Source organism: Allobosea sp., assembly GCF_035999205.1.
In the GTDB taxonomy this organism is placed as follows: Bacteria; Pseudomonadota; Alphaproteobacteria; order Rhizobiales; family Beijerinckiaceae; genus Allobosea.
Map to the genome: position 1 here is coordinate 395,373 of NZ_DASYHA010000025.1, position 226,587 is coordinate 621,959.

A 226,587-nucleotide genomic window follows, 5' to 3' on the forward strand; every position below is an offset into this window, starting at 1 on the left:
CCGCACTGGGGGGGCGGGCGATGGTCGCTTCGGGAATGACGGTCCCGTCCGGGCCGAGCGCACCGACCGGCTTCCAGCGGTTGCGCAACGCGGCGAGGCGGAAGACATCGGTCTTGTAGAGGTCCTTTACGGGATTGAAGCCGCCATTCATGTCGCCATAGAGCGTGGCGTAACCGCAGGACATCTCGGACTTGTTGCCGGTCGTCACCAGCATCCAGCCGAACTTGTTGGCGAGCGCCATCAGCAACGTGCCACGCGTGCGGCTCTGCAGGTTCTCCTCGGTGACGCCGGGCGCGCTGCCCGAGAACAGACCCGCCAGCGCCGCCTCGAAGGCTGCAACAGGTTCGGTGATCGGCAAGGTCTTGTAGTGCACGCCGAGCGCCTGCGCGCAGGCTTCTGCATCGGCAAGGCTTTGCGAAGCAGTGAAGCGCGACGGCATCATCACGCAGGTGACACGGTCAGCTCCCAGCGCATCAACCGCCATCGCGGCGCAGAGCGCCGAGTCGATGCCACCGGAAAGGCCAAGCACGACGCCGGGGAAGCCCGTCTTGCCGACATAGTCGCGCAGGCCCAGCACGCAGGCGGCATAGTCGGCCTCATCGCCGGTCTCGGTCACGGCCGGCTCCCCCGGCTCGCAGCGCCAGCGCCCAGCCTCGCGTCGCCAATCCGTCATGACGAGAGCTTCCCGGAAGGCGGGCAGTTGATGCGTCAGGTTGCGCTCGGCGTCGAGCACGAAGGAGGCGCCGTCGAAGGCGAGTTCGTCCTGCCCGCCGACCTGGTTGAGATAGACCAGCGGCAGGCCGGTCTCGACCACGCGCGCCACCGCGACATTCATGCGCTCGTCACCGACACCGCGCCGGAAGGGCGAGCCATTGGGCGAGAGCAGGATCTCGGCACCGGTCTCGACGAGGCATTCGGCCACGTCCTCGCTCCAGATGTCCTCGCAGACCGGCAAGCCGAGGCGGACACGGCCGCGGAACGGCACCGGGCCGGGCAGCGGCCCGGGCGCGAAGACTCGGGCCTCGTCGAAAACGCCGTAGTCGGGCAGTGCCACCTTGAAGCGCACCGCCTGGACCGCGCCGTCATCGAGCAGCGCATAGGCGTTGTAGAGCTTGCCGCCCTCGACCCAGGGCAGGCCGAGCAGCACGGCCGGTCCGCCATCGGCGGTTTCGCGCGCGAGATCCTCGCAGGCCTTCCGGCAGGCGTCCTGGAAGGCCGGCTTCAGAACGAGGTCCTCCGGCGGATAGCCGCAGAGGAACAGTTCGGGGAACATGACGAGATCGGCGCCGCGCCCCCCTGCCCGCTGCCTGACGTCGCGGATGCGGGCAGCATTGCCGGCGACGTCGCCGACGGTCGGGTTGGATTGCGCAAGCGCGAGGCGGAACGAGGTCGCGGTCATGGCGGGGCTGTAGCGCGGCGCTGCGACGCGGGCAACGGATCCGAAGCCGGGCGATCCGCAGATCACCGCAGGCGCTTAACCCGACGTTAGGGTTAATCGCGCATGAATCACTCACGAGCCGCTCTTGCACGATTGCCGGCCGCCGTTCGGAGAAGCGATCATGCGTACCCGCCAGATCAAAGCGCTGGGCCGAGCCCCCCTCGCCGCCTGCACGCTCGTCGCCTGCGTCCTTGGCGCAGCGACCGCCGCCAATGCCGCCGACTACCCCGTCCTGCGGGGATCCCAGATCGAGGACGCCCCGCCGGCGCCTGAATTCTTCGACGGAAACGCCAAATGGTCCGGCTTCTACTATGGCGGCGGTGCCGGCGTATCCTCGACGAAGTTCGAGCCGGGCAACGGTCTGCAGGACCTCGCGCGCTTCGCCTATCGCAACACGGTCCTCGGCAACGAGGTCGACATGGGCACGCTGCTCAGCAACCTGCCGTCCAAGCGCGACAGCGGCGCGACCTATTTCGGCTTCCTCGGCTACAACTGGTCCTTCGGCGACGCGATCCTCGGCATCGAAGCCGACTACACACGCTCGAACCACGAATATCTGCTGACCGACTACATCGCCCGACGCGTCACGACATCGAACGGCACGGTCAACGACTTCTCGCTGACGACCAACCAGGGCGCCGAACTTCTGGATTACGCCACCGCGCGCATCCGCATGGGCTGGGCCTATGGCCGGATCATGCCCTTCGGCACGATCGGTGCCGCGGTCGGGCGGTTCAACACGGCATCGACCATCGATGCGACCTGGCGCTTCACCAGAACGAACCCGGTCACCGGTGCGATCGAGAACAACGTCGTCGCCGCCGGCTATCCGCTGCGCGTCGGCGAGATCAAAAAGAACGTTTACGGCTTCGGCCTGGCGGCCGGCCTCGGCGTCGACTGGGCGCTGACTGACAACCTGTTCCTACGTGGCGAGTACCAGCTCATCCGCTTCGCCGATGTCGAGGGCACGACGACGACGATCAACACCGCACGCGTCGCCGCCGCACTGAAGTTCTGACGGCAGAGATCCTGAACATGAAAAAGCCGGGGCCATCGCCCCGGCTTTTTCGTTTGTCGTTGAGGCTGCTGCCGGCGCGGCCTATTCAGCCGCCTCGACCTCCGGGCGCGCCCGGCCGGCGCGCTCGCGCTTGACCAACTCGGCGACGAGGAAGGCCAGCTCCAGCGCCTGCTCGGCATTGAGGCGCGGATCGCAGACCGTGTGGTAGCGGTCGTTCAGGTCCGCATCGGTCATGCCGCGCGCTCCGCCGGTGCATTCGGTGACGTTCTTGCCGGTCATCTCCAGGTGCAGGCCGCCGGCATGGGTGCCCTCGGCCTGATGGACGGCGAAGAAGTTCTTCACCTCGCTCATGATCAGGTCGAACGGCCGGGTCTTGTAGCCGCTCGCAGCCTTGACCGTATTGCCGTGCATCGGGTCGCAGGACCAGACGACGTTGCGGCCCTCGCGCTTGGTGGCGCGCACCAGCGCCGGCAGGTTGTCGAACACCTTCTCGGCGCCGAAGCGCCCGATCAGCGTCAATCGGCCGGGCTGGTTCTGCGGATCGAGCACCTCGATCAGCTTGAGCAGGCCATCGACCGTGGTCGAGGGGCCGCATTTCAGGCCGATCGGGTTCTTGATGCCGCGGAAGAATTCGACATGCGCATGGTCGATCTGGCGCGTGCGATCACCGATCCAGAGCATGTGACCGGAGGTGTCGTAATACTCGCCGGTGGTCGAATCCGTGCGCGTCATCGCCTGCTCGTAGCCGAGCAGAAGCGCCTCGTGGCTGGTGTAGAAATCCGTCGTGCGCATCTCGGGATGCGTCTCGGGATCGATGCCGATGGCGCGCATGAAGTCGAGCGCCTCGGTGATGCGCTCGGCGACCTCGTTGTAGCGCGACGATGCCGGCGCATCCTTGACGAAACCGAGCATCCAGCGATGCGCGTTGTCGAGGTTGGCGTAGCCGCCGGTCGCGAAGGCGCGGATCAGGTTCAGCGTCGCGGCCGACTGGCGATAGGCCTCGAGCTGGCGGCGCGGATCGGGAATACGCGCTTCCGCGGTGAAGGCGTTGTCGTTGACGATGTCGCCCTTGTAGCTCGGCAGCTCGACGCCGCCGATCGTTTCGGTGGGAGCCGAGCGCGGCTTGGCGAACTGGCCGGCGATGCGCCCGACCTTCACCACCGGCGAACCACCGGCAAAGGTCAGCACCACCGCCATCTGCAGGAAGAGCCGGAAGAAGTCGCGGATGTTGTCTGCGGAGTGCTCGCCGAAGCTCTCGGCGCAGTCACCACCCTGAAGAAGGAAAGCCTCGCCGGCCGCGACCTTGCCCAACGCCCGTTTGAGCTTGCGCGCCTCGCCTGCAAAAACGAGCGGCGGAAAGCCGGCGAGCTGCTGCTCGACCGCCTTAAGGGCTGCCTGGTCCGGATATTCCGGGATCTGCTGAACGGGCTTTGCCCTCCAGCTCTCGGGCGTCCACCGCTCCGACATGGGTCCTGCTCCTGACTTGAACCGCGCTGGTTAACCTCTTTGAAGCGCGAAGGCGGGCCTATACACCCATGACGCAGCGAAGGCCACCGTCACGAGCGCGATGGGATCATGACGGCTCAGATGTGCAGCCGATTCGTGAATCACAACGGGCTCTTGGCGTCGCCTCCTGAGATTTCGATTCAATTCTCTGAGAGATTGATTCAACCGGACCAGATCGTCCTGCTAGATCACGAAGGCCCGCCATGCCGAAACGCAGCGTTTCATCCGACCGCGTCTACAAGAGCCGCCTGCCCTTCGCGCAGGCGACGATCGCCGGCGACTTCATGTTCGTCTGCTGCGTCGGCGCCGACCTGCACGGCCACTACGCGCTGGGCGATGCGCGGCGCCAGACGCAGCAATGCATCGACAACATCAAGGCATTGCTCGAGGAGGCAGGAGCCACCCTGGCGGATGTGGTGAAGTGCACGGTCTACGTCACGGACCGCGCCTATTGGGAGCCGATGAACGAGGTCTTCTTCGCCAATTTCGGCGAGGCCGCCCCGCACCGGGTCTCCTGCATCGTCAACGGGCTGGGCTCGCCGAACTGCCTCGTCGAGATCGATGCGACGGCCTATCTCGGCGACGCCGGCTGAGCGGGCCCGCGATACCCTTGGCAGCACTCTCCGTAGCGCTCGACCAAACGCGAGCAGAAACCTGGGAGCCGCCGCCGGGCATGCCGGCCGCCGAGATCGAGCAGATCGCACCCCCGCGTCGGCTCGTGCGGCGTCAGCTCTTTCCTCGTCAGCTCTTGCGTGGCGTCCGCATCGTCACCAGTTCCTCGGCCGCGCTCGGATGCAGCGCGACCGTGCGGTCGAAATCGGCCTTGGTCGCGCCCATCGTCACCGCGATGGCCACCGCCTGGATGATCTCGCCGGCATCATGGCCGAGGATGTGGACGCCGAGCACCTTGTCCGTCTTCGCGTCGACGACGAGCTTCATGTAGATGCGCTCGGCCCGGCCAGAGATCGTCGCCTTCATCGGGCGGAAGCCGGTTTCGAAGATCCGCAGCTCGTGCCCGGCCGCGGCGGCCTGCGCCTCAGACAACCCGACGGTGCCGATCTCCGGCGTGGTGAAGACCGCCGAAGCGATCAGGCCGTGATCCATCTGCCAGGGCTTGCCGCCGAACACGGAGTCGGCGAAGGCATGCCCCTCGCGGATCGCGACCGGGGTAAGGTTGATCCGGTTGGTGACGTCACCGACCGCATGGATCGACGGCACATTGCTGGCCGAGCTGGCATCGACCAGGACTTCGCCCAGAGGCCCAAGCTCGACGCCGGCTTCGGCCAGCCCCAGCCCCGCCGTGTTGGGACGCCGCCCCGTTGCCACCAGCACGACGTCCGCGTCGATCGGCGCGCCCTTGGCACAGTGGGCGCGGCGCGTGCCATCCGGCAGAAGCTCGATGCGCTCGACCGTGCAGCCGAGGCGGAAATGGATGCCGGCATGTTCGAGCGCGTCGCGCAGGCGGGTGCGGATGTCCTCATCGAAGCCGCGCAGGACATTGTCGCCGCGATGCAAGACCGTGACCTCGACCCCGAGGCGCGCGAACACGCTGGCGAATTCGAGCGCGATATAGCCGCCGCCGACGACCAGCATGCGCTTCGGCAGGCTTGGCAGATGGAAGACCTCGTTCGAGGAGATACCGAACTCGCCACCTGGAATCGGCGGATCGAAGGTCGGCCAGCCCCCCGTCGCGACCAGGATGTTCCGCGCGCGGATCGTCTCGCCGGTCTTGGCCAGGCGCACCGTATGGGCATCGAGCACCGTCGCGCGCTCCTCGCGGATGGTGACGCCAGCGCCCTCCAAGCCCTTGCGATAGAGCCCCGACAGGCGCGTCACTTCAGCCTCGACCGCGTCACGCAGGGTCGGCCAGTCGAAGCTCGGCTTCGCAATCGTCCAGCCGAAGCCGGCCGCGTCCTCGATATCCTCGGCGAATCGGCTGGCATAGACGAAGAGCTTCTTGGGCACGCAGCCTCGGACGACGCAGGTGCCGCCGATGCGATCCTCCTCTGCGATCATGACGCGGGCGCCATGGCCGGATGCGATGCGCGCAGCGCGCGTTCCGCCGGAGCCCGCCCCGATAACGAAGAGATCGACGTCGAATTCAGCCATGATGTCCTCTTACCCGTCGCGCCCTTGTCCCGCTGCGCCAGCCCACAGCCATATGGCCGCAGCGACCAGAGCCGCAATCCACCAGCCCTGCCACGCGCCATGCGCCACGGAGGCGACGGCGAAGGCGGACGCCGTCAACGCCAGACGCGGCGCCAGGTCGCGCGCCGGCAAATGCCGCAGGCGATACAGGAAGGCGAAGCCCGCGAAGGCCAGCAGCGCCGCGCCGACCGCACCCGTCTCGACCCAGGCCTGCATCGGCGCGCTGTGCGGATGCCCGACCGCGAGCATCGGGCGATGCGGCGGCGAGACTGCGAGCGCGACGGGATGCCGATCCAGCGTCGACGAGGTGCCGAAGCCCGAGCCCAGGAGGGGCCGCGCCAGAATCGCCTCGCCGAAGCTCAGCCAGATATCGGTGCGCTCGCGCGTATGCGAGCCCGCCAGCTTCTCGTGCAGTGCCGGCGGCAGGCTTGCATCGACGAGCCTGCCGGTGACCGGGGCCAGCAGCATGGTCGCAGCAAATCCCAAGGCGACGGCAGACAGCGTCAGCCGCGGCAGGACGCGCGCGGTGAGCCAGGTAACCGCCATGATGGCGAGCCCGAAACCGGTGGCGCCGCTGTCGGACTGGAAGGCGAGCGCGACGAGCGCAAGCAGCACGAGCAAGGCGAGCAGTCGGTCGCGCCCCATCGCGGCTGGGCGCAGCAGCCCCGGCAGCACAGCCGCCGAGAGGACGAGGCAGGTCAGCGCCGGGCGATTGAAGACGAAGCCCTCCTGCTTGCCGATGCCGAGCCAGATCCGCAGCGCGAGGCCGCTCGCAAGCTCAGCCATCATGAAGACGGCAGCGGCGATGAGCGCCAGCGCGAGCGCGCGGCTGGCATCGATGCCGGGCCGGAACCGACCACTCGCCGCAATCGCCAGGCCAAAGGCCAGCGGCAGCACCAGCTCGCCCCAAGCTGCGAGCCCCGGCACAGGGCGATGGCTCCAGGCCAGCGTCGCGAGCGACCAGGCTACGAAGGCGCAGAGCGCAAGCGCGCCCGGGCCCCGCAGGCAGGCACGCAGGCGCACCAGAAACGGATGTGCGCCCTCGGCGACGATCGCCGAGGCGGCAAAGCAGCCGGCGGCCAGGCCGAGGACGAGCGGGGCAGAACGGTTCGCCAGCCACATCGCCAAGGGGATCAGGACGAGCAGGCCCGTGCCCAGCGCGGCGAGCCGCCGCGGCGAGCGCTGCGCATCGCCTGTCGGCGTGGCTTCGGTTGCGGATGGTACGGTGCTGCTCATCGTGCAGCGCTTACGCGATCCTCTCGAAAGCGGCCAGTCGGTTGTTCGAGCAGCGCCGACGCAGACGGAAGCAGGCCGGGGAGCGGCGAGTTGCCCGGCTACGCGCGAAATCTCTTGACTCAAGATTATGCAATCATGCGCAATTGACGATGACACGCCCAGCCATCAGAGGCAGGGTTGCGGCCAAATGATGCGCGGGTAAGCCGCGTGCGGAGGAAATTCACATGCTCACATCCATCCTGAAGCGCACGGCTCTTACTGCTGTAGCGCTCGCTGCTCTTTCCACAGCGGCCTTCGCCCAGCTCGAGCTCAAGATCATGGCGCCCGCCGCGCCCGGCGGAGGCTGGGACGGCACGGCGCGTTCGATGCAGCAGGCGCTGACCGCGGCCGGCATCGCCAAGAGCGTGCAGGTGACCAACGTGACCGGCGCCGGCGGCACGATCGGCCTGGCGCAGCTCATCGGCGCGAAGGGCGACGGCCATCAGCTCATGGTCAACGGCTTCGTCATGGTCGGCGCGATCCTGCTCAACAAGTCGCCGGTGAACCTCTCGCAGACGACGCCGATCGCGCGCCTGACGGCCGAGGCCCTGGTGATCGTCGTGCCGGCGGATTCGCCGATCAAGAACGCCAAGGATCTGGCCGAGCGCGTCAAGGCCGACCCGGCCAAGGTGACCTGGGCCGGCGGTTCGGCCGGCGGCGCCGACCACATTCTCGCCGCGCTGTTCGCCGAGGCTGCCGGCGGCGACGCCAAGAAGATCAACTACATCCCGTTCTCGGGCGGCGGCGAAGCCCTCGCGGCGATGCTCGGCGGGCGCGTCACGGCCGGCATTTCCGGCTATGGCGAGTTCGAGGGCCAGATCAAGGCGGGCAAGCTGCGCGTCGTCGGCGTCTCGTCCTCGGCCCGTCTCGCCAATGCGCCGGACGCTCCGACCCTCAAGGAGGGCGGCGTCAATCTCGAGCTGATGAACTGGCGCTCGGTCGTTGCCCCTCCGGGCCTCAGCGCCGAGCAGACCAAGACGCTGTCGGACGCGATCTCGAAGATGGTCAAGTCGAAGGAATGGGCCGAGATCCTGAAGGCTCGCGGCTGGGACGACGCCTATCTCGGCGGCGCCGAGTTCGAAGCCTTCATGAAGGCAGAGCAGGCGCGCGTCGCCAAGGTCATGACGGATGTCGGCCTCGTAAAGTAAGGCGTCGCACAGCAGGCACACGGAGGGGGCCGGGAGATCGGCCCCCTTTCGTGCCTCTCGGCACCACCCTTCCCCGCATGCACGGCCAGACGACGGGAACGTCATGACGAACGAAAAACTGGCACGCGGAGCCGACAAGCCCGCCCTCATCGTCGGCGTCCTGCTGCTCGCCCTTGCAGGCATCGTCTATTACGACGCCTCGCAGCAGACGATCACCTCCAATTACGGCCTCGGCCCGACCGCCATGCCGATGGTCGCCTGCTTCGGGCTCGTGCTGCTCGGACTGGCGCATCTCTTCGTCGCCTTCCGCGAGGGCCTGCCGAAGCCGGAACATGCCGACCCCGTCGCGCTGATGTGGATCGTCGCCGGGCTCATCGGCCTGATCGCCTGCATCGCCACAGGCGCCGGCTTCGTCATCGCGATCACCATCCTCTTCGCATGCACCGCGCGGGGCTTCGGCCGGCGAGCGCTCGCCGTCGATGCCGTGATCGGCTTCGTGCTCGGCCTGGTCATCTTCCTCGTCTTCGCAAAGCTCCTGACCCTGCTCCTGCCGGTCGGGCCTCTCGAACGCCTGTTCCTCTGAGGACCGCCGCTCATGGAAACCGCACTTTCGCTCATCAACGGCTTCAGCGTTGCGCTTGAGCCGTCCAAGCTGCTGTTCTGCCTGATCGGCGTCTTCCTCGGCACGGCCGTCGGCGTGCTGCCCGGCATCGGCCCGGCGTTGACGGTGGCGCTTTTGCTGCCCGTGACCTTCAAGCTCGACCCGGCGGGCTCGCTGATCATGTTCGCCGGTATCTATTATGGCGGCATGTACGGGGGATCGACGACTGCGATCCTGCTGAACGCGCCGGGCGAGAGCGCCTCGCTCGCGACTGCGCTCGAAGGCTCGAAGATGGCCAAGGCCGGGCGCGGCGGCCCGGCGCTGGCGACGGCCGCGATCGGCTCCTTCGTCGCCGGGCTGATCGCCACGATCGGCCTCGCCTTCCTCGCTCCCTGGTTGGTCGAGGTCGCGATCAAGTTCGGCCCCTGGGACTACTTCGCCCTCATGATCGTCGCCTTTGTCACGGTCTCGGCGACCTTCGGCGACTCGCCCCTGCGCGGACTGACCAGCCTCTTCCTCGGCATCACGCTCGGCCTGATCGGCATCGACAAGCTGACCGGCCAGGCGCGCCTGACCTTCGGGGTTCCCGAGCTGCTGAACGGCGTCGAGGTGACGACGCTGGCGGTCGGCCTCTTCGCGGTCGGCGAAGCGCTCTACGTCGCCTCCAAGCGTCATCGCGATCCGGAGGAGATCATCCCGATCAAGGGATCGCTGTGGATGAGCAAGCAGGACTGGAAGCGCTCCTGGGCGCCCTGGCTGCGCGGCACCGCCTATGGCTTCCCGATCGGCGCCCTGCCCGCGGGCGGCGCCGAAGTGCCGACCTTCCTGAGCTATTCGACCGAGAAGAAGCTCTGCAAGTATCCGGAGGAGTTCGGCAAGGGCGCCATCGAAGGCGTCGCGGGGCCGGAAGCGGCCAACAACGCCTCGGCGGCAGGCACGCTGGTCCCGCTGCTGACGCTCGGCCTGCCGACCTCGGCGACAGCGGCGATCATGCTGGCAGGCTTCCAGCAATACGGGCTGAATCCCGGCCCGCTGCTCTTCGCCGAGAAGCCGGACCTGGTCTGGGGCCTGATCGCCTCGCTGTTCATCGCCAACGTCATGCTGGTGATCCTGAATCTGCCTCTGATCGGGCTGTGGGTGAAGCTGCTCGCAGTGCCGCAGCCCTGGCTCTATGCGGGCATCCTGGTCTTCGCGACCATGGGCACGCTCGCCGTCAACGCCTCGCCGGTCGAGCTCGGCATGCTCTTCCTGTTCGGCTACCTCGGCTATCTGATGCGGCGCTACGATTATCCGGTCGCGCCGATGGTGGTTGGGCTCATCCTCGGCCCGATGGCCGAGGCGCAGTTGCGTCGCGCGCTCCAGATCAGCCTGGGCGACCCGATGATCCTGCTGGAGAATCCGGGCTCGGCGACGCTGCTCGGCCTCGCCTTCATCGCTCTCGTCGCGCCCTTCGTGATGAAGGGGCTGAACAAGTTCAAGGCGAGCGAGGACTGAGGCCCCGTCAGCGGCGGATCAGTCCGAGCCGGATCAGGCTCTCCCCCGTCGCGGCCAGCGCCTCCACCGCCGGCCGCGGCTCCCAGCCCAGCATGGCGCGAGCCTTGGCGCTGGAGGCGGTCTTGCTGCGGCCGAGTTCCGGCGTCGCCGCCTGCCTCGCCGCGGCGCTGAAGCGGGCGACGAAGCGCACCAGCCAATCCGGAAGCACGCGTGTCGAGACCTTGTCGGCGGCCGGGCCGAGCCGATCGCGCAGGGCCAGCGCGATCTCCTGCATGGTCAGAAAATCGCCCGCCGTGGCGATGAAGCGCTCGCCTGCAGCGGCCGGGTCCGTCAGAGCGCGCAGATGCAGATCGGCGACGTCGCGGGCATCCACGACGCCAAACATCAGCCTCGGCAGGGCAGGAAGCTTGCCCTCGAGCATGCTCCTGATCAGCAGGATCGAGGCCGACAGGTCCGGGGCGAGCAGCGGGCCGAAAATGCCGACGGGATTGACCACGGCAAGCTCCAGCCCCCCGCCCTCGCCATCGACGAAATCCCAGGCCGCGCGCTCGGCCAATGTCTTCGACTTCGGGTAGGCGGCGAGGCCAGGCAAGGTCGGGTCCGTCCAGTCGCTCTCGGTGTAGGGGCGTGCGAGGTGCTTGCCGTAGCCGATCGCGGCGAAGGAAGAGGTAAGCACGACACGGCGCATCCCGGCTGCCCTCGCCGCGCGCAGCACACGCAGCGTGCCTTCCCGCGCCGGGCGGATCAGCTCGTCCTCATCGCGCGGTGCGCCCGCGGGCAGCGGCGAGGCGACATGGAGCGCCGCGTCGCAGCCGGCAGCGGCCTGCGCCCAGCCGTCATCGGCGGTCAGATCGGCCACGGCCGTGTCGAGCCGACCGGCCGTCTCGACCCCGGCGCCAGCCAGCATGGCCCGCAATGCCTGCTCCCGGGCCGGGTCGCGCAGCGTCGTGCGCACGGCGTAGCCGGCCCGCAGGAGCGCCAGGATGCAGTGGCCGGCGAGGAAGCCTGCCCCACCGGTGACAAGGATGCGTTCGGACGGCATGGCTTCTCCGGAGGGCACAGGCGGGGTCGGTGCAGATAGGCCGAAACCGGCCCGCCACGAAAGAGCCGCCGCAGGTGCAAAGCGCAGCGATGGGCATGAGGCAGGCGCGAGTCCACCCTGCACCGCGAGCGCGCCGGTTGGTACGCAGCTTGGTTATGGGTGATGGCAATCTGCCTCAGTCTCTGCGAGCTGCCATGACCGTCCACATCGTCTTCAAGGAACGCTTCCCCTCCTACATCGAGCGGCTGCAGCGGGAGTTCACGGTCCACGACCTCGATCTGCCGCTCGACCGGCTTCCGGCCGAGATCGCCGGGAAGGTCGAGGTGCTCGTCACCTCGGGCAGCGCCGGGGCGAGCCGGGCCGAGATCGCCGCCCTGCCCGCACTCAAGCTGATCTGCACGGTCGGCACAGGTTATGAGAGCATCGACCTCGAAGCAGCCCGCGAGCGGGGAATCCCCGTCACGCACGGCGCCGGCATCAATGCGCCCGTCGTCGCCGACCACGCGATGGCGCTGCTGCTGGCCGTCGTCAGGGATGTCCCGCGCGGTGACGCGGTCGCGCGCTCGGGCGGCTGGCGCGAAGGCCTGACATCCCGTCCGATGCTCGCGGGCAAGCGCCTCGGCGTGCTGGGCTTCGGCGGGATCGGCCAGGGCATCGCGCGCCGTGCGGCCGGATTCGGCATGTCGGTGAGCTACTACTCCCGCAGCGCCAAGGATTTTCCCGGTGCGACGCGCCTGCCGACTCCGGCGGCGCTGGCCGAGGCGGTCGATTTCCTGATCTGTGCCCTGCCCGGCGACGACTCGACCTTCCACCTGATCGGCGCCGAGGTGTTCGAGGCGCTGGGCTCCGCCGGCTTCTTCGTCAATGTCGGACGTGGCAGCACGGTCGATACCGAGGCGCTGGTCGCGGCGCTGCGCGCCGGCAGCATCGCCGGCGCGGGGCTCGACGTGTTCGAGAACGAACCCGGAGTGCCCGAATCCTTGCGCAACCTGGCCAATGTCGTCCTGACACCGCATGTCGGCGGTGGAGCGCCGGAAGCGCAGACCCTCAGTGCGGAGCTCATCATCCGCAATATTCGCGGCTGGTTCGACGGCCGGCGGCTGGAGACGCCGGTGCCTGAAATGCGCGACATGGCCTAAGGGCCTGTCCTGCCGCGGGCGCAGCCCGCCTGCGCGTGAACAATTGTGGCGCGACTGTGTTGCTTCTCAGCCGGCCCCGGATGCCGGCGGAGCGAGGGCGAGCCATGAGCGACATCGCAGGAACCCCGATCACCGTCAGTGCGCCACAAGCAGAACCCAGCCTGCACCGGGTCATGGGCCCGTGGCTGCTGCTGCTCTTCATCGTCGGAGACATCCTCGGAACCGGCATCTATGCGCTGACCGGACAGGTCGCCAAGCAGGTCGGCGGCGTGGTCTGGCTGCCCTTCCTCGTGGCGTTCATCGTCGCGCTAGTGACGGCCTTCAGCTACCTCGAACTCGTCACCAAGTACCCGAAGGCAGCCGGCGCGGCGCTCTACACCCACAAGGCGTTCGGCATCCATTTCATCACCTTCATCGTCGCCTTTGCGGTGATGTGCTCGGGGATAACCTCGGCCTCGACGGCTTCGCGGGCGTTCGCGGCCAACATGTCGAGCGCCCTCAATCTCGGGCTTGCCGGCACTTTTGGCATCACCGCCATCGGGCTCGGCTTCATGGCGCTGGTCGCGGCAGTCAATCTGCGCGGCGTCGGCGAGAGCGTGAAGGCCAATGTCGTTCTGACCTGCGTCGAGCTGACAGGCCTGCTGATCATCATCACGATCGGCATGATGGCGATCATGGGCGGCCAGGGCGACGTCTCGCGCGTGCTCGAATTCAAGACCGCAGGCGACGCCGGTGCCTTCTGGCCGGTGATCGCGGCGACAACGCTCGCCTTCTTCGCGATGGTCGGCTTCGAGGATTCGGTCAACATGGCCGAGGAGTGCAAGGATCCGAGCCACATCTTCCCGAAGGTGCTGCTGGCGGGCCTGATCATCACCGGGCTGATCTATGTCCTGGTCTCGATCTCGGCGATCACACTGGTGCCGCCCGAGCAGCTCGGCGAGGGCGAGACGCCGCTGCTCAAGGTGGTGCAGGCAGGAGCGCCGAACTTCCCGATCTGGATCTTCGGTTTCATCACCATGTTCGCCGTCGCCAACAGCGCGCTGATCAACATGCTGATGGCGAGCCGGCTGGTCTATGGCATGAGCCGCGAGCATGTGCTGCCACCCGTGCTCGGCAAGGTCCATGCGACGAGGCGCACGCCCTATGTCGCGATCGGCTTCACCACATTGCTCGCCTTCGCGCTGATCACCTTCGTCGGCGAGGTTCCGGCGCTCGGCGGCACGACTGCGCTGCTGCTCCTCTGCGTCTTCACCGTCGTCAACATCGCCGTTCTGGTCCTACGCAAGGACCGGGTCGAGCATGACCATTTCCGGACACCAACCGTGCTGCCGATCCTGGGGGCGCTGGCCTGCGCCTTCTTCGCCGGCCCGTGGACCGGTCGCGACCCGGTCCAGTATCAGATCGCAGGCGTGCTCATCGGCATCGGAATCGTTCTCTGGATCGTGACCGTCATGGTCAACCGCGCCACGGGCGAGCAACCGAGCGCACCGGACCCGGACGATTTCGGACGCGTCGGGCCGATGAACTGAGAGCGCCGTGCCCAACGAAAAAGCCGCCGGCTCCTGGCCGGCGGCTTTCTGTCAGGTTGCACGATGGCGGCTGCGGCAGCTCACATCTGGTGGCCGCGCTTGCGCATTTCCTCGCTGAAGCGGTCGAACAGGAAGTTGCTGGTCTGCATGCTCCAGGGCTGGAGCAGCGCGTAGATCTCGTCGATCGCGCGCGGACGCGCTGCATTGTAGCGCTGTCCGACCGGCGACTTGAAGAAGGCCGCGACCTCCTTGAGATCAGCCTCGGGCATGCGCTTGGCGAAGATGAAGGCAGCGGACGCCACGATCTCCTCCCGCTTCTTGTCGGCATCGGGCCGCAGGGCCGCGACGACCTCCTCCATGTCCTTGCGGGCCTCGGGACGCGTCGTGTTGACGGTCTGCGAGACGCGCTCGCGGAATTCGAGGTAGATCGAATCGAAGGAATCCGCGAGGCCGGAGACGATGACGACGTCGCGGCCGGCCGCGAGATGGCTCTGCGGAATGTCGGGCTGCGCCGGCTGGGCGGCGGTCTGCGCCTGCACAGGGCCGGCGAGCAGAAGCGCGAGGCTGACGGCCGCGCCGGCAAAATGGTGACGGATCATCACGTAAGGCCCCTTCATCATGCGCCGTTGAGCGCAATCATTTCTGGTTTGCGGCTCGTGCCCTCGGCATACCGGCCGCCCGCTGGTCTCGTTAGCGCCCGGTCCGGTGCGACTCAAACCTGCACCGGCACCACATTGCGCATCGCGGCTCTCCATAGAGCATCGCCGCACAAAGGGGAAACCGGTTTTCGAGCGAAACGATGGCGGGCCGGCGGCAATCCGCCGGAACCGCAGCGAGCCTGCTAGTCGAGGCTGCCGAGAACGGTAAGCCCCGTGCCGGCGGCAAGGATCGCAGCCTTGGCGAGGCCGAGGAACAGGCCGTGCTCGACGACACCCGGCACGGCGACCAACGCGGTCGCAAGCGCCTCGGGCTCGGCGATCTCACCGAGATGCGCGTCGAGGATGTAGTGGCCGCCATCGGTGAGAAGCACGCTGCCATCGGCCTTGCGGCGCAGGACGAGATCCCCGCTCGCACCGGCGGAAGCCGTCGCCGCCAGCACGGCGCGGCGCGTCGCCTCGAGCCCGAAGGGGACGACCTCGATCGGCAGAGGGAAGCGACCGAGGCACTTAACCAGCTTGCTCTCGTCGGCGATCACCACCATGCGCTTGGATGCAGCCGCGACGATCTTCTCGCGCAGCAGCGCCGCACCGCCGCCCTTGATCAACCGCAGCTGCGAATCGAGTTCATCGGCCCCGTCCACGGTGAGGTCGAGCTCGGGCGTCTCGTCGAGCGTCGACATCGGGATCGAGAGGGAAAGCGCCTGCGCCTGGGTTGCCTCGGACGTCGCGACGCAGATCACGTCAAGGCCGGCCGCGACGCGCTCGCCCAGCAGATCGACAAAAAGCTTCGCGGTCGATCCGGTGCCGAGGCCGAGGCGCATGCCCGGGCGTACGAGTTCGACTGCGCGCGCAGCGGCCTGGCGCTTGAGTTCGTCCTGCGTCACGCGCCCAGTCCTCCCATCAGCATGTACTTGATCTCGACGAACTCATCCATGCCGTGCAGCGAGCCTTCGCGGCCGAGGCCGGACTCCTTGACGCCGCCGAAGGGGGCGACCTCGGTGCCCAGGATGGCCGAATTGATGCCGACCATGCCGTACTCCAGCTCCTCGGCGACGCGGAAGGCGCGGCCGAGATCCTTCGAGTAGAAATAGGCGGCGAGGCCGAAGGGGGTGTCGTTCGCCATCGCGACGACTTCCTCCTCGGTCTTGAAGCGGTAGACGGGCGCGACCGGGCCGAAGGTCTCTTCATTGGTCACCAGCATCTTCGTGGTGACGCCCGACAGCACGGTCGGCTCGTAGAAGGTACGGCCGAGCGCATGACGGTGGCCGCCGACGACGACCTTGGCGCCGTTGCTGACCGCATCGGCGACGTGACGCTCGACCTTCTCCACCGCGCGCTCGTTGATCAGCGGGCCCTGGACGACGCCGACCTCGGTACCGTTGCCGACCTTCATCTTGGCGACCTCGCCGGCGAATTTGGCGACGAACTCGTCATGGATGCCGTCCTGCACGAACAGGCGATTGGTACAGACGCAGGTCTGGCCCATGTTGCGGAATTTGGCCGCGATGGCGCCCTGCACGGCGGCGTCGACATCGGCATCGTCGAAGACGATGAAGGGCGCGTTGCCGCCGAGCTCCAGGCCGACCTTCTTCACGGTCGTGGCCGCCTGCTGCATCAGCAGCTTGCCGACCGGGGTCGAGCCGGTGAAGCCGATGAAGCGCACCGCCGGATGCGAGGTCATCACCTTGCCGATCGCGACCGCATCACCGGTGACGATGTTAAGCACGCCCTTGGGGAAGCCGGCGCGGATCGCGAGCTCCATCAGCGCCAGCGCGGTCAGCGGCGTGTCGGGCGCCGGCTTGACCACGAAGGTGCAGCCGGCTGCGAGGCCCGGCGAGCACTTGCGGGTGATCATCGCGGCCGGGAAGTTCCAGGGCGTGATCGCGGCGCAGACGCCGACCGGCTGCTTCTGGACGATGATGCGCGAATTCGGGAAGGGCGAGGGAATCGTCTCGCCATAGATGCGCTTGGCCTCTTCCGCATAGAACTCGACGAAGGAGGCAGCGTAGGCGACCTCGCCGCGCGACTCGGTCAGCGGCTTGCCCTGTTCGGCGGTCATGATCTGCGCCAGGTCTTCCTGGTTCGCCATGATCAGATCGAACCATTTGCGCAGGATCGCCGAGCGCTCCTTGGCCGACTTCTTGGCCCAGGGCTTGAAGGCCCGCGAGGCCGCCTCGACGGCGGCGGTGGTTTCGGCCTCGCCGAACCGCGGCACCTTCGTCAGGACCTCGCCGGTCGCGGGATTGTCGACGACGTCGACACCCTCGCCGGTCCAGACGCCGTCGACAAAGCACTGCGACTTCAGAAGAGACGGATCGTTGAGCTTGAGCATGGCGGCCTTCCGTGAAGCGAAGGGAGATTTCGCGCTTGCTCTAGCATGCCGAGACCGACGCTGACGACGGGCCGCAGGCGCATCTCGGCGACAAGTCCTGCGCTTTTCGTGCCGTGGGACGGTGGATTATGTCAGCCGCTACTTCGCCTGGGCCGTGCACACGGTCTTGTCGTCGAAGACGTAGCAGATGCTCATCTCACCGGTGCGGATATTGACCCGGAAGATGCCGCCCTCGCGCTCATGGCGCGACGGCATCAGCGTGTAGTCGCTCGGCGCCTGCGGACCTGCCCCCTCGCCGGCCGGGAAGCACACGGTAACGCCGACGCCGCCTTCCTTGAGCTGGAACTGGCAGGCCGCCACCTCGCCGGTGGCCTTGTCGATGCGATAGACGCGATTGAGATCGGTCTGCGGCGCGGGCGCGAATTCGAAGGGCGCGGCCAGAGCCACCCCGCCAAGCGCAAGCCAGCCGCCGACAGCCATGCCAGCCAATCGTCCGAGGGATTTCGACACCGCACCATTCCTTCCACGAATCGAGCGGAGGATAGCATCATTGGCCGGGCGGATGATCTCCCCTACCCCGCTTGCAGAGACCGTTCGCCGAACCTTGCTTGCGGCCCGATTTTCCCGGACCTCGCTTGCTGGCCCGCGCTTGCCAAGCCGGCCAGAACTGCCTTTAAGCAAGCTCCGCGTCGCGCCAGGAGAGCCATGCAGATGAGCCTGCCCCCCATCGTCGTCTTCGATCTCGACGGCACGCTCGCCGAAACCGCGCCCGACATCATGCGCACGCTGAACGTCATCCTGCAACGCGAAGGCCTGCCGGCACTGCCGCTGGAGCGCGCCCGCGAGCTGGTCGGCGCCGGGGCGCGCGCCCTGATCGAGCGTGGCTTCAAGGTCTCCGGGCGACCGCTTGACCAAGAGACGCTGGAGCGGCTGTTCCAGGATTTCCTGCTGATCTATGCCGAGGACGTCGCGTCCAACAGCTATCTCTTCGACGGCGTGCTGGACGCCCTCGATGCGCTCGCGGCCGAAGGCTACGCGCTCGCCGTCTGCACGAACAAGCCGATCCTGCATACGCGGCTGATCCTCGACCACTTCAAGATCTCGCATCGCTTCGCAGCCGTTGCAGGGCGCGACAGCTTCGCGTTCCACAAGCCTGATCCGAGGCACCTGACCCTGACGATCGAGGCGGCAGGGGCCGATCCGACCCGCGCGGTGATGATCGGCGATTCGCGCACCGACATCTCGACGGCGCGCGCCGCCGGCATTCCGACGATCTGCGTGCCCTTCGGCTATACGGACGTGCCGATCGAGACGCTGGAGCCCGACCTGATCATCCAGCATTTCGACGCCCTGCCCGAAGCCGTTCGCGCGGTGCTCGGCGAGCGCAACATCTCTGCCCACAGCAAGGTCGCGGCTCATTCTTGACGCCACCGCCCGCGCCGACTAGGAGAGGCGCCGGTGCGGGCGACTAGCTCAGCGGTAGAGCACTCCCTTCACACGGGAGTGGTCACAGGTTCGATCCCTGTGTCGCCCACCACCGCATCTCCCAGACATCGCCGCTATGCGCCCGCTTCCGTGGGTCGCCCATACGCGGCCAGGCGATCGGCGCTGTCGCCGCGCCCCCTTGCATAGCCACGCGGCCGCTCCACCTTTCGGGAATGAGCGACGCGTTCGACCTCCAGCGCTTCGTATCGGCGCAAGCTCCCGTCTTCGACTCGGCGCTGGCCGAACTCCGTGCCGGCCGCAAGCGCAGCCACTGGATGTGGTTCGTGTTTCCGCAGCTGCGTGGCCTCGGCCTTTCGCCGACCTCGGAGCATTTCGGGCTGTCCGGCCTGGAAGAGGCCCGCGCCTATCTGGCGCATCCGCTGCTCGGTGAGCGGCTGCAGCGCTGTACGCAGGCTGTGTTGGCGGTCGAGAACCGGAGCCCGCGCGAGATATTCGGCTCGCCTGACGACATGAAGTTCACGTCCAGCATGACGCTGTTCGCAATCGCCGCCCCCGAGAGGCCCAACCTGTTCGATCAGGCCATCCAGTACTGCTGCGCCGGGCAGATGGACGCGCGGACGGTCGCGCTGCTGCAGCGAGAGCGCTAGCTCAGCCGCGCTCCTCGTCGGCGCGTCGCATCTCCCACTGGCGGTTCAGCCTGAGCGCGAGCAGCGTGACGACCGCACCCGAGAGCAGATAGGCGCCGGCGGAGATCAGCCCGAAGCGGGTGGAGAGCACGAGCGCCGCGAGCGGCGCGAAGCCTGCGCCGAAGAGCCAGGCGAGGTCCGACGTCAGGGCCGAGCCGGTATAGCGATAGACCGGCGAGAAGGCGGAGGCGACGGAGCCCGAGGATTGTCCGAAGGACAGGCCGAGCAGGATGAAGCCACCGATCATGAAGACGATCTCGCCGAGGAAGCCGCCATCAAGGAGCTGCGGCGCGAAGCCGCTGAAGACGGCGATGGCGATGGCGCAGCCACCGAGCAGGGCGCGCCGGCCTATCCTGTCGGCGATCATGCCCGAGGCGACGATCGCCAGGGCGCCGAAGACCGCGCCGACGGCCTCGATGACGAGGAAGCGGGCCGGACCTTCCTGCGTGAACAGATAGACCCAGGAAAGCGGAAACACCGTGACCATGTGGAACATGGCAAAACTCGCCAGCGGCGCGAAGGCGCCGATCAGGACATGTTGCCCCTCCGCCCGCAGCGTGTCGCTGATCTTGGCCGGTTGCAGCTCGCGGGTCTCGAAGAGCTTCTGATAGTCCGGCGTCACCACCATGCGCAGCCTTGCGAACAGGGCGACGACGTTGATGGCGAAGGCGACGAAGAACGGATAGCGCCAGCCCCAATCGTAGAAATCTTCGGCCGAGAGGTTGCCGACGAAGAAGGCGAAGAGCCCGCTTGCGACGATCAGTCCGAAAGGCGCGCCAAGCTGCGGGATCATCGCATACCAGCCGCGATGGCGGTGCGGCGCGTTGAGCGCCAAAAGCGATGCGAGCCCATCCCAGGTGCCGCCCAGCGCGACGCCCTGGCCGATGCGCGCCAGTGCCAGCAGCCAGACGGAGGCGATGCCGATCCGCTCATAGCCCGGCAGGAAGCCGATGGAGCAGGTGGAGATGCCGAGCAGGAACAGGGCAAGGGTGAGCTTGGCGCTCTTGCCGATCTTGCGGTCGATGGCGGTGAAAATCACCGTGCCGATGGGGCGCGCGATGAAGGCGAGCGCGAAGATCGCAAAGGAATACAGCGTTCCGGTCAGCGGGTCGGCAAAAGAGAAGACCAGCTTGGGGAACACGATGACCGAAGCGATCGCATAGACGAAGAAGTCAAAGAACTCGGAGGTGCGGCCGATGATGACGCCGATCGCCATCTCACCGGGGTTCACCGCGCCATGCGCCTCGCTCAGATGGCTGGAATCACGTTCCGCCGTGGACGGCACTTGCGTCGTCGACATCTGGGCCATGGTCTGCACCGTCGCGCATGGTTGCAGGAAACGCGGAGCCGCAGCGCTTTGCCGTGGCGGCGCCGGTAGTGCATTATCGGACAGGAACGCGACATAGGGCAAATTGCCCTATGTCGCCTTTGCTGCATTGCAGCTAACGGTCTCGCCGTCACAGCCTTGCGAAAGGTGAACGCCTTGAACCGTCTGCGTCTCGTCGCCCTGATCCCGCTCCTCGCGTTCCTCGGCGGCTGCAACATGGTCGTCATGGCGCCTGCGGGGGATATCGCCGCCCAGCAGCGCGACCTGGTCGTGATCTCGACCGTGCTGATGCTGCTGATCATCGTGCCGGTGATGGCGCTCACCATCTTCTTCGCCTGGCGCTACCGCGCCTCGAACAGGGACGCGACCTACAAGCCCGACTGGGATCATTCGACCGGGCTCGAACTCGTCATCTGGGCGGCGCCGCTTCTGATCATCATCGCGCTCGGCGCGATCACCTGGATGGGCACCCATCTGCTCGACCCCTATCGCAAGCTCGACCGGATCGCCGCCGGCAGGCCGGTTCCGGAGGCTGCCAAGCCGCTGGAGGTCGAGGTCGTCGCGCTCGACTGGAAATGGCTGTTCATCTACCCCGAACAGGGCATCGCGACGGTCAACGAACTTGCCGCGCCAGTCGACCGGCCGATCCATTTCCGCATCACCGCCTCATCGGTGATGAACTCGTTCTACATCCCCGCCCTGGCCGGAATGATCTATGCGATGCCGGCGATGCAGACGCGGCTCCATGCCGTGATCAACCATCCCGGCCGCTACCAGGGCTTCTCGGCAAACTACAGCGGCGCCGGCTTCTCAGGCATGCGCTTCGGCTTCCTCGGCTTGTCGGAGGGCGATTTCGCCGGCTGGGTCGCCAAGGCGAAGGCGGCGGGCGGGACGCTCGACCGGGCCGCCTACCTCGAACTCGAGCGCCCGAGCGAGAACGTGCCGGTCAAGTTCTTCGCAGCGACCGAGCCCAAGCTCTTCGACCTGATCCGCAATCTCTGCGTCCAGCCCGGCAAGATGTGCATGAGCGAAATGATGGCGCTCGACGCCAAGGGCGGGCTGGGACTCGCCGGCATCCACACCACGCTGCCGCTCGCCTACGACAAGTACAGCCGCCGCGGCGGCGAAGCTCCCTTCGGATTGCAGCCGGGTTACATCGCCTCGATCTGCACGGTCGAGGAAGCCAAGGCCATGATGGCGCAGGTGCCGGCCGACACGACGCCGCGCGACCTCACCCCGATGCGCGGCCTCGGACTGCCGCTCCCCGCCCTCGCCCCTCGCCGGCCGCAGAGCTTCTCCGAGCTGCTGAGCCAGGCCCGGCCATCCAATTCCTGAAGCGAGTTTCCCGTGACCAACGCTTCCGCACCCACTTCGATGATCTTCGGCCGGCTTACGCTGGAGTCCTTTCCGGTCCACGAGCCGATCGTGCTGGCGACATTCGTCGTCGTCGCGCTCGGCGGCATCGCCGTCGTCGGCGCGATCACCTACTTCAAGCTCTGGGGCTATCTCTGGCGCGAGTGGTTCACCTCGGTCGATCACAAGAAGATCGGCATCATGTACATGGTGCTCGGGCTGATCATGCTGCTGCGCGGCTTCGCCGACGCGGTGATGATGCGGCTGCAGCAGGCGATGGCGTTCAACGGCTCCGAGGGCTACCTCAACGCCCATCACTACGACCAGATCTTCACCGCGCATGGCGTGATCATGATTTTCTTCGTCGCCATGCCGCTGGTGACGGGGCTGATGAACTACATCATGCCGCTGCAGATCGGCGCCCGTGACGTCTCCTTCCCCTTCCTCAACAATTTCAGCTTCTGGATGACCACGGCCGGCGCCGTGCTGGTGATGATGTCGCTCTTCGTCGGCGAATTCGCGCGCACCGGCTGGCTCGCCTACCCGCCGCTGTCGGGGATCGCCTACAGTCCAGATGTCGGGGTCGACTACTACATCTGGGCGCTGCAGGTAGCGGGCGTCGGCACGACGCTGTCCGGCATCAACCTGGTCTGCACGATCGTGAAGATGCGGGCGCCGGGTATGACCCTGATGAAGATGCCGGTCTTCACCTGGACATCGCTGTGCACCAACGTGCTGATCGTGGCGACATTCCCGGTGCTGACCGCCGTTCTCGCGCTGCTCTCGCTCGACCGCTATGTCGGCACGAACTTCTTCACGAACGACTTCGGCGGCAACCCGATGATGTACGTGAACCTGATCTGGATCTGGGGCCATCCGGAGGTCTACATCCTGATCCTCCCGGCCTTCGGCATCTTCTCGGAGGTGACTGCGACCTTCTGCGGCAAGCGGCTCTTCGGCTACACCTCGATGGTCTACGCCACGGTCGTCATCACGATCCTGTCTTACCTCGTATGGCTGCACCACTTCTTCACGATGGGCTCGGGCGCGAGCGTGAACTCCTTCTTCGGGATCACGACGATGATCATCTCGATCCCGACCGGTGCGAAGATCTTCAACTGGCTGTTCACGATGTATCGCGGCCGCATCCGCTTCGAGGCGCCGATGATGTGGACCGTCGCCTTCATGCTGACCTTCGTCATCGGCGGCATGACCGGCGTGCTGCTCGCGGTGCCGCCAGCCGACTTCGTACTGCACAACAGCCTGTTCCTGGTGGCGCATTTCCACAACGTCATCATCGGCGGCGTGCTCTACGGGCTCTTCGCCGGAATGATCTACTGGTTCCCGAAGGCCTTCGGCTTCCGGCTGCACCCGCTGCTCGGCAAGTTCTCGTTCTGGTTCTGGGTGATCGGCTTCTGGTTCGCCTTCATGCCGCTCTATGTCCTCGGCCTGATGGGGGTGACCCGGCGCCTGCGCGTCTTCGACGACCCGTCGCTGCAGATCTGGTTCCTGATCGCCGGCTTCGGCGCGTTCCTGATCCTGCTCGGCATCGTCGCCTTCCTGGCCCAGATCGCCTACAGCATCTGGAAGCGGGACGAGTTGCGCGACACGACCGGCGATCCATGGGACGGGCGCACGCTGGAATGGGCGACCTCGTCGCCGCCGCCGGCCTACAACTTCGCCTTCACCCCGGTCGTCCACGACAACGACGCCTGGACCGATATGAAGCGGCGCGGCCATGTGCGCCCGCTCGAGGGCTTCAAGCCGATCCATATGCCGAAGAACACGGCGACCGGCATCGTCCTCGCCGGCTTCTCGACGGCGCTCGGCTTCGGGCTGATCTGGCACATCTGGTGGCTGGCAGCGCTGAGCTTCGCCGCGATCATCGTCACGGCGATCTGGCACAGCTTCAACTACCACCGCGACTTCTACATCCCGGCCGACGAGGTCGTCCGCACGGAAGGCGAGCGCACGCGCCTGCTCGCCGGATCGGGGGCCTGAACGCCATGGCGAGCACCATCACTGCCACGCAGCCCGGCGAGGCGCCCGTCTTCTATCTGAAGGACGAGCATCCCCATCCGGAAGGCCACAGCACGCCGCTGGGCTTCTGGATCTACCTGATGAGCGACACGCTCATCTTCGCGATCCTGTTCGCGATCTACGGCGTGCTCGGTACCAATTATGCCGCGGGCCCCGGGCCAAAGGATCTGTTCGACCTGCCGCTCGTCGCGCTCAACACGGCGATGCTGCTGTTTTCCTCGATCACCTATGGCTTCGCGATGCTGACCATGGCGCAGGGCCGGGTCGCGGCGACGCAGACCTGGCTTGCGGTGACGGCGATGTTCGGCCTCGCCTTCCTCAGCATCGAGCTCTACGAGTTCCATCATCTGATCAGCATCGGCGCGACGCCGCAGCGCAGCGCCTTCCTCTCCGCCTTCTTCACGCTGGTGGGCACGCATGGGCTGCACGTCACCTTCGGCACGATCTGGCTGTTCACGCTGATGGTGCAGGTGGCCAGGCGTGGGCTGATCACCGCCAATCGCCGCCGGCTGATGTGCCTCTCGATGTTCTGGCACTTCCTCGACGTCATCTGGATCGGCGTCTTCACCTTCGTCTATCTGATGGGGATGCTGCGATGAGCGCCGAAACCCATGCCCACCATCATGCCGGCCAAGGTCACGGTCATGACGACCATGGCCATGACGACCACGCCCATGGCTCCTTCAAGGGCTACGTGATCGGCTTCGTGCTCTCGGTCATCCTGACCGCGATCCCGTTCTGGCTGGTGATGAGCGGCGCCCTCGGCAGCGATCAGCTCACGGGCTTCGCGATCATGGGCTTCGCGGTCGTCCAGATCGTCGTCCACATGATCTACTTCCTGCACATGAACGGCCGCTCCGAGGGCGGCTGGAGCCTGCTGGCGCTGGTCTTCACCATCATCCTGGTGGTGATCGCGCTCGCGGGCTCGCTGTGGGTGATGTACCACCTCAACACCAACATGATGCCCGTCCACGACATGAAGAAGATGCCGTGAGCGAACCTGCCGCGGCGCGCGCGCCGCGGTCCCTGCCCGCGCTCGCCATTGCCACATTGATCGCACTCCTCGGCGTGGCCGGACTGGCAGGGCTCGGCGCCTGGCAACTCCAGCGCCTCGGCTGGAAGCTCGCTCTGATCGCACGGGTGCAAGAGCGCGCGCATGCCGCGCCCGTGCCCGCTCCCGGCCCGGCGCGCTGGCCTGCGATCGCGCAGGACGAGTATGCGCGCGTCATGCTGACGGGGCACTTCCTGCACGACCGTGAAACGCTGGTACAGGCGGTCACCGAGCTGGGCGCCGGCTTCTGGGTACTGACTCCGCTCGCGAGCGAGACGGGTTTGGTCGTTCTCGTCAATCGCGGCTTCGTCCCGCCGGAGCGACGGGAGAGGAGCAGCCGAGAAGCGGGGCTGCCTGCGGGAAGGGTCGCCGTCACCGGTCTTCTGCGCCTGAGCGAGCCCGGCGGCGGCTTCCTGCGCAGCAACGCTCCCGGCGAGGATCGCTGGCATTCGCGCGATGTCGCGGCAATCGCGCAGGCGCGCGGACTGAGCGGCGCAGCCCCCTACTTCGTCGATGCCGACGCCACCCCCAATCCCGGCGGATTCCCCGTGGGCGGGCTGACCGTGCTGCGCTTCGCGAACAACCACCTGGTCTATGCGCTCACCTGGTTCGCGCTGGCGCTGATGCTCGCGGGAGCAACTCTTTATGTGCTCCGCCGTGAGTACCAGCTGCGGCAAGCCCTGGCGCCCCGGATCCAGGCGAAGCAACCGGCGAACAAGAGCTGATGCAGCACTCTGAGATGTGTCCGGAAAGCCACGCAGCTCCGGAACGGAGCGGTGTGCGAGACACAAGCACTAGCTGCTTGGCCCCGATCTTGCTCTAATTCCTGTGGCTCGGGGGAGGATCGAAAAGCCGGAAGGACGGTGATGGACGCCTTCACCATGGTCATTCTCGCCTGCGTGGCGGGCGAGCCCAAATGCACATCCGCGCGCGTCGCCGACGTGGGCTTCACCAGCATCGAGGCCTGTGAGGCGCGCATCGACGCGATCACGGACACGATGACCAGCGAATTCGGCCGGAAGCCGGAATTCAAGGGTCGGGCAGTGACCTACGACGTGAGCTGCATGAGCCGCAAGGAGCTGCTCCAGACCCTCGGCATTGCCGATCTCGACGCGTAGTCCGAGGCGGGATCACGATCGACCCCACAGGCGATTCGCGTCGTCCTTACAAGCTGTCAAATGTGGACTGGATGAGCTATGTTGCAGGCGCGCAACGGAGCTCGCCAAAGCCGGTTCGCTCGCACCGATGTGATGGCGACCGCGTTGCACGTACAAAGTGATTCTGACAGGAAATTGAGGAGATGTTGACCTTTTCTGGTCCACTTCATGTCCTGCGCCCCCATCGCTGTCCGTCCGAGGTCTCAATGAACCGCTTTTTCCGCATGGCCGCCCTTTCCGGCCTTGGTCTGCTCGCCATTGCCTCCTCCGCCAAGGCAGAGATTGACCCGCTGACGCGGCAGCCACTGTTCACCTATGAGGATCCCTCCAAGGCCCAGGCGACGGCGATCCCGCGCGAGATCGTTTCCTTCAGCGGCAAGTACAATCCCGGCACGATCGTCATCAACACGAGCGAGCGCCGCCTGTATCTGGTGATGCCGGACGGCAAGGCGATGCGCTACGGCGTCGGCGTCGGACGCCCCGGCTTCGATTGGGCCGGCGCGCAGACGATCACCCGCAAGCAGGAATGGCCGACCTGGACCCCGCCGGCCCAGATGCTGAAGCGCCGCCCGGACCTGCCGCGCTTCATGCCGGGCGGCCCGGAGAACCCGATGGGCGCCCGCGCGCTCTATCTCGGCTCGACCCTCTATCGCATCCATGGCTCCAACGAGCCGGAGACGATCGGCCAGGCCGTGTCCTCCGGCTGCATCCGCATGCTGAACGAGGACGTGATCGACCTCTACGAGCGCGTGAAGGTCGGCACCCGCGTCGTCGTCGCCCGCTGAGCAGAGCGGCACTGCGGGTTTGAACGAGGCCGGCGGAAACGCCGGCCTTTTTCTTTGGCTGATCGCATGGCGTCGGACTGCTTGGTGCCGGCCTTACTTGGCGCGCGCCAGGACCTTGGCGAAATCGCGGTCGAGCGATGCGATCGAGCTGTCGATGCGCTCGCGCCGCTGCTTGATCCACTCATCCTGCCGCGCGAGGGTCTGCTTCGCCTCGGTGAGCATCCGCGCCATTTCGGCGGGCTGCGGGCCGCCGACGGTAGCGCGATTGCGGATGATGGCGACCGGATCGAGCGTGGCACGGAACTCGGCCTCGCTCATCGGCAAATCGCCGCCAGTGACCTTCATCTCTGCGAGGGTGTGCCGATAGATGCGCTGAGCCTCGGCATAGGGAAAATCGGTCGGCCGAATGTTGTTCGTCTTCGCGTAATCAACGATCTCGGACGCGAAATGATGCCCGACACGGAAGGGCAGCTTGTACTTGGCCATCAGAACGTCAGCGAGTTCCTGGGACGCGGTCCAGTCGCTGTTCAGCTCCTCGAGCGCCCGGTCGGGATCGATCACCAGGGCAGAGAGAATCTTGTTCCAGCCCTCGAGCATGGCGCCCGTCTCCGCGATCACGGCTGCATTGTCGCGCACGCTCTTGGCGTCGCTCATGCCGGGCGGAATGTTGTGCGCCTGGAGGATGCGAGCCATGCCGAGCCCGATCACCTGCGATGCCTGGCTGCGCGTGCTGTTCAGCAGCCCCGGATTGCGCTTCTGCGGCATGGCGCTGGAGACATAGGTGTTGCCGTCACCTTCGGCCAACAGGATCCAGGGGCGCGCCTGCGCATACTGGGTCATGACGTCCTCGATGAAGGCGCCGGCGTGCAGAGCAATGCCGGTCGTGAGAGCGCCGATCTCGACGGGCATCTCGGTGGCTGTGATCTGGGCGGCGTCATAGGCGTTGTCGACCTTGCCGGCGAAGCCCAGATAGGTCGCCATGCGGTCGCGGTTCAGCGGCCAGCTCGTGCCGTTCAGCACCGTTGTCCCCATCGGCGAACGGTCGAGCCGGGCATAGGCCTCCTGCAGACGCTGGAGATCGCGCTCCAGGCCGGCGACATGGCCGAGCAGATAATGGCCATAGCTGTTGGGCTGAGCGGCGACACCGTTGGTGTAGTTCGGCACGATGGTGCCGGCATGCTTTTCGGCGAGCGCGACCATGGTCGCGTTCAGCTTGCGCAACTGCCCGGCCAACCGCAGGAGTCCATCGCGCATGATGGCGGCCCGCACGGTCGCTAGCATGTCCTGGCTGGAGCGCCCCGCATGGAGCAAGGTCGCCTCGACGCCGGCCGCCTCGATCAGCAGCGGCTCGAAGGTGATGACGAGCGTCGGGCGCTTCGCGCCGGGCTTCTCCGCCGCCTTGAGCATGCTGTCGAGACCGGCCGCGATCCGCGGCGCCAGCGCCGGATCGAGCAGGCCCTCCTCGCTGTTGATGACAGTACTCGCCTTGTTGATCTGGCCGATCCAGTAGAATTCGTCCTGCTTTGGTGTCGTCTGCGCGCTGGCAGGCCCCGCGATCAGCGTTCCCGCGATCAAGGCCTTCGAGAGCGTCCTTGCTAGCTGCATCATTTCCTCCTTGGCTTGTGGCACCAGTAGTGCATTCCGGCTCCGTGCCCACAAGCTGCGGGCGGCGACACGGTTCCGGTCGTGCGGCAGAGCCATGCGCTCCATGCTCCGGCTGGCGGCGACAGATCGCCCACGGACTGCCATCCTGAACCCAGTGGATTCCTGCGGACGGACTGCCGAGAATGAGCCTGGATGATGTCGTGAATGCCTTTGTGCCCGGGCCGCGGGTTCGTATCGCCGGTCGAGCGGGTGGCCCGCTGTCCGGGCTGAGCTTCGCAGCCAAGGACCTGTTCGACGTCGCGGGTGTGCCCACCGGCGGCGGCAACCATGACTGGGCAACATTCAACCCCATCCCGGAACGCCATGCCTTCGCGGTCCAGACCCTGCTCGATGCGGGGGCCGAACTGGTCGGCAAGACCATCACCGACGAGGTCTCGCTCGGCATCCTCGGTGAAAATCCGTTCGACGGCACGCCGATCAACACGGCAGCTCCGGATCGCGTGCCCGGTGGCTCGTCCTCCGGGTCGGCGGCGGCGGTTGCGGCGGGCCTCTGCGATACTGCGCTCGGCACCGATACGGGCGGCTCGGTCCGGGTTCCGTCGAGCTTCTGCGGTCTCTACGGCATCCGCCCCACCCATGGCCGCATCGATGTGACCGGCATGCTGCCGCAGGCACCCTCCTCCGACACCACAGGCTGGTTCGCCCGGGATGCGGAGACCTTCGCCAGGGTCTCGTCGGTGATGCTCGGCGAGGCTCCCGGAGCGTTGCCGACGCGGCTCCTCATCGCCGTCGACGCCTTCGGCTTCGCCGATCCCGAGGTGGCCGAAGCGTTGAAGCCGATGGTCGAACGGCTCTCTCGTATCGTCGGCGACGTGCGCGACGAGATCATGGCGCCGCAAGGGCTTTCGGTCTGGTCGCGGGCCCAGCGCACGCTGCAGCCGGTCGAGGCCTGGCAGACCTTCCAGCCCTGGGTCGAAAGCGCCAACCCGCGCATGGCGTTCAGCGTCGTCGCCGGTCTGATCAACGGCGCGCGCATGCCGGAGGCGGACAGGACCTGGGCCACGCTGATGAGACAGGAGGCGCGCGCGCGACTGCGCCATCTCCTGCCGGCCGGCACGATCCTGTGCCTGCCGACCACGCCCTTCCCGGCACCGAAGCGCGGCCTTCCCCAGCCGGTGCTCACTCCCCTGCGGGACCGCATCAACTGCCTCTGCGCGCAGGGCGGCCTCACCGGTTCGCCGCAGGTGAGTCTGCCCGGCGCGAAGGTGGACGGTGCACCGGTCGGGCTCTCGATCATCGGCGGTCGCGGCACGGATGCCGCGCTCATCGCCGTCGCCCAAGCCATGGAGAAAGCTGCGTGACCGACCTGACGCCCAACCTGCCCGAAATCGTCGCCGAAGTGTCAGCGCTGTTCGAGGCCTACGAGCAGGCACTGATCGACAAGAACGTCGATGTGCTCGACGCGACCTTCTGGAACAGCCCCTACACGATCCGCTATGCGCTGCACGAGAACGGCTACGGCTTCGACGCGATCCATGCGCACCGCGTCGCACGCCCGCCGGGACCGGGCATCAAGGAGAAGCGAATCCGGCTGGAGATCCTGACGCTCGGGCGAGACATCGCGACCGTGAATCTCGAGTTCAAGGTGCGCGGTCGCGACCTGATCGGCCGGCAGAGCCAGAACTGGGTGCGCTTCCCCGATCTCGGCTGGAAGGTGATCGCGGCCCATGTCTCGACCATGGACGGCCTGCGGCTTTATTGAAGTCAGCGGGGGCCCCCGGCGCCCCCTCAACCTCTGCGGCGCGGCTCCCGCGACAGGCCCTGCGCCGCCAGCGCGTCGAGATAAGCCTGCATCTTGGCCGCGCCGGTCTCGCCGAGATCGCGCAGATAGTCCCAGCCGAAGATGCCGGTGTCGTGCATGTCGTCGAAGGTCAGCTTCACGGCATAGTGTCCGACGGGCTCGACCTTTAGGATTTCGACCTCGGCCTTGCCGGGAATGGTCTTCTTCTGCGTCGGGCCGTGGCCCTGCACCTCGGCGGAGGGGCTCTCGACCCGCAGCAATTCGGCTGCAAGCGCATAGCTTGCCCCGTCGTCGAAGGCGATGTGGAGGGTTCGGCGGTCCTTCGAAAGGCGGATTTCGGTCGGCCAGGATGACATGGCTTGCATACTCGGATGATGGCCCGCGACAATGGCTGCGCTTGACCTTGGCCGCAGCAATGACAATGTCTTGGCCTCAAAGCAATGCCGCCTTCCCGCACAGCGCGGCAGAGGGCTGGCGCCAGTGACGGGGCGGATTCAGGCCGTGCTTCTCGAGACTCTCAACAGTGAGACATTCGGGCCGCCCGAGGCGAGCGGACCGGCGATCGCGCCGCTGGCCCGGCCGGTGCTGACCGATCCGTTCGGCCGCGACATCTCCTATCTGCGCATCTCGGTCACGGATCGCTGCGACTTCCGGTGCGTCTACTGCATGTCCGAGGACATGAGCTTCCTGCCGAAGCGCGACCTGCTGACGCTCGAGGAGATCGACCGCGTCGCCTCGGCCTTCGTCGCGCGGGGCACGCGCAAGCTGCGCCTCACCGGCGGCGAGCCGCTGGTCCGACGCGACGTCATGAGCCTGTTCCGCTCGCTTTCGCGCCACCTCGTCTCGGGCGCCCTCGACGAACTCACGGTGACGACCAACGGCTCGCTGCTGGACCGCTATGCGCAGGAGCTCGCCGATTACGGGGTGCGCCGCATCAATGTCTCGCTCGACACGCTCGACGCCGAGAAGTTCCGCAAGATCACGCGCTGGGGCGATCTCGGCAAGGTCCTCGGCGGCATCGAAGCGGCTCGGAAGGCGGGCCTGCGCGTCAAGATCAATGCGGTGGCGCTCAAGGGTGTCAACGAGGACGAGATCGAGAGCCTGATGACCTGGTCGCACGGGCTCGGCATGGACCTGACGCTGATCGAGGTGATGCCGCTCGGCGAGATCGAGCCCGGGCGCATCGACCAGTTCCTGCCGCTCTCGGTCGTCCGGGCGCGGCTGATGGACAAGTACAACCTCGTCGAGGACCCGTATCGGACCGGTGGACCGGCCCGATACGTCCGGGTGAAGGAGACTGGCGGCCTCGTCGGCTTCATCACGCCGATGACGCATAATTTCTGCGAGAGCTGCAACCGTGTGCGGCTGACCTGCACCGGCACGCTCTACATGTGCCTCGGCCAGGAGGATGCCGCCGATCTGCGCGCGCCGATCCGAGCCTCCGCCGATGACGCTGCCCTGCATCGCGCCATGGAAGAAGCAATCTCGCGCAAGCCGAAGGGCCATGACTTCGTCATCGACCGGCGCGGCAGCAAGCCGGCCGTCGGCCGCCATATGAGCGTCACCGGCGGTTGAGGTTGGCGCTGCCGCATCGCGGCACCACCCGGCGGTTGGGGAGAGCTGTGCGGCGGCAGCGCCCATCCCTTGACGAGCCTCGCCAAAGCATTAACGCTTCGTTGATGGTGGCGGTTGCGGGCGTTCGATGATCAGAGGCATTCTTCCTCGGCTCAGGTCGATCGCCTACGTCGTCTGGCGCTTCGTGCTCGCGACCCAGATCGCTCGGCTGACGGTCATGGCCGTGAAGCTCTGGCCACGCGTGAAGCTCCCCTCGCTGCTTCTCGCCCTGCTGGCACTTGCCTGCCTGCTTCTGGCCGGCCTGTCGGCGCGCACGGTGTTCACAACCCTGGCGCCGACATCCCCCAGTGGCATCGGCGCCGGGATCGCCGCGGGCGTCACGGCGCTGGCCGTGCTCGAGCTATGCGCCTTCACGACGATCGCGGGCATCGAAGCCGTGCTGCAACTGGCTCATGATTTCGGTCGTCATCGCATCGGTGTGCTGCTGGCAATCGCCACGCTGCTCGCGGCCGCGGCAGCGATCAGCTCCCTTCCAATCGCCACCGACCTGACGAACGAGGGTTGGTTCGCACTCGGTGTCGCGGCCCTGTTGCTGGCCATGACCGGCTGGTTCCAGCGGACCTATCGCAGGCCCGCGCGGGGCGGCTTCCGGGATTTCCACGTCGATGTCGTCGATGCACGGCATTTCCTGGCGAGGTCCGCCGATGGCGCGTGAAGGCGGCTCCACGAACGGCACACTTCCGCCGATCACGGCCCATCACCTCGCCGAAACGGTGCAGGCCGGGCACTATGGCGCCAGCGATGCGCTCGACAACAACCCGCCGCCGCAATCGACTTTGCCCTCGCAGACCGAGATGACCCTGCTGGCGCGCGTGATGGAATTGTTCGGGGGGATCCGACAGGAAGCCGCCGCCGCGCTGAACGGCCTGCACGCCGAGATCGCCGGCCGGCGCGAGATCTTTACGCAGGAGCGCTATGAGGGCCGCGTCCGCTCGATCGAGGCGTCGATGCGGGCTTTGCTGAACCGGCATGGCGGCGAGCTGGAGCAGCGCGTCTACGACGCGCTCAAGGCCAAGCGCGAGTACGAGTTCTTTAACTACACCCATCGCCGCACCGCCGACCCCAAGATCGACAAATGGCAGTTCATCCTGCTGTTCCTGATCGTCCCGCTGGCGATCGAGAGCCTGCTCAACGGCAATTTCTTCGCGGAAGCGAGCGAGTTCGGCCTCGTCGGCGGGGCGGCGACGGCGGTGATCATCTCTGCCCTCAATATCGCGCTCGGTTTCCTCGTCGGCCTGTGGCCGGCGCGCTACTGCCAGCATGTGCGCGCCTCGCACCTGTTCTGGGCCCTGCCCGTCTATGTCGCGCTGATCATCCTGATCGTGATGTTCAACCTCGCCGTCGGACACTACCGCGAGATGCTGATCGCCACGCCCGATGCGCGCTCGCTGCAGGTGCTGCCGCGCATGCTTGAGAGCCCGCTCGCGATCACCGAGCTGAAGTCGGCGGCACTGGTCCTGATCGGCTGCATCGTCGCCTTCGCCGCCGCCGTGAAGGGGTATTCTGCGTTCGGCACCTATCCCGGCCATGGCAACGCCTACAAGCGCTGGCGGCAACGCTGGAACGCCGTCGAGGAGGAACGCCGCAGGCTCGACACCGAGCTGCTGCCAGAGCTGGAAGCGATCCGCTCCGGCATCGACGGTTTCAAGGAGGACTGCGCCCGCGAACTCGCCAGGCTGCAGGCCACGAAAGCCGATGCGGACCAGGCACGGGAGCTCTATGGAGCACGCTTGGCGCAGTTGCGCTCTGCCAAGGACGCCGCGCTGATGCAGTATCGCGAGGCCAATCTGCGCGTGCGGACGGATCTGCCGCCCGCCTATTTCTCGCAATCGCTCAATGTCCCCGAGATCGACCAGCCCGCCGAGCTGACCGAGTATCGCGCCGTCCGGACCCTGATCGCCGATTTCGAGCGGCAGCTGGCGAATATGCCAGCCCTCGTCGAAGCCAAGCTGCGGGACCGGCTGGCGCTGGTGCGCGGCCTCGACCTGGCCGGCGAGATCGAGCGGTTGAAGGCACGGGCGGCAGAGGCCGGCCGCGACGCCTTCGAGCAGGACGAGGCGGCGCGCAAGCAGATCAACGCGGAATTCGCCGCAATGAAGCGGTAGGCGGCGTATGCGATTTGGCGACCGAATGAAGAGCACGACATGAAGAGCGAAAGCTGGGCGATCGTCGCCTCCATCCTGGCAGGCGTCGCGCTGGTCGGCTTCTTCGCCGCGCCCACGCTGCTCAAGGGGCCGCCGCGCGACGCCGAGTCGCTCTGCCTGAAGACCGGCGCTGTCGGCCATACGCTCGTGCTGGTGGACAAGAGCGATCCCTGGAGCGAGGTCCAGGCCGGGCGCCTGAAGCGGCTCGTCAAGAAGATCGGCGACGAGCTGCCGCCCGACCGGATGCTGTCGATCTATGTCTTCAACGACGTATTCGAACCCGGCTTCCCGCCGCTGCTCTCGCTATGCAATCCGGGGCGGACGGCGAGCGAACTGATCGGCAATCCGCGCCGCGACTATGTCCGCTGGGTCGAGAAGTTCGGCCGACCGCTGGATGATGCCTTGGCCGTCCTGACGCAGCCGGCCAAGGGCAATCTGTCGCCGATCGTGGAAGCGGTGGGCGACGTCGTCTCGCGCCCCGAAACACGTGTGCGAGACGGCGAGAAGGCCCTCGTCCTGGTCTCGGACATGCTGCAGAACTCCAACCAGTTCTCCGTCTTCGGCAGCAATGCGGCGGCGCGCGATCCGGAACGCCTCAAGCGGCTCGTCGGCAAGGTCTGGAGGGACTCAGGCGCCAGCACCTGGCAATTGCAGGTCCACCAGGTCCAGGGCGTTTATGATCCGCAGCGCCTCGAGCAGGCCGGTTCGCTCTGGCAGCAGACGCTACGCGGGCTGAACATCCCGTTCGCCTGGGAGAGGCTCTAGCGGTCGCCCTCGGCTACATCCGGTAGGCCATGCGAACGCCGCCCCAATGGCGCCCCCTGATCCTCAGTGGCGCATCGACCTCGCGGACCGTTTCGGTGACGCCGCCGCCCATGTCGCGACGATAGGACTGGACGAGGAAAGGCCGCACCGAGCGGGCAGCCGCAATGCCGGCGCTGTCATCGAAGATGCGCCGGTTGCGCGAATGGGCCGCGTTCCAGGTCGGGTCTCCGCTGCGTTGCGGCAGCGAATAGGCCTGATTGTGAACGGGAATGAAGCCGTTGCGATCGATCGCGACCGTGAAGAGGAGGCGCGGGTCACTTGCGAGCATCCGCGCCAGCACGGGCGGCAGGAGTTCCTCGAGCACCGGCAATGCACGGTTGCTATATTGCTGCGGGTCGGTGTCGGGCAGCGCGACGTAGTCGATATCGAACAATTGGGTCTCGTTCGCGCGACCATCGTCAAGGGCGTCCGTCATCAAGCCGGCGACCTCGGTGGCAAAGGCCTGAGCCCTGTCGGTCAACGGGCGGTAGGAGCTCTCGATCGTCTCGATCAGTTCGTCGAGCTGTCGCGCATCGGTAACGGCGTGACGGTCGAAGACCAAGTGCAGGCCGATGTCGCTGATCATCGCCATGCGGCAGGGCATCGGCGGCAGATCGGCAATCTCGATCATGCCATAGACACCCGGCACGAGCACGTGCCCGTCGGGATGGGCCAAGAGAGCGCCGCCACGGCCGAGATCGATGGTGCGGCTGGCGAATTCGACGGTGTCGAACTGCACCTTGGCGCGATACTCGACCGGAAAGCGGTCATGTTGCCGACGGTCGGCAAAGGAGGAATGCCGCAGCGTCGGGATGAAGCGGCGGAGCATTCCACCTGCGTGGCTGGCGCCCATGGTCGTCGCCCTGCGGGCATTGGCGCTTTCGGTCGCAGCCGACAGCGCCACCCGGTCGATCTCGTCGACGTGCTGCACCACCGTCTCGACGAAGCGTGCCGTCTCACCGGCATTGCGCGAGAGCTCCGCCGTCGCGGCCGCCTGCTCCTGCGAGGCGTTGCCGATGGCGGCAATGACCGGATTGACCTCGCGGACCATCTGGAGGGCGTCGGTGACGATGGCAGCCGAGCCATGCGCCGCCTGCGTCAGGCGGTCGACCCGGTTGCGGATGTGCTCGACCGCCTCGCGCACCTCGACGGAGAGCACCTTGACCTCCTGCGCGACGACACCGAAGCCACGTCCGGTCTCGCCGGCACGAGCGGCCTCGATGGAGGCGTTCAACGCGAGCAGATTGGTCTGGCGCGCGATCTCGGCGATCGAGTCGACGATGCCGCGAATCTCGGCCGTGGCAACGGCGAGGCCCGTCATCATCTCGGTCGCCTCGCCGGCCCGGATCGCGGCGGCATCCAGGCGATCCCGCGCGTGGCTCATCGAGCAGCCGATCTGCTCGGCGGCGTCAGAGAGCTGCTGCGAGGCCGTGACCAAGGCCACCGAGTTCGTGCTCGCGGTCGCAGTCGCGGCGCGCATCCCGACGACGCTCTGATGGATCGCGCCCGAGCGCGTCTCGGATTCGGTGGAGAACTGTTCGGCGCTGGCGAGATCGGCAGTGAGACGGCGCATCGCCGCCACCACATCCTGTTCCAGCACGGTGACCGCCTCGCGATCGGCGGCATCGCCAGCCTCCGCCTTCGCAGCGGGCGGGACAAACTCAGGCACTGCCTTTGCCGCCGTAGCGGCCTCGACCGCAGTGCTACGGCTTCGACTGCTCAGCCAGCGTCGAACCGCACCGTGCATCAGGCCATCCCGTTAGGTTACGTCACCCAGCTTCCTTATGGTTCGACATTGTTAACAAAGACTGACGACTGCGCCCGAAGCAGGCGGATCGAGCGCCCGCAAGCATAGACCCACACACGACACGCCTGTATGGCTCCGGCACGACCGCACTCCCCGAGCTCTGATTGCACAGCCTCCCGATCCCGACCTGCCCAGCGAGCCTGCCATGACGAGCAACAGCTACGACGTCATCGTCGCCGGTGTCGGCGCCATGGGGTCGGCCGCGTGCTGGCATCTGGCGAAGCGCGGTCTCAAGGTTCTCGGTCTGGAGCGCTTCGATCTCGGCCATGCAATGGGCTCCTCCCATGGCCTCACCCGGATCATCCGGCTCGCCTATGCCGAGGGCTCGCATTATGTGCCGATCGTCCGGCGCGCCCATGAATTGTGGCAGCAGACCGGAGACGAGGCCGGGCTGAAGCTGCTCCATGTCACCGGTTCCCTCGACCTCGCTCCGGCCGGCGCCGGCCCGGTCGAATCCTCCCTGCAGTCCTGCCTCGACCATGGGCTGGTGCACGAGCAGCTCGACGCGAAGGAGCTGGCGCGACGGTTCCCGGGCTTCCGCCTGCCCGGCGGCCATATCGGGCTGTGGCAGCCAGATGGCGGGTTCGTCGCCTCCGAAAGGGCCATCTATGCCCATGTCGGGCTGGCGCAGTCGCGCGGCGCCGAGATCCGCACGAACGAACCGCTGCTCGACTGGACGCCGACCGCACAGGGTGGTGTCGTCGTCCGCACCGAGCGCGGCACCTACTCGGCCGGCCGGCTCGTCATCACCTCGGGCGGCTGGATCGCAGATGCCGTCCCGGCGCTGGCCAAGACGGTCGCGACCGTCCGGCAGGCGATCGGCTGGTTCACCGTGCGCCGGCCCGAGCTCTATCGGCCCGACGTGTTCCCAGTCTTCGTCCTCGAGGTCGACGAAGGCACCTTCTACGGGTTTCCGCTCTTCGAACATCCGGGCATCAAGCTGGGAGGCCCGCATTTCGGCCGCGAGCCGATGGATCCACGCGATGACGACCGCACGCCGAGCCCGCGCCAGGTGGCGCTGATCCGGGATTGCCTGGCGCGCTACCTGCCCGACGCGGCCGGCGATCCTCTGACATTGAAGGGCTGCGTCTACAGCGTGACGCCGGACGAGGATTTCATCATCGACACGGTGCCCGGCGTCCCGCAGGCGGTCTTCGCCTCTGCCTGCTCCGGCCATGGCTTCAAATTCGCAAGCGCGATCGGCGAGATCCTGGCCGATCTCACGACGGCAGGCCAATCCGCCTTCGACCTGAAGCCCTTCTCGCTCAACCGCTTCGCGGCCTGAGCCAAGACCTTCACAAAAAGGACCGGACGACGCCGTGGCCAGCCCCGAACAGAACCGCCGCGGCATCGTCGCCATGCTCGCCGCCATGGTGCTGTTCGTCTGCAACGACACCCTGATGAAGCTGGCTCGCGAAGTCTACCCGGTCGGCCAGGCGATCACCTTGCGGACGGCCTTCGCGCTGCTGGCCTCGCTGGGGCTCGTCCTCGCACTGCGGGACGGGCCCAAGCTGCGGCTGGCGATGAAGCCAGTCGTCCTGCTGCGCGGGCTGGTCGACGCCGGAGTGACACTGACCTTCATCTGGGCGCTGGCCGAGCTGCCACTAGCCGATGTCACCGCAATCCTTCTGGCCTCGCCGATCATCATCGTGGCGCTCGCCGTGGCTCTGCGCATCGAACGCGTCGGTTGGCGCCGCACCGTAGCGGTCCTCGTCGGCTTCTGCGGTGTCCTGGTCGTGCTGAGGCCCGGAGCAGAATCCTTCAATTTCGCCGCGCTCGTCGCGCTCGCAAGCGCCTGCCTTGCCGCCTGCCGCGACCTGATGACCCGACGGATCGGCAACGAGATTCCGTCGACCGTCGTCGCCCTGATGACGACCGCGATCGTGGGCCTCGTCGCCTGCGGCTACGGGCTGCTCGAAGTCTGGCAGCCAATCTGGCAGCGCGAGACGCTGTATGTGGCGGCTGCGGCAGCGTTGATGACGGCAGGAAGCATCTGCATCATCAGCGCCTATCGCAACACCGATGTCGGCGTCGTCTCGGGCTATCGCTACTCGGTCGTTATTCTCGCCGTCATCATGGGCTATCTCGTCTGGGGACAGGTGCCCGACTCGATCGCCTTCTTCGGCATCGCGCTGATCGTCGGGAGCGGGCTCTACACCATGCATCGCCAACGTGTTCTGCCGGAGTCCAAGCTCAAGATTGCGGACCGCCCACCGACATGACCGGCATCGGCTTGAAACCGACCCTTGTAGTGCTGGTCGCGATGTCGGCGCTGCAGCCGCTCGCGCTCAATCTGGTGGCCCCGGCCGCGCCGAACCTGTCGCGCCATTTCAGCGCGAGCTACGCCACGATCCAGCTGACCCTGACGCTGTTTCTGGTGGCGGTGGCGCTGACGCAGCTGGTCAGCGGCCCGCTCTCCGACCGTTTCGGCCGACGGCCCTGCGTCATCGCCGGCATTGCCCTGTTCGTCGTCGGCTCGCTGCTCGGTGCGGTCGCGCCGTCGATCGAGGTGCTCCTGCTGGCGCGGGTGCTGCAGGGTGCGGGTTCGGGCTCGGTGTTCTCGCTGTCCCGCGCGATCATCCGCGATACCGCCACCCGCGACCAGGCCGCGAGCCAGATCGCGACCGTGACCATGGTCATGGTCGTGGCGCCGATGGTCGCGCCCTGGCTCGGCGGGCAGATCGAAACCGCTTTCGGCTGGCGGATGATCCTCTGGTTCATGACCGTCACCGGCAGCATCGTCCTGCTGCTGACGCTGCTGCGCCTGCCCGAAACGGCCGCCAATCTCGGCCAGCGCACGCCCCTGCTGGGGATTTTCCGTGCCTTCCCCGAGCTCGCGAGGAACCGCATCTTCGTGCTCAACGTCGTCGCGGTTTCGACCAGTTCGTCGGCCTTCTTCGCCTTCATCGCCGCGGCGCCCTACATCGTCGTCGAGACGATGGGGCGCGGCAGCGACGTCTACGGCACTTACTTCATCCTGAACGCGCTGGGCTACATGCTCGGCAATTTCGCGATGGCGCGGCTCGTCGTCAGGATCGGCGCCCCGCGCATGGTCCATATCGGGCTCGTCATCTCCTCGATCGCGATGACGATCGCCGTGCCGCTGGCGTTGCGCACGGACTGGTCGCCGCTGATGCTGTTCCTGCCGCTGGCGCTCAACGCACTCGGCAACGGCATGACCATTCCCGGCTCAACGGCCGAAGGACTTTCGGCCCGGCCCGAACTCGCGGGTTCCGCCGCCGGGCTGATGGGGGCGATCCAGCTTGGGCTCAGTGCGCTGATGACGATCCTGATCAGCTGGCTGGTCACGGTCTGGCCGCCTTCGCTGGTGGTGCTGATGTGGCTCCTCACTGCAGCCGGCCTGATCGCGATCCATCTCGGCCGGCGCGACGCGTCGCCGGACCGCTGAAAGTGCGGCTCGGACAGCACTAACGGCTGGCGCCTTCCGCTCAGCCTTCCAGGCGCTTGAGCAGGCTCGAAGTGTCCCAGCGGCCGCCGCCGAGCTTCTGCACGTCGGCATAGAACTGGTCGACCAGCGCGGTGACCGGCAGGCGCGCGCCGTTCCCGCGCGCCTCGTCGAGCACGATGCCGAGGTCCTTGCGCATCCAGTCGACGGCGAAGCCGAAGTCGAACTTGTCGGCATTCATCGTCTTGCCGCGGTTCTCCATCTGCCAGGAGCCGGCGGCGCCCTTCGAGATCACCTCCAGCATCGCCTCGACGTCGAGCCCAGCCCGCTTGGCGAAATGCACGCCCTCGGACAGCGCCTGGACGAGGCCGGCGATGCAGATCTGGTTGACCATCTTGGTGAGCTGGCCGGAACCGGCCGGGCCCATCAGCTTGCACATGCGGGCATAGGACGCGATCACCGGCTCGGCGCGGGCGTAAACCTCCGGCGCGCCACCGCACATCACCGTCAGAACGCCGTTCTCGGCGCCGGCCTGGCCGCCCGACACCGGGGCATCGACGAAGCCGAAACCGCCGGCCTTCGCCGCCGCGTCGAGCTCACGAGCGACATTGGCCGAGGCCGTGGTGTGGTCGACGAAGATCGCGCCCTTTGCCATGCCTGCGAAGGCGCCCTGCTCGCCCAACGTCACGGAGCGCAGATCATCGTCATTGCCAACGCAGGCGAAGACGATCTCCTGGCCGCGCGCCGCATCCGCAGGGGTTGGCGCCGAGACGCCGGCATGCTGCGCGACCCAGGCCTGCGCCTTCGTCGGATTACGGTTGTAGACCGTGACCTCATGCCCCTTGGCCTTGAGGTGACCTGCCATGGGGTAACCCATGACGCCGAGACCGATGAACGCGACTTTGGCCATGCTTCGCTCCGCTTGATTTCTTGGGTATCGCAAAGCGCTTTAGCCTGCGGCAGGTCGAGTGGGAAGGAGCGCTCCTGCGACGGCGCATATGCGCGCCGATGCGTCGACCATCATGACGAGCGCGCGAAGCGGTCGGATCATCTGGCCTGACATCGCATTCAGTCAGATGGTCCCTCCCCTTGTTCTTGCATCGGCTGATCCCGAAAACCGCATTCCTCTTTTCGGGCCGATGCTCTACGGCGTCTGACCATGACGATATCCAACGAGGATGAACTCAAGGCCCTGCAGGAGATCGGCCGCATCGTCGCCGATACGCTGGCGGCCATGGGAAAGGCGATCGAGCCGGGCATGACGACCGGCGAGCTCGACCAGATCGGCCGCACCCTGCTGGAGCGGGCCGGCGCGCGGTCTGCGCCGGAACTCGCCTATGATTTTCCCGGCGCCACCTGCATCAGCGTCAATGACGAGATCGCGCATGGCATTCCCGGCAAGCGGCGGATCGAAGTCGGCGACCTCGTGAACATCGACGTCTCCGCCGAGAAGAACGGCTTCTTCTCGGATACCGGCGCATCGTTCGCGGTGCCGCCGGTCGCCCGCAGGACCGAAAGGCTGTGCCGCGACGGGCGCCGCGCGCTCTGGGCCGGCATCGGACAGGTCGGAGCCGGCAAGCCGCTCGCCGGCATCGGACAGGCCGTCGGCCGCTTTGCCGAGAAGAACGGCTATACGCTGGTCCGCAACCTCGCGAGCCACGGAGTCGGGCGCTCGCTGCACGAGGAGCCGACCGAGCTCGCGACCTGGCCGGACCGCTCCGAGCGCCGGGTGATGCAGAAGGGGCTCGTCTTCACGATCGAGCCTTTCCTGTCGCTCGGGGCGAACTGGGCCGAGAACGGCGACGATCCCTGGACGCTCTACGGCGAGCCGCGCGCACCAACCGTCCAGTACGAACACACCGTCGTCGCGACCGCCAACGGCGCCCTGATCCTGACGCTGCCGGCGTGAGCGCGGTGTCATGCTCGGGCTCGCCCCGAGAATGACGCAGGTCAGCGCAGCGCCATGTGTCGCGTCAGCCTGAGCTCCAGCCGGTCCCAGACGCGCCTGACGACCTCGACGAGCAGCAGGTAGATCAAGGCCGCATAGAGGTAGATCGAGAGGTCGAAGGAGCGCGAGAATGCAAGCTTGGTCGCGCCCATCAGATCGTAGAGCGTCACCAGCGAGGCGACAGCGCTGGACTTGATCATCACGATCAACTCGTTGCCGAGCGGGCGCAGCGCCAGGATCATCGCCTGCGGCATGACGACATGCCGCAAAGTCGCCCAGCGGTGCAGGCCGAGCGCGAGCGCGCCCTCGAACTGGCCGCGCGGGACCGACTGGATGGCGCCGCGCAGGATCTCCGCCTGATAGGCGGCGGTGTTGATCACGAAGGTCAGGAGCGCGCAGTAGAACGGCTCGCGAAAGAACCACCAGAGCCCGAGATCGGTCCAGAAGACGCGGAACTGTCCGAGGCCGTAATAGACCAGGAAGAGCTGGCAGAGCAGCGGCGTGCCACGGAAGAACGTGGTGTAGCCATTGATCGCGGCTTGTGCCCATTTCGGCCCGTAGAGCCGCGCGACGGCGAGGCCGATGGCGAGCACGAAGCCGAGCGTCACCGAGATCGCCACCAGTTCGAGCGTCATCCAGAGACCGCTGAACATGCGGCAGCCATAGTTCTGGAAGACTTCGCTGCCGACGAGCCAGCCCGGATATTCGCACCAATTCATCGGGTTGCGCCCCCAAAGGCCGCGAAGCCGCGATTGGCACGGGCCTCCATGCGGCCGACGACCCAGGCGGAGACCAGGGAGAAGGCGAAATAGATCACCATCGCAGCGCCGAAGAACAGGAATGGCTCCTTGGTCGCGACATTGGCTCGTGTGGTGATGAACATGATGTCCGGCAGGGTGATGACCGAGACCAAAGAGGTCTCCTTGAGGAGAACCATCCAGTTGTTGCCGAGCCCGGGCAGCGCAACGCGGATAAGCTGCGGCAGCACGACAAGGCGAAAGGCCTGGCCCTTGTGCAGCCCCAGAGCGGCAGCGGCCTCGCGCTGCCCCTTCGGAATCGCATTCAGCGCTCCGACCCAGACCTCGCTCGAGAAGGCGGAAAGCACGACGCCGAGCGCAACCATGCCGGCGACGAAAGGTGGCAGCGCCACCGTGCCGGAAGCGCCGAGCAGCCGGAAGGACTCCTGGACCAGCAGCGGCAGGCCAAAATAGATGATGTAGAGCGTCAGGAGTTCGGGAACGCCGCGAAACACCGTCGTATAGCCGGTCGCGAGGCCACGAAGAACGACATTGCTAGAGCGCTTGCCCAGGGCGACCAGCAGGCCGAGCGCAAGGCCGAAGGGCAGCGTCGCGAGCGCTATCGAGATGGTGATGGCGGCGCCGCCGAGAAGCGCGAGCCCCCAGCCGCCATCGCCGAAGCCAAGCAAAGCGAATTTGTCGAGCATGAACCGCCCCGGGTCTCAAAGGCGGACTGGCGCGCGGATCACGCGCCAGTCCTGCGAGGGCGATCAGTTCAGAGGATTGGGATCTTGAAGTACTTGTCGGCGATCTTCTTGTGTGAGCCGTCGGCGATGGTCTCGGCGATCGCCTTGTCGAAAAGCGCCTTCAGCGCCGTGTCGTCCTTGCGCACCGCGCCGCCGACGCCGGGGCCGTGGATCGCCGGGTCACGCTCGATGACGCCAATCTGCTTGCAGCAGTCCTTGCCCTTGCCGTTGAGGAAATCCTCCAGCGAAAGCGAGTCCGCGATGATGTAGTCGAGGCGCCCGTTGAGCAGGTCGAGGTTGGCCTCTTCCTGCGTCGGATAGGGCCGCGCGGTCGAATCCTTGTAGACCTTCTCAACGAAGTTGGAATGAACGGTCGAGCCCTGCACGCCGATCGCCTTGCCCTTCAGCGCAGCCGGCGAAACGTCGGTCGAGGTCGTCGTCTTCGGCCCGATGATCCAGATCGGCGTCTTGGTGTAGACCGTCGTGAAATCGACGCGCTTCTTGCGTTCGTCGGTGGCGTTCATGCCGGCGATGATGATGTCGTACTTGTTCGAGAGCAGCGCCGGGATAATGCCGTCCCAGTCCTGCACGACCCAGGTGCATTTCACCTTCATGCGCTCGCAGAGCAGGTTGCCGTAGTCGATTTCGAAGCCTTCCAGCTCCTTTTTGGCGTTCAGGTTGTTAAAGGGGGGATAGGCGCCTTCGGTGCCGATCCGGATCTCCTTCCACTCCTTAGCCTGTGCCAGGGCGCCCGTGGCTCCGACTGCCGTCAAAAGGGCGGCGGTGATCAAGCGTGCGAAACCGTTCATAGGACCTCCCACAGGATTCGGCCGGGCAGGTTTTCCCTCTTCCCATCACCGGCTCTGCCCACAGATTGGGCGAAGCCGTGCCCTGGCCGCAAGTGGGGGCTCGCAGCTTTTCTGAGCCGGCACGCCGAATTATTCAGCAAGCCGTTCGAGGAGGTGATTGGGCGGGTGAACGAGCCGCGACGGGCCGTATGCCGGGCGCGATCAGCGACGCTTCTTTGCCCCGAAGCGGTCATCGAGCACGGCCAGGATCCAGATCGCGAAGCCGCCCAGCGCCAGCGCCGTGCCGACCCAGCCGGTCGAGGTCCAGCCATATCCGGCAGCGATCGCCATGCCGCCGAGCCAGGGGCCAAGCGCATTGGCCGTATTGAAGGCCGAGTGATTGAGCGCAGCGGCCAGGGTTTGCGCATCCTCGGCGACATCCATCAGCCGCGTCTGCAGCATGGCGCCAAGGCCGCCGCTGGTGCCGATCAGGAAGATCACGATCGATGCCGTCCAGATATTGCCGGCGGCGAAGGGAAATAGCGCCAACGCAGCGGCAGTCCAGAGCAGCATGCCGCCGATGGACGGCATCAGCGCCCTGTCGGCGGCCCAGGCGCCAGCCAGCGTCCCCGCCGTCAGCCCGAGGCCGAAGATGCAGAGCACGGCAGGCACCACCGACGGCGCGACCTGCGTCACCTCCATCAGCGTCGAGGCGACATAGGTGTAGACCGCGAACATGCCGCCGAAGCCGATCGCGCCGATAGCCAGGGTCAGCCAGACTTGCCGGCACTTGAGTGCGCCGAGTTCACGTAGGGGGCTCGCACCGGGCTCGACCTTGTCACGCGGCGCAAAGGCGTAGACCAGCCCCATCGTCAGCAGCGCCAGCAGGGCGACGATGCCAAAACCCCAGCGCCAGCCAAGCGCCTGGCCCAACCAGTTGGCGAAGGGCACGCCGATGATGGTCGCCACCGTCAGCCCCAGCATGACGCGCGCGACCGCCTGGGCCCGGCGATTCGGCGCGGACAGCGAGGCCGCGACCAGCGCGGCGACGCCGAAATAGGCGCCGTGCGGCAGGCCACTGAGGAAACGGAACAGGAGCATCCAGCCATAGCTCGGCGCGAGCGCGCTCAGGAGATTGGCGATTCCGAACACCGCCATCAGACCGATCAGCAGCGTCCGGCGCGACAGCCGCGCCGCCAGCACAGCGATGACCGGCGCTCCGACGACGACCCCCAGCGCGTAGGCGCTGATGACATGCCCCGCCGTCGGCTCGTCGATGCCCAGCCCCGCTGAGAAATAGGGCACGAGGCTCATCACCGCGAATTCGGTGGTCCCGATCGCGAAGCCCCCCATCGCCAGCGCGAACAGGACCAGCCCGACATGGGCATCCGGGCGGGCCTTCGCCTGCCCAGAGGCGGATGCGCCGAGGTCGGTGTCGTTCGTCGCGAGAGTCATAGGGATAGGAGGTCCATCTTTGGCGACGCAGCAATTTCGCTGCGATGCAACAAGATGGCATAGCCATGCGGATTGCGTCAGATCAACACGACGTGAGGAGCGTCGGCATGATTTTCCTGCATGGGTTCAAGGCAGGCGCTATACAGGAGGCAGATGCGCCATTCCCGGAGGGCGGAGCCCTCCCCTGAACCGAGACCCATTCGTGATTCCGTGGATCCAGCTCGACACCGCCACCTCTCCGGGCGCCGGTCCCGAATTGCGGCTGAAGCGGCGCGGCGCCGAGTTCTCGATCATGCTCGGCGCGATCGAATTGATGAACAGCCGCCTGAGCGGTTCGGAGGAGGCGCTCGCAACCCTCGTCGCCACGCGGCTCGCCGGCCGGCCCAAGCCGCGCATCCTGATCGGCGGGCTCGGCATGGGCTTCACCTTGCGCGCGGCGCTCGCAAGCTTTGGTGCCGATGCCGAGATCACGGTGTCGGAACTCGTTCCGGCCGTCGTCGCCTGGGCGCGCGGGCCGATGGCGGAGCTTTTTGCCGGCTGCCTCGACGATCCTCGCGTGACCATCGTGGATAAGGATGTCGCGCAGGTCATCGCCGAGGGCACGGGGCGCTATGATGCCATCCTGCTCGATGTCGACAATGGTCCGGATGGACTGACCGTCGCTGCGAATGATCGGCTCTACGACGACGGTGGGCTCGGCGCTGCGAAGGCAGCGCTGCGCCCCGGCGGCACCCTCGCCGTCTGGTCGCAAGGACCCGACCGGCGCTTCACGCAGCGCCTTCGGCAGGCCGGCTTTGGCGTCGAGGAGGTGATGGTCCGCGCCCATCGCGGCCGCAGCGGGGCGCGCCACATCATCTGGCTGGCGCGCAAAGGCTGACGCGCCGTCCCGTTCCCCCTATGGCCGGCCCTTCCCCAAGGCCCGCGCCTCGGCGATCAGGCAGAGCTCGGTGAAGAGGACCTGCGCCGCGCATTGGGCGGTGTTCGAGGTCGCGTCATATTGCGGGGCGACCTCGACGACGTCGGCGCCGACGATGTCGGCACCCTTCAGTCCCCGCAGAATCGCCAGTGCCTCGCGCGGCGTCAGGCCGCCGATCTCGGGCGTGCCGGTGCCAGGTGCAAAGGCAGGGTCGAGCGAATCGACATCGAAGGAGACGTAGGTCGGGCCGTCGCCGATCACGGCGCGCGCCTTCGCGATGACGGCCTCGATGCCGAGATCATCGACCTCATTGGCGTGGATCACGGTCATGCCGGACTCGTAGGAGAACTCCCAGAGGTACTCGGCGCCGCCCCTGATCCCGATCTGGATCACACGTTCCGGGTCGAGCACGCCGTCGAGCACCGCCTGCCGGAACGGTCCGCCGTGATGGAACTTCGAGCCCTCATAGGGCCCCGAAGTGTCGCAATGGGCGTCGATATGGACCATGCCGACGGGCCGCTTCGCCCCGATCGCCTTGAGGATCGGATAGGTGATCGAATGGTCGCCGCCGACCGCCAGCGGCGAGACGCCAGCGGCGACGATGGTCTTGAAGGTCGCCTCGATATCCTCGTGGCAACTCTCCAGCGAATAGCGCGAGCGAAAGGGCACATCGCCGATATCGGCGGCCTTGAGCATGCCGAAAGGTGCCGTCCCCAGGACATGATCCATCGGCCCCATGCGTTCGACGGCACGCACGGCACGCGGGCCGAGCCGCGTGCCCGCGCGGTTGGTGACGCCAAGATCCATCGGCAGGCCGATGATCGCGACGTCGAGCCCGCCGAGATCGGGACTGGTCAAGGCGTCCGGGCGATAGGGCGCGCTGATGAAGGTCGCGACGTCCGAGAACGGCCATTTGCGCTTGTCGCCCTTGAACTGGTCGGCCGCGACCTTGGCGAAGCGCGGATCGTGGATGTCGGCGCCGCTGGCGCCGGCATAGCGCGCCCTCAGCCGCTCGAGCTTGTGGTGATCCATGCTTCGTCCCCTGATGTGCAGCGAACACCCTTGTAGCCGAGCTTGCCGAGGCGGCGAAAGCATGCGCCGGCACTAGCCGAAAGTCTCAGGCCATAACGTTGAAAGTCCTCGCGATCGGCGAGCCGCTCGTCTAGAAGGCCAAGCAAGTATGAATGATCGGCGAGCGCGGCCGAACCGCCTCCCACAGCCACAACGCCCGGACATCCGAGGCAGATCGAGGAGATGCCCAGTATGAAGCGCCGTCAGTTTATCCAGACCGCCACCGCCGGTGCCGCCGCCGCCGCGATCGCCTCCCCGGCCGTCGCGCAGTCGACCCCCGAGGTGAAGTGGCGCCTGGCATCGAGCTTTCCGAAGTCGCTCGACACGATCTATGGCGGCGCCGAGGTCATGGCCAAGATGGTCTCCGAGCTGACCGACGGAAAGTTCCAGATCCAGGTCTTCGCGGCCGGCGAAATCGTTCCGGCGCTGCAGGCGGCCGACGCCGTGACCAACGGCACCGTCGAGATGTGCCACACGGTGTCCTACTACTATGTCGGCAAGGACCCGACTTTCGCGATCGCCGCTTCGGTGCCGTTCGGCCTGAATGCGCGCGGCCAGAACGCCTGGCTGTTCCAGGGCGGCGGCAACGACCTGTTCAACGAGTTCTACAAGAAGTTCAACATCTACGGCCTGCCCTGCGGCAACACCGGCGCCCAGATGGGCGGCTGGTTCCGCAAGGAGATCAAGACGGTCGCCGACCTGCAGGGCCTGAAGATGCGCATCGGCGGCATCGCCGGCCAGGTCCTCGCCAAGCTCGGCGTGGTGCCGCAGCAGATCGGCGGCGGCGACATCTACCCGGCGCTCGAGAAGGGCACGATCGACGGTGCCGAATGGGTCGGTCCCTATGACGACGAGAAGCTCGGCTTCTCCAAGGTTGCGCCGTACTACTACTATCCGGGCTTCTGGGAGGGTGGTCCCTGCGTCCACGCCTTCGTTAACCTGGAGAAGTGGAACGCGCTGCCGAAGGCCTATCAGGCCGCGCTGACCGCAGCCTGCAACTATGCCAACACGATCATGGCCGCGCGCTACGACGTGGTGAACCCGCCGGCGCTGAAGCGCCTTGTCGGCGCCGGCACGCAGCTGCGCCCGTTCTCGCAGGAGATCCTGGAGGCCTGCCTCAAGGCCTCGAACGAGCTCTACGGCGAGATCTCGGCCAAGAACCCCGACTTCAAGAAGGCGATCGACGCGATGGCGGCCTTCCGCGGCGACCAGTACCTCTGGTGGCAGGTGGCGGAGCTCTCCTTCGACGTCTTCCAGGTGCGTTCGCGCGCACGCTGAGCCTGATCCCGGCGCCTTCGCGGCGCCGGTCCAGCCTCCGTTCAAAGCCCGGCTTCGGCCGGGCTTTTTTCGTTGCGACGAGGGCCAGCAAAAGGCGATCCCGCGCCCAGCGCCGATCCGACGTTTCGTCACCCGTCGAATCATGCGTTTTACGCATGATAGACATGCATTTTCCTCTTGCGTTGTGTTGCAAACCTGCTTTTCTGACAGAATCGTGACGTTCGGAGCCAAAACCGACGCGCGAAAGCACTCCAGGGGAGGAGACGGAATGAAGCGTCGTCAATTCATGAAAGTCGCGGGTGCAGGCGCGGCCGCCGGCGTGATCGCAAGCCCGGCCATCGCCCAGGCGGCGCCGGAGGTCAGGTGGCGGGTGACCTCCTCCTTCCCGAAATCGCTCGATACGATCTATGGCGCGTCCGAGGTTCTCTCCAAGGCCGTTTCGGAGGCCACCGACGGCAAGTTCCAGATCCAGGTCTTCGCGGCCGGCGAAATCGTTCCCGGCCTCCAGGCGGCCGATGCCGTCACCAATGGCACCGTCGAGATGTGCCACACGGCATCCTACTACTATGTCGGCAAGGACCCGACCTTCGCCTTCGGCACGGCGGTGCCGTTCGGGCTCAACGCGCGCCAGCAGAACGCCTGGTTCTATCATGGTGGCGGCAACGAGCTGCTCAACGAATTCTTCAAATCCTACAACATCTACGCGCTTCCGGGCGGCAACACCGGCTGCCAGATGGGCGGCTGGTTCCGCAAGGAGATCAAGACCGTCGCCGACCTCCAGGGCGTGAAGATGCGCATCGGCGGCTTCGCCGGGCAGGTCATGTCCAAGCTTGGCGTGGTGCCGCAGCAGATCGCCGGCGGCGACATCTACCCAGCGCTCGAGAAGGGCACGATCGACGCCGCCGAATGGGTCGGCCCCGCCGATGACGAGAAGCTCGGCTTCAACAAGGTCGCGCCGTTCTACTACTATCCGGGCTGGTGGGAGGGCGGCGCAGCACTGCACTTCTTCATCAACACCGCGAAATGGGATGCGCTGCCGAAGACCTACAAATCGGTCCTGACGACCGCCGCGGCGCTTGCCAATGTCGACATGCAGGCCAAGTACGACGCCCGCAATCCGGGCGCGCTGAAGCGCCTCGTCGGTGCCGGCGCGCAGCTGCGGCCGTTCTCGCAGGAGATCCTGGAAGCCTGCCTCAAGGCGTCCAAGGAGGTCTATGCGGAGACCTCGGCCAAGAACCACGCCTTCAAGAAAGTCTATGACGCAATGTCGGCCTTCCGCGGCGACGAATATCTCTGGTTCCAAATCGCTGAGTACACCTACGACAACTTCGTGATCCGCGCTCGCGCGGCCAACCAGCTCTGAAAAGGAGCGACCGGCCGCTTCTGCGGCACAACTGGAACCCACCCCGGCCGCGAGGCCGGGGTTTTCCGTTGCGGGCCGGATGCGTATGCTCGCAGCCTTGGTCGCGCCTTTTTGCTGCCTGCTCATAGGCTCTCGGTTCACCCTCCGGATTTGCCCCATGCTTCGTCTTGCCGGCTCCGCCTTCATCGCCCTCCTGACCGCCGCCTCCGCCCAGGCCCAGTCGATCGGCGAACCCTTGCCGGGGCGCGGCCCCGCCAAGGAACGGCCGAAGCCGGCCCGCGCAGAACCGCAAGCAGCACGGCCCTGCCCCGAATACGGCCCCGGCTTTGTGCGGGTCGAGGGCTCCTCGTTTTGCGTGCGGGCCGGCGGCTCAGCGCGCGTCGATTTCGGCAAGAGCTCGCAGAACGGCTACGGCTCCTCGGCCGGGGCGCTTGTCCAGCTCGAAGGGCGCGGCGAAAGCGGGCTCGGCCCGGTGCGCACGGTCGTGCGCGTGCGCGGACAGGTCGACCGCAACCTCGATTCCGGCAGCTATCAGTACCGCTGACCCCGGCCCGACGTCAGCCGACCAGGCGCGCGACCTCGCGACGCAAGACCGGCACGAGCTCGTCGTCGAACCACGGATTGCGCTTCAGCCAGGCGTTGTTGCGCCAGGACGGATGCGGCAGCGGCAAGATCCGCGGATGCCCCGACCGCTCGAAGATCGCGCGCCAATCGCTGACCGTGGCGGAGAGGTTTGCGCCGGAACCCGACCCGAGATGCCAGGCCTGGGCATAGCGGCCGATCGCGAGCACGAGCTCGACCTTCGGCATCCCCGCAAAAACTCGCGCCCGCCATGTCGGCGCGCATTCGCGGCGCGGTGGCTTGTCGCCTCCCTTGGCATCGAGCCCCGGGAAGCAATGGCCCATCGGCACGATCGCGACCTTCGATGCGTCGTAGAAGACGGTCTCGTCGAGGCCGAGCCAGCTGCGCAGCCGCACGCCGGAGGGGTCCGTAAAGGGCCACCCGCTGGCATGAACGCGCGTCCCCGGCGCCTGCCCGGCGATGCACAGCCGCGCCGTCTCCGACGCCTGGATGACCGGCCGCGGCTGATGAGGCAGCGGCGGCAGGTAGAGCGGCGCGTCGCGGCAGATCCGGCAGGCCCGCAGTTCGCGCAGGACCGTATCGAGGGCTTCGCGCTCGCTCATCGCCTCGCCAGATGCGGGTGACCCGGACGGAAGCGACCGGGAGCCTGAGAGATCAGGCCATCACAGGACCAGCTCACAGGGCCCGCGCTGGCACCCTCCGGATCGCCGGGCCCGACCGTCGCCATGCCGTTGATGCGGCCGCTCGGCCGACTGCGAAGGACATAGAGCCGGCCACTGCGCTCGACCGTGAAGCAGTAGGTCCGGCGGCTTTCGCGCGGGCCGTAATAGTAGCAGACGGCGTCGGCCGTCGTCGTCCAGCAGGCGTCGCGATTGGGAACATTGCGATTGTGGCCGGTGGCGCGGCCATCGGGGTGGTGATGCTCGCTGAAGGGCAGGTTCGTGCCCGAGTAACGCCCTGCCACCGTGTTGCCCTCGAAGGCGCGGCGGATGGCCTCGCCGTCGAGCCGCTCGGCCGCCTGGACGGCAACACCGGTCATGACGGCAGCCGCGAGCACGGCCGCGACCGCGATCCCGGCCAACATCAGCGTGAAGCGACGCGCCGGCGCGACATCAGCGGCTCGGGCGCCTTCGAGATCAGGCCGTCGCAATACCAGGACTCGCCATGGTCGCCATGCTTGCGCGGATTGCCCGGCTCGACCGAGGCGAGTGCATTGATCCGTCCGTTGCCGGTATTGCGCAGGACGTAAAGGTCGCGGCTGAGTTCGACCGTGAAGCAATGCACCGTGCGGTCGCTTTGCGGACCGTAATAGTAACAGACCTGGTCGGCCCGCGTGGTCCAGCAGGCATCGCGATTGGGCTGCCAGCCATTATGGCCGAGCGCACGGCCATCGGGGTCGTGATACTCGGTGAAGAAGCCGCCATTGGTGTAGCGGCCGCTGACGGTGTTGCCTTCGAAGGCGCGCCGGATCGCCTCGCCGTCGAGCTTGTCGACCGCCCGGGCCGGTTGCGGCAGGGCAGCGAACACCGCCAGGAGAAAGATGGCGGCTCGCATCAGGCCTTCCAGCTCGGCCGGGCCGAGAGCTCGGCATGCCAGCGCCGGATATGGACGAAATCCTCCGGCAGCGGAATGCGCGAGGGCTTCATGAAATCGATGGCGATGCCGGCGGTGATGTCTGCGACCGTCAGGTCCTCGCCGCAGAGATGGCGGTTCCCGGCGAGCTGCAGCTCGAGGATCCAGAGATGGTCGTCGATCTGCTCGCGGTTGGCCTCGGCCCATTCCGGAACCTGCTCCTCGAGCTCCGCCATCGAGGGGTGAGAGTGGCGGAACACGGCCGAGACCGACGAGAACAGCCCAAGCTCGATGCGCCGGTTCCACATCTCGATCAGCGCCTGCTCCTTGGCATCCTTGCCGAAGAGCGGGGGCTGCGGATGCAGGCTTTCGACATAGCGGCAGATCGCGATCGTCTCGGCGAGCGCCGTGCCGTCGTCGAGCACCATGACAGGCAGCCGCTGGGCAGGATTGAGCTTCGTGAAGGCCTCGCTTTTGTGCTCCTTCTTCGCGATATCGACGGGCACGATCTCAGGCAGGGCAACGCCCTTTTCCGCAAAGAAGATGCGCACACGTCGCGGATTTGGCGCCCGTCCGCCGTCATAGAGCTTCATCGACATTCTCTCCGCCATCGCCGCGCGACCCGACCATGCCGAGGGCCGGATCGTCAATCCTTTCAGGGGTTTTCGTGATGTTTGTGTGGCGTCGGAAGCAAGCAGCAGCGCTAACGCCCCTGCCCTCGCCGCCATGTCTCCGGACGTTCGAACTGCAAGGCCCAGATGCCGCGCCCCGCTGCCTTGGCCTGCGCCTCCTCGGCACGATAGCCACCATAGGCGACGGCATGCCCCTCCCGAACCAGCGTCGCGTTGATGTCGGTCTCGCCCTGGCGGCACTGTGCCAGGCCACGGCCATAGCGGTCGACCTTGCCGATCTCGCAGGTGACGATGCCCTGCGACAGCAATGCCTCCAAGGCGCGCCGCGACGCCCTGCCGCAATCGACGCTACGGCCGGCGCGGTCCGTGCAGTTCTGCCGGAACTCCGGCGCATCGAGCCCCTGCAGCCGCAGTTCTTCGCCGGCGAGCCGCAGTGAATCGCCATCGATTGCCCGGGCCGCGCCAATCAACGTTCGCGCCGGGCCGAGGCGATATTGCAACACCGCGCCGACGATCGCCAATAATCCAATGATTCCAAAAGCTACGACAATATCGACGGGCCGGCTGACCCGTCGCCAGCCGAAGGGGCCCTGTTTCGAACGGGTGAATCCGAAGCGCGTCATCAGGAAGAGCTTAACGATTTGCCGACCATGATGGCGAGCCCGTCGCGCATCCCGCGCGCAGGAAGAGTGAGACTTGCGTCGCGATCATGCCTGAAGTGACGGCCGAACAGGTGCAGCGTGGACGCGGGCCGGACCCGACGGCCCTCGCACGCCGCAAGCTCGTCACCCGCGAGGTCAAGTCCGTACGCGAACGGCTGACCTCCTCGACCGGGCTGGAACGCGCCTTCGACCATGAGCTGCTGCGGGTCTTCGCCGAGTACCGGATGAACGGCTCGGTCGGCACGCTCGTCCTGGCCATCGGCATCGCGGCCGCAGCCTGTCTGTGGGTGCCAGTCTATATGGTCACCCCCTGGATCGGCGCCGTGCTGCTGGCGACGATGATCATCGTGGTGCTGAGCCGGCGCTTCCTGTCGCACCATACCGGCGATGTCAGGATTGCGCGCTGGCGCCGGGGCTTCGCGCTGGCGGAAGGTTTCCACGGTATCTCCTGGGCCTTGATCCTGCTGGTGTTCGCCAAGGTCGACGCTCCCGGCGCCAAGGTCTTCGTGACCACGACGCTGCTCATCGTCAGCGCACTGACGGTGATGCTCGCCGCCTCGATCCCGATGGCGGTCTATGCCGGCATCGTGCCGATCATGATCGGTATCGCGGCCTTCTTCTGGGGGCGGACCGACATGGACAGCCTCACTACGGCCGTGATGGCGGCTTCGGCGCAACTGTTCTTCGTCTTCCTCGCCAACCGGCTCTATTCCAGCTCGGTTTCGACCATCGCGTTCAGGGCCGAGAAAGACGCGCTGATCGCCGAGCTCGAAACCGCAAATGCCAATTCCGACGAGGCGCGGCGCAAGGCGGAAGAGGCCAACCTCGCCAAGTCGCGCTTCCTGGCCACGATGAGCCATGAACTGCGCACCCCGCTGAACGCCATCCTCGGCTTCTCTGAGGTGATGAAGAACGAGGTCTTCGGCGGGCACGCCAATGCCGCCTACAAGGAATACTCGGCCGACATCCACGGCTCGGGTCAGCACCTGCTCGAATTGATCAACGAGATCCTCGACCTGTCGCGCATCGAGGCCGGCAAATACGAGCTGAACGAGGAAGCCCTCTCGCTCGCCGACATCGCCGAAGACTGCCGGCACATGCTGAACCTGCGGGCCAAGGCCAAGAGCCAGATCATCCGCGAGGCGGTCGAGCCCGATCTTCCGAAGGTCTGGGCCGATGAGCGTGCGATCCGGCAGGTCGTGCTCAACATCCTCTCGAACGCCATCAAGTTCACGCCGCCGGGCGGCGAGATCACCATCAAGGTCGGCTGGACCGCCAATGGCGGACAATATGTCTCGGTCGCCGATACCGGCCCCGGCATCCCCGAGGACGAGATTCCGGTCGTGCTGCAGACCTTCGGGCGCGGCTCGTTGGCGATCAAGACGGCCGAGCAGGGCTCGGGCCTCGGCCTGCCGATCGTCAAGGGGCTCATCGACTTGCATGGCGGCGGCTTCAACCTGAAGTCGAAGCCACGCGCGGGAACAGAGGTGACGATCACCCTCCCCGCGGCGCGCGTGATGGACACGCTCGCGGCGCTACCGGAGCCGACGACCCGAGCAGCTTAAGATTGCGAGGCCGGGGTGGCTCGCCGCCCCGCGCCTGCCTTCGGCCTTGGGACGCGGCCAGCCTCAATTGGTCGCGAAGCAGTAGAACAGGCCGCCACCGCCGGTGCTGCGCAGACCATCCTGGCTGCAGCCGCGCGACGGATGCGACATGTTCCAGGACTTCGCCGCGGCCGAGTCGTCGAGCCCGCTGCGGTCATGATGGCCGACCATCACAGAGCCCTCCGCGCCACTCTTCGTATAGTTCCCGCAGGTGCGGTCCTCGCCGGGCCCAAAAGCCGTGCCGTCGGCCTGCGAACCCGTCAGCATGTCATGCAAGTTCGGGCTGTCGCCGCGGCCGTTGACCGGCTCGCCCTTCTCGGTGAGCGCGGTCTGTTTGGTGAGATTGGGCGCCGCCCCATGCAGATCGGCAACGCTGGTGGCGATGATGACGCCCTTGACGTTCTGCCAGGGGCCCGCCCCGATGCGATCCTTGGCGTTGACGGCGGTGGCGCCGTCGGCTGCCTGGGTAGAAAGATAGGCCCGCCAGGTCTTGCCGCCCGCGCCCGCCGCCTGGGCGAGGCGCTGGCAGATGGCATCCGCCCCGGCGAGGCCGCCGAGATCGGCGCCCTTGCCGGAGCCTGTGCTGGTGACGAAGAAGGTCATCGCGGCCGTCTGGGCCGCTACCGGGGCTGCGGCGAACGCAAGCAGCCCGACTGCGGCGGCAAGCTCGAAACACCTCGCGTGCTTCATCTATCCCTCCCGTGGTTCTTGCGCCCCGGTTGCCGTCTCGCACGGATGCCGATCACGGCCCGGGACGATGGCGGGAGAGTTTCAACACAATTTCGCCGCCAGCAAGGCAGCGGACTGCCCCCACCTCGCGTCTCGTGCAGTCTGCGGTTACTCCTTCCCCGCAACACCCGCCTGAGCGAAGGTCGCCATGCCCGAGTGGATCGCGGCTGCGGCCTTGACGAGACTCGCGGCCAGCGCTGCGCCCGAGCCTTCGCCGAGCCGCATGTCGAGCGCCAGCAACGGCTGCTTGCCGAGATTGGCAAGGACCTGCGCATGGGCTCCCTCGGCGGAGAGATGGCCAGCCACGCAATGGTCGATCGCAGACGGATCGAGCGCGTGCAGGATCGCCGCCGCCGCGGTCACGACATAGCCGTCGAGGATCACCGGAATGTGCTGCGAACGCGCCGCGATGATGGCACCACAGATCGCCGCGACCTCACGCCCGCCAAGGCGGCGCAGCACTTCGAGCGGGTCCTTGAGATGCGAGCGGTGCAGCGCAAGGCCGGCCTCGACGGCGGCGATCTTGCGCTTCAGCCCGTCATCATCGAGGCCGGTGCCGCGCCCGCACCAGAAGGCGGCGTCGCCACCATAGAGCGCGGCATAGATCGCGGCGGCCGAAGTGGTGTTGCCGATCCCCATCTCGCCGAGGCAGAGCAGATCCGTGCCGCCAACCAGCGCTTCCATTCCGAAAGCCATGGTGGCGACGCAGGCGCGCTCATCCAGCGCCGCTTCCTGCGTGAAATCGCCGGTCGGAAGATCGAGGGCGAGATCGAAGACCTTGAAGCCGAGATCGAAGGCGGCGCAGATCTGGTTGATCGCCGCGCCGCCAGCGGCGAAGTTCTCCAGCATCTGGCGCGTGACGGCCTGCGGGAAGGCCGAGACGCCCTGCGCCACGACGCCATGATTGCCGGCGAAGACGCAGACCAGGGGGCGATCGACCGTCGGCCGGCCCTTGCCCTGCCAGGCGGCCAGCCATTCGGCGATCTCCTCCATGCGGCCGAGGCTGCCGGCCGGCTTGGTCAACTCCTTGTCGCGGGCACGAACCGTGTTGGCGGCTGCCATGTCCGGGCCGGGCATCGCCGCGATGAGTTCGCGGATGTCGTCGAAGGGAAGTCCTGAAGCGGCCATGGCGATGTCTCGTTCGGCGGATGATACGCGCCGGCGCAATCGCGATGGCTGGCCGGCCGCCGCTGCTGCTATAGGCTGCGGCGCGGGAAGACAATCGAGGAACGCAAGGACCGGCATGGCCGAGGCTTCGACAGAGACGGTGCCGTCGCGGCAGGTCGAACCGGTCTGGCCGGGCTGGCTGGTCGCGACCGCGATCTGCATTCGCTTCTATTCACGCCTGCCCATTCCGGCGCTGCCGGGCGAGGCGGACCCGCATGCGGCGCCGGACTTCCGCACCGTGCCGCGTGCCCTGCCCTTCGCCGCGCTGGTCATCGCCTTGCCGGCGACGCTGGTGCTGCTCGGCGCCGGGGCGGTCGGACTCGGCGGGCTTCTCTCGGTTGCGCTCGCCATCGCGACGCTGGCCGTGACGACCGGAGCGCTGCACGAGGATGGGCTGGCGGACAGCGCGGACGGGCTGTTCGGCGGACGGACGCCTGAGCGACGACTTGAGATCATGAAGGACAGCCGGCTCGGCAGCTATGGCGCGATGGCGATGGGCCTCGCCTTGTTGCTGCGGGTGGCGGCGCTCGCCCTGATCCTCGACCGGACGGGCGCGCTCGCGGCGGCGGGAGTGTTCATGATCGCTGCCGTGATCTCGCGCCTGTCGGGTGTCCACCTGCTGGCCACGATGGCGCCGGCTCGCCGCGATGGTGCGTCCGCCTCGGTCGGGCGCCCCTCGGAGCGCACCGCGCTGCTCGGCTACGTCATCGCCACGGCACTTGCGGTGGCGCTCATCTTCGCCTTCGGCCTGCCGGCATGGGGTCTCGCTCTGAGCTTCGCTATGGCGGCCGCGAATGCGCTGCTCGTCAGGCGCCTCTGCACGCGACTGATCGGCGGGCAAACCGGCGACGTGGCGGGGGCGACGCAGCAGCTCGACGAGATCGCGATCTATCTCAGCTTCGCGCTGGTGCTGGGGCTTGCCGCGAGATGAGCGGCGTTTCGAGCCCCTGTATCAAGATCTGCGTGGTCGATCCCGCCCGCAAGCTCTGCGAAGGCTGCGGGCGGACGCTGGCCGAGATCGCGCGCTGGGGCCGTTTCAGCGAAGCCGAACGGCTGGCGATCATGGCGGTGCTGCCGGAACGGCTGGCGCAGCCCGGCGATCCGGGTCAGGAGTCGGTTCGCGACGCCCCCTGAGCCGTCCTTGCCAGCGCCTCTCCGGTCAGGCGGAAGAAGACCTTCTCCGTCTGGGCGGCGGCGCCAAGGCTCTCGTAGAAGCGGATCAAGTCCGGATTGCCGGCATCGGCCGTCCAATCGAGGCGCCTGTGACCGCGCGCCAGCGCCAGTTCAGCGAGCGCGTGCATCAGCGCGCGTCCGATGCCGCCGCCCCGCGCCGCGCCGGCCACATAGAGCTCCTTCAGGAAGAAGCCCGAGGCGAGACCGGGGCCGGGATAGATCGCACAGGCCGAGGCGAAACCCAGCAGTTCCCCCTCCCGCTCGGCGATGAGGATCTCGACGCCTGGCGGGAGCCTGGCGAGACCTTCGAGGATCGACTGGGGAGGTGGACACGGCACGCGGTAATGCGCCTGCATCTCCGCCATCAAAGCCGCCAGGGCCGCGTGATCAGGGACGGCGAGTGCGCGAATGGCGAAGGGCGTCACGTCCTGCGTCACGATGCGCCCTCCTCGACTCAGCCGAGCAACGACCAGATGAAGCGGCCGGCGATCACCAGCAGGAACAGACCGAAGACCACCTCCAGCCTGCGCTTCGAGAGCCGGTGCGCGAGGCGCGCGCCGATCGGGGCGGTCCAGATCGAGGTCGGGATGAAGAGCAGGAAGCCGATCAGCGAGACATAGCCGAGCGAGAGCGGCGGCAGCACGTCCATCTTCGGCCAGCCGGCATAGATGAAGCCGAGCGCACCTGGGATCGAGATCAGGACGCCGAGCCCGGAGGAGGTCGCGACCGCCTGGTGGATCGGCCGGCCGTAGAAGGTCATGAACAGGCTCGAGAGCTGGCCGCCGCCGATGCCCATAAGGGCCGAGAGCACGCCGATGATCGCGCCATAGATCGACATCACGATCTTGCCCGGCATCTCCGTGCCCAGCTTCCAGCGGTCCGAGGCGAAGAGCAGGCGCAGAGCGCTGGCGAAAGCGACGATCACGAAGATGATCTTGAACAGGTCGGCCGGGGCGAAACGGGCGATGTAGCTGCCGGCCATGACGCCGAGCACCACAGGCAGCGCCCAGATCTTCAGGATCGAGATATCGACCAGGCCCTTGGCGCGGTGGGCGTTGAAGGAGCGGATCGAGGTCGGGATGATGATCGCCAGCGAGGTGCCGACGCAGAGCGGCATCCGAACGTCCTCCGGCACGCCGATGACGCGGAACACCTCGTAGAGGATCGGCACGATGACGGCACCGCCGCCGACGCCGAAAACGCCTGCCAAAATGCCCGTCGCGGCGCCCGCGGCAACAAGAGAGACAGCGAGGAAAGCGAGTTCCCCGACGGATATTCCAGCAAACATATAACCAAGCCCGACAGAAGTTGTGGCCGTGTGTGCGATTTCCGGGCCAGAGGCAAGCACATCAGGGCGGGGCGGATATGCAGACGCGCACCGTTCGGGCGCCAGCGCACCGGCGGCAGGCGCATGAGCGGGCGCCACTGCAGCGGCGCTGCGGCGGCGCTCGCCCGCAGACAGCCGCACCAATGAGTTGTAGGCTTGCGCCCGCGCGCCCTGCAGCCCGGGCGCGAGACGAAAAGATAAGGACAGCAGCAAGACGACCAGCAACCGGGGCCCAGCCGACCCGGACAATCACAATCATGGGAGGTAAAGCATGACAGACTCATCTGCTCACGACTGCGACCTCATGCCGCCGCAAGCCGCAGCGATTTCCCGGCGAACCCTCATCCATGCGGCGGGGATCGGAGCGCTTGCCGCGACTGCCGGTCCCGTCCTTGCCCAGACGGCAGCGGCGCCGGCCGCTCCTCCGACCACGATCACCACGCCACCGCGCGACTTCAGCCGCAACGGTGCGCCGACAACCTATTTCTGGGACCCCGACGTCATCACCCTCGATCCGGCCTTCGGCGGGCTGGCCCAGCCCAATGCCGCGATCCAGCGGATCTGGACCGGCGGCCTGTGGGTCGAGGGACCGGCCTGGAACGCGCAGGGCCAATACCTCGTCTGGAGCGATATTCCGCGCAACCGGCAGATGCGCTGGATCGAGGATGACGGGCGCGTCACCGTTTTCCGCTCGCCCTCCGGCAACAGCAACGGCAACAGCTTCGACTTCCAGGGCCGCCAGCTCTCCTGCGAGCACCTCAACCGCCGTGTCGTGCGCTACGAGCTCGACGGTTCGGCGACGGTGCTCGCCGACTCCTTCGATGGCAAGAAGCTGAACTCGCCCAACGACATTGTCGCCCATCCCGACGGCAGCTATTGGTTCACCGACCCGCCCTATGGCGGGCAGCTCTACGAGGGCGCCCCCGATGCGGCGGGCGGGCCGAGCAATGCCAATGGCAAGATCAACCCGCGCCTCGGGCAGCCGCCCGGGATCGGGCTCGCCAAGCGCGAACTGCCGACCAACACCTACCGGCTCGACCCGAGCGGACGCGTCGATCTCGTCGTGCCGGAGTCCCAGGTGCCCGATCCGAACGGGCTCTGCTTCTCGCCTGATTTCAAGAAGCTCTACATCGCATCGACCGGCAAGGGCCCGGGCGATACCGGGGCTGGCGGCAAGGGCGACATCCACGTCTTCGATGTCGGCGCCGACAACAAGCTCAGCAACGGCAAGCGCTTCTCCGATTGCATGGTCGACGGCGTCCATTGCGGGCCGGATGGCCTGCGTTGCGATGTCGAGGGCAATCTCTGGGCCTCGTCGAATGCCGGGCGCAATGTCGGCTACAGCGGCGTGCTGGTGTTCAATCCCGCGGGCAAGCTGATCGGCCGGATCCGCCTGCCGGAGGTGTGCGGCAACATCTGCTTCGGCGGGCCGAAGCGGAACCGGCTGTTCATGGCCGCGAGCCAGTCGATTTACGCGCTCTATCTCGCGACCCAGGGGGCCGCGCCGGCGTGAGCCGCAGTCACGCTCCCGTCATCGCGAGCGCAGCGAAGCAACCCTGTGACGTACGATCCCTGGATTGCTTCATTGCTGCGCTCCGTTCGATGACGGGAGCGTCTTCTCTCAGACGTCGAGGATCGGCGCGAAACCGCCATGGATCATGCGCTTGCCGTCGAAGGGCATGGCCTTGGCCGCCATTCGCGGATCCTGCATCAGGCCGCCCCAGCCGGCATCGCGCGCGGCCTTCGACGGCCATTCGATCCAGGAGAACGCGACCGTCTCACCGGCCTGAGCCTTAACGGCGCCCTTGAAGTCGGTGACCTTGCCGTCCGGGACATCATCGCCCCAGGCATCGACGACGCGCGAGGCGCCATGCTCCTTGAACAGGGCCGCGCATTCGGCCGAAAAGGCCCGATAGTCGGCCTTGCGCTCGTCGGGCACCGCCGCGAGCATGCCGTCGACATAGCCCATAGCGCCGCGCCTGCCCTCCTCGACGAGGCCTGCGAAACCGCCATAGATCATGCGCTTGCCGTCGAAGGGCATCTCGCCCAGGGCTTTCATGCGCGGGTCCGCCATCATCTTCTCATTGGCGGCGTCGCGCGTCGGCCGGTCCGGATACTCGAACCACGAAAAGACCACGACCTCGTCGGGCCTGGCCTTCACGGCGCCCTTGAAGTCCGTGACCTTTCCATCCGGGACGTCATCGCCCCAGGCCTCGACCATGCGGGTCGCGCCGAACTCCTTGAAGAAGGCCCAGGCCTTCTCGGCATGCTGGCGATACACATCCTTGTTCGCGGCCGGGACGGCCACGACGAAACCATCGACATAAGCCATTGCATCCATCTCCCTTGCTGGATGCGGTCGGCTGGCGCCGGCCGCATGTCTTGGTGGGTGACGACAGATCGTTCGAATAACGCGCTCTGGCGAGGCAGGTTCATCAGCCGCAACAGGAGGCGACCGCCCCCACCGGCATGATCCGGGCGCGCGCCTCCGGCTTCTCCTCGTAGCGATCATGGTGGCGCATCCAGTCCATGATGGCGTCCTCGTTGCGGCCCTTCGGCATCATGTCGAGGAAGTTGTAGGCGCCGATCAGGAGGTCCCCGCCGCGGGCATAGGTCGAGTAGGTATGAAAGATCTCGCCCGTGTCGTTTCTGTAGAAGATGCTGAAGCCCGGCATCTCGCCGCCTTCGCCATCGTGCATCTCGTAGTTGTACTCGTAGCGCCCGGCAGCCTTCTCCCGCGGGCTCGGCGAGACATGGAAATCGGCGTTGAAGTCGCTGCCCGCCGAAGAGACCCAGTCGAACTGCCATCCCATGCGCTTCCGGAACGGCTGGAACTCGGCATAGGGCGCATGCGAGACCGCGACGAGGCTGACGTCGTGATGTTTCAGGTGCTGGTTCGGCCCGTCGAAATGGTCGGCCAGGAAGGAGCAGCCGGGGCAGCCTTCCTTCCAGCCAGGCCCGAACATGAAGTGATAGATCACAAGCTGGCTGTTGGCACCGAACAGATCGGCCAGCGTCTGGCGCCCCTTGGCGCCCTCGAAGACATAGCCCTTGTCGACCTTGACCCAGGGCAGCGCGCGGCGCTCGGCGCTGAGCGCGTCGCGTTGGCGGGTGAACTCCTTCTCGCGGGCGAGATGCGCCTTTCGGGCGGCGATCCATTCGTCACGAGATACGACCTGATGCTGCATCGTCCGTCTCCTCGTTGTGCGGGCACGGCCATTCCGTTGGACCGCCCCGGCGGTTTCCCCCTTTGGTCTGCTTGGGCAAGCGCGGAGATCTGGGCGGCGCGAGGCGCGCCCGTCCGTCCGGTACCGTCGTTCTCAGGCGAACAGCGCCTCCAGCTTGACCAGCGAGCCGGTCCAGCCATGGGTGTGTCCACGCACCGCCTGCTCATCGAAGAGCTTCTCGTGGAGCAGCGTCAGGATCGTGCCCTCGCCATCGGGCTTGAAGCTCACGCTGACTCGCGAGACGCGTTCGGGCGTCGTGATCCAGGACCAACTGAAGGACAGCCGCTCGTTCTCGACGACCTCCTGGTAGACGCCGGAGACCTCGTGCCGCTCGCCGGTGTCCTCGAGCATGACGACGCGATAGGCGCCGCCGACGCGCGGATCGACCGCGACCTCCATCGTCCTGACATTCTCCGGACCGAACCAGCGCATCAGCAGTTCCGGGTCGGTCCAGGCCTGGAAAACCTCTGCCGGCGAAGCATTCAACCAGCGCTTCAAAGTCAGGCTCGGCGTGGTCTCGACCTTCTTGTCCATGACGAGTGGCTTCCTTCGCTTGGCGTGATCAGGCGCTGCCGTCCGAACCAGCGTCGCGACGGCGCGCGTTCAGCATGGCCTCCAGCGCGTCGAGCCGCTGCGTCCAGAACCGCTGGTAGCGTGCGAGCCAGCCCATCGCCTCCTCCATCGGATCGGCATTGAGGCGGCAGGAGACGGTGCGACCCGTCTTCGTCCGCGTGATCAGCCCGGCATCCGACAGGACGTCGAGATGCTTCATCACCGCCGGCAGCGACATCGCGAAAGGCTGCGCCAGCTCGCTGACCGACAGGGCGTCCTCACCCTCGAGGCGCGCGAGCAGGGCCCGCCGCGTCGGGTCCGACAATGCAGAGAAAGTGCGGTCCAGTTGTGTCTCTTGAAACTTAACCATTGAGTTAAGTTAATGCAGGCACGCTTGGCTCGTCAAGCGCGAAAAGAGCTGTTGGTCGGAAGCGTGCCGAGAAATGACGCATAGCGTTGCCTCAAGTGCAGCTCGGCACCGCAATTCAACAGTTCAGGTCCGTGAAAATCGGGTGTGAGCCGCGTGCATCGGAGCGGCATGCCGCTACCGGCAATCGCCTCCAGACCCTTCGCGTGGGCGACGAATCCTTGAAAGCGGACTTCAGATCAGGCGCCGACCGGCTCGTTACTCGATTCCAAATAGCGAGACGCCGGCCGTTTGAGCGGGCCCGTCACGGCGTTTCAATAAGGCGATGGGCGGTGCAGCAGGAAGCATCCAACGGTCGAAGGCGGCCCTTTGCGGACTCGCGGAACGTCGGCCTTCCGGCAACCTAATTTGACAGACGATGCTGCGGCCGAAGCTGGCCCATTACGGGCACAGGCATTGTCCGGGTGAGGACGCGCTCACGAGCCAAGCGAAGGCGGGGCTAGCCGGCCGCACTGCGAACGCCCGGCAAATCGCCTTCATCATCCAAGAGTGAAGCGATCCGTCGCTGAACATCAAGTGGGTATGGGATGTGGCGATACTCGATCGTCGGCAGCGTTTGGGGAATGGTTGCCAACACGTCCTCAGTCCCTGACGCATAGACGAGCACATCCGCCGCTGCCGCCAGCGATGCGACCTCGGCGGCGCTTCCTGCTGTCAAATTCAGAAGCGCGGGAGAGGCTGCAAAACGAGTGACCCCCGCCTTCATGATCGGCAGGAATTCCGGAACGCGTGCGACGAGCAGCAGGCGGGTGCCCGGCGCGAGCGCCGCAAGCGCGCGGCGGGTTTCCTCGGCAGGAACAAAGCGTATCCCGGACACCCGCGCGCCCGGCAGCAGGCTGGCAACTTCGCGCCGTCGGTTCACGAATGTCACGACGAGATCGGAGGAGGCGATCCTGGACCGGGCGGCTGGATCGCGTTGAATCAGATCCATCGTCGCCGGCTCCACGGTCGCCTTACGTCCGATCTGCTCCGCGATGAGCCGGGCATAGCGCGCTGTCGTCGGCTGGAAGAGGCCTACGACCGCAATGCTCTTGCGGCGTCCGTGACGCGCTCGCGATGCCAATCGCGCATGGATCAGCGAAGCAAGGTCCGAGCTCCGCAATCCGAGCGACAGCCCCTTATCGATCAGCGCTTCGATCTGGCCGTGCAGGGCGGCGAAGTCCTCCTGCGCGCGCGGCGGCTCGGCGCCGCTTTCGGCGACGAAAGTGCCCGAGCCCGCGCGGGTTTCGATCAGCCCGAGCCCTTTGAGATCGGCATAGACCTGGCTCACGGTCATCGGTGCCACACCGAGCGCGGAGGCCAGGTCCCTGACTGAAGGCAACGGCTCGCCAGGTGCCGCATCGCCGCAAGCGATCGCATATTCGATCAAGCCCTTGAGCTGCTGACGGATCGAGATCGGCAAGGTCCTGTCGATCGTGAAATCCATGCGTTGCCTTTCGAATTGCGCTGCCACGCAAGCCCGCTGCGCCACGCTCGATCGCCCTGCGCCAATACTCGCTTGGTCCCGCATGGAACTTATTGACGAAGGCTGGTGCGCGTGGGAGTGTTATAGCATCATGTTACAGTTCGGAAGCGCCGCGACAGGTCCGATGTTCGCCGCATCCCTATCCCTCACAACGGGCGGGATGGGCTGACTCGTGGCCGGCTATATCCTCAAGCGCCTGATCGCCATCATAGCCTTGACCTTCGGCATCACCGTCGTCGCCTTCCTGATCATTCGGCTGATCCCGGGCGATCCGGTCATCGCCATGCTGGGCACCGGCGCGGGCGACAAGGAGATGATCGCGCGGCTGCGTGAGCAGCTCGGACTGACCCGGCCGCTGCACGAGCAGTACTTCGTCTGGATCGGCCAGGTCCTCCGCGGCGATTTCGGCTATTCCTATGCCAATCAGCAGACGGTCTCGTCGCTGATCGCCTCGAGCTTTCCAGCCACGGCCCAGCTCACACTGGCCGCATTGACGATCTCGTTGCTCTTCGGGTCGGCGATCGGCATCGTTGCGGCCGTGAAGCGCAATCGTGCGCCGGATACCGCCGGCATGGGCTTCGCGCTGATCTGCATGTCGATCCCGAGCTTCTGGCTAGGGCTTTTGCTGATCCTGATGTTCGCCGTGGTCTGGCCGATCTTCGATGTCGTCGGCGGAACCGGGTTCAAGGGCCTCGTGTTGCCGGCGGTGACGTTGGCGCTCGGCACGATGGGTTTCAACGCCCGCTTCATTCGCTCCAGCGTCATTACTGCGCTGTCACAGCAGCATGTCGTCACAGCCCGGGCCAAGGGTTTGCCTCCGGCGCGCCTGTTCGGCTGGCATGTCATGCGCAATGCCCTGTTGCCGATCCTGACGATCGTCGGGCTTCAGATCGGCCAGTTGCTGTCGGGCTCTGTCATCGTCGAGACGGTGTTTTCGCGCCCCGGTATCGGCCGCCTGCTGATCCAGGCGATCCTGGCCAAGGACTATATGACGGTGCAGGCCCTGATCATGATGATCGCGCTGATCTACGCGCTGTCGAACTTCATTGTCGACATTCTCTATCCGGTCCTCGACCCGCGGGTGGCGCGATGAGCGCGGACGCACAGCAAACGGCCGTTTTCGCCATTGAGCCGGATCCCTCCGCCCTCACCGGCCGACGCTGGTCGCGCAGGGCTGCCATCCTGCGCGCGCTGCGCCATCGCAGCCTCTCGGTGGGCCTCGTCATCTGCACCGTGCTGATGCTGCTGGCCTTCGCCTTGCCGCTGTTCATCACGATCGACCCGGTCGCGCAGGATCCGATGGCGACCTTCTCACCGCCCACCGCGACCCATCTCATGGGTACGGATGCATTTGGTCGCGACCTGCTTGCGCGGGTTCTGATCGGTGCGCGCACGACGATGCTCGCCAGCCTCTCCGTGGTCCTGCTCGGTGCGCTCGCCGGCACCACGGTCGGCCTTGTCGCTGGCTATGTCGGCGGGGCGGTCGGCTTCGGCATCATGCGGTTGATCGACCTCCTCCTCGCGTTCCCCGGCATCCTGCTGGCGCTCACCGTCACCGCGATCCTCGGGCCGGGTCTCGTCAACGGCGTCTTCGCGATCGCCGCGATTCTGGTGCCGGTCTTCGCGCGGCTAGTCGAGGGCGCGACCGTCGAGGTCCGCAACCTGCCCTATGTCGAGGCGGCCCGCTGCGCCGGCGCATCCACCCCTCGCATCATCCTGCGCTACATCCTGCCGAACGTGATGTCCGGCATCATCGTGCTGACCACGACCTGGCTCGGCATCGCCGCGCTTTGGATCACCGCGCTCGGCTTCATCGGCCTGGGCGTCCAGCCGCCGACGCCCGAACTCGGCGCGATCCTGAACGACGGCCAGAACTACATCATGCTCGCCTGGTGGATCACCGTGTTCCCCGGCCTCTTCCTCTCGCTCTTCGTCGTCGGCGTGAACCTCGTCGGCGACGGTCTGCGGGACGAACTCGACCCGACGCTCAATCGCGGCTGAAGCCGCTCAAAAAAGAGGGATATGGCGATGAACGCAGGACTTCGTGGATTTCTTCTGGCGGGCCTGTCGGCCCTCGCCATTTCGGGCGCGCAGGCGCAGGCCCCGAACAAGAACGCCAAGCTGACCGTAGGTTGGGCCGAACCCATCGATACGCTGAACCCAGCAACCACCGGTGCCCGCAACCAAGGCCCGTTGCTGGTCAACATCTTCGATACGCTGGTCTGGCTGACGCCGGACTTCAAGGTCGAGCCGCTGCTGGCGACGAAATGGTCCGTTTCGGCCGATGGCCTGACCTACAGCTTCACCCTGCGCGAAGACGTGAAGTTCCATGACGGCACGGCCTTCGACGCCGAATCCGTCGTCGAGAACATCAAGTACATCACCAACAAGGACACCGCCGCCAAGGTCTCGATCGCGCTGCTCGGCCCCTGCAAGGAAGCGGTCGCCACCGGCAAGTACACCGTCGACATCAAGTGTGCGACGCCTTACGCGCCGCTGCTGCGGCAGTTGGGCGTGCCCTATCTCGGCATGCAGTCGCCGGCGGCCATCGTCAAATACGGCAAGGACCTCGGCCTGAACCCTGTCGGCACCGGCCCCTATTCCTTCGTCAGCTACGAGCCGAACCAGAGCCTCGTGGTCAAGCGCAACGAGGCCTACAACTGGAACCCAGCCTCGGTCGGCCACAAGGGCCCGCCTAACATCGCGGAAGTGAAGTTCCAGATCGTCACCAATCCGCAGGCTCGCGTCAGCCAGTTCCAGGCCGGCCAGTCGCAGATGATGCAGCAGACGCCGGGCGTTCACTGGAACGCGATGCAGAAGATGGATCGCTTCACCGCGATCCCGGTCCCGATCACGGGCTTAGGCATCTTCGCCCCGGTCAACGCCAAGAAGTTCCCGACCGACGACGTCGCTGTGCGCCGCGCCATCCAGTACGCCATCGACAAGAAGGGCGTCGTCCAGCTCGCCGAGGCCGGCGCGATCCAACCCTCGCTGACCCCGCTGCAGCCCTCGATGTTCGGCTACGACAAGTCGCTCGAGACGATGTACCCCTATGATCCGGCCAAGGCCGAGGCCACCCTCAAGGAGGGCGGCTGGACCAAGAAGGACGGCTTCTGGGAGAAGGACGGCAAGCGTCTTTCCCTGACGCTGACCGCCATCTCGACCTCGACCTCCTATCCGCTGCTGGCCCAGGCCATCCAGAACTATCTGCAGAAGGTCGGCATGGAGGCCAATGTCCAGCTGCTCGCCTCGCCGGCCTGGCTCGCAGCCAACATCAACGGCGACATGTCGCTGACCCCATTGCAGTACATCGGCGTCGATCCGGATGCGCTCTCGGGCTGGTTCACTGCAGGCCAGTACTTCAACTGGAGCCACTATTCGAACCCGAAGCTCGACGCGCTGTTCAAGCAGGGCCGCGAAGAGGGTGACTCCGCCAAGCGCGTCGCGATCTATCAGGAACTCCAGAAGCTCCTGATGGACGAGGCGGTGATGCTGCCGATCCGCCAGAACGTCGATCTGGTGATGACCTCGAAGAAGCTGACCGGCGTGACTTATTCGGGCGGCGGCTTCGAATATCTCGGCGCGGCTTCTCTGGCCGACTGAGCCTGAAGGCGGAGCTGCTCGCGACCAGCTCCGCCCTTTTCCTACCCGATCAAGATACGACGCTCCGGGAGCGAATGCCGTGAAGACGCTGATCAAGGCTGCCCAACTCATCGACGGAACCGGTACTGCTCCGGTCAAGGACCCGGTACTGGTCGTTTCCGGCGGCAAGGTCGAGGCGATCCTGTCCGGTGCCGTCCCGGCCGAGTTGTCGGGCGCCGAGACCCATGACTATCCCGGCGCAACCATCCTTCCGGGCCTGATCGACACGCATGTCCATCTCAATCTCCCGGGCGACGGCACCATTCTCGAAGATGCTGTGCGCGAGACGGAGGGCGTGCTGGTCGCGACCTCGGCGCTGGCGACCACCAAGGCGCTGAAGGCCGGCATCACCACCTTGCGCGATCTCGGCGCCAAGGGGCGCACGGCCATCGATGTCCGCCGCGCCCTGCAGCTCGGCCATGGCGAGGGCGCCCGCGTCGTCGCCTGCGGCCAGGCGATCACGATCACCGGCGGCCATGTCTGGTATCTCGGCGGCGAGGCCGATGGCGTCGACGGCGTCCGCAAGAAGGTCCGCGAGATGGTCAAGCTCGGCGCCGACTTCATCAAGGTGATGGCGAGCGGCGGCGGCACTGTCGGCACGCAATCTTGGAACCCGGCCTTCTCGCAAGAGGAGCTCAACGCCATGGTCGACGAGGCTCACCGCTTCGACCGCAAGGCGACGGCGCATTGCCTTTGCGCGCGTTCGATCGAGATGGCGATCGAGGCTGGCTTCGATCAGCTCGAGCATGCCGGCTTCATCGCCGATCGCACCGGCCGGCAGGTCTATGAGCCGGCCGTCGCCGAGAAGCTGGCAAAGTCGGGCATTCCGGTGACGGGCACGCTTGCGGTCGGCGGCGCTGTTCTCCGTGAGCTGCGCGGGAAGCCGTCGCTTACCGAGACCGAGGCGGCCTTCCTGGCCCGCTGGGAGAAATCCGCGGCCCAGAATCTCTACCAGTTCCGCCAGTTGCGCGAGGCCGGCGTCAGCTTCGTCGCCGGAACCGATGCCGGCTGGCGGTTCACGCGCTTCGACGATCTACCGCTCGAAATGGAGCTGATGCAGGAAGGCGGGATGACGGCGATGGAAACCATCGTCTCCGCCACCGGCTACGCGGCGAAGGTCATCGACATCGAGGCTCAGACCGGCAGCCTCAAGCCCGGCCTGGCGGCTGATGTCCTCGTTGTGGGGGGCGATCCCCTGAGCGATCTCGCCGTTTTGCGAGACGTTCGCCTTGTCATGCAGGGAGGCAAGGTCCGGACGTCCTAAAGTTCGCATCGTGCAGTCTGAGGGCCGAAACATCGCGCACGACGCTGCATCTCAGGGCATTCAGCTTCTTGTGTCTCTATCCGTCGGCGACACGAGAAAGCAGATGAGCCCTGACAGGGCGCAAGCAAGGAAGCCAATGTCGAAACGAGACGTCATCGTCAGAGTCAACGCGAAGGCGGAAGGCGCGATGACGTAGCCAAGAAAGATAACCAAGGTAGCCGCGGCAGAGGCTTCGCGAACCAGGCTCGGCGGGCAGGCCCGGGCGATCTCGGACAACTGGACCCCGTTCCAGCTGGAAACGGTGACACCTGCGACCGCTGCGATGACACAATACGCTGCGAACGACCATTCCGGCGTTGCCAGCGCCAATGTCAGGGAGGTCATGCCTGACGCCAGCCCGATCAAGCGCAACAGCATTCGCGGCGCACCCAGCTTGTCCGACAGCCACCCAAGAAGAACGCGTCCAGCAACACTGGTCGCCTGCATCAGGGCGTACAGCGTTCCGGCAGTCTCAAGGCTGTAGCCAAGCTTAGAGACCGCATACGTCATGAGGTACGCGAACCAGATCCCCTGCCCGATCGCCAGGCAGGCGCCGGCTGCCGCCAGGCGGAACAAGGTCTTGGACGTCGTCAGCGTCCTGATCGGCGTCACCAGATTCGAGACGGAGAGGATCACGCCCAACCCCAACTTCAGGCCCCTTTCCCGATCTCGGTCGAGCGCCTCCCGCATCGGCTGGACACTGGCGATGATTGCAAACACGAAGACCGCCGAGGCCAGGAGGGCGACGCGCCAACCGTAGGCTGCAGCGAGAGGCGGCAACGCTAGACCCGCTACCACTCCTCCGAGGGGCACCCCCGCCTGCTTGATCGAGAAGATCAAACTGCGACGGGTGGGAGGCGCCGTGCGATGCAGGACATCGTTACCCGCGGGCGATGACGGCCCGTAGCCAACGCCGATAAGGAGAGCGGCGATACAGGCTGTTATCGTCCAGCTTGGCAGAAAGAGCGCCAGCCCCAGGATGCCGATCAGCAGCCCGACTTGCAGGGCTCTCACGGAGCCAAGGGCTCGCAGATAGGGAGCGCCCAAGGCGAGGAAGAGGATCGAGCCAAGGGTGTTGAGGCTGGCTAGATACCCCACCACCGAGTCCGACCAGCCTCGCTCTTCAGCGAGGATAGGCGCGATCGTCGGAGGAATCCGGCTGAGAAAAGCCGTCGCCATCTGGACCGCGACCATCGTCGCGAGAGCAACCTGCCATGCAGGCGCGGTTTCGGCCCGAGAGGCATGAAGGTTCATGCTTTCAGCTCACGCCAATGGAGGCAGGCAACGCCGTGGCTGTCGTCATCCTCGAGCTGCGGATCAACCTCGGCACAATCCGGCATCGCGTGGGGACAGCGCGTACGGAAACGGCATCCGCTGGGAACATTGGACGGATCAGGCGGCTCGCCTTGCAGCGAGAAATTCTCGGTGACACGAGGACCGCCAATGCGCGGCGCAGCCGATAACAGTGCCTGGGTGTAGGGATGACGGGGCGAGGCAAAAACCTCGGCGGTCCGCCCGATCTCAACAATCCTGCCGAGATACATGACGATGACACGGTCACAGATCGACTGCACGACCGCGAGGTCGTGGCTGATGAAGAGGTAGGTCAGGTCGAATTCTGACTTGAGGTCACGGAATAGCCGCAGCACCGTCGCCTGGACCGAAACGTCGAGCCCCGACGTGGGCTCATCGAAAATGACCAGTTCTGGCCCAAGAACCAGGATCCTGGCCAAACCGACCCGTCGTTGCTGCCCGCCGCTGATCTCATGAGGATAGAGATCGAGGTGCTCAACGGGCAGTCCGACCGCCTTGACGATCTCCCTGACCTTTTCCTCCCGCTTCTCTTTCGGCCAGTCGGTGTGGATGATCAGCGGCTCGTGGAGCGAACGGCGCAGCGTCCAGCGCGGGTCGAGGGAAGCGCCGGGGTCCTGATAGACATACTGAAGTCGCGCCCGGATCCTGGCCGCGCGTTTCTGGCCCGGCGAGGCGATCCTCTCGCCCAACATTCGGACCTCGCCCTCGCTTGGCTCATGAATGCCCATGAGTGTCTTGCCGAGCGTCGACTTGCCACAGCCGGATTCCCCGACAATTCCCAGAATCTCGCCTGGCTCGACCGAGAAGGAGACATTATCCAGCGCGCGCAGACTGCCGACCTGCCGGTTCAGGAACCCTCGGACCGGAAAGTGCCGGGCCAGGTTGTCCACTTCCAGGATCGCGGGATCATTGCCTTCAGACATGCGCAGCCTCCGCCTTGGCCGACCAGGGATGGTGACACGCAATGGCGTGACCATCGGGGCCTGCCGTCAGCGCCGGCCTGCTTTCGTGACAGATTTTTGTTGCGCGGGGGCATCGGGGATTAAAGCGGCAACCATTGGGGGCCTTGAGAGGGCTTGGAACCCCGCCAGGAATCCCGACAGGGTCACGCCCTGGTGAGGGAAGGCTTTCGAGCAGCATCCGCGTATAAGGGTGGCGCGGGTCAGCGAAGAACTGCTCGCGTGGAGCAATCTCCGCTGTCTGTCCAGCATACATGACGACGATGCGATCACAGATTTCCCAGGCCGCACCGAGATCGTGTGTCGTGAACAGGACTGAGACACCTCGTTCCACCGCCAGCCGCCGCAGCAGCCCCAAGATCTGCGCCTGAACCGTAACATCCAGAGCCGTTGTCGGCTCGTCGGCGATGATCATGCGAGGCTGGGGGAGCAGCGCCATGGCTATCATCACCCGCTGGCGTTGGCCGCCCGACAGCTGATGAGGATACTTGTTCAGGATGGCCTTCGGCTGGGGCAGTTGAACCGCATCGAGCATGGCGATGGCGCTTGCCTCGTCGGCCTTGCGTGAACGGCCAAATTTCCCGCTTCCATCCCGCGGTGCCTTGAAGCGCATGAGGTCCTGAATCTGGGTGCCGATCCGAAACAGCGGATTGAAACTAGCAAAGGGATCCTGCGGGACGAAGGTCACGACGCGGCCGCGTAGGTGCTCGGCTTCTCTGTTCCCTCGAAGCATATCGACACCATCAAGCCGGATATGACCGCTGTTGATCTCGGTTTGACCTTCGGGCAGCGTCCCCAGGATCGCCCGAGCAAGCGTTGACTTGCCACAGCCGGACTCTCCGACCAGACCCACGATCTCTCCAGGCTTCACGCTGAGATCGATCCGGTCCAGGACCTTGGCGATGCCCTTTTCGGTTCGGAAGCCCAAGGACAGGGCCTGAATATCGAGAAGACTGCTCATGATCAGACACTGCGCCGCGTACGCGGGTCGAGGATGTCGCGCAGGCCGTCGCCAAAGAGATTGAATCCGAGCACCGTGAGGAAGATCGCGACGCCTGGAGCGAGCGCGTACCACCAGGCCTCGGGAAGGAATTCACGGCTCTCCGCAATCATCCGCCCCCATTCAGGAGTTGGGGGTGGAGCGCCAAGCCCGAGAAAGCCGAGCGTTGCCGCGGTGAGAATCGTCGCGCCCATGCCGATCGACGTCCGGACGATGATCGGCGAGGCGATGTTCGGCAGGATGTGCAGGACGATGACGCGCCAGGGCGATGCACCGAGCGCGACGGCGGACTCGACGAAAACCTCATTCCGCATGGACCGCGTCTCGGCGTAGACCAGCCGCGCCCAGAATGGCCAGTATGTCAAAGACAGCGCCAGAATGACGTTCTCGATCGATGGTCCGAGCGTCTGCGCGATCGCGATGGCCAGAACAATCTGAGGTACAGCCAGGAAGATCTCGGCAATCCGCATCAGGGCGTCGCTTACCCAGTTCTGGTAGTAGCCGGCGATGAGGCCGATCGGCACGCCGATGACGAGTGCCGAGCCGACAGCGATCCCTGCCAGCATCAGGGTGATCCGGGCGCCGAACAGCAACCTGCTGAAGATGTCGCTGCCCATCCGGTCGGTGCCGAAGAGAGCGGTCGCCGATGGCGGCTGAAGCCGGTTCCCGATGTGGAAATCAAAAACATCGTTGGGAAAGGGAGCCAATAGCGGCGCAAAAAGAGCAGCCAGCACGAGAAGGCCCAGCAGGCTCAACCCGATGAAAGCAGCCCTATCTCTGGCAAAGCGTTTCAGGAGATCCATCAGGCGGCACCCCGCGGATCGATCGCCGCCTGCAGCATATCCACCAGCAGATTGATCAGGACGAAGAGTGCGCCCGTGCAGAGGGTAAAGCCCATCACGGCGTTGTAGTCGGACTGCAGGATAGAGCGCACGGCGTAGGCACCCAGGCCTGGCCAATCGAAGACGGTCTCGACCACGACCGCGCCGGCCAGCAGGATCCCAAAAATGAGGCCGAGCTGAGTGACGGTCGCAGTCAATGCCATGCGAAGCACATATTTCCAGACGATCAGGCGACGAGGCAGCCCCATCGCCGTCTGGTAGGCCACTGACGGCGAGTTGATCACGCCGATGACGCCGTTTCGGGTGAAGCGGACGACCGTGGCCGCCGCAGGTAGGGCCAGAGTCAGCGTCGGCAAAATGATGTGCCTGAATGCGGAGCCGATCATCTCGCGATCGCCCTCGATCATCGCGTCGACGAGCATGAGGCCCGTCACCGTCTCAGGCGGAAATCCCTCGATGCGGCCGGAAAGCGGCAACCATCCAAGTTTCATGGAGAAGAGAAACTGGAGCTGCATTGCCAACCAGAAGGACGCGACCGCCAGCCCAGAGACCGTCACGACCCGAAGCACGTGGTCGATCCATGAATTCCGGTGCAAGCCGCAGAAGACCCCCAAGGGAATCCCAATGAGACCGGCAATCAGGACTGCAAAAATCGTCAGCTCCAACGTTGCGGGAAGACGGGACGCCAGGTCGTCCACGATGGGCTGCTGGGTGAAGAGGCTTGTGCCGAGATTGCCCTGCGCGATGTCGCGCAGGTAGTTCACGAACTGGACCGGCAATGGCTTGTCGAAACCGAAACGCTCCCGCACCTGCTGGACCTGAGCAGCAGATGCGTTCTCCCCCGCGGCCAAAACCGCGGGGTCGACAGGGATCACGCGCGACAGCACAAACACGATCGCGAGGAGCCCCACGAGCGTCGGCACGAACCAAAGCAATCGGTTCGCCACCATTGACAGCCAGTTCATGGCAATGCCTCCGGTTGGATGAATTCAGGACAGTTCAGCGTTTGAGGGATGCCCAGCGAATGTCCTGGCCGTTGCTGACGGGGGAAAAGCGAATGCCCTCGACCTTGCTCGAATAAGGTCCGTACCAGCGGGTGTTGTAAACGAAGATGCCGGCGGCATCGTCGTTCACCATCTGGGTCATCTCCTCGTAGAGCTTGCTCCGTTCCCCCCTGTCAGACGAGACGAGCGCACGATCGAGCCGCTTATCGAATTCGGGGTTGCTGTAGTACGAGAAGGTGCGTGTGCCGTGATAGCGCGTGCCGTAGAGCTCCCCGACCCAGTTGTTGGGGTCGACGTAGTAGGTGCTCTTCCATAGCGGCACGATATCGGCCTGAGTGTCGGCCTTGCGCATCCGGCTGGACACGACCGACCAAGGCGAAACCTCGACCACGACTTCCACCCCGATCTGGCGCAGAGTGTTCTGGAAGAGCGTCGCAGCCTGCTCTGACTCGCTGAATCCGGCCAGTGCATTGATGGTGATCGGCCGAAGAGGCTCCGTCACCTTCTTCAGCTCCTCGCGCGCCTTGTCGAGATTGTAGCTGTAGCCTTTGAGACCAGCGGGCGTGCCCCAGATGTTGTTGGGGTTCGGACCCGCATTTCGCGAGACCGAGTCCTTCATGATGCTCTTGATGAAGCCATCGTAGTCGAAGGCGTAGGCCAGCGCGCGGCGGAAGTTCGGATTGTTCATCGGCGGCTTGGTGCAGTTCAGCGCCAGGATGAACACACGCATCGATTCCTGCTCGATGATCTGAACATTGCTCGACTGCCGGAGCCGCTGAATCTGATCATAGGGAAGGTAGCCGTCGGCGCCCTGAAAGTCGCCGCGGATCAGACCGAGCACACGGGTGTTCGTCTCAAGGACCGTACGGAATTCCAGATCGTCGAAGGGTTGGCCGGTCCAGCCCGCAAAATGGTCGGCGAAGCGGCGTGCAGTGAAGCCTACGGCTGGATCGTGTCGGCGCAGGGCATAAGATCCGGAACCTGCCTCATTGCGTGCGAGCCAGGCCTCGCCCCAATCACCGTCCTTCTCATTGGCCTTCACCAACGCGCTGTTGACCACGAGGATGTCGGGCACAGTCGTGAGGAAAATCGCGGATGGCCCATTGAGGTTGAAGACAACCGTGTGAGCGTCGGGCGCCTGTGTCGACCCCGGCTTGATGCTGTCGAGATACAGGCTGGCCGGCCCCTTCTTGAGAGCGAGGATCCGCTCGATCGAATAGACCACGTCGGCAGATGTCAGCGGCTTGCCATCGTGGAACTTGGCATTCTGCCGCAGTTTGAACGTGTAGACCTTTCCGTCATCCGAAACCGTATGGCTTTCCGCGAGCCACGGGATCATCTTGGGAGGGTTGTCGACCCAGCGGTAGAGACCGTCATAGAGATTGAAGCGCGAAGCGGCGCGGGCAGTGTCAAAAATGGTGTGAGGGTCGAGGTTATCGTAGGGGCTGTTATTCGCATAAACGAACTTGCCGCCAGCCTGGGCCTGGGCTCCCTCGAATGAGAGCGACGTCAAAGCTACCGAACCCACAACCGCTTTAAGAGCGTCTCTCCGTGTCGTCGTCATGCCGTCCCTCCATTGTTAACGAGTTTCAAGGACTGCCGGTCACCGAAACGACCTGGCCTGTGATGAAGTCCGCATAGTCGGAGGCGAGGAACATGACCGTGTAGGCGATGTCCTGCGGCGTCCCCGGACGGCGTCGAGCGGTGTTGGCGATCATGTTTTCCTGCCGCTCGGCCGAATAGGATTGCCATTGCCGCTCATAGTCCGGGCTCGTCCGCTGGAACCCGGGAGCAACCGCGTTGACCGTGATCCCGAATGGCCCGAGTTCCTGTCCGAGCTGGCGCGCCAGCCCGATCTCGCCGGCCTTGGCCGAAGCATAAGCCTGAATGCCGGTCAGCGAGGTGCGTAGCCCGGCACCGCTGGCGATCAGGACGATCCGCCCCTTGCCGCGGGCCTTCATGCCGGAGCAAACCGCCTGAGACGTTAGAAAGGCGCCGGTCAAGTTGACGTCGAGAACAGCTCGCCAGTCGGCCTCTTCGACTTCCTCAAGCGGCTTCGCACTTTGCCCGAGAACGCCACCGGCCACATAGACAAGAACGTCAGCGGCTCGCCCGCTGATCTTCTCCGCTTCGGCAACCCATCCGTTGACTGCCGTTTTGTCGAGCAGGTCGAGCTGTGTCGGATGCGCCGGCAGGCCAGCCATCTCTTCCTTGAGCCGATCCGCCGCGAAAACGTTGGCGCCCCTGGCGGCGAATTCCTCGACGATGCCTCGGCCGATGCCGCGGGCAGCTCCGGCCACCAACACCGTCTGGTTCGGGAACTCGATGTTCATGCCGCCTCCTCCATATGGCGAGGCTCGATCTGGGGGTACTGCAGCAGGACCGCGGCATAGGCCCGCTCCAACGTCGCGAGCGGATCGGCTTCGGCGGCTCCATCGGCGTTCACCGCCGCGAAGACCTCGTGTTTGACGAAGAAGCGCCACTCGACGGGAAGCGCAAACAAGTGCTGCGCCAACCGGTCCCAAACCGCATCCGACCAAATGCGCTCGAAGCTCAGCCTCTCGGGATCGAAGGTCATACCTTCGATGCTTTCCCGCGCCGCTGATCGCAAGGCGTTGGTGGCAGCCTCGTCCACGACGCCGTCCTTGACCACGACGCCATAGGCCTTGGCGCCGCTTTCAGTGACCTTGCCCCCGAGAACGTCCTGCAGAACCTCTTGAATCGGGCGTCCGAAGGGATCACCCCAGCCACCTGCGCCTGCTGCTGAAATCGTCAGCACGTCGCCCGGCGCGCATCGGACCACGTCAGTATTGCCCAAGTCCTCCGGCTTTGCGTTGCCGTTGGCGCGGTGGAAACCGCAGGTCGAGCCTGGCAGCCCGCCTTCGAGGCCCCAGCAGGAGAAGCGCACGCGATCGCGGTTCCGGGCGGTCACGACCGAATTCGGCGTGAACATCTGGAAGGTCATCTGAGCTGCGAGGCCGCCACGGTAGCGACCCGGGCCGCCGGAATCCGGAACGAGCTCATAGCTCCTGACGCGTATCGGCACCTCTGCTTCTGTGATCTCGACAGGAGTGTTCTTCAGGAACGAGTTCGAACCGTCCTGCCCATCCTCGAACGAGCTGCCGCCGCCGCCTCCGGTGATCGGATTAATCGAGGCCATGGCCAGGCGCCCCGTGCGACTGTCGGTGGTGCGCACGTTCAGGATGCCGCCACCACCCGCGGGGCCGGCGGGCAGGCGATCGGGCATCGCACGCGAGAAGGCACCGATGACCATTCCCTGGATGCGCACGCAGGTCAGGCTGCGCATGCCCGTGGCCGCCGGGTAGATCGGATTGACGACAGAGCCCTCCGGCAAGATGCACTGAACCGGGCGCAGAAGGCCCATGTTGAGCGCGACCGTGCGATCAAGCGAGTAGACGACGTAATTGTAGCCCACGAGCGGTAGGATATGGCGCGGAAGACCGCCGGTCGGCATGTTCAGGGCCGATTGGAGCTGCGGGTCACTGCCCGTGAAGTCGAAGAGGGCTTCGTCGCCCCGAACCTTGACGGACAGCTTCAGGCGGCACGGAACCCCGCCGGGGCTATCTTCATCGATGTAATCCGTGAACTCGTAGTCACCGTCCTGCATCGAGGCGAAGAGCTGGCGCGCCTGTCTCTCTGCCAGATCGAGCACACCATAGGTCGCGGCACAGACGGTGTCGGCGCCGAAGCGAGCAATCGCCTCGCGGATCTTGCGTTCGCCGGTCTTGAGTGAGGCGATCTGTGCCTTCAGGTCGCCCCAGTTCTGATCGGGCATGCGCACATTGCGCAGCATGATGCGCAGCACGCTCTCGTTCATCACCCCAGCCTCAACGAGCTTCATGGGTGGAATCCGAATTCCCTCTTGCTGCACCTCCGTCAGCGCGCGTGACAGCGAAGCCGGCACCGCTCCGCCCATATCGGTATTGTGGATATGGCCTACAGCGAAGCAGACGAGCCGATCTTCATGGAAGACGGGCATCCAGAGATGGATGTCGGGAGCGTGGGTGCAGACATAGCCGGAGTACGGGTCGTTGGTGATGCAGATGTCACCGGGCTTGTAGTCCGCGATGGCGTCTATCGCGCCCTTATAGTCGAGGCCGATGAACCAGGTCGCTCCGAGGTCCTTGGGGCTGGCAAAGGTTTGCCCACATGGGGTCGTCAGTCCGCTGGTGAAATCTTCCGTCTCCTTGACGAATGCGGAATGGGCCGTCCGTAGAAGTGTGAACGCCATGCTCTCGGCCGCAGCCTCGAAATGGCTCTTCAGGATCTGAAGCGTGACAGGATCCAGCGCCGCCATCAGATCGCACTCCGCTTCAAGATCAGATTGCCGAAGCCATCGACATGGCCCTCGAAACCGGGCGGGGCCCAGGTCGTCGTGTCATCCTGCAAAATCACGGCCGGGCCAGCGAAGGATGAGCCCGGGGACAGGTCGTTTCGATCGAAGAGCCCGGCTTCGATCGTCGAACCCTGATGGACGATCGGAACCCGCTCCCTGGGCTGCGCCTTTTGCAGCTTCAGGCCTTGTTCCGCGAACTGGGGCTTGGGTGTGACGCCGGCAATAACCACACGGAGCGCAACGATCTGCACATCTGCCGCGTCGTCCGAGTGATCGTAGATTTCGGCGTGACGCTTATGAAAGGCTGCTGCAATGGCGGCATGGTCACCGTCGTCGATCCAGACCTCTTCCAGAGGCGTCTCAATCTCGTAGGACTGGCCTCGGTAGCGCATGTCGGCCGTGATCGACAGCGTGGCCTCGCCGGCATAGCCCTGCCCTTCGAAGAGCCAGGTGCGCGCTTCGTTTGCGAGCTCGACCAGCGCGTTGCGCAAGCCATCGAACGAGTGTGGTCCAACATCGAGGAAGACCACGCGCACGAAGTCCGAACGCAGATCTGCAAGGAGGCCTCCAAGGGCGGCGAGCACACCTGGAGTTTGAGGGATGATGACCGACTGCATCCCCATGGCATCGGCCAGGAGGCAACCGAGCATGGGACCCGCGCCACCGAATGCCAGCAGCGCATAACCGCTCGGCTCTTCGCCAACCTGTGAGAACAGCCGGCTGGTTTCGCGATACATATTGGCGACCGCGAGCTGGATGATGGCTTCAGCCGCGCGTTCCGACGAGCGGTCGAGACCTTTGGCGATGGGCGCAAGTGCAGCAAGCGCTCGGGATCGGTCGACGTTCACGGCGCCATATCCGAGCTCGCCGGCGCCCAGAACGCCGATCGTCGCGAAGGCGTCGGTGATCGTTGCGCGCTCGCCACCGCGGCCATAGCAGGCCGGTCCAGGAGTGGATCCCGCGCTTTCAGGTCCGACGCGTAGCACCCCCAAAGCGTCCACGGACGCAATCGAGCCTCCGCCGGCTCCAATCGAAGACACCGACACCGTCGGAAGATAGATCGGATACTCCCCGACGAGTTCCCCGGAGCGGAAGTCAGGCATCCCGTCCTTGAGCAGCGCGACGTCCGCGCTTGTGCCACCGATGTCGAGGCTCATGACTCTGGAAAAGCCGGCCAGCCTCGATGTGAAGCCTGCGCCGATCACACCCGCAGCCGTGCCGGACAGCAGCATCTCGATGCTGCGCACCTTGCCGGCCGCGGCGGTCATGACGCCGCCGTTCGACTTGGTGATCATCGGAGCGGGAACGACACCGCGCTCGATCAGGGCATCCTCGAGACGGCCGATGTAATGGGACACCCGAGGCTGCACCGATCCATGGATGCAGGCCGTGATGGTACGCTCGTACTCCCTGACAATTGGCCAGATGTCCGCGGAGCAGAACACCGGCAAGCCAGGCCGCAGGCGTTCGATCTCGGCCTTGACCAGCCGTTCATGTGCCGGGTTCTTGTAGCTGTGCAGCAAGGCGATCACGATCGCCTCGGCCCCGCGTGATTCCAGTCGACGCAGGACGGCGGCGATCGCAGCCTGATCGGGAACGACCTCTGCAATGCCATCCGCATTGATGCGCTCCGGCAGTGGAGCCACGCGGTCGCGCGGCACCAAAGGAACCGGTCGACGCGAGAACAGATCATAAGGATCCGGGATCTTCAGACGCGCGAGCTCCAGGACGTCGCGAAAGCCTTCGGTGACGATGAGCCCAAGCTTCGCGCCTTTGCCCTGAATGATGCTGTTCACTCCGACTGTGGAGCCATGGGTGAAGTAGCTGACCTGCGAAGGCGCAATGCCGAAGCGCTTCTCGATCTCATCCAGCCCCTGAAGGACCTCAGCTCCTGGCGCGTCCGGGCGCGACAGAACCTTCAGCGTCCGCAGATTCAGCGTCGCCTCGTCGAGCACACTGAAATCGGTGAAGGTGCCGCCGATGTCGACGCCAATACGATAGCCCATCTGTCAGCTCCGGCCGTTGGTGGCTGACGGAATCGGCGCGCCGAGACCGGCCTGATCTGCGCAATAGCGACAAATCTCCTCGTGCGTCGCGAACCAGACGGAGCCCTTTGCTTTCGCCGATCGGATAACCTCGTCGAGAATGAAAATCCGTGATCGGTGCCCGATGATGTGCGGGTGCATCGTCAGCTGGAATAGCCCCCCTTCTTCCGCAGCGACGTCGAGCTCTCGCAGGAAGATATCGAGCACCATGGGCGGCCCGCTGTGAGGCCGCAGCCCCTTGAAGCGATCCATGCCGAAGTAGACGGCATCGTCCCGGATCCACTCCACCGGCAACTCCACGATCCCGGTCGGCTGCCCCTCGTCGAGAAGTTCGTACGGCTCGTCGTCCGCCATCAATGAGGAATCGTAGAGCAGCCCCATTTCGCGAACGATCTTCAACGTCCACGGGCTGAAATCCCAGGACGCGGTCCGCATTCCCTTCGGCTCGCGGCCGGTGAGCTTCGTCAATGTGTCGCGGGCACGCAGAGCGAGATCGCGTTCCGTGTCGTAGTCGAGCACTGAATTGAGCTCGTGTATCCAGCTATGGATCGCCACCTCGTGCCCTGCTTCTGCAACAGAACGGGCTTCCAGGTCATGCAGAAGCGCCGCGACGGCCGGCATGAAGAAGCTGGCTGGGACGGAATGACGAGCAAGAGTTGCGAGGATGCGCGGAATGCCAGAGCGATTGCCGTACTGGCCCTGGCTCAGCTTCGAGTAGGAGCGCCCGCCCTCCCGGAGCTCGTTCGTCTCGTGATCGGAGTCGAAGGACAGGGCGACGGCGAACTTGGCGCCATTCTTCCAAACTCCAGGCTTGAGCGAACGCCCTGCCCGGACGTGATTCACGACCTGCCGCCAGGTTTCCTCACTCCACATCCAGGGCTTCGTGTCGGGGGGCAGCGTGACGTTCATCGGGATCACTCAGCGATTGAACTGGAACCCATCCACCACGATGTCTTGGCCCGTGATGAAGCAGGGGTTCGAGGTTGCTAGGAACGTGACCAACTCGGCCACGTCGTCGGGCTTGCCCATCCGCTTCAGCGCGATGCCGGCATCGGCAATCGCGGGGCCGCGAGCCCGTGTCAGCGCATTGCCGACCTCCGTCTCGATGATGCCCGGGCAGACGGCGTTGATGAGGATTTCCGGGCCGAGTTCCTTGGCGAGGGCCCGGGTCATCCCGATGATCCCGGCCTTTGCGGCGGCATAGGCGAACCGGGAGACCGCAGCCGTAACACCGCCCGAATGCGCGTTCAGCGACGACATCGAGACGATGCGGCCATTGCCCTGGCGCCGCATGACGGGCGCGACCGCCTGAATGTAGTTGAAGCAGCTCTTCAGATTGAGAGCGATCGTATGGTCGAATTCCGCCTCTGTAATCTCGAAGATGCCCTTCGGCATCCCCTTCCCTGCATTGTTCACGAGGACGTCGACACGGCCCCATTGCGCCACGACCTCTCCAACAACACGATCGGCCTCCTTCTTGCGAACGACATCGGATTGGAAAGTCAAAGCGCGGCGACCGCAGGCTTTGATCTCATCAGCAGTGCGGAAAAGCTCCGCCTCCAACAGATCAACAAGCGCAACGTCCAAGCCTGACTTGGCAAGCGATAGCGCGCAAGCGCGGCCGATACCTCTCGCGCCGCCTGTGACGATTGCCACGGGCGCAGCGTTGCTAGAAGTCATGATATTCCCTCTTTCAAGAGTGTTGATTTCCTCTTGATTAAGATGGAGCCTATCGCCGGCAAATTGGTTCGCCAAGGGAGATTCGGTTCACATCCATGAACACCGAGGTCAAGTCCGCGGCTCGCGTGTTGGACCTGTTGGAGTATCTTGCAGGTTGCTCCGAGCCCGTGAAGCTCAAGGAAATCGTCGCAGCGCTCGGGTTTCCCAAGAGCAGCGCGCACGCGTTGGCGCAGACGCTCGTCTCACGCGGCTATGCAATCCAGGATGCAACAGAGCGCTACGTCCTTGTCCACGCCAGCCGCCACCAATCGGCGGCACGAGCCCTGGAGGCACGCCTGCTTTCCGCCGCACACCCGATCATGGAGCAGCTTCGCGAGGACACAGGCGAAACCGTCATGCTGGCGGTGCTAACAACACGAGGCGATTGCCGACGCATTGCAAAATGCGTGAGCCGACAGGCGATCCGATTTGATGTCGAAATCGATGCCCCCTCGGAATCCTATTGCTCTGCCACCGGCCGCCTTCTGCTCGCACATTGGGACCCGGCCCTTGCAGATGCCCACTTAGCCAAGGCGAACCTCCTCCCGAGAACACCCAAAACAGTCACGGATCCGGATGCCATCAGAAGAATGTTTGGGCCCATCCGCGAGCAGGGGATCGCTATTTCAAACGAGGAGCATGTGGCGGGTTCCATCGGTCTGGCCGCCCCGATTTGGGGTCGAGAGGGCAAGGTCGTCGCGGCGCTGAATCTGGGCGTCGTGGCGCTCAGATACCATGGCCGTTCATCCGAACTGATTCAGTTACTCAAGGATGCGGCCACTCGGATAAGCGGCCGACTAGGCCATAAAGCCAGCTAGCACCCATTGCGGTCATTCTCGTCGCATTCTCCGGCTTTGAACATGCCCACGTGACGCGAAACTTGACCTGTCGGAGAAGCAGCACTTCGCCAAACGACTTCGCCTGGCGGAATCTGCGAGTCCTGATTTCATTCTGCGGTCGTCGGCACGCTTCGCGGTCACGACAAGCTTCAGGATGGCCGGCGTCAGATCCGCCCGGTAGGTCGAGACGTCCAGTGTCGCAATCAGACGGCCACGGGTGTCCCAGATCGGCGCGACCGCGCAACTCAAACCGATGTCGCATGTCATGAAGTGCTGGTCGCCATGGATGGTCAGCGGACGCCCCTCGGCGACACAGCTACCGACGCCAATGGTTCCCTCGCTGGATTCGCCCCAGACCATCCCCGCCTAGAGGCCCATACTGCAAAATCGAGATCGTCGCCGGCGGTACCCCGCCGGTCGAGCGGAACGCCTTCTCGGTCTGTCAGCAAGACGCGACACCCCGCATCACCGACCCCTTGGAAGAGACGATCCAGGGAAGGCTGCGCAAGCCTGATAAGCGGATCAAGGCGTTCATAAGCCGCGTCGAATTCGCGCTGGTCGAGCCGCCAGGGCGGGAGGCTGTGATCGAGGTCAAGCCCGTATTTGACGACAGAACGAGACCAGGACGCGGCCACAGCCGATTGCGCAACGACGGTCCTGTTGCTCAAGGCCTAATGTATCCGATCGGCGTGAGCCCGCCCGCTCTCAGCCCTGTTTGGCACCGTTTCCGCCGGTATTGTGCGTTCGTCTGGTTCCGATGACTCCGCCATCGGTTTGCGTGCGATTTCCCGCATGTTCCGGGCAGAGCGCCGACAATATCAACGGCAGTCGCGTGACGAGCCAACGAACTCGGCTGGGCTCGCGCTTGTTTAGCTGGCGCCGCGCGCCCCTTTCGAACGTGGCGTTGCCAGGCAAGCTGGGATTCCCATGGAAATTGATCGCTATAGCTGATTGAGTATAACGCTAGCCCCGACTGCTGGCGGCGCGTGCACCCTTCCAGCGTCACCGTAGAGGCAATGTGCCGCGTTCCTTGCCGGAAAGAGAGATCGAAATGAGGTTTCAGCGCACCGGACTTGCCTTCGCCCTGCTTGCACTCGCGATGACGCTCGCCCTGCCGGCCCGTGCCGAGCGGATCGTCACCGACCAGCTCGGACGGCAGGTCAAAATTCCCGACGCCGTCTCTCGCGCTGTCGTGCTCCAGCACCAGGCGCTGAACATCATCGTGCAACTTGATGCCACCGATGAGGTTGTCGGCATCCTGGACGAATGGAAGCGGCAGCTCGGCGCCAACTACGTTCGCCTTGCGCCCCGTCTGGCGGACCTGCCCATGCCGGGCGGCCTGACCAAGGTGAACATCGAGGCGCTGCTCAAGCTGCGGCCGGACGTCGTCTTCGTAACCCATTACGCGCCGCCTGACATGATCAAGCAGATGGAGAACTCCGGCATCGCCGTCATTGGCATCTCGATGATGACGGCCCCTCCCGCAGAGGCCGCAAAGCTCAACCCTGTCGTTGCGGACGAAGAGGCTGCTTACGAGACAGGTTTTCCGGAAGCGATCCGACTGATCGGAGATGTCCTGAACCGCAAGCCGCAGGCTGAGGATCTGATCGCCTATGCGACGCAGAAGCGAAAGGTGGTGCAAGACCGCCTGGCCAATCTCGCAGAGGCGCAGCGCGTGCCGGTGTATATGGCCAATCCCGATCTCGCGACGTATGGCACTGGAAAATACACCGGCCTGCTGATGCGGCGGGCGGGAGCCTCGAATGTCGCGGCGTCCATCAATGGCTTCAAGCAGGTCTCGATGGAGGACGTCCTGAAATGGAATCCTGCAGTGATCTTCGTTCAGGAGCGCTATCCGTCCGTTGTGGACGAAATCAAGCGCGCGCCCGCCTGGCAGTCGATCGCCGCGGTGAAGGCAGGCCGGGTCTACCTGATGCCGGAATATGCCAAGGCCTGGGGCCACCCCATGCCTGAGGCGCTGGCGCTCGGTGAACTCTGGATGGCCAAGACGCTCTATCCCGATCGCTTTGCCGACATCGATCTCCAGGCGGAGGCGGATGCATATTACCGGCGGTTCTATCGGACCGGCTATTCCTCGTTCCACTGAGCTTGGGATGCGCTGGCAGGGCGGTGAACCATTGAGCCTCGCACGGTCGCGTCTCGTCATCGCCTTGCTCGCTGTGGCGCTGGTCATTGTCGCGCTCGCGTCGCTCGGCCTGGGTCGCTACGAGATCCCCCCGCTGAAGGTTCTTCGCATTCTCGCATCGGGACTTGGGCTGCCCGATCCCTCGCTGATCGAGGTGGAACGAAACGTCGTCTTCAATGTCAGGCTGCCTCGCATACTCGTCGCGATCTTCGCGGGTGCGGGGCTGGCGCTGTGCGGGGCGGCGCTGCAGGGCGTGTTTCGCAACCCGCTGGTCGGGCCTCACATCATCGGGGTCAGCTCGGGCGCTGCCTTCGGTGGGACGCTGGCCATCCTGTTCGGCGCCTCGCGCAGCATGCTGCTGCTCGGAGCCTTCGCCTTCGGCATGCTTTCCCTTCTGATGGTCTACGCGCTGCATGCCCTCGTCGCGCGCCGCAACATGCTGGCGCTCGTCCTGGCCGGCGTCATCGTAGGCGGCTTTTTCGGCGCTTTGGTGAGCCTGGTGCAGTATCTTGCCGATACCGAAGAGAAGCTGCCGCGTATCGTCTTCTGGCTGCTGGGCAGTTTCGCAACCGCCGACTATGAAAAGCTCGCCTTGATACTGGGCCCGATCCTGGTAGGCGGCATCCTGCTCCTGCTGCTGCGTTGGCGCATCAACATCCTCTCGCTCGGAGAAGATGACGCCCAGGCGCTCGGCATCTCCGTCGCAGGCACCCGTTGGCTGATCCTGGCCCTGATCAGCCTGATCGTTTCCGCGCAGGTCGCGGTCAGCGGCGTCATCGGCTGGGTCGGGCTGGTGGTGCCCCATCTCGCCCGAATGATGGTAGGGCCCGATCATCGCCAGTTGCTGCCTGCCTCGGCGCTGGCCGGAGCGCTCTACATGCTCCTGATCGACGACGTCGCACGGACCGCCACCGACAGCGAGATTCCGTTGGGCATCCTGACGGCCCTGCTTGGTGCCCCGATCTTCGCGCTGGTCTTCTTTCGAAGCCAGAGGGCAGGCCAGAATGGCTGATGAGATGATCCTGATCCGGGACGCCGGCCACTCCTATGACGGAACCCGCTGGCAGTATCGCGGGCTGAACCTGAACGTCATGCCAGGCGAGATCGTCGCCATTCTGGGGCCCAATGGGCGGGGCAAGTCGACCTTGCTGCGCTCGATCGTCGGGCTCAACCGGCCGAACCAGGGCACGATCCGAACCAATGGCCTCGTCGGGTTCGTACCGCAGGATTTCAGCGCAGCCTTTCCATACAGCGTACTGGATATCGTGCTGATGGGTCGCGCCCGCCATGTCGGCGCTTTTCGCTCGCCAGGCCGACGCGACAGCGAGATCGCCCGCGGCTGCCTCGACGCGCTGGGGCTGACCCAGTTCTCAGACCGCTCGTTCGACTCGCTCTCGGGCGGCGAGCGGCAGCTCGTCCTGATCGCCCGCGCCCTGGCGACCGAAGCACCCATCCTCCTGCTCGACGAGCCAGCCTCCGCGCTCGACCTCAGGAACCAGGATCTGGTCCTGGGTTTCATCCACCAACTTGGCCGAGCGCAGGGGCTGACCATCCTGTTCACGACGCATCAGCCCAATCACGCGCTGGCAGCGGCGGATCGCGCGCTGCTGATGAACGATGGCGAGCATTATCAGATCGGAGATCTGTCGGAGGTTCTTACCGAGTCCAATCTGGCCGCGCTCTACCACCTGCCGGTCAGCCAGGTGCGGTACGACCATGAGGACGTGGAGCTGACGACGTTCGCGCCGACATTCCGGTCACAGGTCGAACGCGCTCGCAGTCGCAGGAACACCGCATGACCGATACCGGCAAGAGCGACCGTCCGATCCGGTTTCATGCCGCGGGCAGCCTACGTTCGGCCGTGCAGCAGATCCTTTTGACCCTCCCGGCTGGGTACAACTCGCAGGTGGAAGCGACATTTGGCCCGGCCGGCCTTCTGCGCCAGCAGATCGAGGACGGCGAGCCATCCGACGTCTTCGCCTCCGCCAACATGCGCCATCCGGAACGCCTGCATAGGCTCGGCCTTTTTGAGGCACCGACATGCTTTGCGAGAAACCGCATCTGCGCGATCGCGCGTACGGATCTGGGCCTCACGACGACGAACCTGCTGGAAGCGCTATTGGATGATCACGTTCGCATCGGCACGTCGACCCCAGGCGCCGACCCTTCGGGCGACTATGCGCTCGAGGTCTTCGACAAAATAAATGGACTCAGGCCCGGCGCCGGAGCCGTTCTGGGTACAAAGGCGCGCCATCTTGTCGGTGGCCCTCAGCCCTTGGCACTCCCGCCCGGTCGCTTCCCGGCCGAATGGCTGATCGAGACCGGGCAGGCTGACGTGTTCCTCGGATATTGGTCGAGCGCACTTCCGCTACGCGACGATGCTCGGCTCAGCATCGTGGACCTGCCCGCCGAATGCATGGTTACGGCGGACTATGGCATCGCCGTTTCGGTCACCGCCTCGAGTGCTGCACGGCAACTGGTGAAATTCATGTTCTCGGATTCTGCTCAGCAGATCCTCGAACATCAGGGCTTTCAGAGGGTCTCGCTTGATATGCGGACCAGTGCCGATCCGTCCCAGAAGGCCTGACCCACATGTCCGCTTTCGGGCAGTAGCTGAATGTCCGCTTTCTGGCAGAGCGCCAGCGTCAGCTTCTTGGCGCCGCACCCGCGTGTGAAGATCATTCGACTCAGACCGATCGGTGTGGCTCGAGACGCTCCCAATATGGCGGTTCGCCGAAAGCCTGGCGAAGGCAGTCGGCAAGGGCGCGCAACTTGGCAGACGGCCGGCGCCCCTCTGGGTGTGCGAGATAGATAAATTCGGCCTCCGGCTGCACACCGACATCGACGACGCCCAGGCGTCCGCCACCGATTTCGGCGCCGGCGACGAAGAGCGGCAGAAGTGCGATGCCAAGACCTGCCAATGCCGCATCTCGCATCATATCCCCGTTGTTGACACGCAGCGCTGAGCGAGCCCGGATGCTGAGGGCTCCCTGCTGGGCGCTGAACCGCCAATCTGCAGCGCCGCGGTTCGTGTAGAAGATGCCGGCGTGGCCATCGAGTTCGGCCAGCGAAGCCGGGCTGCCATGACGCGCCAGATACTCCGGCGCGGCGACGAGGACGCGCCGACTCCGCGCGAGCGTCCAGGCGACGAGCCGCGAATCCGCGATCGGCCCATGGCGCAACACCGCGTCGTAGCTGTCGGCACCCGCCTCGACGCGACGGTCATCGAGATCGAGCGTCAGTTCGATCTCGGGATGCCGAGCGAGGAAGGGATAGATGGCCGGTCCCAGATGCATTCGTCCAAAGGTGACAGGCGCGGAGATCCGCAAGGGGCCAGCAAGTGCTCCGCGGCGCTCGGCCATGTCGGCCGTCGCCTCCTCGACCTCGCGGGTGATCCTCGTGGCGCGTTCGAGAAAGGCCGTTCCGTCCTCGGTGAGCGTCAGCCGGCGAGCACTACGATGCAGAAGCGTCGCTCCGAGGTTGCGCTCCAGCTCGGCCAAGCGATCGCTGATCACCGATTTCGACAGACGTTGCCGCCGAGCGGCCTCGCTCAGAGAGCCTGCCTCAGCGATCGCGACGAAGGTCGCGATGCCGTCCAGCTTTAACATCGTTCGCTTTTCCCGGACATGAATTTCGCTTGCGTGACGCTAATCCGAACACGGAGCGAATGCTACGTTGCGTCATGCCAACGGGGCTGACAGCGACGGTCGCATCGACCGCCCTCCCGGTAGGCGGGAGAACCGTCATGTTGAAAGTTGCCGCTATGCTTGGAGCGCTCGCCTTCGCCGCTCCCGCCACAGCCCAGGTCCCTGATTTCCCGAGTTCGTTCAAGGCGCAGGAGATCGCGACCAACGGTGCAACCATGCATGTGCGTGTCGGCGGCCAGGGGCCCGCCGTCGTGCTGCTTCATGGCTATGGAGAAACCGGCGACATGTGGGCGCCAATGGCGGCCGATCTGGCGCGGACTTACACCGTGGTCGTGCCAGACCTCCGTGGACTTGGCCTGTCTTCCAAGCCCCAATCCGGCTTCGACAAGAAGACGCAAGCCGGCGATGTCGCCGGTGTTCTCAACGCGCTCAAGATCGAGCGTGCCGATCTCGTGACGCATGATATCGGCAACATGGTGGGCTTCTCCTTCGCGGCGCAGCATCCGCAGCGTGTCGGCCGCTTCGCGCTGATCGACGCGCCAGTCCCCGGTGTCGGTCCTTGGGAAGAAATCCTGAAGAACCCGCTGCTTTGGCATTTCCGCTTCGGTGGTCCGGACATGGAGCGGCTCGTGGCGGGTCGCGAGCGCATCTATCTCGACCGCTTCTGGAACGAGTTCTCGGCGACACCCTCTCGCTTCAGCGAAGCCTCGCGCGAGCACTACGCCAGGCTCTACGCTCTTCCGGGAGCGATGCATTCGGGTTTCGCTCAGTTCGCCGCGTTCGACCAGGACGCGATCGACAACCGCGCCTTTCTGGCTGCCGGAGGCAAGCTGACGATGCCCGTGCTGGCGATCGGCGGTGAGAAGTCCTTCGGTACCGCAATGGCAGCCGTAATGAGGGCTGCCGCGACTGACCTGACTGAAGGTGTTGTCCCCGATTCCGGCCACTGGATCATGGAGGAGAACCCTTCGGCTACCGTCGCCATGATCCGCGCCTTCCTCGACAAGGGTCGCTGACCATAGCCGGCATCCTCAGGAAGCCTGTCGGGCCGGCTCGCGCCGGCCCGTCGCATGTTGCCGCGTCCACATCCGGGAAAGACCCCAACTTCCAGTAATGGCGCAACGTTATCGGCCTGATGCTATCTGGCGGGCAAGGCGCATCCGCCGCGGCCGTTTTGGGCCTTGGCGGATGCCGGTTCTTCAGATCCGGCTTTCCCAAGCCTGAAGCTGGTGATCCTTGAGCATGTCCTCGATGACTTTCGGTACGACATTGCGGAACTTGCCGTCGTCGGCCGGGACGATCTCGATCATGCGGTCGATCATCTCCTGCGGGTCCATCTTGCCTTCCGGCGTCGCGAAGAAGTCGTCGAAGCCCTTGCGAAGATCGGCGCGCTTCGTGAAGTTGACCTCGTCGTCGAGCCAGCGGAACGGGTTGTCCGCCATCGTCTCGTTGTAGCCGGTGTAGTAGGCGCCGGGATTGATCGTCTGGATCTTGATGCCATAGGCCGCGAGTTCCTGCTGCAGGGCCTCGGCGATCGATTCCAGCGCATGTTTGGTCGAGACATAGGTCCCCCAATTCGCCGGCGTGAACAGCCCGCCCATCGAGGAGGTGAAGACGACCTTGCCTGCTTTGCCGGCGCGGACCCATTTCTGCACGACGCCTTGCGTCAGGACCAGCGGCAGAAAGACGTTGATCTCGTAGTTGTTGCGGACGAGCTCGATCGGAATTTCCCAGACCGGGCCGGCCTCGCCCATGCCGGCATTGTTCCAGAGGATATCGAAGTCCCACTTCAAGGCCTGCTTGATGTCGTAGGCGTCGGTGAGGTCGAGCCGCTCGACGCGGATCCGATCGGAGAGCCCGAGTGCTGCAACTTCTTCTCGCAGCGGCGTCACCTGCGACGAAACATGCACCGTGGCGATGATGTTGTGGCCGTTCCTGGCCATGCCGATGGCGGCGCCCTTGCCGAAGCCCGAGCCCGCGCCGGTGATGAGGATGGTCTTGGTCATGACGTGTTCCTTTGTCTGATGGGGTGGGTTGAGGTGTTTGGAGTTGTCGATGGATCAGACGCCGAGCGCCTGCGCGGCGGCCTGGGCAATGGCTCGGTCTTGAGGGACGGCCCCGCCGGAGACACCGACGGCGCCAATCAGCAGGCCATCCGGACCAAACAGCGGAATGCCGCCGGCGAAGGTCATCAGCCCGCCATTGCTGAGCTCGAGGCCCGGTGCCGGCGCGCCCGGCTTGCAGTAGTCCCAGACTGCCTCGCTGGCGGCCTCGAAGAGGACGGAGGTGCGCGCCTTGCCGGTCGCGATGTCGATCGAGCCCAGGACGGCGCCATCCATCCGGCTGAACGCCTTGAGATGGGCGCCCGCATCGAGAACCGCGATATTGACGGCGATGCCGATAGCGTTGGCCTGGGCTTCGCCGGTCGCGATGATCCGGCGCGCCTGCTCTAGGGTGATCATGGGCTCTCTCCCGTGAGCGGCCGGCAGCTCAGGCTGCGGCGCTGGTTGCAGGAAAGTCGGTGCTGACGGCGACCTCGCGCCAGGCAGCAAGCTCACCGGCCACGAAAGCGTTCTTGGCCTCGATCGCCGCGACCGTGTCACTGCCATAGGGCATGCGCAGCGGTGCATCCGGGTTGCCGCCAAGTTCGACCAAGGCGGCGGCCAGTCTGGCGGGGTCGCCGGGCTGCTGGTGGCTGAGCTTGGTGGCATGCTCGCGCACCATCCCCGCCGTTCCGGTGTAATCGGCGATCTGGCCGTCGCTGATGCTCAGCGAACGGGCGTCGAGGAAGTCGGTGCGGAAATAGCCCGGCTCGACGATGGTTGCCTTGATGCCGAGTGGCGCGAGTTCCGCGGCCAGTGCTTCGGTCAGGCCTTCGACCGCGAACTTGGTCGAGCAATAGACACCGAAGCCCGCGCCGCTCTGGTAGCCGCCGATCGAGGAGATGTTGAGGATATGGCCGCTGCGGGCGCGGCGCATATGGGGCAGCACCGCCCTGACGACGTTGAGCACGCCGAAGACGTTCGTGCGGTACAGCGCCTCGATCTCGCTCGCGGTTGCCTCTTCGACGGCTCCGAGCAAGCCGAAGCCGGCATTGTTGAGCAACACGTCGATCTTGCCGAAGCGGCGTATCGCTTCCTTCGTCGCAGCGTAGGCCTGCGCCTCGTCGGTGACGTCAAGCGACACCGCCAGCAGGTTGGGATGCTTGCCGAGAGCCGCCGTCACGCTGCGCGGGTCCCGCGCGGTGGCAACGACAGCGTCGCCCTTTTCCAGTGCAAGCTTCGCAACGAGCGCCCCGATGCCACGCGAAGCGCCGGTGATGAACCAGGTTTGCATGATGTTGTCTCCTTCCAATCGCTCGGCCGATGCCGATGAGAGGAAGGTAGCCAGGGCGTTCAGATGAGAGTATCCACGCAGTGATCAACGACTTGATGAGTTTATCTCAGCAATGGATCAAGGCGCGCTCTCGCTGTTTATGGCCGTGGCACGACATCTGAGCTTCCGTCGCGCCGCCGCCGAAATCGGCTGCACGCCTTCGGCGGTCAGCCATGGCCTGCGCGCGCTGGAGGAGCGGCTTCAGGTAAGGCTGGTCAATCGGACCACGCGCAGCGTCGCGCTGACCGAGGCCGGGCAACGGCTCTACGGGCGTATCGGACCGGCCTTCCGCGACATTACGGATGCGCTCGACGATCTCAACAACTACCGCGACCAGCCGATCGGGAATCTGCGCCTGAACGCGGCCCATCTCGCGACCGAGATCCTGCTGCTACCCTATGTTACGCGCTTCCTCGAACGCCATCCGACGGTGACGATCGAAATCGTCTCCGACAATGCGCTGATCGACATGGTCTCGGAGGGCTTCGACGCTGGCCTGCGCTTCGGCGAGACGGTCGCCCAGGACATGATCGCCGTACCGATCGGTCCGCGTCAGCGTTCGGCTGTGGTCGCGACACCGGATGTCTTCGCGCGTCACGGTATGCCGGCTGCGCCCGAGCAATTGCGCGACCTGCCTTGCCTGCGGCTGCGTTTCGGCAGCGGCCGGTTCTATGACTGGGAATTCGAGCGCGGCGGGATCGAGTTCAAGGTCGCGGTGCAGGGCCCGCTCGTCCTGAGCGACCAGGGCCATCTCCTGCAAGCCGCGCTGGCGGGCTCAGGCATCGCCTATCTGTTCGAGAGCCAGGTCGAGCAGCATATCGCCGAAGGTCGGCTCGTCCGCGTGCTCGAGGAATGGTGTCCCTACTATCCGGGCTTCCACCTCTATTACCCCAGCCGTCGCCAGATGCCCGCGACGCTGCGGGCTTTTATCGACTTTGTTCGAGGCGAGCGCGTCCTATCGTAGTGCGCATTCGCAGTCGCCGCTCCCGCGCTTTCGACACTGGCGGATGAAATCGTGACGCTGGCTCGGGCATGGGCTGCCAGAGCCAGCGATCGTGCTCATCCTTCCGCGCGCAGCTCGGGCGCTTTGGCGCCCCTCACCGAAGCGATGATCGTCCAGCCGACGATTGTGACCGTGATCGCGGCGAGGACGGCCGCGATCGGCCGGTCGACGAGGCCGATCAGCCGTCCGTCGGACTTGATCATCGAGTTGATGAAATACTCCTCGAGCAGCGGCCCGAGCACGACGCCGAGGATGACCGGCGCAACCGGGAAGTCGTTCTCCTCCAGCACGAAGGCGAGCACCCCAAAGGCCAGCATCAGCCCGACATCGAAGAGCGAGTTGTTGATCGCGTAGGAGCCGACGATGGCGAAGAGCAGGATGATCGGCATCAGCACCTTGCGCGGTACGGTCAGTACGCGGGTCGCGACCTTGATGATCGCCCAGCCGAGCGGAAGCATCACGAGGTTGGCGATGACGAAGACCAGGAACAGCGCGTAGACGTTCTCCGGATTGTTGACGAAGATCGTCGGCCCCGGCGCCATGTTCTTCATCATCAGCACGCCGATGGCGATGGCAGTGATCGAGTCGCCGGGGATGCCGAAGACCAGCGCCGGAATCCAGGCGCCGGCGAGCGAGGAGTTGTTGGAGGCGCCGGCCTCGATCAGCCCTTCCGGATGGCCCGTGCCGAACTTCTCCGGCTCCTTCGAAAGGCGCTTGCTCATGGCGTAGGACATCCAGGCCGCCATGTCGGCACCACTGCCAGGCTGGATGCCGATCACGGTGCCAAGCGCGCTGCCCCGCAGGAGCTGCCAGGGGTATTGCTTCGTCAGCCGCCACATGTTGGCGAAGATCGGTCCGATCTTGCGGACGACGACCTGAGGGGCGCCGCCGCCGCTGATCATGTGCCGCATCACCTCCGAGCAGGCGAACATGCCGACCATCATCGGGATCAGGGAGACGCCGCCGAGCATCTCGGTCGAGTCGAAGGTGAAGCGCGGTTGGCCGGCCGGATTGTTCATGCCGACCATGGCGATCAGCAGGCCGATCAGCAGGGCGATGCAGGCCTTGAGTGGTGTCGACGAGCCGATGAAGACGGCGCCGCCGAGGCCGAGCATCACGATCCAGAAGAACTCGACCGAGCCGAAGCCGAGCGCGAAATCGGCAATGGCCGGCGAAGCAACCATCATCACCGCCGTGCCGAAGAGGCCGCCGATCACGGAGAACCACAGGCCGATGCCGAGGGCGAGTTCGGGCTTGCCCTTCAGCGTCATCTGGTAGGAATCGTCGACATAGGCGGCCGAGGCCGGAGTGCCGGGGATGCGCAGGAGACAGCCCGGGATATCGCCGGAGAAGATCGCCATGGTGCTGGTGGTCACGATGGCGGCAATGGCCGGAACCGGTGGCATGAAGAAGGTGAGCGGCACCAGCAGCGCGGTCGCCATCGTGGCGGAAAGGCCGGGGATGCAGCCGACGACGAGGCCATAGATCGCGGAGGCGGTAATGACGAAGAGCACATAGGGATCGAGCACCATCCCCAGCGCGGTCACATAGGCATCGAGCATCGCGGCCTCACCAGCGGAAGGGTTCGAGCGGTCCCCAGGGCAGTTGCACGCCGAGGCCGAGATAGAAGAGGGAGTGGATCACGAGCGCCGCGATGCAGGCGAGAGCGAACGCGTGCAGCGGGCGCACGCTACCGGCAAGGAACAGCACTGCGAGGATCAGTGCGGCTGTCAGCAGGAACCCGAGCGGATCGGCGCAGAGGATGTAAAAGACCACGGCGGCCGGCACGAGCAGCAGGCGCAGGAGCGTTCCGCCGTTGCGAGCCCAGTCGGCTAGCGCGAACAGTGGCCCGCGCGGCGTCGCCCGCGCGCCGTTGACGGCAAGAATCGCCGCGCAGAGCCCGAGCAGACCGGAGAGGATCAGCGGGAAGGCCGACGGCCCGAGCGGCTGCTCGGAGGGATTCGGCAAGCTGCGCGCGGCGAAGGCGACTGCGGCCGCCACCGCCAGGAACAGCATTCCCGCGAAGAGATCGTTGAATTTCATGTTTGGCCTGCCGTATGCGAATCTGCGCGCGCGGCGGCCGGGCCACCGCGCGAGCGCGTTGACGAAGCGATTCGGCTACTGGCGGAGGCGCAGACCGAGAGCGCCCATGATCTCGCCATTCTGCTTGTGCTGCTTCGACAGGAATTCGCCGAAGGCGGGCCCCTTCTCGAAGGCGTAGCCGAAGCCGCGTTCTGCGAGGAAGCTCTTGTAGGCTTCGGAGTTCGCGACCTTGTCGGTCACCTCGACGAGGCGTGCGGCAACATCGGCGGGGATACCTGCAGGCGCCGCCAGACCGCGCCAAGTGCCGCCCTCATACTCCTTGCCGATCGCCTCCTTGACCGTCGGCACGGCAGGAAAGGTGGAGATCTTGTCCTTCGACATCACCGCCAGCGCCTTGACGCGGCCGGCATCGAACATCGGCTTGCCCTCGGGGAGCGAGGACGGGACGATCTGTACGCCGCCTGATGCGAGCTCCTGGAAGCCCGGCGCCGCGCCCTGGCTGGGCACTACGGTGACGCTCTTGGGATTGATGCCTTCGAGCTGCAGCAGCCCGGCGAAGGCGAGGTGATAGGCGGCGCCGGCCGCCATGCCCGAGAGCTTGTAGTGGCCGACCGGCTGCTTGCGGATGTCGTCGAGGGCCGCACGCAGGTTTGCCCAGGGGCTGTTGGCGGCCACGTTGAAGGCGGCGGAATCGAAGTTGACCAGCGCGATCGGCGTCAGCTTCTCAAAAGTGAAGGGGGCAGTGTTGGACCAGTAATAGGTCGTCACCTCCGCGGTCGCGAGGCCGATCGTGTAGCCGTCGGGCTTTGCGTTGACGATCTCGGTATGGCCGACCACGCCGCCGCCGCCGGTGCGGTTCACGACGTTGACGGGCTTGCCGAGTTCCTTTTCGAGCCCGGCCGCGAGGATGCGCGCGACCGCGTCGGTGCCGCCGCCGGCCGCCCAGGGCACGACCAGCGTGATCGGTCGCTCGGGCCAGGCGGCGGAGGCAGAGAAGGCGGTCGCCGCAAAGCTCGCGGCCAGCATCAACGTCTTCAGTTTCATGGCGTTTCTCCCGGTTTGGCGATCTTCTTTTCAGTTTTGAGCACGGAGGTGCTTGTGCCGGACAGCAGGTGGCCCTGCGTGTAGCCGAGCACCTGTTCCATGGCCTGTCGCGCCGATGCGGCATCTCGTGCCGCGATCGCCCGGGCAACCGCGGCGTGGTTCGGCAGATTGCCCGCGAAGACACCGACGGCAATGTCGAAGACGGCGCTCAGGATGGCGTCGATCGCGCCGCGGAAACTGCGCAGAACCGGATTGTGGGTCGCGTCGAGAATGGCGAGGTGGAACTGCTTGTCCGCGGCGATCGCGGCCTGCGGATCCTTTTGGCCGGCCTCCATCGCCATCAGCGCCGCCGCGATCCGTGCGTGGTCTTCCGCAGTCGCGCGATGGGCTGCGAGTGCGGCGGCGGCCGGCTCGATGATGGCGCGCGCCTCTTCCAGCGCGATCAGCAAGTCGCGGTCGAGGCCATCGCCGGTACGCATCCAGCTGAGGACGTCGCGATCGAGCAGCGTCCAGTCATGGACCGGGCGCACATGTGTGCCGTGGCGTGGCCGTACGCTGACGAGTCCCTTGGCGGCAAGCGTCTTCATCGCTTCGCGCACGACGCTGCGGCTGGCGCCGTAGCGCGTTTCCAGTTCGTGCTCCGGCGGCAGCACAGAGCCCGGCATGATCTCGCCGCGCACGATCGCCGCGCCAAGCGCCGAGACCATCGTGCCGATCTTTCCGGGCTTCGCCCTGCGCATGCGCCGCTCCTGCACCGCCGGAATCCATCCGGCGGGGCGGAAGCTGCCACGGTCCGCAAACCTGCGCAAGCATTGATATGATGTTTAACATATGATCTTTGGACGTCTGACTGAACGACCCGCAACGCGGCGGGCATCGGAGGGAGGAAACCAGATGGGCTTCAGGCCGCCATTCACGGGCATTCACGCCATCGCCTACGCGTTGTTCGACGCTCAGGAGCGAATCGACCGCGAGGCGATGCGCCGTCAGGTCGAGATCTGCTTGCGGCTCGGCGTGCACGGGATGGCCGCGCTGGGCCTCGCGACCGAGGTTTCCAAGCTCACCGTCGGCGAGCGGCGCAGCATCATGGAATGGGTCGCCGAGGACACGGCCGGCCGCGTGCCGCTCGCCTTCACCATCTTCGGCTCCTCGGTCTCGGAGCAGGTCGAGCAGGTCAAGGCGGCCGAGACAGCCGGGGCGGATTGGGTGATCCTGCAGCCGCCGATGGTCGGCAGCTTCGGCGCGCCCGAGTACATCCGTTTCTTCGGGCGCGTTGCCGAGGCGACCGGGCTGCCCGTCGCGATCCAGAATGCGCCGGCGTACATGGGGCGCGGTCTCTCGGCGGAGGACATTCGCGAGCTCGTCGCGCAGCATCCCAATATCTGCCTGATCAAGGGCGAGGGTTCGGTCGTCGAGATCCGGCAGCTGATCGAGACCACGGGCGGCCGGCTGCCGATCATGAACGGCCGCGGTGGACTCGAGCTGATCGACAACTTCCGTGCAGGCTGCGCCGGAATGATCCTGGCGCCTGACACGATCGACTACGCCCTTGCCGCGCATGCGCTCTTTGTCGCGGGCGACGAGGCTGGAGCCGAGGATGCCTATCGCGAGATGGTGGCGACGACCGTCTTCATCATGCAGTCGCTCGAAAGCCTGATCTGCTACGGCAAGCGCGTCTTCGGCCTGCGTGCCGGCATCGATATCCATGATCGCGGCCCGGCGTTGCGCCCGACCGCCTTCGGTCTCGAACTCGTCCAGCGTCATGCCGAGCGGCTGGGCGCCTACGCTTTCCCCCGTTGAATGACCATGTCCAAGGAGACAATCATGACGAACATTGCCGCCTCGCCGGAGGAGCCGCTGTTCCAGCGTATCCGCGACGAACTCTACAGCGCCGTCCTCGGCGACGTGATGGACGCCATCGGCCTGACGCGCCAGTTCCTGCCGCCGGAGATCCGTTCTCAGGTTCCGGGCGCTGTGATCGCAGGCCGGGCGATGACGGTCCAGGAGGCCGACTGTGCCGTCGATGTCGCAAGTCAGAGCGGAGCCCAGCCTTTCGGCCTCATGTTCGAAGCGCTCGACAGTCTGAAGCCCGGTGAGATCTATATCTGCACGGGCTCGTCACCGACATACGCACTCTGGGGCGGGCTCATGAGCACCCGCGCACGCAGGCTCGGCGCCGCCGGTGCGGTCCTCGATGGCTACCATCGCGATACGCGCGAGATCCTGCAGCTGGGCTTCCCGGTGTTCTCTGCCGGCAGCTACGCGCAGGATCAGCGCGTGCGCGGCCGGGTGATCGACTTTCGTTGCGACATCCAGTTCCGCAATGGCTGCCGGGTCAGCGCCGGCGATCTCGTGGTCGGCGACATCGACGGCGTCGTCATCGTGCCAGCGGCACGCGAGCGTGAGGTGCTGGAAGCCGCTTTTGCCAAGGTCAGCGGCGAGAACAGTGTCCGCGACATGATCCTTGATGGGCAGTCGACCGTCGATATCTTTGCCAAGACCGGGATCATGTGAGGTCGTTCCGTCGGCGGATGCTCGCTTCGAGTACACCCTTAAACGCGTGCGAACCGCGTCCGGGCGAGCGTGGGCTAGGACGGCCTCCCAGCCCATCGGCCACACGTCATGCCGCCGAGGCAGCACCCATCGGACGCCCGCCGCTCCGCCGAACGAACTCAGCGTCAAATGACCTTACGAGCCGAACGAAACTTTCTAGCGAAAGCGCCCTTTGCCTTGTTCCGCTCTCGCGGGGAACTTGATGAGGTTGCCCTTTGAACCGAGTGACTTCCTGAAACGATTCTGGCTGACAAAAAGGCGGAAATCGACAGCAGGCAGTGCCGGGCTGAAATAGTAACCTTGGGCCACATGCGCGCCCTCATCGATCATGAACTGCAAATCCGCGATCTCTTCCACGCCTTCCACGACGGTCGCGAAGCCGAGCGAGCGCGCAAGCGACAGGACCGTCCTGACAATGGCCTGTTGCTCGGGAGTGGTCGCGACATGGCTGACGAGAGAGCGGTCGATCTTCAGCGTGTCGACACGCAGGCGCGCAAGCGACGACAGGTTCGAATACCCCGTACCGAAATCGTCGATCGCAAAGCGGATTCCGGAGGCGCGCAACTGACGCAGCTGTTGTTCGACGAGCTGAGAGGAGCGCATCGCGACGGTTTCGGTGATCTCCAGCTCGAGCAGCGATGGCGCCAGCCTGGCGGCGCCGAGCAGGGCCTCGACGGAGGAGGCGAATGACGGATCCTCCAGCTGCAGGACGGAAACGTTCACCGCGATCCTGATCGGCATTCCCGCGGCCTCGAGTTCCCGCGCTTCGTTGATGGCTCGCGTCAGGACGAAGAGACCGAGCTCCCGGATCAGTCCTGCATCCTCGGCAATGCCGATGAACCGGGCAGGGGAAACCTCGCCTCGTGTCGGGTGCGTCCAGCGGGCCAATGCTTCGCCAGCCTCGACGCTGCCGTCCGCGAGTGAGATCATCGGCTGGTAGAACACGTCGAGCGTGCCGTCGCGCAGGGCTACGCGCAGATCCTGCTCGAGCGCCAGACGTTCTTGCATGGCGACCGCCGTCTGAACGGTGAAGAAGGCCGCGGAGCCCCGCCCCTGCCGTTTCGCTTCGTACATGGCCATGTCGGCCTTGATCAGCAGATCGTCGTAGCTGTTGCCGGCCGGGCCGGCCATCGCGATGCCGATGCTCGCCCCGACCGTGACATGGGCGCTGCCGATGACGTACATCTCACCGAGCCGACGGATCAGTGCCTCGGCGCATGCGCGCACGGCATCAGCGCCGATCTCGGCCCGGACGATCACGAGGAACTCGTCACCACCGAGACGCCCGCCCCAGTACTGATCGATCGCGCCGCTGCGCCGGTACAGCGCCAGGAACTCGTCGAGGCGGCATGCGACCTGCCGGAGCAGCAGATCGCCCATCTTGTGCCCAAAACTGTCGTTGATCGACTTGAAGCGATCGAGATCGACGAAAAGGAAGGCAAGGCCCGATGCGTCCGAGGCAAGGGCGGCGCTGCCGTCGATACGCATCTTCTCCCGGTTGGAAAGCCCCGTCACCTGATCGACAAAGGCGAGCTGCCTGATGCGTCCCAGGCTTTCGCGCAGGTTGGAGATCATGACCTCGAAGGCGCGGCCAAGGCTGCGAACCTCGCCGATACCGGTCGCGCTGAAGGGCTTGTCGAGGTCACCTCGCGAGACGGAGGTCGCAGCCGCAGCCAGTTGCGGCAAGCCGCGGGTGACACGCCGAACACCGAGCAGGACCATTCCGACGAGCACGCCGAGGGATGCCGCGGCGAGGATCAGGAACCAGCGAAACAGGCTGTAGGCCTGTCGCTGGCTGATCTGCAGCATCTCCCGCTGGGTTTCCTCGACCTCCGCAGCATCGACATGGGTACAGATAGTCAGGTCCAGGAAGGTCGTGACACAGCGCGCGACCCGATGGCCGCGTTCGTCGGAGAGCAGATCGTCGCCGGACTGCGCTGCCGCCGAGCTGAGCTGAAAGCCGGTCGCTCCCCCGGCCGTGACGATGTGGGCGCCGTCGAACACGACGACGCCAGCCTCGACGATCTTCGAGAAGGTCTCGAAGGTGCTCTCGGATGGAGCCAGTGTTCGCAGCCCGACCAGGGTTCCGGCGACATCGCCGAAGTCGTCGAAGACGGGCTCGATGGAAACATGACCGATCGTCCGGTCCTGCGGCACTCCAAGCGCCTGCCTCATCCCCTCGGCCAAGCGGTATGTGGCATAGTGGGCCTTGCGATCGCTCCGCCGGTTGTCGTTGGAGACCGCAGCGACGGCCTCCCTCAGACCCAGCTCCTCCAGGGCCTCGGCAGCGGCGAGCAGGTCAATCGTCCGACTCGCGCCCGTCACCGCTCCGTTCGCGCTGGCGACCAGCAAGACATCGAGCTCTCCAGTGACGCTCGCGGGAGCCAGGATCGCCTCGATTGCGACGTTGTTCGACGAGACGATCGCCTTCACGATATCGAGGCGCTGGGAAAGATAGCGCGTCTGGCGGTTGCCCTCGGTGAACAGAATGCTCAGGCGCGCCTCTGCGAGCCGGGCGTCCGCATCGAGGCGCTTCGCGACCTGTTGCCGTGACAGCTGGGCCAGAACGTTGCTTTGTTCGGTGGCGTCCTGCCGCAGGCGAGCCCACGACACCACCCCGATCAGCGTGAAGGTGAGCGCGCCCGTGAGGAGGACGATCCAGGCGAGGTGAACGCCGATATGGGTTTTCGCGATCTTCTCGCGCCATGCCGAGCGGAAGCGGCGGACGCGACGCAATGCCGGCAGCAGACGCGTCCGCATCGCTGCCGTCGCCTGCGACCGAGTGGGTGCGCTGGGCTTGTCGGCGCTGAACCCGTCGTCTGGCACGAACCGCTCTCTAATGAACGCAACAGCTCGTTCCTTAGATAGCAAGGCTGAAGTCCACGTAAATTAATTACGCAAATAATTGGGAAATAATGACCGCTTCGAAGAGCAGGATTAATTTACGAAGCCGTGCCAGAACAGCTGGAATCCACCAACAAGCGAGTTCCGCCAATGCGTTGCCTGGCTTTTGCTGCTGTCGTTGGCTTCATGGCTGCTTGCCAGCCTGTCATCGCGAATGAACTTGTCATCGTCGGCACGGGTGACGGCGTCGAGATGCTGCAGGCCGTGGCGGAGAAATTTCAGGGCGTCGACCCGACCGTCGTGGTCAAGGTCCCGCCGAGCATCGGATCCGGCGGGGGCATTACCGCAGTCGGTTCCGGAACCGCCAAGCTGGCACGTGTCGCACGCGTACTGACCGACGCCGAGCGGGCGCGTGGTTTGGTCTATGAGCCGGTGGCGCGGGTGCCCAGCGCGATCTACGTCAATCCGGCGGCCGCTGTCACGCGGCTGACGTCCGAGCAGCTTGCGGCGATCTATGCCGGCACCATCGTCAACTGGAAGGAGGTCGGCGGGGCCGACCAGCGCATCCGCGTTGTCAGGCGCGAGGAGGCCGACAGCACGCTGGTCGTTCTGCGCGCGACAATGCCCGGCTGGAAGGATCTCCAGATCACCGAACGTTCGAAAATGGCCATCTCGACGCAGGAATCCGTCGAAGCGGTTCGCCTGACCGAGGGCGCGATCGGTTTCGGTCCGTTCAGCCGGGTTCTGGACATCGGAACCAAGGTGCTGCTGATCGACGGGCTGCATCCGTCGGATCGTCGTTATCCCAGCAGCGTCGAATTCGCTTATGTCTACAAGCAGGGCGATCTGACGCCGGAGGCGGCAAAGTTCATCGCTTTCACCAAGAGCGCCGATATGACGTCGTTGATCCGCAACTTCGGCGCGGTCCCGGCGCAAGACTGATCGGGTCGCTTCGTCAGGACGAAGCCGATGGCGATGACGGCTCGGCGGAGCCCCCGCGGAAGAAGAGCCCGAAGACCTTGTCCTTGAATGACTGCCTCGTCGGAGACGCGACGAACGCATCGGCATGACAGGTCGCCCCGGCTTCTCGACAAAGCTGCTCGACCGCGGCCACCATCTCCGGCGAGCCGGCGACATGAACGACATCGCTGTCGCGCAGACCGGGCAGGTGATCAGTCGGTCGGCCGGCCCGGACACCCTCGGCCACCTGGCCGCTTGCCGTCGCCACCACATGGCCGACGCCGGTCCCCGCCAGCCAGGCAAGCGCATCGCGCATGTAGAGGTTTCGGGGATCGCGAGCGCCGGCGACCACGACCATTTCACGCCTCGGCTCGCGGTATCGCGATGCCCTGGCGATCGCCCAGATCGGTGCCCAGCCTGTGCCTGCCGCGACAAGGACGATCCGCCCCTCCCCCGGACGGTGAAACGCACTCCCGAAAGGGCCATGGATCGAAACCTTGTGGCCGACGGCGATGCGGTTACCGAGCTGAGCGGATACGACGCCAGTCTCGATGCGGCGAATTTGCAGGATCAGCTCGTCGCTATTGGCCGTGCCGTCGCTCCGCAAGGTCGGGCTGTAGTCGCGTGCGGGAGAGCCGGCGAACATGCATTTGACGTATTGGCCGGGCAGATAGGTGAAATCGCGCGCCAGCGACACGGTCACTTCGAGGACGTCGGGCGAGAGCGGCTGGATCGCACTCACGCGACCGGCGATCTTGGTCGGCACCGGAACGGCATCGAATTCAATGATGGCATTGCCGGAAACCCGGGCCTGGCAGGCCAACACAGTATCGCCGCGTTGCGTCCCCATCGCATCGATTTCGCCATCATAGACCCGCACCCGACAGGTCTCGCACTGCCCGGTGCTGCAGTCGTGCGGGATGGCGATGCCAGCGCCGAGGACGGCTTCCAGCAGCACCTCGCCCCGCGTGACGCGAATCGGCTTGCCATTGACGACGAGGGGCACCTGCGAAGTCATGCAGCAAGAGCTTCCTTCCGCTGCGCCTGGCGCCTTGCCCGAAATCGATCGAGCTGGACCAAACACGATGCTCGATCCAGCGTCGCAACTCCTCGTTTCCGCATTCCCGCCCCCGAATGCCGCATTTTACGTCCCGCTCTTGCGCTAGCGCAGTTGAACGCTGACCGGCCGTTGGTGCCGGGTATGGCGGGTCTGCGAATGATCGAAAACGGAAACCCACATGTAGATCGGTGCGCCCGGTTCGAAATCGAGATCGTAACGGCTTCCCGTCTTGAGAGCCCGCGACGCTTCGAGTGTCCAGTACCCATCCTTCCAGCGCGCGGCGGCCCGGATATCGGCCCTGTCTCCCTCGTAGTTCCCCATGATGAGCACGCCGGGCATCACTGTTCCCACTGGAATGAGCCGATCCGCCTCATCGCTGTAGGGCGCGCTGGCCGCCTCCGTCAGCCACCAGGTCGTGCCTTCCTCATGGCTCGCGTCCGGGGCCTTCTCGTCGAAGCGCCCGAGCTGCGCCATCGTGGCGGCGGCATCGAGCGGAAGACGCCGCGGCTTGACGGGGCCGGCATATCCTCCCGGGCCCTCGAAGCCGAAATTGTAGCTGTAGAAGGCCCTTCCGGGGTCATTCCAGTAGCCGCCCTGATAGCGGGCGCGCTGCGAGGCTTCATCTGCAGTCGCGTCGCGTGGGGGGCCGATATACTGATCGTCCATGTAGCCGAGCAGGCCGCCGCGCGAGGCCTTCCACTGCCACATGTCGATGATCGATCCGTCGGTCGTGTAGTGCAAGCCGCGCTGATTCAGCGAAGAGGGCCGGTCATCCAGAGGCCTGGGGCCGAAATGGGTCGCGCCACTGCCTCCCAATGCGTCCGATCGAGAAAAGATGATAGCAAACTTGTCCTCGTAGAAGTCGACGACGTCGGCCATGCCGGCACGCTGGCCGACCACATGCCATCCGTCCTGCCGCTTGATCATGGGCAGGCGCGCCAGCGACCGCGTGGGATCGCTCCAGCGGAAGGCGAAGTGGATCTTGCTGCCGTCATGGACGGCCCTGATGTCGACGGTCGATTCACCCGAGCCACCGAAATTGGACCCCTGTTGCGTCCTGACCCGGATCGGCTTCGCCTCGCGCCAGAGAGCTTCATCAAGCACCCCGTCAAGAACGGGACTCGCCTGAGATTTGCCCACCGAGAGCGTATCGCGAAAGGTGAGGTCGATGCCGGCGACAGCGACCGCCGCGGGCAGCGCGACAATGCTCGCGATGAGCAGAGGCCGCTTGCTGCGCTGGGCCAGCGTGGGAACCAACGCGGCCGGCCGGAAGATCCGCAGGAGCTGACGCCACCCGCCATAGCCGAAATGGGCGACGATATGCACGAGCGTGTAGATCAGCATGCCGATCGCGGCACCGAGATGGACCGAGACCACCCAGCCCCCGAACCCCAGATAGAGCAGCACGCCCGTGGCCGTCAGCGTCACCACCAGACCGTACAGAAGCCAGTGAAGCAGGACATTGATGGCGAGCCAGCGCGTCTTCCAGGACGGCAGCCGGATTGCCGTAATCCGGCGCAGCGCAATGCGTCCGGCGAGCCCGCTCAGCCCCATATAGACCAGGTACCCCGTGGCCGCGCCGAACAGCGTCAGACCAGCGAGGATATGGACGGTCCAGATCTCGCCCTGAGGCAGTATCGGCGCCAACCATCGCGAGAACTGCGCGTCGAGCGCGTCAGCGGAAATGCGCAGGCCTGTCGCCAGACTGACGGTCGCCGCGATGGCAGCGATCCAGTGCAATGTCAGCGTGCCGACATCGCTCGAGGGCAGCACGGCCCGCGGTGGGGCCTTGGTACCGGGAATGGAGCTCTCGGCCGGAGAGCCATGTGCCTCAGGCGCCCGGTTGGGGTTGCGGGTCAAGGGCTCAGGCGCGTTCGGAAGCTCTGTCATGTTCCGCCTTGAAGCTGTGCCTGTGGCGCATAGCGCTGCGCGTGCTCTATGGATAATCAAGCCGAGTCTTGGCTGGCGCACAAGCTCTCAGGCCGCCAAACATGGGCCAAGCCACAGAATATTGCCGTGCAGCGTTCGTTAGGTTTGCACTCTTCTTAGCCGATATTCGCGTTGATACTGGCTACCAACATATTCCGACTACACGGCCCCGAGCATCCGCAACGACAAAGACGGCCTGTGTCTCGCTATGACGCGTCGGGGAACACCGGCGAGCAACAAAGCCCCGGTCAAGAACGCGACAGCGCGCGCGAACGAACCCAGAGCCTGTCCGGAACTCGACAGCTCGCTCTGACTCGTAACCTCAGCACGGGTCATGGCAGATTGCTCCACCAGAAAGGAGCGGACGTGAATCTGCGCCAACTCAAATACTTCGTCCGCGTCGTCGAGACCGCCAACATGACGCGTGCGGCCGATGAGCTCAGGATTGCCCAGCCCGCGCTCGGCATGCAGATCAAGCAATTGGAGGAAGGCCTCGGCATCGCCCTCCTGACCCGCCATTCCCGCGGTGTTTCACCGACCACCGCCGGCGAGAAGCTGTTCGAGCGAGCCGTGCAGATCCTCGATCTCGTCGAGCTGGCTCGGCGCGAAGTCAGCGAGGACGCACGTGAAGCCGTCCGTCTCGGCCTGACGCCGAGCCTGATGCAGATCATCGGGCCGGAGTTGCTGCTGGCGGTCTCCGAGCGTGCGCCACAGCTCGCCCTCAGCCTGTCCGAGGAGATGAGCCATCTCCTGGTGGACAGCCTGCAGCGAGGCGATCTCGACATGATCCTTGCCTATGACGTCGCCGACCTATCCGGCTTCTGGAAGCGAGCGCTCTATCAGGAGGACCTCGTACTGGTGACGGCGGGCGGGTGTGATGACGCTGGCGCGGTCACATTCGCGGATGCGCTGAGCCATCCGCTGATCCTGCCGGAAGCGCGGGATGGCGTGCGCTCCCTTGTCGAGAGGACTGCCGCGGAGCACGGCCTTCAAATCGATGTCGGCCATGAGATTCGATCGATCTCCGGCATCAAGTCACTCGTTGCGCGTGGGGCGGGAGCCGGCATCCTGCCCTACGGCACGGTGATGGCGGAAGTCGCCGCCGGAACACTCCTCGCTCGGCCGATCGACTCCCCGGTGCTCAGGCGAACGCTCTTCCTTTCGGGCTCACGGAAGGCTGGCCAGCTCGCGTCGCTCCCCGTCATCCGCGAGGCAGTCGGTTCGGCAATGACGACGCTTTCGGTGGCCATGCGGGGACTGGGTCACCCCCTTGCCCTCGCAGAGCCCCCTCAGAACGCTTAGCTCTGAGCTAAGCACTTCGCATTGGATTTGCCTTGAGCAAGGGAAGAACCTCTCCCCGACGAAGCAAGCGCACGCGATTGTCGAGGTGACCCAATGCGGCAAGATTTGGAGGCTTCCGTCGGTGCCGTACCGCTGCGAGGATCGCCGGAACTGGACCTGACCATCGCCGAGGTCGTGGATGCCAGCCGCATCCTGGCGCATGAAGGGATCGTCGATAGCTTTGGGCACGTCTCGGCGCGCCACCCGAATTCTCCCGGCCACTATTTGATGCCGCGAACGCGCGCCGCGGAACTGGTCGGCGCCGAAGACATCCTGATGTTCGATCTGGACGATGCTCTCGTCTCGAAATCCGAAGCGCGGATCTTCGCGGAGCGCAGCATACACGGAGCGATCTACCGCGCCCGGCCCGACGTGCTCGCCGTCTGCCATCACCATGCTCCTCAGATGATGCCTTTCTGCACGAGCGACGCAGAACTCGTCCCGGTCTTTCATCTCGGCGCGACCATGGGCGCGACCGTGCCTCTGTGGGACAGCCAGGACGAATTCGGCGACACGAACCTGATCGTCTCGACGCGGGAGCAAGGCGATTCCCTAGCGCGAGCACTCGGATCCAACTGGACCGTGCTGATGCGGGGCCATGGCACCACGGTGGCGGGGCGTTCCGTCCGTGAAGTGACATTCCGATCGATTTACGGGGCCCGCAACGCCGATGTGCAGCTGAAGGCTGCGCAAATCGGGACGCCGCGGCGATTGACGGCAGCCGAAGCGGTCGCCGCTGCCGAATTCAACCTGGCTCCGTTCGCCATGGACAGAGCCTGGGAGCAATGGACCCGGCGCGTTCGGGCCGACCGGCCGTAAGATTCATCCAAAAAAACAATAGGGAGGTCATCATGTCCGTGTTGCAGTCGCGTCGCGCCTTTCTGGCGCTCGCCAGCGCAAGTCTGGCCCTGCCCGCCCTCGCCCAGAGCGCCGGCGCCTTTCCGACCAAGCCCATCCTGCTCGTCGTTCCCTATCCGGCCGGTGGAGCTGTCGACCTGGCCGCCCGCCTGGTGGCCGAGAAGATGCGCGTGGATTTCGGCCAGGCGGTCGTCGTCGAGAACAGACCCGGAGCCAACGGCATGGTGGGCGCAGTGGCGGTCGCTCGCGCGCAGCCCGACGGGTACACGCTTCTGATGGCCCCCCGCGAGGTCTTCGGCATCAACCCGATCCTGATGCCGCAGCAAGCGCTCGATGGAAAGCGAGACTTCGCCTATGTCGGCATCGCCGCTGAAGGCCCCTATGTGCTGGTCGTCAATCCCGGGCTCGGCGTGAACAGGTTCGCGGAGTTCGCAAATCTCGCCAAGCAACGCGAACTGGCCTATGCGAGCTTCGGCAAGGGCAGCATGGCGCACCTCAACATCGAGGCCCTCGCACGTAAGCTCGGCGTCAGGATGGTTCACGTTCCCTACCGCGGTGCCCCACCAGCCGTCACTGCTGTCGCGACGGGCGAAGTGGCCCTGACGATCGCCACGCCGCCCGCGGCGCTTTCGCTGATGCAGGACGGCAAGATCAAAGCACTGGCAGTGGGTGACCAGCGGCGGCTGCCTCAGTTGAGCGACGTTCCGACCATGGCCGAGCTAGGGGTGACGGAGGATCCTCTGATCCCGAACTTTTTCGGCCTGGCGGCGCCGAACGGAACGCCACCAGCTGTCGTCAAGCGCTTGAACGAGGCGATGGCCAAGGCGATCAGATCGCCGGAAATCGCAACGAAGCTGGAAGCCAGCGGCCTCGTCGCTGCTCCCGGTTCGCCAGCGGCTATGGCCAGCCTCGTCAACGGGGATGTCGAGCGTTTTGGCCGGCTGATCCGTGAACTCGACATCAAAATCGTGGAATGAGCCGCCACGCGTCACAACCTGCGAGAACCGGCCGGGGAAATCGCTGCGGAATGGATAACAGGGCGGATGGTCACAGACCGCTCACGCCCCCCTGCCCTCTGTCATCCGCCATTGCGAGAACAGGAGAAGCGCAGCGACGACGCTGATGACGGAGAATGTCGTGAAAGCCTCGGGATATCGCGTGCCGTTCGCCGCGAGATAGGTGACGAGCGACGGGCCCAGACCCGAGCCCAGTGAGAATGCGAAGAAATTGATCCCGTAGATCCGTCCGAAGCTTCGCATCCCGAACCGTCGGGCCAGCAGATACCCGATCGCATCGCCTTCGGCGCCGGTCGCCAGCCCGAAGAAGACCGCGCTGACGAAGACTGCAGCAGCCCCCTCGGAATAGGCCAGCAGCAGGTGTCCGATCATCGGCGCGAGGAACAGCAGGCTCGTCGCCGGCACCGCCGGTACCCGGTCGATCAACGCCCCGAAGCCGATGCGCGCGATGATGATGGTGGCGCCGACGACGCTCAGCGCCAGCGCGGCCTGTCCGCTCGACAGGCCGCGGTCGGCCAGCACGAGCGGCAGCGAGACCGACCCACCGACCGCGGTCATGGAGGTCAGCAAGAACGCGGCCAGCATCATCCAGAAGCTCGGCGTGCCGACCGCCTCGCGCAGCGTCGTGCCTTCCATGGCCCGCACATCCGCGAGCCGTCGCGCCGGGGGATCGCGAATGATGAACAAGGCCAGCGGCAGCGTGACCACAAGCGCCGTCAGCCCGGCAGCCGTGAAGGCGGCCCGCCAGCCCCAGGCGGCGATGATCGTCGATAGTACGGCGGGTACGGTCGCGATGCCGAGGCCGCTGAAGGCAAGGGCGAGGCCCAGCGCCAGGCCGCGCCGTGCGTCGAACCAGCCGACGAGCACATAGGTGTAGGGCACGAAGGTTTGCGCGCTTCCCAGAATGCTGGCGGCCAGGACGGCTACGACGAATGCCGTAAGGTTCGACGACGCCACTCCTATTCCGATCAGCCCGGTCGCGAGGCCAAGCGAGGAGATGATGAGCACCCGCCGCGGGCCGAAGCGATCGGTCGCAGCTCCTATAAGAGGTGACATCATTCCGATGAGAAGTGCCGCCGGTGCGATCGCCGCCGCGATATGCGTTCTCTCCCAGCCCGTATCGTCGGAGATGGGCTTTATGAAGACGCCAAAGCTGTAGACCAGAAATATTCCGACGCCGAAATACATTCCGATGCCGCAGGATACGACGATCGAAATCTTCGACTGCAATAGGGCGTACGCCCTGAGGCCTTGTGTCAAAGGTCGTGCCTGAGTCTGACTTTGCTCTCGGTCAGCCATATCGATCGTTCTGCCCCCCGGCTCGATCTCCAGCGCGACGCCCCTTTCCGAGCGTTGCGCCGGCCTGAACGCCGTTTCAGCACACTCTCGGCGATGTCGCGACAGGAATGCGCGATCGCTTCGGGCTGCCTTGGCAGGCGCCGAGATCTCGCTATCAATTGCCGGCCTTGGCTCAGCCGAGCTCGGCCGACAGCCAGCGGCCTCACTAGCGGATGCTGTGACATGCGGGACCGGGACACCGATGGCTCTGACCGCCGCGAGGGAGGTATCGTATTGAAACTGCCCTCCATGCGTGCGTCGGGAGCAGGTTCTGATCCGGACCACTCGGGCGGGCCCGGCAGCCAGCCTCTTCACGGTGTCGGCGTGCGTGAGGCCGTCGGCTACGCATTCGGTCCCTTCGTGCTCCTGCCCGGCCAGCAGAAGCTTCTCCACGATGGCAGCCCGGTGCGCATTCGTGGGCGAGCTCTGGACATTCTGGCACTGCTTGTCGCCAGGCCCGGAGAGGTGATCGAGAAGAACGATCTGATCGCCGGCGCATGGCCGAACATCTTCGTCGATGAGAGCAACCTCAAGGTCAATATCGCGGCGTTGAGACGGGTCCTCGGCGACGGCAAGGGTGCTGCGACATACATCGCGACGGTCAGCGGACGCGGGTATCGCTTCGTCGCACCGGTTCGGATGCTCGCGGATGCCCCCCGCCCCGAGGGAAGGGCAGCGCTCGGGCCTGGCCAACTGCCACCGCATCTCGGGCGGCAACTGATCGGCAGGGCCGAGGTCGTGTCAGCGCTGCGCGACGAGCTTCTGCAAAGCCGGCTCGTGACGATCGTAGGGCCGGGCGGGATCGGCAAGACCAGCGTCGCCTTGGCCGTCGCCCGAGAATCGGCGGATCACTTCCGTGATGGGACGGTGTTCCTCGACCTGTCGCCGATCGCCGAGCCCCGCTTCGTTGCGCCGGCCCTGGCGAGCACGCTCGGGCTTTCTCTCCATTCCGAGCACGTCGTCCCTGCCCTCAACACCCACCTGCTCGGCCGGTCCATGCTGATCGTGCTCGATGGCTGCGAGCATCTCATCGAGGCCGTCGCGATACTGGCAGAGGATGTCCTGACGGGCACGACCAGCATCCGGATCATGGCCACGAGCCGGGAACCGCTCAGCATCGCCCACGAGCACGTGCATCGACTGCCGGCACTGGAGACTCCCGCGGACCCGGCTGCGATGACCGCGCGCAGCGCGATGACCTATTCCGCGGTACAGCTCTTCGTCGAGCGCGCCCGCGCGCGCTCGAACAGGTTCGAGCTCACCGACGCCAATGCACCGGTCGCCACTAGCATTTGCCAAAGGCTGGACGGCATGGCGCTCGCCATCGAACTTGCCGCGACGCGCGTCGACATGTTCAGTCTTTCGGAGCTCCTCAGCCTGCTGAACGATCGCTTCCGATTGCTCGAGGAAGCGCGACGCTCGAGAATTCCGCGCCAACGAAGCCTCGCTGCGACGCTGGACTGGAGCTACAGCCTGCTGTCGGATGCCGAACGACGGGTCTTGCAGCACCTTTCGGTTTTCGCAGGGCAGTTCACCCTCGAGTCGGCGGGCGCGATCCTCGCCGAACCGAACGAGGTCATCAGCGGAGCCTCCGCCGTCATCGCCAGCCTGGTCGCGAAATCGCTGGTCCAGTCCGACGTCTCGGGACCGATCGCCTTCTATCGGCTGCTCGACACGACAAGGATCTATGCGCGCGGGCATCTGCTGGCGGCAGAGGACGCCTCGGACGTCATGCGCCGGCACGCGAACCATATCCGCGACCTGGCCGAACGAAGCGAAGCCGACTGGGGCACGCTGCCCACACCGGAGTGGCTCGCGCTCTATGGTCGCGCGATCGACGACGTGAGATCTGCGCTCGGCTGGGCGTTCTCGGATGGCGGCGACGTCGAAATGGGCCTCGCTCTGACTGTTGCAGCGATCCCCCTCTGGGATCATCTCTCGCTGCTCGACGAATGCAGGTCTTCCGTCGAACGGGCGCTCGCCAGCCAGGCTGCTCGCGCCGGGGAGGATGGCAATCAAGTCAGGATGAAGCTGTGCGGGGCGCTGGGCACTGCCATTCTGCATACGAAGGGCCCGCTGCCAGCAGGCAGGGCGGCCTGGGCTGAGGCCTACGAAATCGCCCATGCGGCCGGAGAGCACGACTATCAATTGCGGGCACTCTGGGCGCTTTGCGACTATTGCACCTGGAGCGGCGATCACCGCGCCGCGCTCGCTACGGTTGCCAAGATCCGCGATCTGGCGACCGCGTTGGACGATCGTCTGGCATTGGTCAATGTCGATCGGCAGGCGGGCACGGCCCTTCGCTATCTCGGCCGACAGGGCGAGGCCCGCGCCACCCTGGAACGCATGATCTCGAATTATGCGCCGCCGCTATACCGCTCCCATATCGCGCGTTTCCAGTTCGACCCACGTGTCGGCGCGCGCGGAACTCTGGCCAACATACTTTGGTTGCAAGGTTATCCGGAGCAGGCACAGGCAATGGCTGAGCGTGCCCTCCGCGAGGCCGAGGCGGCCGGCCACGCCATGGCACTGTGCAACGCGCTTGGACATACGGCGTGCCCCATCGCGCTCTATGTCGGTGATCTCGGCCGGGCGGAGACATTGCTGGCCCGGCTCGACGAGCACGTCGCGAGACATGCCATGGGGATCTGGAAAGCCGTAGCGGGCGCGCTCAGGGGCGTGCTTCTCGTCAGCCAAGAGCAGGCGTCCGGTGTTCAAACCCTGCTGAACGCGATCGAGGCGATGCGAGATGTCGGTTTCCGGCTGCGCTATCCCGCCTATCTCGGAGTGCTCGCAGTCGGCCTCTCCCGCTCGGGCGATGCCGCTAGTGCGCGCCTGGCTATCGAGGAAGCGATCGTCTTCGCCCGCCGTAGCGGCGAGATCTGGTGCATCGCCGAACTCCTGCGGGTCCAGGGAGAGCTGTTGCGCCGGGACGGCTTGTCAGATGCCGCCGAGCAATGCTTCAGGAGGGCGCAGCGATGGTCGCGGCGCCAGGGATCGCGATCCTTCGAAGTCCGAGCCGCGACAAGCCTGGCACGCCTCTACTGTGACAGCGGCCGGGCCGACGCGGCCGCCGCCATTCTGGCACCAGTCTATGACAGCTTCGACGAAGGCTGGGATACGGCCGATCTTGTCGCCGCGCGCGAACTGGCCGGATGCGGCCTTGTATCGGTGCTCGCCTAGCACTGGCGGCCAGTACCCCGTTTACTTGTCTTAACGTCTGTTTACGACGTGTTACGCAGCGATCGGCGATCGCGGCGCTAGCCTTCTGAGCGAGCAGGTTCGTGAAGAGGATGGAAGCGCCGTGACCGATGTTTGCAAGCCCAACGAAGCCGAGCTGCCGCAGGATCTCGAACGCCGCGATCTCATCCAAGGTGCAGGCGCGGCTGCTCTCGTCGGCATCGCCGGAGCCGCCCTCGCCGCGTCGAGCCCGGCCAGCAGCCAGACGGCCCAATCCACCCGCAGCGCTGGCGGCACTGAGAAGGGTTCGCTGGGCGCACGACTGCGCGGCGTCCAGCATTTCGGCGTGACCGTGCACAATATGGAGCGCGCCTTCGCGTTCTACACCGAGGTCCTCGGCGGCACCGAGATCATGCGGGACGGCGACTTCTATGGCGACCGCATCCAGAACACGCTTCTTCTCAAAGAGGAGATCGAGGCGCGCGAGCGCGCGCTCAACCCTCGCACGATCGGCGTGCCGGACCTGCGCAGCGGCGCCCAGCGCCTCGATGTGCGCTTCATCCAGTTCGAGAACGTCGTCATCGAGCTTCTGCAGTATCGCGACAGGGAACAGCCGCAAGGCTCGGGCGCGAGCTTCGCGCCGCCACGGGACGAGACCAGCCCGGCCTTCCCGCGATCGATGCACGTCTGTTTCTACATTCGCGATGATGTCGACTTCAACCAGTTCGTCCGTGACCTCGAGGCCGAAGCGGCGCGCCGTGGCATGACGAACGTCAAGGCCAATCGCATCGTCAGCGCAGCGAGCAACCGCGACCGCCTGCAATCACCGCTCGAATCCAACACCAATCCGATCACTGAAGGCCCGTCCGACGGCTGGACCCTCATGTACTGCAAGGGATCGGAGGGCGAGCAGCTCGAATTCGTTCAGGTGCGAGGCCGCGCCAAGCAGCTCTTCGACGGAGCGATCGAGACCCGCCGGCGCGCGGTGGCGGCACTCGGCAACTAGAGCGGCGGAAGTCGTGGCTGCCGCATGGGACGGGCAAGAGCGATGCGATTTCAGATGCGCAGGATTCCGGCTTCGAACGCCTTCGCTGATCGCGCGACCGGCGAGCCGGGCCGATTGGAGAAGGTTCCCTTGGCACTTCTCGCTGGGCTGGCGGTCTGGCTGGCAAGCTCCGGGGGCGCTTTCGCCCAATCATCCAGCTGGGAGGCTGGTTGCGCCCAGCGATACGCGTCGCCCGGCCCCAGCGAGCTCGTCCGCACGATGTATTGCAGCCGTCAGGCGGATTGCCAGGCAATGGCCAATCGGGCCGGGCGCACGATTTTCGAGAGTGGCTGCTTCGGCATTTCGCCTTCGGCACCGGTCGCCGCGGCGCCCGCGCAGCGCCACGCTGCGCGTCGATAGCGACAGGTACCTTGCCGCTTCGTCGCTCACGCGCTGCGGCGAAGCCATCCGCGATCCGGCTGCGCATCGAGGTCAAAGCAACATGGTCTACGCGGTACACGAGGATCGCTATCGGGGCGTCGCATACCGGCGCTGCGGCCGCAGCGGCCTGATGCTTCCGCCGATCTCGCTCGGCACCTGGCAAAATTTCGGCGGAACCAGCGCCTTCGAGACAATGCGGTCGATCGTCCGGCGCGCATTCGACCGCGGCGTCACCCATTTCGATCTCGCCAACATGTACGGGCCACCGCCCGGAAGCGCCGAGGACAATTTCGGCAGGATCCTGCGCGAAGACTTTCCCGGTCTGCTGCGCAACGAACTCGTGATTTCGTCGAAGGCGGGCTACGCCATGTGGCCGGGGCCTTACGGTGCGGGCGCATCGCGAAAGCACCTGATCGCGTCCATCGACCAGACGCTACGGCGCCTGGGCATCGACCATGTCGACATCTTCTATGCACACCGCCCCTGGCCGGACGATCCGATGGAGGAGACGATGGGCGCACTCGCGCAGATCGTCCGGCAAGGCAAGGCGCTCTATGTTGGCGTGTCCTCCTACAGCCCCGCCCGGACCCGGCAGGCACATGCGCTGCTGGCGCGCGAGGGCGTGCCTCTCTTGATCCACCAGCCTTCCTATTCGATGCTGAACCGACATATCGAGGGGGAACTGCTGGGCACGCTCGACGAACTCGGCGCCGGCTGCATCGGCTTCTCGGCTCTGGCGCAGGGCCTGCTGAGTGACCGTTATCTCGGCGGCAGCACGATGTCGGGGCGTGCATTGGAGCAGGGCGGCAGCTTCAGCACCGCGTTCCTGTCCGAGGAGAACCTTCTCAACATCAGAGGCTTGGCGGCAATCGCCGGCAAGCGCGGGCAGACCCTCGCCCAAATGGCGATCGCCTGGGTCCTGCGCGATCCCCGCGTCACCAGCGCCCTGATCGGAGCACGCACCATCGAGCAGCTCGACGATTCCCTCGACGCGCTGAAGCAACTCGACTTCAGCCGGCGGGAACTCGCCGAGATCGACCAATTCGCTAGGGAGGGAGGGATCGACCTATGGCGACAGACATCGGAACTGTGACGTCGCCCCTGGCCGGCGGGCAAGATCCCGGCTGCATCCAGCGATCCGGCGAAGCACGTCCCATGACACGGCGCTCCCTCCTGCTCGCCGGGGCGGGCGCAGTGGCTGGAGGCACGGTCCCAAACCGCGTGGCGCTCGGCCAGACCCGGCCGCAGAGTCCCATCGTGCTGGGCCAGGTATCGCTCAGCTTCTATGCGGTCACCGGAGCCGTGGTGCAGGACGTTCTGGAGCGCCTCGGCCACGAGGTCGAGGTCCGGCAAGGTCCGCACGAGCAGATGTTTCCCCTGCTCGGCGACGGCCAGATCGACCTGTTGGCCGCCGCCTGGCTTCCCGAAGGCCATGCCACCTACTGGTCGCGCTACGCCGCGCAGGCCGCGGAAGTCGCCAGGCTCTATGACGGTGCGCGCTTCTTCTGGGCCGTGCCGAGCTACGTGCCCGTCGACGCTGTCAGCTCGATCGAAGATCTGAGCAAGCCGGCAGTGGCCGAGCGCGTGGCGAAATTGGTCCAGGGCATTGGTGCGGGCGCGGCCATCACCACGGTCTCGCGCAAGGCGCTGGACGATTACGGTCTCTCGCAGCTGGGATACTCGCTGCAGCCAGGCACGCAAGCCGAGTGGGTCGCGGCGCTGGAGCGCGGGCTCGCCGAGAAAAGGTGGCTGATCTTCCCGACCTGGGCCCCGCAATTTCTCAATCGCGATGGTCAGCTGCGCGCGCTTGCCGACCCGCGCGGCGTCCTCGGCGGAACCAATCATGCCTCCCTCGTAGCGCCGCGCCCTCGTTTCGAGGCGCTGCCAGAGATGACGCGCCGCAGCCTGGCGCGGATCGAGCTCGGGATCGACGGAGTGACCGAAATGGACTGGCTCGTGAACGTCGGCAAGCAGTCGCCACGCGAAGCTGCGCGCACATGGATGCGTGCCAATGAGGGCCGCGTCTCGGGCTGGCTGGGCTGACGCGATGCCTAGGGGGCCGGGCAGAGCGTCACCGAATTTAACCGAATGCGACTGCGGCCGGTGTCTCGTGCCTGCTTGCAGTGCCTTCTGCCATGCGATGGGAGAGCGTCAATGAAATCGTACAGCAAGTTTGGATTTGTGGCCGCGGCCACCGTGTTGGCCCCGTTCACGGCCATGTCGACCGAGGCGCCCAAGGTGGGACAGGTCGAGATCGTCGCCGAGCTCGACATCACACCGGGCAACGTCACCGCCTCGAAGGACGGCCGCATCTTTGCCAGTGTCCACGGCATGCGCCGCGGGCCGATCCAGTTGATGGAGATCACCGGCAAGAACACCTATGCGGCTTTCCCGGACGCCGGATGGAACGGTCAGCCCGGCTCCGGCCCCAATGTCCTGAACACGCCGCATGGCGTCCTGATCGATGGCAAGGACAGGCTCTGGGTCGTCGATCACGGCAACTGGATGGATCAGCCCCAACCGCCCAAGCTCGTCGCTTTCGACATCAACTCGCGACAACTGGCCTATCGCTTCGATTTCGACGCTTCCGTCGCGCCGAAGGGCCAGATTCTTCAGGACCTCGCAGTCGACGGCGAGCGCGGCTTCGTCTACGTGGCGGATTGCGGGCCGGACCCGGCCATCGTCGTGGTCGACATCAGTACCGGGCGAGCCCGGCGCTTTGCCGGGCATCGCTCGCTCGCAGCGGATGATGTCGACCTCGTCGTCGAAGGCAAACCGCTTCTCTTTCCCGGCGCGGACGGGCGCATGCTGCCGGCGCGGGTCGGCGTCAACCCGATCACCCTCTCGGCCGACGGCGAAACGCTGTTCTTCGGCGCGATGAACGGCACCAGCTGGTTTGCCGTGCCGGCGCGGCTGTTCCGGGAGGGTGCAAGCGACAGTGCGATCGGCATGGCCATCAAGCGGGTCGGTGCGAAGCCGATCTCAGACGGCGCGGCCACCGATGCGGAAGGCAACCACTTCATCACCAACCTGCCGGAGAATGGCATCGACAAGCTCACAAGCGACGGACGGCTGGAGCCGCTTGTGCGCGACGAGCGCTTTCTCTGGGCGGACAATGCCCATTTCGGCCCGGCATCCTGGCTTTATGTCGCGGTCAATCAGCTGCACCGGAATCCGATCTTCTCCGGTACCACGGATGCGGGGAAGCCGCCCTACCTGATCGCCCGAATCTGGACCGGAACTCGCGGCCAGCCGGGACGCTGAACCGGTGCAAGCGGCAACGCCAATCGCGCGCAACGCCCCAGCGAGACTTCCGGGGCCGTCGTGAGCCCGAGCCTGTTCTCGTTCATCTGGCGGTATTCGGCACGGGACCAACTGATGCTGCTGGTCCTGACCTGCGCTTCCTTCCCGCTGCTCTACGTGGCGCTAACGCTGCCGAAGCTGATCCTCAACGGAGCCATAGAGGGCCGCGCGACGCCGCTCGACGCCTACCTGCCGGAAATGAGCCAGCTCTCGCTGCTGTGGCTCCTCTCCGGCCTGCTGCTCGCGCTGATCGTCGCGAATGGCGCCATCAAGATGCGCCTGAACATCTATCGCGGCGTTCTGGGCGAGCGCCTGATCCGCCGCCTGCGCTTCGTGATGATCGAGCGCACGCTCGGTATGGCACCGGACCGATCCGAGCGGATCTCCCAGGGCGAGGCCGTCGCGATGATCACGGCCGAGTCGGAGCCACTCACCGGCGTAATGGGCGACGCCTTTGCCCAGCCCGTGTTCCAGATCGGGCAGATGCTGACCATCCTCGCCTTCCTGTTCGCGCAGAACATCTGGTTGGGCGTCGCCGGCGTAAGCCTGATCCCGCTGCAGGCTTATCTCATTCCCCGCATGCAGCGCGAGGTGAATAGCCTGCACCGCCAGCGCGTCGGAGAGATGCGCTCGCTATCGGAGGCGATCGGCGAGAACGTCGCCGGGGCGGCCTCCCTGCGGGTCCATGGCGGCCGGCGCTATCGGCTCGCTCAGTTCAGCGATCGCCTTCAGCGGCTCTTCGCGGTGCGTGTCCGGATCTTTCGTCGGAAGTTCCTCATCAAATTCGTCAACAACCTGCTGACGCAGATCACGCCCTTCCTGTTCTACGCGCTCGGCGGCTATCTGGTGATCCACGGCCAGCTCAGCATCGGCGCGCTCGTCGCCGCGATCGCCGCCGCGCGCGACATCGCCGATCCCTGGCGCGAACTCCTGACCTACTGGAACGCGGCACAGGAGGCCGCGTCCCGCTACGCTCATCTGCTGGCTCGCTTCCTCTCCGGTCCCCCTGCCCGCAATACCGCGCCCTCCAAGCTCGACGTGGAGCCACTGCCGCGCTTCAACGCTGACATCCTGTTCGCCAATGTCAGTCTCGTCGCGAGAGACGGCACCGCGATCCTCCACCAGGTCGACCTGACGGTTCCAGGTGGCTCCCTGGTCGCGGTCGAGGCGCGGGACGATGTCGTGCGGCGCGCGATCACGGATCTTCTGACCGGAGAGCGCAAGCCGGATTCCGGCACGATAGCGATCGGAGGACGCGACATCGACGCCATCCCGTCCGACGTGCTCGCCACGCGCATCGGACTGGCCACGAGCACGCCCTTCCTCTTCCGCGCGAGCGTCGCCGACAACATCCGCATGCCACTGCGGAGACTGCCGCTGCCCGGCGAGGATTCCACCCTTTCGGAACGTCTGATCGAGGCCGAGCGTACCGGAAACAGCACGGACCGGCTCGATATCGCCTGGAACGATGGCGGCGTGTCAGGATTCGGCGACGGCGCGACGATAGACCAGTGGAGCCTGCAGATCTTCGACGCCATCGGTGCCTCAGATCTGCTGCTGGACCGAGCCCTCGACGTCAGACTGGCGCATTACCATCACCGATCGCTCCACGAGGACCTCGCTGCCTGCCGCGACTTGGTCGCCGAAAGGCTTGCAGCGGACGGGCTCGCTGGCGAAGTCGAGCCGTTCACTCCCGATGGCTTCAACGCGTCGCTCTCGCTCGGCGAGAACCTGCTCTTCGCCGTTCGACAGCGCGATATCGACTGCGGACGCTATCGCGCCGTGCTGTGCGAATTGGGTGACCTCGCGCTCTCGCGCCCGCTGCTTCGATTCGCCTGTGAACTGACCCCCGTGCTGGCGCGGGCTTTCGGAGAGGTCGGCCCGAGCCATCCCCTGCTGCGCCGGCTGACTTCGATCGGTCCGGAGCAGTTCCAAAGGCTCACCGAGCTGGCCTTACGCATCGAGCCCAATCGCCTCGACACTCTCACGCAGCAGGACCGGGTGACGTTGCTCGAACTCGTCTTCCAGGTCACGGCACGGGACCTCGGCTCGGCCGTGCCGGCGCATCTGACGCAGACCATCGTGGAATGCCGGGCGGCGGCGCGAGCCAGCCTCGGCGATCTGACCGCAAGAGGGTTCGAGGCGATTGTGCCGGGGCGCTACCACGCAAGCCTGACCGTCCTCGAGAACCTTCTCGGCGGCACGGTCCGCTCACGTTCCTTGGCCTGGCAGCGCAAGCTCAGGCGCGTCGTGATGGACGTGCTGGCCGAGCGCGGCCTCGATGGCGCGTTGCGCCTGCTCATCGAGGAGGTCGATGCGGGCCCTGGCGGCGAGAATCTAAGCGTCGCATCCCGGGAGCATGTCGCGGTGACACGTGCGCTGATCCGTCGGCCAGACGTGCTGATCCTTGATCATGCGCTCGCCAGTGCAGGAGCTTCGGACAGGAAGCACATGTGGTCGCGCATCCGTAAGCTGCTTCCGGACGCAACCATGTTGGTGATCGAACCTGAGTTCGCCTCGCAGGACGGTTTCGATCACGTCATCCGCATTCGCGACGGACGGCTCGACGCCAAGCTCGTGCCCGCGGTGGCAGACGCGCGAACGGCGACCTTGCTGACCGGGCAGGAAGACAAGGTCGCGGCGCTGGGCAAGGTGATCGAGTTTCGCGGGCTGCGGCGGGCGCAGCTCGAATTGCTGGCCTACGCCTCGGACTGGCAGACTTACAGCGCGGGGGACTATGCATTCCGGGCCGGCGAGCCCACGGATGGCGTCTACGTCGTGACGGAAGGGCGTGGCGAACTGCGCTATCCGGAAGCGGACTACACGCATGACGAGGCGCTCGACGACGTCTGGGCCGGGCGGATGATCGGAGACCTTTCCGTCATCCTCGACCGGGAGAGGATGTCGAGCCTCGTCGCGATCACCGACATGACCTGTCTGAAGATCGGCGAGCAGGAGTTTCGCGACATCTACGAGAGTGATCTGGGCGTGGCGCTCACGCTCTTGCGAACGATCAGCGGCCATTTGCACCTGGCCGTCCACGAACTCGATCTGGCAACAAGGAGATAGACCATGGTGGCTGCGCCGGAACACCTGCTCCGCGGCAACCTCCGCTTCAGCGCTCGCTCCGACGGTCGAGACGAGCGATGAGCAGCCATCTGGTGCTTCACCTTGGCGGGATCGCTCGGCGGTCTTCCTTGGGTCGTTGCGGAGCGGCGGGTATCATTATCTCGATGCCGCCGCCGCACCGATTGATACGCTGATGCGCCCTTCTCACATTCCGCAGGACGTCCTGACCAGGAGTGTGAACGGATCGATCTGAAAAGCCTCTTCAAGGGACTCCCCGAATAATCTCAGCCACTTCTCCTGCAACTCGAAGGCCTTCGCCCCGCGTTCCGCGTCACACTCGAACTTGGTCTGGCGCTCCTCCTGAAAATGATGAACCAGTTCGTGAACAAGGACGGACAGATCTGCCGCCGTGGCGCCACTCCATGATTCGCGCAGATAGATGATCTTCTCGCGAGAGTCATAGACTGAAATGATGCTGGTACGACCGCCTTGCGGCATGAACTCGGACACATGTTGCTTGAATCTCAGCGCAGCAACCAGGTGTTCCGGTCTGAATACAACCTTTGGCAATGAGGTGGGCACCGGATGCCCCAGCTTCGCTCCGACCCAGATCGCAAGCGCCTTCAGCAACCGCCCTCCCGGATCACGTTGTCTCTCACCGATGATGATTTCGAAGCCCGAACCGAGGCGTAGGCGCTCGATCGTTTCATCGCGCGCCCGAGTTTCACTGGTCAGCGGCGCCACGAGCAAGGCGATGGCCGCGACCAGACGCTGTCCGAAACCGCTCATGGCATTCGTCCGCAGCAAATGCCGTCAATTGCAGTACTGGCCGCTGATACCGCCGCCTGAGTTCGGCGTGGGGAAGGCAGCGATCCCGCAAGGTAACATACCTTGAGGGTGATCCCTACCGGCTTGTCCGCCCTTCCTTCATCATCCGACAAGATGGAGCGGTCGCGGACTCACCGATGATCGCCACGGCGCCCAGGTTTCCTGAAGCCCGCTTTCCGGCAATGAGCGAGGGTCCGCTGCTGGCGCATCTCGCCGATCGGCCCGTGCATTTGCTGGAGAGGTTATTTGGCGGCCTGCTTCGCACGAGCGTCAGCGACGACCTGCTTGAAGCCCTTGTAGTCCAGCGTGGAGGTCCGAAACGGGCCGACAAGGTAAGTCGGCGTGCCTTGCAGACCTAAAGCGTCGGCCTGCGCCATGGTGCGACGTAGGAGTGCGACGATCTTGTCCCCGTTTGCATCCAGGTCTGACTGAAGCCGCTCGAGATCGATCGATGCGCCCTTCAGCGCTTTTGAGATTTGCTCTTTGCTCAATCGGCCCTTCGTTGCCATCAACGCATCATATGCCCGGTGATAGCCATGCTGGTACCCCGCGGCCAAGGCGAGCTGGGCGGCGTAGACCGACGTTTCGGTGATGACCGGCCAGTCCTTGTAGACCAGACGGATCCCACCATCGTCGTCGACGATGCGAGCAAGTTCGCGAGCAGAAATCTTACAGAACGGGCAATTGTAGTCGAAGAACGAGACGATCGTGACGTCGCCTCGGAGGTTGCCGCCGACCGGGGCATCCGGATCGTTGAGAATGGCATCTTCGTCGTTGCTGGACGCCTGTGAGCAAGCGGTACCGGGTACGCCTGCGGCGAGCAGTGACAAGCCCGCGAGAACCGTACGGCGATCAGCGTGCATCGTAGCCATTGCCCTGAATTTCGTGGGTTCGCGATGAACCGGCTCGGCCAGCGCCGCCGTTCATCGTCAAGACCATGCGGAACTTGGTTTCGCCAGACCGCATGCGCCGATAGGCCTCGACCGCTTGCGAGAGTGGCATGGTCTCGATCCGGGGTCGGACATCCGTCAGGACGCTGAAGTCCAGCGTCCGCTCGTTCTCATAGGGCGAACCTGTGATCGAACCCTGCACGCTACGCTCGCTGCTGACGAGCATGCCTGCGGACACGGCCAGTGGATCCTTTCCGGTTCCCAGGATGATGAGGCGCCCCTCCGGGGCGAGGCCGCTCAGCATTGGCGAGACGACGTCGCCAGCGCCCACCGTGGCGATGATCGCCTTGGCGCCCCCCATGCTCGCGAGGGTCTTCGCGGCATCCTCGGTATCGGTGTCGATATAGAGATGAGCACCCAGGTCCCGCGCATCTGCGGCGATATCCGTACCGCGCCCGATCGCGGCCACCCGGAAGCCCATTCGTCGCGCATATTGCAGAGCCATGTGGCCGAGCCCGCCGATGCCGAGCACGGCGACGAGATCCCCGGCTTCGCCGCCCGACTTCTTCAGGGCGTTGAAGGTTGCGATGCCCGCACAGAGGATCGGAGCGGCTTCCTCCGAACTGAGTTCGTCGGGAATGGAGACCAATCCGGTACTCCGGGCGATCATCATCTCGGCGTAGCCACCGTCGCAGGTCGACCCGACGAAATGCTGCTTGCGGCAGAGCTGGAACTTTCCCTGGCGGCATTGTGCGCATTCATTGCAGTGACCGCCCAGGCGCCCCACTCCGACCCGCTTCCCCAGAGACCAAGCGGCAGAGACGCCGTCGCCGACGGCCACGATGCGGCCGACCACTTCATGCCCCGGGACACGCGGCCACGGGCCTTCCCCCCGCTCGATGTCGTGGCCGTCTGCTCCACAGAGGCCGCATGCTTCCACGGCGAGCAACACTTCACCGGTGCCCGGCACGGGGACCACTCGCTCCACCAGTTCCAACTGCCCGGGCCCGGTGACGACGACAGCCCGATAGGTATCCGCCATGGCGATGCTTCTCCTCGGTATTCCGCTATTCCGTTGTGCTGGAAGAAATCTGCCGGGCGCCCGCCTTGACCGTTCTCACGAGCTCCGTGACGGCGCGCCTGGCCGCATCGACCGCTCCGGCCAGATATCCGGGCTCACGGGCGCTGGCCTCGCTACCGGCAAGGAACAGCCGGCCCGCCCAGAGGCCATCGATGCCCGCCGAGCGACACCCGTCGGGATGGCCGGGAGCTTCCATGTCGGCGGCGGTGGCTGTGAAAGGATCGCTCGCCCAGTCCTTGTAGAGCGTCGCTATCGGCTTGCCGGCTTCCAAGCCGAACATGGCCGTGAGTTGCCGTATCGCGGCCGCGACCACCACCTCTTCGCCGGCTTCCGCACGTTGTCTTGCGGGAACGCCCACGAAGCCGAAGAGCGCGGCGTTGCCGGACGCGGTGGTGGCGTCGTGGACCTCGCCGAGCGGCCCGACCACGCTACGGCCCGCACCCGAGAGCCCGATCTCGCGCCAGAACGGCTTTTCGTACAGAGCGAAGAACTTGGCGTGAGGCGCCATCCATGTCGAGGTTCGGCGCCAGTCCTCCTTGGCCCGGGCATCGACCGGCGGATCCAGCAAGATCGTCTCCGCCAGCAGTCTCGGTGGCATCGCAATGACGAGGTGGGAGCCGCTCACGGTCACCAGATCGTCGCCTGCCCGCCGGCATTCGACGGTGATGGAGCCATCGCCCAAGGCAACGCTGCGAACCGCGAGCCCCCTGCGGATGGACTCCGCCGGGAGCGTTGCAGCGATTGCATCAATGATCGCGCCCGTGCCCCCGACGACGCGAGCGGATGCCGATTGCTGGAAGCTGCCGCCCGGATATCTCTCCGGAGGCGCGTCGGGCCGGTACTGGACGACGATGTCCCCCTGCTCATGCTGGCGAAAGTCCGCCAACCCGAGCTCGCCGATCAGGGCCGCCAGCGCCGGCTGCATCTCCGGCCAGAACCAGGACGGGCCCAGATCGAAGCCATCCCCGGAGTGATTGCCGTTCGCATCGACGGACAGGATCCTGCCGCCAAGCCTGTCGCGGGCCTCGAGCAGCTCGAACGCGAACCCCGCGCGATCCAGCTCGCGGGCGACCAGCAATCCCGCCAACCCGCCGCCGACGATGATGACCTTTTCAGCCTTCGCGGAGACATTCGCCGGCATCGCGATCATCCGACCCGCGGGTATGTCCGCCGCCCGGCCATCAGCGCCACGATGGCGACCAGCAGGGGAGCAAACGAGAGCCAAAGCACGGTATCCCAACCGAAGCCGGACAGCAGGCCGCCCGACAGGAACGAGCCCACGGCCATGGTGCCGAAGACGGCGAAGTCATTGAAGGACTGGACCCGTGCCTTCTCTTCCGGACGATGGCACTCCAGAACCATCGCCGAGGCTCCGACGAACCCGAAGTTCCAGCCGATCCCGAGCAGGATCAGCGTCGCCCAGAAATGAGCGACATCGACGCCGAGCAGGCCGACGGCCGAGGACGCCCCGGTCAGGAACAGGCCAGCGGCAACGACTTTGGCCGCGCCGAAGCGGGTGATGAGCTTCCCCGTCCAGAAGCTCGGCCCGTACATGGCGATGACATGCCATTGCAAGCCGAGGTTCGCGGATTCTTGCGAAAGACCGCAGAACTTCATCGCGAGCGGCGCAGCCGTCATGAGGAAGTTCATCAACAGATAGGAGACGACACCGCAGATGACTGCGAGGACAAAACGCGGCTGGCGCACGATCTCGGCCAATGGCCGCCCGCCGCTACGCTCGGCAGCGCTGGGCATGGGCAGCTTCACGCCGGCCAGAACCAATGCGGAGAGAGCCGCAACCGCCGCCTGTCCGACATAGGTCGCGGCGAACAGATGTGGCGCCCAGAGGTTCATTGTATGCGTGACGAGCTGCGGGCCGAGCACGCCCGCGAAGACGCCACCCGCCATGACCGCCGACAAGGCACGCGGGCGCCGCGCCGGCACGGCGCAGTCGGCTGCCGCGAAACGGAACGACAGGACCACGGCAGCATAGACACCACCGCAGAAAGTGGCGGCACAGAACAGCCAGAACTGGGCGTAATAGACCGCTAGCGCACCGAGCAGTCCGGCGAGGACACCGCTTCCCGTGCCGAGCATGAAAGCCATCCGCCGCCCGAAGCGCTGGGCAATCGCACCAGCGGGAAGCGTGCACAGGGCCATGCCGACCACGAAAATCGAGATGGGCATCGTCGCCAATGCCTTGTTCGGCGCCAGCATGTCGCCGACGACCGCCCCGGTCGCGTAGACCACCGTGGAATTGGCCCCCGCCAGGGCCTGGCAGACGGCCAGCCTGAGGACATTGTTGCGCTCCCGGCGAACCGCGCTCAGCTCGCCGGTATCGGAGGTGGTGGTCATTGTCGTCATGCTGCGATCTGGCTCTTCCAGAGAATGTCCCGAGGGGACGGCCTGCGATGCAGCCGTTCGTCGAGCAAGGCCCCGGCCTTCATGACCTCGCCACTGCGCATCAGAGCCACAAGGAGGGTGTCCTCGATGACCTCCCGCTGGGCGCCGCTGCCGCCGATCCGCGCAACTTCGCCCGCCATGGGCTCGAGAATCCGAACGCAATCGGAGTAGTTGCCATCGGCAAACGCGAGCGCCGCCCGGCAGATCGCCGGAACGACAGGTCCGGCCGCCATCGTGCCTTCTTCGACGAGACTGGAGAGAGCTGCGACGCGCTCGGACGCGGCGAGCTTGTCACCCGTTGCGGCAGACAGAAGACCCAGATGGGCGTCGATGAAGGCGAAGCCAGGCTTGGCGAACTTCGTCTCGGCATAGTTGCGCGCGGTCTGCCACAGGCTGTCCGGAACCTGATGGCCGTAGAGCTGGAGACGCCAAAGCAGCGAGACGGTGTCCGTCAGGATATTGATCGGCGTGCCCTGGGAGACGGATGGCTGGACATGCGTCTCGTAGACGGCCAGTGCCCCGGCCGGGTCGCCACGCTCCAACGCCGACAACGCCTGATGCCACGCGATATGCCCATGCAAGATCCCGGAGCGGTCATAGGTCGGCAGCCAGCGCGCGACGAGCTGCTCCGCCTCGGCGCCGGCTCCGCCCTCGAACATTGCATGGGACAGCGCGTGCGCACCGTTCGCGTTAGCCGGTTTGAGGTCGAAAGCTCGTTGCGCCAGGTCGCGGCCGAGTCGGACAGAGCCATTTTCCGCATGCGACCATCCGCGATAGGTCAGGAACCACCAATCGTCGGCATCAAAGTGGTGCGCGTGCTTTTCGCAAAGATCGACACGAGCCTGATCGTGATCGGCCATGCCGGAGAAGGCGAATAGACCGAAAGCGCCGAGCGGCAGTGAGAAGATGACGACGTCCCGCGGCCAGCGGTCGACATGGGCGAGCGCCGCTGGCAGCGCCTTCGCGGCCTGCCCGGTCACGGCGAAAGCCAGCGTCGCGACATGGCTGCGCTCTCGCTCGGTGCCGTTGCGGGCGGCAAGCTCGCTTGCGTTCGCGATGCTAGCCTTGGCGTCGGCCGGCCTCACCCGGATCGCATAGGCTCGGGCTAATGCGGCATGGGCGAGCGCGAAATTTGGGTCCGCCGAGACGGCCTGTTGCAAGGTCTCGATGGCGCCGGGCCATGCAGCGATCAGCAGATCGACACCCTCGCGATAGAGGCGCGCGGCCTCCGGCGAGTTGGTCGAGATGGGTAGGCCGCGACTGTCGACTTCGGCCATGCGTCCAGGTCCCTTTCGCTACCGCTGTCGGAGCGGATTGACTGCTCGCGATCGTGCTCAAGCCATATCAGAGGCGGGCTTGGCGAACTTTCGACGCTTTGCCATTCTATGTCGATTATCAGACAAGATTGCTTTGCCATGGCCTGGTCGACGATTTCCGCTCCCCCCGATGCACTGCCTCCGAGTCCTCTGACCACGCGCGCGCAGTCCATCCCCGCGCGGCACCAATTCCCGGACCACGCCCATGACTGGCATCAACTCGTCTACGCCATAGACGGCGTCCTCACGATCTCGACGGCGGGGCGAACCTTCATCACCTCGCCAGAGCAGGCGGCCTGGCTGCCGTGCGGGATCGTCCATCGCGTCGGCTCCCTTCTGGGCGCGGAGTTCCGCAGTCTTTGGATCGCCAAGGACGCCGGGGCCGGAATCGATACGGAGCCATCCGTGCTCGCGGTATCGCCCTTGCTGAAGGCGCTGATCGTCGAAGCATCGGATCTCGGTCAGGAAGACGACGCCGAGGGTTATCGAAGCCGCGTCGTGGCGCTGATTATCGATCAACTCCGGCGCGCCCCAAAACTCCCGGCCGCCCTCCCATGGCCGCGTAGCGCTCCCCTTATCCGGCTTTGCGAGGCGTTGTTTCTTGAACCCGCCGATGAACGCGGCGCCGATGACTGGGCCCGCGAACTGGGAATGTCGGGACGGACGCTGACGCGACGCTTCGAGGCAGACGTCGGGACACCGCTCCGGACATGGCGGCGCCGACTGCGATTGTTTCGTGCCGTAGAATTGCTCGCCGGGGGGATGTCTGTGACCGACACCGCCATGGAGCTGGGCTACAGCTCGGCCTCGGCCTTCATCTTCGCATTCCGGGAAGAAATGGGCGAGAGCCCGCATGCCTTCGCGCAGCTCAACTCAGCGCATATGGCGGGCCGCACCGCGCGCCGCAGCAGCCCGGTGCGGTAGGACTTCGCCTGCAGGTCAATGCCGTGGCGAGCGCACAACGCAGGTTTCAGATTGCGCTTCCGGCCTGAGGAAACGCGTTCGTCGCCACAGCTGTCGAGGCCGCTCGCACCTGGTCCTCGACAAGGTCGGTGCGATAGCCCTCGAGCTCCTTGTCGTAGGTCAGCTTTTCCCAGGGGATCGTCACGTGACGACTGCCCATACCAAGGAAACCTCCAAACGACACATCGACATAGGTAACGTGGCCACTCAGCTTCTCGATGAACAGCCGCTTGATCGTGCCGATCTGTTCGTTCCCGCGACCGAATACGACCGTCCCTTCGACGCGATCACTCGCGATCGTCGAGTGGTATGCGTCCGTTCGCTCGACCGGGCCCCAGAGATAGAAGCCGTTCTCCAGGATGCCCGCCGCCACGACCGCCCGGCTGATGGCGAGCTTCCATTCCTCGTGCGGCTCGATCGCCTGCATGAGAGCCCATGGCCCAAGATCCATGGGCAAGCTGGCGCCGGGCAGTTTGTCCGTGAAGCCGCGCAGGTCAGGGGAATTCACGGCTTGAAACAGGTAGTATGTTCTCATGAACGCCTCCTGCGTTTTGACAGACAGCCGCACGGGCTTGTTTTTCATTGAGCAGCGACGAGGCCATTGCGACAATCGGCAAGGATGTCCTCGATCCGGTCGACAGGGCGGCAGTGATTATAGCGCCACCTTCGTACCGGCGCTCTTCAAAATGCGACGGCCCGAGCCCTCGCTGGAAACCTGCCTCGTAGCGTCCGGCACGGCTGCAGAAGTGGGATCGCGTTGCGCGTCAGGCGCGAGAAGCGGCTTCAGTCGGCTACGCCGTCGCGGCCGGCGATCGTCATGCAGGTCGCCGTCATCATGGCGCAAAGCTTCGAGGCCCCGTCCTTGACCGCGAAAATCTCGGCCATGGCGAGCGTCAGCGTGCGACCGGCCTTGACCACCCTGCCCTTCGCAACCAGCCGCTCTCCGGCGGCCGGCGCCAGCAGATTGATCTTGAACTCCGCGGTGAGGACGCCTGCACCGGCCGGCATCAGCGTGAGCGCGGCATAACCACAGGCGGAGTCGGCGATGGAGGCGACCGCTCCGGCATGGACGAAGCCATGCTGCTGGGAGACATGCGGCAGGATCGGCAATTCGATCTCGACCTCGCCGGCAGCGACATGGCTCAGGCGGGCGCCGAGCGTCGACATGAAGCTCTGCTTGCCAAAGCTCGCTGCGATGCGCCCGGATATCTCGGCTTCGTCCAGAGGCGCATCGCTCATGATGGCTCCTCAGGCAGCGACGCGGGCGCCGTCAAGGCGCGCGACATGGGCGATCGCCGCGCGCAGATCGGCGATCCCTGCACCTGCAGCGACGCAATGCTCGGCGAGATGGCGGCGGAACTGGCGCGCGCCGGGGCGGCCCGGGAAGAGGCCGACGAGATGGCGGGTGAAGGCATGCAGCCTGCCGCCCGCCTCGAGATGGGCCGCCAGATGCGGCTCGAGTGCCTCCAGCATGGCGAAAGCGTCCGCAACGGGCGCGGCCTCGCCGAAGAGCAGCGGATCAACCTGCAGCAGGATCTCGGGGTTCTGATAGGCCTCGCGGCCGATCATGACGCCGTCGAGACGGGCAAGATGGGCGTTCCATTCGTCGGAACCGCGGATGCCGCCATTGATCGCGACGAGCAGTTCCGGATTGGCGCTCTTCAGGCGGTAGGCGCGCTCGTAGTCGAGCGGCGGAATCTCGCGGTTCTCCTTGGGCGACAGCCCCTGGAGCCAGGCCTTCCGGGCATGGACGACGAGCGCATCGACGCCGGCCTGCCGCACGGCAGCGGTCAGGGCGTCGAGCGCGGCTTCGGGATCCTGATCGTCGACGCCGATGCGGCACTTCACCGTGACCGGGATCGAAACAGCAGCCTTCATCGCGGCGACGCAGTCGCCGACCAACGCCGGCTCGCGCATCAGGCAGGCCCCGAAGGCCCCGCCCTGCACCCGGTCGGAGGGGCAACCGCAATTGAGGTTGATCTCGTCATAGCCAAAATCGGCGCCGATCCGCGCGGCCTCGGCCAGGAGCTGCGGATCATTGCCGCCAAGCTGCAGCGCGACCGGATGCTCGACGGCGTCGAAGCCGATCAGCCGCTGCCGGTCGCCCCGGATCACGGCCTGCGCCGTCACCATCTCGGTGTAGAGGCGGGCACGGCGCGACATCAGGCGATGGATGACGCGGCAATGCCGGTCGGTCCAATCCATCATGGGGGCGACGGAAAAGCGCAGAAGCTCTGGCGAAAGCAAGGTCATCGCGGCTGACTAGCCTAAAATGAGCCTTGGCGCACCCCCGGGGCGCGAGCACTGGCCTTGCGCCGGGCAAGCGGCAGGTCAAGATGGCGGTCAGAGAGGCGGTCTCGCGGCCGCACCGAACCCGAAGGGGCCGCATGTCATGGCCGAGGCAGCGCCGTCTCCGGCAGCCCACCATCTCGTCGTCGTGGGCGCAGGTTTTGCCGGTCTGCAGCTCGTGCGCGATCTCAAGGGGGCGGGCCTGCGGATCACCCTGATCGATCAGCGCAACCATCATCTCTTCCAGCCGCTGCTCTATCAGGTCGCGACCACGATCCTCGCCACCTCCGAGATCGCCTGGCCGATCCGGAGGTTGTTCCGGGAGCGTGAGGACGTCACGACGCTGCTGGCCGAGGTCACGGGCGTCGATGCCGGTGGTCGGCAGGTCCTGCTCTCCGACAGCTCGACCATCGCCTACGACACGCTGGTTCTCGCCACCGGCGCGCGGCACTCCTATTTCGGCCGCGACGAATGGGAGGCTCTGGCGCCCGGGCTGAAGACGCTGGAGGACGCGACGACGATCCGGCGCCGGATGCTGCTCGCCTTCGAGCAGGCCGAGCGCGAGAGTGACCCTGCCGCACAGCAGGCGCTTCTGACCTTTGCCGTGATCGGAGCCGGGCCGACCGGCGTCGAACTCGCCGGCATCATCGCCGAACTCGCCAAGGAGGTCCTCTGGCAGGAGTTCCGCCATATCGACACGCGCAAGGCGCGGATCCTCCTGATCGAGGCGGGGCCGCGGGTTCTGGCCGCGTTCCCCGCATCGTTGTCGGATTATGCGAAGGCGGCGCTCGACAGGCTCGGCGTCGAGGTCCTGCTGGGGCGGCCGGTCTCCGACATCCGTACGGACGGGGTGACGATCGGCGAGGAGTTCGTCGGCTGCCGCACGGTCGTCTGGGCAGCCGGCGTCGCCGCCTCGCCCGCGGCCGCCTGGCTCGGCACGCCGGCGGACCGGGCCGGACGCGCCACTGTCGATGCGAACCTCAACGCGCCGGGACGACCGGAGATCTTCGTGATCGGCGACACCGCCGCTGTCCCGACGGCCGACGGCCAGCCGGTTCCCGGCATCGCGCCCGCCGCCAAGCAGCAAGGCGCCCATGTCGGCCGCGTCATCCGCGCGAGGCTGGCGGGCCAGCCGGCCCCGCCGCCTTTCCGCTATCGCCACCAGGGCAATCTCGCGACCATCGGCAAGAGCGCGGCGGTGGTGGATTTCGGCTGGCTGCAGCTGCGTGGCTGGATCGCCTGGTGGTTTTGGGGCATCGCCCACATCTTCTTCCTGATCGGCGCGCGCAGCCGCGTCGCGGTGGCCTGGAGCTGGTTCTGGACCTTCATCTCGGGCCAGCACAGCGCAAGGCTGATCACGCAGGGGCGGAAGGCACCCGACCCGAAGCCTTGAGGGTCACCTCGCCAGCAGCCCGAGGGCCCGCTCGATGCGCGAACAGGCGCCACGCGCCCTCGCCTTGTCATAAGCGCGCCTGAGCCGGCCGGTGGCGTGAGCACGCAGCACGATCTCGTGGACATAGCTCTTGCGCACCACGGCGGGCGTGTTGACCAGCCGCTCGGAGATCGCCCGCATGATGTCGGCGAGCTGGCGCTTCCGGCCGGTTTCGGTCGCGACGACCTCGCCCGCCAACAGAAGCTCCGCCGCAGCGGCATTGGCGGCGAGCATGCGCAGGTCCTTGCTGCTCACAGGCAGGCCGGTGACGCGTTTGAGATAGGCGTTGATCTCGCCGGCCCTGACCTCGGCGACGCTGCCATCCTCGCGGCGATATTGCAGCAGGCGGCGGCCCGGTAGAGCCATCACACGGGTCAGGGCGCGCGCCAGCGTCCGATCCTCATGGGCGCAGGCTATCTGCTTGCCGCTCTTTCCCTTGAAGGCGAGTTCGACACGCGCGCCGGTCACGGCGACGTGGCGCTTCAGAAGCGTAGAGGCGCCGTGGCTGCCATTGGCCCTGGCGTAGGCCTCATTGCCGACGCGGATATGGCAATGGTCGATGATCGCGGCGGCGCAGGCGAGCGCTTTGTCATGCGTCAGGTTCCGGTCCTTGAGATCCCTGGCGACGGCCGCCCGCAGCTTCGGCAACGCGTCGATCAGGCATTTCAGACGCTTGAGCTTGCGGCGCTCGCGGACCTTCTCCCAATCCGGATGGTAGCGATGCTGGACGCGGCCGGCTTCGTCATGGCCGACCGCCTGGAGATGCGCACGCGGATCGGCGGCGATGCGGACGCCGACATAGGCTGGCGGGATGGCGAGCTTGCGAATGCGGGCGAGCGTCGCCGGATCGGCGATGCGATGCCCCTCCCCGTCGCGATAGGAGAAGCCCTTGCCAGACCTGCGGCGCGTGATGGTCAGGCTGGTCGCTGAACTGTGTCTCAGCCGCCCCGTCGAGGGCGACACCGGGGCTGGATCGGTTTCATCGAAGATGACGCGCGCCATGACTGGAACTCCGGGATTGCCCGGATTCAATCGCAAGAAGCCCCGCCCGGTTCCGGACGGGGCTTCGTTTCTTTCCTGCGATGGCGGTAGGCCGCCGTCTCAGCGCTTGGCGCGGGCCACGATCTGCGTCGGGTTGACGAAGCGCAGCGCGATCAGCAGCCAGACCAGCGTCGTGATCATGTAGATCACCGCCATGGCGTCGATCGACTGAACCGCACGCACGCCCGCCGCGAAGACCGCGTAGTAGAGCGCGACGACCAGCGTCTGGCTCGTCGGGCCGGCCGTGAGGAAGGTCAGCTCGAACATCGCGATGGTGCGGACCAGCACGAGCAGCAGCGCCGCCAGGATGCCCGGCGCCAGCAGCGGCAGCAGGATATGGATGAAGAGCTTGAAGGTGTTGGCGCCGAAGACGCGCGCCGCCGCCTCGATCTTGGTGTCGATCTGCTCGATGAACGGAATCATCACCAGGATGACGAAGGGCACCGTCGGCACGAGATTGGCGAGCACAACGCCCGACATCTGCCCGGCGAGGCCCGCCTTGTACAGCACTGTCGCCAGCGGAATGCCGAAGGTGATCGGCGGGACCAGGAGCGGCAGCAGGAAGAGCAGCATGATCAGCTTCTTGCCGGGGAAGTCGCGACGGGCCAGCGCATAGGCGGCCGGCACGCCGATCAGCCCCGAGAGGAAGACCACGAGGAAGACGATCTGGAAGGTGACCGAGAGCACGTCGTAGAGCTGGAACTCGTCCCAGGCGGAGGAGTACCAGCGCGTGGTCCAGCCAGCCGGCAGCCAGGTGCCGAGCCAGCGCGTGGCGAAGGAGCTCGTCACCACGGTCGCGATCATCCCGAACAGGTTCAGGATGAAGAAGGCGATCACGGCCCAGTTGGCGAAGGCCCAGAGACGGGTCGAAAGGCGGGTGTCCTTGACCATCGGATCAACCCTTTCCGCCGCCGGCAGGGCCGCGATAAAGCAGGCCGCGTGCCGCCAGAACCGCAACGACGATCGAGAGCTGGACGACGCCCATGATCATCGCGACGGCCGAGGCCATCGAATAATCATACTCCTCGAAAGCCGCCTGATAGGCCGCGATCGAGATCACGCGCGTCGGCCCAGCCGGAGCACCGAGCAGGACCGCCGACGGAAAGACCGAGAAGGCCTGCACGAAGGAGAGGCAGAAGGTGATGGCAAGGCCCGGCAGCAGGAGCGGCAACAGGATATGCTTGAAGCGCTGCCAGGGGCCTGCGCCCAGCGTCGCGCCGGCCTGCTCGAGCGCCGGATCGACGCCCGAGAGATAGGACAGCGTCAGAAGGAAGGTGAAGGGGAAGCCGGTGATGACCAGCGAGATCATCACGCCCCAGTAGTTGTGCAGCAGCTTGACCGGCGACGAGATCAGCCCCGCGGTCATCAGGGCGCGGTTGAACCAGCCCTGCGGGCCGAGATAGTTCAGCAATCCCTGCGCGACCAGCACGGTGCCGAGCGTGATCGGGATCACCAGGATCGTGGTCAGCAGGCGCTGATGCTTCATCAGGCGGACGCGGAAGGCGATCGGGATCGCCATCAGCAGCGTCGCGATCGTGACCGGCAAGGCGAGCCAGAGCGTCGTGGAAATCGTGCCGTACAGGAACGAATCCGAGAAGAAGCGCTGATAGTTGGCGAACGCGCCCCCCGCCTTCGGCGTGAAGGACAGGAACAGCCCGTAGAAGAACGGGTAGATGAACAGCGCGAGCGAGAAGAACACCGCTGGCAAAACCAGCAGAGTCAGCCCGTCTAGCCCGCGCGCAGCGAGCTTCTGGCTCAGCGGAATGGAGGGAGCCGAGCCGGTCACGCCGCATCCCCGTAGACGAGGACGCGATCGGGCTCCGCCGCCAGCGTGACTTCCTCTCCCGGTGCCAGCTTGTCATGGGCGAGGAAGGAGAGGTCCGTGCCATCGGCCATGCGGGCGAAGCCGACGAATTCGCGGCCGCGGAACTCGGTCGAGATGACCTGTGCCTTGAGGCCCGCGCCCCCGGCCGCAACCGGGTGAAGATCCTCGGGGCGAATCGCAACATGGGTGGCGGCGCCCGGCGCGATGGCATGACGCGCCCGGCCGACGATCTGAGCCTCGCCGACCGCGACCGTGGCATGCCCGCCGGCGACCGAAACGGCGCGGCCGGCGACCTTGTTGCGGAAGCCCATGAACTCGGCGACGTCGAGATGGTCCGGCCGCGAGAACAGATCCTCCGGCGCTCCGACCTGGCGCACCTGCCCGTCGCGCATCACCACGATGCGGTCTGCCAGTGACAGCGCCTCTTCCTGGTCGTGCGTCACATAGATGGTCGTAGCGCCCAGCGTGTTGTGGATGCGGCGGATTTCGGCGCGCATCTCGAGGCGCAGCTTGGCATCGAGATTGGAGAGCGGCTCATCCATCAGCACCAGCGGCGGCTCGACGACGATGGCACGCGCGATGGCGACGCGCTGCTGCTGGCCGCCGGAGAGCTGGCCGGGCAGCTTCTCGGTCTGGCCCTGGAGCCGGACCAGCGCCACGGCCTCGGCGACGCGGCGCTCGATCTCGGACTTGGCGACGCCGCGCATCTTCAGGCCGAAGCCAATGTTCTTGGTCACGCTCATATGCGGGAACAGGGCGTAGTTCTGAAACACCATGCCGAAGCCGCGTTCTTCCGGCCGCAGAGGGTCGATGCGCTTGTCGTCGAGCCAGATGCCGCCACCGGTGGCGGGCAAGAGGCCGGCGATGATGTTCAGGGTCGTCGATTTGCCGCAGCCGGACGGGCCCAGAAGAGCGATGAACTCGCCCTTGCCGATCGTCAGCGAGACGTCCTTCAACGCGTTGTGGGTGCCGAAATCCCGGCTCAGGCGATCGAGCCGGAGCTCATTGAAAGAGGCTGCGTGAATCGTCATGGCCACCGCGTGTTGAAGTCTCGATTCAAGGTCCGGTCGGGGGCAGCCCTCATCGGGTTGCCCCCGGTCGATTCATTCGACCGCGCAGGATCGCTTGCGCAGCGTCACTTGTACAATGATCACTTGGATCACTTGCGCTTGGCGCCGCCGACCTGCTCGTCCCAGATGCGGAACGCGACGACCATCTTTTCGGGATCGAGCGGCGTCTGGAGCGGGTTGTCGGCGATCAGCTTCTCGTATTCGGGCCGGCCGAACTCCTTGATCGCCGCCTGGCTCTCGAGCGGGGCCATGTCGAGGGTCACGCCCTTCACCGCCGGGCCCGGATAGAAATAGCCCTCGTCATAGGTATAGGCCTGCTGCTCCTTGGTCAGGAGGAAGTTCATCAGGTCGATGAGGACGGCGAGCTTCTCGTCCGAGACGCCCTTGGGGATGCACATGTAATGCGCGTCCGTGACCCAGTGGAAACCCTTCAGCGCGGCGATCTTCGCTTCCTTGGGCACGACGCCGAGGACGCGCGGGTTGATGTCCCAGCCCGTCGTCGTCACGGTCATGTCGCGCGAGCCGTCGCCGAGTTCCTTCATCGTCGCGCCGGTGCCGCCGGGATAGTACTCGATGTTCTCGCCCAGTGCCTTGAGATAGGCCCAGGTCTTGTCCCAGCCCTTGACGGGATCCTTGGGGTCGGAATCGCCGAGCAGATAGGGCAGGCCCATCATCCAGGTGCGGCCGGGGCCGGAATTGGCCGGGCGCGGATAGATGAAGCGGTTCTTGTTCTCGCGCGTCCAGGCCAGCAGCTCTTCGGCCGTGGTCGGGACTGTCTTGACCTTGGCCGGCATGTATTCGAGCAGCGGGCCCGACGGGTAATAGGTGACGACGACGCCCTGCCCGCTGGCGAGAGCCTGCATCTTGGCGGCGCCTTCGAGAAAGATTTCGTCGAGCTTCGGGAGGCTGCCGGAGAGCTGCGGCAGCAGCGGCACCCAGAGCTTCTGATCGACGCCGGCCGACAGCGCGTCCGTTCCGGTCAGCACCATGTCGATGTCGACGCGGCCGGCATCCTGCTGCGCCTTGATCTTGCCGGGCAGCTCGGGCGACGGCGCCTTGGTGAAGACGATGCGCGAGACCAGGTTGGGCTTGGCCTTGCGGTAGTTCTCGATCGCCTTCTGAGTCAGCGCCAGATTGCCGGCGACGTCGACGATCGACAGGACGACCGGGGATGTCGGCAGCTTGAGTTGCTGGGCGAAGACGGAAGACGCATGCGCCGCGCCGGCGAGGCCCGCGACGCCGCCGATGAATGCACGCCGATTGATGCTGCTCTGGACCATGACCTCTCCTCCGATGACGCGGATTTTCCGCTTTGTTCTTGTTGATCGAGCTGCGGGCATCGCTTCAGGATGCCGTCTCGACGGCTCCGTGACTCGCGCCGATTGACGCGACCCCGGAATAGTCGGTATCCTAGTATACTAGTCGACCAGAGCTTGGCAATGGGCATCCCCGCAGCGCGTCAGAGCACCGATCAGATCCATCGCCTGTTGCGAGGTGACATCCTCGCAGCGGTGCTGCGCCCGGGCGAGGCGATGTCGGAGGCGCGCATGGCCGTGCGTTTCGGCGTCAGCCGCACGCCGGTGCGCGAGGCCTTCAAGCGCCTCGTCGAGGAGGGCTTCCTGATGGTGGTGCCGCAGGTCGGCACCTTCGTCGCGCCGATCGATCTCGCCGCCGTGCATGACAGCCAGTTCGTCCGCGAGACGCTGGAATGCCGGACGGTCGCGCTGGCCGCCCGCCATGCCGACGCGGCGGGCAAGGCCGCACTGGAGCAGAACGTACGACAGCAGGAGCGCGATCTTGCCGCCGGCGACCGGGCGGCCTTCTTCCGCCATGACGAGGCCTTCCATGCCGAGCTGGCGAAGCTGGCCGGCCACCCTTCCGTGTGGAGCCTGATCGAGGGCGTCAAGGCGCAGCTCGACCGCGTCCGCTGCCTTTCCCTCGACAGCGCGGCCTGGCCCAACATGATCCTGACCCAGCACCGCGAGATCCTGCATTACGTCGTCACCGGTGACGAGGCAGGCGCGGAAGCGGCCATGCGGGCGCATCTGCGCACCGTCTTCGACGCGATCGAGACGATCGCACGTGACCAGGTCGATGCCTTCGCCGGCAGCGCCACCCCTGCCCGGCTCGACTGACGGCCAGGCTGCACCATACCAAGCCCACAGAACAAGAAACCCGGAGGACACGCGACCATGACCCATTCTCTGACGGAACGGGCATCCTGATGGAACAGAGCTGGCGCTGGTTCGGCCCCGACGACGTGGTGACGCTCGCGCAGGCCCGGCAGGCCGGGGCTCGCGGCATCGTCAACGCCCTGCACCAGATTCCCTATGGCGTGGTCTGGAGCGTGGCGGAGATCGAGGCCCGCAAGGCGATCATCGGCGCGGATGCGAGCCTCGGGCTGCGCTGGAACGTGGTCGAGAGCCTGCCGATCCATGAGACGGTGAAGATCGGCGAGGGCGATCTCGAACCGATCTTCGAGAACTACCGCCAGTCGCTGCGCAACCTCGCCGCCTGCGGGCTCGAGGTGGTCTGCTACAACTTCATGCCGGTGCTCGACTGGACGCGCACCGAGCTGGCCTACCGGCTGCCCGGCGGCGGCACGGCGCTACGCTTCAACATCCACGAATACGTCGCCTTCGACCATTTCATGCTGCAACGTCCCGGTGCTGCCGACGGGCATTCGGCGGATGTGATGGACCGCGCCAAGGCCTGGTTCGAGCGCTCCTCGGAGGCCGATCGCGACCGGCTGCTCGCCAACATCATGGCCGGGCTGCCCGGCGCCTATGACCGCTACGACGTGCCGGGCCTGAAGCGCATGCTGGAGCGCTATCACGGCATGAGCCACGAGGAGCTCCGCGCCAATCTCAAGCGCTTCCTCGAAGCCGTGATCCCGACGGCCGAGGAAGTCGGCATCCGGATGTGCATCCACCCGGACGACCCGCCGCGCCCACTCTTCGGCCTGCCGCGCATCTGCTCGGACGAGAACGACATCGCCTTCATCCTCAACGCGGTCGACCGGCCGGCGAACGGGTTGACGTTGTGCTCGGGCTCGCTCGGCGCCAATCCGAAGAACGACGTGCCGTGTATCGCGCGGCGCTTCGCGGACCGGATCTGGTTCGCGCATCTGCGCAATGTCGCGAAGGACGCGGATGGCTCCTTCATGGAGGCGGAGCATCTCGGCGGCGACACGGACATGGTGGCCCTGGTCGAGGTGCTGCTCGCGGAGGAGCAGCGCCGCAAGGCCGCCGGCCTCGCCCATTGGCAGATCCCGATGCGCCCGGACCACGGCCACGAGCTGCTCGACGATCTCGGCAAGGGCTCGTTCCCGGGCTACCCGGCGGTCGGGCGCCTGCGCGGGCTTGCGGAACTGCGCGGAGTGATGACGGCAGTCAGTTCCCTGCGCGGCTACGCCGCCTGAGCAGCCGCCGACGCTCCCGCCAGGATGCGCTGGTCCGCCAGATGGGCCAGCCTACCACCGACAATGGTCGCGACCACGCGTGGTTGCGGCCCCTCATCGACCAGCACGAGATCGGCACGCATGCCGGGCGCAATCGCACCGCGATCGGCGAGCCCGAGCGCCATGGCCGGAGCCTGCGAGACCAACCGCCAGGCGTCCGGAAGGCTCGCCGAGCCGTTTCCGGCCAGGATGAAGGGCGCGAGCGGCAGAGACGGGTAGTAGTAGTCCGAGGCGAGGATGCTGCAGAGGCCCTCGCGGACCATCTCTTCCGCGCCCGGACAGCCGAGATGCGACCCGCCGCGAACAACGTTCGGCGCGCCGAAGACGATGGCCTCGCCTGCGGCCGACGCCTCCCGCGCCGTCTCGACGGTCAGCGGGAACTCGGCCACGCCAACGCCGAGGGCGCGGTAGTCGCGCCGCATGGCGGGCGAAGCGTCATCATGCGAGAGCATCGGCACGCCGGCATTGCGCGCAGCCTGAGCGATCCGCGCGACAGAGGCGGGGACCTCATCGCCGCGATCGAAGACCTGCCGGGCCAGCGCCATGAAGTCCGCATCGGACAAGCCCGTGCGCTCGGCCATCTTGGCGATCTTCCCGGCACGGACGGCGCCCTTGAAAATTGCCGGGGTGTGATCGTTGAAGGCGAGAACGCCGATGCGGCCGCTGCCGAGCCAGTCGAAAATCTCGGCTTCGGCCTCAAGATTGAAGATCTCGTGGCGAAGATGGAAGCGCGTATCGGCACCGAGCCGGGGCCGCAGGCGTTCGAGCGCGGCGACCAGCGCGCGCGCATTGCCGGCGCCCCGCAGGCCTGGCTCCCAGGACCATGTCACGCCATGAAAGGCCGTGGTGATGCCACAGGCCAGCATCGCCCTGTCAGCGTCGCGCAGGGCGACATCGATGTCGAAGGAAACGCCCGGTCGCGGCATGATATGGCGCTCGAAGGCATCGCCATGGATATCGACGATTCCGGGCAGCACGAGCAGGCCGGTCGCATCGAGCCGCAGCGCCACGGCCGGCGCCGAGCCATCGATGGCCGCAATGGCAGAGCCCTGCGTCGTCAGATCGGCAAAGGCGAACTCGGCCCCCAGAACCTTGCCGCCGGTAATGTGAAGCGCCACGCCGATCTCCCGTGTTCGATCAAGCGAGCGCGAGTGCAGGCGCAGCATGACAGGAAGATGACGGGCGCGACGCGCTCTCCGACCTGCCCTTCTCCGCCCGCAGGCGGAAAAGGGCATAGATCACACCTCAGTACACATCCGCCTGATAGCGCCCGGCTTTCTTCAGCGCGGCGACATAGGCGACAGCCTCGTCGGGCGAGCGCTTGCCATGCTCGGCGACGACATCGACCATGGCGCGCTCGACATCCTTGGCCATGCGCTTGGCATCGCCGCAGACGTAGAAATGCGCGCCCTGCTCGAGCCAGGCGTAGAGTTCCGAGCCACGCTCGCGCATGCGGTCCTGGACGTAGATTTTCTCCTTGCCGTCGCGCGACCAGGCCAGGGTCAGGCCAGTGAGGACGCCCTCCTCCTTCATCGCCGTCAGCTCGTCCTCGTAGAAGAAGTCGCTGGCCCGGCGCTGATGGCCGAAGAAGAGCCAGTTCTTGCCGGGCGCCTTCGTAGCCTTTCGGTCGTGCAGGAAGGCGCGGAAGGGCGCGACGCCGGTGCCGGGGCCGCACATGATGACCGGCGTCTGCGGGTCAGCAGGCAGGCCGAAGCCGTGGGCGCGCTGGACATAGACCGGCACCTTGTCGCCGGGCTGGACGCGCTCGGCCAGAAAAGTCGAGGCCACGCCCCAGCGTGGCCGGCTGCCGATCCTGTAGCGCACCGCATCGACAGTCAGGGTGATGCGGCCGGGCGTGGCGATGCAGGAGGACGAGATCGAGTAGAGCCGCGGCTGCAGCGGATCGAGCGCCTCGACGAAGGCTTCGGCCGAAAGCCGCGCGCTGCCGAACTTGTGCAGCGTACCGAGCACGTCGAGCCGGTCGAGATCACCATCGGGATCCTCCCCTGCCGCCAGCCGCTTGGCCTTGGCGCGCGTTTCACCGCCGGTGACGTAGGAGATCAGCTGGAACAGCGCATCCGGCGCTGGCCCGAGCGCGCGCTCGGCGATCAGCGCCTGGCGCAGCGTCATACCGCCGACATCGGCGTCGGGGCGCGCGCCGAGCAGCGCGATCACCGCATCGACGAGGCGCGGATCGTTCTGCGCGACAATGCCAAAGGCGTCGCCGACGATATAGTCGAGCCCACATTCCGAGAGATCGAACTCGACATGCCAGGTCTCCTTCTCCGAGCCTTCGCCGTTGAGCTTACGGCGCGACAGGAAGGTCGCCATGGCCGGGTTCTCGCGGCAGCGCCCCAGAGGACCGAGCGGCTCAGCGGTGGCGGGCTCAGCCGGCGCGGCGGCGGGCAACGAACCGCCCTCATCAACCAGCGTCTTCAACATCCGCAGCGTGTCCTTGCCGCCCGGCGCACAGAGGTTGAGGCGCGGCTCCTTGCCCTCGGCGATCGCAGCCGAATAAGTCTCGCAGACATAACCGCACTGGCCGCAATCCTGCTGCGCCATCGCGGCGTAGAGCTTGCGCGGCAGGGGCCTGCCCTCGGCCAGCTTCATGCGCTCGGCCATCTCCATCGACGGATCGTGCCAGGGCGCGCCGTCATCGGCCTCGCCCATCACGGCGGCGTTCTCGGCCGGCGAGAGCGCGGTGACACCGGCATTGTCGAGCGAGAGCAGGCCGGCGAAGAAGCCGTTCAGCCAGGAGCGCTGCTCCTCGCTGAAGGGCGCTGTCTCGGGCAGGACCTGGACGATGGGGGATGGGGTCTGGACGGTCATGCCGCGTCTCCCGTCTGCGCGACGAGCGCCTGCAGCGCCCCGATCTCGTGGCGGCGCGCGAAGGCGACGAAGCTTTCGTCAGGCGTGGCGCGATGCTCCTGCCAGGTACGCAGGATCGCCTCGACCAGCGCCGGCGCATCCTCAGCCTTCACATCGGTGCGGAATTCCCGGCCGATGCCGCCCTCGACGCCAAAGCCGCCGCCGACGAAGACGTGGTAGCCCGGCACCGTGTCGCCCTCTTCGCTGACCGGAACCTTGGCGCCGATCAGGCCGAGATCCCCGATATAGTGCTGGGCGCAGGAGTTGTGGCAGCCGGTCAGGTGGATGTTGACAGGCGTATCAAGCGTGATGCGCGGCTCGCAATGGGCGGCGATGGCGAGCGCGTCCTCCTTGGTGTGCGCGCCAGCGAATTTGCAGCCCGTGGCGCCCGTGCAGGCGATCAACCCGGCGCGCAGGATCGAGGTCTCGGCGGAAAGGCCGATGGCTTTCAGATTGGCGATGACGTCCTCGACCTTGCCGTCCGGCACGCCGGAGATCAGCAGGTTCTGCCAGACGGTGAGGCGGATATCGCCATCGCCGCAGGCCTGCGAGATCGAGGCGATGACGCGCATCTGCTGGACGGTGAGCTTGCCGACCGGAAGCGCAACGCCGACCCAATTCAGGCCAGCCTGCGACTGGGCATGCACGCCGATATGGCCAAGGCGGTCATAGACCGGGCGGGCCTTGACGAAGGCTGCGTCGAGCCGGATGAGCTTGCGGCCGAGCTTCTCCTCGACCGCGTCCAAGAACTTCTCGAAACCCCAGGCGTCGAGGACGTATTTCAGGCGGGACTTGTTGCGGTCGGTGCGGTTGCCGTTGGCGATGAAGACGCGGACGATCGCATCCGAAACCGCGATAGCGTCCGAGGGAGCGACGATGACGCCGGTGTCGCGGGCTAGGTCCTTGTGGCCGGTGATGCCGCCGAGGGCGAGGCGATACCAGATGCCGGGCTCTACGGCAGCGCCCTCAAAGACCGCGCCGTCGCCTACCTCGATCGCCTGGAAGCCGATGTCGTTGGTGTCCTCCAGCGTCGCGATCGAGCCCGCACCGTCGAAGGCGACGTTGAACTTGCGCGGCAGGCCGTAGAGCGAGCGATCGTTCAGGATGTGGTGGTGCCAGGCGCGGGCGTCCGGGCGCGTGTCGAGCAGTTCGAGCGGGTCGATGCCGGCCGTGGCGGAGCCCGTGACGTTGCGGATGTTGTCGGCGCCGGAGCCCTTGGCGGTGAGGCCGAGATCGGCGAGGCCTTCCAGCAGCGCGGCCGCGTTCTCGGCTGGAATCTCGCGCACCTGCAGATTGGCGCGCGTGGTAACATGTGAATACGGGCCGCAAAGCTTCTCGGCGAGGTCAGCGACGCCCGCGAACTGCCAGGCCTTCAGGATGCCGTTGGGAATGCGCAGCCGGCACATATAGCTGTTCTGCGCCGGGGCCACGTAGAACAGGCCGTGATAGCGCCAGCGGAAATTATCCTCCGGCTTCGGATAGATGCCGGCATTGGCCTGGTCCTTGAAGCGGGCATAGGCGTCGAAGGGGTGCTCGGCCGCCTTCCACTTCTCCTGGTCCACGAGCTTGCCGCCGGCCGCGACAGTCTTGGCCTGCGCCTCCGCGTGCTCCCGGTCGGGACCGCTAGGCTTGCCCGAGCCGCCTGCGCCGGACACGCCGCCGAGCGGACCTAAGCCCCGCGCGGTGCGGGCCGACTGCATGCCGCTCATGAAGCCTTCCAGATAGCGCTTCTGATCGGGGGTGAAATCTTCGCTCATGATGTTTTGCTCTCGGCTGACGGATCAGGCCGTTGTGGTCTGGCCGGCGGCCGCGATCATCGCGCCGGACAAGGTGCCGTAGGCGCTGGTCCAGGCGTCCCGGACGGCCGGCGTGAAGCCGTCGCCGAGCCCCTGCTCCAGCGTCCAGAGCAGTGCGGCGCCGACGGGCACGTAATGGGCGGCGGTCACACCGTAGTCGTTGTGCTTGACCGCCAGAGCGTTCACCGCCGGCATCAGCGCCGGCAGGTCGTCGAGCCCCTTCACCACGACGGCGAGCGTGCCCATCAGCTTGCGGCCCTGCTCCTTCATGTCGCTCGCCTTGAACAGCGGGCGAACCTCGGGAGCGATCTCGAACAGGCGGCCGTAGAACAAGGCGGCGGCCTGCTCGGCTATGGGGGCGACCTTGGAGAAGCTCGCCTTGATCTCGGAAACCTGTTCGGGGGTCATGGCCGGCTTCCTCAAGCGGCTTCGACGAAGCGGTGGCGCTCGTAGAGGAACTTCAGCACCGCCTCGCGGGCAGCGATGTAGGTCCGGTCGGAGACCAGTTCGAGGCGCTTGCGCGGGCGCTCCAACCGCACGTCGAGCACCTCGCCGATGCGGGCGGACGGCCCGTTCGTCATCATCACGATGCGGTCCGAGAGCAGCACGGCCTCGTCGACGTCATGGGTGATCATGATCATCGTGTTCCCGAGCGTGGCGTGGATCTGCATGATCGAATCCTGCAGATGGGCGCGGGTCAGCGCGTCGAGCGCGCCGAAGGGCTCGTCGAGCAGCAAGATTTTCGGCTCCATGGCGAGGCCGCGCGCGATGCCGACGCGCTGCTTCATGCCGCCCGAGATCTCGCCCGGGCGCTTGTCCTTGGCATGGGCCATCTGGACCAGCTCGAGATTGTGCATGATCCAGCCATGCCTCTCGGCCCGGCTCTTGGTGGCGCCGAAGACCTTGTTCACGGCGAGCGCGACATTGTCGTAGACGGTGAGCCAGGGCAGCAGCGAGTGGTTCTGGAAGACGACCGCGCGATCGGGCCCCGGCGCGTTGACCTCCTTGCCCTCGAGCAGGATGCCGCCCGTCGTGACCGGGGTCAGCCCGGCGATGATGTTCAGAAGGGTCGACTTGCCACAGCCGGAATGGCCGATGACCGAGACATATTCGCCCTTGTCGATGACGAGGTTGATGTCCTTCAGCACTTCCGTGGTCGCAGCGCCGCGCTGGAAGCGTTTGTCGACGTGGTCAATCTTGAGATAGCTCATCTGCGCCTCCTCAGTTGCTGAGCGTGCCGCGGGTGACGATGGTGCCGACGAAGGCGACGAGGCGGTCGAGCAGGAAGCCGACCACGCCGATGTAGACGAGCGCCACGATGATGTCGGACAGGCGCGACGAGTTCCACGCATCCCAGATGAAGAAGCCGATGCCGACGCCGCCGGTGAGCATTTCCGCCGCGACGATGGCGAGCCAGGACAGGCCGACGCCGATCCGCAGGCCAGTAAAGATGTAGGGCGCGGCCGAGGGCACCATGATCTTGAAGAAGAATTCGACCTGGTTCAGCCGGAGCACCTGCGCGACGTTGCGGTAGTCCTGCGGGATGTTGCGGATGCCGACGGCCGTGTTGATGATCACCGGCCAGATCGCGGTGATGAAGATGACAAAGATCGCCGAGGGCTGGCTGTCGCGGAAAGCCGCGAGCGAAAGCGGCAGCCACGCCAGCGGCGGCACCGTGCGCAGCACCTGGAAGACCGGATCGAGCCCGCGCATCGCCCAGACCGACTGGCCGACGACGGCGCCAAGCAGCACACCGACCACGGCCGCGAGGCTGAAGCCGATGGCGACGCGCTGGAGCGAGACCAGGATGCGCCAGCCGAGCCCGATATCCTGCGAGCCCGCCCAATAGAACGGCTCGATGATCAGGTCCTTGGCCTCCTCCCAGATCTTGGTCGGGGGTGGCAGCGAGGATTGCGGGCCAGACGCCGCGATCTGCCAGAACAGCGCGATCAGAGCGACCGTCACCAGCGGCGGCAGGACGTTGACCAGCACCGCCCTGAACCAGGGCAGCAGGCGCTGGCTCAACGGCTTGCGCGCCGGCGCGGGCAACGGCACGACACCGGGCTTGGCGCCCGGCAAGGCAACGACGGTTGCTCCCGCCGTCGCTTCCTTCAAGACAGCCTGACCCATCGGGCCCTCCTCTGGTTGCTGGTTCCGCACTGGTTCATGCCGCCGTCTCTCACGCCGCGACCGTGGCGCGTGCCTGCGCGCCGATGCGGCGGATTTCCGGGAGGCATGAACCGCAATTGGTGCCGGCCTTGAGCTGCCGGCCGATGTCTTCGGGCGTCGTCGCACCGCCGGCGAAGGCGGCGCGGATCGCGTTGAGGCCGACGCCGAAGCAGGCGCAGACGGTCGGGCCGGGATCGGCAGCACCATCGAGATTGCGGCCGGCGAGCAACGCCAGCCGGTTCTCCGGCAGGGCCTGCGCGTCGGCGAAGGCGAGCTTGACCGTGTCCCAGAGCGGCGCGCGGCCGGAGGGCGCGACGAACAGCGCCAGGACGAGCCGGCCCTCGCGGATGACGGCGCAGCGATAGACGCCGCCCTTGGCATCGACCATCTCGGTAAGGCCATTCTCGCCGAAGGCGGCGCGAACGGCAGCCATCAGCTCGGCTGGCTCGGCATCGGTCGCGAACAGACGGCCCTCGCCGCCGTCGACCGCGAGCTTCGACCACCAGCTTCCTTCAGGCAGCGCGAAGTCCTCGCGCGACAGCACGAAGCCCTGCGACGCGTAAGCCACCGGCGCGATGGCCGAAGGCGTCGCCTTCATCTCGGGCTGGCCGGAGAAGGGGTCGCAGGCCGGCTGCACGGCGGCTCCGATGCGGGCATGCGAGGCCGTCTCGCCCGACCAGTGGATCGGCGCGAAGAGCGAGCCGGGCCCAACGCCGGCATCCAGCGTGACCTTGAGCACGACCGCGCCGAAGGCGTTGCTGATGCGGGCGAAGCCGCCCTCGCCGAGCCCGAAACGAGCCGCGTCGGCGGGGTTCACCTGGACGGCAGGCTCGGAGATATGGGCGCTGAGGCGTGGGCTCAGGCCGGTACGCGTCATCGTGTGCCAGTGGTCGCGGACACGACCGGTGTTGAGCAGCAGCGGGAACTCTTCGGTCGTGGCGTTGGCCAGCGCTGGCACGGCGAGCGGTGCCATCCGCGCGCGGCCATCGCCGGTGAAGAAGCCGCCCTGCGCGAAGAGGCGCGGCGTTCCCTGCGCGCTGCCGGCCGGCAGCGGCCATTGCACCGGCTTCAGCGCGTCATAGGCGGCTCTTGGGAGTTCGGCATGGGCGCCAATGTCGAAATCTCGGCTGCCATCGTTCTCGAAGGCGGACAGCGCAGCGTGCTCGGCATAGATCTCCGACGGGCCGGCATAGGCGAAGGCCTCGTCGAAGCCGAGACGCTTGGCGACCTCGCAGAGAATCCACCAATCCGGCTTCACCTCGCCGGGCAGAGCGAGGAAGGCGCGCTGGCGCGAGATGCGTCGCTCGGAATTGGTGACAGTGCCGTCCTTCTCGCCCCAGGCGGCGGCGGGCAGGATGAAATGCGGCTTGGCCGAGAGCGTGTCGTTGGACAGCACGTTCTCGGAGACGACGAAGAGGTCGAGGCCGCCGAGCGCCGCCTTCACCGCGTCGGCACGCGGCAGGGAGACGGCCGGGTTCGTCGCCATCACCCAGAGCGCCTTGATGCGGCCCTCGTCGACGGCCTCCATCATCGCCACCGCCTTCAGCCCTTCGGCCTGCGCCATCCTCGGCGCCTTCCAGAAGCGCCCGACAAGGTCGATCTCGGCAGCCGAATAGCCCATATGGGCAGCCAGCATGTTGGCGAGCCCGCCGACCTCGCGCCCGCCCATGGCGTTGGGCTGACCGGTCAGCGAGAGCGGCCCGCCGCCCGGGCGGCCTATGCGGCCAGTGGCGAGGTGGCAGTGAAGGATCGCCGCGACCTTGTCTGTGCCCTGCGCCGACTGGTTGACGCCCTGGCTCCAGGCCGTGACGACGGCGGGCGTTGCGCCCCAAAGCTCGTAGAAGGCGGCGATCTCGACAGGCGTCAGACCGGTTCGCTCGGCCACCCTCGCGATGCTCGGGGCGATTTCCCGGGCATTCTCCAGTGCCGCCTCGTAGCCGGAGACATGACGGGCGAGATAGGTGCCGTCGGTCAGGCCGTTGGCGGCGAGATGCACGAGCAGGCCGGCGAACAGGACCGAATCCGAGCCCGGTCTGATGGCGAGGACCATGTCTGCGTCTTCCGCAGTCGCCGTGGCGCGCGGGTCGATGACGACGATGCGGGCGCCGCGCTCGGTCCGGTTCTGCTGCATCCGGCGGAACAGGACGGGATGGCACCAGGCCGTGTTGGAGCCGACGAGCACGATCAGGTCGGCGCTGTCGAGGTCCTCGTAATTGCCCGGCACCGTGTCGGAGCCGAGCACGCGCCGGTGGCCGGCGACCGTCGAGGACATGCAGAGCCGCGAATTCGTGTCGACATGGGGCGAGCCGATGAAGCCCTTCATCAGCTTGTTGGCGACGTAATAGTCCTCGGTGAGGAGCTGGCCCGAAAGGTAGAAAGCCACCGCTTCCGGGCCGTCGCGCTCGACGATCTGCTTGAGGCCGTCGGCGACGGCGTCGAGAGCGACATCCCAGCCGACGCGGTCGTAGCCGCCATCAGCATTGCGACGCATCGGATGCAGCACGCGCGAGCCGAGCCCCAATGTCTCGCCCAGTGCGGAGCCCTTCGAGCAGAGCCGCCCCAGATTTGCCGGATGGGACGGATCGCCGGCGATCGCAGCGCCGCCCTTGCCGTCCGGCGTGGCCAGCACGCCGCAGCCGACGCCACAATAGGCGCAGGTGGTGCGGATGGCATTGCCGGGAGCCGGGAGAGTGGCGTCGCTGCGCATCTCAGGCAGCCCTCCCAATGCAGTAGGGCTCGCCGAAGGGCAGGTCGGCGCGGATGGCCGAGATGTCCTGCCCCGAACGGATCAGCCCGAGATAGAACAGCGCCCCTTGGGTATCGCCGACGAGGACACAGCCGGCGAGCCTGCCCTCACGCAGCACGAATTTGCGGTAGATGCCGGCGAAACGGTCCCGCAGCACGAGCGTCTCGTCAGCTTCGCCCGCCTCGAAATCGCCGGCCGAGAACACGCCGACGCCGCTGACCTTTAGATTGGTCGCGAGCAGCGAGCCTTCATAGGCGGCGGGCTTGCCGGCGAGCCGCGTCGCGAGCACGCGGGCCTGCTCGTAAGCCGGCTCGACCAGCCCGTAGACGCTGCCGCGATGTTCCGCGCATTCGCCAATCGCGAAGATCGAGGCGTCGTCGCTGGCCATGCCGTCATCGACGACGATGCCGCGGTTGACGCCAAGGCCGGCGGCCTTGGCGAGATCGGTGTTCGGCCGCACGCCGATCGCGATGACGACGAGATCGGCGGGGATCACCGTGCCGTCCTGGAGTTCGACACCCTCGACCTTGTCGCTGCCGAAGAAGCCCTTTGTCGCGCTGTTCAGGCGCACATCGATCCCCCGCGCCGTGATCGCGGAAGCCAGCAGGGCCGCCCCCTCGGCGTCGAGCTGGCGTTCCATCAGGCGGTCGACCAAATGCAGGAGGGTTACCTCCCCGCCGGCCTTCGACAGACCATAGGCGGCTTCCAGCCCGAGCAGGCCGCCGCCGATGACGACGATGCGGGCACCGCGCTCGGCAAAGCTGCGCATCGCCCTGACGTCGGCTGTGTCGCGGAAGGTCGCGACGCCCGGCAAGTCGCCGCCTGGGAAGGGCGGCTTCAGCGGTTTCGAGCCCGTCGCCAGGACGAGCTTGGCGTAAGGCAGGGCGAGCCCGTCTTCCAGCGTGACGGTCCTGGCTGCGCAGTCGATCGTCGAGACGGCGCGGCCATAGAGTGTCGAGACACCGCGGGCCTTCCACCAGGCCGCGGGCTTCAGCTCGATTTCGGGCTCGGCAATCTCTCCCGCGAGCAGCGGCGAAAGTAGCACCCGATTGTAGGCCAGGCGGCCTTCCGCCCCGATCACCGCGATGGAATAGCGGCCGAGCGCGCGCTGGCTGAGTTCATCAACCAGCCGCGTCGCGGCCATGCCCTTCCCGACGATGATCAGGGGCTCGGCCATGGTTCAAGCCACCCGCTTGATCTTGAGGGCTTTGAGGTAGTCCATCGGCGCCGCCGGGTCGAACTTCACGCCGTCGAAGAAGGTCTCGACGCCGCGGGTGTCGGCGGTCGGGGCACCGGCGACGCCCAGCGTCTTCGCCGCCTCGCGCCAGAGATCGGCCCGGTTGGTCTTGTCGACGAGCGCCTTGATGTCGAAGTTCGGCTCGAACTTGCCCCAGCGGATGTTCTCGGTGACGAACCAAGTGTCGAGGGACTTCCAGGGATAGGAGGAGGAACCGCCGTCGCCCCAGAACTTCATCTGCAGGTTCGTGCCCTTCACCTCGCGGCCATTGCCGTAGTTGATGTCGCCGAGCAGGCGCTTGTTGATGTCGCCGACGGGAACGTTGAACCACTGCCGGCGCCCGACGATTTCGGCGAGCTCCTGGCGGTTCTCGCGCTTGTCAGCCCATTGCTGGGCTTCCATGACGGCCATCAGGATGGCCTGCGTCGCCTTCGGGTTTGCGTCGACGAAATCGGCGCGCATGCCGAGGATCTTCTCGGGATGGCGGGACCAGAGCTCGCCCGTGGTCAGCGCCGTGTAGCCGATGTTCTGGTTGACGAGCTGCTCGTTCCAGGGCTCGCCGACGCAGAAGCAGTCCATCGTGCCGACCTTCATGTTCGCCACCATCTGCGGCGGCGGCACGGTGATGACCTTGATGTCGGTGTCGGGGTCGATGCCGCCGGCGGCGAGCCAGTAGCGGATCCAGAGGTCGTGCGTGCCACCCGGGAAGGTCATCGCGGCGGTCAGTTCCTTGCCGGCGGCCTTCTTGCGCTCGAAGGCCTGCTTCAGCGGCGAGGAATCCTTCTGGACGTTGAGGTCCTTGTACTCGTTGGAGACCGAGATCGCCTGGCCGTCCTCGTTGAGGTTCAGCAGCGTGTACATCGGCAGCGGCTGGTTGTTCTGCATGACCTTGCCGGTCGAGTAGAGATGCGTCTTCGGGCGCAGGATGTGGCCGCCATCGATGCCGTTGGCCTTGAAGCCGAGCGCCATGTTGTCGCGCGTCGCGCCCCAGGAGGCCTGCTTGGAGATGTCCATGTCGGGAACGCCGTACTTGGCGTAGAGGCCCTTCTCCTTGGCGATGATCAGCGGCGCGGCATCGGTCAGCGCGATGTAGCCGAGGCGCGTGCCCTTGACCTCGGGGCCGGTCGATTGCGCGAAGGCGCCCGACGGAAAGCTGAGCCGGGCGGCGCTGAGGAGGGCCGCTGCGCCCGTGAGCTTGAGCAGCTGGCGGCGACCGGCATCGACGGCCCGGTCGTCCATGGCAATGGCTTTCGGCTTGGTCACGACTCTCTTGGTCATCGATCGCCTCTCGTTCTGAAAATGAGTGGGCCCGCCAGCCGCCGAACGCGAAAAACGCCGCGCGAAATGCGCCCAGGGGCACGTTTCGACAGCGACGTTGCTGTGCATTCCGGTTCGGAGGATGACGCGGGCAGCGTTGGCCGCGTTGCAACAATCCTTACAAGGATCGTGCCAAGCGCCGCGCTGGCGCGCAGAGTCTGGAATTGCAATAAGTTAGCAGGAAATGGCAGGGCCGGCGCGCATGGCGCAAACTTATCCCGCGCCGCACAAAAATGCCGCTAACGTCCAAAAATTAGTCATATCGGCCATTAGGCCGGATCTGCCTTAAAAATAGGCTGGTCGATAGACCGCCCTCGCCTGCGCGGTCATTTCCGGCGTGCGGACGACCTGCCCGGCTCGCTCCATGCCCGCCAGGATCCAGTCGGCATGGGTCGGTTCGGGCCGCAATGCCGCGCGGTCAAAACGGATGAAGCGCTCGACCCGACGCGGCAGCCGTCCCGCCCCCTGCAGCAGATTGAATTGCAGCACCGGCTCGAGGATCTCGACCGGCAGGGCCAGCCGGTCCGGCGCCGCGAGATGCCTCGCGAAGCGCGGAATATTGACGGGATCGCTGGCCCAATCGCTGGCTCGCAGGATCGCGGCGGAGAGCTTGCGAACAGCCTCGGCGCGGCGCTCGACATCGTCGGCCTGCCAGGCGAGCACCTTGTCCGGGCAATCGCGCCGCAGATCGGTGCCGGTGTGAACCATGGCGCCGATACCGGCGGACACCGCCGCCGCGTTCCAGGGGGCCCCGGCACAGAAGCCGTCGACGCGGCCGCTGGTCAGGGCCTCGACGGTCTGCGGCGGCGGCACCACCTCGAAGCGGATGTCCGTGCCGAGCGACAGCCCGCCCTTCGCCAGCCATTCGCAGAGCAGATAGGTATGGCTGGAAAAGCCGAAGACGGCAGCGAGCGTCAAAGGCGGCAGGCCCGACGCCTTGCGCCGCGCGACCATTGCGGCAAGTGCCTTCGCCGAGACCTCCGTATCGGCCATGTCGCCATCGGCAAGCCGGGCCAACTCCTCATAGCGGCGCACCGAGACGGTGATCGCCGCGCCGTCGAGATTGAGCGCGAGCGGCGCCGCCATCGGCACCTTGACCCCGCCGACGCCGAGCGTCGCCGCGATCGCCGCCGGACCGAGCATATGGGCGGCGTCGAAGAGGCGGACATTCAGCTTGTCGCGCAGATTGGACCAGGAGACCTCGCGCACCAGCTCCAGGTTGAGCCCCTCGGTTTCGGCGAACCCCTCATCCTTGGCGAGCACGACGAGCGCGCAGTCGACCAGCGGCATGAAGCCGACACGCAAGTGCAGCGTCACTTGAACACCTCCGCAGCCGTGATGATCGAGCGTGCGATATCGACGAGCTTGCGCTTCTCGTTCATCGCGGTGCGCCGGAGCAGGGCATAAGCCTCGTCTTCCGACAGGTTCTTCATGCGCATGACGATGCCCTTGGCCTTATCGACCAGCTTGCGCTCCTCGAGCTGGGAGCGGGCCTCGTCGAGTTCCTCGCGCAGCTTGCGAAAGGCGTTGAAGCGGCTGATGCAGGTCTGAAGGATCGGCTGCATGCGCTCCTTCTTCAGCCCGTCGACGATGTAGGCCGAGACGCCAGCCTCGACCGCCGCCTCGATCGAGGCCGAATCCGACTGATCGACGAACATGGTGATCGGCCGCTTCACATGGCGGCTGACCAGGAACATGTCGGCCAGCGCATCGCGACTGGGATCTTCGAGATCGATGACGACGACATCGGGATCATGGGTCTCGATCGCCGCTACGAGACCATGCGTCGCGCCAATGCGGACAAGGTCGGTGAAGCCGGCCTCACGCAGGCCCTCATCGATGATGGCCGCGCGCACCGGATTGGCGTCGACGATCAGGATTTTCAGATCCGGCCTCATGATCGGCAGTGGGGCAGTGTTAGCTTCGGCTCGCGAAGCGCCCTGTGGCGCCCCGCATATCTATCCTTGGTCGGCGTGCAGCGCGAAGCCCGGCGAAAGCCTTCGTCACGCCGCTGGCGCAGCCCGCAGGCCGCCCGCCGTCTCGATGAAATCCACCACCACATCGACCCCCTCGCCCGCCTTGGTATTGGTGAAGACGAAGGGGCGCTTGCCGCGCATCTGGCGCGAATCCCGGTCCATCACGGCCAGATCTGCACCGACATGGGGGGCGAGATCGGTCTTGTTGATGACGAGCAGGTCCGAGCGCGTGATGCCCGGCCCGCCCTTGCGCGGGATCTTCTCGCCGGCCGCGACATCGATGACGTAAATCGTCAGGTCGGCGAGCTCGGGCGAGAAGGTCGCAGCGAGGTTGTCGCCGCCGGATTCGATCAGGATGAGGTCGAGCTTCGGGAACTTGCCGCGCATCTCCTCGACCGCCGCGAGATTGATCGAGCAGTCCTCGCGGATCGCGGTATGGGGGCAGCCGCCGGTCTCGACGCCCATGATCCGCTCCTGCGGCAGCGCACCCGCGACCGTCAGCAGCCTGGCGTCTTCCTTGGTATAGATATCGTTGGTGATGGCGCAGAGATCGTAGGCGTCACGCATCCGCTTGCAGAGCACCTCCATCAGCGCCGTCTTGCCGGAGCCGACAGGGCCGCCGATGCCGACGCGAAGCGGACCATGGGGAGAGCGCGACATCTTCAGAGTTCCTTGAGCAGCAAGACAGGGTAGCCGGCCGTGGCGGCAAGGCAAAGCAGGGCGTGGTGATGCAAGTCGCGCGCCGCGCTCACGACCGGAACAGCCGCGAATACTGCGTCTCGTGACGCAGCGAGGCGATGTCCGAGCGCAACGTGCAGCCGCCGAGGTCGCCCAGTGTCGCAGGCGCGGCGCCCGCTGCCGCGACCTGCACGGCGGGGACCAGCGCGGCCGTCACCTTCTGCCCATCGGTCTGACCGACGATGCCGAGCCGGACCGAAGCCGAAACGAGATTGGCGACGAAGGCGAGGCCATAGGCCTCCAACGAGGCCGCCAGCGGCAGGCCATGGCCGGCGCTCGCGGTCGCCACGGCAAGCGGATAGGCGACATCGCCGGCCCAAGCGGCCTTGAGGCGATCGATGGCGGCGCAGGGCCAGGCGGCGCGCAGCGCCGTGACGAAGGCGTTGCCCTGGGTCACGGTCTCGAGCCGTCGCTCGGCGGAATTCGCCAGCGCCAGTGCGAGCTCCGCGATCTCGACGAGGGCGGCATCGTCGCCCGTTTCGACCGCACGGGCGGCGCAGGCGAACAGGATCAGATCGTTGCGCAGCGAGCCGTGGGAAACCAGCGCCTCCAGCCAGTCCTGGAGCGTCGCGGCATCATGCAGGTCGCCGCTTTCGAAGGCCCATTCCAGGCCATGCGAATAGGCGAAGGCGCCGACCGGGAAGGACGGCGACAGCCAGACCATCAGGGGCAGATGGGCCGCCATGGCCGCAATGCTCAATGATCGTGGGAGTGGCCTTTGTGGCCGTGTTCCGCGCCGTGCTTGTGGCCGTGGTCGTGATGACCGTGGTCGTGCCCGCAGCCGCAGGCATCGCCGTGGGAATGGGCGTGAGCGTGGCTGTGCGCGTGCGCCTCGGCATGGCTATGGGCATGGCCGTGGTCGCCGTGACCATGGCCATGGTGATCGTGGTGGCCATGGTCGTGATGGCCGTGACCATGATGATGGTCGGGATGGTCGCAATTGGCGTGGTCGTGGTCGTAGGCACCGCGCTCGGGCTGGAACGGCCGCGTCACAGCGGTCATCGCGCAGCCCTGGCCACGAACCATCTCGGCGAGGACATGGTCGTTCTCGATATAGATCGCATCCGCCGTGATCTCGGCCGGGGTGTGGCGGTTACCGATATGCCAGGCTACCCGCATCAGCCGCAGCGGGTTCTCGGCGCGGATCTCGAGCAGGCTCTGCGGCGCGGCCTTGATCAGGACGAGCCGGCCGTCTTCCAGCTTCACGGCGTCGCCGTCGCCGAGCGCCGTCGGCTTGTCGAGATCGAGCAGGACATCGAGGCCGCCATCGCCCTTGAGCGCGAGGCGGCGGCGGTTTCTGTCGTCATGGTCCAGCGTCAGCGTATCCACGACGCGGTCTTGCCTGACGGCGGCCTTGCGAACGACGGAGATGGCGCGAAACATGATGAGGCGTCCGTGACAGATAGAGATCAGAGGCAGTCGATCGACCGCGGCTCGACCACTTCGATCACCGGAGGCGCCGTGACGCAAGCCCTCGTCGCCTCCAGGAACGCGACCATGTGCGGAGAACGCATGTGGCGATCGATGTCCGCGCGCGTCTCCCAGCTTTCAAAGGATACGAAACGACAGGCCTGCGTCAGGCTCTCATGAATTTCGTAGGCAAGGCAGCCTTGTTCCTTGCGGGTCTCGGCGATGCATTCATTGGCAGCTGCGACAAATTGCTCCCACGCGTCGGGGCGGACCTCGACGCGTGCGATGACGATGAAAGGCTCAGACACTAATCAGGCTCCGAAAAGCGACGGGCATGAAGCCTGACTACGCAGTGGCAGCTTGCCTGGATGCAGAGCCGCTCAGAAAAGGATCGCCTGTCGATCCTCACGCCGAACGATCGGCGCGCCTCATCGCGGCAGCGACTTCACTTCGGCGTCGAACTTCTTCAACAAGCGCGAGCGCTCGGCGGGGGAGCCCCAGCGCGGGGTGTCGTAGTCGATCAGCTTCATCTCCGAGAACTTCGGCGCGTCAGGCGAGAGTGCCGAGTTCCGGTTCGAGGGGATCGAGTTGATCTTGAGCTTGGCGTTGATGTTCTGCGCCTCGGGCGACAGCGTGAAATCGACGAACCTGCGTGCAGCTTCCGGGTTCCTGCCGCCCTTGATGATCGAGACAGAGCCGGTTTCGTAGCCCGTGCCCTCGCAGGGCGCGACCGTCTCGATCGGCGCGCCCTGCAGCTTCTGCGTCAGCATGTCGTGGATGAAAGCGATGCCGACCGTCGTTTCGCCGAGCGCGGTCGCCTTGACGGGAGCGATCCCGGACTTGGTGTACTGGTTGATGTTCTTGTGCAGGGCCTTGAGATAGTCGAAGCCCTTCTCCTCGCCGAGGCGCTGGACCGTCGTCGCCAGGAACACATAGGCCGTTCCCGAGGAGTTCGGATCAGCGATCTGGACCTCGTCCCGGAATTTGGGATCGAGCAGGTCGGACCAGCATTTCGGCGCCGCGATCCCGCGCTTCTTGAGCAGCTCCGTGTTGTATCCGATGCCGAGCGCGCCGAGATAGATGCCCGATGTCCTGAACTTGGCCTGCTCGGCATGGCGCTGCGCCCAATCGAGCAGTTCCGCCTGCTTCGGCGACTTGTACTCGTCGAGCAGCCCCTCATCGGCGGCCTGCAGATGCGGCTCGCCGGGGCCGCCCCACCAGACGTCGCCGCGTGGATTGCCGGCCTCGGCCTTGACCTGGGCATAGACCTCGCCAGTGCTCTTGCGCACCATGGCGACCTTGATGCCGGTCGCCTTCTCGAACATCGTCGCGCCCTCGCGGCACTGCTCCTCGAGGATCGAGCAGTAGACGGTGACCTCGCCCTGTGCCGAAGCGGGGAGCGCAAGGCCCACACCGAACGAAACAGCAAGAGCAAAGGCCCCGATGCGGGCGGCGCGGTAGCGGTCCATGGCGTTCTTCCCAGTCGATAATCTTTTGCCGACTAGAAAACTGCTGCCCTTCGCCGTGTCAATGCCCAGTCGCCATCAACGGCTGCGCGTGCGATCCGGCAGGGCATCGATCGCCTCTTCGGCCCCCTGATCGCGCTTGAGCACGCCCTCGCGCAGGACTTTCGTCGCGGCTTGTGCCTTTTTCTGGCTCGATGTCGGGATAGGTGCGGTTTCTGGCGTTGCCGTCAGCCCGACCTTATCCGGCTTGTGGCCGGCATTGCGGGCGCTGGCCGCGAAGGTGGCGAGCGCCTCGGGTTGCCGTCCCTTGGGATCGCCGGCGTTCTTGTGAGCCATGTTGGACCTCCCCTGCTCTGGCAGGGGAGGAACGCGGTGCCGGGCGGCCTGTTCCGCGGCTTCGCTGCTCAGAACAGGAAGTAGCGCTGCGCCAGCGGCAGTTCCTTCGCGGGCTCGCAGACCAGCAACTCTCCGTCCGCCACCACGGCATAGGTCTCGGGGTCGATCTGGATGTCCGGCGTGGCGTCGTTGTGGATCATGCTCTTCTTCGAGATGCCGCCGCGGGTGTTCTCGACAGCGACCATCTCCTTCTCCGTGCCGAGCCGGTTGCGGAGGCCGTTCGCCATGGCCGCCTGCGAGACGAAGACCAGCGAGGTCGAGGTCACGGCCTTGCCGAAGGCGCCAAACATCGGCCGGTAATGCACCGGCTGCGGCGTCGGGATCGAGGCGTTCGGGTCGCCCATCGGAGCGGCCGCGATCGAGCCGCCCTTGATGACGAGATCGGGCTTGGCGCCGAAGAAGGCCGGCGACCAGACCACGATGTCGGCGAGCTTGCCGATCGCGATCGAGCCGATATGGCGCGAGATGCCATGCGAGATCGCCGGGTTGATCGTGTATTTGGCGACATAGCGCTTGGCGCGGAAATTGTCGGCGCCGGTGCCGACGTCCTCGGCAAGAGCGCCGCGCTGGACCTTCATCTTGTGGGCGGTCTGCCAGGTCCGGGTGACGACCTCGCCGACACGGCCCATGGCCTGCGAATCCGACGACATCATCGAGAGCGCGCCGATGTCGTGCAGGATGTCCTCGGCCGCGATCGTCTCCTTGCGGATCCGGCTCTCCGCGAAGGCGAGATCCTCGGGGATCGAGGGCGACAGGTGATGGCAGACCATCAGCATGTCCAAATGCTCGTCGAGCGTGTTGACCGTGAAGGGCCGGGTCGGGTTGGTGGATGAGGGCAGCACGTTCGGAAGCCCTGCGACCTTCATGATGTCGGGCGCATGGCCGCCGCCCGCCCCTTCCGTATGGAAGGCGTGGATGGTGCGGTTCTTGAAGGCCTTGATCGTGTCCTCGACGAAGCCGGACTCGTTCAGCGTATCGGTGTGGATCATCACCTGCACGTCATAGTCGTCGGCGACCGAGAGGCAGTTGTCGATCGCAGCCGGGGTCGTGCCCCAGTCCTCGTGCAGCTTCATGGCGCAGGCGCCGGCCTCGATCATCTCGACCAGCGCGCCGGGAAGCGCGGCATTGCCCTTGCCGGCGAAGGCGAGGTTCATCGGGAAGGCGTCAGCCGCCTTGATCATCTGGCCGAGATGCCAGGGGCCGGGCGTGCAGGTCGTCGCCAGCGTACCGTGCGCGGGACCGGTGCCGCCGCCGAGCATGGTGGTGAGGCCGCCCATCAGCGCGTCCTCGATCTGCTGCGGGCAGATATAATGGATATGGCTGTCGAAGCCGCCGGCGGTAACGATCTTGCCCTCGCCGGCGATGACCTCGGTGCCGGGGCCGACGATGATCGTCTCGGTCGGATCGAAATTGCCGAAGCCGCTCTGGATGTCGGGATTTCCGGCCTTGCCGATGGCAACGATGCGTCCGCCGGTGATGCCGATATCGGCCTTTACGATGCCCCAGTGGTCGAGGATCAGCGCGTTGGTGATGACTGTGTCGACGGCGCCGTCGGCGTTGCGCACCTGCGACTGGCCCATGCCGTCGCGGATGACCTTGCCGCCGCCGAACTTCACCTCCTCGCCATAGGTGGTGAAGTCCTTCTCGACCTTGATCCAGAGATCGGTATCGCCGAGACGCACCGTGTCGCCGGTGGTCGGGCCGAACATCGCGGCATAGGCGTTGCGCGGGAAGTTGAAGGGCATCGTCTCGTCTCCTCCTCAGGCCGCGCTCAGAGCTTGCCCATCACATCCTGACGGAAGCCGTAGACCTCGCGCTTGCCGGCGAGTGCCACGAGCTTCACGTCGCGGGTCTGGCCAGGCTCGAAGCGCACCGCCGTGCCGGCGGGAATGTCGAGCCGGAAGCCCCGCGCCTTCTCGCGCTCGAAGGCGAGCGCCGGGTTGGCCTCGAAGAAATGATAGTGTGAACCGATCTGGATCGGCCGATCGCCGGTATTGGCGACCGTCAGCGTCAGGCTGTCACGGCCCTCGTTCATGATCAGGTCGCCCGGGAGGGTCTTGACCTCGCCCGGCTTCAGCGCCCCGAGCGAACCGCGGATCGGCTCATGCACGGTGACGAGCTTGGTGCCGTCCGGAAAGGTCGCCTCGACCTGGACGTCGTGGATCAGTTCGGCGATGCCGTCCATGACCTGGTCGGCGCTGACGACATGGGCGCCGGCCTGCATCAGATCGGCGACCGATCGGCCGTCACGCGCACCTTCGACGACGAAGTCGGTGATGAGCGCGACGGCCTCGGGATAGTTGAGCTTGACGCCGCGCTCCAGCCTGCGCCGCGCCACCATCGCGGCCATGGCGACGAGCAGCTTGTCCTTTTCGCGCGGCGTCAGATTCATTGCTTCGCCTTCTCTTCGTCCTCGTCGACCTCGTCTTCGGAGGCCTCGTCCTCGTCGTCCTGATCTTCGTCTTCCTCACCGTCTTCGTCGTCTTCGTCCTCGACGGCGAAATCGGCATATTCGTAAGCGAAGACGATCTCGCCCGTCGCCGGATCGAAGGCGCTGGAGGTGGATTCCTCGAAAGCCTCGATCAACATCTCGGCATCATCGGGTCCGTCGACCTCGAAACGGCGCACGGCCTCCTCGCCCTCCCCGCTCAGGGCAAGTTCGATGGCCCAGCCACGCGCGCCGGTGTCGTAGATGCACTTCAGACCCTGGATCGCCAGCATCATGCTCTCCTCAAGTTGACCAGGTGCGCGGCAGCGCACGGCCGGTCAGATGCCCGAGCAGCGTGACGAGCACGCGACGCAAGCGTTGGGCGTCGCGGGAGAGAAGGCGGATCACAAGCAGGTCCGAGACAATGCCGGCGCCGAGTTCGACGTCGCCTGCGTGCTCGTCGGCGCCCTGCGCACGGACCAGATCGAGCCTGTCCTGAAGGTCGCCGCCGGCCGAGATGAGCGTGGCAGCGGCGCGGGCCCCGGCGCCGACGGCCGGCCGCGCCAGCGTCTCGGCCATGGCCCCTTCGAGCCGCACATCCTCGGCGAAGACCAGCCTGCCCTCGCGGCGGATGCGCCAGCGGTCGCGCAGCGTGCCGCGCAGCATCGTCTCTCCCATGGCGGCGCGGCCGAAGAAAACTGTCTCGCAGGCGACGAGCCGGGCATCCGCGGCCAGATCGACGTTCAGGCTGCGGGCCAGCCGCGCGCCGGAGAAAAGGATGCTTTCCTGTGGCAGCCAGGCGAGGCTCGCGCCTGCACCGACAGACAACGTCGTCTCGATGCGCGTGTCCGAGCCCTGGCTGCGATAGATCTTCTCAGCCGCCTGCGTCGTGACGATCGCATCGCTGCCGGGGCCAAGGTCGATGTCGACGCGCATCGCGTCACCGCCGGCCATGCCGCCGCCGGTGTTGATCAGCACGGCCTCGCTGGTCGCGTCGAACGTCGTCGGAAATCGGGCGCGATAGCCGCCGGTTTCCGACACGTCGAGGCGATGCGTCTGCCCGGCGATGCAGCCGAAGCGCAGCCCTACTCCGCCTGCGGCGCGCACATAGGCGGGCAGGAGCGGATCACTGGCTGCCGGAAGGGGCGGCGCGAACATGGAAAGGCCCGAAGCAAAGACATCGACAACGCTTCAGCAATCTTCCGCGCAGCCGCTTGCCGGGCAAGGGCCTCGGGGCGCTAGCGCGCCCAAATTATAGGCAATACGCGATCAGCCCGGCGCGCCTCGATCTTGCAGGAAAGCCTCGATCTCGGCACGGCGAGGCGCACCGGCGCGCCCGCCGAAGCGCGTGCATTTGATCGCAGCCGCCGCCGAGGCGAAGCGGATCGCCGAACGTTCGCCCTGCCCCTCGGCCAAGGCCAGTGCGAAGGCGCCGTGCCAGACATCGCCGGCGCCGAGCGTGTCCACGGCCTCGACCGAGAAGGCCGGCATATGCGCGACGGCGCCATCTTCGAGGAACAGCACGCCTTCCTGGCCGAGCGTCACGGCAAGCCAGGTCGGGCCCTCGCGCGCAATCCGTATGAGCCCGGCGCGCGGATCGTCCTCGCCGGACAGTTCGCGCAGCGCCTGGGCGCTGAAGGCGACATGGCTGGCGGTGCCGACGAGATCGGGATGAGGCGGCTTGCGATCGCCGTCGAGAACGCCCGGCACGCCCGCCTGCCGCGCCAGCCGCAGCGCCGCCAGCGCCCCTTCCCCCCAGCGCGTGTCGGTCAACACGGCGCGTGCTCCGTCCGGCAAAGCGGTCGGGAGCCAGTCCGTATCCTCCGGCATCTCCGGATCGGAATAGGAGATCACCATGCGCTCGCCCTGCGCGTCGACCAGGATGGCCGAGACCGGCGAGCGCAGGCCGGGAACGCGCCGAGCAAAGCGCGTGTCCACCCCCTCGCCCGCCAGATCGGCGACGATCTGGTCGCCGGTCAGGTCGTCGGCAAGGCGGGTCGCGAGCCAACAGCATCCGCCGAGGCGAGCGATCGCGACGGAGGCATTGCCGGCGCAGCCCCCGCCGACGACGGCGAGCCCCTTCGAGCGGTACTTTTCGCCACGCGTCGGCATGGTCTCGACGCTGTAGACATAGTCGAGCGTCGAGATGCCCAGGCAGAAGACGCCCGTCATGCGTCTTCCCGCGCGAGAGCCCTGCCGATCACCAGGCACCCGTGTTCGGCATGCTCAGCCACGGCTCGGCCGGCGGCTTGGGATCGCCCTTCTGGAGCAGTTCGATCGAGATGTTGTCGGGCGAGCGGACGAAGGCCATGTTGCCGTCGCGCGGCGGGCGGTTGATCGTGACGCCGGCCTTCATCAGCTTGTCGCAGGTCGCGTAGATGTCGTCGACCTCGTAGGCGAGATGGCCGAAATTCCGTCCGCCGGTATAGACCTCCGGATCCCAGTTGTAGGTCAGCTCCAGTGTCGGAGCGCCGCGCGAGCCGCCTGCGCGAGCCGCGTCGAGATCGTCGGTGGATGCGAGGAAGACGAGGGTGAAGCGGCCCTTCTCGTTCTCGATGCGGCGGGTTTCGACCATTCCGAACTTGTTCACATAGAAGTCGAGCGAAGCGTCGAGATCGGTGACGCGGACCATGGTGTGGAGATAACGCATATTGAACTTCCTCTCCGGTCGGCATCAAAAGGCCGAACTCGTTCTGATGGGGCCCGGCGGGCGGCGCCGGGTTGATCCTACCGTTGAATCGGGCGAAAGCATCGCCTCTCCCGAAAACAGTTCCAAGACGCAGCCGGCAGGACGGGCCATGAATTCAATGCAAGACGCGCCGGACGGCACGCCCGTCCGGGCGACTGCGACCCAGATCTCGCAGATCAAGCAGCGTGCCGCCATCCTCTCGGTGATGGCGACGCTGCTCCTGACCGGCGCGAAGTTCATCGGGGCGATCCTGTCCGGCTCTCTGGCGCTGCTGGCGGATGCGCTGCAGGGCCTGATCGATGTCGGCTCAACGCTATTCACCTGGTTCGCGGTGCGCGTGTCCGACAAGCCTGCCGACGAGGAACACCATTACGGCCACGGCAAGGTCGAGGCTCTGGCGGCGCTCGTCGAGACCGCCATCCTGTTCACGCTGGCCGGCGCGATCCTCTGGGAGGCCGGCAATCGCCTGTGGACGGGCCTGATCGAAACCGTGCAGGTGACACCGCTCGTCATCGGCATCATGCTGCTGTCGATGGTCGTCGACGCGATCCGCTGGCGCTCGCTGACCAAGGTGGCGAAGGAGACCGGCAGCGAGGCGCTGGCCGCCGAGGCGACGCATTTCTCGGCCGATTTCGTCGGCTCGACGCTGGTGCTGGTCGGCCTGATCGGCGTCTGGTACGGCGTCGCGCGCGCCGACACGATCGCCGCCTTCGCGATCGCCGCCTATACCGCGTTCTCGGCCTACCGCCTTGCCCGGCGCGTCCTCGACACGCTGATGGACGCAGCGCCCGAAGGCGTCAGCGACAAGCTGCGCGAGGTCGCCCGCAACGTGCCCGGCGTGGTCGGGGTCAACTGGCTCAGGGTCCGGCCTGCCGGTGGGCGCATCCATGGCGAGATCGGGATCAGTGTCTCCCGGACGCTGCCGCTCGACCGTGTCGCAGCGATCAAGGCCGGGCTTGCAGGCGCGCTGCTGAATGCGGAACCCGATGCCGAGATCACGATCACCGCCGATCCCGTACAGGTCGACGACGAAACCGCGCTCGAACGCGTGCTGCTGATCGCCCTCAAGCTCAAGATCCCGGTGCACCATGTCACTGTGCACACCATCGGCCAGCGCCTGTCGGTCAGCCTCGACATGGAGGTGGCGGCCCAACTGCCGCTCGGCCAGGCACATGAGATCGCCAGCCGCCTCGAGGCCGCGATCAGGGCCGAGTTCGGCGGCGAGACCGAGGTCGAGACCCATATCGAGCCCATGGAGACCGAGACCCCGACGGGGCACGACGCGGCCTGGGAAGCGGTCGAGGACATCGGCAAAGCGCTCGCCGCGGAGGCTGCCAGCCTTGCCGGGCCGGTCCACGACATCCATAGCGTCAGGGTGCGCCAAACGCCGAAAGGCCTCGTGGTGAACTACCATTGCCGGGTCGATCCGGCGCTTGACGTCGCCTCGGTCCACACCGCCGTCGACCAGATCGAGCGGGCCGTCAGGATCGCCCGGCCCCAGGTCTGCCGCCTCGTCAGCCACGCCGAACCGGCGATCAGGAGCTTCGCAAGCTAGACAACGCTACCGGCCCTGCCCTATCGGCACCTCGCCAGGCGGGCTACAGACCAGCTACGCTAACTAACTTCGCCTGACACGCCGCTTGCCAGAGTTTTCCATGCGCTCCGAAGACACTCCGCTGATCCGCCTCGAGGATTATCGTCCGTCGGACTGGCTGATCGACACAGTCGATCTCGACATCAGCCTGCATCCGACCAAGACGCGGGTGCGCTCACTGTTGGGCCTGCGGCCCAATCCGGCTGGGCGGCCGGGCGCACCGCTGGTGCTCGACGGCGACGAATTGTCCCTGAGCGCGCTGCGACTGGACGGCCTGCTGATCGAGGAAAGCGCTTACAGCGTCACGCCGCAGAGCCTGACACTGCATGCCCCGCCTGCCCGTCGCTTCACACTGCTGATCGACACCGAGATCGATCCTTCCGCCAACACCAAGCTGATGGGGCTCTATCTCTCGTCGCGGGTGTACTGCACGCAATGCGAGGCCGACGGCTTCCGCCGGATCAGCTATTTCCTCGATCGTCCGGACGTGATGTCGGTCTATACCGTCCGCCTCGAGGCGACGAAGCTGATCGCGCCGGTGCTGCTGTCCAACGGCAATCTCGTCGCCGCAGGCGAGGTGCCGGGCGGCGAGCGCCACTTCGCCGTCTGGCACGATCCCCACCCCAAGCCCGCCTATCTGTTTGCACTGGTCGGCGGTGCGCTCGACCATGTCCGCCAAGACTACGTCACGGCCGATGGCCGCAATGTCGAACTCGCCGTCTATGTCGAACCGGGCAAGGCCGACCGCGCCGGATGGGCGATGGACTGCCTGATCCGCTGCATGCGCTGGGACGAGCGCGTCTTCGGTCGCAACTACGATCTAGACGTGTTCAACGTCGTCGCCGTCTCCGATTTCAACATGGGCGCGATGGAGAACAAGGGCCTCAACATCTTCAACGACAAATATGTGCTCGCCGATCCGCAGACCGCGACCGACGGCGACTACGCCTCGATCGAGGCCATCATCGCGCATGAGTATTTCCACAACTGGACCGGCAACCGCATTACCTGCCGGGACTGGTTCCAGCTCTGCCTGAAGGAAGGCCTCACCGTCTTCCGCGACCAGGAATTCTCCTCCGACGAGCGCTCGCGCCCGGTGAAGCGGATCGCCGATGTCCGCACATTGCGCACGACCCAGTTCTCAGAGGATGCCGGGCCGCTGGCTCACCCTGTCCGGCCGCGCGCCTACAAGGAAATCAACAACTTCTACACACCGACCGTCTACGAGAAGGGCGCGGAGGTGATCCGCATGCTCAAGGTCCTGATCGGCGACGACGCCTTCCGGGCCGGCATGGACCTCTATTTCGAGCGCTGCGACGGCACAGCGGCGACGATCGAGGAATTCCTCGCCTGCTTCGCGGAAGCCTCCGGCCGGGACCTGGCGCATTTCGCGCGCTGGTACGAACAGTCGGGCACGCCGACGATCGTGGCGTCGGGGCGCTATGACGCCGCCGCCCGAAGCTACACGCTCGACCTCGCCCAGACGACGGCGCCCACACCGGGCCAGCCGGAAAAGCTGCCCGTCGTTCTGCCCGTCGCGCTCGGCCTCGTCGGGGCGACGGGCGACCTGCCGCTTAAGACGGGTTCCGCCGCCTATGCAGGCGACGGGCTCGTCGTGCTCGACCAGCCGTCGCTTTCGGTGACCTTCAACGATGTCGCCGAGCCTCCGATTCCCTCGCTGCTGCGCGGCTTCTCGGCTCCGGCGCGGCTGGAACTCGATCTCTCTGACGCGGAGTTGCTGCGGCTGTTCTCGACCGACAGCGACTCCTTCAACCGCTGGCAGGCCCTGCAAACGGTCGCGACCCGCGCCTTGGTGGCCGCAGGGCGCGACCCGAGCCGACGCGATGCGCTCATCGCGACCGCCGGTGAACTCGCCGACGTCCTGGGCGGCTTCCTGCGAACGCAGGCTCCGACGGACCCCGCCTTCGCAGCACAAGTGCTACGGCTGCCGGCCCAGTCCGACATCGCCCGCGAGATCGGCGGCAATGTCGACCCGGATGCGATCCATGCCGCCCATCGCCTTCTCTCGGTCGAAGTCGGACGCAGCATCGCGGCGCAGCTCCATGAATTGCGCGAGGTCCTGAGCACGCAGACCGCCTATCGCCCCGACGCGACCTCCGCCGGGCGGCGCGCCCTGCGCAACGAGGCGCTGGGGCTGATCGCGCTCACCGCCCCGGATACCGGCGCACGCCTCGCGACGGCGCAGTTCGTGACCGCCGACAACCTGACCGACCGGCTGGCCGCGCTGGCGGCGATGACGCTGGTCGAGGGCGAGGCCCGCGAGGCCCTCATCGCCCGCTTTGCGCAGACCTATGCGGCCGAGCCCCTGGTGCTCGACAAATGGCTGATGGCACAGGCGCTGATCCCGGAACCCGGCACGCTCGACCGGGTCAAGGCCCTGATGCAGCACCCGGCCTTCTCGCTCGGCAACCCCAACCGCGTGCGGGCGCTGATCGGCGGCTTTGCCGCCAATATGACGCAATTCAACCGCCCTGACGGCGAGGGCTATGCTTTCGTCGCCGACATGGTGATCGCGCTCGACCGGACCAACCCGCAGGTCGCCTCGCGCCTGCTCGGTTCGTTCAAGAGCTGGCGCATGCTGGAGCCCGGCCGGAAGGCGCTGGCCGAGGCCAGATTGGCCATCGTGGCGCAGACGCCGAACCTGTCGCGGGACGTCGCCGACATCGCCGAACGGACCCTCGCCTGAACAGGTTAACGCGCACCTGTCCGAAAGGTTAACGTTTCATTACGCGCGCAGGATTCATCTGCCCAAGCCATGCAACCTAAAGGAGAATTCGTCACGGTTGATTCAACTCAAAGCTAGACAAACCGACTCGCGCGGATTCAACTGACAGTGATTCGCGGGGATGCGGCACGTCTCCCGATCTACCACGGTAAAGTATCCGAAGGGGAACGGGCATGACGCGTGCCAACGCGAGCTGCGCAGCAGTGCGCACGGATTCGATTCTGGGTGTCGCAAGATCACTCACGCATCCGCTCTACCAGCGCTTCGAAAGCCTCGAACCGACTTTCCGCACCGTCATCCCAGGCCTGGTCGCCGTTTTCGTCATCCTGCTCGCGGTCGGCGCCGCGATCCAGACCGCGGCCATGCGCGAGGATGCCCTGCAGGACGCCGCCGGGGACATGGATCTGGTCTCCGCCCTGCTCGCCCGTGAAATCGACAACGCGACGCAGAAGGGCGTGGCGCCCGCGAGCGCGCTGACGATGCTGTCCTCGCGACATCTGGCAGCGCATGGGCGCATCGTTCACGTCAGCGCCGAGGATGGCCATGTCGTCGCGAGCGAACCGGCGATCGGCCAAACGCAGCGCACGCTCGTCGACTTCCTCGGCCCGACCCAGGCCCTGACCGCCTTCGGCGATCGCGCCGGCGTCATGCGGATCACGCTGCCCGGCGGAACGGAGGTCCTCGCCACCGTCCGCAACCTCGCCGCCCCCCTCGGCCAGGTCGCGGTGCTGCAGCCGGTCTCGCGCGCGCTCTCCACCTGGCAGCAGCGCCGCAGCGGCCTCGCACTACTCTTCGCCACGGCTGGCATCGTCCTGACCGCGATCACCATCGGCTTCGTCGTGCAATCGCGGCGGGCGCGCGCCGCCGACGAGGATTGCGATTGCGTCCGCGAGCGCATCGACACCGCGCTCAACCGCGGCCATTGCGGCCTGTGGGACTGGGACCTGGCGCGCGGACGGATCTACTGGTCGGATTCGATGTACGCCATGCTCGGCTACGACCGCGCCGGGCAGTACATGTCCTTCGGCGAGGTCAGCGGCTTCATCCACCGCGACGACGTCAATCTCTACGCTCTGGCCGACGCGATCAGCCGCGGCGAGGCCAGCCATCTCGACCAGGAGTTCCGGGTCCGCGACAGCGCCGGCAACTGGATCTGGCTGAAGGCCCGCGCCGAGTTGGTCACCGACCGCCGCACGCAGTCCCAGCATCTCGTCGGAATCGTCGTCGACATTTCCGAGCAGCGCCGCATGGCCGAGCGCACCGCCACCGCCGACGCCCGCCTGCGCGATGCCGTCGAAGCGATCTCGGAAGCCTTCGTGCTCTGGGATGCCGACAATCGCCTCGTGCTCTGCAACGCCAAGTACCAGCAGCTCCATCAGCTTCCGGCCGAGCTGGCCCAGGGCGGCGCCAGCCACAGCGAGATCATGGCGCACAGCGCCCAGCCGAACATCGACCGCGAGTCGATGCGCGCGCTGCGCAGCGTCGACGGGGCCTCCTCCCATGAGGCGCGCCTGTCGGATGGTCGCTGGCTGCAGATCAACGGCCGTCGCACCAAGGATGGCGGCTCGGTCTCGGTCGGCACCGACATCACCAAGCTGAAGCAGCAGGAAGAGCGGCTGACCCAATCAGAGCATCAGCTCCTGATGCATGTCACCGACCTGAAGGCCTCGCGTCAGAAGCTGGAAACGCAGGCGCAGCAGCTCGCCGACCTGGCCGAGCGCTATCTCGAGCAGAAGGCCGCGGCCGAAAGCGCCAACCGCGCCAAGTCCGAGTTCCTGGCCAATATGAGCCATGAGCTGCGCACGCCGCTGAACGCCATCATCGGCTTCTCGGAGATCATGCAGAACGGGCTGTTCGGGCCGCTCTGCGAGAAATACACCGACTATGTCCAGGACATCCGCTCCAGCGGCGGCTACCTGCTCGGGATCATCGACGACATCCTCAACATGTCGCGCCTCGAAGCCGGCAAGGTCCATCTGGAGAAGTCCGACGTCGCGCTCGGGCTGGTCATCGAAGAGGCGGTTCGCAAGTCTCAGGACGAGATCGACCGCAAGCGCCTCGCACTCACCATCGAGGGCGCCCGCAATGCACACCTCGAAGCCGACCCGCATGCGCTCTATCAGGTCCTCGACAACCTGCTCGACAACGCCGTCAAGTTCACGCCGGACGAAGGCCAGATCGCCATCCGCATCAAGCAGGTTCCGGGCGCGCTGAACATCTTCGTCGAGGATACCGGCATCGGCATCCCTCGCGAGAAGCTCGGTCGCATCGGCCGCCCCTTCGAGCAGGTCGAGGGCGATTTCACCCGCAGCTATCAGGGCTCCGGGCTGGGCCTCGCCATCGCCCGCTCCCTGACCGAGCTGCATGGCGGCTCACTGCGCCTGCGCTCCGCCATCGGCGCTGGCACCATCGTCATGGTCCATCTGCCGCTCGACGGCGGCGCCAGCAGGATCACGGCCCGGGCGGCGTGACGCCACCGCTCCGTCAGCCGGAGCGGGCGGCCCCCAGGATGCGGGTGAAGATGGCGCGCACGCCGGCGCGCACCTCGTCGAGCTCCGCCCTGAGCACCTTGGTATCCGGCCGTCCGACGGCCGTCGCGATCCGGTTCAGCACGCGCGCCGGCACGGCCGCAGGATCGAAGGCCTCATCCACGGTAAAGCGCTGCCAGAGCTGAACATCCCCGATCAGCCGCACCGCCTCCTCCAGCGCGGCCGCGTCAGCTGGCGCGAGCAACCCCGCCGCACGGGCAGCGACAAAGACCGAGGCCGTGTCAGGCACGAGCAGGCCGGGATGATCGCTGGAGTAAGCGAGCACGAAAAACTGGGCGAGAAAGTCGAGATCGGTCAGGCCGCCGAGCGCGAGCTTGAGGTCCCAGGCGTTCTTCTCGCCCTTCTCCTTCGCGATCAGGGCGCGCATCTGGGCGACCGCCGCCGCCACCTTGGCGGGATCGCGGCGCCGGGTCAGGATCGTACGGATCGAGGCTTCGACGCGCGTCCCCAACTCCGGATCGCCAGCGACGACCCGAGCGCGGGTCAGCGCCATCTCCTCCCAGATCTCGGCTTCGCCGGAATGATAGGCCTCGAAGCCGGCGAACTGGGTCGCGGCCGGGCTCTTGTTGCCGGAGGGCCGCAGCCGCATGTCGACCTGGTAGAGCGTGCCACGTCGCGTGGGCACGGTCAGCGCGGCGACGAGGCGCTGGGTGAAGCGGACATGCCAGGTCACCGGATCGAGGCTGCGGCGGCCATTGCTCGACTCGGCGTCCTCCGGCCGGTCATAGAGCAGCATCAGGTCGAGATCGGAGGACGGCGTCAGCTCGCCCGCCCCGAGCCGGCCGAGGCCGAGCACGACGCTCTGCGCGCCTTCGATGACGCCGTGATCGGCGATAAAGGCCTCGCGCGTATCGGCGAAGGCCACGCGGAGGCAGGCCTCCGCGACAGTGCAATAGGCCTGTGCCGCCGTCTGCGCTGGATAGACGCCCGAGAGCAGCCTGGCACCGACCAGGAAGTTCTCCTGCCGGGCCGCATCGCGCAGCCTGTCGAGTCCATCCTCGACGCTCGGCGGCGGCGAACCGACGAAGCTGCGGATACGACGTTCCAGCGCGTCGCAGTCCGGCGAGGCCTTGCCGAAAGCGGGATCGATCACGCCATCGAGGACATGGGGATGGAGCGCTGCAACCTTCGCCAGGCGCGGCGCGCTGCCGAGGATTTCGGCGAAGAGGGTCAGCAGTGAATCCTGCGAGCGCAGCAAGGTCAGCAGCTCGACCGCCGCGGGCATGCGCACGAAGGCATTGTCGAGATGGGCGAGCGCGCCGTCGGGATCGGCGGTGCGGCCGAGCGCGACGAGGAGCGCGGGCGTCAGCTCGGTCAGCACCTCGCGGGCACGGGCGCTGGTGACGGCGGCGCGACGGCCGAAATGCCAGCCGCGAACGGTTTCGGCGGCCGTCAGCGCATTGCGGAATCCGAGCTTCTGCAGCGTCTCCAGCGTCGCCGGATCGGGCTCCGAGCCGGTGAAGCTGAGCGTCCCGGCTTCGGCGGCCAGGCTCGGCCCCTCCTCGAAGAGCAGCGCGTAGTGGCCCTCGACGCGCCGGGCATGGAAGGTCAACGCCTTGCCGAAGGCAGCGGTCGAGGGATAGCCGCAGAAGCGGGCGAAGGCCTCGAGATCCCCCGCCTGCTTCGGCAAGGTCTGGGTCTGCTCATCGTCGCGCATCTGGAGCCGATGCTCGATGGTCCGCAGCCAGCGATAGGATTCGGCCAGCTCGTCGCGCGCTTGGGGCGTGATCCAGCCCTCGCTTGTCAGCTCGCCCAGCATCTCCAGCGTGCGGGGGCCGCGCAGGCTAGGCCGCCGTCCGCCGAAGACGAGCTGCTGCGTCTGCACGAAGAACTCGATCTCGCGGATGCCGCCGCGCCCGAGCTTCACATTATGGCCGGCGACCGCAATCGTCTCGTGGCCCTTCACCGTCTGGATCTGGCGCTTCATCGCGTGGATGTCGGCGATCGTCGCGAAGTCGAAGTACTTCCGCCAGATGAAGGGGGCGAGATCCCTTATGAAGCGCTGCCCGAGCGCGATGTCGCCGGCGACGGGACGCGCCTTGATCATCGCCGCCCGTTCCCAGTTCTGGCCGACGGTCTCGTAATAGGCGTAGGCGCTGGGCAGCGCGACGGCGACATGGGTCGAGGCCGGGTCGGGCCGCAGGCGCAGGTCGACGCGGAAGACATAGCCGTCCGGCGTGCGCTCCTGGATGATGCGCGCGATCTGCTGTGTCAGCTTGACGAAGAAGCTCGTCGGCTCGGCGACGCCTGCCGCCTCGGCCGCTTCCGGATCGAAGAAGACGACGATGTCGATGTCGGAGGAATAGTTCAGCTCGCCGGCGCCATGCTTGCCGAGCGCCAGCACGACGAGGCCCGAACCCTCCCCCGGATTGCCCGGATCGGCGAGACGAACGCGCCCAAGTTCGGCTGCCTGGCGCAGGACGTGCTCGGTTGCCAGCTTGACCGCCATGTCGGCTGTGGCCGTCAGCGCCGCTGTGACGGTCTCGACATTCCAGACGCCGCCGATATCCGCGAGCGCGATCAGCAGGGCCATCGCTCCGCGGAAGCGGCGAAGCAACCGCATCAGCTCGGCCGTCTCGGTGGCGGCTCTGCCCTGCTCTTCGATCTCGGCCAGCAGTGCGTCGCGATGCGCCTCCGGCGCGCTGGTCAGGCAGGTGAGCAGCAGGGCCGGATTCTGACGCATGATCTGCGTCAGGAACGGCGCATGCGCCACGACACCGGCAATGATATCGGCCGAACGAGGATGCGCTGCGAAGTGAGCGCCCAACGCCTGCGCCGCCTCATCATCATGCAGGCGCTCGATCAGATCGTGCGTCACGAGGGTCGCGGCCCGGGCCCGCGCCGGAAGCACCGGCGCCGCCTCCAACCTGTCACAGAGCAACCCGGCCATCGCGCATCCCCCGAGAGCCGCGCCGATCCGACTGCGCAGCAATCAGACCGGATCACGCGTTCCCTATCAATCGTTCAGAGGCGAATTGACCGATCGGCTTGGTTCAACCTGATCGGATCCGGCTCTAGCGGGATGGCAAGCCAGCAGGGTTTGATTGCCCTGTCGAGGCTGGAGCCTGTGACGAGGCCGAGGTGTCCACAGGCTTGGCTTCGGCCGGCCTGGCTGCGACGGCGCCGGGCGCGACGGATTCGGGCTCGACCACCGGCAGCGCAATGACAACGCGCAGGCCCGGGGCGTTGTCCTCCAGCCGCATCTGGCCGCCATGCAGCCGCACGACACCGGCAGCGAGCGACAGGCCGAGACCGAAGCCCGGCTTGCTGCGGCTGGCGTCGAGCCGGACGAAGCGGTCGAGCACGCGCTCCCTGTCCTGCTCAGGAATACCCTGGCCGTGATCGGCGACCGACAGCAGCACGTGGCCATCGGCTTCCGCGGCCGCCACCGTCACCCGCGCATCGTCGCCCTCGGCGGGCTGACCGTATTTGAGCGCATTGTCGATCAGGTTGGCGAGGGCCTGCCCGATCAGTTCGCGATTGCCCTCGATGCGCAGCCCCGGCGCGACCTCGGTGACCAGCATCAGGCCCGCCTCCTCGGCCAGCGGCTCGTAGAGCTCGGCCATGCCGGAGACGATCTCCGACAGGTCGAGCCGGTCCATGCTGTCCTGGATGCGGCCAGTCTCGAGCCGGGCGATCATCAGCAGCGCGTTGAAGACGCGGATCAGGTTGTCGGCCTCGTCGATCGCGCCGTCGAGCGCGGTGCGCAGTTCGTCCGGGGTTGTCGCCGTCCGCAAAGCCTCCTCGGCCCGGTTGCGCAGCCGCGTCAGCGGAGTCTTGAGGTCGTGGGCGATGTTGTCCGAGACCTGCTGCATGCCGGCCATCAGCTCGCCGATCCGCTCCAGCATCGCGTTGAGGTTGAGCGCCAGCCGGTCGAGCTCGTCACCGGTCCCAGCGATGGCGAGCCTGCCCTTGAGATCGCCGGCCATGATCGACTGTGCCGTGCCGGTCATGTCATCGATGCGCTTCAGCACGCGCCGCGCCACGAACCAGCTCGCGAAGCAGCCGAGCACGAAGACAAGCAGCAGCGACCAGCCCGCTGCGCGGCGGATCACGATGCCGAGCCGCTCGCGCTCCTCGACATCGCGGCCGACCAGCAGGCGAAACCCGCCGGGCAGCATGAAGACACGCACGATCGCGCGGCTCGGCGTGTCCACCGCCTCGCTGGAGCGGGCATATTCGATCTCGGTCTCGCCGGGGCGATCGAGCGTGCCTGGCGGCAGCGCCTCGACATTGCCGACGATGCGCTCGCCGACCGGGGTGGTGACGAGATAGAGCGAGGCACCGGGCGCCCGCGAGCGCCGCTCGATGATGCTGACGAGCCGCCGGATGCCGCCGAGACGTTGCTGCTCGGCCAGCCCCTGGATCTCGGCATCGATGGTCGAGCGGATCTGGTCGTCGAGCAGGCGCTGGGCGTTCCAGGCGACATAACCCAGCACCAGCCCGGCGAAGAGCGCAAACAAGACGAGGTAGACCGCCGTCAGCTTGAAGGCGGTCGTCCGGAACAGGTTCGGCAGGAGGCGCTGCGCCTGTCGCGATGCCGTGGCAGCGCCCCCGGCCGCGGGGTCAGCGTGCGGTGTCACGGACCATGTATCCCGCGCCGCGGATGGTATGGATCATCGGATGCTCGAAGCCCTTGTCGACCTTGGCGCGCAGGCGGCTGACATGCACGTCGATCACGTTGGTCTGCGGATCGAAATGATAGTCCCAGACGTTCTCCAGCAGCATCGTGCGCGTCACCACCTGGCCGGCATGCTTCATCAGGTATTCGAGCAGGCGGAACTCGCGCGGCTGAAGCAGGATCTCGCTGCCACCCCGCGTCACGCGATGGGCCAGGCGGTCGAGTTCGAGCTCGCCGACGCGATAGGTCGTGGGCTCGGAGGCCGGCGCACCCCGGCGGCGGGCCAGGACCTCCACCCGGGCGAGGAGCTCGGAAAAGGCATAGGGCTTGGGCAGATAGTCGTCGCCGCCGGCGCGCAGGCCCTTCACGCGGTCGTCGACCTGAGCCAGGGCGGAGAGGATCAGGGCCGGCGTCGCATCCTTCTGCTCGCGCAACGAGCGGATCAGCGAGAGGCCATCGAGCCGCGGCAGCATGCGATCGACGACGAGCACGTCGTAGCCCCCGCCTTCGGCCATCGCATAACCCTCGAGCCCATCCCCGGCATGGTCGGCGACATGGCCGGCCTCGCGAAAGGCCTTGGTCAGATAGGCCGCAGCCTCGGCATCATCTTCGACGATCAGGAGTCGCATGGCCTAACTCTAGAGCACGCGCCGATCGGATTGCAGAGTAATCTGATCGGATCACGCGTTCTCTATCCTCAGTTGGGAGACGGCATCGCCGATCAGGTTGATTCAACCTGATCGGATCCGGCTCCAGCCCAGAAAACGCAAAACGGCAGGCCGGAGGATACGCATCCGGCCTGCCGCGGTGAAGGCTGCTCTCCCGGCGGGGGGCGACAGGCTGCCAGGAGACACGAGCCTTGCCTCTGCACGACGCCTATCCAAAAGGGACAGGCGTCGTGTTGAAGGAGGTCGAGATCAGGCAGCCGGCTGGCGGCCGACCTCGAAGCTGATGTCGCGCTCCTTGCCATCGCGCCAGATCGTGATCTTGGCCTTCGAGCCCGGCGCATACTTGGCGATCTTGCGCGAGAGGTCGCGGGCGTCCTTGATCTGCTCGCCGTCGACCGAGATGATCGTGTCGCCGCGCTTGATGCCAGCCTTGGCGGCGGGGCCATCCTTCTCGGCGGCGGCGACCAGGGCGCCATGGGCGTCCTTGAGACCGATCGCGTCGGCAACTTCGCCGGTCACCGGCTGGATCTGCACGCCGATGAAGCCGCGCGAGACCTTGCCGTCCTTCTTGAGGGCTGCGACGACCTGCTCGACGGTCGCGGCGGGAACCGCGAAGGCGATGCCGACATTGCCGCCAGACGGCGAGTAGATCGCGGTGTTGACGCCGACGACCTCACCCTTCTGGTTGAAGGTCGGACCACCCGAATTGCCACGGTTCACGGCAGCGTCGATCTGCAGAAAGTCGTCATAGGGACCCGAGCCGATGTCGCGGCCCTGGGCCGAGACGATACCGGCCGTGACCGTGCCGCCGAGACCGAAGGGGTTGCCGACGGCCAGGACCCAGTCGCCGATGCGCGGCTTGCCGGAGGCCAGCTGCACGAAGGGGTAGCTGCCGCTCTCGGTGACCTTGAGCAGGGCCAGATCGGTGCGCGGATCGGTGCCGATGACCTTGGCGTTCAGCGTCTTGCCGTCATCGGTGACGAGCTGGACCTCGGACGCCTTTTCAACGACGTGGTTGTTGGTCACGACATAGCCGTCCTGGCTGACGAAGAAGCCCGAACCCTGGGACATGGCCTGGGGAGCCCGCGGGCGTTCCGGACGCATGCCGCGCTGCTGACCCTGCTGGTTCTCGAAGAAGCGGCGCAGGCCGGGCGGGAGATCGTCCAGGCTGCCCTGGTCGTCGTCCATCTCGCCGGCGACCTTCTGCTTGACGCGGACGGAGACGACGGCGGGCTTCACCTTCTCGACCATGTCGGCGAAGGAGGGAAGATTGGTCTGGACGCCCGAGAGCTGGATCGGCTGGGCGAATGCGGGATGGTCGAACTTCAGCGCGCCATCGGCGAGGCCGGCGGCGAGGCCGATGCCAAGGGTCGCCGCGCCGGCGAGCAGTGCGCCGCGCTTCAGGATGGACCGCGAAGGGGTATTGCTGGTCGTCATGGTGCTAAACCTCGAAACGATCGGCAGGGCCTTCCCTGCTCGTGACGAGGACCATGACGGCCGGCGCGTTACGCCGCCTTCGCCCAAAGATGACGATTTCGTAAGGTATCGATTTGTTTCTGAGCGCGGCCGAGACGGGTCAGGGAGCGTCGTCGCCGAGCAAGCGCTCGACCCGGCGGCGCTCTTCGTCGGAGAGCGGGGCCGCGCTCGTGGGCGCCGCCATCGCCCTGCCCCGCCGCCACATGAAGCCGAGCGCCGCCAGCAGGATCAGGAAGGGCGCGGCCCAGAGCAGCGCCGTCCGGAGGTCGAACGGAGGCCGCAGCAGGACGAAGTCGCCATAGCGCGCCACGACGAATTCGCGCACCGCGCGGTCGCTGTCGCCGGCGACGAGCCGCTCGCGGACGAGCACGCGCAGGTCCTTGGCCAGGGGCGCATCGGAATCGTCGATCGACTGGTTCTGGCAGACCAGGCAACGCAGTTCCGAAGAGATCGCGCGGGCGCGCTGCTCCAGCGCGGCGTCAGGCAGGATCTCGCCGGGCTGGACGGCAAAAGCCGGCCCCGCCGTGGCGAAACCGAGCAGGAGGGCGAGGGCAAGGCGAGGCCTGGATGCGGGTCGCATCGCATTCACTCCGCCGGCTGCACGGCTGCGGGCTGCGGTGCAGCGCGCTTCGGTGCGGCCAGCCGGAAACGCCGGTCGGTCAGCGAGAGCGCACCACCAAAGGCCATCACGATCGAGCCGATCCAGATCAGCAGGATCAGCGGCTTGTCGTAGAGCCTGACCGCGATCGCGCCGTCGCCCTGCGGCTCGCCCAACGCGACATAGGCCTGGCTCAGACCGTCCGAGCGGATGCCGGCCTCCGTCGTCGGCATGGAGCGGGCGGTGTAGATGCGCTTGGCAGCTTCGACCGGGCCAAGCTCGCGATTGCCGGAGAAGAGCTGGAAGCGCGCCACCTCCGCGCGAAAATTCGGTCCACTGCGCGGCAGAACCGATTCCAGCACGACCGTGTAGCGGCCGCTGGTCAGGCGCTCGCCCGGCTTGAGCACGCCGATCGCCTCCGTGCTCCAGGCGGCGGCCGCGATGCCGATCACGCTCAGGCCGACACCGGCATGGGCGAAGGCAGTACCCCAGGCCGATCGCGGCAGGCCCTTGGCGCGCGACAGCACGGCCGGCCAGCCGCTGGCGCGGGAAACGATCCGCTCGCCCAGATCGACGATCGCGCTGAGGACAAGGAAGGCGCCAAGGCCGATCCCCAGCGGTGCCAGGACCGGGCCGCCACGCGTCATGGCGATCAACCCGAGCGCGACGACGAGAGCGAGGCCGAAGGCGGCGGCATTGCGCTGCGCCGCACCGAGCAGGTCTCCACGCTTCCAGGCCAGCGACTGGCCGAGCGGCAGGATCAGCAGCAGCGGCACAAGCAGGGGAACGAAGGTCGCGTTGAAGAACGGCGGGCCGACAGAAATCTTGTCGCCGGTCAGCATCTCCAGCACCAGCGGATAGAGCGTGCCGATGAAGACGGTGGCGCAGGCCGTGGCGATGAAGACGTTGTTGACGACGAGCGCGCCCTCCCGCGACACCGGCGCGAACAGGCCGCCCTGCCGCAGCAGCGGCGCGCGCCAGGCAAACAGCGCCAGCGAGCCACCGACGAAGAAGATCAGGATGAAGAGGATGAAGAGCCCGCGCGCCGGGTCGGTGGCGAAGGAGTGCACCGAGGTCAGCACGCCCGAGCGGACGATGAAGGTGCCGAGCAGCGACAGGGAGAAGGTCAGGATCGCGAGCAGGATCGTCCAGACCTTGAGGGCGTCGCGCTTCTCCATCACCACTGTCGAATGGATCAGCGCGGTGCCCGCGAGCCAGGGCATCAGCGAGGCATTCTCGACCGGATCCCAGAACCACCAGCCGCCCCAGCCCAACTCGTAATAGGCCCAATAGGAGCCCATCGCGATGCCGAGCGTCAGAAACACCCAGGCGAGCAGTGTCCAGGGCCGGACGGCACGGGCCCAGACCGCATCGATGCGCCCGTCGATCAGCGCCGCGACCGCAAAGGCATAGGTGATCGAGAAGCCGACATAGCCGACATAGAGCAGTGGCGGATGGATCGCGAGACCGAGGTCCTGCAGGATCGGGTTGAGATCCTGCCCGTCGGGCGGAGCTGGCAGCATCCGTCGGAACGGGTTCGAGGTCAGCAGGGTGAAGGCCAGGAAGGCGACCGTGACCATGCCCTGGGCCGCCAGCGTCCCGGCCCGCAGCCGCAGCGGCAGGGACCGGCGCGACAAGGCGACCAGAGCGCCGAACAGCGTCAGGATCAGCACCCAGAGCAGCATGGAGCCTTCGTGATTGCCCCAGACAGAGGTGAACTTGTAGATCAGCGGCTGCGTCGAATGCGAATTCGCGACGACATTCTCGACCGAGAAGTCGGAGCGCACATAAGAGGCGACCAGCGCGGCGAAGGATAATGCGACCAGCAGGAAGCAGGTGATCGCCGCCGCCGAGCCGACACCGGCAAGAGCCCTGTCATGACGCGCCACGCCCCAGAGCGGCACGAGCGCCTGAACCACGGCGACGCCGAGCGCCAGGGCCAGCGCGAAATGGCCGATTTCGACGATCATGCGCGCCTCACGGCTTGGCCTGCGGCGCCGCGCTGGCCGGCGACGCTTGCGTGTCGGTGCCGGGCTGCCAATGCCCCTGCTTCTTCAGCGCATCGGCGACTTCGCGCGGCATGTAGGTCTCGTCATGCTTGGCCAGGACGGAATCGGCGCGGAATTGCCCGCCCCCCTGGAAGACGCCTTCGGTGACGACGCCCTGCCCCTCGCGGAAGAGGTCCGGCAGCAGCCCGTCATAGGTCACCTTGATCGCGGTTCGGCTGTCGGTGACGGCAAAGACGACGCGCTGGCCCGGCCCACGCACCACCGAGCCGGCCTCTACCAACCCACCGACACGCATGCGCGTACCCGGAGCGACGCCCTTTTCCGTGATCTCGGTGGGACCGTAGAAGAACACGATCGTATCGCGCAACGCGAACAGGACGAGCCCGGCGGCGATGCAGAGAACGGCGCCGGCCGAGCCGATCAGCACGAGCCGCCGCTGCTTGCGCGACGAGCGCCGCCTGATGGCGGCCGGGCGTGGTTGCTCGGCAGCCGTCATGGCGCCGTCTCCTTCAGCGAGAGTTCGCTTTCGAGCGCATCGAGCTTGGCGGGTGCCTCGGCGTCCTGGGCCAGGCGCTCTCGCGCCGTCGCAAGTGCGCCCCGCGCCGCCGCCTTGTCACCGAGGACGGCCTGCGAACGGATGAGCCGCGTCCATTCCGGCAAGGTGCCGCCGCCAGCCTTGAGACGCTCGGCCAGGCCATCGACCATGGCGCGGATCGCTGCCTGCCGATCGGCGGCAGGCAGGGCCGCGATGGCGCTGCCGGCGGATTCGGCCCCCAACCGCTCGAGCCGCTGGCGAACAGCCTGCGCCCAGGGCGCATCTGCCTCGGCATCTGCGAGCAGTGCGCGGAGAGCCGCGATGGCCCCTTCCATGTCGCCGTCCTGCTCCTTGCCGATGGCGAGGAAAAAGCGGGCACGGGGATTCTTCGGATCGAGCCGAAGCGCTTCGACCATGCTTTCGCGAGCAGCGGCGGTCACGACGCCGCCGGCCGCCAGCGTGAGGGCTTCGCCCAGACCGGCATGCATTTCGGGTTTCGCTTCGCCATGACGGATCGCCGAGGCGAAGGCCGTCGCGGCATCGTCGTAGCGGCCCTGGCGCATGTAGACCGGCGCGATGACGGACCAGCCTTTCGCATCCGATGGATTGTTGGCGAGATGCGTCTCGATCCGCGACAGCGCCAGCGCGAAATCCTGGCGCGAGGAATCGGCCTGAAGCCGTGCGGCAAGGGGCTGATCGGGATTGCCCGGCGAGCCATAGGCGCCATAGACCAGGAGCGCGAGCAGCGGCACGCAGGACAGCGCCAGCGCGGAACTCGCCCGGCGTCGGCGCAGCGACGATTCCGTCTCGCCGGCCGGACCGGCCTCGTTGCCGGATGCACGCAGCAGGCGTCGCGCCGCTTCCGCGCGCGCAGCCTCCGCCTCTGCCGGCCCGATCAGCTTGCGCGCAACATCGCGCTCGATCTCGCCGAGCTGGGCGCGATAGAGGTTGGTCGCATCCGCCGTGTCGGCGAAAGCCGCCACCCGGCCATGGCTGAGCGGCCAGAGCAGGGCGAAAATCGCCGCCCCCGTCATGAGCGCGAAGATGATCCAGATCAGCATGCGATGCTCTTAGCCAAAATCAGGCTCGGCATCATGTCAGAAGATGGCGACAAAGGGTCACGCAGCGGTGATCGGCTCAGACGGAGGGCAGCGCGAGACGGGCGCGCAGGCCGCCGAGAGGCGAGCGCTGCAGCGACAGTTCGCCACCGTAGAGCTTGGCCAGATCGACCACGATCGAAAGCCCCAGGCCCGAACCCGGTGTCGCCTCGTCGAGGCGCCTGCCGCGTTTCACGACGTCCATCATGGCGTCATCGGGCAAGCCCGGACCGTCATCGTCGATCAGCAGGGCGATCCGGCCGGGCCCATCATCGTCCTGCTTGTCCAGCGAGACCTCGACCGTGGACTCGGCCCATTTGAAGGCATTGTCGAGGAGATTGCCGAGCATCTCCTCGAAATCCTGCTTCTCGCCCCTGAAGCGGGCCCGCGCCGACACCGTATGGCTGCCGGAGATGCCCTTGCCCTGCGAGATCTTGGAGAAGGTGCGGATCAGGGCATCAAGCGAAGGCGCAATCTCGGTGACGCCGCCCAACGCACCGGAGAGCGCGGCCGCCCGGGCGCGATCGAGATAGTATTGGACCTGATCGCGCATGATCGCGGCCTGCGCCTTGACCGTCTGAGGCAATTGCCCGTCGCCCGCCTCAGCTTCGTTCAGCAACACGCTGAGCGGGGTCTTGAGGGCATGGGCCAGGTTGCCGACCTGGGTGCGGGCGCGGTCGAGAATCTCGTGATTGGCGTCGATGAGCTGGTTGAGCTCGCCGGCAAGCGGCGCGAGATCGGGCGGATAGCGGCCGACGATGCGCGGCGTCTCGCCGGTGCGCACCATGCCGACGGCCGCCCCCAGGCGGACAAGGGGGCGCAATCCGAAGCGCACCTGGATGATGGTTGAGGCGACCAGTGCCAGGCCGAGCAGGAGGAAGGTCATCGTCAGCGCCAGCCGGAAGTCGCGGATGTCGGCATCGATCTCGTCTGACGGGGCCGCGACCGCAACCGAGAAACGCCCGTCCTCCCCGACATCGATCTCGCGCTCGAGGATTCGCAGCGAACGGTCATCGGGCCCGGAGATGTAGCTTTCGCGCAGGCCTCGCGCATTCGGCGCGATCGGCTGGTCGAGCAGCTTGGGCAACTGACCGCCGACGAGGGAGCGCGAGGCGCGAATGGTCGGCCGCTCGCCGTCGAGCCGGATGATCTGCCAATACCAGCCCGACAGCGGCAGGTCGAAACGCGGCTCGCCGAGATCGCCGATCGCCTGCCGCTCTGTCTCCGGCGGGGCTGCGAGGTCGGCGATGAGTTCCTTAATGTAGACGCTGAGGCGCTCGTCGAAGCCGCGCTCGGCCGAACGGCGGTAGAAGGTGGTCAGGCCGAAACCTGCCAAAACGAGCACCAGGGCGCAGCAAATCGCCGCCGAGAGGAACAGCCGCGCGCCGAGCGAGTAGCGATGCGACCTGAATGGCATGTCCCGGCGTCAGACCTTCTCGGGCGCGGCTGCGATGTAGCCGAGGCCGCGGACGGTCTCGATGATCTCGACACCGAGCTTCTTGCGCAGGCGACCGACAAAGACCTCGATCGTGTTGGAATCGCGATCGAAGTCCTGGTCGTAGAGGTGTTCGACCAGCTCCGTGCGCGAGACGACGCGGCCCTGATGGTGCATCAGATAGGCCAGCAGGCGGTATTCGTGCGAAGTCAGCTTGATCGGGTTGCCGTCGACGACGACGCGGCTCGCACGCGTATCGAGCCGGACTGGCCCGCAGACGAGCTCGGATGTGGCGTGGCCGGCGGCGCGGCGCAAGAGCGCCCGCACGCGCGCCAGCAGCTCCTCGACATGGAAGGGCTTGGTGACGTAGTCGTCGGCGCCGGCATCGAAGCCCCCGACCTTGTCGCTCCAGCGGTCGCGCGCGGTGAGAATCAGGACCGGCATGGTCTTGCCGGCGCGACGCCAGCCCTGGAGCACGGCGACGCCATCGACCTTCGGCAGGCCGAGATCGAGAATCACGGCGTCATAAGGCTCGGTCTCGCCGAGATAGAGCCCTTCCTCGCCATCGAAGGCCTTGTCGACGGCATAGCCGGCATTCTCCAGAGCGGTGACGATCTGGCGGTTGAGGTCCTTGTCGTCCTCGACGACGAGCAGTCTCACAGTGGGTAGCTCCTGTTGGCGATGGTCGGGCGCAATTGGATCAGCGAATGGTCGCGACCTTGCCAGACTGTCCTTCGAGCGTCACGCGTGCGACGCGCCCGTCACGCTTCAACGTCGTCACCACATAGACATAGTCCTCGCCCTGTCGGCAAAGCCGGATGCGCACGACCTCGCCCGGCGCCGCCTGGCGCGCGTGACGGGAGGCCTGGGCGGGCTGGATGACGCGCCCATCCGCGACGGCGTCGCGCGTCTCGTCGGCGGACAGGCAGGAAATCGGATCCTGACTGTCGATCTGCACGATCGGCAGCGGCGTCGCCAGCAGAGCGAGTGCGAAGATGGGTTCGACGGGCATCATCAACATGGGCTAATCCCGCACGCGTGAACGCGCCATGAATGCTGAAACGCGCCTGACTATGTCAGCGCACGGGCACGCGTCCAAGCCATTCATGACCGCGCCCGGCAGTGGCACTCATTTGGGCGATCACAATTTCGATCTCGGCCTGCGGCGCGCCGAAATCAGCCAACTCCAGAGCCTCCGGGTACGACCATGCCGCAGCGGTCGTCCTCGCGTTGCGCAAGGTGGCGCCCCCGCTCCGAATCGAGATCTCGTAGGCTTCCGTCTCCTCGCCGAGCGGGACTTCGACCAGATCCCAGGAATCGCCGTCGATGCGGCTGCGCCTGATCCAATCGATCGCGATGGCACCGCCGCCGCGACGGGCGCGCGGATGCACGGGCGAAAGCGGTCTCAGCGCCTCGCTGCCGATCCTGACTGTCAGCTCCGCCATCGAGGGGTCGCCGACATCGCGCTGGACGGGAGCGATGCGGTAACGCTCTTCGCGCCCGAGATCGCCGAGTTCACTCGTCAGGGTGACCGCGGCGCCGTCGAGAAGAACGAGGCGGGAGCCGATCGGCAGGCTGCGCCCCGCCTCCCGCTCCGCCCCCCCGAGACCGCGGATCAACCCCGACAGCCGGAAGCGCTGCGGGCCGATCAGCTCGACATGGGCCGCCGTCACGATTTCGACCGCCCCGGTTTCGTCGAGCAGCGCCAGCGCATTGGCTCCGGCAAGGGCTGCTTCGGCCGGGACCGATGAGAGCACGCCCCCGCGCAGGCGCACATCGAGCACGGAACCGGCATCGGTGCGCCAGACTGGCCCAGGCGGCAGGACGGTCAGTGTCTCGCCGACGATCGAGGGCGCCTCGACCAGGCGCAGCAGCTCGAACTGCCCGGCACCATCGGCCTGCCACACGGCGAGTGCCCCTGGCCAGGGCGAAGCGAAGGCGGCGAGCGAGAGCAGCGGTGGTGGCTGGGTCCGCACGATCGGCAAAGCGAGCGGAATGACGAGGGGCCGTCCGGGCAGTGCCGGGCCAGTCCGCAGCGGCCGCGGCAGGCTCGGCACGCCGCTGCCGCGATAGATCGCCGGCTCGACCGCACGCGCGCTGGCCCTGCGGGTCGGCCCGTCATCGATCCGGGTCAGGCGGAAGAGCCGCTGAGCCCCCACGACAGGCAAGGCGACGACATCGCCAGGCTCGAGCGCGAGACACCGAGGCGACAACTCGATCTGCAGCGTCTCGCGGCCGGCCCAGACCTCCTGCAGGCGTTGATCGGCGAGGCGCTGGCCTTCGGCCGCACGGGTGACGATCGCCGTCTCGACGCCGATTTCGCGCCGCGCCGCACCGGCAAGCCGCCGCGAGCGGGAGGCAGCGGCGCGGTAGTCGTTTTCGCCGTCGCTGAAGCCGATCCGCAATTCCAGCGGCAGCTCGCTCTCCTGCGAGCGGCGCAGTTCGTAGGGCTGGCCGTCGCGGTCGAGCACCCAATCGTCCGCCGAGAGAACGCGCGAGACGCTCCCCGCCCGACCGCGGAAGACCAGCCGCCCCGAGCTCATCGTCGCGTCGAAGCCGAAGATCTGGCCGAGCGGTTCGAGTGCCTGCCGCGCCGATAGCGGCCGCTCGAGCACATAGCCGTCGACAAAGCCGTCGACGGAGATGGCGTCCGCCGCCGGCAGGCCGAAATCAGCGAGGATCCGACGCAGCAGCCGATCGACGGGCGTCCCCTCGATGCGGCCGTTGAGCCAGTGGCCTGTATCGTAGCTCGCGCCATCGGCCCAGATGCCGCCAAGGTCGGGAAACGCCGGGAATGGCCGGGCATCATAGCTCCAGACGAAGATGTTGGCGGGGTCGACCATGCGGATGCCGGTCACCGGATGCACCGGATTGCGGGCGGCCTCGAAGCCTTCCCGCGCCGGGTCGAAGCCCGAGATGATCGCCTCCAGCCCGCGCGCCTGGACGAGATCATCGCGCGCACCGCTCGAGAAGTGGGGATAGCCGCTCTCGGCCGATTTCGCGTCGGGGAAGACATTCGGCGCGTTCGCCCCCTTGTCGACGGCGGGCACGCCGATCTCGGTCAGCCAGATTGGCTTGGCGCCGGGCACGAAGGGCGTCGCGGTCGTCTCGACGCCGCCGACACGGGCGACATGGGGCTGGCTCCACCAGCCAACGAGATCCTTAGGCCGAAAGACCCAGGGCTTGCCATAGGCGCCATCCGTGATCGGCAAGCGGGTCTGAGCGAGGCGCCCGGCCATGTCGGCATAGTACCAGTCATGGGCCTCGCCGGAATTCAGGCGGGCACGGAGATAGCCAAGATCGCTCGGGCCGCTCGCGACGCTGGTGTCGGCATGATCGCTGGTATCGCGCCAGTCCGAGAGCGGCGGGTAGAAATCGATGCCGATCGCGCCGATCGCAGGCGACGCCCAGAGCGGATCGAGTGGAAAGGCAATGTCCTGCCCGCCATTGCGGACATGCGCGCCGTATTCGGTCCAGTCGGCGGCATAGGTCAGGGTAGCCGAAGGCAGGAGCGTCGCGACTTCCCCGGCGAGGCCGACAAGCCCATCCACCATCGGATAGCCGACAGCACCGCGAACCCGCGTCAGGCCGGGCATTTCCGAACCGAGCACGAAGCCGCTGACACCGCCTGCCGCCTGCGCAAGGATGGCGTAGTGCAGGATGAAGCGGCTGTAGCTCCATTCGTCCGGGTTGGCGCAGTCAATCCGCTCGTCGGCGGCGGACATGTCGGCGGCGGAAACCGTGCCGAGGAAGGCCGCGAGCTGCGCCTCGGCAGCCGCAGCGCCATCGACACTGCCGAGGCTGCCCGGCGCCGGCGAGCAGGTGATGCGGCCGCGCCAGGGATAGCGCGGCTGACCGACAGCGCCGGTCGCGGGGTCGGGCAGCGCATTCCCTGCCGGGATGTCCATCATCACGAAGGGATAGAGGACGACCTCGAGGCCGTAATCGTCGCGCAGGCGCCGGATCAGCCGGATCACGCTCGCATCCGACGGCGTGCCGCCGAAGGCTGGCCGCCCGCCGGCCTCGCTGACGACGCGCGACGTCATGCGGTTGAGCCCTGCAACCGACCATTCCGCGCCGATGGTCGGCTTATGGACAAGCTCGACGCGCGGGGCGAGCGTGCAGGAGCCTGCGCGCAGATCGTCGCCGAACCAGGACACGACGAGCGAGACCCGCCGCAGGTTGGGGCAAAGCGCGACGAGGTGGCCCAGCGCGGTGTCCACATCCGAGCCACCATAGAGCTGGTGCCGGCTCAAGCTCTCGGTCACGCCGGGTTCCGGCTCGTGATTGACCTGGCGCATCTCGTAGACGAATTCGCTGGCTCCTGGGATCAGCGTCACGGCCCGGATCATCTGGTTGAGGCCATCAACGGCCCGCACGACCTCGAATGCGAATTGCGGTACGCGGTTGCCGTAGTCGGCCAAAGGAAAGCGCTCGAACACGACATAGGCGAGGCCGCGATAGGCCGGGGCAGCGCCGGCCTCCTTGGCGACGATCAGCGGATCGGGCGCCTGCCCTTCGTGGCCCTGATGCACGCGCATGCCGACAGTCGTGACATCCAGTTCGCGGCCATCGGCCCAGATGCGGCGGACGAAAGCAATCGGCCCCTCACACAGTCCGATGGCGAGATTGGCGTAGTAGCTGTAGGTGGTCTCGACGGACTTCTGCTTCGGGCTGCCCTTGCCGCCGCTCTTCGTGCGGGTGACGGAGACCTTGATTTCCTCCTCGAAGCGCGTCGCCCAGATCAATTGTCCGCCGATGCGGGCACGGCCATAGACGCGCGGGATCGCAGCGCCCTCGCTGGAGGCCAGCCCGTCGATCTCGGTCAGGCGCGGCCCCTCGATGGTGCGGGTGCCGCCCGAGCCGCCGAGAAGCGACTGATCGATGCGAGCGCCGGCGATGCCGCCGATAGCCTGGCCGATAACGGCTCCGATCGGCCCGCCCAGCGCCGTGCCGAGCGCGCTGCCCGCGACCTGCAGAAGAAGCGTCGCCATCAGTCGATGACCTCCGGAAAGGTAAAGGCGTGGCTCAGATGCCGCCGCCACCAGGGCGAGAACGCGACCTCGCTGACCTGCGCCCCGTCATGGGCGTGCATGATGGCATCCGGCGCGGTGAGGATGGCGCAGTGCTTGGCCGGGAGATGGGCGCGCCAGCGAAACAGCAGGACGTCGCCCGGCCGTTCCAGCCCGGGCACGATGGGCAGCAGATGCCGCAATGCCGCTTCCGCGAGCGTCTCCACGCCCAGGCTTTCCGCCCAGCCCAGCGAATAGGGCGGCGGGATCTCCGGCTCGTCGCCGTAGAGGTCGCGCCAGACGCCGCGCACCAGCCCGAGGCAGTCGCAGCCGACGCCCCGGAGCGAAGCCTGATGGTGATAGGGCGTGCCGAGCCAGAGCCGCGCTGCCTCGACGATACCGACCCGAGAGACCTTCGCGCTCATCGGAACAGGCTCCCGCCATCAAGTGCCCCGTCGCCCGGCCTGACCCCGCCGATGATGAAGTCGGTGCCGGGCATGTGCGGAAAGCCGCGGAAATTGATGCCGTTGGCGAATTTGGCCTGGCAGGTCGCGAAGCTCTTGTCGCAGCCGGGAGAAAGGGTGAACGCATCGCCAGCGACGATAGCCGCCGGCGGTGCCTGCCAGAGCTGCAGCGCGACGAGCCCGCCCGCCGCCCCATGGCGCTTCACCTCCGTTGCGAAGCCGATATTGGCCCCGCTGGTGAAGATCAGGCGGCCGCCGGTGAAATGTCCATCCGCGAAGCCTGCGAGCGCCGGCGCGGTCAGCCCGAGGCGGCCGTCGCTCGCAGCGACGGTCGCGGTGATCGCCGCCAAGGCGACGCCGCAGCGCGCATCACCGAGATCGGCGGAGCAGGAGCGCATATAAAGCCGGCCGCGCTCCTCGTCGAAGGCCTTGGCCAGTCCCCTCACCTCGGCGGTGAAGCCGCGGTCGCCGCGCCTGATCTCGCCGACGAAGCCGGTTTCCAGCAGGATGCGCTGCGCGACGTCGGACCAGTTCACCAGCCAGATCGCGACGCGCGCATCGTCGTAGAGCCCGCGCGCGAGATCGGCCTCGTTGAGCCCGGCCGCGAGCAGTGCGCCCGAGACGTCTCCGCCCCCGATGGCAAAACCGAGTTCGGCGGCGCTCTCCGCGGCCTCGAGGCCCGTCATGGCCGCGAAAGCGATACCGTCGAAGGACAGCGGGCCGTCATGATCGGTGAAGCCGAGCACGGCGCCGTCGCGGCGCGTCAGGCTCCAACAGCGGCAGAGCGTTGTCGCGCCCTGGGCGAGATGCTCCGCCAGGGCTTCTGGGATGTCACGCATCGCGATGTCCTTCCGAGAGATATCGCCTCAGGGGATGATCTCGACGATCGGGATCTTGGGGATTTCGCCGGCCTCGAAAGCGGAGAGATCGACCTCGATCGCGTCGATGTCGAAGCGCACCGGCACGTCGAACAGGAAGCCGGCGGTGATCACGGCGCCCGGCCCCGGCACATGCCCGGCCGCGAAGGTCACGAGGCCGGTCGTCGCGTCGCAGTCGACATGTCCGGGCAGATCGGCCAGGACGCCGTCAACGGCGATCAGCACTTCGCCCGGCAGGGGCTTGGTGATCGGCCGACGATAGCGCGCCGCGCCGGAGCCGTAGTCCTTGCCGAGCTGAAAGACCGCCTGCACGCCGTCTCCGGTGCCGAGTGGCTGATCGGTCGCGGCAGGCGTTTGCGAGGGCGGGCAGCTCTTCCAGTCGAGCCGGTCCCGCCAGCGGAAGCCGTAGAGCCGCCCCCGCCGCTCCTCGAAGAAGGCGACGACCGCCGCCAACGCGTCGAGCGTGCGGATGCCGAGCCCGGCATCGTAGCGCCGGCGAGAATGAGCCCAGCGGCTGTTGCGCACCTCGCGGCCCGAGGCCAGGGTCACGATCTGCGTCAGGCGTTCCGGTCCGCCCCGCGCGCCACGCGCAACGTCCGTCGGGAAGCGGGTCTCATGAAAATCGGTCATGGGCCGAGGCTCCTCACAGTGCCCGGCCGCCGCGCGCGACCGCGCGAGCGATCGCCGCTGAAACCTGAGCTTCCGAACGGCGGAAGCTGTCGGCATCGGGCGTCGAGACCTGAACGACCACATTGAGGGGGCGTCGCGCGTCGCCGGTCGAGCGGACCCCCAGCCGGCCATCGGCGCCGCGTGACAGGGGCAGGATCGCCTCGGCGCCACGTTCGCCCATCAGGCCGAGGCCACGCCCCAGCGGGAAATAGGCGGGCGAGGCGATGACCCCGCCCTCGGCGAAGGGCGCCACCGGGACGCCGCCACCGCCGCCGCCCAGCCCGCCCAGGTTGAAGCCGCCGCCGAACAGGCCCGTCAGGCTCTTCACCCCCGTACCGAGCAGGCTCGACAGGCTGCTCTGCAGCGGCTTCAGCGCCGATTTCAGCAGGCTCTCGGTGATCGAGCGGCCGACGCTGCGCAGCACATCCTCGAAGCGTTTGCCCTCGATGATGCCCTTGGCGAAGGCGTTGGTGATCGACTTGCCGAAGCTCTCGGCCGATTTGCCGAGATTCTGCGTCAGGGAGCCGAGTGACCGCATGTCCGACAGGCGGGAGGAAAGGACGATGTCGTCATCGGCCATGGCAGACTCCGAAGGCGAGAGAAGGAACTGGCAGGGTCAGGCATCGGGATGGGCCGCCATCAGGGCTCGCAGCGCATCGCGCCCAGGTACCGCAGGCGATTGACCGGTCCGATGTGCACGCAGCGCGGCATCGATCTCGTGCGGGGTCGCCGCCCAGAAGGTTTCAGGCGACCAGCCAAGGCGGCCGAGTCCGAAGGCCATGACCTCGTGCCAGGGAAAGGGGATGGCCGCCGCCGGCGCACCTAGCGCGTCGGCGGCTGCGGAGGGCGCGACGTAGCCTCCGTCTGGCTCGCCGCTTCCCCTGCCGGATCGCCGAAGGTTGCATCGAGCAGGTCGATGGCCGCCCGGATCGCTCCGTTGAGACCGCCGTCGAAGTCAAGGCTCGCGACCTGGTCCTCGCTGAGGCCGCTGCCCGCACCGCGAAGCCCGGCCACGAGGATGCGTGTCACGTCGCGCGCCGAGAGCCTGCCACCGACGAAGCGCTCGCCCAGCGCCGGCAGGCTGTCCACGGCGAAGGCGTGTTCGAGTTCGGCGAGCGCGCCGAGCGTCAGACGCATCGGCAGCGCCTGACCGCCGGCCATGAGGGCGGTCTCGCCGCGGTAGCGGTTGATCATGCCCGTCCCCCTCACAGCGCGGTGAACGCAAGCTGGCCGGCCGATTCCAGCGAGAGGTCGAAAGTGACTTCGCCCGCATGGTCGCCGCGGTACTCCAGGCTCGACAGCTGGAAGGGCCCCGTCACGGTGCCGAAATCCGGCACAATCACCTGCCAGTCGCGGATCGCGCCGTCGAAGAAGATCTGGCGGACCAGAGCATCGGAGATTTCGTCCTTGAAGATCCCGGCGCCGCTGATCGCCGCGCGGCGCATGCCCGCGCCGGCCAGCAGCTCGCGCCAGCGGCCGGCGGACTCCGAGTGCGTCACATCCACAGTTTCCGCGTTGAAGGCGATCTGGCGGGCCCGTAGCCCCGCGACCGTGACGAAATCGCCTTCCGCATCCGCCGCCTTCAGCAGCAGATCCTTGCCCTTCTGTGCCGACATCCGGCGCCTCCCTGGTTCGGGTTTGATGAAGTCAAAGCGTCTCGGTCACGGCCCGAAATCGGATCGCGACGAAGGCGAGCCCGGTCGCCCGGTCCCGCGTCAGCCGCGTGGAGCGCCAGCGGAGATTGACGAGCCCGTGGCCGGCGGGCGCGAGCGGCGCCTCATCGAGCGCCGCAACGACCAGCGCCGCCGCTTCCAGAGCCCGGCGCGACGACGAGCTCTCGCCAGCCCAGACGGTGAGGCCGAAATCCTGCTCGCAGCCGCGATCGCTCCCGGTCGACCAGTCGCTCGCCTCGGCATCGCCATGCACGACATAGATGCCGCTCGAGGCACGCGGGGCCTCGTCATGGATGCGGCCGGGGCCTATCAGGGCGCTCAGGGCAGCATCGGCTTCGAGCCGCATCTGGATCGCGGCGCGCAGGCTGAGGACCGCATCGCTCATGGCGTGATCTCCAGGATATGGCAGACGAGGCGGCGCCTGCTGCCGTCGGGATCGGCGACGCTGCGGATGTCGAAAAGACGCTCGCCATCGCGCAGGCGCTGCCCGGCCTCGACGCCGGCACGCCAGCGCATCGTGATGCGATGCGTCGCGGCCTGTTCGGGCCGGCCCCGGCGCCAATGCTCGCCGCCTCCGAGCCATTCCACCTGGGCCCACAGCGCCGCGACGGTCTCGAAGCTCTGCGTCTGCCCCCCCAAGCCGTCCGGCGACGTGACGGCCGCTTCGAGCACGAGCCGGCGGCGCAGCGCGCCCACCGCTGTGGCATTGCCATTCGGTTGCGCCATTGCTCAGAGCCTCACGCGTCGGAACGGCGCGACCAACGTCATGATTTCCGCCGGCAGGGCCTCCGCATCACGGCCGACGACATCGCCGCGCTGCTCGAACCAGCGCGCGGCCAGCCGCAGGACCGCCTGTCGCAGCAAGGCCGGCACCGCGGCCGCGGTCGGGGCGAAACCCGCGACCACGTCGATCTCGATCGCGCCACGGGGACGGCCGATCTCGGGCACCTCCCCGGCCAGCCGGATGACCGGCGGATCGGCAACGGTGTCGAGCTGCAGGGCGCCCGGCGCGACCGGCTGCGCCGTCCCAAGCACGTCATAGACCCGAGCGGCGGTGATCGCGCTCACGGGCGAGAGCGGCAGGCGGATCTCGCCACCATCGGGCCAGCGGTCGATCACGACGCGCCAGGCCTGATCGACCAGCAGCCGGCCGGATGCCGCCTCCACCATCAGGCGCGCGGCCGTGATCAGCGTAGCCAGGAGATCGTCCTCCGCGCTCTGATCGAGGCGCAGGAAGATCTTGGCTTCGGCCAGCGAGACCGGCTCCAGCGCCGGCGGGGTCAGGGCAAGCGGCGTCATGGTCGCTCCGATCGGGGGTTCATTTGCGGTGGCCGACGCGCTATCCAGCGCCTCCTGTCGGGGAGGAGCGCGATGCGCATCGGTTATCTGATCGGCCTGTTCGGCCTCGCCATGGGTCTGACGCTGGCGGCGAATTCCGCAGGCGCCGTCGTCGGCGGCCGCGATGGCGGGCCAGCTGGCGGCTCGACACTGATGGTTCTCAACGCGCGTGGCGGCGTCTGCACCGGCATCGTGCTGTCGCCGCGCGCGATCCTGACGGCCGCCCATTGCGCAGCCGGCGGCACCGAGCTGCGCGTCCACTGGAAGGATGGCGGCGGCGAGCCGGTATTGATCGCACCAGCTGCCATCGCCCTCCATCCCGAGTTCAAGGCCAATGCGGTCGCGGCGCGGCAGCGCTCGATCGACATGGCCCTGGTTCGGATGGCCGATCCACTGCCCGCGCGCTTCACTCCCGCCACGCTTCTCGACGGAGAGCAGCCGCGCGCCGGCGCCCCGGTGACGCTGGCGGGCTATGGCGTCTCGCGCGAAGGTGAGGCCCGAACGACCGGCGTCTATCGTTCTGCAGCCCTGGTCGCGGTCGAGCCTTATGGCCCCGGCCGCGTGCTGCTCTGGGCAGCCGACCCCGTCGGCGGGGGCAAGCGTCCCGGATCCGGGGCCTGCCAGGGCGATTCCGGAGGGCCGATGACATCGGCCGACGGTGGCATCGTCGCCGTCACGAGCTGGTCGACCGGGCCGTCAGGCAAGAGCTGCGGCCTGTTGAGCCAGGGTGTGCTGGTTTCGCCGCAGCGCAACTGGATCGATGGCACTCTCGCGAAATGGGCCGAGCGCGCCTCGTGGACGAGCGGTCGTTGACGGAAGGGCTGGACTGCGGCGCCGCAGCCCATAGATTGAACCGGTTCGATCATCTGGTCCCTGTCATGATTTGTCGTCGTCTCGCCCTGGTTCTCGCTACCGCCATCGCCGCCGGGGCTCCTCCGGCGCATGCCGTCGTCGGCGGCGCAACGTCGCAGGACGTGCGTGGGGCGCGAGCCTCGACGCTGCGTGTCGAGACCAGCCGGGGCGAACTCTGCTCCGGAGCGGCGATCGCCCCCGAACTCGTCCTGACGGCGGCGCATTGCCTGATGGGCGGCGGCGCCGTCAGCGTGGTCAGCCTCGATCCGCGTTTCCGCACGCGCCGGCACGCCGTCGTCGCGGTGTTGCCGCATCCGACTTTCGTTCCCGGGACGACGCCGCGCACGCAGCCCGGTACCGACCTCGCGATGCTTCGCCTGGCGGCGCCGCTGCCGACCGACATCGTGCCGGTCACGCTCGGCGGCGGGCTTTGGCAGGGCGAGAGCGTGTCGATGGCCGGCTTCGGCCTTTCGATCGAGAACAACAAGAATACGGCTCGACGCCTGCGTGAGACCAGGCTGGTCAATGCCGGCAACTACACCACCCAGAATACGGTCAAGGTCGCCGTCGATGCCGAAGGCAGGGGCGAGAGCCCCGGTGCAGGTGCCTGCCGGGGGGATTCGGGCGGCCCCGTCCTGCGCGGCGACATCCGCTCGCGCGATCTGGTCGGCATCGTAAGCTGGTCGAGCGGCCCGCTGAACTCGCGCGAGCGACGCATCTGCGGCGGCTTCACCGCAATCACGCCGATCGCCGAGCATCGCAGCTGGATCTCGGAGACTGCAGCGCGACTGCTCGCGATGGGGCCGAATCCGCGCCAACTCGAACCACAGCCGCCATCGGCCGGCTACAGCTGGTGGTTCTCGCGATAAGAACCGGTTCCGAACCGGTCGCCCTGCAGATCCGATCGGCACCTGATCCAGGGACGGGGCGCGAACGCCCCGTCCTCCGCCCCCTTCGACGCAGGTCAGACCGCGAATTTCAGGCCCTTGATCGCGGCGAAATCCTGCACGCCGCCGCCGACGCGCTTGGTGGTGTAGAACAGCACATAGGGCTTGGCGGAGTAGGGATCGCGCAGGATGCGGACGCCGGCCCGGTCGACCACGAGATAGCCACGCCGGAAATCGCCGAAGGCGAGCGAGACCGCATTGTTGGCGATGTTGGGCATGTCCTCCGCCTCGACCAGCGGGAAGCCCAGCAGCGTCGCCGGCGCACCGGCCGAGGCCGGAGGCTGCCAAAGATAGTGACCGGTCGAATCCTTGAACTTGCGTACGGCGGCTTGAGTCTTGCGGTTCATCACGAAGGAGGCGTTCTGGCGATAGCCGGCCTTCAGCGCGTAGACGAGATCGACCAGGATATCCGACGGGTTCGAGGCCGCGAAGGCGCCGGCCACGCCGGTATTCAGCACGCCGATATTGCCCCAGCTCCAGCTCGCCTCGGCCACCGTAGGGTAGGCCAGGAAGCCCTTGGGCTTGTCGATGCCGTCGCCATTGACGAAGGCCGCGCCCTCCTGCTCGGCGAAGGCGCTCTCGACCTCATCGGCGATCCACTGGTCGATGTTGACGATGGCGTCGTCGAGCAGGGTCTGCGTCGCCGCCGGCATGGCGTAGAGTTCCATGGCCGGGAAGGAGAGCTCGGCCAGTGTCGGCGTGCCGGTCTGGGGACGGGCAGCCACTTCGGCCACCCAGCCGGAGGCCGGGCCGGTGGTGGAGAAGGCCTTCTTGTAGGTGCCGGACGAGATCGTCCGCACGGTGGCGAGAGCGCGGATCGGCGAGACATTGGCCAGTCGCCGGAGGATTTCGGTCTCGACGCCGGACGGCGCGAGATAGCCGCCATCGGGGCCGGAACCGGCCGAGAGCGCCTTGCCCTCCAGCCGCTTCAGCCCGCCGGCCTCGCCGCTGCGGACGTAGGCGGCGAAGGCGGCCTTGTGCTCGGCGACGAGCGGATCGCGCGGTTCGTCACGGCCGAGCGCCGGGCGGCTGCGGTCGAGCGTCAGCCGGTCGATGCGGCGCATCGCATCGTCGAGCGCAGCATCCATCCGCGCCATCTTCTCCTCGGTCAGCGGATCGGCGCCGCGGCGGGTCTCGATCTCGGCCAGCCTCTCGTCATTGCTGACGCGGTAGCTTTCCAGCGTGTAGCGGAGGTCGTCGAAGGCCAGCGACAGATCGGTTCCGGCAGCCTTGCTCTCAGGAGCGTGGTTGGCAGTGGTCATGGTCTCTCCTCGGGTGGAAAAGGTCAGGCGTGGGCGAATGCGGCCGCGCCTCGCAGCGCCTTGACGTTGGAAACGCGGGCCTGCGGCAGCATCGGGAAGGTGACGATCGAGATTTCCCAGAGATCGATTCGCTCGAGTCGGCGCAGGCCGCTGCGCGGTTCCGTCCGGGCTCTTTCCGAACGGAAGCCGATCGAGAGCCCGTCCACGGCGCCCTCGCGCATCAGCGCATGGATCTCGCGGGCCCGGCCGACGGCCAGCGAGAGCCGTCCCCGGACGAACAAGCCGCGCGCATCCTCGGTCAGGCTGATCCAGCGGCCGATCGGCTCGGCCGGATCGTGCTGCCAGAGCAGCTTGATTCCGCCCGGACCACGCCGGGTGAGGCTGTCGCGGAAGGCGCCGGGCTCGACCACGTCCTTGCCGAGATCGGCGATTCCGAACAGGCTGGCATAGCCCTCGAACAGGCCGTCGGGCCTGATCCGGGCTGGCGGCAGGGGCAGGAACTTGGATTCGCGCGCAAGCGGCCCTGTCGGAAAGGCGCTCCTCATCGGACGCCCTCACCGCACTTTTCGGCGCCAGCCTTGCCGAGGCGGCCGGGACCTCCCTCCAGCCTGGCCAGGTTGCGCACGAAGCGGCCGAAGGCCTCGCTGTTCGCCGGCCCGCGCGCCGGCTTCTGCGGCTGGCCGCGGCTTGCGGGGGAGGATGGTGGCGACGGCGTCTTCTCACCGGAACGTGTCATGGCTGATCCCCCTCGTGACGTGCATTGAAGCGGTTGAGCTCGCGCACGAACTCGTCGAAACGCCGGTTGGCGGCGGTCAGTTCGCGCAGCACGAAACAGGCGAAGGCGGACGCACAGGCCGCCCAGAGCAGCAGGCCGAGATGGCCGACATCGGCGCGCCCGACGAAGGCAGTGACGATCTGTTCGAGCAGGTTCATGGCACTCCCCCACCTGTCGGCGCGCGGCCGTAGCCGACCGCCTCGCGCTTCTCGCCCTCGCTGAGGAAGGTCGCGGCCGAGAGCCGGCGCCAGAGCGATTCCCGCTCCTCGGCCAGCGCCTCGATGGCATCGAGGTCGGGCTCCAGCGTGAGTTCGTCACCGAAGGCCGGCCCCAGCCATTGCGCCAGCGACTGCGCCGTGCGCCTGACCAGCGGGATCGCGGTCTGGCGCCAGAAGGCGCGGTTGGCCTCGGCGAAATTGGCGTGGGTGTTGTCGCCGGGCAGGCCGAGCAGCAGCGGCGGCACGCCGAAGGCGAGCGCGATCTCACGCGCAGCGACGCCCTTTGCCGCGACGAAGTCGAGCTCAGCCGGCGTCAGCGAAAGCGGCTTCCAGTCCAATCCGCCTTCGAGCAGCAGCGGCCGGCCGGCATTGCGCGCACCCTGGAAGCTGTCTTCCAGCTCGGCCTTCAGCCGCTCGAACTGCGCATCGGTCAGGCTGGCCCCGTCCGGCCCGTCATAGACGAGTGCGCCGGAGGGTCGCGCCGCATTGTCGAGCAGCGATTTGTGCCAGTTGCTGGCGGCATTGTGGATGTCGAGCGAACATGCAGCGGCCTCGATCGGCGAGAGGCCGTAATGATCGTCGACCGGATGGAACAGTGTCAGATGCAGGATCGGCGGCAGCGCACCCTCTTCCTGCCGGAAGCGGATGGTGTCGCCGCCGACGGTGTAGTCATAGGCCTCCGGCCAACCGTCGCGACCTGGCACGATCCGCATCCGGTCCGGCCGCAGCGCATAGAGCTCGCGCGGCTCGCGGCCCGCGCTCGCCGCCTCGACATAGGCATTGCCCGCGACCAGCAGGTGGCCGAACAGCATTTCTCGGAAGGCGATCCCGCCCTGGCGCGGATTGGGCCTGTCGATCAGCGCAAGCGCGGGATGCTCCGGCATCTCGCGCGCCCCCACCTTGGCAATGAGCGGCGTCTGCGCCGCGGCTTCTGCGATTAGCCGGACGCAGCGATGCACGACCGGATTGCGCTCATAGCCTTCGCGGGCGAGCGCCGCATAATCGCGCGGCGTCCAGACAGGGCGACCCGCTTCGTGCAGCGCGATCAGCGGCCCGACGCGCGAGCGCTTGCGTTCCGGCGCGGCGAGGCCGCGCAGGTGGCGTAGGAGATTGAGCATGAAGGTCTCGCTGTTGAGTGCGTCATGCTCGGGCTTGCCCCGAGCATCTAGTGCTCGGGTCCGCTGACACGCCCGAGAACGACGGCGTTCGAATCTAGATCCCCCTCACCCGCGGCCGTCCCTTGGGCGCGAGCATCAGATGGGTCAGTGCCCAGACGAGCGCGTCGAGCCGGTCCGGCGAGCGGCCGGAGCTGAGACCTCCCGGCCCAAAGTCACACATCTCGTCCTCCAGCGCCGGGAAGACACCGCCATGGCGCACTCTCCCCTGTGCATAGAGCGCCGCGACCGGCTCGGCCCTGAGATACTTGCCGCGCGTGGCCCGGACAGCCGTCACCGGCACGCCTCGATCGACCTCGCGGATGACGCTCTCGGCCATCTCGCCGCCCTGGTTGACCTCGACGACCAGCGCATCGGCCTCGAAGCGCCGATAGAGCGCGACCGCCTTGGCCGCCCATTCATGCGGGCGGGCACCGGAGATCGTGCCGTCTTCGAGCACATGGCCGATGCCGTCACGATCAATGCCGGCGACGATGAGCCCGCAGGAATCGGCCCGTTGCGAGGACGATGCCGGCGGATCGACCGCGACCACGATTCGCACCATGGCAGGCGCCTGTGGCTCGCGGCATTCCTCGATCATGACTCGCGTCCAGAGTGCGTCGGCGCTCTCCTCGACCAGTTCGCCATCGAGTTCCTGCCGGCCGAGCCGCGTGCCACCATAGGTCCCGGTAACGCTGCGGATGAAGTCGGCGGCGAGATTGAGGCGGTTCGCGCTGGTCGCCGCCCGGCTGACCGCGACATGCGGATCCGCGAGCAGGCGCTTGATCAGTGGCACCGGCCGCGGCGTCGTCGTCACGATCTGGCGCGGCCTGTCGCCGAGGCGTAAGCCGAATTGCAGCATGTCCCAGCACTCCTGAAGGTTCGGCCATTTCGCCAGCTCGTCGCACCAGGCCGCGCCGAATTGCGGGCCACGCAAGCTTTCGGGATCCTCGGCGGAGAAGACCTGCGCAATTGCGCCCGTGGACCATTCGAGCCGCCGGCGCGAGGGCGACCATGTCGGCCGCTCCCAGCGGGTGTGGATCGAGAGCAGCCCGGAGACGCCCTCGATCATCACGTCGCGGACCTGGCCTTGCGTCTCGCCGACGAGGGCGATGCGGCCGGTCGCTCGGTCGGCATAGGGCGGTAGCCCCAGCGCCATGCCCTTGACCCACTCGGCGCCCGTGCGCGTCTTGCCGGCGCCGCGGCCACCTAGGACGAGCCAGATCGGCGGATGAGGCGGGCTCCGGAGCTGCTGATCCTCGCGCCCGAAGAGGCTCCAGGCCTCCCCGAGGCTGATCAGCAGATCAGGCTCCAGTTCCGGGAGCAGATCCCTGGGAATGATCCTGGCCCAGCTCGCGGTCGGCAAGCGCATCAAGACGTCGTGCAAGTTCCTTTCGGAGGTCGGCGGCGTAGCGCAATCCGTCGGCAGGGTCGGCATCATCGCTGGCCTTGTTCTCCCGGGCTGCGGTCGCACCTTCCAGCGCCACGAGTTCGCGAACGGTGCGGGCGAGCACCGCCAGCGCCTTGGCGTCGGCTTCGCTCGCGGCCACGCCCTTCGGCAGCTCGTCGAGGCGCGCCTCATGGGCGTCGAGCTGGCGCTTGGCAGCACGCCAGAGCTTCGTCACCACGGCCTTGCGGCCGACAGGCAAGCGCCTGGCCTTCGCAGCCGGCAGCGCCGGCGCGTCATCCTCGTCATCGGTCATGGGCAGTCTCCGGGGCCGGAAACGCGAAAGCCGCCGGCTGGGGAGCGCGGCGGCTTCGTTTCGGTCACACTTCGTGAGCGTTCCTGATGTCTACCCGATCAGCGTCACGATGTCAAGGACTAATTTCCTACAATCTTCAGGCGAGAAGCGGAACCGCCTCAGACCTGTTCCTTCTCGACCCATTTGATCGTCTGCGCCGGGACGTACTGCTCCATGCGGTCGAGCAGGGTCGCTGGCTCCGTATCCGTCAACGCCATGGCGCGGTGTGTCTGCTTCAGGAAGCCGGCCTCCACCGTGTTGTCGAGGAAGGTCGCGAGTGGATCGTAGAAGCCGGCGACATTCAGGAAGGCGAGCGGCTTCTGGTGGATGCCGAGCTGTGCCCAGGTCCAGATCTCGAAGAGCTCCTCGAAGGTGCCGATGCCGCCGGGCATGGCGATGAAGCCGTCCGACAGCTCCGCCATCCGCGCCTTGCGGACATGCATGGTTTCGACGATCTCGAGACGCGTGAGCCCGTAATGGCCGACCTCCTTCTCGCGCAGCGCGCGCGGGATGATGCCGTGGACCTCGCCGCCCGCAGCCAGCGCCGCATCGGCGACGATGCCCATCAGGCCGACCGCGCCACCGCCATAGACCAGGACGAGGCCGCGCCGCGCGATCTCGGCGCCCATGGCGCGCGCCGCATCGGCATAGACCGGATCATTGCCGGGATTTGACCCGCAGAAGACGCAAACCGATTTCATGAACCCAAAGCCTGCAGGATGCGCGCCCAGGAGCGCTGGCCCTTGTGGAAGGAAGAGAGGTCGTATTTCTCGTTGGGAGAATGGACCCGGTCGTCATCGAGGCCGAAGCCGACGAGCAGCGTGTCCATGCCGAGCAGGCGCTTGAAATCGCCGACGACCGGCACCGAACCGCCAGAGCCGATGGTCACGGCCTTGCGGCCCCATTCCTCGGTCAAGGCAGCCTGCGCCTTGGTCAGGGCCGGCGAATCCAGCGGCACCGCGAACGCGGGCGAAGCACCATGCGCGATGAACTCGGCGGTGACGTCGGCCGGCAGCCGCTCGCGCACGAAGGCCTGGAAGGCGGCCGCGATCTTCTGCGGATCTTGCTTGCCGACGAGGCGGAACGAGATCTTGGCCGAGGCCTGGCCCGCGATCACGGTCTTGGTACCCTCGCCCGTATAGCCGCCCCAGATGCCATTGACGTCGCAGGTCGGGCGAGACTGGATCTGCTCGATCAGCATGCGCCCCTTTTCGCCAATGGAGTGCTTCAGGCCGATCTGGCCGAGGAACTCCTCCTCGGTGAGATTGAGGTCGGCCCAGTCGGCCTTCTGCTGGTTGGTCGGCTCCTCGACGCCCTCGTAGAAACCGGGCAGCGTGATCCGGCCAGTCTCGTCATGCAGTGCCGCGACGATCTTCGCGAGGACATGGACCGGATTGGCGGCAGCGCCGCCGAACAGGCCAGAATGCAGGTCGCGATCGGCGCAGGTGATCGTGACCTCCTGATAGACCATGCCGCGCAGCGAGGACGTGATCGCCGGCGTCTCGCGGTCCCACATGCCGGTATCGCAGACCAGGGCGAAATCGGCCTTCAGAGCTTCGGCATTCTCGCGGACGAAGGCCGGCAGGTTGACCGAGCCCGATTCCTCCTCGCCCTCGACCATGATGGTGACGCCGATCGGCAGGTCGCCGGTCTCGGCAATGGTCGCTCGCATCGCCTCGACGAAGGTCATGACCTGGCCCTTGTCGTCGCAGGCGCCGCGACCGGTGATCACCCTGCGACCGGGTTCGATCTCCTTGACCGTCGGCTTGAAGGGATCGGTCTCCCAGAGCGCCAGCGGGTCGACCGGCTGGACGTCGTAATGACCGTAGAACAGCACATGCGGCGCACCCGGCTTGGGGCGGTGACCGAGGACGATCGGCTGGCCAGGCGTCTCGCGCAGGCCGGCGGTGAAGCCGAGCGTCTCGAGATCCTTCGCCAGCCACTCCGCGGCGCGCCGCGTCTCGGCATTGAAGGCCGGATCGGTGCCGATGGAGGGGAATTCGAGCCAGGACGACAGGCGCGACAGCGAGGCGTCCAGATCGGCATCGAGACGGGCGAGGATGGCGGGCAGCTTGGTCATGGTACTCGGCAAGGCTGGGCTCACGCGCAAACGGGAGCCGATTGAGGTGGCGCCATCATGGCAAGAGCTGATGATGGCAAGACTTGACGGCGGTGTCAGCCATGCGCGGGACGTGGCGTCCTTCGGCTAACGCTTACCGCCCATCATCGAGCCGAGCACGCCGCGCAGGATCGCGCTGCCGACCTGGCGACCGATCGTGGTCGCCGCCGAGCGCGCCGCCGAGGTCAGAACCTTCTCCGCCATGCTCTGCGGCATCCGGCCGCCCCGGCTGCCGGGGCCGGTCTTCGGACGCTCGGTTGTGCCACCGAGCCAGCCGCCGATCGTGTCGAGAATGCCGCCATCCCCTGTCGTCGAGGCCTCGACCGGCTCCCCGTCCGGCGTCAGGTTCTTGCGGCTCGCCAGCACCTCATAGGCCGACTCGCGGTCGACCATGGTGTCGTATTTGCCCTTGAAGCCCGACTCGACCAGCGCCTGCTGGCGAATCTGGACCGAGCAAGGGCCGACCTGCGCCATCGGCGGCGCGATCAGCGTGCGCTCGACGATCGTCGGCGTGCCCTTGCCTTCCAGCGTCGAGGTGAGGGCCTCGCCGACGGCAAGCTGCGTAATTGCCTCGGCGGTGTTGATCTTCGGGTTTTGGCGGAAGGTCTCGGCAGCGGCCTTCACCGCCTTCTGGTCGCGCGGCGTGAAGGCGCGCAGCGCGTGCTGGACGCGGTTGCCGAGCTGGGCGAGCACCGTATCGGGGATATCGAGCGGGTTCTGCGTCACGAAATAGACGCCGACGCCCTTCGAGCGGATCAGGCGAACGACCTGCTCCACCGCCGTCAGCAGTGCCTTGGGCGCGCCGTTGAACAGGAGATGCGCCTCGTCGAAGAAGAAGACGAGCTTGGGCTTCTCCAGATCGCCGACCTCGGGAAGCTGCTCGAACAACTCCGAGAGCAGCCAGAGCAGGAAAGTCGCATAGAGGCGCGGATTGGCCATCAGCTTGTCAGCGGCCATGATGTTGACGATGCCGCGGCCGTAGCGATCGGTCTTCATCAGGTCGGCGATGTCGAGCGCAGGCTCGCCGAAGAACATGTCGCCCTTCTGGTTCTCGAGCACGAGGAGCGCGCGCTGGATGGTGCCGACCGTCTGCGAGGTGACGTTGCCGTATTTGGTGGTCAGGTCCTTGGCGTTCTCGGCGATGAAGCCGAGGATCGCGCGCAGGTCCTTGAGGTCGAGCAGCAGGAGCTTCTGCTCGTCGGCGATGCGAAAGGCGATGTTCAAAACGCCTTCCTGCGTCTCGTTGAGATCGAGCAGCCGCGCCAGCAGCAGCGGCCCCATCTCGGAGATGGTGGCGCGGACCGGATGGCCCTGCTCGCCGAAGACGTCCCAGAAGACAGTGGTGAACTGGTCGGGTTCGTATTTCTCGCCGACCTCCTCGGCGCGCTTGACGAAGACCGGCTTGGAATCGCCCGGCGCCGCGATACCGGAGAGATCGCCCTTGATGTCGGCGGCGAAGACCGGGACGCCATTCCTGGCGAAGCCTTCGGCCAGCACCTGCAGGGTCACCGTCTTGCCGGTGCCGGTCGCGCCCGTCACCAGGCCGTGGCGATTGGCGAGCTTGAGCAGCAGGTGTTCCGCCTTCCAGCTCTTGCCGATCAGAATCGCGCCGTCATCCGCCATGGGCCTGCCTGTTGTGCTATCGATGGGTCAGGGCAAGGGTGTAGCGAAAGGCGCTCGCGGGCGGAAGCCCGATCGCTGCTCACGCTATGTGCTTGATCAGATCGTTGATATGTGAACTATCTCGCCGCCAACCGCCGCAAGCAACAGGATGAAGACCATGGATGAACTGATCTCCCGCGTGATCGCGGCCTCGGGCCTCAACGAAGAGCTCGCCCGCAAGGCGATCGGCATCATCCTCGCCTTTCTGCAGAAGGAAGGCCCCCCGGCCGAGATCAACGAATTGATGGCCGCGCTGCCGGGCGCCCAGGAGCTCGCCAATGCCGAAGGCGGCGCCAAGGGCGGCCTGATGGGTATGGTCGGCGGCCTGATGGGCGGGAACGGTGGCGTGATGGCGCTCGGCGGCCAGCTGATGGGTGCGGGCCTGTCGATGGGCCAGATCCAATCGGTCTCGAAGGAGATGTTCGCGGTCGGCCGCGAGAAGGCGGGCGAAGACGCGATGGGCGCGATCGTCGGCGCCATTCCCGGGCTCGGCCAATTCGTCTGACGTCGATCTGAACATGCAGGAGCACAGCGCCGCCTTCGGGCGGCGTTGTCGTTTCGGGCCTTGTCGGGGCTGCGCAGGTTTGCGCAGCCCCGTTGCGACGAAGTAGGAATGGCGATGCGTCGCCGGCCGTGGCAATGACCCCTCGCGACTGCACAAATGGCAAGAGACGAGGACCGGCGCGCATGAATTCCGCCCCAGCATCCGACCTGCCCTTCATGGACGCCTTCCCGGCGCCCGCGCAGGAGGCCTGGCGGGCGGCGGTTGAGAAGGTCCTGAAGGGCGCCGATTTCGAAAAGAAGCTCGTCGGTCGGACCGCCGACGGCATCCGCGTCGAGCCGCTCTATGAGGCCGCCGCCCCAGCGCTGCGCCCGCTGCGTGGCGAGCCCGGGCGCTGGCATGTTGCAGCCCGCCTCGACCATCCCGAGCCGCGCGAGGCGCAGAAGCTGGCGCTGGCCGATCTCGAAGGCGGCGCGGATTCGCTGATCCTTTCCTTTGCCGGCGCGCGCGCTGCCCGCGGCCATGGCCTCGTCGCCGATGATGTCGCGGCGCTGGACGCCAGCCTCGACGGCGCCATGCTCGACCTGATCCGCCTGCGGATCGATCCGGCGCCGCAGGGACGCGTCAACGCGCTGCTGCTGGCGGCGCTCGTCGAGAAGCGTGGGCTGGCGCCGGATGGCGTGGCCGTCGATTTCGGGCTCGACCCGATCGGGCTCCTGGCCAGCACGGGCACCTTCGCCGCCTCCTGGCCGGAGATCGGCCGCAGGCTCGCCGCGACGATCCGGGCCCTGCGGGCGCGCGGCTTCACCGGACCTTTCATCGCGGCGGATGCACGGCCCTATCACGAGGCCGGCGCCAGCGAGGCGCAGGAACTCGGCGCGGTTCTGGCGACGGCCATCGCCTATCTGCGCGCATTGCAGGCCGAAGGCTTCTCGCTTGAGGAGGCGCGGGACGCGATCTCCTTCGTGCTGGTGGCCGACACCGACGAATTCCTGACCATCGCAAAATTCCGGGCGGCACGACTGCTCTGGCAGCGCGTGCAGGAGGCCTGCGGCCTTTCGCCCAAGCCGATGGTCCTGCATGCCGAGACGGCCTGGCGCTCGCTGACCGGGCGCGACCCTTGGGTCAACCTGCTGCGTGGCACCATCGCGACCTTCTCGGCAGGAGTCGGCGGGGCGGATTCGCTGGTGGTGCAGCCCTTCACCGCCGCGCTCGGCCTGCCCGATGCCTTCGCGCGTCGCATCGCCCGCAACACCCAGCTCGTGCTGCTGGAGGAAGCCAATCTCTGGCGCGTCGCCGACCCGGCCGCCGGCGCCGGCAGCTTCGAGGCGCTGACGCTGGCACTGTGCGAGAAGGGCTGGGGCGCATTGCAGGGCCTGGAGGGCGAGGCCGGAAACGGCCTGCCCGGCATCCTCTCGGCTCTCGCCAGCGGCGCGATCCAGTCGAGCCTGGCAGGGCAACACGCTTTGCGTTCGAAAGCGGTTGCGACACGCCGCGAACCCATCACCGGCACGAGCGAATTCCCCAACATCAAGGAAGCGTCGGTCTCCGTGCTCGATGTCGCGGCGCCGGCGCGCCGCAAACCCGCGCAGCCCCTCCGGAAGGCGTCGGAGCAGGATCAGGGCAAGCTGATCGGCGAGTTGGCCGCTGGCGCCCCGCGCGACGCGGCTCTGAGCGCGCCGGAAGACGGGCTCCATGCCGAGCCCCTGCCATCCCGGCGCCTGGCCGAGCCGTTCGAGGTGCTGCGCGACCAGGCGGATGCGGCTGCGCAGCGCCCCGTCGTGTTCGTCGCGACGCTGGGGCCGATCGCCGACTTCACGGCGCGAGCGGGCTTCGCGCGCAACCTGTTCGAGGCCGGAGGACTTTCGGCGCCAAGCGGCGACGGGTTCGCGAAGAACGGCGGCACGGACGTTGCCGCGCTGGTTGCAGCCTACACGGCATCGGGCGCGCGCCTCGCCTGCCTCTGCGGCTCGGACGCAGCCTATGCGGCCGAGGGAGCTGCTGCAGCGCGGGCGCTGTCCACGGCCGGCGCGACAGTCTGGCTGGCCGGACGCCCCGGTGAATTGGAGGCGGAACTGAACAAGGCCGGCGTCACTTCGTTCATCTCTGCAGGGGGCGATGCGATCGAGGCGCTCACGCGTGCCCATGCGATCGCGTTCGTCTGAACAAATTTGGCCTGAGACGGAGAACGCCGTGACCGCCATCGCCGTGACAATCGCCGGATCTGATTCCAGCGGAGGAGCCGGTATCCAGGCCGACCTCAAGACCTTTGCGGCGCATCAGGTCTATGGCGCCAGCGTCATCGTCGCGCTGACGGCGCAGAACACCAAGGGCGTCAGCGCCATCCACGCCGTGCCCGCGGGTTTCGTCGCCAAGCAGATGGATGCGGTCTTCGAGGATCTCGACGTCGCCGCTGTGAAGATCGGCATGCTCGCGACGGCCGAGTTGATAGAGACCGTCGCTGCCGGGCTGAAGCGGCACAAGGCGCGCAATGTCGTGCTGGACCCGGTGATGGTCGCGGCGTCGGGGGCGCGCCTGCTGGAAAACGAGGCGGTCGATGCGATCCGGCGCCACATCTTCCCGCTCGCGACGCTGATCACGCCGAACCTGCCGGAAGCGTCCGCGCTGCTCGGCAGCAGCATCGCCGAGACGGAGGATGCCGTCGAGAAGCAGGCGGACAGGCTCGCAGCGCTCGGTGCCGCCAATGTCCTGATCAAGGGCGGCCATGGTAGCGGCGAGACAAGCAGCGACCTGCTTCTGCTCGCGGGCGGCAGCCGCCAGCGCTTCGAGGCGCCGCGCCTGGCGACCCGCAACACCCATGGCACGGGCTGCACCCTCTCCTCGGCGATCGCGTCCGGACTGGCGAAGGGGTTGGCGCTGCCGGAGGCGGTCGGCCACGCCAAGACCTACATCACGGCCGCGATCGCCGCCGCAGACGAGGTTCCGGTTGGCCATGGCCACGGGCCGGTGCATCATTTCCACCATTGGTGGGATCGAACGGGCGGGAGACAGCCATGACAGCCATCCCGGATTTCACGAAGCTGGCCTTTTCCGAAGCTGCGGCCGCGCCCGCCCTGCCGGTCGGCGAGGACTGGCTGACACCGGAAGGCATTGCGGTGAAGCCGGCCTACGGCGCCGAGGACCGCGACGGATTGCCTTTCGTCGATTCGCTGCCGGGCATCGCGCCCTATCTGCGCGGCCCCTATCCGACCATGTACGTCAACCAGCCCTGGACGATCCGGCAATATGCCGGCTTTTCGACGGCCGAGGACTCCAACGCCTTCTACCGGCGCAATCTTGCCGCCGGCCAGAAGGGGCTCTCGGTCGCCTTCGATCTGGCGACCCATCGCGGCTACGATTCGGACCATCCGCGCGTCGGCGGCGATGTCGGCATGGCCGGCGTCGCGATCGATTCGATCTACGACATGCGCACGCTGTTCTCCGGCATCCCGCTCGACCAGATGAGCGTGTCGATGACGATGAACGGCGCAGTCTTGCCGGTTCTGGCGCTGTACATCGTCGCGGCGGAAGAACAGGGCGTGCCGGCGTCCAAGCTCTCGGGGACCATCCAGAACGACATCCTCAAGGAGTTCATGGTCCGCAATACCTATATCTATCCGCCCTCCCCCTCGATGCGGATCATCGGCGACATCTTCTCCTACACCTCGGCCAACATGCCGAAGTTCAACTCAATCTCGATCTCCGGCTATCACATGCAGGAAGCGGGAGCGACGCAGGACCTCGAGCTCGGCTACACGCTGGCCGATGGCGTCGAATACATCCGGGCCGGGCAGCGGGCCGGTCTCGGCGTCGATGTCTTCGCGCCGCGCCTGTCGTTCTTCTGGGCCATCGGCATGAACTTCTTCATGGAGGTGGCGAAGCTGCGGGCAGGCCGGCTGATCTGGGCCAAGCTGGTCAAGGATTTCGGCGCGCAGAACGAGAAATCCCTGCCGCTGCGCACCCATTGCCAGACCTCCGGCTGGTCGCTGACGGCGCAGGACGTCTTCAACAACGTGCCGCGCACGATGATCGAGGCGATGGCGGCGACCCAGGGCCACACCCAGTCGCTGCACACCAACGCGCTCGACGAGGCGCTGGCGCTGCCGACCGACTTCTCCGCCCGAATCGCGCGCAACACGCAGATCGTGCTGCAGCAGGAGAGCGGCACCACCCGGATCATCGATCCCTGGGGCGGCTCCTATTATGTCGAGCGGTTGACGGCCGACCTGGCGAATAAGGCCTGGGGCCACATCCAGGAGGTCGAGGCGCTGGGTGGCATGGCCAAGGCGATCGAGGCCGGCATCCCGAAGCTGCGCATCGAGGAGGCCGCCGCCAAGACGCAGGCCCGCATCGACGGCGGCCAGCAGGCGATCATCGGCGTCAACCTGTTCAAGCCGGAGAACGAGGCCTCGATCGACGTGCTCAAGGTCGACAACGCCTCGGTGCGCGCACAGCAGCTCGACAAGCTGCGCAGGCTCAAGGCCGAACGTAACGAGGCCGATGTCCAGGCCGCGCTGACCGCCCTGACCAACGGCGCGCAGGGCGACGCCAACCTGCTCGATCTCGCGGTCAAGGCGGCGCGCGCCAAGGCGACCGTCGGCGAGATCTCGATGGCGATGGAAAAGGTGTTCGGACGGCACAGGGCCGAGATCAAGGCGATCTCGGGCGTCTACAAGCGGGAGGTCGGCGAGATGAACCCAGCCGTGACGCGCGTCCAACTGATGTGCGAGGCCTTCGAGGAGGCAGATGGGCGTCGCCCGCGCATCCTGGTCGCCAAAATGGGGCAGGACGGGCACGACCGCGGCCAGAAGGTGATCGCCTCGGCATTCGCCGATCTTGGCTTCGACGTCGACATCGGGCCCCTCTTCGCCACGCCCGACGAGGCGGCGCGGCAGGGCGTCGAGAACGACGTCCATATCATCGGGGTCTCCTCGCTCGCGGCGGGACACCTGACACTGGTACCGGAACTCAAGGCCGCGCTCGCCAAGGCCGGCCGGCCTGACATCATGATCGTGGTCGGTGGCGTCATCCCGCCGCAGGATTTCGACGCCCTGATCGAGGCCGGCGCCTCGGCGATCTTCCCGCCCGGCACCGTCATCGCGGACGCAGCCGAGAAGCTGCTCCAGGACCTCAACGGCCGGCTTGGCTACGTCCAGCGCACGGCGGCCGAGTAGCAGACAGGCGCGGCCGGCGGGCCGCGCCTGTCGCCGTGGTCACGCGGCGTCTTTACGCGACATCAACGCCAGCCGTAACCATAGCCGTAACGCGGCCCACGCGGGGGCGGCGGGCGGAAGCCGTAGCCGTCATTGTAGCGCTGCCAGCGGCGGTGGCCCCAGTAGCCATGGACAGCCGGCGGCGGGGGACGCCAGCCATAGGCGGGGCGGTCGTAGCCTCCCTCGTAGCGGCCGCCGAACGCCTCCGCCGAGCCGACATTTACGAAGCTTGCGGTGATCAATGCGGCCGCGCCGACGACGAAGGTGGCAACGCTGGCGCCTGCGAATTTGCGGAACATGGTCCCTGTCCTGTCTGGTGGCCAGGGACATCCCTGACCTGACACGGACATTCGCAGATCGCGTCTGAACGGCCGTTGAGGGCGTCGTTCACGCGCCGTTTAACCGCCCGTCGCCTGCTCGCGCTTCAGAAGGAGCGATGCAACGATCACGGCCAAAGCGACGCTCCCGATCATGATCGTGCAGGCGGCGTTGATCTCCGGCGAAACGCCGAGCCTGATCGCCGAATAAAGCCGCATCGGCAGCGTGGTCGCGCCTGGCCCGGTGGCGAAGCTCGCGATCACGAGATCATCGAGCGAGAGCGTGAATGCCAGCATCCAGGCAGCGGCGACGCCTGGCCAGATCAGCGGCAGCGTTACCGTCCAGAACGTCACCAGCGGCGTCGCGCCGAGATCCTGCGCCGCCTCCTCGAGCGAGCGGTCGAAGCCGGCGAGCCGCGACTGCACGACGATGCAGGAGAAGCCGAGCGCGAAGGTCGCGTGGGCGATCGTCACGGTCCAGAAGCCGCGCTCCACCTCGGCGGCCACGAAGAGCAGCAGCAGGGAGAGCCCGGTAATCACCTCCGGCATGACCAGCGGCGCCAGCACCATGCCGGAAAACAGCATGCGCCCCCGGAAGCGGCCCTGGCGGGCGAGCGCCAACGCCGCCAGCGTGCCCAGCGCAGTGGCGAGCGTCGCGGAGACGAAGGCGAGCCTGACGCTGAGCCAGGCTGCATCGAGCAGTGCCTCGTTGCGGAGCAGCGCGCCGTACCACTGCGTCGAGAACCCGCCCCAGACGGTGACGAGCCGCGACGCGTTGAAGGAATAGGCGATGAGCGCAAGGATCGGCAGATACAGAAAGGCGAACCCGGCGACGAGGGCGAGGATCAAGCCTGGACCGAGGCGTCTCATGCCGGCGAGCCCCTGCCCTGCCGCGCCCGCTGCAGTAACGCCAGCGGCAGGACGAGCACGATCAGCAGCACGATCGCGACGGCAGAAGCCAGTGGCCAGTCGCGGTTCGAGAAGAACTCGTTCCAGAGCACCTTGCCGATCATCACCGTATCGGGCCCGCCGAGCAGGTCGGGGATGACGAACTCGCCGACGGAGGGAATGAAGACCAGCGCCGAACCGGCGAGGATGCCGGGCAACGAGAGCGGCAGGGTCACGGTCAGGAAAGCCCTCACCGGCGTGGCGCCGAGATCGGCTGCGGCTTCGAGCAGGCTGCGGTCGAGCTTCTCCAGCGTCGCGAAGAGCGGCAGTACCATGAAGGGCAGATAGGAATAGACCATGCCGATCAGCACAGCGGCCTCGGTGTTGAGCAGGCGCAGAGGCTCGTTCGCGAGACCGAACGCGCCGAGTGCCATGTCGAGCAGGCCTTCGGGCCGCAGGATGCCGATCCAGGCGTAGACGCGGATCAGGAACGAGGTCCAGAACGGGAGGACCACGAGCAGGAGCAGGATCGGCCCCCAGCGCCGGGGCGCGGCCGCCATCGCATAGGCAAGCGGATAGCCTATCGCGAGCGCGATCAGCGTTGTCAGGGCGGCGATGCGCAGGGATTGGAGATAGCTCTGCCAGTAGAGCTCATCATCCGCGAGCAGGCGGAAATTCTCGAGATCGAGCTGCCCGAGGAACTCGCCGAGCTTCGCGAGCCCCTCGAAATGCGGCGCATAGGGCGGCAGCGCCTGATCGGCGTCCGACAGCGCCATCCTGAGCACGATCGCGAAGGGCGCCAGGAAGAACAGCAACAGCCAGAGATAGGGCACCGCCACGACGAGGCGCCCCTTGCGAACCGCGGGCGAAGCAGGCGCGCTCATGGCGGCAACAGCAGCCCGGCCTCGACATCCCAGGCGAGCCAGACCTTGTCTTCCCAGGCGAAGGGCCGGGCGATACGGCGCGTCCGGTTGGCAAGCGCAACCTTGACCAGATGTCCGCCTTCGCCGCCGACCATGACCTGGACCATGGTAAAATCGCCGAGGTAGCCGATGTCCCAGATCTCGCCGCGGACCTTGTTGCTGACGCCGTGCGGCTCGTCATGGGCGAGATCGATCTTCTCCGGCCGCAGCCCGACCAGCGCCGCCTCGCCCACGGCGAGCGCCGCGTCCTCCTCGTCGAGGATGACAGGCCCGACGAAGGGCGTCTCGACGGTGATGAGCTCACCGTCGACGGCCGCGACGCGACCTTCGAAGATGTTGATGTCGCCGACGAACTCGGCGACGTAGCGATTGGCCGGTGCCTCGTAGATGACGTCGGGCGGGCCGATCTGGACGAGCCGGCCATGGTCCATCACCGCCATCCGATCCGCCATGGTCATGGCCTCGTCCTGGTCGTGCGTCACCACCATGAAGCTCAGGCCAAGCTCGCTCTGCAGGTCCATCAGCTCGAACTGGGTCGCCTCGCGCAGCTTGCGGTCGAGCGCCGCCATCGGTTCGTCCAGCAGGAGCAGCTTCGGCCGCTTGGCGAGCGCGCGGGCGAGCGCGACGCGCTGGCGCTGCCCGCCCGAAAGTTGCTCCGGCCTGCGCCGACCCAGGCCCTCCAGCTTGACCAGCCCCAGCATCTCCTCGACGCGACGGGTGATCTCGGCGCGCGGCAGTCCCTCACGCTTGAGGCCGTAGGCGACATTGTCGGCAACGCTCAGATGCGGAAACAGCGCATAGGACTGGAACATCATGTTGACCGGCCGCAGATGCGGCGGCACGGCGGTGACATCGACCCCGTCGAGCAGGATCTCGCCGGCATCGGGCCGCTCGAAACCCGCCAGCATCCGCATCAGCGTGCTCTTGCCGCAGCCGGAGGGACCGAGCAGCGCAAAGAACTCGCGCGGATAAAGCGACAGCGAGAGATCCGAGACCGCCGTCACCGGGCCGAAGCGCTTGACCACGTTGCGGAACTCGACGAGCGGTTTGGCCGCCGGATCATTCCAGGGCTGGAAGGCCCGGCGCACGCTGCCGGGCGATGCCTTGCGCATGGTCACTGCGCCCCGTCCGTCACTCGTCACTTCGTCTCGACCATTACTTGCCGGTTTTCACCCGGGTCCAGAGCCGGTTGACCAGCCGCTGCGACTTCTGGTCGTAGGGCGTGATGGTGTACAGCCGCGACATGACCGCCTCGGACGGATAGATGCCCGGATTGTCGCGCACCGCAGCCGAAAGCAGCGGCTTCGAGGCGATGTTGCCATTGGCGTACTGGATGAAATCCGAATTCTTCGCCGCCATCTCCGGCCGGTTGACGAAATCGATGAAGGCGCGGGCGGCCTCCGGATTGGCGGCGTCCTTCGGAATGACGAAGGAATCGAACCACATCAGCGCGCCTTCTTTCGGGATCGCATAGGCGATCTCGACCTTGTTCTTCGCTTCCTCGGCGCGCTTCCTGGCCTGCAGCACGTCGCCGGAATAGCCAACGGCGAGGCAGATATCGCCATTGGCGAGCGCGTTGATGTATTCCGACGAGTGGAACTTCTGGATGTGGGGACGGATCTTGCGCAGCAACTCGCCGGCCTTGTTCAGGTCGGCCTCCGCCTTGGAGTCCGGGTTCAGGCCGAGATAGCGCAGCGCCGCGGGAAACAGTTCCTCGACCGCATCGAGAACATGGACGCCGCAATTGGAGAGCTTCTTGAGCTGGTCGGGCTCGAACAGGATCTTCCAGCTGTCGATCACCGCATCGGGACCGAGCCGTTCCTTGATCTTGGCGACGTTGTAGCCGATGCCGGTGGTGCCCCACATGTAATTGGCGGCGTAGACGTTGCCGGGGTCGTATTTGGCCAGCCTTCCCTGGATCTCGGGCCAGGCGTTCTTGAGGTTGGGAACCTTGGCGGCATCGATCGGCGCATAGAGACCGAGCGGGATGTGGCGCGGCAGGAAGGATGCCGTGACGACGATCAGGTCGTAGCCGGTCTTTCCGGCAAGGAGCTTGGTCTCGACCGTCTCCATCTGGTCGAAGGTGTCGTAGACGACGGTGATCCCGGTTTCCTTCTTGAAGGCATCGAGAACCTCCGGATCGACATAGTCGGACCAGTTGTAGATGCGCAGTTCCTTGCTCTGCGCGCCGGCGGTGCCATTGGCCAGGAGCGCGAGCCCCAGCACCGCGCCCGATACGATCCCCTTCAGCCAACTCCGCGCCGTCATGATCCGTCCGATTCCCCCTGTGGCAGACGGCGCCGAAGCTAACAGCTTGGCGCCGCGCCTCAAGCCGTTGTGATCCGGTGCCCCCGGCAAACGACCTTGCGATGCAACATGGCTGCCACATATCATCCGCCATGCGTCTCTCCCGCTTTATTCCCGGGCTTTTCCTGCTGCTGTTCGTGCTGCCTCTGGCAACCCATGCCGCATGGTGGGCGATGCAGGCCAATGCGGATGACTGGCGGCGCGCCGACTGGTCGAGCGCGCAGCTCCTGCCCGCGGCCTCGGTCGAGCAAGAACCGACCGTCCATGTCTTCGCCGCTCGCGTCGGCCGCTGGCGCGGCGTCTTCGCGCATCATTCCTGGGTGGTGGTGAAGGAGCGTGGCGCCAGTGCCTATACGCGCTTCGACGTGGTGGGCTGGGGCACGCCCGTGCGCGTCAACCATCGCGAGGCGGATGGGCGCTGGTACGGCAACCTGCCCGAACTCGTCACCGAGATCCGGGGCGAGGCGGCGGAGCGGCTGATCCCGCGCATCCGCGAAGCGGTCAAGAGCTATGCCTATGCCATGCCCGGCACCTATCAGGCCTGGCCGGGGCCGAATTCGAACAGCTTCGTCCAGCATGTCATGGCCGAGGTTCCGGAGCTCGCGCAGGCGCTGCCGCCGACCGCGATTGGAAAGGATTTTCGCGACGACGGCCTTTTCGCCGGGCTGACCCCCAGCCGCACGGGCATACAGGCCTCGCTCTACGGGCTGCTTGGCGTGACGGTCGGCTGGGTCGAGGGCGTCGAGGTCAACCTGCTCGGACTGGTCGCGGGACTCGATCTGCGCAGTCCGGCACTGAAGCTGCCCGGCTGGGGCCGGATCGGCGCGCTGACGTCGGCGCAGGCGTCCTAGCCGGCGCTTGCGAGGCGGCACAGCTCGGCAAATTGCCCAAATTCCGCTGCATCGTTGCAGGGGAGATGGTTCGGGAGCTGGAGCAACCGACGATGGACAGCTCACGAAGCGAGGATTTGGGTTTCGCACCGGTCCATGACGTTCCGATCCCCTACCTGCAGCGCGTCCGCAGCTATTATCAGGCACTGGGCTATGGGGCGCCCTATGAGTGGGCGCATTACGCAGCCGTGCCGTTCCAGCCATTGGGGAAATCGCTGGCGCAGAGCCGCGTCGCACTCATCACCACGGCCGCGCCCTACCAGCCGGGCAAGGGCGATCAAGGCCCAGGCGCTGCCTACAATGCGGCAGCCAAGTTCTACTCCGTCTATTCGGGCGACAGCGCCAGCGATCATGACTTGCGCATCTCGCATGTCGCGGTCGACCGCACGCATACGACCGGCGAGGATATCGCGGCCTATTTTCCCCTGGCCGCGCTGCGCAGCGCGCAGGCTTCCGGACGGATCGGCGCAATCGCACCGCGCTTCCATGGCCTTCCGACCAACCGCAGCCATCGCACGACGCTCGAGATCGATTGCCCGGAGCTCGTGGCGCGATGCAAGGCCGACGCCGTCGATGCGGCAATCCTCGTGCCGAACTGTCCCGTCTGCCACCAGAGCGTCAGCCTCGCCGCGCGGCTCCTCGAGGCCAGTGGCATCGCGACCGTCATCATGGGGTGCGCCAAGGACATCGTCGAGCATGTCGGCGTGCCGCGGTTGCTGTTCTCCGATTTCCCGCTCGGCAATGCCGCGGGGCGGCCCAACGACAACGCTTCGCAGGCGGCGACACTCGACCTGGCGCTGACCACGCTGGAACGGGCGCCGGCACCACGAACGACGGTTCAGTCCCCGCTGATCTGGGCGCCGACCCCGGATTGGAAGCTCGATTACTGCAATATCGACCGCCTCTCACCGGAAGAGATCAGACGCCGGCGGTCGGATTTCGATGCGCAGAAGGAAACGGCAAAGGCTCTGAGAGAGCAGGTCCGCGGCTAGGCCGCCCGGGCTACGGCCGGACCGTGGCTAGTTTCGCAGCACCGCGCAGTTCCCGCCGGCACGCCGGAGCCGGTCGCAGAAGACGCTGGCCTCGCGCATGGTCTGCGCAGGCAGGCGGACACGGTAGAACGGGGCACGCCCGCGTCCCGCGATGCGCGAGCCGAGGATCAGCGTCGGCCTGTCTGCTAGTAACGAGGCGAAGCGCAGCGCGATCGCCTGATAGGACCGGATCGCGCGGGCCTTGGAGACATTGCCGGCGAGCTGCACGCCGAAGGGCGCGTAGACGCCCTCGATCAGCGCCGGCGGCGCCGAACGGCGGATCGAGGCCACCGTCGGCAGGCAGTCGGTATTGACCGTCGTCGGATCCGGCGGCGTTTCGCCCGCGCCCGGGCGCCACTCCTCAACGCCGCGGCCGGTGATGAAACGTACATAGGCCTGCGTTTCGAAGGGCAATCCGCCACCCTGCCCGAGCCAGCGCGAGACCCGCGCCGGCCCGGCATTATAGGCTGCGGCAGCCAGGCCGAGATTGCCGAACTGCGCCTTCAGCGCCGCGAGATAGGCAGCCGAAGCCGGGATCGCGGCTTCCGGATCGAAGGGATCGGCAAGGCCGCGCTCATTCGCCGTGCCGGGCATGAACTGGGCGATGCCCTGCGCGCCGACGGGACTCGTGACATGCGGCCGGAAGCTGCTTTCACGCCAGATCAGCCGGGTGAAGAAGGCGACCGGCAGCCTGCTCTCACCTGCTGCCTTCTCGATCAGGCGGCAGATCGTTTCCGCGACGCTTTCCTGCTGCTCGGCCGCGACAAGGGGCGAGGTCGCGCAGGACGCGACCCAGATCAGCGCTCCGAAAAGCGCCGCCCGCCTCACACCGCTTCCAGCGCCTGCGCCAGATCGGAGATGAGATCCTCGATGTTCTCGATGCCGACCGAAATGCGGATCAGCGCATCGGTCAGGCCGATCTCCTCGCGCAATGCGCGCGCGACGCCCGAATGCGTCATCGCCGCGGGGTGCGAGACCAGCGTCTCGGTGCCGCCGAGCGAGACGGCGAGCTTCATGATCTGGAGGTGGTCGAGCAGTGCGAAGGCCTCCTTCTCGCCGCCCTTCACGTCGAAGGCGAAGGTCGAGCCGGCCGCCGTGCATTGGCGATCGAAGACGGTCTTGCGCGGGTCGTCGGCTGCGAGCGAGCCAAGGTAGTGTACGCGCGCGATCTTCGGATGGGCGGCGAGGTATTCGGCGACGAGCTTGGCGTTCTCATTGGCGCGGCTCATGCGGATGTCGAGCGTCTCGAGCGAGCGCATCAGCATCCAGCAGGAATTCGGATCGAGCTGCGTGCCGAGCGAGCCGCGCCAGCCCTTGACCTGCCTCACCAGCGCGTCCGAACCGCTGATCGAGCCGCCGACGAGATCGGAATGACCGCCGACATATTTCGTCAAGGACAGCAGCGAGAGATCTGCGCCGTGCTTCAGCGGCTTCTGGTATTTCGGCCCGAGCATGGTGTTGTCGACCACGACCGGCGGGCGATGGCCCTGCGCCTTTTCCAGTTCGTCGGCGATCATTGCGCAGGCGGCGAGATCGACCAGCCCGTTGGTCGGGTTGGCCGGCGTCTCGACAAGGATCATGCCGACGCGCCCCTTGGCGGCTGCAGCCTTCGCGGTGGCGCGCATCTGCGCGACATCGAGCCCGTCGGTGAAGCCGAAGGGCGTGACGCCGAAGGCGCCCATCTGGTTCTTCAGGAGGGTTTCCGTGCCGCCATAGAGCGGGCGCGAATGGATGATGGTGTCGCCCGGCCGCAGAAAGGCGAAGCAGGTCGTCGCGATCGCCGCCATGCCGCTGGCGAAGACGGCGCAGCGTTCCGCCTCGTCCCAGATGGCGAGGCGATCCTCGAGGATTTCCATGTTGGGGTGGTTGAAGCGGGAATAGACCAGCCCCGGCTTCTCGCCGGGCTTCGGCTGGCGGCGGCCGGAAGTGAAATCGAAGAAGTCCTTGCCCTGCTGGGCGTTCTCGAAAACGAACGTCGAGGTCAGAAAGACCGGCGGCTTGAGCGAGCCTTCCGACATCGCCGGCGAATAGCCGAAGCCCATCATCAGGGTCTCGGGATGCAGCTTGCGGTTGGCGATCCGGTCCTTGTGATAGCTGTCGTCGCTCATGGTGGCCTCGCTGGTTGAACTCTGGCGGAAAGCGCTCGCGGGTTCGCTCTGGCGATCAGGATAAGCCTGCTGCGTGACGATTGCTTGGATGCAATCAACTCCCTAGAGATTGATTCCAGCAGCTTAATGCCAAGAACGAGATCATTGGAAGCAGACCATGCTCGACAGCGTCGATCGCCGCATGCTCGCCGTCCTTCAGGAGGATGGCCGCATCACCAATCAGGACCTGTCGCAGAAGGTCGGCCTGTCGCCGACGCCATGCCTGCGCCGGCTGAAGCGCCTCGAGGAGACCGGCGTCATCCAGGGCTATTCGGCCACCGTCGATCCCAAGGCCTACGGCCTGCCGTTCAGCGTTTTCGTCTCGGTCAGGCTGTCGCAGCAGACGCAGGAGCACATCGCCGAATTCGAGAAGGCGGTGGAAGGCTGGAACGAAGTGACCGAATGCTACCTGATGACCGGCTCGCAGGACTATCTCCTGCGCGTCCTGACCGACGGGATCGAGGGCTATGAGCGCTTCCTGAAGCAGAAGATGACCCGACTGAAGTGCATCCAGTCGGTCGAATCGAACTTCGCGCTCGCGACCGTCAAGAAGCGCATCGGCCTGCCGTTGATCTGAAATTTTACTTGCCGCCGAACAGGGCGTCGGCTGCCGCATTGGCCATCTGCCGGGACTGATGCGCCACGCCCGGCACGACGATCTCGCGCCAGCGGCTTTCGGCGCCGAGCCGCTTCGCCTCACCGACCGCGACGACCATGAAGTGCTCGCCGCGCGCCAGACGGTTCGCCCCTTGCGCCTGCGCACCCCTGCTCTTGTTGAGCTGGGGATGATCGGGGTCGATGTCCTGATCTCCCAGCATGACCCATAGCGGCTTGGCGAAGGCGGCCTTCAGCGTGGCTTCCGTCGCAGGGGTGCCTTCGAGGGAATAGGGATAGGCAAGGCCGCCTGCGCCCTCCCGCCAAACAGGCAGCGTGTAGTAGCCCGCATTGGCGCTCACCGCCGTCGAGTAGCGGGCCTCGGGCAGCAGCAGCGCCATGCGATGAACGAATTGGGCGCCGGCCGAATGGCCGAAGAGCACATAGCTCGTCCCCGAAACGCGACCGCTTTTCAGCGCGCGGTCGAAGAAGCGCTCGATGATGGAATAGACCCACCGGGTACGATCCGGTTCGCCGCGCACGCCGCCCTGCTGGAACAGCCGCGTCGGGAAGCGCTCCTTGTCGAAATGCGGAGCGGCGACCAGAAGCCCGTAGCGCTCGGCTGCCTCACCCCAGTTGTCCCGCGCGGCCTCCGCATTGCGGTTGAGACCGTGCAGCGAGACCACGAGCGGGCAAGGCTTTGCCGCGCAGGCGGCCGGCACATAGGTCTCGACATTGATCATCTCGGCGCCGGACGCGGAAACGTCCTCGTGCAGGACGTGGCTGCGACCGGGCTCCTGGAACGGCGTCAGGTCATGCGCCGCAGCAGCATGGAGGCCTAACCAGGTCAGCAGGGCAAGAACCGTTGCACGCCCGATCATCGCCGCTCGCTCCCGCCGGACCATCGCAGCGATCCTGCGCGAGACGGCCCTCCCCGGCAAGCGGGTCCGTCGGGCCCTAGCTGCGATCCATGGCGCGGCGCACGACCTGCGTGACCTCGCTGTCCGACAGGAACAGGTCGTGCCTCAGCATGCTCCAGCCACGGCCGGAGGTGTCCGCCACACGCACGCCCAGCGCTTCGAGGCGGGTGCGATCGGCCGCGCCCGCGCGGGCGACGCCACCGGCGATGCGTGCCGAGACCGCCAGTGCGCGATCGCCGGGATCGATGATCAGCGTCATGCGCCGGGCAAGCGGACCCAGCTTCGAGACGGTCTGCTCGAAGGCGTCGATGTCGATGTCCGGCGAGGCGAAGACGACCGAGCCGATGCGGGAATAGACTTCGGCCTGATCGCGCAGCTCACGCAGGGCTTCCAGCGTCAGGAAGGTGCCCATCGAATGCGCGACGATGTGGATGCGCCCGACGGTCGGATTCGCGACGAGCGCCTGGAGCGCCTTGACGAAACCATCACGCGACCAGAGCGCACTTTCGCGATCATAGGCGTAATCGAAGAGCTTGCCGCCCGACGGCCAGGAGAAGACCGCGGTCCGGCCCTGGAACTCGAGCGAATGCGAGAGCTGCCCGGCGCTTCGCGCTGCGGACTCGAAGGTCTCGTTGTAGCCATGCACGTAAAGCAGGACGTCGCGGCCGTTCGCGGCCTGCGCAAAGGCACGCGCCGCGTCGGTGGATGTCTGGTGGTCGATGCCGAGCACCGCCCAGTCCCCGCTCACGGCGGAGGAAACACGGCCCGCGATGCCGTTGCCGGGCGGCGAGATCCGCGCCTCGGCGAAGGTCAGAGCTCCGCGATCGCTGCCGAAGAAGGGCTGGCGCCCGCCGACCGACTTGCGCGTGGTGACGACGAGAAGCTCCGGCTCCTTGCCGAGCGCGGATGCATCCGCGCGGGTCGGCTCCGAGAAAGGCGAGACGGCGGCCTCGGTCTGGGCGCAGGCCGAGAGCGCGAGCGAGAGCAGCGCGGCGAGAGCCGCCATGCGACAGGAAGGCGCGTGCCGTGAACCGGGCATCGTGTCAGGCATCCGATGGTTGTGATCGGCCGAGTTGGCCAGCTACGCCTTAACGACAGGCTAACGCGGCCAGAATGCGGCAGGCCGGCGGCGTGATGAAATTCGCTGGGAGCTGTGGCCGCGGATCAACGGCCGCCGGAAATGATCGTGATCGGCGCCGTCACGACGAGCCCGACGGTGGATCCAACCGTCCCGACCACGCCGCCGGCGACATCCCCCAGCCGCTCGCCGAAATGAGGACCGGCAGTGGCGATGCCTCTGTCGGCCTGCAGGCGCTGGCCGATCAACTGGACGACCTTGGGGGACGAGGCGAACTTGCCATGGTTGAGGCGGTCGCTGGTCGACACCTCCGACAGGTCGATGATGCGGGCGCCGAGCTTGTCGAGCTCGGCAATGATCTCGGTGTCCTTGGCCGAAACTGCGCCAAGACGGGTCTTGTCGCCGGCGAAGCGCCGCGAGAAGTCCAGTGCGCGGTCGTCGGCGGAGACGAAGACGGTCACCGGCCGCTTGGTCTGGCGCATCATCGTCTTGAAGACGTCGAGATCGACATCGGGCGCCGCCAGCATGACGTCGCGCAGCTTGCCACCGAAGCTGCCGTCGCCGCGGATCGAGGCTTGCCGCAACGCTTCCATCGTCAGCATCGTACCCATCGAATGGGCGAGGATGTCCATGCGCGTCGTGCCGAGGTCGCGCGAGATCGCCCTCAGATTCAACTCCAGGAAATCGCGCGAATAGATCGCACTCTCGCGATCATAGGGATAGGCGAGGACCTCCCCGCGCGACGGCCAGGTGAACAGCACCGGCACGCCCTTGAAGCCGGAATCGTAGACGATCTGGGCGAAGCGGTAGGCGGCATCGGCGAAATTGGTGTTGAAGCCGTGGACGAAGATCAGAACGTCTCGCTGGTCCGGCGGACGCCGCATGATCTCGCGACGCACGTCGGCGACGATCGGGGCGAGATCAAGTCGCTCGACGCGCGTCACCGCGAAGTGTTTGGCGGGGTCGCCCGGGCCGGAATCCGGCAGCTCCAGTTCGCCGGGCTTGTGGGTGCGGGGGACGGTGAAGTCGAGCCGGGCGAAGGCCAGCTTCGAGGCGCGCTCGCCGTTGAAATAGATCGGCTCGGCCGCAGCCTGGCGCGTGGTGGCGACGAAGATCTCGACCTTGCCGGCAACATCGGTCGACGGCGCCGTGCTGATGTCCAGCACGCGCGGCGTTCCGCAGGCGCCAAGCGCCAGCGACGCGAGCAACGCCCACGCAAGAACCCGAAACCGCAGCACCATCGACGCCATCATCAGCCCACACGTCTCACCGAAGTGACGTATGAGCAAGTGGCGCACAGGCCACAGCGTGGAAGTATCGGCTCGTGCCGTTCGCGGCCTTGTCGCACCGCGGCGGGCCTTGCTAGTTGGGTGTCATGGCCGACCTCCCCGCCTCCGTCGCTGACCTAGCCCAGGCACTGCTTGCCGGCGAGCGCGCAGCGTTGGCGCGTGCCATCACGCTGGCGGAATCGCGCCGCGCCGACCATCGCGGGCAGGCGCAGGCGTTGATCCAGCGTCTGCTGCCCAAGACAGGCGGGGCCATCCGTATCGGCATCACCGGCGTTCCCGGCGTCGGCAAGTCGACGACGATCGATGCCCTCGGCAGCTTTCTGACGGCGAAGGGGCATAAGGTCGCGGTGCTGGCCGTCGATCCCTCCTCGACGCGTACCGGCGGCTCGATCCTCGGCGACAAGACCCGCATGGCGCGCCTCGCCGTCGATCCGAGCGCTTACATCAGGCCCTCGCCTTCCTCGGGCACGCTCGGAGGCGTCGCCGCCAAGACACGCGAGACCATGCTGCTCTGCGAGGCCGCGGGCTTCGACGTGATCCTGGTCGAGACGGTCGGCGTCGGGCAGTCGGAGACCGCCGTCGCCGACCTGACCGACTTCTTCCTCGTGCTGATGCTGCCCAATGCCGGCGACGAGCTGCAGGGCATCAAGAAGGGCATCATCGAGCTCGCCGACATGATTGCCGTCAACAAGGCAGATGGTGCCGGCGCAACCGCGGCCCGCGCCGCCGCGGCGCAGTACCGGTCGGCGCTGCATATCCTCGCCCCCGCCTCCAGCCTGTGGTCGACGCCGGTGGTCACGATCTCGGGCCTGACCGGCGAGGGCCTCGAGGAACTCTGGGCGAAGATCGAGGATCATCGCTCGCGCCACGAGGCGAAGGGGTTGATCGCGCAGAAGCGCCACCGCCAGGACGTGAAATGGATGTGGGCTCTGGTCAACGACCGGCTCCAGGCCAGGCTGCGGCACGACCCCGCGCTCAAGGCACGTACCCCGATCCTCGAAGCCGAAGTCGCCGCCGGCCGGCTCGCGCCAACGCTGGCCGCCGAGGAGATCGCCCGGGCTCTGGGGCTTTGAAGCGAGAGGTGCGCAGCCGGGGCGGATAAGCCGCGCTCCGTACCGGAACGGCACAGCAAGCGCGGCATGCGGCTTGAACCGATCCGAACATGATGGTGGATTCGATCGCATTTTCGCGACGCAGCGTGCTGGCGACGGCCCTCTTCGGCACAGCCTCGCTCATGGTCGCTCCGGCCTTCGGGCAAGCGCGCGCCGCCGTGGCATCCGGCCCGCTCGGCCATCATGGCCTCGACGCCGCTCAGTTCGGCCTCCGCGCGGGCTCGCCCGACGACCAGTCGCGCCTGATGCAGAAGGCACTCGGTGAGGCCGCAAAGCGCGACGCACCGCTGCTGATCGGCCCGGGGCGCTACCGCATTTCCCGCATCGCTCTGCCCGATGGCGCGCGCCTGATCGGCGTTCCGGGAGCAACCCATCTCGTCGCCGCGCAGGCCGGCCCCCTCCTTCTGGGTCGTGGGCTGGGTCGGGCCGCGCTGTCAGGGGTGACCCTGGATGGTCTCGGCATTCGCGCTGCAGGGCGTGAAGGCCTGCTTGAGGCCGACGACGTCGCCGATCTCGGCATACGCGACTGCACCTTCATCAATGCCGGCTCGGTCGGTGTCGTCCTGAACCGTACCGGCGGAAGCGTCGAGACCAGCCAGTTCCGGATCATGCGCGAATCGGCGCTGTTCTCGCTCGACTCGCGCGGGCTCCAGATCGAGCGTAACCGGGTCGAAGATTGCGGCAACAACGGCATCCAGATCTGGCGCAGCCAGCCGGGTGACGACCGATCGAGCGTGAGGAGCAATCGAATCGACCGGATTCGAGCCGATGCCGGCGGCGACGGCCCCAACGGCAACGGCATCAGCCTCTACAAGGCCGGCGGGGTCATTATCGAAGGTAATTCCCTGCGCGATTGCGCCCTGACCTTCATCCGCAACAATTCCGGCTCCAGCGTGCAGATCCTCGGTAATCAGGGCAAGCGCTGCGGCGAATGCGGCATCTATTCCGAATTCGCCTTCGAGGGCGCCATCATCGCCAACAACCTGATCGAGGACTGCGCGCTGGGCGCCAGCATGACCAATCTCGACCATGGCGGGCGCCTGTCGGTCTTCGCCAACAACATCGTCCGCAATGCCCGCAAGGGCACCTATCCCGGCTTCAAGGACCCCGTCGGCGGCATGGGCGTGCATGTCGAGGCGGAGGCGACCGTCTCCGGCAACGTCATCGAGAACGCGAGCGACATCGGCATCTCGCTCGGCTGGTCCTGGGGCATGCGCAACCTCGTCGCGACAGGCAACATGGTGCGCAAGACCGGCATCGGCATCTCGGTTTCACTGGTGCCGAAGCAGCGCAACGCCACGATCGTGGGCAACACGATCTCGGAGGCGACGCGCGGCGCCGTCATCGGGACCGAGTATGGGAAGGTCGTGACCGGCGACCTGACCAGGGCCCCCGATGCGCGCGCGGCTGGGGTCCGCGTCGAGAACAACGCCGTGGGCTGAATCCGCGCCGGCCGCCTCTCAGCCGGCCGCCCTGACCCGCCCGACCTCGATGCCGTTCCAGTTCTTCATCACGCTCTCGCGCAGCGGCGCGAAGGCCGCCTGCTCCGCCTCGGTCATCGGCAGGAAGCGCGCGATCAGCGCGGCCATCGCCACCTCGGCCGCCCGACCGGCACCGTCGTCGCATTTCAGCGCGATGCCGTAGCCCAGTTCGGGCAAGGAGCCGCAATAAACGCCCTCGGCCCCGGTCTTGATGAAGATGCGCTCGCGGAGCAGCTCCATGGCGCGGGTATCGAAGCGCCCCGTGCCCGCGACCAAGAAGGGGTGGAGGGCTGCCGCCTTGCGGATGCGGGCCGCGGCCTGGGCACGCTCGGCTCTGAAGCCATGGCCAGTGCCGAAGCGGGCGAAGCCGAGGGCCAGCGCCCTCAGCGGCACCGCATAGGTCGGGATCGAGCAGCCATCGGTGCCCATGCGGTCGGCCGAATGCACAGCACCCGTCACCTCCTCGAGCGCACCCCGCACCGCCTGCTGGACCGCGTGACCCGGCTTGATGTAACCGGCCGGGTCCTCGTCGAGACCGCAGGCGAGGCAGACGAAGCCGGCATGCTTGCCGGAGCAGTTGTTGTTGAGCGCGCTCGGCTCCTGCCCGGCCTTGGCGATGGCGCGTGCTGCGGCCTCGTTCATCGGCCAGTGCGCGCCGCATTCGAGGCAACCGGCTTCACGTCCGGCCTTCCTGAGCATCGCGAGCGATGTTTCGGCATGGAGCGGCTCGCCGGAATGCGAGGAGACGGCGAGCGCGATTTCCTGATCGGTGAGTCCATAGCGATCCGCAGCGCCGCTTTCGAGCAGGGGCAATGCCTGGATCGCCTTGACCGCCGAGCGCGGAAAGACCGGACGATCGATGTCGCCGGCGGAGAATACGACGGCGCCATCGGCATCGATCACGAGGGCGGCGCCGCGATGGCGCGACTCGACCGTGTCGCCACGGGTCACTTCGGCGAGGATCGGGTTTTCCATCATCGTCTCCATCGGCTGCGCCATGCGCCGGACGCGC

General features: G+C 66.5%; 212 protein-coding genes and 1 tRNA gene (1 of these 213 cut by a window edge). 76 read left to right on the forward strand and 137 right to left on the reverse strand.

The annotated features are described in order from the left end of the window. Nucleotides 1–1,399 carry the 5' portion of an NAD+ synthase gene (locus VGN82_RS17315; protein ID WP_327528283.1) on the reverse strand. Its footprint begins 341 nt before the window's first position, so 1,399 of the gene's 1,740 nt are visible here — the first part of the coding sequence; the start codon lies at nt 1,397–1,399; the stop codon falls past the left edge of the window. A gap of 160 nt (nt 1,400–1,559) precedes the next feature. On the opposite strand from VGN82_RS17315, the gene VGN82_RS17320 reads away from it, so the two are divergent. After that, complete coding sequence (locus VGN82_RS17320; protein ID WP_327528284.1) at nt 1,560–2,456, forward strand: outer membrane protein; 897 nt, start codon at nt 1,560–1,562, stop codon at nt 2,454–2,456. An 81-nt stretch (nt 2,457–2,537) separates the two neighbouring features. Here the strand turns inward: VGN82_RS17320 and VGN82_RS17325 are convergent, their stop codons facing one another. Continuing rightward, complete coding sequence (locus VGN82_RS17325; RefSeq protein WP_327528285.1) at nt 2,538–3,923, reverse strand: class II 3-deoxy-7-phosphoheptulonate synthase; 1,386 nt, start codon at nt 3,921–3,923, stop codon at nt 2,538–2,540. A 242-nt stretch (nt 3,924–4,165) separates the two neighbouring features. Between VGN82_RS17325 and VGN82_RS17330 the strand changes: the two genes are divergently transcribed. Then, on the forward strand, nt 4,166–4,555 hold the full coding sequence (locus tag VGN82_RS17330) for a RidA family protein (protein ID WP_327528286.1): 390 nt from the start codon (nt 4,166–4,168) through the stop codon (nt 4,553–4,555). 148 nt (nt 4,556–4,703) lie between these two features. On the opposite strand, the gene gor is transcribed toward VGN82_RS17330, so the two are convergent. Both gor and VGN82_RS17340 read right to left on the reverse strand, forming a co-directional pair. After that, the gene (gor, locus tag VGN82_RS17335) at nt 4,704–6,071 is read right to left on the reverse strand and encodes a glutathione-disulfide reductase (protein ID WP_327528287.1); all 1,368 of its coding nucleotides are present in this window, start codon (nt 6,069–6,071) and stop codon (nt 4,704–4,706) included. Nucleotides 6,072–6,080: 9 nt separating this feature from the next. Continuing rightward, a complete protein-coding gene (locus tag VGN82_RS17340; RefSeq protein ID WP_327528288.1) occupies nt 6,081–7,346 on the reverse strand; it encodes an O-antigen ligase family protein in 1,266 nt (421 codons plus the stop codon). A gap of 224 nt (nt 7,347–7,570) precedes the next feature. Between VGN82_RS17340 and VGN82_RS17345 the strand changes: the two genes are divergently transcribed. From VGN82_RS17345 to VGN82_RS17355, 3 genes are all read left to right on the forward strand, one after another. Continuing rightward, a complete protein-coding gene (locus tag VGN82_RS17345; RefSeq protein ID WP_327528289.1) occupies nt 7,571–8,533 on the forward strand; it encodes a Bug family tripartite tricarboxylate transporter substrate binding protein in 963 nt (320 codons plus the stop codon). 103 nt (nt 8,534–8,636) lie between these two features. After that, on the forward strand, nt 8,637–9,116 hold the full coding sequence (locus VGN82_RS17350) for a tripartite tricarboxylate transporter TctB family protein (RefSeq protein WP_327528290.1): 480 nt from the start codon (nt 8,637–8,639) through the stop codon (nt 9,114–9,116). A 12-nt stretch (nt 9,117–9,128) separates the two neighbouring features. Next, a complete protein-coding gene (locus VGN82_RS17355) occupies nt 9,129–10,628 on the forward strand; it encodes a tripartite tricarboxylate transporter permease (protein WP_327528291.1) in 1,500 nt (499 codons plus the stop codon). Nucleotides 10,629–10,635: 7 nt separating this feature from the next. Here VGN82_RS17355 and VGN82_RS17360 read toward each other — a convergent pair whose 3' ends face one another. Continuing rightward, nucleotides 10,636–11,670: an NAD-dependent epimerase/dehydratase family protein gene (locus VGN82_RS17360; protein ID WP_327528292.1), complete on the reverse strand. Its 1,035-nt coding sequence runs from the start codon at nt 11,668–11,670 to the stop codon at nt 10,636–10,638. A gap of 194 nt (nt 11,671–11,864) precedes the next feature. Between VGN82_RS17360 and VGN82_RS17365 the strand changes: the two genes are divergently transcribed. Together VGN82_RS17365 and VGN82_RS17370 are read left to right on the forward strand one after the other, a co-directional pair. Further along, complete coding sequence (locus VGN82_RS17365) at nt 11,865–12,809, forward strand: 2-hydroxyacid dehydrogenase (protein ID WP_327528293.1); 945 nt, start codon at nt 11,865–11,867, stop codon at nt 12,807–12,809. A gap of 104 nt (nt 12,810–12,913) precedes the next feature. Beyond that, entirely contained in the window at nt 12,914–14,338 is a 1,425-nt protein-coding gene (locus VGN82_RS17370; protein WP_327528294.1) for an APC family permease, read from the forward strand. An 80-nt stretch (nt 14,339–14,418) separates the two neighbouring features. Here VGN82_RS17370 and VGN82_RS17375 read toward each other — a convergent pair whose 3' ends face one another. From VGN82_RS17375 to VGN82_RS17390, 4 genes are all read right to left on the reverse strand, one after another. Next, entirely contained in the window at nt 14,419–14,937 is a 519-nt protein-coding gene (locus VGN82_RS17375) for a DUF2059 domain-containing protein (RefSeq protein WP_327529167.1), read from the reverse strand. Nucleotides 14,938–15,179: 242 nt separating this feature from the next. After that, complete coding sequence (rpiA, locus tag VGN82_RS17380; protein WP_327528295.1) at nt 15,180–15,881, reverse strand: ribose-5-phosphate isomerase RpiA; 702 nt, start codon at nt 15,879–15,881, stop codon at nt 15,180–15,182. Continuing rightward, entirely contained in the window at nt 15,878–17,329 is a 1,452-nt protein-coding gene (locus VGN82_RS17385; protein WP_327528296.1) for an NAD-dependent succinate-semialdehyde dehydrogenase, read from the reverse strand. The genes rpiA and VGN82_RS17385 overlap by 4 nt, the downstream gene beginning before the upstream one ends. A gap of 138 nt (nt 17,330–17,467) precedes the next feature. Next, the gene (locus VGN82_RS17390; RefSeq protein ID WP_327529168.1) at nt 17,468–17,809 is read right to left on the reverse strand and encodes a hypothetical protein; all 342 of its coding nucleotides are present in this window, start codon (nt 17,807–17,809) and stop codon (nt 17,468–17,470) included. A 225-nt stretch (nt 17,810–18,034) separates the two neighbouring features. On the opposite strand from VGN82_RS17390, the gene gph reads away from it, so the two are divergent. The 3 genes from gph to VGN82_RS17405 all read left to right on the forward strand — a co-directional run bounded on the left by gph (nt 18,035) and on the right by VGN82_RS17405 (nt 19,422). Next, entirely contained in the window at nt 18,035–18,754 is a 720-nt protein-coding gene (gph, locus tag VGN82_RS17395) for a phosphoglycolate phosphatase (protein ID WP_327528297.1), read from the forward strand. Between the two features lie 37 nt (nt 18,755–18,791). Beyond that, nucleotides 18,792–18,866 (forward strand) — tRNA-Val (locus VGN82_RS17400). A 121-nt stretch (nt 18,867–18,987) separates the two neighbouring features. Beyond that, complete coding sequence (locus tag VGN82_RS17405; protein WP_327528298.1) at nt 18,988–19,422, forward strand: DUF1810 domain-containing protein; 435 nt, start codon at nt 18,988–18,990, stop codon at nt 19,420–19,422. A 1-nt stretch (nt 19,423) separates the two neighbouring features. Here VGN82_RS17405 and VGN82_RS17410 read toward each other — a convergent pair whose 3' ends face one another. After that, entirely contained in the window at nt 19,424–20,761 is a 1,338-nt protein-coding gene (locus tag VGN82_RS17410) for an MFS transporter (protein WP_327528299.1), read from the reverse strand. Nucleotides 20,762–20,944: 183 nt separating this feature from the next. On the opposite strand from VGN82_RS17410, the gene cyoA reads away from it, so the two are divergent. The 7 genes from cyoA to VGN82_RS17445 all read left to right on the forward strand — a co-directional run bounded on the left by cyoA (nt 20,945) and on the right by VGN82_RS17445 (nt 27,174). Further along, nucleotides 20,945–22,123 (forward strand): ubiquinol oxidase subunit II, encoded by a 1,179-nt coding sequence (gene cyoA, locus VGN82_RS17415; protein WP_327528300.1) that lies wholly within the window; start codon nt 20,945–20,947, stop codon nt 22,121–22,123. Between the two features lie 39 nt (nt 22,124–22,162). Beyond that, complete coding sequence (gene cyoB, locus VGN82_RS17420) at nt 22,163–24,142, forward strand: cytochrome o ubiquinol oxidase subunit I (protein ID WP_327529169.1); 1,980 nt, start codon at nt 22,163–22,165, stop codon at nt 24,140–24,142. Nucleotides 24,143–24,147: 5 nt separating this feature from the next. After that, entirely contained in the window at nt 24,148–24,780 is a 633-nt protein-coding gene (gene cyoC, locus VGN82_RS17425) for a cytochrome o ubiquinol oxidase subunit III (RefSeq protein WP_327528301.1), read from the forward strand. Beyond that, complete coding sequence (cyoD, locus tag VGN82_RS17430) at nt 24,777–25,175, forward strand: cytochrome o ubiquinol oxidase subunit IV (protein WP_327528302.1); 399 nt, start codon at nt 24,777–24,779, stop codon at nt 25,173–25,175. The genes cyoC and cyoD overlap by 4 nt, the downstream gene beginning before the upstream one ends. Then, complete coding sequence (locus VGN82_RS17435; RefSeq protein WP_414644315.1) at nt 25,172–25,957, forward strand: SURF1 family protein; 786 nt, start codon at nt 25,172–25,174, stop codon at nt 25,955–25,957. Before cyoD ends, VGN82_RS17435 begins: the two co-directional genes overlap by 4 nt. Nucleotides 25,958–26,098: 141 nt before the next feature. After that, nucleotides 26,099–26,350 (forward strand): hypothetical protein, encoded by a 252-nt coding sequence (locus tag VGN82_RS17440; RefSeq protein WP_327528303.1) that lies wholly within the window; start codon nt 26,099–26,101, stop codon nt 26,348–26,350. Nucleotides 26,351–26,595: 245 nt separating this feature from the next. Beyond that, nucleotides 26,596–27,174 carry a L,D-transpeptidase gene (locus VGN82_RS17445; RefSeq protein ID WP_327528304.1) on the forward strand — a complete coding sequence of 193 codons (579 nt, stop codon included), beginning with the start codon at nt 26,596–26,598 and terminating at the stop codon, nt 27,172–27,174. A gap of 93 nt (nt 27,175–27,267) precedes the next feature. On the opposite strand, the gene VGN82_RS17450 is transcribed toward VGN82_RS17445, so the two are convergent. Continuing rightward, nucleotides 27,268–28,779: an argininosuccinate lyase gene (locus VGN82_RS17450; RefSeq protein WP_327528305.1), complete on the reverse strand. Its 1,512-nt coding sequence runs from the start codon at nt 28,777–28,779 to the stop codon at nt 27,268–27,270. 182 nt (nt 28,780–28,961) lie between these two features. Here VGN82_RS17450 and VGN82_RS17455 point away from each other — a divergent pair, with 182 nt between their 5' ends. Both VGN82_RS17455 and VGN82_RS17460 read left to right on the forward strand, forming a co-directional pair. Further along, nucleotides 28,962–30,140: an amidase gene (locus VGN82_RS17455; RefSeq protein ID WP_327528306.1), complete on the forward strand. Its 1,179-nt coding sequence runs from the start codon at nt 28,962–28,964 to the stop codon at nt 30,138–30,140. Beyond that, nucleotides 30,137–30,541: an AtzH-like domain-containing protein gene (locus tag VGN82_RS17460; protein WP_327528307.1), complete on the forward strand. Its 405-nt coding sequence runs from the start codon at nt 30,137–30,139 to the stop codon at nt 30,539–30,541. Before VGN82_RS17455 ends, VGN82_RS17460 begins: the two co-directional genes overlap by 4 nt. A gap of 26 nt (nt 30,542–30,567) precedes the next feature. Here the strand turns inward: VGN82_RS17460 and VGN82_RS17465 are convergent, their stop codons facing one another. After that, nucleotides 30,568–30,936 (reverse strand): gamma-butyrobetaine hydroxylase family protein, encoded by a 369-nt coding sequence (locus VGN82_RS17465; protein ID WP_327528308.1) that lies wholly within the window; start codon nt 30,934–30,936, stop codon nt 30,568–30,570. A 205-nt stretch (nt 30,937–31,141) separates the two neighbouring features. On the opposite strand from VGN82_RS17465, the gene moaA reads away from it, so the two are divergent. The 4 genes from moaA to VGN82_RS17485 all read left to right on the forward strand — a co-directional run bounded on the left by moaA (nt 31,142) and on the right by VGN82_RS17485 (nt 35,124). Beyond that, entirely contained in the window at nt 31,142–32,155 is a 1,014-nt protein-coding gene (gene moaA / locus VGN82_RS17470; protein WP_327529171.1) for a GTP 3',8-cyclase MoaA, read from the forward strand. Nucleotides 32,156–32,282: 127 nt separating this feature from the next. Beyond that, nucleotides 32,283–32,870 carry a hypothetical protein gene (locus tag VGN82_RS17475; protein WP_327528309.1) on the forward strand — a complete coding sequence of 196 codons (588 nt, stop codon included), beginning with the start codon at nt 32,283–32,285 and terminating at the stop codon, nt 32,868–32,870. Then, on the forward strand, nt 32,860–34,320 hold the full coding sequence (locus tag VGN82_RS17480; protein WP_327528310.1) for a hypothetical protein: 1,461 nt from the start codon (nt 32,860–32,862) through the stop codon (nt 34,318–34,320). Before VGN82_RS17475 ends, VGN82_RS17480 begins: the two co-directional genes overlap by 11 nt. A 39-nt stretch (nt 34,321–34,359) precedes the next feature. Further along, a complete protein-coding gene (locus tag VGN82_RS17485; RefSeq protein WP_327528311.1) occupies nt 34,360–35,124 on the forward strand; it encodes a hypothetical protein in 765 nt (254 codons plus the stop codon). 13 nt (nt 35,125–35,137) lie between these two features. Here VGN82_RS17485 and VGN82_RS17490 read toward each other — a convergent pair whose 3' ends face one another. Then, nucleotides 35,138–36,832, reverse strand: coding sequence for a methyl-accepting chemotaxis protein (locus tag VGN82_RS17490; protein WP_327528312.1), 1,695 nt, complete (start codon nt 36,830–36,832; stop codon nt 35,138–35,140). A 283-nt stretch (nt 36,833–37,115) separates the two neighbouring features. Here VGN82_RS17490 and solA point away from each other — a divergent pair, with 283 nt between their 5' ends. Genes solA through VGN82_RS17505 form a run of 3 tightly spaced genes read left to right on the forward strand, consistent with a single transcriptional unit; the run spans nt 37,116 to nt 40,379 of the window. Further along, nucleotides 37,116–38,255: an N-methyl-L-tryptophan oxidase gene (solA, locus tag VGN82_RS17495; protein ID WP_327528313.1), complete on the forward strand. Its 1,140-nt coding sequence runs from the start codon at nt 37,116–37,118 to the stop codon at nt 38,253–38,255. Between the two features lie 34 nt (nt 38,256–38,289). Continuing rightward, nucleotides 38,290–39,192, forward strand: a complete 903-nt coding sequence (locus tag VGN82_RS17500) for a DMT family transporter (RefSeq protein ID WP_327528314.1) — start codon at nt 38,290–38,292, stop codon at nt 39,190–39,192. Beyond that, nucleotides 39,189–40,379, forward strand: a complete 1,191-nt coding sequence (locus VGN82_RS17505; protein ID WP_327528315.1) for a multidrug effflux MFS transporter — start codon at nt 39,189–39,191, stop codon at nt 40,377–40,379. Before VGN82_RS17500 ends, VGN82_RS17505 begins: the two co-directional genes overlap by 4 nt. 40 nt (nt 40,380–40,419) lie before the next feature. Here VGN82_RS17505 and VGN82_RS17510 read toward each other — a convergent pair whose 3' ends face one another. After that, nucleotides 40,420–41,286 (reverse strand): NAD(P)-dependent oxidoreductase, encoded by an 867-nt coding sequence (locus VGN82_RS17510; RefSeq protein WP_327528316.1) that lies wholly within the window; start codon nt 41,284–41,286, stop codon nt 40,420–40,422. A 249-nt stretch (nt 41,287–41,535) separates the two neighbouring features. Between VGN82_RS17510 and map the strand changes: the two genes are divergently transcribed. After that, on the forward strand, nt 41,536–42,285 hold the full coding sequence (map, locus tag VGN82_RS17515; RefSeq protein WP_327528317.1) for a type I methionyl aminopeptidase: 750 nt from the start codon (nt 41,536–41,538) through the stop codon (nt 42,283–42,285). A gap of 41 nt (nt 42,286–42,326) precedes the next feature. Here the strand turns inward: map and VGN82_RS17520 are convergent, their stop codons facing one another. The 4 genes from VGN82_RS17520 to VGN82_RS17535 all read right to left on the reverse strand — a co-directional run bounded on the left by VGN82_RS17520 (nt 42,327) and on the right by VGN82_RS17535 (nt 46,050). Beyond that, on the reverse strand, nt 42,327–43,043 hold the full coding sequence (locus VGN82_RS17520; RefSeq protein ID WP_327528318.1) for an ABC transporter permease: 717 nt from the start codon (nt 43,041–43,043) through the stop codon (nt 42,327–42,329). After that, nucleotides 43,040–43,768 (reverse strand): ABC transporter permease, encoded by a 729-nt coding sequence (locus VGN82_RS17525; protein WP_327528319.1) that lies wholly within the window; start codon nt 43,766–43,768, stop codon nt 43,040–43,042. Before VGN82_RS17525 ends, VGN82_RS17520 begins: the two co-directional genes overlap by 4 nt. A gap of 68 nt (nt 43,769–43,836) precedes the next feature. Continuing rightward, the gene (locus VGN82_RS17530; RefSeq protein WP_327528320.1) at nt 43,837–44,616 is read right to left on the reverse strand and encodes a transporter substrate-binding domain-containing protein; all 780 of its coding nucleotides are present in this window, start codon (nt 44,614–44,616) and stop codon (nt 43,837–43,839) included. A 201-nt stretch (nt 44,617–44,817) separates the two neighbouring features. Then, nucleotides 44,818–46,050 carry an MFS transporter gene (locus VGN82_RS17535; protein WP_327528321.1) on the reverse strand — a complete coding sequence of 411 codons (1,233 nt, stop codon included), beginning with the start codon at nt 46,048–46,050 and terminating at the stop codon, nt 44,818–44,820. Nucleotides 46,051–46,252: 202 nt separating this feature from the next. Between VGN82_RS17535 and VGN82_RS17540 the strand changes: the two genes are divergently transcribed. After that, the gene (locus VGN82_RS17540; protein WP_327528322.1) at nt 46,253–46,927 is read left to right on the forward strand and encodes a spermidine synthase; all 675 of its coding nucleotides are present in this window, start codon (nt 46,253–46,255) and stop codon (nt 46,925–46,927) included. 18 nt (nt 46,928–46,945) lie between these two features. Here VGN82_RS17540 and speB read toward each other — a convergent pair whose 3' ends face one another. Beyond that, nucleotides 46,946–47,998 carry an agmatinase gene (gene speB / locus VGN82_RS17545; protein ID WP_327528323.1) on the reverse strand — a complete coding sequence of 351 codons (1,053 nt, stop codon included), beginning with the start codon at nt 47,996–47,998 and terminating at the stop codon, nt 46,946–46,948. Between the two features lie 231 nt (nt 47,999–48,229). Here speB and VGN82_RS17550 point away from each other — a divergent pair, with 231 nt between their 5' ends. The 3 genes from VGN82_RS17550 (at nt 48,230) to VGN82_RS17560 (ending at nt 51,222) form a co-directional block, all read left to right on the forward strand. Beyond that, a complete protein-coding gene (locus tag VGN82_RS17550; protein WP_327528324.1) occupies nt 48,230–49,315 on the forward strand; it encodes a TRAP transporter substrate-binding protein in 1,086 nt (361 codons plus the stop codon). A gap of 268 nt (nt 49,316–49,583) precedes the next feature. Then, nucleotides 49,584–50,678, forward strand: coding sequence for a TRAP transporter substrate-binding protein (locus VGN82_RS17555; RefSeq protein WP_327528325.1), 1,095 nt, complete (start codon nt 49,584–49,586; stop codon nt 50,676–50,678). A gap of 157 nt (nt 50,679–50,835) precedes the next feature. Beyond that, nucleotides 50,836–51,222 carry a hypothetical protein gene (locus VGN82_RS17560; protein ID WP_327528326.1) on the forward strand — a complete coding sequence of 129 codons (387 nt, stop codon included), beginning with the start codon at nt 50,836–50,838 and terminating at the stop codon, nt 51,220–51,222. Nucleotides 51,223–51,235: 13 nt separating this feature from the next. Here the strand turns inward: VGN82_RS17560 and VGN82_RS17565 are convergent, their stop codons facing one another. The 5 genes from VGN82_RS17565 to VGN82_RS17585 all read right to left on the reverse strand — a co-directional run bounded on the left by VGN82_RS17565 (nt 51,236) and on the right by VGN82_RS17585 (nt 53,985). Next, a complete protein-coding gene (locus tag VGN82_RS17565; protein ID WP_327528327.1) occupies nt 51,236–51,862 on the reverse strand; it encodes a uracil-DNA glycosylase family protein in 627 nt (208 codons plus the stop codon). Then, entirely contained in the window at nt 51,859–52,344 is a 486-nt protein-coding gene (locus VGN82_RS17570; RefSeq protein ID WP_327528328.1) for a hypothetical protein, read from the reverse strand. The genes VGN82_RS17565 and VGN82_RS17570 overlap by 4 nt, the downstream gene beginning before the upstream one ends. Next, entirely contained in the window at nt 52,344–52,814 is a 471-nt protein-coding gene (locus VGN82_RS17575; protein WP_327528329.1) for a hypothetical protein, read from the reverse strand. Before VGN82_RS17575 ends, VGN82_RS17570 begins: the two co-directional genes overlap by 1 nt. Continuing rightward, nucleotides 52,814–53,425: a glutathione S-transferase family protein gene (locus VGN82_RS17580; protein WP_327528330.1), complete on the reverse strand. Its 612-nt coding sequence runs from the start codon at nt 53,423–53,425 to the stop codon at nt 52,814–52,816. The genes VGN82_RS17575 and VGN82_RS17580 overlap by 1 nt, the downstream gene beginning before the upstream one ends. A gap of 110 nt (nt 53,426–53,535) precedes the next feature. Continuing rightward, entirely contained in the window at nt 53,536–53,985 is a 450-nt protein-coding gene (locus tag VGN82_RS17585; RefSeq protein WP_327528331.1) for a thermonuclease family protein, read from the reverse strand. Between the two features lie 188 nt (nt 53,986–54,173). Here VGN82_RS17585 and VGN82_RS17590 point away from each other — a divergent pair, with 188 nt between their 5' ends. Beyond that, nucleotides 54,174–55,691: a sensor histidine kinase gene (locus VGN82_RS17590; RefSeq protein WP_327528332.1), complete on the forward strand. Its 1,518-nt coding sequence runs from the start codon at nt 54,174–54,176 to the stop codon at nt 55,689–55,691. Between the two features lie 63 nt (nt 55,692–55,754). On the opposite strand, the gene VGN82_RS17595 is transcribed toward VGN82_RS17590, so the two are convergent. Continuing rightward, on the reverse strand, nt 55,755–56,420 hold the full coding sequence (locus VGN82_RS17595; protein WP_327528333.1) for a hypothetical protein: 666 nt from the start codon (nt 56,418–56,420) through the stop codon (nt 55,755–55,757). 147 nt (nt 56,421–56,567) lie between these two features. Continuing rightward, nucleotides 56,568–57,587: a nicotinate-nucleotide--dimethylbenzimidazole phosphoribosyltransferase gene (gene cobT / locus VGN82_RS17600; protein ID WP_327528334.1), complete on the reverse strand. Its 1,020-nt coding sequence runs from the start codon at nt 57,585–57,587 to the stop codon at nt 56,568–56,570. Between the two features lie 115 nt (nt 57,588–57,702). On the opposite strand from cobT, the gene VGN82_RS17605 reads away from it, so the two are divergent. Together VGN82_RS17605 and VGN82_RS17610 are read left to right on the forward strand one after the other, a co-directional pair. After that, on the forward strand, nt 57,703–58,557 hold the full coding sequence (locus VGN82_RS17605; RefSeq protein ID WP_327528335.1) for an adenosylcobinamide-GDP ribazoletransferase: 855 nt from the start codon (nt 57,703–57,705) through the stop codon (nt 58,555–58,557). Next, nucleotides 58,554–58,760: a DUF1289 domain-containing protein gene (locus VGN82_RS17610; protein ID WP_327528336.1), complete on the forward strand. Its 207-nt coding sequence runs from the start codon at nt 58,554–58,556 to the stop codon at nt 58,758–58,760. Before VGN82_RS17605 ends, VGN82_RS17610 begins: the two co-directional genes overlap by 4 nt. Here VGN82_RS17610 and VGN82_RS17615 read toward each other — a convergent pair. Further along, nucleotides 58,733–59,164 carry a GNAT family N-acetyltransferase gene (locus VGN82_RS17615; RefSeq protein WP_414644351.1) on the reverse strand — a complete coding sequence of 144 codons (432 nt, stop codon included), beginning with the start codon at nt 59,162–59,164 and terminating at the stop codon, nt 58,733–58,735. The two genes, VGN82_RS17610 and VGN82_RS17615, sit on opposite strands and share 28 nt — an antisense overlap. Before the next feature lie 89 nt (nt 59,165–59,253). Further along, nucleotides 59,254–60,087 carry a sulfite exporter TauE/SafE family protein gene (locus VGN82_RS17620; RefSeq protein ID WP_327528337.1) on the reverse strand — a complete coding sequence of 278 codons (834 nt, stop codon included), beginning with the start codon at nt 60,085–60,087 and terminating at the stop codon, nt 59,254–59,256. A 310-nt stretch (nt 60,088–60,397) separates the two neighbouring features. Here VGN82_RS17620 and VGN82_RS17625 point away from each other — a divergent pair, with 310 nt between their 5' ends. Continuing rightward, a complete protein-coding gene (locus tag VGN82_RS17625; RefSeq protein WP_327528338.1) occupies nt 60,398–61,639 on the forward strand; it encodes an SMP-30/gluconolactonase/LRE family protein in 1,242 nt (413 codons plus the stop codon). A 108-nt stretch (nt 61,640–61,747) separates the two neighbouring features. On the opposite strand, the gene VGN82_RS17630 is transcribed toward VGN82_RS17625, so the two are convergent. The 5 genes from VGN82_RS17630 to VGN82_RS17650 all read right to left on the reverse strand — a co-directional run bounded on the left by VGN82_RS17630 (nt 61,748) and on the right by VGN82_RS17650 (nt 65,758). Beyond that, on the reverse strand, nt 61,748–62,458 hold the full coding sequence (locus tag VGN82_RS17630) for a DUF1428 domain-containing protein (protein WP_327528339.1): 711 nt from the start codon (nt 62,456–62,458) through the stop codon (nt 61,748–61,750). Nucleotides 62,459–62,561: 103 nt separating this feature from the next. Further along, a complete protein-coding gene (locus VGN82_RS17635) occupies nt 62,562–63,314 on the reverse strand; it encodes a DUF899 domain-containing protein (RefSeq protein WP_327528340.1) in 753 nt (250 codons plus the stop codon). A 132-nt stretch (nt 63,315–63,446) separates the two neighbouring features. Next, nucleotides 63,447–63,887: an SRPBCC family protein gene (locus tag VGN82_RS17640; RefSeq protein ID WP_327528341.1), complete on the reverse strand. Its 441-nt coding sequence runs from the start codon at nt 63,885–63,887 to the stop codon at nt 63,447–63,449. Nucleotides 63,888–63,915: 28 nt separating this feature from the next. Then, the gene (locus VGN82_RS17645; protein ID WP_327528342.1) at nt 63,916–64,230 is read right to left on the reverse strand and encodes an ArsR/SmtB family transcription factor; all 315 of its coding nucleotides are present in this window, start codon (nt 64,228–64,230) and stop codon (nt 63,916–63,918) included. Between the two features lie 541 nt (nt 64,231–64,771). Then, nucleotides 64,772–65,758, reverse strand: coding sequence for a GntR family transcriptional regulator (locus tag VGN82_RS17650; protein WP_327528343.1), 987 nt, complete (start codon nt 65,756–65,758; stop codon nt 64,772–64,774). Between the two features lie 211 nt (nt 65,759–65,969). Between VGN82_RS17650 and VGN82_RS17655 the strand changes: the two genes are divergently transcribed. The 4 genes from VGN82_RS17655 to VGN82_RS17670 all read left to right on the forward strand — a co-directional run bounded on the left by VGN82_RS17655 (nt 65,970) and on the right by VGN82_RS17670 (nt 70,703). After that, on the forward strand, nt 65,970–66,890 hold the full coding sequence (locus VGN82_RS17655) for an ABC transporter permease (protein ID WP_327528344.1): 921 nt from the start codon (nt 65,970–65,972) through the stop codon (nt 66,888–66,890). Continuing rightward, a complete protein-coding gene (locus VGN82_RS17660) occupies nt 66,887–67,798 on the forward strand; it encodes an ABC transporter permease (protein WP_327528345.1) in 912 nt (303 codons plus the stop codon). The genes VGN82_RS17655 and VGN82_RS17660 overlap by 4 nt, the downstream gene beginning before the upstream one ends. 27 nt (nt 67,799–67,825) lie before the next feature. Further along, a complete protein-coding gene (locus VGN82_RS17665) occupies nt 67,826–69,400 on the forward strand; it encodes an ABC transporter substrate-binding protein (RefSeq protein WP_327528346.1) in 1,575 nt (524 codons plus the stop codon). Nucleotides 69,401–69,479: 79 nt separating this feature from the next. Further along, nucleotides 69,480–70,703, forward strand: coding sequence for an amidohydrolase family protein (locus VGN82_RS17670; protein ID WP_327528347.1), 1,224 nt, complete (start codon nt 69,480–69,482; stop codon nt 70,701–70,703). Nucleotides 70,704–70,763: 60 nt separating this feature from the next. Here VGN82_RS17670 and VGN82_RS17675 read toward each other — a convergent pair whose 3' ends face one another. Genes VGN82_RS17675 through VGN82_RS17725 form a run of 11 tightly spaced genes read right to left on the reverse strand, consistent with a single transcriptional unit; the run spans nt 70,764 to nt 84,018 of the window. After that, complete coding sequence (locus VGN82_RS17675; protein ID WP_327528348.1) at nt 70,764–71,996, reverse strand: MFS transporter; 1,233 nt, start codon at nt 71,994–71,996, stop codon at nt 70,764–70,766. Beyond that, the gene (locus VGN82_RS17680; protein WP_327528349.1) at nt 71,993–72,979 is read right to left on the reverse strand and encodes an ABC transporter ATP-binding protein; all 987 of its coding nucleotides are present in this window, start codon (nt 72,977–72,979) and stop codon (nt 71,993–71,995) included. The genes VGN82_RS17675 and VGN82_RS17680 overlap by 4 nt, the downstream gene beginning before the upstream one ends. Beyond that, nucleotides 72,972–73,976, reverse strand: a complete 1,005-nt coding sequence (locus tag VGN82_RS17685; RefSeq protein ID WP_327528350.1) for an ABC transporter ATP-binding protein — start codon at nt 73,974–73,976, stop codon at nt 72,972–72,974. The genes VGN82_RS17680 and VGN82_RS17685 overlap by 8 nt, the downstream gene beginning before the upstream one ends. A gap of 2 nt (nt 73,977–73,978) precedes the next feature. Next, the gene (locus VGN82_RS17690; RefSeq protein ID WP_327528351.1) at nt 73,979–74,818 is read right to left on the reverse strand and encodes an ABC transporter permease; all 840 of its coding nucleotides are present in this window, start codon (nt 74,816–74,818) and stop codon (nt 73,979–73,981) included. Then, nucleotides 74,818–75,822, reverse strand: a complete 1,005-nt coding sequence (locus VGN82_RS17695; RefSeq protein WP_327528352.1) for an ABC transporter permease — start codon at nt 75,820–75,822, stop codon at nt 74,818–74,820. Before VGN82_RS17695 ends, VGN82_RS17690 begins: the two co-directional genes overlap by 1 nt. A gap of 34 nt (nt 75,823–75,856) precedes the next feature. Then, nucleotides 75,857–77,425, reverse strand: a complete 1,569-nt coding sequence (locus tag VGN82_RS17700) for an ABC transporter substrate-binding protein (protein WP_327528353.1) — start codon at nt 77,423–77,425, stop codon at nt 75,857–75,859. 25 nt (nt 77,426–77,450) lie between these two features. Then, entirely contained in the window at nt 77,451–78,194 is a 744-nt protein-coding gene (locus VGN82_RS17705; protein WP_327528354.1) for an SDR family NAD(P)-dependent oxidoreductase, read from the reverse strand. Continuing rightward, nucleotides 78,191–80,179, reverse strand: coding sequence for a hydantoinase B/oxoprolinase family protein (locus VGN82_RS17710; RefSeq protein ID WP_327528355.1), 1,989 nt, complete (start codon nt 80,177–80,179; stop codon nt 78,191–78,193). The genes VGN82_RS17705 and VGN82_RS17710 overlap by 4 nt, the downstream gene beginning before the upstream one ends. Then, a complete protein-coding gene (locus VGN82_RS17715) occupies nt 80,179–82,224 on the reverse strand; it encodes a hydantoinase/oxoprolinase family protein (RefSeq protein ID WP_327528356.1) in 2,046 nt (681 codons plus the stop codon). The genes VGN82_RS17710 and VGN82_RS17715 overlap by 1 nt, the downstream gene beginning before the upstream one ends. A gap of 3 nt (nt 82,225–82,227) precedes the next feature. Further along, entirely contained in the window at nt 82,228–83,172 is a 945-nt protein-coding gene (locus tag VGN82_RS17720) for a polysaccharide deacetylase family protein (protein WP_327528357.1), read from the reverse strand. Nucleotides 83,173–83,181: 9 nt separating this feature from the next. After that, the gene (locus VGN82_RS17725) at nt 83,182–84,018 is read right to left on the reverse strand and encodes an SDR family NAD(P)-dependent oxidoreductase (RefSeq protein ID WP_327528358.1); all 837 of its coding nucleotides are present in this window, start codon (nt 84,016–84,018) and stop codon (nt 83,182–83,184) included. Between the two features lie 20 nt (nt 84,019–84,038). Here VGN82_RS17725 and VGN82_RS17730 point away from each other — a divergent pair, with 20 nt between their 5' ends. Next, entirely contained in the window at nt 84,039–84,800 is a 762-nt protein-coding gene (locus tag VGN82_RS17730; protein WP_327528359.1) for an IclR family transcriptional regulator, read from the forward strand. Between the two features lie 12 nt (nt 84,801–84,812). Here the strand turns inward: VGN82_RS17730 and VGN82_RS26495 are convergent, their stop codons facing one another. Further along, a complete protein-coding gene (locus VGN82_RS26495) occupies nt 84,813–85,181 on the reverse strand; it encodes a GAF domain-containing protein (RefSeq protein WP_414644318.1) in 369 nt (122 codons plus the stop codon). 691 nt (nt 85,182–85,872) lie between these two features. Here VGN82_RS26495 and VGN82_RS17735 point away from each other — a divergent pair. Genes VGN82_RS17735 through VGN82_RS17750 form a run of 4 tightly spaced genes read left to right on the forward strand, consistent with a single transcriptional unit; the run spans nt 85,873 to nt 89,554 of the window. After that, complete coding sequence (locus VGN82_RS17735; protein ID WP_327528360.1) at nt 85,873–86,928, forward strand: ABC transporter substrate-binding protein; 1,056 nt, start codon at nt 85,873–85,875, stop codon at nt 86,926–86,928. Between the two features lie 31 nt (nt 86,929–86,959). Further along, nucleotides 86,960–87,979, forward strand: coding sequence for a FecCD family ABC transporter permease (locus VGN82_RS17740; RefSeq protein ID WP_327528361.1), 1,020 nt, complete (start codon nt 86,960–86,962; stop codon nt 87,977–87,979). After that, entirely contained in the window at nt 87,972–88,766 is a 795-nt protein-coding gene (locus tag VGN82_RS17745; protein WP_327528362.1) for an ABC transporter ATP-binding protein, read from the forward strand. Before VGN82_RS17740 ends, VGN82_RS17745 begins: the two co-directional genes overlap by 8 nt. Continuing rightward, on the forward strand, nt 88,763–89,554 hold the full coding sequence (locus VGN82_RS17750) for a substrate-binding domain-containing protein (RefSeq protein ID WP_327528363.1): 792 nt from the start codon (nt 88,763–88,765) through the stop codon (nt 89,552–89,554). The genes VGN82_RS17745 and VGN82_RS17750 overlap by 4 nt, the downstream gene beginning before the upstream one ends. A 100-nt stretch (nt 89,555–89,654) precedes the next feature. Here VGN82_RS17750 and VGN82_RS17755 read toward each other — a convergent pair whose 3' ends face one another. After that, complete coding sequence (locus VGN82_RS17755) at nt 89,655–90,575, reverse strand: LysR family transcriptional regulator (protein ID WP_327528364.1); 921 nt, start codon at nt 90,573–90,575, stop codon at nt 89,655–89,657. Between the two features lie 137 nt (nt 90,576–90,712). On the opposite strand from VGN82_RS17755, the gene VGN82_RS17760 reads away from it, so the two are divergent. Continuing rightward, entirely contained in the window at nt 90,713–91,630 is a 918-nt protein-coding gene (locus VGN82_RS17760; protein ID WP_327528365.1) for an alpha/beta fold hydrolase, read from the forward strand. A 183-nt stretch (nt 91,631–91,813) separates the two neighbouring features. Here the strand turns inward: VGN82_RS17760 and VGN82_RS17765 are convergent, their stop codons facing one another. The 3 genes from VGN82_RS17765 to VGN82_RS17775 are packed head-to-tail and all read right to left on the reverse strand — an operon-like array spanning nt 91,814 to nt 93,950. Beyond that, nucleotides 91,814–92,620, reverse strand: coding sequence for an SDR family oxidoreductase (locus VGN82_RS17765; RefSeq protein ID WP_327528366.1), 807 nt, complete (start codon nt 92,618–92,620; stop codon nt 91,814–91,816). A 54-nt stretch (nt 92,621–92,674) separates the two neighbouring features. Beyond that, nucleotides 92,675–93,076: a GlcG/HbpS family heme-binding protein gene (locus VGN82_RS17770; protein ID WP_327528367.1), complete on the reverse strand. Its 402-nt coding sequence runs from the start codon at nt 93,074–93,076 to the stop codon at nt 92,675–92,677. Between the two features lie 28 nt (nt 93,077–93,104). Further along, entirely contained in the window at nt 93,105–93,950 is an 846-nt protein-coding gene (locus VGN82_RS17775; protein WP_327528368.1) for an oxidoreductase, read from the reverse strand. 112 nt (nt 93,951–94,062) lie between these two features. Between VGN82_RS17775 and VGN82_RS17780 the strand changes: the two genes are divergently transcribed. Continuing rightward, on the forward strand, nt 94,063–94,953 hold the full coding sequence (locus tag VGN82_RS17780) for a LysR family transcriptional regulator (protein WP_327528369.1): 891 nt from the start codon (nt 94,063–94,065) through the stop codon (nt 94,951–94,953). Nucleotides 94,954–95,048: 95 nt separating this feature from the next. On the opposite strand, the gene VGN82_RS17785 is transcribed toward VGN82_RS17780, so the two are convergent. The 4 genes from VGN82_RS17785 to VGN82_RS17800 form a co-directional block, all read right to left on the reverse strand. Beyond that, nucleotides 95,049–96,554 (reverse strand): tripartite tricarboxylate transporter permease, encoded by a 1,506-nt coding sequence (locus tag VGN82_RS17785; RefSeq protein WP_327528370.1) that lies wholly within the window; start codon nt 96,552–96,554, stop codon nt 95,049–95,051. Nucleotides 96,555–96,561: 7 nt separating this feature from the next. Further along, a complete protein-coding gene (locus VGN82_RS17790; protein WP_327528371.1) occupies nt 96,562–97,035 on the reverse strand; it encodes a tripartite tricarboxylate transporter TctB family protein in 474 nt (157 codons plus the stop codon). 75 nt (nt 97,036–97,110) lie between these two features. Then, nucleotides 97,111–98,079 carry a tripartite tricarboxylate transporter substrate binding protein gene (locus VGN82_RS17795; RefSeq protein ID WP_327528372.1) on the reverse strand — a complete coding sequence of 323 codons (969 nt, stop codon included), beginning with the start codon at nt 98,077–98,079 and terminating at the stop codon, nt 97,111–97,113. Continuing rightward, nucleotides 98,076–98,819: a FadR/GntR family transcriptional regulator gene (locus VGN82_RS17800; RefSeq protein WP_327528373.1), complete on the reverse strand. Its 744-nt coding sequence runs from the start codon at nt 98,817–98,819 to the stop codon at nt 98,076–98,078. The genes VGN82_RS17795 and VGN82_RS17800 overlap by 4 nt, the downstream gene beginning before the upstream one ends. 154 nt (nt 98,820–98,973) lie before the next feature. Between VGN82_RS17800 and VGN82_RS17805 the strand changes: the two genes are divergently transcribed. Both VGN82_RS17805 and VGN82_RS17810 read left to right on the forward strand, forming a co-directional pair. Further along, complete coding sequence (locus VGN82_RS17805; protein ID WP_327528374.1) at nt 98,974–99,879, forward strand: dihydrodipicolinate synthase family protein; 906 nt, start codon at nt 98,974–98,976, stop codon at nt 99,877–99,879. 24 nt (nt 99,880–99,903) lie between these two features. Next, on the forward strand, nt 99,904–100,593 hold the full coding sequence (locus VGN82_RS17810) for an RraA family protein (RefSeq protein WP_327528375.1): 690 nt from the start codon (nt 99,904–99,906) through the stop codon (nt 100,591–100,593). Nucleotides 100,594–100,788: 195 nt separating this feature from the next. On the opposite strand, the gene VGN82_RS17815 is transcribed toward VGN82_RS17810, so the two are convergent. Next, a complete protein-coding gene (locus VGN82_RS17815; protein ID WP_327528376.1) occupies nt 100,789–103,392 on the reverse strand; it encodes a putative bifunctional diguanylate cyclase/phosphodiesterase in 2,604 nt (867 codons plus the stop codon). 270 nt (nt 103,393–103,662) lie between these two features. Between VGN82_RS17815 and VGN82_RS17820 the strand changes: the two genes are divergently transcribed. Next, on the forward strand, nt 103,663–104,418 hold the full coding sequence (locus tag VGN82_RS17820; RefSeq protein ID WP_327528377.1) for a PstS family phosphate ABC transporter substrate-binding protein: 756 nt from the start codon (nt 103,663–103,665) through the stop codon (nt 104,416–104,418). Between the two features lie 13 nt (nt 104,419–104,431). Here the strand turns inward: VGN82_RS17820 and VGN82_RS17825 are convergent, their stop codons facing one another. Both VGN82_RS17825 and VGN82_RS17830 read right to left on the reverse strand, forming a co-directional pair. After that, complete coding sequence (locus VGN82_RS17825) at nt 104,432–105,454, reverse strand: 2Fe-2S iron-sulfur cluster-binding protein (RefSeq protein ID WP_327528378.1); 1,023 nt, start codon at nt 105,452–105,454, stop codon at nt 104,432–104,434. A gap of 144 nt (nt 105,455–105,598) precedes the next feature. Further along, nucleotides 105,599–107,386, reverse strand: coding sequence for an ethylbenzene dehydrogenase-related protein (locus VGN82_RS17830; protein ID WP_327528379.1), 1,788 nt, complete (start codon nt 107,384–107,386; stop codon nt 105,599–105,601). A gap of 405 nt (nt 107,387–107,791) precedes the next feature. On the opposite strand from VGN82_RS17830, the gene VGN82_RS17835 reads away from it, so the two are divergent. The 3 genes from VGN82_RS17835 (at nt 107,792) to VGN82_RS17845 (ending at nt 110,601) form a co-directional block, all read left to right on the forward strand. Beyond that, the gene (locus tag VGN82_RS17835) at nt 107,792–108,727 is read left to right on the forward strand and encodes a LysR family transcriptional regulator (RefSeq protein WP_327528380.1); all 936 of its coding nucleotides are present in this window, start codon (nt 107,792–107,794) and stop codon (nt 108,725–108,727) included. Between the two features lie 174 nt (nt 108,728–108,901). After that, nucleotides 108,902–109,585, forward strand: coding sequence for a class II aldolase/adducin family protein (locus VGN82_RS17840; RefSeq protein WP_327528381.1), 684 nt, complete (start codon nt 108,902–108,904; stop codon nt 109,583–109,585). Further along, nucleotides 109,552–110,601 (forward strand): Bug family tripartite tricarboxylate transporter substrate binding protein, encoded by a 1,050-nt coding sequence (locus tag VGN82_RS17845; protein ID WP_327528382.1) that lies wholly within the window; start codon nt 109,552–109,554, stop codon nt 110,599–110,601. Before VGN82_RS17840 ends, VGN82_RS17845 begins: the two co-directional genes overlap by 34 nt. An 81-nt stretch (nt 110,602–110,682) precedes the next feature. Here the strand turns inward: VGN82_RS17845 and VGN82_RS17850 are convergent, their stop codons facing one another. Then, nucleotides 110,683–112,371: an MFS transporter gene (locus tag VGN82_RS17850; RefSeq protein ID WP_327528383.1), complete on the reverse strand. Its 1,689-nt coding sequence runs from the start codon at nt 112,369–112,371 to the stop codon at nt 110,683–110,685. On the opposite strand from VGN82_RS17850, the gene VGN82_RS17855 reads away from it, so the two are divergent. The 6 genes from VGN82_RS17855 (at nt 112,303) to VGN82_RS17880 (ending at nt 122,956) form a co-directional block, all read left to right on the forward strand. Next, nucleotides 112,303–115,161 (forward strand): ATP-binding protein, encoded by a 2,859-nt coding sequence (locus VGN82_RS17855; RefSeq protein ID WP_327528384.1) that lies wholly within the window; start codon nt 112,303–112,305, stop codon nt 115,159–115,161. The genes VGN82_RS17850 and VGN82_RS17855 overlap by 69 nt on opposite strands. Nucleotides 115,162–115,282: 121 nt before the next feature. After that, nucleotides 115,283–116,164: a VOC family protein gene (locus VGN82_RS17860; protein ID WP_327528385.1), complete on the forward strand. Its 882-nt coding sequence runs from the start codon at nt 115,283–115,285 to the stop codon at nt 116,162–116,164. A 481-nt stretch (nt 116,165–116,645) separates the two neighbouring features. Continuing rightward, nucleotides 116,646–117,677: an aldo/keto reductase gene (locus tag VGN82_RS17865; protein WP_327529173.1), complete on the forward strand. Its 1,032-nt coding sequence runs from the start codon at nt 116,646–116,648 to the stop codon at nt 117,675–117,677. Beyond that, a complete protein-coding gene (locus tag VGN82_RS17870; protein WP_327528386.1) occupies nt 117,653–118,627 on the forward strand; it encodes a glycine betaine ABC transporter substrate-binding protein in 975 nt (324 codons plus the stop codon). Before VGN82_RS17865 ends, VGN82_RS17870 begins: the two co-directional genes overlap by 25 nt. A gap of 111 nt (nt 118,628–118,738) precedes the next feature. After that, entirely contained in the window at nt 118,739–119,848 is a 1,110-nt protein-coding gene (locus tag VGN82_RS17875) for an L-dopachrome tautomerase-related protein (protein ID WP_327528387.1), read from the forward strand. 114 nt (nt 119,849–119,962) lie between these two features. Continuing rightward, complete coding sequence (locus VGN82_RS17880; protein ID WP_327528388.1) at nt 119,963–122,956, forward strand: ABC transporter transmembrane domain-containing protein; 2,994 nt, start codon at nt 119,963–119,965, stop codon at nt 122,954–122,956. Between the two features lie 204 nt (nt 122,957–123,160). On the opposite strand, the gene VGN82_RS17885 is transcribed toward VGN82_RS17880, so the two are convergent. From VGN82_RS17885 to VGN82_RS17910, 6 genes are all read right to left on the reverse strand, one after another. Beyond that, nucleotides 123,161–123,745 carry a DUF6647 family protein gene (locus VGN82_RS17885; RefSeq protein ID WP_327528389.1) on the reverse strand — a complete coding sequence of 195 codons (585 nt, stop codon included), beginning with the start codon at nt 123,743–123,745 and terminating at the stop codon, nt 123,161–123,163. A gap of 281 nt (nt 123,746–124,026) precedes the next feature. After that, on the reverse strand, nt 124,027–124,656 hold the full coding sequence (locus tag VGN82_RS17890; RefSeq protein ID WP_327528390.1) for a DsbA family protein: 630 nt from the start codon (nt 124,654–124,656) through the stop codon (nt 124,027–124,029). Beyond that, nucleotides 124,637–125,716, reverse strand: coding sequence for an alcohol dehydrogenase catalytic domain-containing protein (locus tag VGN82_RS17895; RefSeq protein WP_327528391.1), 1,080 nt, complete (start codon nt 125,714–125,716; stop codon nt 124,637–124,639). Before VGN82_RS17895 ends, VGN82_RS17890 begins: the two co-directional genes overlap by 20 nt. 25 nt (nt 125,717–125,741) lie before the next feature. After that, nucleotides 125,742–126,905 (reverse strand): flavin monoamine oxidase family protein, encoded by a 1,164-nt coding sequence (locus tag VGN82_RS17900; RefSeq protein ID WP_327528392.1) that lies wholly within the window; start codon nt 126,903–126,905, stop codon nt 125,742–125,744. Then, nucleotides 126,902–128,110, reverse strand: coding sequence for an MFS transporter (locus tag VGN82_RS17905; protein WP_327528393.1), 1,209 nt, complete (start codon nt 128,108–128,110; stop codon nt 126,902–126,904). The genes VGN82_RS17900 and VGN82_RS17905 overlap by 4 nt, the downstream gene beginning before the upstream one ends. Nucleotides 128,111–128,115: 5 nt before the next feature. After that, nucleotides 128,116–129,435, reverse strand: coding sequence for a tetratricopeptide repeat protein (locus VGN82_RS17910; RefSeq protein WP_327528394.1), 1,320 nt, complete (start codon nt 129,433–129,435; stop codon nt 128,116–128,118). A gap of 138 nt (nt 129,436–129,573) precedes the next feature. Here VGN82_RS17910 and VGN82_RS17915 point away from each other — a divergent pair, with 138 nt between their 5' ends. Beyond that, complete coding sequence (locus tag VGN82_RS17915; RefSeq protein WP_327528395.1) at nt 129,574–130,398, forward strand: AraC family transcriptional regulator; 825 nt, start codon at nt 129,574–129,576, stop codon at nt 130,396–130,398. 46 nt (nt 130,399–130,444) lie between these two features. Here VGN82_RS17915 and VGN82_RS17920 read toward each other — a convergent pair whose 3' ends face one another. The 3 genes from VGN82_RS17920 to dusA all read right to left on the reverse strand — a co-directional run bounded on the left by VGN82_RS17920 (nt 130,445) and on the right by dusA (nt 132,690). Further along, a complete protein-coding gene (locus VGN82_RS17920; protein WP_327528396.1) occupies nt 130,445–130,972 on the reverse strand; it encodes a PRC-barrel domain-containing protein in 528 nt (175 codons plus the stop codon). Nucleotides 130,973–131,220: 248 nt separating this feature from the next. After that, a complete protein-coding gene (locus tag VGN82_RS17925; RefSeq protein WP_327528397.1) occupies nt 131,221–131,676 on the reverse strand; it encodes a PaaI family thioesterase in 456 nt (151 codons plus the stop codon). A gap of 9 nt (nt 131,677–131,685) precedes the next feature. Further along, nucleotides 131,686–132,690 carry a tRNA dihydrouridine(20/20a) synthase DusA gene (dusA, locus tag VGN82_RS17930; RefSeq protein ID WP_327528398.1) on the reverse strand — a complete coding sequence of 335 codons (1,005 nt, stop codon included), beginning with the start codon at nt 132,688–132,690 and terminating at the stop codon, nt 131,686–131,688. Nucleotides 132,691–132,829: 139 nt separating this feature from the next. Between dusA and VGN82_RS17935 the strand changes: the two genes are divergently transcribed. Further along, on the forward strand, nt 132,830–134,119 hold the full coding sequence (locus tag VGN82_RS17935; RefSeq protein ID WP_327528399.1) for an NAD(P)/FAD-dependent oxidoreductase: 1,290 nt from the start codon (nt 132,830–132,832) through the stop codon (nt 134,117–134,119). A 3-nt stretch (nt 134,120–134,122) separates the two neighbouring features. Here VGN82_RS17935 and VGN82_RS17940 read toward each other — a convergent pair whose 3' ends face one another. From VGN82_RS17940 to VGN82_RS17960, 5 genes are all read right to left on the reverse strand, one after another. Beyond that, entirely contained in the window at nt 134,123–135,160 is a 1,038-nt protein-coding gene (locus tag VGN82_RS17940) for a DNA topoisomerase IB (protein WP_327528400.1), read from the reverse strand. Nucleotides 135,161–135,259: 99 nt separating this feature from the next. Further along, nucleotides 135,260–136,090 (reverse strand): ABC transporter permease, encoded by an 831-nt coding sequence (locus VGN82_RS17945; RefSeq protein WP_327528401.1) that lies wholly within the window; start codon nt 136,088–136,090, stop codon nt 135,260–135,262. Nucleotides 136,091–136,094: 4 nt separating this feature from the next. Continuing rightward, on the reverse strand, nt 136,095–136,985 hold the full coding sequence (locus VGN82_RS17950) for an ABC transporter permease (protein WP_327528402.1): 891 nt from the start codon (nt 136,983–136,985) through the stop codon (nt 136,095–136,097). Further along, nucleotides 136,982–138,055: an ABC transporter ATP-binding protein gene (locus VGN82_RS17955; protein WP_414644320.1), complete on the reverse strand. Its 1,074-nt coding sequence runs from the start codon at nt 138,053–138,055 to the stop codon at nt 136,982–136,984. The genes VGN82_RS17950 and VGN82_RS17955 overlap by 4 nt, the downstream gene beginning before the upstream one ends. A gap of 128 nt (nt 138,056–138,183) precedes the next feature. Further along, entirely contained in the window at nt 138,184–139,374 is a 1,191-nt protein-coding gene (locus VGN82_RS17960; RefSeq protein ID WP_327528403.1) for an ABC transporter substrate-binding protein, read from the reverse strand. 159 nt (nt 139,375–139,533) lie between these two features. Between VGN82_RS17960 and VGN82_RS17965 the strand changes: the two genes are divergently transcribed. Together VGN82_RS17965 and uxuA are read left to right on the forward strand one after the other, a co-directional pair. After that, on the forward strand, nt 139,534–140,229 hold the full coding sequence (locus VGN82_RS17965; RefSeq protein WP_327528404.1) for a GntR family transcriptional regulator: 696 nt from the start codon (nt 139,534–139,536) through the stop codon (nt 140,227–140,229). A gap of 89 nt (nt 140,230–140,318) precedes the next feature. Then, nucleotides 140,319–141,515, forward strand: coding sequence for a mannonate dehydratase (gene uxuA, locus VGN82_RS17970; RefSeq protein WP_327528405.1), 1,197 nt, complete (start codon nt 140,319–140,321; stop codon nt 141,513–141,515). Here the strand turns inward: uxuA and VGN82_RS17975 are convergent. The 23 genes from VGN82_RS17975 to VGN82_RS18085 form a co-directional block, all read right to left on the reverse strand. After that, the gene (locus VGN82_RS17975; protein WP_414644321.1) at nt 141,503–142,720 is read right to left on the reverse strand and encodes an alpha-D-ribose 1-methylphosphonate 5-triphosphate diphosphatase; all 1,218 of its coding nucleotides are present in this window, start codon (nt 142,718–142,720) and stop codon (nt 141,503–141,505) included. The genes uxuA and VGN82_RS17975 overlap by 13 nt on opposite strands. 79 nt (nt 142,721–142,799) lie before the next feature. Next, entirely contained in the window at nt 142,800–144,383 is a 1,584-nt protein-coding gene (locus VGN82_RS17980; protein ID WP_327528407.1) for a sulfite reductase subunit alpha, read from the reverse strand. Continuing rightward, nucleotides 144,380–146,179, reverse strand: coding sequence for a NirA family protein (locus tag VGN82_RS17985; RefSeq protein ID WP_327528408.1), 1,800 nt, complete (start codon nt 146,177–146,179; stop codon nt 144,380–144,382). Before VGN82_RS17985 ends, VGN82_RS17980 begins: the two co-directional genes overlap by 4 nt. A gap of 24 nt (nt 146,180–146,203) precedes the next feature. Continuing rightward, nucleotides 146,204–146,626: a globin family protein gene (locus VGN82_RS17990; protein ID WP_327528409.1), complete on the reverse strand. Its 423-nt coding sequence runs from the start codon at nt 146,624–146,626 to the stop codon at nt 146,204–146,206. A gap of 11 nt (nt 146,627–146,637) precedes the next feature. Next, nucleotides 146,638–147,429 carry an ABC transporter ATP-binding protein gene (locus VGN82_RS17995; protein WP_327528410.1) on the reverse strand — a complete coding sequence of 264 codons (792 nt, stop codon included), beginning with the start codon at nt 147,427–147,429 and terminating at the stop codon, nt 146,638–146,640. A 10-nt stretch (nt 147,430–147,439) separates the two neighbouring features. Beyond that, on the reverse strand, nt 147,440–148,348 hold the full coding sequence (gene ntrB / locus VGN82_RS18000) for a nitrate ABC transporter permease (RefSeq protein WP_327528411.1): 909 nt from the start codon (nt 148,346–148,348) through the stop codon (nt 147,440–147,442). A gap of 49 nt (nt 148,349–148,397) precedes the next feature. Further along, the gene (locus VGN82_RS18005; RefSeq protein WP_327528412.1) at nt 148,398–151,094 is read right to left on the reverse strand and encodes a nitrate reductase; all 2,697 of its coding nucleotides are present in this window, start codon (nt 151,092–151,094) and stop codon (nt 148,398–148,400) included. A gap of 1 nt (nt 151,095) precedes the next feature. Next, nucleotides 151,096–152,310, reverse strand: a complete 1,215-nt coding sequence (locus VGN82_RS18010) for an NAD(P)/FAD-dependent oxidoreductase (RefSeq protein WP_327528413.1) — start codon at nt 152,308–152,310, stop codon at nt 151,096–151,098. A gap of 3 nt (nt 152,311–152,313) precedes the next feature. Beyond that, nucleotides 152,314–153,609 (reverse strand): CmpA/NrtA family ABC transporter substrate-binding protein, encoded by a 1,296-nt coding sequence (locus VGN82_RS18015; RefSeq protein WP_327529175.1) that lies wholly within the window; start codon nt 153,607–153,609, stop codon nt 152,314–152,316. 363 nt (nt 153,610–153,972) lie between these two features. Continuing rightward, nucleotides 153,973–155,004 carry a CmpA/NrtA family ABC transporter substrate-binding protein gene (locus VGN82_RS18020; RefSeq protein ID WP_327528414.1) on the reverse strand — a complete coding sequence of 344 codons (1,032 nt, stop codon included), beginning with the start codon at nt 155,002–155,004 and terminating at the stop codon, nt 153,973–153,975. Then, nucleotides 155,001–155,585, reverse strand: coding sequence for an ANTAR domain-containing response regulator (locus VGN82_RS18025; RefSeq protein WP_327528415.1), 585 nt, complete (start codon nt 155,583–155,585; stop codon nt 155,001–155,003). Before VGN82_RS18025 ends, VGN82_RS18020 begins: the two co-directional genes overlap by 4 nt. A gap of 105 nt (nt 155,586–155,690) precedes the next feature. Further along, the gene (ureG, locus tag VGN82_RS18030; RefSeq protein ID WP_327528416.1) at nt 155,691–156,323 is read right to left on the reverse strand and encodes an urease accessory protein UreG; all 633 of its coding nucleotides are present in this window, start codon (nt 156,321–156,323) and stop codon (nt 155,691–155,693) included. An 88-nt stretch (nt 156,324–156,411) separates the two neighbouring features. After that, nucleotides 156,412–157,086, reverse strand: coding sequence for an urease accessory protein UreF (locus tag VGN82_RS18035; protein WP_327528417.1), 675 nt, complete (start codon nt 157,084–157,086; stop codon nt 156,412–156,414). Between the two features lie 11 nt (nt 157,087–157,097). After that, the gene (locus VGN82_RS18040) at nt 157,098–157,784 is read right to left on the reverse strand and encodes an urease accessory protein UreE (RefSeq protein ID WP_327528418.1); all 687 of its coding nucleotides are present in this window, start codon (nt 157,782–157,784) and stop codon (nt 157,098–157,100) included. Nucleotides 157,785–157,810: 26 nt separating this feature from the next. Further along, the gene (locus VGN82_RS18045; protein ID WP_327528419.1) at nt 157,811–158,119 is read right to left on the reverse strand and encodes a putative quinol monooxygenase; all 309 of its coding nucleotides are present in this window, start codon (nt 158,117–158,119) and stop codon (nt 157,811–157,813) included. A 120-nt stretch (nt 158,120–158,239) separates the two neighbouring features. Next, nucleotides 158,240–159,280, reverse strand: a complete 1,041-nt coding sequence (locus VGN82_RS18050; RefSeq protein ID WP_327528420.1) for an ABC transporter substrate-binding protein — start codon at nt 159,278–159,280, stop codon at nt 158,240–158,242. Between the two features lie 75 nt (nt 159,281–159,355). Then, nucleotides 159,356–159,613 carry a hypothetical protein gene (locus VGN82_RS18055; RefSeq protein ID WP_327528421.1) on the reverse strand — a complete coding sequence of 86 codons (258 nt, stop codon included), beginning with the start codon at nt 159,611–159,613 and terminating at the stop codon, nt 159,356–159,358. A gap of 68 nt (nt 159,614–159,681) precedes the next feature. After that, nucleotides 159,682–161,418 carry an urease subunit alpha gene (ureC, locus tag VGN82_RS18060; protein ID WP_327528422.1) on the reverse strand — a complete coding sequence of 579 codons (1,737 nt, stop codon included), beginning with the start codon at nt 161,416–161,418 and terminating at the stop codon, nt 159,682–159,684. Nucleotides 161,419–161,444: 26 nt separating this feature from the next. Beyond that, nucleotides 161,445–162,065 carry an urease subunit gamma gene (locus tag VGN82_RS18065; RefSeq protein WP_327528423.1) on the reverse strand — a complete coding sequence of 207 codons (621 nt, stop codon included), beginning with the start codon at nt 162,063–162,065 and terminating at the stop codon, nt 161,445–161,447. After that, nucleotides 162,062–162,394, reverse strand: a complete 333-nt coding sequence (locus VGN82_RS18070; RefSeq protein WP_327528424.1) for a hypothetical protein — start codon at nt 162,392–162,394, stop codon at nt 162,062–162,064. Before VGN82_RS18070 ends, VGN82_RS18065 begins: the two co-directional genes overlap by 4 nt. 10 nt (nt 162,395–162,404) lie before the next feature. Beyond that, the gene (locus tag VGN82_RS18075; protein WP_327528425.1) at nt 162,405–163,259 is read right to left on the reverse strand and encodes an urease accessory protein UreD; all 855 of its coding nucleotides are present in this window, start codon (nt 163,257–163,259) and stop codon (nt 162,405–162,407) included. A 111-nt stretch (nt 163,260–163,370) separates the two neighbouring features. Beyond that, nucleotides 163,371–164,273, reverse strand: coding sequence for a PfkB family carbohydrate kinase (locus tag VGN82_RS18080; RefSeq protein WP_327528426.1), 903 nt, complete (start codon nt 164,271–164,273; stop codon nt 163,371–163,373). Between the two features lie 28 nt (nt 164,274–164,301). Further along, nucleotides 164,302–164,751 (reverse strand): VOC family protein, encoded by a 450-nt coding sequence (locus tag VGN82_RS18085; RefSeq protein WP_327528427.1) that lies wholly within the window; start codon nt 164,749–164,751, stop codon nt 164,302–164,304. A gap of 148 nt (nt 164,752–164,899) precedes the next feature. Between VGN82_RS18085 and VGN82_RS18090 the strand changes: the two genes are divergently transcribed. The 3 genes from VGN82_RS18090 to VGN82_RS18100 all read left to right on the forward strand — a co-directional run bounded on the left by VGN82_RS18090 (nt 164,900) and on the right by VGN82_RS18100 (nt 171,601). Then, complete coding sequence (locus VGN82_RS18090; RefSeq protein WP_327528428.1) at nt 164,900–166,345, forward strand: cation diffusion facilitator family transporter; 1,446 nt, start codon at nt 164,900–164,902, stop codon at nt 166,343–166,345. Nucleotides 166,346–166,445: 100 nt separating this feature from the next. Then, entirely contained in the window at nt 166,446–169,091 is a 2,646-nt protein-coding gene (pepN, locus tag VGN82_RS18095; RefSeq protein WP_327528429.1) for an aminopeptidase N, read from the forward strand. A 212-nt stretch (nt 169,092–169,303) separates the two neighbouring features. Further along, on the forward strand, nt 169,304–171,601 hold the full coding sequence (locus VGN82_RS18100) for a sensor histidine kinase (protein ID WP_327528430.1): 2,298 nt from the start codon (nt 169,304–169,306) through the stop codon (nt 171,599–171,601). A gap of 13 nt (nt 171,602–171,614) precedes the next feature. On the opposite strand, the gene VGN82_RS18105 is transcribed toward VGN82_RS18100, so the two are convergent. The 22 genes from VGN82_RS18105 to VGN82_RS18210 form a co-directional block, all read right to left on the reverse strand. Then, a complete protein-coding gene (locus VGN82_RS18105; RefSeq protein ID WP_327528431.1) occupies nt 171,615–174,569 on the reverse strand; it encodes a bifunctional [glutamine synthetase] adenylyltransferase/[glutamine synthetase]-adenylyl-L-tyrosine phosphorylase in 2,955 nt (984 codons plus the stop codon). Between the two features lie 124 nt (nt 174,570–174,693). Beyond that, a complete protein-coding gene (locus VGN82_RS18110) occupies nt 174,694–176,196 on the reverse strand; it encodes a HAMP domain-containing sensor histidine kinase (RefSeq protein ID WP_327529176.1) in 1,503 nt (500 codons plus the stop codon). Between the two features lie 49 nt (nt 176,197–176,245). Next, nucleotides 176,246–176,929, reverse strand: coding sequence for a response regulator transcription factor (locus VGN82_RS18115; protein WP_327528432.1), 684 nt, complete (start codon nt 176,927–176,929; stop codon nt 176,246–176,248). A 288-nt stretch (nt 176,930–177,217) separates the two neighbouring features. Beyond that, nucleotides 177,218–178,405, reverse strand: a complete 1,188-nt coding sequence (locus VGN82_RS18120; protein WP_327528433.1) for a Do family serine endopeptidase — start codon at nt 178,403–178,405, stop codon at nt 177,218–177,220. Nucleotides 178,406–178,544: 139 nt separating this feature from the next. Further along, a complete protein-coding gene (locus VGN82_RS18125; protein ID WP_327528434.1) occupies nt 178,545–179,024 on the reverse strand; it encodes a cytochrome c-type biogenesis protein in 480 nt (159 codons plus the stop codon). Nucleotides 179,025–179,029: 5 nt separating this feature from the next. Further along, complete coding sequence (locus tag VGN82_RS18130; protein ID WP_327528435.1) at nt 179,030–181,012, reverse strand: heme lyase CcmF/NrfE family subunit; 1,983 nt, start codon at nt 181,010–181,012, stop codon at nt 179,030–179,032. A 7-nt stretch (nt 181,013–181,019) separates the two neighbouring features. Next, nucleotides 181,020–181,547: a cytochrome c maturation protein CcmE gene (gene ccmE / locus VGN82_RS18135; protein ID WP_327528436.1), complete on the reverse strand. Its 528-nt coding sequence runs from the start codon at nt 181,545–181,547 to the stop codon at nt 181,020–181,022. After that, a complete protein-coding gene (ccmI, locus tag VGN82_RS18140; RefSeq protein WP_327528437.1) occupies nt 181,544–182,647 on the reverse strand; it encodes a c-type cytochrome biogenesis protein CcmI in 1,104 nt (367 codons plus the stop codon). The genes ccmE and ccmI overlap by 4 nt, the downstream gene beginning before the upstream one ends. Before the next feature lie 76 nt (nt 182,648–182,723). Further along, nucleotides 182,724–184,100: a sensor histidine kinase gene (locus VGN82_RS18145; protein ID WP_327528438.1), complete on the reverse strand. Its 1,377-nt coding sequence runs from the start codon at nt 184,098–184,100 to the stop codon at nt 182,724–182,726. A gap of 9 nt (nt 184,101–184,109) precedes the next feature. Further along, nucleotides 184,110–184,778: a response regulator transcription factor gene (locus tag VGN82_RS18150; protein ID WP_327528439.1), complete on the reverse strand. Its 669-nt coding sequence runs from the start codon at nt 184,776–184,778 to the stop codon at nt 184,110–184,112. 40 nt (nt 184,779–184,818) lie between these two features. Further along, nucleotides 184,819–185,139 carry a PepSY domain-containing protein gene (locus VGN82_RS18155; protein ID WP_327528440.1) on the reverse strand — a complete coding sequence of 107 codons (321 nt, stop codon included), beginning with the start codon at nt 185,137–185,139 and terminating at the stop codon, nt 184,819–184,821. Between the two features lie 55 nt (nt 185,140–185,194). After that, entirely contained in the window at nt 185,195–189,112 is a 3,918-nt protein-coding gene (locus tag VGN82_RS18160; protein WP_327528441.1) for a baseplate multidomain protein megatron, read from the reverse strand. Then, nucleotides 189,112–189,555, reverse strand: a complete 444-nt coding sequence (locus VGN82_RS18165; RefSeq protein WP_327528442.1) for a C40 family peptidase — start codon at nt 189,553–189,555, stop codon at nt 189,112–189,114. The genes VGN82_RS18160 and VGN82_RS18165 overlap by 1 nt, the downstream gene beginning before the upstream one ends. Then, the gene (locus tag VGN82_RS18170; RefSeq protein ID WP_327528443.1) at nt 189,552–190,433 is read right to left on the reverse strand and encodes a DUF2163 domain-containing protein; all 882 of its coding nucleotides are present in this window, start codon (nt 190,431–190,433) and stop codon (nt 189,552–189,554) included. Before VGN82_RS18170 ends, VGN82_RS18165 begins: the two co-directional genes overlap by 4 nt. 27 nt (nt 190,434–190,460) lie before the next feature. Continuing rightward, the gene (locus tag VGN82_RS18175) at nt 190,461–191,102 is read right to left on the reverse strand and encodes a DUF2460 domain-containing protein (protein WP_327528444.1); all 642 of its coding nucleotides are present in this window, start codon (nt 191,100–191,102) and stop codon (nt 190,461–190,463) included. A 13-nt stretch (nt 191,103–191,115) separates the two neighbouring features. Beyond that, nucleotides 191,116–191,721, reverse strand: a complete 606-nt coding sequence (locus VGN82_RS18180) for a phage tail tape measure protein (protein ID WP_327528445.1) — start codon at nt 191,719–191,721, stop codon at nt 191,116–191,118. 36 nt (nt 191,722–191,757) lie between these two features. After that, complete coding sequence (locus tag VGN82_RS18185) at nt 191,758–191,946, reverse strand: phage tail assembly chaperone (RefSeq protein WP_414644353.1); 189 nt, start codon at nt 191,944–191,946, stop codon at nt 191,758–191,760. A 17-nt stretch (nt 191,947–191,963) separates the two neighbouring features. Further along, nucleotides 191,964–192,335 carry a gene transfer agent family protein gene (locus tag VGN82_RS18190; protein ID WP_327528447.1) on the reverse strand — a complete coding sequence of 124 codons (372 nt, stop codon included), beginning with the start codon at nt 192,333–192,335 and terminating at the stop codon, nt 191,964–191,966. Nucleotides 192,336–192,346: 11 nt separating this feature from the next. Next, nucleotides 192,347–192,757: a phage major tail protein, TP901-1 family gene (locus VGN82_RS18195; RefSeq protein ID WP_327528448.1), complete on the reverse strand. Its 411-nt coding sequence runs from the start codon at nt 192,755–192,757 to the stop codon at nt 192,347–192,349. Nucleotides 192,758–192,788: 31 nt separating this feature from the next. Next, nucleotides 192,789–193,199, reverse strand: a complete 411-nt coding sequence (locus VGN82_RS18200; RefSeq protein ID WP_327528449.1) for a DUF3168 domain-containing protein — start codon at nt 193,197–193,199, stop codon at nt 192,789–192,791. Further along, the gene (locus tag VGN82_RS18205; protein ID WP_327528450.1) at nt 193,196–193,540 is read right to left on the reverse strand and encodes a phage head closure protein; all 345 of its coding nucleotides are present in this window, start codon (nt 193,538–193,540) and stop codon (nt 193,196–193,198) included. The genes VGN82_RS18200 and VGN82_RS18205 overlap by 4 nt, the downstream gene beginning before the upstream one ends. 3 nt (nt 193,541–193,543) lie before the next feature. Then, complete coding sequence (locus tag VGN82_RS18210) at nt 193,544–194,113, reverse strand: head-tail connector protein (RefSeq protein WP_327528451.1); 570 nt, start codon at nt 194,111–194,113, stop codon at nt 193,544–193,546. Between the two features lie 72 nt (nt 194,114–194,185). On the opposite strand from VGN82_RS18210, the gene VGN82_RS18215 reads away from it, so the two are divergent. Both VGN82_RS18215 and VGN82_RS18220 read left to right on the forward strand, forming a co-directional pair. After that, a complete protein-coding gene (locus VGN82_RS18215; RefSeq protein ID WP_327528452.1) occupies nt 194,186–194,965 on the forward strand; it encodes a S1 family peptidase in 780 nt (259 codons plus the stop codon). A gap of 65 nt (nt 194,966–195,030) precedes the next feature. Continuing rightward, nucleotides 195,031–195,873, forward strand: coding sequence for a S1 family peptidase (locus VGN82_RS18220; RefSeq protein WP_327528453.1), 843 nt, complete (start codon nt 195,031–195,033; stop codon nt 195,871–195,873). A gap of 95 nt (nt 195,874–195,968) precedes the next feature. On the opposite strand, the gene VGN82_RS18225 is transcribed toward VGN82_RS18220, so the two are convergent. The 10 genes from VGN82_RS18225 to VGN82_RS18270 form a co-directional block, all read right to left on the reverse strand. After that, nucleotides 195,969–197,213, reverse strand: a complete 1,245-nt coding sequence (locus VGN82_RS18225) for a phage major capsid protein (RefSeq protein WP_327528454.1) — start codon at nt 197,211–197,213, stop codon at nt 195,969–195,971. Nucleotides 197,214–197,236: 23 nt separating this feature from the next. Beyond that, nucleotides 197,237–197,758, reverse strand: coding sequence for an HK97 family phage prohead protease (locus VGN82_RS18230; protein ID WP_327528455.1), 522 nt, complete (start codon nt 197,756–197,758; stop codon nt 197,237–197,239). Next, complete coding sequence (locus VGN82_RS18235) at nt 197,755–197,949, reverse strand: hypothetical protein (protein WP_327528456.1); 195 nt, start codon at nt 197,947–197,949, stop codon at nt 197,755–197,757. The genes VGN82_RS18230 and VGN82_RS18235 overlap by 4 nt, the downstream gene beginning before the upstream one ends. Then, nucleotides 197,946–198,146, reverse strand: coding sequence for a hypothetical protein (locus VGN82_RS18240; protein WP_327528457.1), 201 nt, complete (start codon nt 198,144–198,146; stop codon nt 197,946–197,948). Before VGN82_RS18240 ends, VGN82_RS18235 begins: the two co-directional genes overlap by 4 nt. Next, the gene (locus VGN82_RS18245; RefSeq protein ID WP_327528458.1) at nt 198,143–199,324 is read right to left on the reverse strand and encodes a phage portal protein; all 1,182 of its coding nucleotides are present in this window, start codon (nt 199,322–199,324) and stop codon (nt 198,143–198,145) included. Before VGN82_RS18245 ends, VGN82_RS18240 begins: the two co-directional genes overlap by 4 nt. Before the next feature lie 94 nt (nt 199,325–199,418). Beyond that, nucleotides 199,419–200,732, reverse strand: coding sequence for a DNA-packaging protein (locus VGN82_RS18250; protein WP_327528459.1), 1,314 nt, complete (start codon nt 200,730–200,732; stop codon nt 199,419–199,421). Then, nucleotides 200,665–201,063, reverse strand: a complete 399-nt coding sequence (locus VGN82_RS18255; RefSeq protein WP_327528460.1) for a hypothetical protein — start codon at nt 201,061–201,063, stop codon at nt 200,665–200,667. The genes VGN82_RS18250 and VGN82_RS18255 overlap by 68 nt, the downstream gene beginning before the upstream one ends. A 158-nt stretch (nt 201,064–201,221) precedes the next feature. Beyond that, the gene (locus VGN82_RS18260; protein WP_327528461.1) at nt 201,222–201,803 is read right to left on the reverse strand and encodes an LOG family protein; all 582 of its coding nucleotides are present in this window, start codon (nt 201,801–201,803) and stop codon (nt 201,222–201,224) included. Beyond that, entirely contained in the window at nt 201,800–203,182 is a 1,383-nt protein-coding gene (locus VGN82_RS18265) for a M20/M25/M40 family metallo-hydrolase (protein WP_327528462.1), read from the reverse strand. The genes VGN82_RS18260 and VGN82_RS18265 overlap by 4 nt, the downstream gene beginning before the upstream one ends. 126 nt (nt 203,183–203,308) lie before the next feature. Continuing rightward, a complete protein-coding gene (locus tag VGN82_RS18270) occupies nt 203,309–204,844 on the reverse strand; it encodes a helicase HerA-like domain-containing protein (RefSeq protein ID WP_327528463.1) in 1,536 nt (511 codons plus the stop codon). Between the two features lie 157 nt (nt 204,845–205,001). Between VGN82_RS18270 and VGN82_RS18275 the strand changes: the two genes are divergently transcribed. The 4 genes from VGN82_RS18275 (at nt 205,002) to scpA (ending at nt 210,559) form a co-directional block, all read left to right on the forward strand. Next, complete coding sequence (locus tag VGN82_RS18275) at nt 205,002–205,388, forward strand: DUF2267 domain-containing protein (RefSeq protein ID WP_327528464.1); 387 nt, start codon at nt 205,002–205,004, stop codon at nt 205,386–205,388. A gap of 182 nt (nt 205,389–205,570) precedes the next feature. Continuing rightward, nucleotides 205,571–207,550 (forward strand): methylmalonyl-CoA mutase subunit beta, encoded by a 1,980-nt coding sequence (locus VGN82_RS18280; protein ID WP_327528465.1) that lies wholly within the window; start codon nt 205,571–205,573, stop codon nt 207,548–207,550. Between the two features lie 28 nt (nt 207,551–207,578). Continuing rightward, nucleotides 207,579–208,403, forward strand: coding sequence for a bifunctional hydroxymethylpyrimidine kinase/phosphomethylpyrimidine kinase (gene thiD / locus VGN82_RS18285; protein ID WP_327528466.1), 825 nt, complete (start codon nt 207,579–207,581; stop codon nt 208,401–208,403). Beyond that, entirely contained in the window at nt 208,400–210,559 is a 2,160-nt protein-coding gene (gene scpA, locus VGN82_RS18290; RefSeq protein WP_327528467.1) for a methylmalonyl-CoA mutase, read from the forward strand. The genes thiD and scpA overlap by 4 nt, the downstream gene beginning before the upstream one ends. Before the next feature lie 62 nt (nt 210,560–210,621). Here scpA and VGN82_RS18295 read toward each other — a convergent pair whose 3' ends face one another. The 5 genes from VGN82_RS18295 to VGN82_RS18315 all read right to left on the reverse strand — a co-directional run bounded on the left by VGN82_RS18295 (nt 210,622) and on the right by VGN82_RS18315 (nt 214,994). Beyond that, nucleotides 210,622–210,897 carry a hypothetical protein gene (locus tag VGN82_RS18295; RefSeq protein ID WP_327528468.1) on the reverse strand — a complete coding sequence of 92 codons (276 nt, stop codon included), beginning with the start codon at nt 210,895–210,897 and terminating at the stop codon, nt 210,622–210,624. A 99-nt stretch (nt 210,898–210,996) separates the two neighbouring features. After that, the gene (locus tag VGN82_RS18300) at nt 210,997–211,785 is read right to left on the reverse strand and encodes an ABC transporter permease (RefSeq protein ID WP_327528469.1); all 789 of its coding nucleotides are present in this window, start codon (nt 211,783–211,785) and stop codon (nt 210,997–210,999) included. After that, on the reverse strand, nt 211,782–212,687 hold the full coding sequence (locus tag VGN82_RS18305) for an ABC transporter permease (RefSeq protein WP_327528470.1): 906 nt from the start codon (nt 212,685–212,687) through the stop codon (nt 211,782–211,784). Before VGN82_RS18305 ends, VGN82_RS18300 begins: the two co-directional genes overlap by 4 nt. After that, on the reverse strand, nt 212,684–213,838 hold the full coding sequence (locus tag VGN82_RS18310) for an ABC transporter ATP-binding protein (protein WP_327528471.1): 1,155 nt from the start codon (nt 213,836–213,838) through the stop codon (nt 212,684–212,686). The genes VGN82_RS18305 and VGN82_RS18310 overlap by 4 nt, the downstream gene beginning before the upstream one ends. A gap of 43 nt (nt 213,839–213,881) precedes the next feature. After that, nucleotides 213,882–214,994, reverse strand: a complete 1,113-nt coding sequence (locus tag VGN82_RS18315) for a polyamine ABC transporter substrate-binding protein (protein WP_327528472.1) — start codon at nt 214,992–214,994, stop codon at nt 213,882–213,884. A gap of 131 nt (nt 214,995–215,125) precedes the next feature. On the opposite strand from VGN82_RS18315, the gene VGN82_RS18320 reads away from it, so the two are divergent. Both VGN82_RS18320 and VGN82_RS18325 read left to right on the forward strand, forming a co-directional pair. Further along, complete coding sequence (locus tag VGN82_RS18320) at nt 215,126–215,884, forward strand: DUF3750 domain-containing protein (RefSeq protein ID WP_327528473.1); 759 nt, start codon at nt 215,126–215,128, stop codon at nt 215,882–215,884. A gap of 92 nt (nt 215,885–215,976) precedes the next feature. Next, on the forward strand, nt 215,977–216,915 hold the full coding sequence (locus tag VGN82_RS18325) for a glycine reductase (RefSeq protein WP_327528474.1): 939 nt from the start codon (nt 215,977–215,979) through the stop codon (nt 216,913–216,915). A gap of 27 nt (nt 216,916–216,942) precedes the next feature. Here the strand turns inward: VGN82_RS18325 and VGN82_RS18330 are convergent, their stop codons facing one another. Both VGN82_RS18330 and VGN82_RS18335 read right to left on the reverse strand, forming a co-directional pair. After that, nucleotides 216,943–217,782, reverse strand: coding sequence for a lytic transglycosylase domain-containing protein (locus tag VGN82_RS18330; RefSeq protein ID WP_327528475.1), 840 nt, complete (start codon nt 217,780–217,782; stop codon nt 216,943–216,945). Then, the gene (locus VGN82_RS18335) at nt 217,779–219,062 is read right to left on the reverse strand and encodes a cystathionine gamma-synthase family protein (protein ID WP_327528476.1); all 1,284 of its coding nucleotides are present in this window, start codon (nt 219,060–219,062) and stop codon (nt 217,779–217,781) included. Before VGN82_RS18335 ends, VGN82_RS18330 begins: the two co-directional genes overlap by 4 nt. 157 nt (nt 219,063–219,219) lie before the next feature. Between VGN82_RS18335 and VGN82_RS18340 the strand changes: the two genes are divergently transcribed. Beyond that, nucleotides 219,220–219,678, forward strand: coding sequence for an Lrp/AsnC family transcriptional regulator (locus VGN82_RS18340; protein ID WP_327528477.1), 459 nt, complete (start codon nt 219,220–219,222; stop codon nt 219,676–219,678). A 4-nt stretch (nt 219,679–219,682) separates the two neighbouring features. Here the strand turns inward: VGN82_RS18340 and VGN82_RS18345 are convergent, their stop codons facing one another. From VGN82_RS18345 to VGN82_RS18355, 3 genes are all read right to left on the reverse strand, one after another. Continuing rightward, complete coding sequence (locus tag VGN82_RS18345; RefSeq protein ID WP_327528478.1) at nt 219,683–220,576, reverse strand: alpha/beta hydrolase family protein; 894 nt, start codon at nt 220,574–220,576, stop codon at nt 219,683–219,685. Between the two features lie 76 nt (nt 220,577–220,652). Continuing rightward, nucleotides 220,653–221,621: an alpha/beta hydrolase gene (locus VGN82_RS18350; protein ID WP_327528479.1), complete on the reverse strand. Its 969-nt coding sequence runs from the start codon at nt 221,619–221,621 to the stop codon at nt 220,653–220,655. Between the two features lie 158 nt (nt 221,622–221,779). Beyond that, nucleotides 221,780–222,859, reverse strand: a complete 1,080-nt coding sequence (locus VGN82_RS18355; protein WP_327528480.1) for an alpha/beta hydrolase — start codon at nt 222,857–222,859, stop codon at nt 221,780–221,782. A 209-nt stretch (nt 222,860–223,068) separates the two neighbouring features. Here VGN82_RS18355 and meaB point away from each other — a divergent pair, with 209 nt between their 5' ends. Both meaB and VGN82_RS18365 read left to right on the forward strand, forming a co-directional pair. After that, on the forward strand, nt 223,069–224,055 hold the full coding sequence (gene meaB, locus VGN82_RS18360) for a methylmalonyl Co-A mutase-associated GTPase MeaB (RefSeq protein ID WP_327528481.1): 987 nt from the start codon (nt 223,069–223,071) through the stop codon (nt 224,053–224,055). A gap of 95 nt (nt 224,056–224,150) precedes the next feature. Continuing rightward, complete coding sequence (locus tag VGN82_RS18365; protein WP_327528482.1) at nt 224,151–225,536, forward strand: TIGR03808 family TAT-translocated repetitive protein; 1,386 nt, start codon at nt 224,151–224,153, stop codon at nt 225,534–225,536. An 18-nt stretch (nt 225,537–225,554) separates the two neighbouring features. On the opposite strand, the gene VGN82_RS18370 is transcribed toward VGN82_RS18365, so the two are convergent. Then, nucleotides 225,555–226,550, reverse strand: a complete 996-nt coding sequence (locus tag VGN82_RS18370; protein ID WP_327529177.1) for an asparaginase — start codon at nt 226,548–226,550, stop codon at nt 225,555–225,557. Nucleotides 226,551–226,587 lie beyond the last annotated feature (37 nt).

Bases quoted from the DNA above. Each gene is read 5' to 3' on its own strand.
- VGN82_RS17320 (WP_327528284.1), top strand. From the start codon at position 1,560: ATGCGTACCCGCCAGATCAAAGCGCTGGGCCGAGCCCCCCTCGCCGCC.
- VGN82_RS17325 (WP_327528285.1), bottom strand. From the start codon at position 3,923: ATGTCGGAGCGGTGGACGCCCGAGAGCTGGAGGGCAAAGCCCGTTCAG.
- VGN82_RS17330 (WP_327528286.1), top strand. From the start codon at position 4,166: ATGCCGAAACGCAGCGTTTCATCCGACCGCGTCTACAAGAGCCGCCTG.
- gor (WP_327528287.1), bottom strand. From the start codon at position 6,071: ATGGCTGAATTCGACGTCGATCTCTTCGTTATCGGGGCGGGCTCCGGC.
- VGN82_RS17340 (WP_327528288.1), bottom strand. From the start codon at position 7,346: ATGAGCAGCACCGTACCATCCGCAACCGAAGCCACGCCGACAGGCGAT.
- VGN82_RS17345 (WP_327528289.1), top strand. From the start codon at position 7,571: ATGCTCACATCCATCCTGAAGCGCACGGCTCTTACTGCTGTAGCGCTC.
- VGN82_RS17350 (WP_327528290.1), top strand. From the start codon at position 8,637: ATGACGAACGAAAAACTGGCACGCGGAGCCGACAAGCCCGCCCTCATC.
- VGN82_RS17355 (WP_327528291.1), top strand. From the start codon at position 9,129: ATGGAAACCGCACTTTCGCTCATCAACGGCTTCAGCGTTGCGCTTGAG.
- VGN82_RS17360 (WP_327528292.1), bottom strand. From the start codon at position 11,670: ATGCCGTCCGAACGCATCCTTGTCACCGGTGGGGCAGGCTTCCTCGCC.
- VGN82_RS17365 (WP_327528293.1), top strand. From the start codon at position 11,865: ATGACCGTCCACATCGTCTTCAAGGAACGCTTCCCCTCCTACATCGAG.
- VGN82_RS17370 (WP_327528294.1), top strand. From the start codon at position 12,914: ATGAGCGACATCGCAGGAACCCCGATCACCGTCAGTGCGCCACAAGCA.
- VGN82_RS17375 (WP_327529167.1), bottom strand. From the start codon at position 14,937: ATGATCCGTCACCATTTTGCCGGCGCGGCCGTCAGCCTCGCGCTTCTG.
- VGN82_RS17385 (WP_327528296.1), bottom strand. From the start codon at position 17,329: ATGCTCAAGCTCAACGATCCGTCTCTTCTGAAGTCGCAGTGCTTTGTC.
- VGN82_RS17390 (WP_327529168.1), bottom strand. From the start codon at position 17,809: ATGGCTGTCGGCGGCTGGCTTGCGCTTGGCGGGGTGGCTCTGGCCGCG.
- gph (WP_327528297.1), top strand. From the start codon at position 18,035: ATGCAGATGAGCCTGCCCCCCATCGTCGTCTTCGATCTCGACGGCACG.
- VGN82_RS17405 (WP_327528298.1), top strand. From the start codon at position 18,988: ATGAGCGACGCGTTCGACCTCCAGCGCTTCGTATCGGCGCAAGCTCCC.
- VGN82_RS17410 (WP_327528299.1), bottom strand. From the start codon at position 20,761: ATGTCGACGACGCAAGTGCCGTCCACGGCGGAACGTGATTCCAGCCAT.
- cyoB (WP_327529169.1), top strand. From the start codon at position 22,163: ATGATCTTCGGCCGGCTTACGCTGGAGTCCTTTCCGGTCCACGAGCCG.
- cyoC (WP_327528301.1), top strand. From the start codon at position 24,148: ATGGCGAGCACCATCACTGCCACGCAGCCCGGCGAGGCGCCCGTCTTC.
- cyoD (WP_327528302.1), top strand. From the start codon at position 24,777: ATGAGCGCCGAAACCCATGCCCACCATCATGCCGGCCAAGGTCACGGT.
- VGN82_RS17440 (WP_327528303.1), top strand. From the start codon at position 26,099: ATGGACGCCTTCACCATGGTCATTCTCGCCTGCGTGGCGGGCGAGCCC.
- VGN82_RS17445 (WP_327528304.1), top strand. From the start codon at position 26,596: ATGAACCGCTTTTTCCGCATGGCCGCCCTTTCCGGCCTTGGTCTGCTC.
- VGN82_RS17450 (WP_327528305.1), bottom strand. From the start codon at position 28,779: ATGCAGCTAGCAAGGACGCTCTCGAAGGCCTTGATCGCGGGAACGCTG.
- VGN82_RS17455 (WP_327528306.1), top strand. From the start codon at position 28,962: ATGAGCCTGGATGATGTCGTGAATGCCTTTGTGCCCGGGCCGCGGGTT.
- VGN82_RS17465 (WP_327528308.1), bottom strand. From the start codon at position 30,936: ATGTCATCCTGGCCGACCGAAATCCGCCTTTCGAAGGACCGCCGAACC.
- VGN82_RS17475 (WP_327528309.1), top strand. From the start codon at position 32,283: ATGATCAGAGGCATTCTTCCTCGGCTCAGGTCGATCGCCTACGTCGTC.
- VGN82_RS17480 (WP_327528310.1), top strand. From the start codon at position 32,860: ATGGCGCGTGAAGGCGGCTCCACGAACGGCACACTTCCGCCGATCACG.
- VGN82_RS17485 (WP_327528311.1), top strand. From the start codon at position 34,360: ATGAAGAGCGAAAGCTGGGCGATCGTCGCCTCCATCCTGGCAGGCGTC.
- solA (WP_327528313.1), top strand. From the start codon at position 37,116: ATGACGAGCAACAGCTACGACGTCATCGTCGCCGGTGTCGGCGCCATG.
- VGN82_RS17505 (WP_327528315.1), top strand. From the start codon at position 39,189: ATGACCGGCATCGGCTTGAAACCGACCCTTGTAGTGCTGGTCGCGATG.
- VGN82_RS17510 (WP_327528316.1), bottom strand. From the start codon at position 41,286: ATGGCCAAAGTCGCGTTCATCGGTCTCGGCGTCATGGGTTACCCCATG.
- map (WP_327528317.1), top strand. From the start codon at position 41,536: ATGACGATATCCAACGAGGATGAACTCAAGGCCCTGCAGGAGATCGGC.
- VGN82_RS17520 (WP_327528318.1), bottom strand. From the start codon at position 43,043: ATGAATTGGTGCGAATATCCGGGCTGGCTCGTCGGCAGCGAAGTCTTC.
- VGN82_RS17525 (WP_327528319.1), bottom strand. From the start codon at position 43,768: ATGCTCGACAAATTCGCTTTGCTTGGCTTCGGCGATGGCGGCTGGGGG.
- VGN82_RS17530 (WP_327528320.1), bottom strand. From the start codon at position 44,616: ATGAACGGTTTCGCACGCTTGATCACCGCCGCCCTTTTGACGGCAGTC.
- VGN82_RS17535 (WP_327528321.1), bottom strand. From the start codon at position 46,050: ATGACTCTCGCGACGAACGACACCGACCTCGGCGCATCCGCCTCTGGG.
- speB (WP_327528323.1), bottom strand. From the start codon at position 47,998: ATGGATCACCACAAGCTCGAGCGGCTGAGGGCGCGCTATGCCGGCGCC.
- VGN82_RS17550 (WP_327528324.1), top strand. From the start codon at position 48,230: ATGAAGCGCCGTCAGTTTATCCAGACCGCCACCGCCGGTGCCGCCGCC.
- VGN82_RS17555 (WP_327528325.1), top strand. From the start codon at position 49,584: ATGAAGCGTCGTCAATTCATGAAAGTCGCGGGTGCAGGCGCGGCCGCC.
- VGN82_RS17560 (WP_327528326.1), top strand. From the start codon at position 50,836: ATGCTTCGTCTTGCCGGCTCCGCCTTCATCGCCCTCCTGACCGCCGCC.
- VGN82_RS17565 (WP_327528327.1), bottom strand. From the start codon at position 51,862: ATGAGCGAGCGCGAAGCCCTCGATACGGTCCTGCGCGAACTGCGGGCC.
- VGN82_RS17570 (WP_327528328.1), bottom strand. From the start codon at position 52,344: ATGTTGGCCGGGATCGCGGTCGCGGCCGTGCTCGCGGCTGCCGTCATG.
- VGN82_RS17575 (WP_327528329.1), bottom strand. From the start codon at position 52,814: ATGCGAGCCGCCATCTTTCTCCTGGCGGTGTTCGCTGCCCTGCCGCAA.
- VGN82_RS17580 (WP_327528330.1), bottom strand. From the start codon at position 53,425: ATGAAGCTCTATGACGGCGGACGGGCGCCAAATCCGCGACGTGTGCGC.
- VGN82_RS17590 (WP_327528332.1), top strand. From the start codon at position 54,174: ATGCCTGAAGTGACGGCCGAACAGGTGCAGCGTGGACGCGGGCCGGAC.
- VGN82_RS17595 (WP_327528333.1), bottom strand. From the start codon at position 56,420: ATGAAGCACGCGAGGTGTTTCGAGCTTGCCGCCGCAGTCGGGCTGCTT.
- cobT (WP_327528334.1), bottom strand. From the start codon at position 57,587: ATGGCCGCTTCAGGACTTCCCTTCGACGACATCCGCGAACTCATCGCG.
- VGN82_RS17605 (WP_327528335.1), top strand. From the start codon at position 57,703: ATGGCCGAGGCTTCGACAGAGACGGTGCCGTCGCGGCAGGTCGAACCG.
- VGN82_RS17610 (WP_327528336.1), top strand. From the start codon at position 58,554: ATGAGCGGCGTTTCGAGCCCCTGTATCAAGATCTGCGTGGTCGATCCC.
- VGN82_RS17615 (WP_414644351.1), bottom strand. From the start codon at position 59,164: ATGGCGGAGATGCAGGCGCATTACCGCGTGCCGTGTCCACCTCCCCAG.
- VGN82_RS17620 (WP_327528337.1), bottom strand. From the start codon at position 60,087: ATGTTTGCTGGAATATCCGTCGGGGAACTCGCTTTCCTCGCTGTCTCT.
- VGN82_RS17625 (WP_327528338.1), top strand. From the start codon at position 60,398: ATGACAGACTCATCTGCTCACGACTGCGACCTCATGCCGCCGCAAGCC.
- VGN82_RS17630 (WP_327528339.1), bottom strand. From the start codon at position 62,458: ATGGCTTATGTCGATGGTTTCGTCGTGGCCGTCCCGGCCGCGAACAAG.
- VGN82_RS17635 (WP_327528340.1), bottom strand. From the start codon at position 63,314: ATGCAGCATCAGGTCGTATCTCGTGACGAATGGATCGCCGCCCGAAAG.
- VGN82_RS17640 (WP_327528341.1), bottom strand. From the start codon at position 63,887: ATGGACAAGAAGGTCGAGACCACGCCGAGCCTGACTTTGAAGCGCTGG.
- VGN82_RS17650 (WP_327528343.1), bottom strand. From the start codon at position 65,758: ATGGATTTCACGATCGACAGGACCTTGCCGATCTCGATCCGTCAGCAG.
- VGN82_RS17660 (WP_327528345.1), top strand. From the start codon at position 66,887: ATGAGCGCGGACGCACAGCAAACGGCCGTTTTCGCCATTGAGCCGGAT.
- VGN82_RS17665 (WP_327528346.1), top strand. From the start codon at position 67,826: ATGAACGCAGGACTTCGTGGATTTCTTCTGGCGGGCCTGTCGGCCCTC.
- VGN82_RS17675 (WP_327528348.1), bottom strand. From the start codon at position 71,996: ATGAACCTTCATGCCTCTCGGGCCGAAACCGCGCCTGCATGGCAGGTT.
- VGN82_RS17680 (WP_327528349.1), bottom strand. From the start codon at position 72,979: ATGTCTGAAGGCAATGATCCCGCGATCCTGGAAGTGGACAACCTGGCC.
- VGN82_RS17685 (WP_327528350.1), bottom strand. From the start codon at position 73,976: ATGAGCAGTCTTCTCGATATTCAGGCCCTGTCCTTGGGCTTCCGAACC.
- VGN82_RS17690 (WP_327528351.1), bottom strand. From the start codon at position 74,818: ATGGATCTCCTGAAACGCTTTGCCAGAGATAGGGCTGCTTTCATCGGG.
- VGN82_RS17695 (WP_327528352.1), bottom strand. From the start codon at position 75,822: ATGAACTGGCTGTCAATGGTGGCGAACCGATTGCTTTGGTTCGTGCCG.
- VGN82_RS17700 (WP_327528353.1), bottom strand. From the start codon at position 77,425: ATGACGACGACACGGAGAGACGCTCTTAAAGCGGTTGTGGGTTCGGTA.
- VGN82_RS17705 (WP_327528354.1), bottom strand. From the start codon at position 78,194: ATGAACATCGAGTTCCCGAACCAGACGGTGTTGGTGGCCGGAGCTGCC.
- VGN82_RS17710 (WP_327528355.1), bottom strand. From the start codon at position 80,179: ATGGCGGCGCTGGATCCTGTCACGCTTCAGATCCTGAAGAGCCATTTC.
- VGN82_RS17715 (WP_327528356.1), bottom strand. From the start codon at position 82,224: ATGGGCTATCGTATTGGCGTCGACATCGGCGGCACCTTCACCGATTTC.
- VGN82_RS17720 (WP_327528357.1), bottom strand. From the start codon at position 83,172: ATGAACGTCACGCTGCCCCCCGACACGAAGCCCTGGATGTGGAGTGAG.
- VGN82_RS17730 (WP_327528359.1), top strand. From the start codon at position 84,039: ATGAACACCGAGGTCAAGTCCGCGGCTCGCGTGTTGGACCTGTTGGAG.
- VGN82_RS26495 (WP_414644318.1), bottom strand. From the start codon at position 85,181: ATGGTCTGGGGCGAATCCAGCGAGGGAACCATTGGCGTCGGTAGCTGT.
- VGN82_RS17735 (WP_327528360.1), top strand. From the start codon at position 85,873: ATGAGGTTTCAGCGCACCGGACTTGCCTTCGCCCTGCTTGCACTCGCG.
- VGN82_RS17745 (WP_327528362.1), top strand. From the start codon at position 87,972: ATGGCTGATGAGATGATCCTGATCCGGGACGCCGGCCACTCCTATGAC.
- VGN82_RS17750 (WP_327528363.1), top strand. From the start codon at position 88,763: ATGACCGATACCGGCAAGAGCGACCGTCCGATCCGGTTTCATGCCGCG.
- VGN82_RS17755 (WP_327528364.1), bottom strand. From the start codon at position 90,575: ATGTTAAAGCTGGACGGCATCGCGACCTTCGTCGCGATCGCTGAGGCA.
- VGN82_RS17760 (WP_327528365.1), top strand. From the start codon at position 90,713: ATGTTGAAAGTTGCCGCTATGCTTGGAGCGCTCGCCTTCGCCGCTCCC.
- VGN82_RS17765 (WP_327528366.1), bottom strand. From the start codon at position 92,620: ATGACCAAGACCATCCTCATCACCGGCGCGGGCTCGGGCTTCGGCAAG.
- VGN82_RS17770 (WP_327528367.1), bottom strand. From the start codon at position 93,076: ATGATCACCCTAGAGCAGGCGCGCCGGATCATCGCGACCGGCGAAGCC.
- VGN82_RS17775 (WP_327528368.1), bottom strand. From the start codon at position 93,950: ATGCAAACCTGGTTCATCACCGGCGCTTCGCGTGGCATCGGGGCGCTC.
- VGN82_RS17780 (WP_327528369.1), top strand. From the start codon at position 94,063: ATGGATCAAGGCGCGCTCTCGCTGTTTATGGCCGTGGCACGACATCTG.
- VGN82_RS17785 (WP_327528370.1), bottom strand. From the start codon at position 96,554: ATGCTCGATGCCTATGTGACCGCGCTGGGGATGGTGCTCGATCCCTAT.
- VGN82_RS17790 (WP_327528371.1), bottom strand. From the start codon at position 97,035: ATGAAATTCAACGATCTCTTCGCGGGAATGCTGTTCCTGGCGGTGGCG.
- VGN82_RS17795 (WP_327528372.1), bottom strand. From the start codon at position 98,079: ATGAAACTGAAGACGTTGATGCTGGCCGCGAGCTTTGCGGCGACCGCC.
- VGN82_RS17800 (WP_327528373.1), bottom strand. From the start codon at position 98,819: ATGCGCAGGGCGAAGCCCGGAAAGATCGGCACGATGGTCTCGGCGCTT.
- VGN82_RS17805 (WP_327528374.1), top strand. From the start codon at position 98,974: ATGGGCTTCAGGCCGCCATTCACGGGCATTCACGCCATCGCCTACGCG.
- VGN82_RS17810 (WP_327528375.1), top strand. From the start codon at position 99,904: ATGACGAACATTGCCGCCTCGCCGGAGGAGCCGCTGTTCCAGCGTATC.
- VGN82_RS17815 (WP_327528376.1), bottom strand. From the start codon at position 103,392: ATGCGGACGCGTCTGCTGCCGGCATTGCGTCGCGTCCGCCGCTTCCGC.
- VGN82_RS17820 (WP_327528377.1), top strand. From the start codon at position 103,663: ATGGCTGCTTGCCAGCCTGTCATCGCGAATGAACTTGTCATCGTCGGC.
- VGN82_RS17825 (WP_327528378.1), bottom strand. From the start codon at position 105,454: ATGACTTCGCAGGTGCCCCTCGTCGTCAATGGCAAGCCGATTCGCGTC.
- VGN82_RS17830 (WP_327528379.1), bottom strand. From the start codon at position 107,386: ATGACAGAGCTTCCGAACGCGCCTGAGCCCTTGACCCGCAACCCCAAC.
- VGN82_RS17845 (WP_327528382.1), top strand. From the start codon at position 109,552: ATGGACCCGGCGCGTTCGGGCCGACCGGCCGTAAGATTCATCCAAAAA.
- VGN82_RS17865 (WP_327529173.1), top strand. From the start codon at position 116,646: ATGGTCTACGCGGTACACGAGGATCGCTATCGGGGCGTCGCATACCGG.
- VGN82_RS17870 (WP_327528386.1), top strand. From the start codon at position 117,653: ATGGCGACAGACATCGGAACTGTGACGTCGCCCCTGGCCGGCGGGCAA.
- VGN82_RS17875 (WP_327528387.1), top strand. From the start codon at position 118,739: ATGAAATCGTACAGCAAGTTTGGATTTGTGGCCGCGGCCACCGTGTTG.
- VGN82_RS17880 (WP_327528388.1), top strand. From the start codon at position 119,963: ATGCTGCTGGTCCTGACCTGCGCTTCCTTCCCGCTGCTCTACGTGGCG.
- VGN82_RS17885 (WP_327528389.1), bottom strand. From the start codon at position 123,745: ATGAGCGGTTTCGGACAGCGTCTGGTCGCGGCCATCGCCTTGCTCGTG.
- VGN82_RS17890 (WP_327528390.1), bottom strand. From the start codon at position 124,656: ATGGCTACGATGCACGCTGATCGCCGTACGGTTCTCGCGGGCTTGTCA.
- VGN82_RS17895 (WP_327528391.1), bottom strand. From the start codon at position 125,716: ATGGCGGATACCTATCGGGCTGTCGTCGTCACCGGGCCCGGGCAGTTG.
- VGN82_RS17900 (WP_327528392.1), bottom strand. From the start codon at position 126,905: ATGATCGCGATGCCGGCGAATGTCTCCGCGAAGGCTGAAAAGGTCATC.
- VGN82_RS17905 (WP_327528393.1), bottom strand. From the start codon at position 128,110: ATGACCACCACCTCCGATACCGGCGAGCTGAGCGCGGTTCGCCGGGAG.
- VGN82_RS17910 (WP_327528394.1), bottom strand. From the start codon at position 129,435: ATGGCCGAAGTCGACAGTCGCGGCCTACCCATCTCGACCAACTCGCCG.
- VGN82_RS17915 (WP_327528395.1), top strand. From the start codon at position 129,574: ATGGCCTGGTCGACGATTTCCGCTCCCCCCGATGCACTGCCTCCGAGT.
- VGN82_RS17920 (WP_327528396.1), bottom strand. From the start codon at position 130,972: ATGAGAACATACTACCTGTTTCAAGCCGTGAATTCCCCTGACCTGCGC.
- VGN82_RS17925 (WP_327528397.1), bottom strand. From the start codon at position 131,676: ATGAGCGATGCGCCTCTGGACGAAGCCGAGATATCCGGGCGCATCGCA.
- dusA (WP_327528398.1), bottom strand. From the start codon at position 132,690: ATGACCTTGCTTTCGCCAGAGCTTCTGCGCTTTTCCGTCGCCCCCATG.
- VGN82_RS17935 (WP_327528399.1), top strand. From the start codon at position 132,830: ATGGCCGAGGCAGCGCCGTCTCCGGCAGCCCACCATCTCGTCGTCGTG.
- VGN82_RS17940 (WP_327528400.1), bottom strand. From the start codon at position 135,160: ATGGCGCGCGTCATCTTCGATGAAACCGATCCAGCCCCGGTGTCGCCC.
- VGN82_RS17945 (WP_327528401.1), bottom strand. From the start codon at position 136,090: ATGGTCAAGGACACCCGCCTTTCGACCCGTCTCTGGGCCTTCGCCAAC.
- VGN82_RS17955 (WP_414644320.1), bottom strand. From the start codon at position 138,055: ATGACGATTCACGCAGCCTCTTTCAATGAGCTCCGGCTCGATCGCCTG.
- VGN82_RS17960 (WP_327528403.1), bottom strand. From the start codon at position 139,374: ATGGTCCAGAGCAGCATCAATCGGCGTGCATTCATCGGCGGCGTCGCG.
- VGN82_RS17965 (WP_327528404.1), top strand. From the start codon at position 139,534: ATGGGCATCCCCGCAGCGCGTCAGAGCACCGATCAGATCCATCGCCTG.
- uxuA (WP_327528405.1), top strand. From the start codon at position 140,319: ATGGAACAGAGCTGGCGCTGGTTCGGCCCCGACGACGTGGTGACGCTC.
- VGN82_RS17975 (WP_414644321.1), bottom strand. From the start codon at position 142,720: ATGCTGCGCCTGCACTCGCGCTCGCTTGATCGAACACGGGAGATCGGC.
- VGN82_RS17980 (WP_327528407.1), bottom strand. From the start codon at position 144,383: ATGACCGTCCAGACCCCATCCCCCATCGTCCAGGTCCTGCCCGAGACA.
- VGN82_RS17985 (WP_327528408.1), bottom strand. From the start codon at position 146,179: ATGAGCGAAGATTTCACCCCCGATCAGAAGCGCTATCTGGAAGGCTTC.
- VGN82_RS17990 (WP_327528409.1), bottom strand. From the start codon at position 146,626: ATGACCCCCGAACAGGTTTCCGAGATCAAGGCGAGCTTCTCCAAGGTC.
- VGN82_RS17995 (WP_327528410.1), bottom strand. From the start codon at position 147,429: ATGAGCTATCTCAAGATTGACCACGTCGACAAACGCTTCCAGCGCGGC.
- ntrB (WP_327528411.1), bottom strand. From the start codon at position 148,348: ATGGGTCAGGCTGTCTTGAAGGAAGCGACGGCGGGAGCAACCGTCGTT.
- VGN82_RS18005 (WP_327528412.1), bottom strand. From the start codon at position 151,094: ATGCGCAGCGACGCCACTCTCCCGGCTCCCGGCAATGCCATCCGCACC.
- VGN82_RS18010 (WP_327528413.1), bottom strand. From the start codon at position 152,310: ATGGCCGAGCCCCTGATCATCGTCGGGAAGGGCATGGCCGCGACGCGG.
- VGN82_RS18015 (WP_327529175.1), bottom strand. From the start codon at position 153,609: ATGGACGACCGGGCCGTCGATGCCGGTCGCCGCCAGCTGCTCAAGCTC.
- VGN82_RS18025 (WP_327528415.1), bottom strand. From the start codon at position 155,585: ATGAGGCCGGATCTGAAAATCCTGATCGTCGACGCCAATCCGGTGCGC.
- ureG (WP_327528416.1), bottom strand. From the start codon at position 156,323: ATGTCGCGCTCTCCCCATGGTCCGCTTCGCGTCGGCATCGGCGGCCCT.
- VGN82_RS18035 (WP_327528417.1), bottom strand. From the start codon at position 157,086: ATGGCGGCCCATCTGCCCCTGATGGTCTGGCTGTCGCCGTCCTTCCCG.
- VGN82_RS18040 (WP_327528418.1), bottom strand. From the start codon at position 157,784: ATGTTTCGCGCCATCTCCGTCGTTCGCAAGGCCGCCGTCAGGCAAGAC.
- VGN82_RS18050 (WP_327528420.1), bottom strand. From the start codon at position 159,280: ATGGACCGCTACCGCGCCGCCCGCATCGGGGCCTTTGCTCTTGCTGTT.
- VGN82_RS18055 (WP_327528421.1), bottom strand. From the start codon at position 159,613: ATGGCTCACAAGAACGCCGGCGATCCCAAGGGACGGCAACCCGAGGCG.
- ureC (WP_327528422.1), bottom strand. From the start codon at position 161,418: ATGCCCTTCAACTTCCCGCGCAACGCCTATGCCGCGATGTTCGGCCCG.
- VGN82_RS18065 (WP_327528423.1), bottom strand. From the start codon at position 162,065: ATGAATCTGACGCCGCGCGAAAAGGACAAGCTGCTCGTCGCCATGGCC.
- VGN82_RS18070 (WP_327528424.1), bottom strand. From the start codon at position 162,394: ATGCTGGCGATCCAGGGTCTGAAGTGCATCTACGACACCGGCGCGCGT.
- VGN82_RS18075 (WP_327528425.1), bottom strand. From the start codon at position 163,259: ATGTTCGCGCCGCCCCTTCCGGCAGCCAGTGATCCGCTCCTGCCCGCC.
- VGN82_RS18080 (WP_327528426.1), bottom strand. From the start codon at position 164,273: ATGACGGGCGTCTTCTGCCTGGGCATCTCGACGCTCGACTATGTCTAC.
- VGN82_RS18085 (WP_327528427.1), bottom strand. From the start codon at position 164,751: ATGCGTTATCTCCACACCATGGTCCGCGTCACCGATCTCGACGCTTCG.
- VGN82_RS18090 (WP_327528428.1), top strand. From the start codon at position 164,900: ATGAATTCAATGCAAGACGCGCCGGACGGCACGCCCGTCCGGGCGACT.
- pepN (WP_327528429.1), top strand. From the start codon at position 166,446: ATGCGCTCCGAAGACACTCCGCTGATCCGCCTCGAGGATTATCGTCCG.
- VGN82_RS18100 (WP_327528430.1), top strand. From the start codon at position 169,304: ATGACGCGTGCCAACGCGAGCTGCGCAGCAGTGCGCACGGATTCGATT.
- VGN82_RS18105 (WP_327528431.1), bottom strand. From the start codon at position 174,569: ATGGCCGGGTTGCTCTGTGACAGGTTGGAGGCGGCGCCGGTGCTTCCG.
- VGN82_RS18115 (WP_327528432.1), bottom strand. From the start codon at position 176,929: ATGCGACTCCTGATCGTCGAAGATGATGCCGAGGCTGCGGCCTATCTG.
- VGN82_RS18120 (WP_327528433.1), bottom strand. From the start codon at position 178,405: ATGACGACCAGCAATACCCCTTCGCGGTCCATCCTGAAGCGCGGCGCA.
- VGN82_RS18125 (WP_327528434.1), bottom strand. From the start codon at position 179,024: ATGCGACCCGCATCCAGGCCTCGCCTTGCCCTCGCCCTCCTGCTCGGT.
- VGN82_RS18130 (WP_327528435.1), bottom strand. From the start codon at position 181,012: ATGATCGTCGAAATCGGCCATTTCGCGCTGGCCCTGGCGCTCGGCGTC.
- ccmE (WP_327528436.1), bottom strand. From the start codon at position 181,547: ATGACGGCTGCCGAGCAACCACGCCCGGCCGCCATCAGGCGGCGCTCG.
- ccmI (WP_327528437.1), bottom strand. From the start codon at position 182,647: ATGCTGATCTGGATCATCTTCGCGCTCATGACGGGGGCGGCGATTTTC.
- VGN82_RS18145 (WP_327528438.1), bottom strand. From the start codon at position 184,100: ATGCCATTCAGGTCGCATCGCTACTCGCTCGGCGCGCGGCTGTTCCTC.
- VGN82_RS18155 (WP_327528440.1), bottom strand. From the start codon at position 185,139: ATGTTGATGATGCCCGTCGAACCCATCTTCGCACTCGCTCTGCTGGCG.
- VGN82_RS18160 (WP_327528441.1), bottom strand. From the start codon at position 189,112: ATGGCGACGCTTCTTCTGCAGGTCGCGGGCAGCGCGCTCGGCACGGCG.
- VGN82_RS18165 (WP_327528442.1), bottom strand. From the start codon at position 189,555: ATGAGCGCGAAGGTCTCTCGGGTCGGTATCGTCGAGGCAGCGCGGCTC.
- VGN82_RS18170 (WP_327528443.1), bottom strand. From the start codon at position 190,433: ATGCGTGACATCCCAGAAGCCCTGGCGGAGCATCTCGCCCAGGGCGCG.
- VGN82_RS18175 (WP_327528444.1), bottom strand. From the start codon at position 191,102: ATGACCGATTTTCATGAGACCCGCTTCCCGACGGACGTTGCGCGTGGC.
- VGN82_RS18180 (WP_327528445.1), bottom strand. From the start codon at position 191,721: ATGGCCGATGACGACATCGTCCTTTCCTCCCGCCTGTCGGACATGCGG.
- VGN82_RS18190 (WP_327528447.1), bottom strand. From the start codon at position 192,335: ATGATCAACCGCTACCGCGGCGAGACCGCCCTCATGGCCGGCGGTCAG.
- VGN82_RS18195 (WP_327528448.1), bottom strand. From the start codon at position 192,757: ATGTCGGCACAGAAGGGCAAGGATCTGCTGCTGAAGGCGGCGGATGCG.
- VGN82_RS18200 (WP_327528449.1), bottom strand. From the start codon at position 193,199: ATGAGCGATGCGGTCCTCAGCCTGCGCGCCGCGATCCAGATGCGGCTC.
- VGN82_RS18205 (WP_327528450.1), bottom strand. From the start codon at position 193,540: ATGGCGCAACCGAATGGCAATGCCACAGCGGTGGGCGCGCTGCGCCGC.
- VGN82_RS18210 (WP_327528451.1), bottom strand. From the start codon at position 194,113: ATGACGCCGCTTGCCCTGACCCCGCCGGCGCTGGAGCCGGTCTCGCTG.
- VGN82_RS18215 (WP_327528452.1), top strand. From the start codon at position 194,186: ATGCGCATCGGTTATCTGATCGGCCTGTTCGGCCTCGCCATGGGTCTG.
- VGN82_RS18220 (WP_327528453.1), top strand. From the start codon at position 195,031: ATGATTTGTCGTCGTCTCGCCCTGGTTCTCGCTACCGCCATCGCCGCC.
- VGN82_RS18225 (WP_327528454.1), bottom strand. From the start codon at position 197,213: ATGACCACTGCCAACCACGCTCCTGAGAGCAAGGCTGCCGGAACCGAT.
- VGN82_RS18230 (WP_327528455.1), bottom strand. From the start codon at position 197,758: ATGAGGAGCGCCTTTCCGACAGGGCCGCTTGCGCGCGAATCCAAGTTC.
- VGN82_RS18235 (WP_327528456.1), bottom strand. From the start codon at position 197,949: ATGACACGTTCCGGTGAGAAGACGCCGTCGCCACCATCCTCCCCCGCA.
- VGN82_RS18240 (WP_327528457.1), bottom strand. From the start codon at position 198,146: ATGAACCTGCTCGAACAGATCGTCACTGCCTTCGTCGGGCGCGCCGAT.
- VGN82_RS18245 (WP_327528458.1), bottom strand. From the start codon at position 199,324: ATGCTCAATCTCCTACGCCACCTGCGCGGCCTCGCCGCGCCGGAACGC.
- VGN82_RS18250 (WP_327528459.1), bottom strand. From the start codon at position 200,732: ATGCGCTTGCCGACCGCGAGCTGGGCCAGGATCATTCCCAGGGATCTG.
- VGN82_RS18255 (WP_327528460.1), bottom strand. From the start codon at position 201,063: ATGACCGATGACGAGGATGACGCGCCGGCGCTGCCGGCTGCGAAGGCC.
- VGN82_RS18260 (WP_327528461.1), bottom strand. From the start codon at position 201,803: ATGAAATCGGTTTGCGTCTTCTGCGGGTCAAATCCCGGCAATGATCCG.
- VGN82_RS18265 (WP_327528462.1), bottom strand. From the start codon at position 203,182: ATGACCAAGCTGCCCGCCATCCTCGCCCGTCTCGATGCCGATCTGGAC.
- VGN82_RS18270 (WP_327528463.1), bottom strand. From the start codon at position 204,844: ATGGCGGATGACGGCGCGATTCTGATCGGCAAGAGCTGGAAGGCGGAA.
- VGN82_RS18275 (WP_327528464.1), top strand. From the start codon at position 205,002: ATGGATGAACTGATCTCCCGCGTGATCGCGGCCTCGGGCCTCAACGAA.
- VGN82_RS18280 (WP_327528465.1), top strand. From the start codon at position 205,571: ATGAATTCCGCCCCAGCATCCGACCTGCCCTTCATGGACGCCTTCCCG.
- scpA (WP_327528467.1), top strand. From the start codon at position 208,400: ATGACAGCCATCCCGGATTTCACGAAGCTGGCCTTTTCCGAAGCTGCG.
- VGN82_RS18295 (WP_327528468.1), bottom strand. From the start codon at position 210,897: ATGTTCCGCAAATTCGCAGGCGCCAGCGTTGCCACCTTCGTCGTCGGC.
- VGN82_RS18300 (WP_327528469.1), bottom strand. From the start codon at position 211,785: ATGAGACGCCTCGGTCCAGGCTTGATCCTCGCCCTCGTCGCCGGGTTC.
- VGN82_RS18305 (WP_327528470.1), bottom strand. From the start codon at position 212,687: ATGAGCGCGCCTGCTTCGCCCGCGGTTCGCAAGGGGCGCCTCGTCGTG.
- VGN82_RS18310 (WP_327528471.1), bottom strand. From the start codon at position 213,838: ATGCGCAAGGCATCGCCCGGCAGCGTGCGCCGGGCCTTCCAGCCCTGG.
- VGN82_RS18315 (WP_327528472.1), bottom strand. From the start codon at position 214,994: ATGACGGCGCGGAGTTGGCTGAAGGGGATCGTATCGGGCGCGGTGCTG.
- VGN82_RS18320 (WP_327528473.1), top strand. From the start codon at position 215,126: ATGCGTCTCTCCCGCTTTATTCCCGGGCTTTTCCTGCTGCTGTTCGTG.
- VGN82_RS18325 (WP_327528474.1), top strand. From the start codon at position 215,977: ATGGACAGCTCACGAAGCGAGGATTTGGGTTTCGCACCGGTCCATGAC.
- VGN82_RS18335 (WP_327528476.1), bottom strand. From the start codon at position 219,062: ATGAGCGACGACAGCTATCACAAGGACCGGATCGCCAACCGCAAGCTG.
- VGN82_RS18340 (WP_327528477.1), top strand. From the start codon at position 219,220: ATGCTCGACAGCGTCGATCGCCGCATGCTCGCCGTCCTTCAGGAGGAT.
- VGN82_RS18345 (WP_327528478.1), bottom strand. From the start codon at position 220,576: ATGATCGGGCGTGCAACGGTTCTTGCCCTGCTGACCTGGTTAGGCCTC.
- VGN82_RS18350 (WP_327528479.1), bottom strand. From the start codon at position 221,621: ATGGCGGCTCTCGCCGCGCTGCTCTCGCTCGCGCTCTCGGCCTGCGCC.
- meaB (WP_327528481.1), top strand. From the start codon at position 223,069: ATGGCCGACCTCCCCGCCTCCGTCGCTGACCTAGCCCAGGCACTGCTT.
- VGN82_RS18370 (WP_327529177.1), bottom strand. From the start codon at position 226,550: ATGGAAAACCCGATCCTCGCCGAAGTGACCCGTGGCGACACGGTCGAG.